This window comes from Mariniflexile sp. TRM1-10 (genome assembly GCF_003425985.1).
GTDB lineage: Bacteria > Bacteroidota > Bacteroidia > Flavobacteriales > Flavobacteriaceae > Mariniflexile.
The window spans coordinates 4,322,473-4,553,158 of record NZ_CP022985.1 but is presented as its reverse complement, the minus strand read 5'-3'; the positions used below and the strand labels follow the sequence as shown (position 1 = coordinate 4,553,158).

Genomic DNA, 230,686 nt, shown 5'->3' with positions numbered 1-230,686 from the left:
TAAACTCTGGTAACTATACAGAAGTTGATGGGGACATATATTTCAAGAACCTTTTTAATGAGGAAGAAGGAAACTTCTATATGGATGGAAATTTTAGAAATCTATCTTCTACCTACAATGAATTAAAAGCATTATTACCCAATATTTTAGGAGCTTCCATTCCTTCTTCGTTCAATAAGCTAGGGAAATTTACTATTGTAGGAAACTCGCAGGTAACAGCTGCTTCTGTTATTGCCAACATTCAAATAGATACCGACTTAGGATATGTAGATTCCAACTTGGAAATCTTAAAAATTAATGATATTGATAATGCCTCTTATAGTGGAAATGTAGCCTTTGAAAGTTTTGATATTGGAGCCTTTTTAAACGATCCTACTATTGGAAAAGCGTCATTGGATTTTGATGTAAAAGGATCTGGTTTTACTGCTAAAAATCTAGACACACAAGTAAAAGGCGATGTTTACGAAATAGAATACAATACGTATAATTACACAGGTATAAAAGTGGTAGGAAACGTTAAGAATAGAATTTTTGACGGAAATCTAGTGGCAAATGACCAAAATTTACGATTAAACTTTTTAGGACTTGTAGATTTTTCCGAAGCGGTTAAAAAATATGATTTTGAAGCGAAGGTTGATTATGCCAATTTAAATGCCCTTAATTTTATAAAAAAAGATAGTCTATCTTTATTTAGCAGTCATGTTAAAATGAACATGAACAGTAGTAATCTTGATGATGCCTACGGAAAAATTTCTTTTAAGAACACCGTTTATAAAAACCAAAACGATACTTATTATTTTGATGAATTGGATTTAACCTCAAGGTTTGAAGACGATGTTCGTTTTATAGAAATTAAATCACCCGATGTTATAGAAGGCGAACTTAAAGGACGTTTTATAGTAAAGGATATTAAAAAGCTGTTCGAGAATTCTTTAGGATATATTTATACCAATTACATTCCACATAAAATTAAAACCAATCAGAATATTGATTTCAATTTTAAAATTTATAATAAGATAGTTGAAGTTTTTTATCCTGAAATCGAGCTAGGAAAAAATACCTATATAAAAGGTCGTGTTGAAAACGATCAAAGGCAATTTAAATTCACGTTCAAATCGCCTCAAATTAAATTGCTTGATTATTTTGCTAACAATATTGAGCTTCAAGTGGATAATAGTAACCCACTTTTTAACACCTACGTAGAGGTCGATAGTTTAAAAACAAAATATTACAATGTTTCCAAATTCAGTTTGATTAATGTTACAGTCAACGATACCTTGTTTATGCGCTCAGAGTTTAGGGGCGGAAAACGTAATAATGATATTTTTAATTTAAGTTTCTATCACACTATTAATAAAGAAAAAGAGTCGGTTATTGGTTTTAAAAAATCCGATGTCACCATAAAAGATAACACATGGTATATTAATGAAAAGAAAGATAAATTCAATAAAATTTCATTCAATAATACCTTCACAAAATTTAATATCGACAAATTAGTAATAAACCATAAAAATGAAGAAATTAGGTTTTCGGGTTTTATAAAAGATTCTACACAAAAAGATTTAAAACTCGATTTTAAAAATGTTGATCTTGCTAAAATCATTCCAGAGATAGATAATTTAAAATTAGCAGGAAGCGTTGATGGAAAGCTGGATATATTGCAAAAAAATGGTAGCTATTTACCAAATTCGAACATTGTTATAGATAATCTTAAAGTTAATGATATTGAATTCGGTTCTTTTAACGCCAATATAAAAGGTAACCAAAACTTAACCAATTACAATGTAGATGTTACCATAAAAGACGATGTTAATAAATCGTTCAGGGCCATTGGAGATATTAGCGTTAATGGAAAACAATCAAACATTGATGTAGATTTTGAACTTAACGAATTTAATATACAGCCTTTAAATCCATTTTTACAAGATGTTTTAGCCAATATTAGAGGGTTAGCTACCGGAAAAGTAAATGTTGTTGGTAACTTAAAACGTCCCACTATTAATGGTGATCTTGTGTTAGATAAATCGGGGTTTGGTATTCCGTATCTCAATGTCGATTATCAGTTTGCTAATAAATCTTCTGTAACACTTAAAAACCAGAGTTTTATTTTTAATAGAATCCAACTAACCGATACAAAACATAAATCCAAAGGACAATTAAATGGTTCATTAAATCATGTGAATTTTTCAAAATGGAGCTTAGATTTAGATTTAAATACCTCAAGATTATTGGTTTTAGATACTAAAGAAGCCGAAGATGCGCTGTATTATGGGACTGGTTTTATAGGTGGTAGAGCCAGTATTTCGGGACCAACAGACCAATTGGTAATAAGTGTCGTTGGTGAAACAAAATCAGGAACCGTTTTTAAAATTCCACTTAGCGATACGGAGTCTTTTGGTGATAATTCATATATACATTTTATTACTAAAGAAGAAAAACGAGCAAGAAAATTAGGGGGCGACTATGTTTTTAATGAAATAAAAGGGCTTGAATTGGATTTTGATTTAGATGTCACCGAAGATGCCGAAGTTGAAATTATAATAGACAAGAACTCAGGACATTCGTTAAAAGGACGCGGTCGTGGTGGTTTATTGGTTGAAATTAATACGAATGGTAAGTTTAATATGTGGGGGGATTTTTCGGTATTTGAAGGCGTATACAATTTCGCCTATGGCGGTTTAATCCAAAAAGAGTTTATAGTACAACCCGGTGGTACCATAGCCTGGGAAGGCGACCCACTAAAAGCACAAATAGATATGCTTGCCATTTACAAGACGCATGCCAATCCATCACCCTTATTAGACAATCCAATAAACAGAAGTATTCCTGTAGAATTGAATATTAGCTTGATAGGCGATTTAGAACGCCCAAAACCAATTTACGATTTTAAGTTTCCTACGGTAAGTTCTACTTTAAAATCCGAATTGCAATACAGATTAGAATCTGATAATGACAAACAGAACCAAGCATTATATCTGTTGTCTACGGGCGCTTTTTCAAGAGGTCTAAGCGAACTTAATTTTTCAGGTACTATTGCGGAGCGGCTAAATGGTATTATAAATGGTATTTTTACAACGGGCGATAGCAAACTTAACATAGGATTGAATTACGAAGCAGGTGAAAACAGACCAGATTATCAAACCGATGATCGATTTGGTGTTACCCTACAGACTCAAATAAGCGATCGTGTGCTTATTAATGGTAAGGTAGGTGTGCCTGTTGGAGGTGCAGGAGCTTCGGAAACCGTTATTGCAGGTGATGTTGAAATAAACTTTTTGCTGAATGAAGATGGCACATTGACCGCCAATGTATTTAATAGAGAAAACAGCATCAGAAATTTTGGAGAAAGAATTGGCTATACCCAAGGATTAGGTATTTCATATAATGTAGATTTTGACACCTTCAAAGAACTGCTTCAAAACTTCTTTAAAAAGGCTAAAAAGGAAGAAGAAATTGTGATAGAAGAAGAAGTTGAAAAAGACAGTGATCCGCTTCCTGAATTTGTAAAAATAAAGACAGATTCAGATAAATAATTGCCTCAATTCCATACAAAAGGAATGGCGTTTAGAATTCTAAACTATTTTTTTTATCAACTAAAACGTTATAGTTTCGCATGTAGCATTAAAATAGAATAAATGCTATAGATATATGATTTTTGTTTAGTAATTTTACCTGTGAAAAATTAAAATTTAATGTCAAAACCAATCAAAAAAATAGCAGTTTTAACTTCTGGAGGCGATTCTCCAGGAATGAATGCAGCCATTCGTGCTGTCGTTAGAACATGCGCTTATCATAATATAGAATGTCTTGGTGTTTACCGTGGCTATGAAGGCTTAATAGAAGGCGATTTCGAACAAATGAATGCGCGAAGCGTCAAAGGTATTATAAACAAAGGCGGTACATTTTTAAAATCGGCACGTTCAAAAGAGTTTAGGACCATAGAAGGCAGACAAAAAGCCTACCATAAATTAATTGAAGCAGAAATAGATGGATTGGTAACCATAGGTGGCGATGGTACATTTACGGGAGCCATGATATTTAACCATGAGTTCGGCTTTCCTGTAATGGGAATACCCGGAACTATAGACAATGATATTGTTGGTACCTCACATACTTTAGGTTTCGACACCGCTTTAAACACCGTTGTAGATGCCATTGATAAAATCAGGGATACAGCAAGTTCACACAACAGGCTATTCTTTGTGGAAGTTATGGGACGCGATGTAGGGCATATAGCTTTAAATGCAGGTATTGCTGGAGGTGCAGAAGAAATATTAATACCAGAAGAAGATTTAGGGTTGGAAAGATTGGTAGAATCTTTAAACAGAAGTAGAAAATCTGGCAAAACATCAAGCATTGTAATTGTTGCAGAAGGTGATAAAATTGGAAAAAATATTTTTCAATTAAAAGACTATGTCGATGAAAACATGGAAGGGTACGACGTACGTGTATCGGTGCTTGGGCACATGCAACGTGGCGGTGCACCATCATGTTTCGATCGTGTTTTGGCAAGCAGAATGGGGGTTAAAGCCGTTGAGTCTTTATTAGAAGGAAAAACCAATTATATGGTTGGTTTGATGAACGGTAAAATGGAACTAACACCATTAGAACAAGCCATAAAAGGGAAATCAAAAATAAATTTAGAATTATTGCGTGTCTCAGACATTATGAGCACTTAACATTTATAAACAAGAATATGTCAAAATTAAAATTAGGAATTAACGGGTTTGGAAGAATAGGTAGAATAGCTTTTAGAGTAGCTGCAAACAGACCAGATATTGAAATTGTTGGAATTAACGATTTATTAGATGTAGAGCATTTAGCTTACTTATTAAAATACGATTCAGTTCATGGACGTTTTAACGGTACCGTTGAAGTAAAAAACGGAAACTTAGTAGTAAACGGAAACGAAATTAGAATTACTGCAGAACGTAACCCAGAAGATTTAAAATGGGATGCCGTTGGAGCAGAAGTTGTATTAGATTGTACAGGTATCTTCACAACTTTAGAAGGTGCGCAAAAACACATTACTGCTGGAGCTAAAAAAGTAGCAATTTCAGCACCATCGGCTGATGCGCCTATGTTTGTAATGGGAGTAAACCACGATAAAATAACTGCAGAACATACGATTGTATCTAATGCATCTTGTACTACAAACTGTTTAGCGCCTTTAGCTAAAGTTATTAACGATAACTTTGGTATCGTAGAAGGTTTAATGACAACAGTACACGCTACAACTGCAACACAATTAACAGTTGATGGACCTTCAAGAAAAGACTGGAGAGGTGGTCGTAGTGCTTTAGCAAACATCATTCCTTCATCTACAGGTGCAGCAAAAGCCGTAGGTAAAGTAATTCCAGAATTAAACGGTAAATTAACTGGTATGGCATTTAGAGTTCCGACTCCAGATGTATCTGTAGTTGATTTAACTGTTAGAACAGAAAAAGCTGCTTCTTGGGCAGAAGTTAAAGCTGCATTGAAAAAAGCTTCAGAAAACGAATTAAAAGGTATCTTGGGTTACACTGAAGAAGCAGTAGTATCTCAAGATTTTGTTTCAGAATCTATGACAAGTATTTTTGATGCCGATGCAAGTATTGCGCTTAACGATAATTTCTTTAAATTAGTCTCTTGGTATGACAATGAGTTTGGTTATTCAACGAAGTTAGTTGATTTGGCACAACACATCAGTAAAGTGTAATTATAAGAAGTTTAAACGCGTTCTTAAAGAAAATAATATATTAATTATGAACTCCACAGATTTATTGTGTTACTACAAAGTCTGTGGAGTTTTTTCATTTAAACAAAGCTCATGATTTTAATTGTTGATAGCGGCTCTACAAAAAGTGATTGGATTGCTGTAGATAGTAATGGTAAACAACTTATAGAAAAGTTGCGCACAAAAGGTCTTAATCCCGAAATTTTAAAAGAAGACAAGCTAAAGAAAATAATTAAAAAACACCCCGATTTAAAGGCGCACAAACTTGAAGTTACGCATGTATTCTTTTATGGTGCGGGTTGTGGCACAGACAGAGGTAAAGAAGCCGTTTATAATGTTTTAAAAGGCGTATTTATAAACGCTGTTATAAAAGTTGAAGAAGATACTATGGCTGCTGTTTATGGCACCATTACCCACGATACAGAAGCTGCCGTTGTTTGTATTTTAGGGACAGGCTCCAATTGTAGCTATTTTGATGGTAAGCAACTGCACCAACGCGTACAGTCTTTAGGATATATTTTAATGGATGATGCCTCGGGAAATTATTACGGTAAAGAATTAATTAGGGAGTACTATTTTAATCAAATGCCAGAAGATATTAAAGTATCTTTTGCTAGCAAATACAATTTAGAAGCCGATTATATTAAATATAATATTTACAAACAGCCCAACCCCAATGCCTATTTAGCAAACTTTGCAGAGTTTATGTTTTTAAATAAAGATTCGCAGTACATTGTAGAGCTTATAAAAAAAGGCATCCGCAGTTTTGTAAACAATATGATCATGCAGTACAAAGAAGAAATAAAAACCGTTCCTGTGCATTTTGCAGGTTCTATAGCCTATTTTGCGCAAGAAGAAATTAAAGCCGTTGCACAGGAAATGGGCTTTACGGTAGGTAATTTTGAACGCAGACCTATTGAGGGATTGGTTGCCTTTCATATTAAAAACTTATAAGTAAATATTATACAGATTAATTTTAGTTGTAAATAAGCTTTTCAAGTAATTATAAAAGACCTCACAGGTTTTTAAAACCTGTGAGGTCTTTTTGTAAACTATCATTAAATTATATTTGTTAGTTTAGAACTCTAAAACAACTATTTAAACATTTGAAAAATCACATAGCCATATATATATCCAATAACGACGATAAGCTTCTGCTTATAGAACGCATTGTTTCTGGTGACATTCTTGTTGATTTAAAAGGCTTAAACCACGCACTTTTTTCTGAAATAACCTTAAATAAGTTTATAGAAGAAGAGATTGTTCATGGGCATTTTGATGTTGTTACCGAAACAAAAAACAGCTTATTACAGTCATCTGAAGGCGAACGCAAAAAAGCCCTGTTGGATTATATTATTTTACAAAACCCCGATTATATTATTGCAGACAATGTTTTTGGCAATTTAGATGTAGAAAAGCAAGCTGTAATTAAAGAAACGTTTACCAAGTTAAGTAATAAAACAACTATTGTTCAAATTACAAATAGAAAAGAAGATATTTTATCTTTTGTACACAAAACCTATAAGTTACAAGCCGGTGTTTTGGTAGAATTCAATCAGATTGAATCTTCAAAAACAACCAATTCGATAACTTTTGTTGAAGGATTGCCGCAACCATACCGTCCTATTTCAGAGCATATCAATCCGTTAGTGAAATTTAACAAGGTGTCCGTAACTTACAATGAACGCCCTATTATTACTGATATTTCTTGGGAAATTAAACAAGGCGAATTTTGGCAATTAATGGGCGCTAATGGTTCGGGTAAAAGTACCATGTTAAGTATGATTTTTGGCGATAACCCAAAAGCTTATGGGCAAGATATTACCTTATTTGGTATAAAAAAGGGGAGTGGTGAAAGTGTTTGGGATATCAAAAGAAAGATTGGTTATTTTTCATCAGAAATGTTACGTGGTTTTAAACGATTGGATTCTATAGCAAACATGATAGTTTCTGGTTTTTTCGATTCGGTTGGACTTTATAAAGAACCTACTAATGAACAGATAAAAATTACAGAACAATGGCTTCATGTTTTGCAGATGTATACTATTAGAAAGCAAAACTTTTTAGAATTATCAAGAGGACATCAACGCTTGGTATTAATAGCCAGGGCCATGGTAAAACACCCACCTTTGCTTATTTTAGATGAGCCCACAAACGGACTTGACGATTTTGATGCAAAACTGTTTACCGAACTTATAAATAAAATAGCAACAGAAACCGACACCGCTATTTTGTACGTCTCGCATCGTAAAGAAGCTGGGTTAAACCCCGATTTTATTTTTGAATTAAGACCTAGCGGAATGGGGTCTATAGGAAAACAAATTAAGTAACTTAGGGTTTTTAGAACACTGCTATGTCGAGCGTCACACTCGTGAAGGTAGTAGTTGTCATGGCACGAGCAAGATGTTCATGCTATCGAGCTTTTTTAGTAAAATGAATTACTTCATCATCTGTATTCTTAATAATTTCAATATAATAATAAGTAAGATCTTTTAACTAATTTGGTTAAGACTTTTTGTTTTGGCAATCGAAGCTATTATTTTTTGCATACATTAGAGTATTAGTTTTTAGAACTTGAAATAAAATTTTTACTCTTTTATGAAATACTATTCATTTTTATTAGTTGTTTTAATTTTCAGTTGCAACAATTCACAAAAGCAATCTACAATTCCAGAAATCAAACAAGAAACAATACCCATTCTAAATTTAGAACAAGCAAATAAGTTGGCACAATTACCTTTGCATTGTATAAATATCGAATATCCAAATCGATTATCACAAACCTTGGGAAGCGCTGCCGATTTGAAATCGCCTAACACCTTACATCCGGCGTTTTACGGCTGTTTCGATTGGCATTCCTCGGTACATGGGCATTGGAGTCTGGTAAGTTTGTTAAAACAGTTTCCAGACCTAGAAAACGCCAAAGCCATTGAGCAATGCTTGCTTCAAAACATATCCAAAGAAAATATCCAAACCGAAGTAGCTTATTTTTTAGGCAATCACAACAAATCGTTTGAGCGGACCTATGGATGGGCGTGGTTATTAAAATTAGCTGAAGCATTGCATACTTGGGATAGTGAAACAGCAAGACAATTAGAAAGTAATTTGCAGCCCTTAACCGATTTGGTTGTTGGGAAATATATCGAGTTTCTACCCAAGTTAAATTACCCCATTCGGGTAGGCGAGCACCCAAATACAGCATTCGGGTTAAGTTTTGCGTGGGATTATGCTAGTACGATAAATAACACCGCTTTAAAATTAATCATCGAGCAACGCGCAAAGGATTTTTATTTATCAGATACAGACTGTCCAATTACTTGGGAACCTGGTGGTACCGATTTTTTATCACCATGTTTAGAAGAAGCGGCGTTAATGAAACGTATTCTGACTAAAGAAACGTTTAAACCATGGTTAGATGAATTTTTACCACAATTGAAAAATAAAAGCTTTATATTAGAAACTGGAAAGGTTTCCGATAGAAATGATGGCAGTTTGGTGCATTTAGATGGTGTCAATTTTTCTCGAGCTTGGTGTTTAAATACCATTGCGGAAAACTTGCCAGAGTATAAACACTTAAAAAATATGGCGAATCAGCATATTAATTATTCATTACCTAGTATTTTTGAAGATAGCTACGAAGGTGGACATTGGCTGGGTAGTTTTGCTATTTATGCATTGAACACTGTTTCTAAATAATGAACTCATCTTAATTTTTTGTTTTTAACCGAAAATGAGATAAAATTTGTACAGATGAGGCACTTTTTGAAAGGCATAGCAGAGTTAAGCATAAAAAAAGAAATAAAATATGGACGAATTTTAGCCATTCCTGCCTGCCGGCAGGCAGGTTTTAGAAAATAGAAAGTCAAGATGAGTTCAATATAAAACACAACTAGTGCAAATCCAAAGTGTTGATATAAATGTAGATGTAGGAGAAGGCATTGGCAACGAATCGCTATTAATGCCTTATGTATCGTCATGCAATATTGCTTGTGGCGGACACGCAGGCAACAGTAAAACCATGCGTAAAGTGGTTGAACTAGCAAAACAGCACCGCATTAAAATAGGAGCCCATCCTTCCTTTCCTGATGTGAAAAATTTTGGTAGAAAACCAATGGATATGCCCTGTGTAGCCTTGTTTACCTCATTAAAAGAGCAAATAAGTAATTTAATGACCATTGTGCAAGAAGAAAACGCCCTATTGCATCATGTGAAGCCTCACGGCGCCTTGTATAATATGGCGGTTAAAGATACTAAAATTGCGACTACCATTATTGAAGTCATGAAAAGTATAGCGCTACCAGTAAAACTTTATGTGCCTTATAAGTCGGTTATTGAAACCTTGGCACTTCAAAATAATATCCCTGTTACATACGAAGCATTTGCCGATAGAAATTATAATGATGACTTAACCTTGGTATCCCGTAGTGAAAATAATGCGCTTATTCATGATTCTGATGCGATGTTTGAACATGTGTTTCGTATGATTGATAAACGGAAAGTAAAAACAGTTACTGGAACAGAAGCGGCTATAAAAGCAGAAACTTTTTGTGTGCATGGCGATCATTTGCATGCGGAAGAATTACTTAAAAAATTACGTATGAATTTGGAAACGGTAGGCATTAAAATCTTGTAAATTTAATGGCCTTCAATCTTACATATAAACCGTTTGGTGAGCGTTCTATTTTGGCGGAATGGCCAGCGGTTATTGATGAAACAATCCTAAAAGATATTATTGCGTTTAAAACGGTTATAGAGAAAAAAAATATTAAATCTATTGTTGAATTAAAGCTTGCATATAACTCGTTATTAATTATTTATGATTCTATTTGTAGGAATTTCAAAAATGAGGTAAACCATCTTGAAACTTTATACAAATCGTTAAAATCACATGATGACAGTGTGTCAGTTTTATGGAAAATCCCAGTATGCTATGATGCTGTTTTTGCGATTGATTTAGAGGCGATTTCTTTGGAAAAAAAACTATCAAAAGAAACCATTATTAAGCAACATTCCCAAGCTGTTTATACCGTTTATTTTATTGGTTTTTTACCCGGATTTTTATATTTGGGTGGTTTGGAAGAATCGCTCTATGTTCCCAGAAAATCAACTCCAAGGTTGCAAATTGAAAAAGGCGCAGTAGCTATTGGAGGTAACCAAACGGGCGTTTACCCAACGGTGAGCCCTGGAGGTTGGAATGTTATAGGCAATTCGCCTATCGATTTTTTTAATCCGAAATTAGAGCAACCCTGTTTTGCAAAAGCAGGCGATAAGATTGTTTTTGAACCCATTTCTTTAAATGAATACAAAGATATTAAGGCTTTAGTAGAAGCTGGCGTATATAAATTAGAAAGTGAGGTATGGCGTGATTAAAGTGTTGAGCCCGGGGTTATATTCAAGCATTCAAGATTTAGGGCGTATGGGCTTTCAGCAGTATGGTGTGCCCTATTCGGGAGTTATGGATGCGTATTCGGCAGCATTAGCTAACCATGTTTTAGGTAACGAGGAAAGCGCTGCGGTTATTGAAATGAGTATGACGGGTGCTACACTTCAATTTAACAGAGAGACATGTATTTGTATTTCAGGTGCAGATATGTCGCCCAAATTGAACGATAACCCTATCCATCTTAATAAAATTATAAAAGTAAATGCAGGAGACGTGTTATCTTTTGGTAAATTGAATATAGGGTTCCGTAGTTATTTAGCTGTTTTGGGTGGTTTTAAAACTGAAAAAGTAATGGATAGCAGAAGTATGTATAAAGGCATTACCGAGCGATTTAAACTTTCTAAAAATAATGAATTGAAAATTCTTATAAATGATTTATTTACAGAGTCTAAAAACGCTTTAATTAAAGTAAAAAACGAACATTTTATAACTAAAGATATAGCTGTTTATAAAGGCCCTGAATTTGATTTCTTATCTAAGGATCAGCAAGCATTTTTGCTTCAAAATGAATTTACCATTTCAAAAGATAATAGCCGCATGGCATATCAACTTTCAGAACCTTTGGAAAACAATCTAGAGCCTATTATAACATCGGCGGTACTGCCGGGAACGGTTCAATTAACACCTTCTGGTAAACTGATTATTTTAATGCGCGATTGCCAAACAACAGGCGGTTATCCCAGAGTGCTTCAGCTAAAAGAATCGGCTATTAGTGTTTTGGCTCAAAAGTTTACTGGAAGTGCCATACATTTTAAATGGGTCTAGGCGAGTTCCAGAGCTACTTCAATCATGTCCTTAAAGGTGGTTTCCCGTTCTTTGGAAGTAATTCGCTCACCCGTTACCAAAGAATCTGAAATTGTTAAAATACTCAACGCATTGACACGATGTTTTGCCGCTACCGTATATAGGCCAGCAGTCTCCATTTCAACACAAAGGACTCCAAACTTAGACCATTTTTTATAGGATTCAAAATCATCAGCATAAAACTCGTCTGATGTGAAAACATTGCCAGCTTTAATAGCGATGTTTTTAGATTTTGCAGCTTCAACAGCTTTTTGAAATAGTTCGAAATTGGCAGTGGGCGCATAGTCTGCACCACTAAAGCGTATTTCATTTACCCCGGAATTTGATGATGCCGCCATAGCCAATACAATATCTCTAATTTTCACATGGCTTTGGTATGAACCTGCGCTACCAACGCGAATTAAGTTTTTTACATCATATTCGGCTATAAGTTCGTGAGCATAAATTGAGATAGAAGGTACGCCCATGCCCGTTCCCATAACCGATACACGTTTGTTGTTGTAAGTTCCTGTGTAGCCTAACATGCCTCGTATTTGGTTGAAGCAAATAGGGTTTTCAAAAAACGTTTCCGCAATCCATTTAGCTCGTAATGGATCTCCTGGCAATAAGATGGTTTCCGCAATATCGCCTTTTTTTGCTTCTATGTGTATGCTCATTGGTTTAAGTTGAAAAGTTAAAAAGTTAAAAAGTTGAAAGTAGGGAATGTATTGGATTTGAAATCATTGGTTAATAGTTGTTTTCTGTTGAGGTTTCTCCTGTAACTATGGCAATTCCAGAAGAGGTTCCTAAGCGTTCGACACCTAAATTAATATATTCCAATGCTGTTTGATAGTCTTTTATGCCTCCAGAGGCTTTAATTTTCACGTTTCCATTGGCGACACTTTTCATGAGATTTATGTCGTGAAAAGTGGCTCCTCCGGTTCCAAAACCAGTTGAGGTTTTTAAAAAATCGGCGCCACTCTGTACAGCCAATTTACTGGCATTAATTATTTCGAGATCTTCAAGATAACATGTCTCTAAAATGACTTTTAAAGTTTGATGTGGCATGCATTTTTTTACCGCTTCGATATCTTTCCCAACGGCATCAAAATCTTTGCTTTTTAGTAAACCAATGTTCAATACCATATCAATTTCATCTGCACCATCCTTTAAAGCTTGTTTTGTCTCGGCTACTTTGGCTTGGGTACTTATAGCGCCTAAAGGAAATCCAACAACGCAACACACGCTTACTTCGCTGTTTTTTAGTTGGTTTTTGGCCAATGTTACATAACAGGAATTGACACAGACAGCATGGAATTGGTATTGCTTTGCTTCGTTACAAAGCTGTATAATAGCGCTTTTTGTGGCTGTTGCTTTTAAAAGTGTGTGATCTATATAACTACTTAAGTGTTTCATGATGTAGTTCAAATTTAAGGCATATCGACCTATCCAAATATGTTAAATATCATATTTTAAACTTATTGGCATGCTTGTATGCCAAAGGTATTAACAATTCTTTGAATTTACTCGATAATTGAGATTTGAATACTCCGAGGCTTGCCTCGAATTTTGAATGTTCTTCCTGTATATGTCCCGTGGGCTTGCCCCGAAGTAGTTGGCCATTGGGAATTATAAATAGACAATTTGATTGTTTTGAATTTACAATCAAACTGTCTATATCAAGTTTATGTGAAGGACTGTTGTGTGTATCTGGGCTTTTAACAATTACCCATTGTAGCTTGCTGTATTGGTTTCCAGAACACTTTCTTTTTGGGCAGCTTCCAAATATTTTCTATAGACTTTTACATTTCTATTTTGAAGTGAGCTGCTGGGTGTTTTTATATTGTTGATATTGGTTGAGGTTTCAATTCTATCGGCACCAGCTTCTAGGTATTTAATAGCTGTATCAAAGTCATCTATACCACCAGAAACCATTATTTGGGCTCGATCTCTTATGGTCTTTTTGATGATTTTTGTAGCGGTTAACGTAGCTCCTCCTTTTGAAAAGCCGCTGGAAGTTTTAATAACATCTACCTTAGCATCTAAGCAGATATTACAGGCTTTGATAATTTCGTTTTTGTTTAATTCGGAAATCTCTAAAATCAACTTTAAAGGCGTATTTTTTATGGCTATTTTTACATCGACAATATCTTTTAAAACCGATACGTAATTTTTGCTTTTAAGATATCCTAAATTCATAACCATTTCAATTTCATCGGCACCGTCTTCAATCGCTTTTTTTGCTTCAAAAACCTTGGCGGCAGTAGACATGGCTCCTAGTGGAAAACCAACAACAGCAGATACTTTTATATCTGTGTTTTCTAGAAGTTGTTTTGCTAATGCCACATAAGTGGTGTTGATGCAAATGGCGTAAAAATTATTCAGTTTAGCTTCGTGGCAAAGGTTTATAACATCACGTTCGGAGGATGTTGCTTTTAATAATGAATAGTCAATATATTTGGGTATATCCATGGCTATAAGTAGGTTTTTAGGATTAATTTTTTGTATTGCTTGGGGCTTTACAATATACAAAACTACGTAATTTGGTCGATATTAAGCTGCCGTTTATCGATTTCAAAATAATTTTTGTTAACCATCTTATTAACTGAGTTAAAATCAAAATATTGTAAAGACAGATAAATTAAGTGACTGTCTAAATTTGTTGAATGAAGGTAAAAATAAAAAGCAACAATCATCTTTTGAAAGAATCATGTTGCTTTTGCTAACCAACCAATTATAAGACTATTATTAAATTGTTTTGTTACAGTAATTTCAACGCTTAAATGGTATTATTTGTTTTGATTTTTTTCGGTTACCAAATCACTTTGGTTTCTAAATACTAATTTATCATTAAAAGCATCTAATAATATAATACTGTCTGTTGTTACTTTACCTGCTAAAATCTCTTTGCTTAAAGCGTTTAAAACGTCTTTTTGGATCACACGTTTTACAGGACGTGCTCCATATTCCGGATTGTATCCCTTATCTGCTAAATATTCAATAGCTTCTTGGGTGGCATCAAACGTAATGCCTTGTTGTCCAATCATTTTTGAAACGCTTTTTAATTGTAGCTTAACGATAGCTGTTATGTTGTCTTTGGTTAAAGGAGTGAACATAATGGTATCGTCAATCCTGTTTAAAAACTCGGGACGTACACTTTGTTTCAGCAGTCCTAAGACTTCAATTTTTGCCGTTTCAATAGCGGAGTCAATATCTTTTGTAGCTTCAAAACGCTCTTGTATGATCTGGCTCCCTATGTTGGAGGTCATAACTATGATTGTGTTTTTAAAATCCGCAACGCGTCCTTTATTGTCTGTTAAATGACCTTCATCCAGTACTTGCAATAGAATGTTGAAGGTGTCAGGATGTGCTTTTTCAATTTCATCTAAGAGCACTACGGAATATGGTTTACGTCTCACGGCTTCTGTTAATTGTCCGCCTTCATCATAACCTACATATCCAGGAGGCGCACCAACCAGTCTGCTTACGGCATGGCGTTCTTGGTATTCGCTCATGTCTATACGAGTCATAGCGTTTTCGTCATCAAATAAATATTCTGCCAATGCTTTAGCTAATTCGGTTTTACCAACTCCTGTGGTCCCTAAAAACAGAAATGTTCCTATGGGTTTTTTAGGGTTTTGTAACCCGGCACGACTTCTGCGAACCGCATCACTCACCGCTTCAATAGCTTCTTCTTGACCAATCACCCGTTTGTGTAGTTCGTCTTCTAATTTCAATAACTTTTCACGTTCGCTTTGCAGCATTTTGGTAACGGGAATACCGGTCCATTTTGCGACTACTTCAGCAATATCATCATAAGTTACTTCTTCTTTTATAAGAGAATGCTCTGATTGTGCCTGTAATTCCGTTTGAAGTATTTCCAGTTGTTCTTGGGCTTCTTTTATTTTACCATAACGTAATTCTGCTACTTTACCGTAATCACCTTCACGTTCGGCTCTTTCTGCCTCTAGTTTGAAATTTTCGATGGCTTGCTTGGTGTTTTGAACGTTTTCGACCGCCTCTTTTTCACTTTTCCACTTGGCGTTTATTTCGTTGCGTTGTTCTTTAATGTTTGCTAAATCCGAACGCAGTATTTTTAATTTGTTTTCGTCTTTTTCACGCTTAATAGCTTCAATTTCAATTTCCAGTTGCATCACTTTTCTGTCTAAAACATCCAATTCTTCGGGTTTGGAATTGATTTCCATACGCAATTTAGAAGCCGCCTCGTCCATTAAATCGATGGCTTTATCTGGTAAGAAACGATTGGTAATGTAGCGTTGTGATAGTTCTACCGCACCAATGATAGCCTCGTCTTTAATACGTACTTTGTGGTGTGTTTCATATTTTTCTTTAATACCACGAAGTATCGAAATAGCGCTTTCGGTATCTGGTTCGTCTACCATTACTTTTTGAAAACGACGCTCCAAGGCTTTGTCTTTCTCAAAATATTTTTGATACTCATCTAATGTGGTTGCACCAATAGCACGCAATTCACCTCTTGCTAAAGCAGGTTTTAAAATATTTGCAGCATCCATAGCGCCTTGTCCACCACCAGCGCCAACAAGGGTATGTATTTCGTCAATAAAAAGCACAATGTCACCATTGCTACTGGTTACTTCTTTTATAACGGCTTTTAAGCGTTCTTCGAACTCACCTTTGTATTTAGCACCTGCTATTAAGGCGCCCATATCTAAGGCGAAAATTTGTTTGTTTTTTAGGTTTTCGGGGATGTCACCATCAATAATTCGGTGTGCCAACCCTTCGGCAATGGCGGTTTTGCCTGTACCGGGTTCACCTACTAAAATGGGATTGTTTTTGGTTCTACGTGATAGTATTTGAAGGATTCTTCTAATTTCTTCATCGCGACCAATTACAGGGTCTAACTTGCCGTCTTTTGCAAGTTGATTTAAATTTTTAGCATATTTATTTAGGGAGTTGTATGTTTCTTCCTGACTTTGGGATGTTACCCGTTCCCCTTGCCTTAGTTCGTCAATACTGGCGGTTAGGGCTTTTTCGGTAACACCTTGGTCTTTTAACATTTGCGCTATTTTACTGTTCGATTTAAAAATAGCAATGATTAAATGTTCTACAGAAACATAGTCATCTTTCATTTTTTTAGCAATAATAGCGGCTTCATTAAGTGTTTTTCCTGCTTCGCGAGAAAGCATGAGTTCACTACCGGTTACTTTAGAAAAACTTTCTAATTGTTTATTTAAAGCCTGTTCAAGAATGTTGATGTTTACATTCAATTTTTTTAAAATGAATGGGAGCACATTTTCATCAACTTCAAAAATGCCCTTAAAAAGGTGTTCGTTCTCGATTTGTTGATGTCCGAAACCTTGGGCAATTTGTTGCGCTTGCTGTATGGCCTCTTGCGATTTTATTGTATAATTATTTAAGTTCATCTTTGTATATTTTTTCACTCCCTCGAAGGAGGGAGTCTATTTTTATTGTTTTACTTTTACAAACTGATTAAGTCAATAATCTTACCAGCGCGATTTTAAAGACAAAACGTCAGATTAAGACTAATTTTCCAGTGACTTTTAGTCAGTTTGTAAGATTTCAAAATGATTACGACTTATCATCCTTAAAGTACAAAATATGGGATTATTTAACAAATTATTTAGCAATTCGTCCGAAGAAAAAGAAACAAGTGTATTACCATGGGTTCCTTTAACGGAATTGGGGCAATTACAGGATATTGAAAGCAAATCGGTAACCAAAACACAAGTTATTTTTAAGCATTCAACCCGTTGTGGTATTAGTAGAATGGTAATAAAACAGTTTGAAGCCGATTATAATGTCACCGAAAAGGACCTCGATTTATACTATTTGGATATATTGAATTACCGTGAGATTTCAAACAACATAGCAAGTACATTCCAGGTTATGCATGAATCGCCTCAACTTTTGGTTATTAAAAATAGGGTAGTGGTGGCGCATGATAGCCATGGTGGGATTAACAGTTTAGATTTAAGCACGTTTATTTAATGATTTTATAGTTGAACTCATCTTGACTTTTTCTATTTCCTAAAAAATGACTAAAATCCGTCCATATTTCGTTTCTTTTTTTACGCTTAGCTCTGCTATGCCTTTCAAAAAGCGCCTCATCAGTACAAATTTTATCTTATTTTCGGTTAAAAACAAAAAGTCAAGATGAGTTCATTAATGGAATCGGAGTATTTGTTTGTTTACGGCACGCTATTAAAAGACTTTGAGAGCGACATGTCCAAATTTTTAGAACAGCATTCCGAGTTTGTGGGTTCGGGTTATTTTAACGGGAACCTCTATGAAATTTCATGGTATCCAGGTGCTGTTTTAAGTGATAACCCAAACGAGAAAGTTTACGGACATGTTTTTAAAATTTTAAATGCCGAAAAAACATTTAAAGTTTTAGATGATTATGAAGGTATTGGCGATACGGATGAACATGCCAATGAATACAACCGCACATTGATTGATGCCTATCTAGACACTCAGGAAATCATTAAAACTTGGGTGTACATCTACAATTTGTCAACGACGCATTTAAAACACATTTCCTCTGGAAAATATCTGTCGTTATAGAGGTTTTGTCAATTTGAAGTATCGTTTTTATCCTAAAAAGCCATATAAAAGATGTTTAGTTTGTTAGACAGAGCTTGTCGAAGTTCTATTGCCAATATTGTTTATTCGTTGAATCGTTTAATTGTTTAACTGTTGAATTGGCTATTGAATATTTTATATTGTTAATCACTAATCGTTAATCACAAATCGTTCCCCCTGTCAGACTGAGCGCAGTCGAAGTCCTAATTTTAAAAAACGTCATTGACAGTGAAGTTTGCCTGTTGGTTGGTTCAAGTGATTCCAGTTTTTATTCGGAATTCTATCATGAATCTAAAAGCTCATATTCCTTATAATTTCGTTTCTTTGCAGCCATTTTAACTAAGTTATGTCTCATTTCCGTACATCATTTTTTCATCCTTTAGAAAATAATTTGGGCATTAACTTACCTGATAAATTCACCTTTCCGTTTTATTACGAGCCACATCCGTTAAGTGTCTTGGCAGCAAAACAGCTTCAAAACTATTTAGAGACCCAAACCGATTTTACACACAACTTCGGGTTGAATCCCAACCAAAGCGGACTCATAATAGGCAAAATGTTTGGCGTTATGGTGGTGAAAAATACGGAGGGCACATTGGGTTATTTGGCAGCGTTTTCCGGAAAATTGGCAGATAGCAACCATCTTAAAGGGTTTGTGCCTACAGTTTACAACACCTTAAACGAAGCAGGTTTTTATAAAAAGGGCGAAACACAATTAAATGCCATCAATACACAGATTGAGATTTTGGAACAAGCTCCCGCATTTAAAATGGCACAAACAAACGTTTTAAATAGTAAAATCGCTTTCACGGAAGCGTTAAATGTGCTTAAAGCTGAAATTAAAGCTGAAAAGCAAAACAGAAACCAACAGCGTGAAGCGGGAAAACAAAGTATGTCTCCAGAGGTGTACGAGAAATTTATAGAAACTTTAAACCAGCAAAGTATTGGTTATCAAATCCGGTTAAAACATCTAAAAAAGGATGGTGAACAGCGCATACAAGAAGCGGAGTCACATTTGAATAGCTTAAAGCAGCCCATTAAAGAGTTGAAAACCAAACGTGCTGCTTTATCGGCATCGTTGCAAAAACGCATCCACGAGCAGTATCAATTCTTAAATGCAAACGGCGATACCAAAGATTTACTCGCTATTTTTAAAAACACCACGTCACCCATACCACCTGCAGGTTCGGGGGAATGTGCCGCACCCAAACTGTTTCAATATGCTTACGAAAACAAATTGCAGCCCATTGCCATGGCAGAGTTTTGGTGGGGTGCCTCGCCAAAGTCCGAAGTACGGAAACACCAACAGTTTTATCCTTCGTGCCGTAGCAAGTGCGAACCCATTTTGGGTCATATGATGCAAGGTTTGGTGGTTGATGATAACCCCATTGAAGACCAGATTATTTTTAACCAAGCATTGGATATTGTTTATGAAGACGCCCATTTGCTACTGGTAAACAAACCCCATGAGTTTTTATCGGTACCCGGAAAAAATATTAGTGAGTCGGTATTAAGCAGAATGCAACAGTACTTGCCCCATGCTACAGGTCCTTTGTTGGTGCACCGGTTGGATATGTCAACTTCGGGGTTGTTGTTGGTAGCCAAAAGTCAACGGGTTTACAAGCATTTGCAAAAACAGTTTATAGAACGCAGCGTAAAAAAGCGTTATGTGGCTTTATTAGATGGCGTTTTGCCCAACACCGAAGGCACTATAAACCTACCGCTCCGAGTGGATTTAGATAACCGCCCACAACAATTGGTATGTTACGCCCACGGCAAACCAGCAACCACTAACTATCAGGTTATTGCTGCCGAAAACGGTAAAACCCGCATTTATTTTTATCCCATTACGGGGCGCACCCACCAGTTACGCGTCCATGCCGCCCATAGCGAAGGATTGAAAACACCTATTGTGGGAGACGACCTCTACGGTACCAAAGCCAACCGACTTCATTTACATGCTGAACGCATAAGTTTTACGCATCCTATTACTAAAGAAGGGCTTACGGTAAGTTGTGAGGTACCTTTTTAGTATGTTAATGTGTTGCAACTTTTTATAATATTATGTAATATCACAATGAACGAAGAACTAGAGAGCATTTTTCATACAATCTAGTGCGTTGGAGCATAGAAACAAAGGGTGTTAGATAATAAAACACAAGATTTGAAGACTCGACGCTTAAAATTAAAAGAAAGATTTAGATACATCCATTTACGGAAACCCTTTCAGGAATTGATGATGCATCCGATTTGTCGAATCAAGAATAACCAATCGTCAATATTGTATTGAAAAATAACAGATTAAGTGCTTAAACGGAAGTAAAGTAAATAAACAAAAAACCTCTAAATCAATTAGAGGCTTTTAATTTATTATCTCGGATTATAAGAATTTATAATCTGTTTGAGTTGTGCTTTTAAATCTTCGCCAGTGTCGTAAATCATTTGTTCTTCGCTAGGGAAGGGCACACGGTGGTTATTTAAAAAAGGCAACAATGTGGTTTCTAAAGCACGTCTGTCTCCTTGAGAGGTTGCAAAGACATGTTGAAATACAAATTCGCTACTAATAGGAAATGCATCGACCAATTGCTTGTTTTTTATATCGATATATTCTACGTTTCCAGCTACTTGTGCCGATTTAAATTGGGTGCTTTCGTAGTATTCGCAACGTACGGTTATCATTTTATCAACCTGTATGGTTTTACCAAGACTGTCTTTTACTTTATTACCATTGCTATCCAATAAATCTTTTTTTCCATCGACAACTTGCTTTTCTTTAATAATTTGGCGTTCCTTAATTTGTTCGGGCGATAAGTTAATATCTCTTAAATTCACACGCATGTTGTAATCGTAACGCACTTTATCAACGGGGTTGTTGTGGTAAACGGTCCATAAGTTGTTAAGTCCGTAGGTGCTAAAGTTTAATAAATCGTCTTCCAATCGTGTTGGGATGGTTTTTCGGGTGTCGTTAACCATATCGACCAATACAAAATCAATGCCTTTAGTGTGCGCCACTTCCAATAGGTTACGCACATCTCTGTAATTCGGATTCATATCTTCAATATCTTGAAACATGCCGAATGCTTGTCTCGCATCCAATTTGTTATTGGATTTTAGAAGCGCCGATGCATTATTATAGATTTGTAAAGACGCATCGTTTTTAAACTTGATAATATCGCTGGAATAATCGGTTAAATTAAATTTAACTGTTTTGCCATTAATAGCAAGCGGCAATAGCGGTTTTATAAGTTCCTGGCGTTTGTTTAAACCCACATACATATCATAAATACGCAGGTAATTTTCAGGATTGTTATCCTTTTTAAGAAAGTTAATGGTAGTTAAATCACGTTCATTGGCTTTATTATAAGCCTCTTGAAGCATGGCAATAAAATCGGCTTTTCCTTTTTTATCCTTATTGGTACGTAATTTACCAATGGCATCGTAAATAGCTTGGTCGTAGTTCCCAGCACTTAAGGATTTTTCAATTTGTTTACTGGTGCTGCATGATAGGATGCAAGCGATTAGTAATGCAGAAAGTAATGTTCTAATCATAGTCTCTATATTTGGTTTGTTTGGGTGGTATTCCAATAAAAGTGCCAAAATACTAAAACAACAGATAAAACGCTAATAAATCCGTTAAAATGATTGGTGATGTATTATAAGTAAGAAATATTTCAGTACATGGCAAAAATCCAAATATGTTCAGATGTCAGTCTGAGCGCAGTCGAAGACATTGGAAACATTGTTTTTAATTGCATTTCGACTTTAGTTTATCTTGAGCATTATCGAAAATGAAAATATACTTTTATTTGAAGATAAAAGCATAACTTACAAAAGAATCAATGTGACATTCTTCTAATTTTGTCATGTACTAAAAAGAAATATACTATTTGAAAACAGTCAAAACTTAAATCCTCAAATGGTGTAAATACGTTTATTTTCTTTTGAAAACAGGCAGTAATTTGGTAGACATTTCACCAAAACCAATACGGGTTCCATCTTTTTCACAAAAACCACGCATGATTACGGTATCGTTGTCATTAATAAAACTACGCTCGCTACCGTCTTTCATTTTAAGTGGTTTTTCACCTTTCCAAGATAGCTCTAGCATCGACCCATAAGAATCGGGCGTAGGGCCAGAAATGGTGCCACTTCCCATCATATCGCCAGAATTTACAGGGCATCCGTTTACGGTATGGTGTGCTAGTTGTTGTGCCATATTCCAATACATATATTTGAAATTAGTTTTGCTAACAACCGTTTCTTTAGCGCCATTTGGGCGAATAGCAACTTCTAAATTAATATCGAAACTCTTTTTACCTTTGTATTGCAGGTATTCCAGTTGTGGTTTAATAGGCTTTGGACCTTGAACACGGTAGGGTTCTAGAGCATCGAGTGTTACAATCCATGGTGAAATAGACGATGCGAAGCTTTTTGCTAAAAACGGGCCTAGCGGTACGTATTCCCATTTTTGAATATCGCGGGCACTCCAATCGTTTAGTAACACCAAACCAAAAATGTATTCTTCGGCTTCTTCTATAGGGATTGGTTCTCCTAAATCGTTGGCAACGGTGGTGATAAAAGCCATTTCAAGTTCAAAATCCACCAATTTACTGGGCCCGAATACAGGCTGTTCGGTACCGTTAGGGAGTGTTTGCCCCTGTGGTCTGTGAATCGGAATTCCCGAAGGAATGATAGATGAACTTCGACCGTGGTACGCAATTGGGATATGCAACCAATTTGGTAATAAGGCATTTTCGGGATCTCTAAACATAGAACCTACATTGGTAGCATGTTCTAAGCTTGAGTAAAAATCGGTATAATCTCCAATTTGCACAGGCAATTGCATTTCAATTTCATCCAATCTGAAAAGGACAATTTCTTTATGGCGTTTGTTATCCTTTAATGTTTTGTTGTTGCTGTCAAAAATTTCGGCAATGCGATTTCTAACGGCACGCCATGTTTTGCGGCCATCGGCAATAAAATCATTCAACGTATCCTGAAGAAAAATATCATCGGTTAAAGGAATGCCATCAAAATACCCTAATTGGTGTAGCGCCCCCAAATCGATGGCGGTGTCTCCGATTCGGGTTCCTATAGTAATGATGTCATCACGGGTTAAAAACACCCCAAACGGAATGTTCTGAATGGGAAAATCGGAATTTTTATCGACGTGTAACCACGATTTTCTATCTGGATTGTTAGCGGATAATGGCATAACTTTAAAGTTTAATATTTATGGAATTAAATTCAAACCTACACATTTTTTTCATTTTAATAGAATAAAACGCATAAAAATTAGATTTCTTTTAACCGTTAATAAAACCGTTGAAAACTTAGAAGTAAATATATGTTTTTTGATGTATTTAACTAATCTATTTCCTATTTTTGCCGAATATTTAACAAGAAATTAATTTTATGCAACGCGACGAACAAATTTTTGAACTAATTGAAGCTGAAAAAGAACGCCAACTACATGGTATAGAACTTATTGCATCAGAGAATTTTGTTAGCAACCAAGTTATGGAAGCAGCAGGCTCTGTATTGACCAATAAATATGCTGAAGGCTATCCAGGAAAACGCTATTATGGCGGTTGTGAGGTGGTTGATGAAGTAGAACAAATAGCTATTGATAGAGCAAAAGCTTTGTTTAATGCGGCATACGTTAATGTACAACCGCACTCTGGAAGTCAAGCAAACACTGCGGTTTACCATGCGTGTTTAACGCCGGGAGACAAAATTTTAGGTTTCGATTTGTCACATGGTGGTCATTTAACACACGGTTCTCCAGTGAACTTTTCCGGTAAATTGTATAACCCTGTATTTTATGGTGTAGAGCAGGAGACAGGGGTTTTAAACTATGATAAAATTCAGGAAATAGCCACTAAAGAGCAACCAAAATTAATCATCGCTGGTGCATCTGCATACTCTCGTGACATCGATTTTAAACGTTTTAGAGTCATTGCCGATAGCGTTGGTGCTATTTTGATGGCCGATATTTCGCATCCTGCAGGATTGATTGCCAAAGGTATTTTAAACGATCCGATGCCACATTGCCATATTGTAACGACTACGACCCATAAGACTTTAAGAGGCCCAAGAGGTGGGATGATTATGATGGGACAAGATTTTGATAACCCATTTGGTATCACTTTAAAAGATGGTAGTTTACGCAAAATGTCGTCGTTATTGGATTCTGCGGTATTCCCAGGAAATCAAGGAGGCCCATTAGAGCATATTATTGCTGCTAAAGCCATTGCTTTTGGTGAAGCTTTAACCGATGATTTTTTACATTACCAATTACAAGTAAAAGCGAATGCTGCTACTATGGCAAATGCATTGGTTGAAAAAGGATACAACATTATTTCGGGAGGTACGGATAACCACTGTATGCTTATAGACTTACGTAACAAAAACGTATCAGGTAAAGAAGCAGAACAAGCTTTGGTAAAAGCAGATATTACCGTAAATAAAAACATGGTACCTTTTGATACCCGTTCACCATTTGTAACATCGGGCATTCGTGTTGGTACCGCAGCGGTTACCACCAGGGGTTTAAAAGAAGCCGATATGCTGGAAATAGTAGAACTTATTGATGAAGTTATTGCCAATCACGAAAACGAAGCCGTTTTAGAAGCTGTAAAAGTGAAAGCAAATGCAATGATGGCTGGCAGACCTTTGTTTGTGTAAGCACATAATAAATAAGACCTCACAGGTTTTTAAAACCTGTGAGGTCTCTCTATAAAGATTAAAGATCCTGCTCATGCGGGATTTTTGTTTTTAGACACGTTTTACTCTTAAATATGAAAGAAAGAGGAATCGTTAACACGGGAATTAGGAGCTTTTTTTATGTAGATCTTGAAAGCTGTGAGTTTGTATGCGAGGATTTTCGTAAATATGGTAGAATCAAGCAATTAATTAGGACATGGTGTTACCACGCGTTTTATTCTAAAGATTTTCTATTAATCTTATTTCCCCAGCCATTATCTTCTGAAAATTTAGAGAATTCAAAATTCTCGATTTTTGGAATCTGTTTTAAATTCAATTCCGCCAATTTAATAAGTTCCAACGTTGGATTAAGTGTCCAACTGCTATAATCATCAGTGCCACCATATAAGTTTCCAACTCCGATTTCTATTATCTCACTTACCATTGAAACAAAGTGTTTGTCAGAAGATTTATAAAATTCTTTTATTTCGTAATATTCATCTAACGTAATAGTTGGAAATTCCGTTTCAATGTTTTCTGGATTAATATTCAGAATATATTTTGGGTTTATATCGCTTATTTTTTCTTCCCAAATATCCAATTCGTCCGAGGAAGTAAATTCCCAAAGACTATCGAAAATTTTATTAATACATTTGTCGCTTAATTCATTTTCTATAGCATATTGCTCTAAACATTTCATTCCGAAAGCAAATCTTCCACGAATTGATATTTTTTTCAACTTTTCTATTTGGTAATCAATATCCATGATGTTTTTCTCAAATGTGTGTCAACTCGTTATATAACAATATTTATTACTCATATCCCGTAAATAAGTAAGTATATAGTAGGTTTCTTATTGTTTTTGATAAATATAAATAATTTTTTATACATCGATTAGCAACGTCACATGTAGTTTCTTATTGCTACGAAGTCACAGACTTCGCCTTTACTTTGGATTTAATAAAAAAACAAATACCTTTAAAAGGGTGCATTTATATCGTGTTCTTTATAAAATTATGGGCTTGTGCAACCATCGTTATTAACCACAGTTTTAACTTGTCTTTTAATCAGCTTGTCAATTCGTCTTTTGTTTTCTTGCTGTAATAGTGAAGGATATAAATTCATTAAAATATTTACAACCATTATTGTCAGTCCAAATAAATAGTTGTGAGAAACACTCTTATATATAGCAATAAAAGTCACGAAAATAAATCCGATTAAATGGCTTATTTCAGCAATTGTCATTTCTCTTCGTACTTCAGTCAACTCCGTTTTTTTATTTTCTAACTTTATTTTTTGATTAAAGAATTTGAAAAAGGTATTTTTAATAATCCATTTAAAGTATTCAATCCCAATATTTTTATTCAGGGTTTTACTCTCAATAAAATTGAGGTTCGATATTTTTTTGTAGTACTCAGTTTTTAAGAGAATACTATTCAATATCATTCCGACTATCCAAGATATTACAGATATAGATATTCCGAATGTTAAATATTTAATCATAAATTTTTTTCAAATTGTGGCTTACTCATTATATAGCAACACTTATTACTCATATCTCGTAAATAAATAAGTATATAGTAAGTTTTTTGCTGTTTTTGATAAATATAATCAATTTTTCTTACGTCAATTAACAGTATAAAATGAAGTTTCTTATATATTTTAATATTGCTACGAAGTCACGGACTCCACCTAGGCTTTTATTTCGTTCAATATTTTTCTTTTCCGTTTTTTTGTCAAAACCTTAACCCAATAAGTCACGATAACATCGTATCCGTCAGATTCTATTTTTTGCTCATCGGTCAGAATTTCAATTCCGGTAGCTACTTTTGAGTTTTTTTTATTCCACTTTTTTATATAATCAAAGTACTCTTTTTTCGTTCCGATTTGATTTCCACTATTTCCAGTAATAAAAATCACTTTTTTATTTTTAAAATCAAATCCGTTTCGTTTTTCGATCAGATATGCGTTCAGATATTCAGATTCCGTTTGAGTTAGTTTTGGATTATTATCAATACCACATCCAGATAGATTTTGGCCAAAGATATTTGCCGAAATCAGTAGTAAAATTATTGTTCCAATTTTTTCCATAAGTTCGGTTTTCAGCTTGCAGGTAACTCGTTATATAACAACATTTATTACTCATATCCCGTAAATAAGTAAGTATATAGTAAGTTTCTTGCTGTTTTTGATAAATATAATTAATTTTTCTTACATCGATTAGCAGATTGTTTAGTTAAATTGACTTAATTAATCCTCCACAGGAAAAACAATATGCTGATAAGCTCCAATATCGGGTGCTGATGTTCTGTTTACATTTAAAATATCAAACGGTACTTGGGTTGCAAAGCTTGCTAATCCTTTATTTATGGCAGCAGAATCTTCACCTATTATAAGCATGTTTTTATTAGCGTCTTTAAAATGTGGGTCTTGATTAAAAATAGTACCCTCATAATGTGTGGGATCGTTTATATCGTAATTAGCACCTGTAAAATTCGTGTTTCGACTATCAAAACGAATGAGACAATTGGTAAATTTAAAGTTGAAAACAACTGCGTCGTCTTCAATTTCATCTAAAAGAATCTCAGGATTGTCGTTTCCGTAGATGATGCAATTGTTGAAATTGGCTTGGGTTAAATCGGTTACAATGGCAGTGTCATCAGCGTCAGTAATAAAATTATTCAATAAAAGCGCGGGGAATTCTCTAGAGCCACTCCAATAATTGGCAATGGTACAATGTGTGAAATTGTATTTACCTCCAAAAGTCCCAGCAAATGCCGATTGCCCACAGTTGTTAATTACCACATTTTCGCCTGTAATAGAGGTGTTTCGTCCTAAAATGCCAAAACTACTGGAATTGTAAATTTGCGAATTGGTTATTTTTAATTTTTCGGTAGCTATATTGGGATTACCATCGCATAAAATACCAATGGTGGCATTTTTTATGGTGGCGTAGTTTATACTGTTGTTTATACTGCCATCAAACAACCAAATAACGCCCCATTGTCCAGAAACATTAGCAAAATCGGGTTCCAAGCGGTCGCTTTCAAAAATAACTTCGTTTTCTAAAAGTTCGGGATCGCTGCTTACATCACCATTAACTTGCAGAGAGGCACCTTCGCTTACAATAAGTCCAGATTCTGAATGAAAATGCACACGCGCACCAGCTTCAATAGTTAAAGTTTCACCACTTGGTACAGCAGCAAAACCATAAATAACATAAGGCTTTTCGTTTGTGAAAGTCAGTTCTTCGGGGAGCAATTCACGCCCTTGAATATCGGTTTCTACGGTGTCGCCGTTGATATCTAATTTAAGGGTTTCTATAACTTTTGTGGTGTTGTCTCTATCGGGATAAATAAAAACAGCATCTTGTACCAAGGTGACAAGTTCTACTTTCTGAAGATTACTGCCTGCATCAAACTCTATTTGATCGGTGTATAAAAATTTGCCATCAAGATTCGCAAAATTAGTAATATCTATGGTTGTTTCAACAAAAATAAACAAGCTGTCTTTGGCTAGAATTGGGATGTTTTCGAATGTTTTTCCAGCAATACCATCTACGTTTAAGCGGTAGTTGGAAGCATCTCCTAGGGCGAGCCTTATGGAAGGAATCATAATATCATTATTGCCTCTATTGTAAACTTTTAGATTATAGGTGCTGGAGCCAATATTGGTAAAAACGGTATCTAAATAAACGGTGTCTTTTGAAAATTCAAGGTTTCCGGTATTTGGCGAAAACTCAAAATCATTTCTGCAAGAACTCCAAAGTATTAAAAAAACTACTGTGGATAGAAAGTATAAACTGCGCTTCATAAAAAATCAATATACTCCAAAAATATAACTTTTGTTTTGATAGTATAGTGAACTCGTTTAAACTTTTTTGATTAAAGCGAAAATTTAACCTTACGCCAGCTGGCTCGTTCGCTAAAATAACCCGCTGGGGTATTTTTACGCTCCGCCCTGTGTTCGGTTGAAGGCTTTTTTGAGTTGCATAGCAGGGCTACGGAAGGAAGAAAAGACAAAAAGCGAATGCAAAAGGACAATTTTAGCTAATTATGAAGAGTTTAAACGAGTTCAATATCTGGATTGGTTATTTAGCTAAATAAATCCATTATTTCGGGAGTAATTCGTGCAGGACGTTTTGTTTGGCTGTTTATTAAACACCAAGTGGTTTCAGATTTTGCCAGTAATTTATCGGAGTCCTTATATATTTCAACCATACGGGTTGTTGTAACGCCTTCAGAATTTATTACATAGGTTTTAAGTGTAATAACATCGTTTAACAATGCCGGACTTTTGTATTCTATGTAATGGGACAGCATGATCCAATGATAGTCATCTATAATCTTTGATGATGCATTCTTCAGCCAATGGGCTTTGGCAACATCTTGTACCCATTCTACATACATAATGTTGTTAACATGGTTAAGTTCGTCTAAATCGTTTTGGGTCACTACTAGGGTCGTTTCAAAAGTTTGCATTTGGTTTTAAGTTTTATGATAAAATTTAAATGAGTTCAATACGAAAGATAAAAAATTCGTGTTTAATAAATCTCTTAAAATTCTGTTTAAAGTTTGAATTATATAAGAGGTATTAAGAATGTTATAACATTCATAAGTTAATATCATGTATCTTTATAAGATTAAATAATCGTATAAATCAAGGTATTATGAAAAAAATAGTCATTTTGTTGTTAATGGTATCGTCATTGGCAGCATTCCCAAACACAGTGATGGCTGCTGAAAACGCACCAATTAATACAACAGCTCCAACTCCAGCTCCAGCTGAAATTCCTGCCGAAGTTAAAGTGATGTTGAATCGTTTAGAAGAAATCAAAGCCTTAGACAAATCGACTTTAAGTAGATCTGAAAGAAAGGAACTCCGTAGAGAAGTACGAACAATCAAGAAAGATCTAAGAGCCGCTGGAAATGGTCTTTATATTTCATCGGGTGCCATTATCATCATTTTACTTTTAATAATTATACTTTAATAAGTTAACAATTGACAATTAGCAATTAACGATGAATAATAATCACTAGTAAATAGTCAAATCAATGAATCAACAAATAAACAATAATGTTGATAATTAGGACTTGGACAAACTATTAAGAAAGAGAAAGGAAATGGTATTAAAACAGCCTGTCATACAGAGCACTTCGACAAGCTCAGCACAGGCTTTGTCGAAGTATGAGCCTATCAAAGCTATCGAAAGAAGTATCAGTAATGGACTTCGACAAGCTCAGTCTGACAACATAGGGTTTAAATTGGCTTTGTGAAGCGTAGTTAGTCAAGCCTGTCGAAGCACACTTTGATATAAATTTGAGTTCAATCCTTATGTCGAACTCAAGTTAAAAGTATGGTTTCCTATATAAGTTCTCTTAATTTTTGGGCAGCAATTTCGGGTGTAATATCGCGTTGTGGCGACCCAAACATTTCGTAACCAACCATAAATTTCTTTACGGTTGCGCTACGTAATAGAGGCGGATAAAAACTCATGTGCCAATGCCAATGGTTGTTATCTTTTCCGTTGGTTGGTGCTTGATGAATCCCACTGGAATAAGGAAATGAGGTATTAAACAATTTATCATAAGCTTTGGTTATTACAGAAATGGCTTCAGCAAAAAGGAATGAGTCATTGCCTTTTAAATCTGAGATGCTTTGCTGCTGCTGTTTAGGAACGATCATGGTTTCAAAAGGCCAAATGGCCCAAAACGGAACAAGTACCACAAACCTATCATTTTCAAAAATAATACGTTCTTGCTTTGTTAATTCCTGTTGAATGTAGTCACCTAATAGGCTCGATTTATTTTTGTCATAATAAGCACGTTGTTGTTGGTCTTTTTTGTCAACTTCATTAGGTAACGTGGTTTGGCTCCAGATTTGGCCATGTGGGTGTGGATTGCTACAACCCATAACGGCGCCTTTGTTTTCAAAAATCTGAACGTAATTTATAAGGGGATTGCTACCAAGTTCGGCGTATTCTTTCTGCCATGCGAAAACCACTTTCTCAATATCCTTAGCATCCATATCGGCCAAACTTTTAGAGTGGTCCGGACTAAAGCAAATCACTTTACAGATGCCTTGTTCGCTTTGTGCAATTAATAAGCCATCATTGACATTAAAGTTTTTAGATTCTGTTTGAAGCGCAGCAAAATCGTTGGTAAAAACAAATACGTCTTCATATTTTGGGTTTTCTTCGCCATTAATTCGGGTGTTTCCGGCGCATAAGTAACAACTAGCATCGTAAGCTGGTCTAACAGCGTTGGAAACAGCTTCGTTTTGACCCTGCCATGGGCGTTTAGCTCGGTGTGGTGATACTAAAACCCATTCACCTGTTAATATATTATAGCGTTTATGTGAATAATCTTGTAAGTCGGTGTTCATTTTAAAAGAGTTTTATTTATTTAATTACATGCGTTCCGTTAGACAGTTTAACGGCATAGATGGAGCAGTCCTTATTAAATTTAGCTTTATAAGCTTTAGAGACAGTTGTTTTAAAAGCTTCCACAGCATTTTTAGAAATCAAGTTTATAGTACAGCCTCCAAAGCCACCGCCCATCATTCTTGCACCTAAAATATGTGCGTTTAATTTGGCTTGCTCTACAAGAAAATCCAATTCGTCACAACTTACTTTGTACTGTTTGGACAAGCCCTCGTGAGAACCATAAATTAAAGCGCCTAAAGTTTCTAAATCACCATCAAGCATGGCTTGCGACGCTTTTATGGCACGATTGTTTTCTTGAACAACATATAATGCTTTTTGATAGTTTTCAGGCGTAACTTGGTCTTTAATTGTAAGTAAATCGGCTTCGGTTGCATCTCTTAATGCCTTGATGCCCAATAATGAAGCAATATTTTCACAAGCTGAGCGTCTATCGTTATAAGCGCTATCAGATAAACTATGTTTTACATTCGTGTTTATTAAAATAAGTTCGTGGTCTTTAAAATTAATTTCAAATGGTGTCGCTTCTACCGTTCTGCAATCTAATAATAGTGCATTGTTTTCAATACCAAACATACTGGCGTATTGATCCATAATACCACAATTGACACCTACATAATTATGTTCGGCTCTTTGCGAGATTAGAATCATTTCGGTTTTAGACAATCCTAAATTAAAAAGTGCGTTTAAACCAAACACCACACTATTTTCCAGGGCTGCCGAAGAAGACATACCAGAACCCGCGGGAATATCACCACTGAAGGCAATGTTAAAATTTCCAACCACTTTATTTTTGTTTTGCATTTCGGCAACAACACCCAAAACATAGTTTTCCCAACTGCCTTCAGATGAGGGTTTTAGTTTGTCTAATTCAAACGTTATACTTTCGTTCATGTCAATGGCATAGGCTGTAGATACTTTGGCATCACTTTTATGAAACGCAGCAACAATGCCTTTATCTACTGCTGCTGGAAATACAAAACCATCGTTATAATCGGTATGTTCGCCAATAATGTTGATTCTTCCAGGTGAAAAAATCATCAATGGGTTGGCATTAAATTTATTAATGAAACTATCTTTTACTTTGCTAATTAATGTTGAATTCATTTTATGTTTTTGAAATTATATTAACCTAAGGTTCCAATTTACTTGATACTCTTCATTAGGTTTTAAGGTTTGTAAACCCATGTTGTTGTTAAAGCTGTCTGATACACCTGTAGTTGGTTCTATAGCAATCGTATTCACTTTTGGCGGCGTATAAATTTGTAAAAAATTCTCTTTGGAAGAAGCGCTTATTAAAAGCTTATAATCTGGTGTGTTAAATTGTGTTTGGTTGGAATTTAAAATAAAGCAATCATCTAATTTTTTGTCTTTTATCTCAAAATGAGGTTCATTGTTAATATCGACAATGCCAGTAGTTATACAACGCTCATCAAAAACGAGTTGTTTGTTGCTCTCAAAATTAAGTGTGCTATTAAATAAGTCGCTGCTACTAAAATAGGGATGCCAGCCAAGAGTAAATGGAAATGTTTTGGCATCAGTATTTTTAACTAACACATTAACATCTACCGAATCTTTTTTTATAATATATTCAAGCTGAATGGAGTAGGTGTATGGAAAGCCGACAGATTCCTTGTCTTCATTATATAATAATGTAATGGAAGCAAAATGTTCAGTTTGTTCTTGTTTAACTATTTGGAATGTTTTATTGAAAACCAAACCATGTAAGGCATTGTTGTTGCCCGTTTCATTAATTTGAAATTGAAATTCTTTACCATCATACGTGTATTTTCCATCTTTTATTCGGTTAGCAAACGGAAATAATATTGACGATGCGTAGGTATTGTTATATGTTAAAGGGGATAAATCTTCAATAATGGTTTTACCATCAAGTTTTAATTCCTGTAAACTGGCGCCTTGGTTGACGCAAATTTTTGCATAACATACTTTTTCTGGGTTTTCAACTTCAATAAAATCTAAATCATTAGATGTATTTAAAATGTGTTTTATAGTGTACAATATAGAATGTCTTAGTTGAATTCGTTTAAACTTTTCTCAATTGGCTAAAAAATTTAAACAAGTTCGTTTGGTTGATAAGAATTTTGCAAATATACTAAGTGAAAATTAAAATGCTATATGTAGTATGGAAATAAAAAATCCGTAAACATTTCTGCTTACGGATTCGTATTTAGATAGAATTTATTTTTGTATTACTTTTTTTGAAATTGTTTACTGAAAACAAGGAACAGCACGCCACATAATAACCAGGTGGGTAATGTTACGAACGATAAGAAAATATCAAACTGAAGCGATATGGAATAAAATATACCGAAGCTAATGGCCCAAGCCAGTAATACCGATTTATTGAATTTTATATTGGCGTATTCTGCGTAATTTTTAATGACGCCATATTTTTTTGAAAAGAAATGTTCAAAAACAATAACGGCTCCAACTGGAGCTAATATAAAGCCATATAGCGCAACGAAGTCTAATAATTTCATGGCAAAGGCAGGAAATAAACCCGCTATGGTTGCAATAGTTCCAGCTAAAATCGTTACCCAAAACGTAGAAAGTTTAGGGATGATGGCTTGAAATGCTAAGCCAGCTCTGTAAATGGTTGGGTTGGCAGTTGTCCAACCGGCCAATACAACGGCAATAATTCCGAAAATACCAATAGCGTTATAAGCTAACGGACCGGGAGCTACTGGTGGTGCTTCACCGTTTGATAAAAAGGCTTGAGCTTCAGGTGAATTTAAATAAACGGCATATAGTAAACAAGCAGCAATCCACGCCATATAATGACCTACATACATACCTGCAGCGGTTGTCCACCCCGAACTTGCTTTTTTAGCAAAACGGAATACTGATAAATCGGACATACCAATATGCATAGCAGCATTGGCAAACCAAGACCAAATAACAACATGCCAAAAGGTGTATTTTATTTGCCCAGGAAATGGGTCTCTGCCTTCACCCCAAATATCCCAAAATTGAGAAAAGCTAGAAACGCCCAATTGGTTTAATGCTACCACACCGCAGGCTAAAAAGGCAATTACAATAACAGGAGACATCCAATTGGCAGCTTTTGAAACCGTATCGTAACCTCTAGCAGCTATAATGGATATTACAGCACCTAGTACAAGTACAATAACAACCCAAGTAATACCATTAGGGAGTGTATCTGTTAACTTAGGCATGGGCATATCAAAAGGAATACCAACAGCAGTTGCCGACACGGTTATCATAGAACCTGCTAAAAAGCAAAACAAAACACCATTGGCAATGTTGTAGCCAGTAACTAAGTTTTTACCACATATTTTTTCCAGTTGAAAATAGAGGGTTAATCTGTTTTTAACAGCAATTTCAGCAGTTAAGTATCTCCAAGATAATACGGCTAATAAATTTCCAACTAGAAGTCCGATAATTAAATCGAAAGCACTAACACCCGCAGTTAAAAATAAGGGGCCAATCATAAATTCGGTACCAGCGGCATGCTCGCCAGCATACATGCCAAGAAAACTTTTCCAGCTTTTTAATTTTGATTGCGGCACAGGGGTTCTTTCAAATTCACCTCCTGTAATCTCCTCTATCATATCTTCTTCTCTGTGATATTGTGTCATAGGTTTTATTTATTTAGTTAGTATTGGTTAATTATTAAACGAGTTCATTGTTTCATTTCTATGATTGTCAAAGAAACACAAACTACGATAAAAACTTTTTTCTTAAGTCTTCTACTTGGTCATCATTTATCGGCACCATTTTTCCTAAAGAGTTTCCTAAAACTATAGATTTTGCACTAAATTCGGCTACTTCTAGATAATCAAATGTTTGAAGCAATTTATCTCCTGTAATCATTACGGAGTCATTTTCGATGATCAAAGCCGTAGTGCAATTATTTAAAAATTCAGAAGTCTTATTGGTTTTAAAATGGTCACCATATTTAACAGTAGCAATATCTTGTAAAAAGATCCAGCTTTCAGGAATGGTACGCACATTTAAGTGTGTTTTTGTCACTCCAAATGACATTAAATACGGTGGTTGTGTCATAATAATAGAATTTACATTGGGGTTGCGTTTGTAAATTTCTTCATGTATCCATGTGGCTCTACTAGGTGTTTTGCCTTTTTCCCTTTTACCATCTTTTATTTGAACGATATCTTCAATATCCATATCCCAACGATTTACGTTTGTTGGAGAGATTAAAAAATCGTTGTTTCGCCATCGCATCGAAACGGTTCCGTAAGAACTTATCATAAGCCCTTGTTGACAGGCACGTTGAACAATTTTACAGATTTCCAATCGTTTTTCTAACTCATCGGACGGGTAGTCGGTTTTTTCCATTTCTGGAATCATCGAGGGTACTTGGGCTTCAAATTCATCAATTTGAGCATCAGTTAAATAATTTGGTGTGCCAATTTGTGAGCCATACAAAATAGTGCGTGCACAAAATTCCAAAGTTTCAAACCTTTGAAAGGCATCAGATAAATCACTTCCTCCTAAGACGGTTCCATGATTTTCCATAATAATGGCTTTGTAGCCTTTTTTAAATTCGTCAGCAATCACTTCACCTAATTGTTCGCTTCCGGGTAATTCGTAAGTAGCGTAACCAATGGGGCCGCAAATATGTTTTGCTTGGGATATGATGTTGGTATTTGGTATTTTACGAACAATACTAAAAGAAACCAATGCTGGCGGATGTGCGTGAATTACAGACCTGATGTCTGGACGTGCTTCGTAAATGGCTTTGTGAAAAGGAAATTCGGATGAAGGTTTATGTTTGCCGATAACAGTGCCATCTTTTTTAACACAAATAATATCTGAGGGTCTTATAGAACCTTTATCAATGGCGGAAGGTGTTACCCATATGTTACCTTCATCATCAATTATAGAAATATTTCCACCAGAAGTTGTAGTCATACCTCTTTTGTAAATCCGACTAATAATTTCTGTTATCTGGTCGCGTGGATGAACTAATTTTATTCTTTGTGACATAATTCTAATTATTTGGATATATCTCTTAGGTAATAATGAACGGCACGTGTTTTTTTAATGAATAATTTTTCTTCAGGAATTTAGAATTCAATTCTGTATCTGAAATTGAAATAGCAGCTCCTAAGGCAGAGCCCAACGAAGAATCTGTAGTTCTTAATTTCATATTTCTAAAGTAATGTGATAGTAATTTCACATAAAGGTCGTTATCGCTAAACCCACCATCGATATATAATCTTTTTATAGAGTCACTACCAATAACATCTTTAATGCTTTTTATTTGAAGCAATACCAACTCCGTCATTAGTTGATGGTAGGCGTCTTCAAATTTGGTATATGGTATTTTGGTTTCTTTGGGCATGTTGCTATCGGTTAAGCTTTCCCATTTAAACATATGTTCGAAATCTTTAATAATTTCGGCATAGGTTTCATAATTAAACTTTACATGGCGGTGGTAATCTTGAGATACGCCAAAATGTTTATCTAATTTGCTAACCTGAATTTTGTATTCATTTCCTAAAAATAAGCGGGTTGCCTTAACAGGTTTACCATTGATTCGCATGTAGTTTATAGAATCTTTATCGTGCGTATCCTCAATAATGGGATGGTCTGTAAAAGGATTTAATGTAATGCTCCAAGTGCCGGTAGAAACGAGCACAAACTTTTTCTTTACGCTTCTAACATAAGGCAGTAAAGCCGAAGAGCTATCGTGAATGCCAACACCAATTTTAATGCGTTTTCCATTGTAGTTCATGTTAACACTGGTTTCGGTAGATACAATAGTTGGTAGTATGTGATGTAGCTCTTCTTTATAAACCCACTCGTGGTAGTCCTTTTTTGTGTAATCCCACAGTGCCGTATGGCAACCAATACTGGTATATTCACTTAACGGGATGCCTGTAAAAACATAACTTAGGTATTGTGGCAGGTGTAACGAGTATTTGATTTTTTTAAACACTTCAGGTTTGCTATATTTTAGCCAATAGAGCTGTAACCCTGAATTTAAAAGACTTAAATCAAAACAGCCCGTTGTTTTAAGAAATGCTTCTCGTGGGCCATATTTCTCTAGAAAAGAATCAACAATGCTTTTGTCTAAAGGTTTGGTATAGTTGTAAAGTGGCGTAAGTACTTCACCGTTTTCATTTATATGAACAAAACTAGCGCCATAGGTTGAAAAATTGATGGCTTTCACATTAAATTCGGAAGCTTTAAGAATGTTTTCAAAAACACTTTTTAACCAACTTTGAAGCGCTGCTAGATTTTCGGTAGGAAAACCATCTTCATCTTCAATTTCATCAAAGTGTGTATATTCTTTATAAACTTCTTTATAATCTTTATCAAAAAGAAAGAATTTTTTATTTGTTTTTCCAATATCAAAAACAGCTGTTACGTCTATCATACAAAACTATTATAAACCTGTTGCTACGGTATTTTTGCCCCTTTCTTTAATTAATAGATTTCTAACGTCTAACGAACGGTATGCTTGAATTGGGTTTAACGCAGCACCTTTTTGCAATCTGGCATGGGCTAAAAGCGGTCTTACATCTGTTCTATAGGCGTCTTGTAAAATTTCCTGACATGTAACGACATCATTATTTAATTGTGCCGTTTTTAATAAATCTTGGTCCACTAAAAGTGCTTTAGCATAGGCTTCCTGAATGGCTTCAAGCGATTGTATTAAATCTTCTAAAGGGTCTTTAACGTTGTGGCTAGCATCAATCATCCACGCTAAATCTGGGTTTTGCGGGTTGTTTTGCATGCCGTAAACCAATTCGTTGAAAATTAAGAATAGGGCATAAGGTTTGATGCTTCCAACAGTTAAATCGTCGTCACCGTATTTGCTATCGTTAAAGTGGAATCCACCTAATTTACCTTTCAACATTAAAATAGAAACAATCTGTTCTATGTTGCTGTTTGGTAAATGATGGCCTAAATCGACTAAAGAATACGCCTTATCCCCACACGCATTGGCAAGCATAAACGATGTTCCCCAATCTTGAATAACGGTGCTGTAAAAGTTCGGTTCGTAAGGTTTGTATTCGATTAACATGCTCCAATCATTGGGCAGTCCTTTGTAAATGTCTTTTAAACTGTTTTCGGTATGTTGCAGTGCTGTTTGAAAGTTGTTTTGTCCAGGGAAACAAGACCCATCGGCCAACCAAACGGTTAAGCTTTTAGAACCTAATTGATTACCAATATTGATAACATCTAAATTATGCTGAATAGCTTGTTGCCTAACAGCTTCACTGGTGTTGCTTAAAGAACCATATTTGTAGCTTTCTTTAGCATTTTTCTGGTCTTGAAATGTGTTAGAGTTTACCGCATCAAAGGTAATATCCAAACTGCTAGCCAATTCTTTAACAGCTTTATAATCCTGTGGAATATCCCAAGGAATGTGAAGCGACACAGCACCTGCTGTTTGTGTTAATGAATGAATTAAACCAACATCTTCAATTTTTTGTTCCAAGTTTGAAGGTTCTCCGTAAAAAGAAAAACGTCCAAAACGGGTACCGCCAGCACCTAATGCCCAACTTGGAATGGCAACTTGAAAGTCTTGTAGTTTTTTAATAATGGTATTAACATGAACGCCTTTTTTTGATAAACTATTTGATAAAAAATCAAAATGCTCTTGATGCGATTTTAAATCTTTACTGTTAGCGTCTTGTATATGGTTTGGTTCTATTTTCATGTATTTATTTTTAAGTTTCAAAGTTGCAGAGTTTCAAAGTTTCAAAGACTCTTGATTCTTGGCTCTTGGTTCTATTTTCTATTCCATAACCCCTAATAATCATTTCCTTGAGTGTACAAAGTTTTGGTCATGGTCGTTTCATGTGTTTATACCTATTGTTTTTTAACGGTCATATGGACATGAGCGATAGCGAACTGGCGAAGCAATCGCTTTATTTTTATAGGTGTTTATCTCACAAAAAAATGTTTTCATTGGTGTTCGATGATTTTCAATTGCTTAAAGCAAACTTTTTGTTAATGGCGATTTCATGAATTGGTAATTTTTTTAGTAGCAAGTTAGCAAATTAAAAAGCTTTAGGTTTGGGTTGTAATGAGAAAAAATTAGCTGTTCTAAAAAAAAACTCCCATATATATTTTAATATGCTATGGAAGTTTTTTACAAACTAAAACTAACTCAAAATGTCTTATCTGACAAATGCGTTGGCCATTCCACCATCAACATTTATAATGTTTCCTGTTGTTTTGTCTAAAATGGCAACCAATGAAAATACACCGTTGGCAATATCTTCAGGATATATAATTTCGTTTAATAAATTTCTTTTTGCATAATGAGCAGGAAGTTCTTCTACAGTAATGCCGTAAGCTTTAGCACGACCTTCTGCCCAAGCACCTTCCCATATTTTACTGCCTACAATAACACCATCTGGGTTAACAGTATTGACGCGTATTTTATCTGGTGCTAATTCAGCGGCCAATAAACGGGCCATGTGTTGTTGTGCCGCTTTAGCAGTACCATAACCAACATTATTTGGTCCAGAGACCAATCCATTTTTACTAGCGATGCTAATGAAGTTTCCTCCTAAATTTTGTTTGCGCATCACTTCCACACCAACTTTTGCCAATTCAAACTGACCTTTAACCAATACATTTTGTAAAATGTCCCAGTCTTTTTCGGTAGTTTCTTCAATAGGTTTAGAAATTGCCAATCCTGCACTGTGTACAATTATATCAACTCCGCCAAATTCCAAACAGGCTTTATCGAAAGCTTCTTTAATAGAATTATAACTGGTAACATCACATACTGCATAAGTAGATACATCGCGTTTGTAAGTTGCGTTGGCTTCTTTTAAGCTATCTTCATTTATATCGGTTAAAACGACGTTAGCACCTTCGGCAGCTAATTTATCGGCAATCGCTTTTCCAATACCACCACCAGCACCAGTCACTAATGCTATTTTACGTGATAACGGTTTTTCTTTTGGCATTCTAGAAAGTTTTGCTTCTTCCAATAACCAATATTCAATATCAAACGCTTCTTGTCTTGGTAGCGAGGTATAAGACGTTATAGCTTCGGCACCACGCATGACGTTAATGGCATTGATGTAAAATTCGCTGGCAACCCTGGTTGTTTGTTTATCTTTTGAAAAACTAAACATACCTACTCCTGGATAAATAATGATCACAGGATTCGGATCGCGCATGGCTGGACTATTGGGTTTTTTACACGTATTATAATAGTCAGCATATTCTTGTCTATATGTTTCAAAAGCAGGTTCTAATTTTTTTAGAATAGCTTTGGAATCTGATAAATCCTCTTGAGCATCTAAAGTTAAAACCAAGGGTTGGATTTTTGTTCTTAAGAAATGGTCAGGACAAGACGTTCCCATAGGGGCCAATCTTGCTAAGTCATTACTATTGATAAACTCCAAAACCACATCGCTATCAGAAAAATGACCAATCATTTGGTTTTCAGAAGAACACAAACCTCTTAATAAAGGCATTAACTGAGCAGCTTTTTCCAAACGTTCTTGTTTAGGTAAGCTTGATACTTTTTGGCCGCCAAAAACGGATCCTTTTTCTTTTATTTTCTTTTCGATATATTCAGAAGCCATTTCTATAACTTCCAAACTATTTATATAGCATTCGTAAGATGTATCACCCCAAGTGAATAACCCGTGGCTACCAAGAACGATTCCCCTAATGCCAGGATTATCGTTTAAGCATTTTTCTAATTGTAGGCCTAGATCGAAACCAGGACGTTGCCAAGGCACCCATCCCATAGTATCTCCCCAAATTTCCTTAGTCACTTTTTCACTGTCTTTAGCAGCAGCAACTGCTATTAAAGCATCTGGATGTAAGTGATCTATATGTGCAAATGGTAATAATCCGTGAAGCGGCGTATCAATAGATGGTGCTTTACTATCTAAATCATAAATACAGTGATTAAAAAGACCAACCATGCGGTCTTCGTCACTTAAACCACCATAAACATTTTTCAAATCACGTAATCTTCCGGTGTATAAACCAGCAATTCCTGAACGCGTTAATGTTCCGATATCGCCCCCAGAACCTTTAACCCACATAACCTCAACTTTTTCATTTGTTAACGGATCTTTTTCTATGGTTTTACAGCTAGTATTTCCACCGCCGTAATTGGTGATTCTCAAATCGGCACCTAATATATTGGATCGGTATAAAAATAAAGCAACTTGATCGTCATTTAAAGCGGCTGCTTTCTTATCATCCCAAAGGTAATCTACGTATTTGAATTTTTTTGTTGTTATATTCATGAGCATTGTTAAAATTTACTGAGCAAAAATAAACTAAGCCAATAATGTTTCTATCCTGTACTGTACTGTAATTTACCAAAAATTGATGAATTTATAAAAAATGCATTATAGGTCTATGTTTTTTTTAACTAAAAGGTTATGGAATAGGTTGTTTTAGTAATTGTATATTAGACATTTATAAATATTTCAACTTATAAAAAGCCATGGAGTTTTCATTTGAAATTAAAATAAAGTACAGTACAGGACAGTATATGTGGATGAGATGTTTAAATTTGTGATTTGAAGAAATAAAAACATTGAATTAATATGAATCTATTTAATTTAGAGGGCAAAATTGTCTTAGTAACAGGCGGTGGAGGCGTACTTGGAGGAAGTATGGCTGAGTATCTTTTGGAAAATGGTGCGACCGTTATTATATTACATTACAAACAAGATACTGTGGATAATACAGTAAAAAGAATGCAATCGATTAACAATAAAGTTGACGGTTTTGTTTGTAACGTGGTTGATGAAAAAAGCCTTCAAGAAGTAGCTGATGCTATTATAGCGAAGTATGGTAAAATAGATGTGCTTATTAATGCAGCAGGAGGCAATATGCCTGGAGCAACTGTAGGACCAACACAATCCTTTTTTGACATCAACATGGACGACTTCAGAAAAGTAGTCGATTTAAATTTATTTGGTAGTATCATACCATCCACCATTTTTGGTAAAGAGATGGTAAAAAACAAACAAGGTGTTATCATTAATATATCTTCAATGGCTTCAGAAAGGGCCATCACTAGAGTAGCGGGCTATTCAGCATCTAAAGCAGCGATTGATAATTACACCAAATGGTTAGCGGTAGAACTGGCATTGAAATATGGCGATGGGTTACGCGTAAATGCCATTGCTCCAGGATTCTTTATTGGAAACCAAAACAGAGCTTTGTTGCTAAATGAAGATGGTAGCTTAACGCAAAGAGGTAGCACCATTATTAACAATACGCCCATGAAACGTTTTGGTGATGCCGATGAATTAAATGGAGCATTACATTATTTATGCTCAGATGCTTCAAAATTTGTTACAGGTATTACCATTCCTGTAGATGGTGGTTTTAGTGCTTTTAGTGGTGTTTAATTATATATTTAGGTAAAAATGCAAGAAACATTTAGATGGTTTGGAGTCAATGACTCCGTGAAATTATCATACATAAAACAAGCAGGTGCAACAGGTGTAGTAACAGCATTGCATCATATTCCCAATGGAGACGTTTGGGAAGTTGATGAGATTTTAAAAGTTAAAAATGCCATAGAAGCCCATGATTTGGAATGGTCTTTTATAGAAAGTATTCCCATTCACGAAAGCATCAAACTACGAAAAGGCGACTATTTACAACGTATCGAAAACTATAAGCAAAGTTTACGAAATGTAGCGGCTTGTGGCATTAAAAATGTGTGTTACAATTTTATGCCCGTTTTAGACTGGACACGTACCGAACTATTTTGGAAATTATCAGATGGCAGCACCGCATTGCGTTTTGATAAAGTGGATATGGCGGTTTTTGAAAAATTCATCATGGAACGTGAAGGCGTTGAAGCCGCATACACTCCAGAAATCCTAGAACAAGCAAAAGTGCGTTTCTCTAAAATGACTTCAGAAGAAAAGCAAGCTTTAGAAGATAATGTTTTAAAAGGGCTTCCGGGAACGGTTGACGACTTAACCATTCCTGTTTTTAAAGACATGATCGCACAATATGATAACTTATCGCATGCCGATTTAAAAGCCAATTTATCATTCTTCTTAAATCAAGTCATTCCGGTTTGTGAAGAACATGGGATTGTGATGGCTATTCATCCAGACGATCCACCGATGGATATTATGGGATTGCCTCGAATTATTAAATCTGAAAAAGATTTGGAAGATTTAATTGGTTTTATTGATAGTCCTTCAAATGGTATCACATTTTGCACAGGTTCGTTAGGTGCCAATCCAGATAACGATTTACCTAAAATGATTCGAAAATTTGCAGACCGAATTCATTTTCTTCATTTAAGAAATGTAAAGAGAGAGGCCGATGGTAGTTTTTATGAAGACAATCATTTAGAAGGCTCTTCAGATATGTACGAAGTGGTAAAAGCTGTATTGGAAGTAGAGAAAAAACGGGATATTCAATTGCCTATGCGTCCAGACCACGGGCATCAAATGTTACAAGATTTAGAAGATAATAGAGCCTATGCCGGTTATACGGCTATTGGTCGTTTAAGAGGTTTAGCAGAACTACGAGGTTTGGCACTCGGTATTTCAAGAAGTTAATAAAAGCAAAAAATGAAGGTCGGTTTATTTATACCATGTTACATCAATCAATTATATCCACAAGTAGGCATAGCAACTTTAGAGCTTTTAGAGAAATTAGGCGTTGAAGTTGTTTACCCTATGGGGCAAACCTGTTGCGGACAACCACTCGGTAATTCTGGATACGAAGATGATTCAAAAGGAATTTGCCAGTTATTTGTAGAGAATTTTAAGGAATTCGATTATATCGTTGGGCCTTCTGGCAGTTGTGTTTACCACGTTAAAAAACATTTCGATATTTTGGAACAAACCAATGATGTGAAACGCGTTAGAAAAAACACCTACGAGCTGTGTCAGTTTATCTATGAAGTATTGGGTAAAACAGATTTAGGAGCGTCCTTTCCATATAAAGTAGGTATCCATAAAAGTTGCCACGGACTTCGTGGTTTGCGCTTAGGGTCTTGTTCCGAGCGTATGGATGTGCATTATTCAACTGAAGAAAGTCTGTTAAAAGAGGTAAAAGGCTTAGAACTAAAAACGTTGAATAGGGTCGATGAGTGTTGTGGTTTTGGAGGCACTTTTTCGGTATTTGAAGAAGCCATTTCAGTAAAAATGGGTAAAGATAGAATACAAGACCATTTAGACAGTGATGTAGAAGTGATAACAGGAGCAGACCACTCGTGTTTAATGCATTTAGAAGGGCTAATAAATAGAAACAAGCAGCCTTTAAAAGTGATGCATATCGCAGAAATTTTAAATAGCAGTATGTAATTATGGCACACGCAGACGAAGCAGCATTATTTAATAAAGACGAAGCAAAAGTAGATTGGCATGACAAAGCTTTATGGTTTGTAAGGCAAAAAAGGGATAAATCTGCCCATAATGTAAAAGGATGGGAAGAACTTAGAAATTTAGCATCGGCCATTAAGGCAAATGTACTTTCCGATTTAGATACTTACCTTGTTCAATTTGAAGAAAATGCCAAAAAAAATGGTGTAACGGTACATTGGGCAGCCAATGCCGAAGAACATAACAAAATTGTCCACAGTATTTTAGCTAAGCACGATGTAAAGAAAGTGGTTAAAAGCAAATCGATGCTTACTGAAGAGTGCCATTTGAATCCTTATTTAGAAGCCAATGCTATTGAAGTCATTGATACCGATTTAGGAGAACGTATTGTACAACTAGCCCAAGAACCCCCGAGCCATATAGTATTGCCTGCCATTCATAAAAAGAAGGAAGAGGTCGATGTCTTATTTCAAGAACATTTAGGAACCAAACCTTGTAATGGCGATCCACAATATTTAACGGCAGAAGCTAGAAAGCATTTACGTGATAAATTCCTAAAAGCAGATGCTGCTATTACGGGCGTTAATTTTGCAATAGCCGACACCGGTGGTTTTGTGGTTTGTACCAACGAAGGAAATGCCGATATGGGTGTACATCTAGCCAAAGTGCACATTGCTTGTATGGGGATGGAAAAACTCATTCCTCAGGAAAAACATTTAGGTGTATTTTTGCGGTTATTGGCGAGAAGTGCCACTGGGCAACCTATAACAACCTATTCGTCGCATTTTAATAAGCCCGAACCAGGTAAGGAAATGCATATTGTTATTGTAGACAATGGCAGAACCGAGCAATTAAGCCGTGAAGATTTTAGAGCCTCCCTGCATTGCATCCGTTGTGGTGCTTGTATGAATACGTGTCCTATTTATAGACGTAGTGGCGGACACAGCTATAAAGCAACCATTCCTGGCCCCATAGGTTCCATTCTATCACCGGGAATCGATTTAAAAAAACACAGTTCTTTGCCTTTTGCATCGACACTTTGTGGTTCGTGTAGCGATGTATGTCCAGTAAAAATCAATATTCACGAACAGTTATATAAATGGCGTCAGGTCATTGTTAAAGAGGTGCCACAGCCAGTTGTTAAAAAAACTATTTTAAAAGTAGCTGGACGTGTTTTAGCAAACTCAGGAATGTATGGTTTCGCTGGAAAATCAGCGCGGTTTATGTTAAAACATGCACCTCGATTTTTAGTGTATTCCAAATTAAATGCTTGGGGAAAAGCTAGGGATTTGCCAGAAGTTAAAAATGGGAATTTTGATGAATGGTATAAAAAAAGAAAGAAAAATGAGTAGAGAATCCATTTTAAATGCTGTTAAAAAAAACAAACCTGAATTGTTGCCTTTGCCGGAAATTGATTTAGGTATTTTTGAAGATGATGTTGAATTATTGGACACTTTTATAGACAATTTGAAGTTTGTTGGTGGTCAAGCTATTCAATTGGAATCTATTGAACAAATTGATGCCGAAATTAAAAAGCTATATCCGAATGCTTCAAAAATCGTATCTTGTGTAAAAGAATCTAAATTAGGAACTGTTTCAATTTCTAAAGATACAGACCCCCATACGCTGGAAGCTATTGATTTGGCCATTATAAAAGGCGAATTGGCAGTTGCCGAAAATGGTGCGGTTTGGATTTCTGAAAATGATTTCACCATTCGTGCATTACCATTTATTACTAACGATTTAATTTTGGTAGTATCAAAAAATGATATTTATTTGCATATGCACCATGTTTACGAAGTCATTTCTAAACGAGACAGAACTTTTGGCGTATTCATTTCAGGACCATCTAAAACAGCCGATATCGAGCAGTGCTTGGTTGTAGGTGCTCACGGAGCCATGAGTTTAACCGTTTTAATTGTTTAGATTCCATATTTTTTTTCAAAAACTGCAATTATTTAAAAACTAAAATTATAAAATTATGTCAATTACGTACGAATCGCGTTATGCATCAAGCCCACAAGGCGTTAAAAATTATGATACAGCGCAATTAAGAAATGAATTTTTAATTGAAAATCTTTTTGAATTAGATAAAATAAACTTAGTGTATTCGCATTACGATCGTTTTATTTCTGGAGGTGTTTTACCGGTAAACAAGCCCCTTTCATTAGAGACTATTGATCCGCTTAAAGCACCATACTTTTTAGAAAGACGTGAATTAGGAATTATAAATATTGGTGACACTGGAACAGTTACGGTTGATGGAACAGCGTATGTTTTGGGTCACAAAGAGGCATTATACGTTGGACAAGGAAACAAAGAAGTTGTTTTTTCAAGTAAAACGGCTAGTACTCCTGCGATGTTTTATATTAATTCTACACCTGCGCACAAAGCATATCCAACTAAAAAAATAGGTACAGATGATGTTGAGGTTATCGAACTGGGAACTCCCGAAACAGCTAATGCTAGAACACTTAGGAAATATATAGTAAACAGTGTTGTTGAGGTTTGTCAATTACAAATGGGTATGACGTCTATAAAACCAGGAAGTAGTTGGAATACGATGCCTGCGCATGTTCATGACCGAAGAATGGAAGTGTATTTTTATTTTGAAATTCCTGAAGGGCAATCAGTTTGTCATTTTATGGGAGAGCCACAAGAAACAAGACATATCTGGATGCAAAATAACCAAGCGGTAATTTCTCCACCATGGTCTATACATTCTGGTTCTGGTACTAGTAATTACTCATTCATTTGGGGAATGGCAGGAGAGAATTTGGATTACGGAGACATGGATATTTGTAAAATTCCGGAATTGAGATAAGAATCTCAAATATCAATACATAATAAGTAAGAGGCTGTTTAAAAAGTCTAGTTCTATGTCATATTGCTTGTCGAAATTTTTTAACATACAGTTAATGATTATCGGTTTTGACAAGCTCAACCCGACAAATTAAATTTAAAGGACTTTTTAGACAGCCTCTTTTTTATGGCTTTAATATTTTACAGAGGGCGATCGCATGAGTTTTATTTTTTGTAACGAATTTGCTTCGCCTGTTCGCTGTCGCTCGGGTCACTAATTTTGCACAAATTTTAGTGATTCTAAAAATTTTTACCGCAAATTCGCATATTACCTAAAATGTTAAAATTTGCGAATCTGCGGTAAAATTTCCCCGCTGGACTATAGCGTATCGCTACTGCTAAGCTGCGCTTAGTAGCGTTAAGAGGAGTGGATAAAATTCATTTTGGTAAAAACGAATAAAGTCTCCAAAAATCCATTAGCTTTTTTGCAAATTGATGACTTCTCCCGAACTTTTTTATGTGAGCCTTTTTTTGGTTCAGATGTAGTAGAATTAAAATATTTTGATTTATAGATTAGTATTTTAAAGAGTTTTTAAGTATTTTAACAATCAATTTCCAACAAAAAGCACTAATTAGTGTTTTTTTGTTGTTGTTAAAACCAACTATAACCATCAATTTATGAGATTAAAAACTGTTCAATGTAATCGATTACTAATAAATATTATAACAGCTGTCTTTATTCTGTTTAATATAATTATGAATGCACAAACCTTGGCTTTCCCGGAAGCGACAGGTTTTGGTAGATACACCACGGGGGCTAGGGGACATGCCAGTCCTCAAATATATTTGGTAACCAATTTAAACGATAGTGGTCCAGGATCATTTCGTGACGCCGTGAGTCAAGAAGGTCGGTTTGTAATTTTTAAGGTTGGGGGTATTATTAATTTGCAGACTCAAATTGTAGTAGCGAAAAACACAACCATTGCCGGACAAACAGCCACAGGAGAAGGTATTGTATTGGCTGGTCCAAGGGTAACATTTACAGGCGCAAGCAACACGATAGCTCGTTATTTACGTATTCGTTATGTTGGCGGTGCTAAAAATCAAGATGCTTCGGGGTTGTCAAATGGTGCTAATATGATTTTTGATCATATGACTTTCACTTGGGGAACAGATGAGGTCTTTTCTATTAATTGGGACGGAAAAGGGATAAGTCCAGATAATATAACGGTACAAAATTCTATTATAGGTCAAGGTTTACATCGTCATAATCACTCAGCAGGAGGCTTGATGCAGCCATCCGATGGAAAAATTAGTTTAATAGGAAATTTATATATCAGTAACAAAACCCGAAATCCTAAAGTAAAAGGCATTAACGAGTTCGTAAATAATGTCGTTTACAATTGGGGTAACTATGGCAATACCTACGGACATACAGAATCTGGAGATGCCTATATTATGGGTGGAGATTCTGCAGGAATTTCCGAAGTTAACATCATTAACAATTACTTTATAGGAGGTCCACATACAAGTAATTCAGTAGCTACACCTTTTAATAGAGGGAATTCAAATTTCTATTTATATGGTTCGGGAAATTATTTTGATAATAATAAGAACGGGGTATTAGATGGTGCTTTAGTATCTGAGGATTTAACAGGCTATCCTACTGGAGATGCTTCGAGCCTTCAACCAACACCCTATGACTATCCAGTAAAGAATGCCCCATTAACGGCTCAACAGGCTTTTGATAATATAGTGTTAAAAGTAGGAGCTTCTTATCCTAAACGTGATCAAGTAGATAGTCTAATGATAGCCGAGTTAACATCTAAAGGCACTGAAGCTTTTTATGTGTATCGTGAGTATGATTTGCCTTTTATAAACGGTGGCGTAGGGCATGTTTATGGGGCTCCATCCCCTTTGGATACAGATAACGATGGTATGCCAGATGCTTGGGAAGATGCTAATAGCTTAGATAAAAATAACGCAGCTGATGCTTTAACCGTAAGTGCATCAAATGCCCCTTACTTAAATATAGAAGTTTATATTAATGGACTGGTAAATACAACACCTCCAGATTTTATTATTCCACCTTCAAATGTTCATTTTACCAATGCCGCTTCAGTAGAAGTACCACCAAGTAGTTCATTAACCGTTAATTGGGATGATAATGCTGATAACGAAGATAATTATGTACTGGAGCGATCTACAGATGGCACAAATTTTACAGTCATAGCAACTTTAGCAGCTAACATAACTAGCCATGATGATACGGGTTTAATACCAAACACTCATTATTATTATCGTGTTAAAGCTACAAATGCAACCGATTCATCGGTTTATAGTACGGTTGCATCGTTAACAACACCAGCTCTTCCATCTGCACCAACTAAGACAACCACACCCACACCAAGTATGGGATTTAATTTTGTTGAGTTATCTGGTGGGAATTTAACACTAACATGGTCTGGTAGCTCCAATACAGAAAACTATGCCGTTTATTTTGGTGAAGATGCTTCCAATCTTACGAAACTATCTGATGTCGCTTATTCTGTATCGCCATCATACCAAGTCATGGGATTAAGTTCGGCAACCCATTACTATTGGCGGATTGATGCCTCAAATAACAAAGGAAGTGTAACAGGTGATGTATGGACTTTTAGAACCATAGCCGATATTCCTGAAGGTATCGTTGGGTACTGGCCGTTTAATGAAGCGCCTTTTGATGGAGGACAAATCACAGATCATACAAGCTTTACCAATCATGGTGTGTTAGATATCAATTACGATAATGCCAGTGTTAGGGTGGAAGGGAAAGCAAACAATGCCATAGACTTTTCAACGTCTCCAAACGATACGTACATAGTTAATATACCAAACCAAGACGAATTATATCTAAATAAAAGTTCATTTACAATTTCTTTTTGGATGAAGGCAGCGTCTAATTTATTGCCAATAGATGCAACAAGTTCCTATTTGTTGTGCAAAGGTTCTTTTACCAAAAATGCAACCACCGGCGCTACGGGAAAACGTTTTAATGTGGAATTCAAAAGCGGTGAATTGCGTTTTGCTATAGACGATGACGTTACAAAAAAAGAATTAAAAACAAGTGGCACCCCATTTTTTACAGGTAATTGGGAACATGTTGTTGTTATGCGAGACGTTGTTGCCCATAAATTAAGATTATACCTAAATGGTAATTTTGTAATAGATTTTGATGAAACCGGAGTAACAGGTATTGGAGAGGTAAGCGATTTAATACTTGGTAATATAGGAGAACTTGAGTTATTGGCAGGTACAGGTCCTGCACCTTATAAAGGGCAATTAGATGAACTTAAAATATTTAATTACCCTTTGAATGCCACAGAAGTATCCGATTTATATCAAAATGTTTTGTTGAGTAATGAAAAATTCAGTCAAAATAAAAATGATATTATTGTATACCCAAATCCTGTAAGTAACCAAATTAATATTTATATACCTTCATATAAACAATCTCGTTTAATTGCTACTTTAACTGATGTAACAGGGAAATTGATTCTTAAAGATAATATGGTGTCTAATGGAAATGGAAGGTTTACTTTGAATATGGCCAACAAAAAATTATCAGGAATTTACTTATTGAATGTTTCTGGAGAAAATATAAATAACAATTTAAAAATCGTAGCTAAATAAGCGAAGTGGTTTAAACTTTTTCGCTTCAATTGGAAAAAATTATTGATTGTCCGTTATTAATCATAATGAGCGGGTCTCCTCGAGCGCAGTCGAGAGGTTATTAACTTAACGACTTTAAAATTAGGTCTCGACTGCGCTCGACCAGACAACGATATTCACTAAATGATTGATTACGGATATACAAAAAAAAAAATTTAAACCACTTCAATATATGAAACTTATTTAATGAATAATTTACCGTTGCATTAATTTGTAGCGGTTTTTTATTTCAAAACACTTATTTTTGAATATTAAACCCAAATTATGCATTAGAAAATCTATTACGGCTCTAAACTACTGCAAAATCTAACATTTCACTTTGTTTTTTAATTTAACCGTAGTGTTGCTATGCTAAAATTAAGAAAACAATAGATTTTATTGTATTTTCGACCCTCATTACGAAGTTCTAATACATAGTTCGGCTTAAATTAATAAGTTTTGAGATTTGTATACTTTATAATTTCTATGACTGTGTTCTTTTGTCAGTCACAAACCAGTACTCGCTTTAAAAATGAAGTGGGTTTAATAAATCAAAAATATGATAGTATTTGGAATGCTTCACAAGAAACAATCGTTTTTACTGGTAGTTCAAGTATCAAAATGTGGAAAAACATTCAAGAACTTTTTCCGGAATATCAAATTATAAATTCAGGATTTGGTGAGTCCCAAACTATAGATTTATTAAATTATACAGATGATCTTATTTTGAAATATAAACCCAAAAAAATTTTCATTTATGAGGGGGATAATGATATTTCAGATAAAAAAAGATTAAAAGATATATTGAATTCATTTTCCATTATTATTTCAAAAATAAAAAAGGAAAACACAGAAGCACAAATTATATTAATATCCTCAAAACCCAGTATTGCAAGATGGCATTTGAAAAGAAAGTATATGAGATTCAATAAGAAATTAAAGGAAATGTGTGAGGATGACGATCATTTAGAATTTGTAAACGTTTGGGATATCATGCTGGAAAATAGAAAGGTAAATAAAGAGTTGTTTATCGATGATGGATTGCATATGAATGACGAGGGATATAAACTATGGTATTCTGTAATAAAAAATCATGTGCAATGATTTTTTTTTTCAACAGTGTAAAAGGAAAGCAAATGCATGTCAGATTTTAGATACAGATTGGACATTTAGCTATAAAATTCATTGAGTCTCTGCCTCGGTATCAATGGCATTAATTAAAACTCTTTAACAAAATCAACAAGATCTTGTGATGAATCGAGTCCTAATTTTTTTTTTAATCGGTTTCTGGTCACTCTCAAGCTTTCCTTTTTTACAATCATTGCTTTAGCGATATCGGTTGAAGTCATGCCTAGTTTTATAAATGCCAAATATTTCAGGTCTTTTTTTGATAAATAGGGGTATGTTATGGAGACTTTATTATAAAAATCAGGATGTATCTTTTTAAAATGTATCATGAAATCTTCCCAATTTTCATCTAAATTTAAGGTTTCCTGAATATAAGTCAAAATACTTCTCAAATCCTTTCTCATATGGGGTTCGAGTTCTAAAATTTTATGTTCTATTTTTTCAATAATAGCTTTTTTCTTTTCTAATAAAATAGAAGACACTAACAAATTTTGCTGAATGCTTTCTCTCTCCTTCTTTTCTGTTTCAGCAATTTTTCGATCTTGTATGTTTCTGGTGCAGCTCAAGACCAAGACTATTTCATTTTTATTGTTATATATAGGTTTGGTATAGCCTTCAAACCATTGGTATCCATTGTCTTTTGTCTTAAATAACAACTCCAGTTTTTCAGGATCGGAAGGAACACCCTTTTTTGAACCCGAAAGATTTTTGGCCAAAATGGAAAGATGATCTGGATGAATAAAATCATAAGGAACCCTGCCCTTCAGATTTTCAGAAGTATATCCCATAATCTTTTCAGTAGAAGGGCTTGCATACAAATAGCGCCAGTCTTTTGGATGGTGCAGGCAAATGACATCAATCGTGTTTTCTGCAATGAGTTTTAGTTTATTAATATTTTGTTTCTCCAACAATCTACCCAAACCTTCACTATCTAGGCTTTTATCGTTGTCAATTAGTCTTAAAAGATTATCGGTTTCTTCTCTTTGGTAAGATTCTCCAAATTTTTTACTCATCTATAGATATGTTATTTTTGGTCAATTTAAATTTTCCGATGCATTAACACAAATTAAAGTGGGTATTTTAAATACGCATTTTATACACAAAACGAAAATAACTAAAAAAGGTGCTAGTAAGAATCCGAATTACTTGAACTATTTGAAATAAAATAGCAATGTATCATCTGCTTTTTTTTAGGAAATAGAAAAAATCAGATGAGTTCTATACCTTATAACGAGCTCAAACATTAAAAAAAACAAGGATGCTAACGCTTTGTTAACGCTTTTAAAAAACTGTACTTGTTTGAAGCTTCATGGCTAACTATTTTCGCTCCATTAATGTAAGCAAAGTACTTTTTTTAGTGCTTTCAGTCCTAAATCTATATTAAATAAAAAACATGAAAAACCTTAAAGAACCATTGGCATTCATAGTCTATGCCTTATTACTAGTTGTGGGTTGTGGTAAAGATGACGAACCAACATTATCTCCTGTTCAATTTTCAATTGACCAAAGCACGGTTGATTTTGGAGAGTTAAAAACATCCATGCAAAGAAGCATTAAAGTAACCGTTACCAATACGGGAGAACAAACTTTAATTTTAAACTCTTTTACAATCTCTGGAACGAATGCTTCAGAATTTTTAATAAATGAAGCTGAAAAAACTATTGAAGCTGATAAAACACATGAATTTTGGGTTGGTTTTAGGCCAATAGAAGCGGGTGACAAAACGGCTATCCTTACAATAACCAGTAATATTGGCGAGCATAAAATAGACCTTTCAGGTAAAGCCATTTTAAATCCTAATGACATAGTGAGTATTCCAGATGCAAACTTTAAAGCAAGTTTATTGGCTCACGGAGATGGCATATTAGGAGACTATGTTAGTAAAATCGATATCAATGATGATGGGGAGATACAAGTAGGTGAAGCGCAAGCGTATGAAGGCGCTATTGCTTGTTATAATAAAAACATAACAGATTTAACTGGAATTGAAGTTTTTGTGAACATAGAGATGCTATCCGTTGGAAAGAACCAATTAACCAATTTAGATCTTTCGCAAAACATTGCTTTAAAGGTATTGCATTGTCAAGAGAATGCATTAACCAATTTAGATGTTACACAAAACATAGCTTTAAAAGAACTGTCTTGTAATGGAAACGCGTTAACCAATCTAGATATTTCGCAGAATATAGCTTTATGGAAACTTCATTGTTCAAGTAATCCGTTGTCGGTTTTAGATGTTTCTAAAAATACGGCTTTAAAAATAATATATGCGTCTAGTAATAAACTAACCAGTTTAGATGTTTCCCAAAATATTGTTTTGGAGCAATTACAATGTTCTAATAATCAGCTGACAGCTTTAGATCTTTCAAACAATACGTCTGTATATACGTTGAAGGCCCAAGGTAATAAGCTCTCTAGTTTGGATCTTTCCAAAAATGTAGCTTTAGTTCAATTGGTGTGTTATGGAAATCAGTTATCCAGTTTAAATATAGCAAATGGGAATAATCCATCTACGAGAGATTTGCATGTCAATAATAACCCAGATTTAACCTGCATAAAAATAGATTCAGGGTTTACGCCTCCTAGTGATGGTTCCTGGAAAAAAGACGATGCAGCAAATTATAACACTAGCTGTCTATAAAACTTTCCAATAAAACAAAATAAAAACAAATATTGAACTGGTTTTAACTTTTTTGATTGAAGCGAAAAGTTTAAACCGGTTTCATCCTACTATGAAAATAAAGTTACGAATATTAAAAACATAGTATACGCTCTTATGGCGTTGTTAGCAAACATTAATATATTAAATCTTAAACTCATGAAAAAAAATTACATTTTAATCTTAACTATTTTATTATTATTTGGTATTAGTACCGAAGCGCAGACTGCAACAGGTGTTGTTACGGGGGTAAGTAGTCCCACTGGACTTGCATTAAATGGAAATGACCTTTATGTTTCTGAATCTGAGGGTAATAAAATTTCAAAAATTGATATTACGGCAACAACGCCAACGGCAACCGATGTTGTTACGGGATTAAGTCGTCCTGATGGGCTTGCATTAAACGGAAATGACCTTTATATTGCTGAAAGTTGGGATAATAAAATTTCAAAAATTGATATTACGGCAACAACGCCTATGGCAACCGATGTTGTTACGGGATTAAGTAGTCCTTGTGGGCTTATATTAAACGGAAATGACCTCTATATTGCTGAAGCTTATGAAAATAAAATTTCAAAAATTGATATTACGGCAGCAACGCCAACGGTAACTGACGTTGTAACGGGATTAAGTCGTCCTTATGCGCTTATATTAAACGGAAATGACCTTTATATTGCTGAATATTTAGGCAATAAAATTTCAAAAATTGATATTACGGCAACATCGCCAACGGCAACCGATGTTGTTACAGGATTAGATGGTCCTAATGGGTTTGCATTAAACGGAAATGACCTTTATATTTCTGAATATTATGGTAATAAAATTTCAAAAATTGATATTACGGCAACATCGCCAACGGCAACCGACGTTGCTACGGGTCTATATCGTCCTTATGGACTTGCAATAAATGGAAATGACCTTTATATTTCTGTATATGGGGCTGATAAAATTTCAAAAATTAATTTACCTACACTTACAATTAATGATTTTAAGACTAACATTCCGTTTCGTTTATACCCAAATCCTTCAAATGATTTTTTACAGGTTTCTGGACTAAGAACTAAAGAAAATTATAAAATTATTAATATTCTTGGCGAAGAAGTTAAAAAAGGAACTATTTCTTATGAGGAAAAAATTGAAATTAAAAATTTAACCAAAGGGCTATATTTCTTGAATTTTGAAGATGGAAATACGCTTAAATTTATAAAAAAATGATTGTAAGATGTATAAAAATATCTAGCAAAATTAAGGTCTGATCTAATAGTTACGGTGTTTATACCTTGTGGTAATAAGGAAAAAGGCAATACAGCAAGTTATAGCAAAAACCGTTAATAAAATATCCATATAAAAAAAATAAAAATTATGAAAATCAAAAACATACTATGTGCTCTTGTAGCAATACTAATGCTCTCTTGTAGTAATGATAGCAAAGACGATGATTCGAAAAATATACCATCAGATGGTTTGGTAGCCTATTACACCTTAAATAACGAAGCTTTGGATAAAAGTATAAATAATAATGATGGAGAAATTATTGAAGCTAGTGGCTCAACCGACAGAAAGGAGAAAGAAAATGGCGCATTGGAGTTTAACGGGATCAATTCTAAGGTAGTACTCACAACTCAAATAGATGATGCACTTTCGACTGGCTTAACTTTTTCTGCATGGATCTATTATACTGGTGAAAGTACAGGAAGAATATTAAGCAATTATAATGGAGAGGGAGAAGCAGGAAACTGCAAAGAGAGAATTGGATTTAATTTTGGAATAACAGCCGATAAACAATTAAACATTCATTATGCGATTGATGGTGATGATTATGTTGGCAGAGCAACGGCTCTAAATACGATTAATACTAATGAGTGGATTCATGTATTAGGAACATGGGACGGAACTTTTACTTCAGGTGGATTTAAATTATACATTAATGGTGTACAACTGGATACTGAGAATCATGAAAGTGGAATTATTTCGTGTGATTACCTTCAATCATTAAGTCCCTTTTATATAGGAATGGGACATTGTGCTGCAGGAGAATGTGCACCCTTTGGAGGCAAGATAGATGATGTTAGAATTTATAATAAGGTGTTAAATTCAGATGATATAAAACTCTTGTCGGAGGAATAGTTAACTGCATCAATATTCAAACCATAAAAAACAATAGCTTCTCAAAAAGGAGCTATTGTTTTTTAGACTAAAGCGCAAAAATCCTTTGTTGGTTCGAGCGGCTTTGTTCTAGGAAAAAGGAGTTAATTGTTTATTCTTCATTAGAAGGTTTTCCAATAGTAGCCAAAATGCCTCCGTCCACATAGACAATATGACCATTTACAAAATCACTGGCCCTTGAGCTTAAAAAGATGGCTGCTCCTTGTAAATCTTCAGGATTTCCCCAGCGACCTGCAGGTGTTCTGCTAATTATAAACTCATTAAAAGGATGGCCATTTACTCGTATGGGTGCCGTTTGGCTAGTGGCAAAATAACCAGGTCCTATGCCATTGGTTTGAATGTTAAATTTAGCCCATTCGGTTGCCATGTTTTTAGTAAGCATTTTTGATCCCCCTTTGGCAGCTGCATAGGCACTAACCGAATCCCTGCCTAATTCACTCATCATGGAGCATATATTAATGATTTTTCCGCCACCGCGTTTAATCATGCCTTTTGCCACATTTTTAGAAACAATAAAAGGGCTAATTAAATCTACCTTAATAACAGCTTCAAAATCTACCACTTCCATGTCGATGATAGGAGTTCTTTTAATAATTCCAGCATTATTGACTAAAATATCAATAGGGCCAACTTCTGCTTCTATTTTTGCTATGTTTTCAATTACAGCGGTTTCATCCGTAACATTAAAAACATAACCATAGGCATCTATACCGACAGATTTGTATTCCGTTATGGCATTATTAATGGCCTCTTGCGATAAATCATTTACTACAATTTTTGCGCCAGCATGTCCAAGACCTTTAGCCATTGCCATTCCCAATCCATGTACGCCACCGGTAATAAGTGCTGTTTTACCTGTTAAATCAAATAAGTTTATAGACATTTGTTATCTTTTAATTATTGTTGAATTTTTTATAGAGACAATATTAAAAGTAAAGGAAGTAATTTGTTGTAAATTATAGGTCAATATCCATCATTTACCACCCATTTGTCTATAAACGCATCTTGACTTTTTCTATTTCATAAAACCTGCCTGCTGGCAGGCAGGAATGGCTAAAATTTACCCATATTTCGTTATTTTTTTATGCGTAGTGATGCTATACCTTGCAAAAAGTGCCTCATCTGTACACATTTTATCTTCGGGTAAAAATAAAAGGACAAGATGAGTTCTATATTAAAAAGAAGTATATGTTAAAAAAAGCTTAATATTTTTATATTTGCACAAGTAGTATGAAAATGACAAAAAAAATATTTTTTGAATTGTTGTTTCTATTATAGAAATGAGTTCAATATATAGTAATATGTTTAGGTTTTTCTTAAGCTATTTTTTTGATCAGCGACGATTTTGATCCCACATGTATATGTACCAGTATTTTTTTATGAGAACAGTAAATAGAAGATTTTTTTTTCTAATACTTCTATTGTTTTTGTTTACCGTTAAGGCGTACCCTCAATACCAAAATCTCAAATTTGAAAACCTTGATACAGCAGAAGGGCTCTCCAGTAGTACGAGCACTGAGATTTTTCAAGATAGTGAAGGTTTTATGTGGTTTGGAACTATTGATGGTTTAAATAGGTATGATGGTTATAGTTTTGAAATCTACAGACCAATTTTAAATGATTCTACTTCAATAAGTAACAATCGAATAAGTGCTATTGTTGAAGACTCTAATGGGTTTTTATGGATAGGTACTAGTAATGGACTTAATTTTTTTGATAAAAAACAAGAGAAGTTTAGTAGGCTTTCATTGCATAATAAATCAACAAATTTTGTTGACCAAGGAGAAATTATAAACGATTTATTGTTTGATGAAGTTAATGAAATATTATGGGTAGCAACAAAGAATGGTGTTGTAAAGCTAAATTTAAAAAATAAACCAACACCTTATAGCGATGTTATTAATTTCTCTCATTACATTAATATTAATAACAATCTTCAGACCATAGACAATAATGATGTAACAGCAATCATTCAAGATAAGGAAGGTGAGATTTGGGCCGTTACTGAAGGAAATTATTTAAATAAGTATCATTCTAAAAAAGACCTATTTACTAGGGTACTTATAGATATACCAAACTCCTACGAATTAAACCATATCCCCAAAAGTGTTTTGGTTGATAATGATGGCGATTTTTGGATTGGCAACAATTTATCCATGTTGGTTTTTTGGGATAGAGATAAGAATGCGTTTATTCAACTGGCTCCAGTGAAAATAAACATTCCAATTTTTCATATCTATCAAGACAAAAAAGGTGTTATTTGGATTGCTACCGATGGTAATGGCATCTATCTATATGATAAGAAAAAAGGATTGCTACAGCATATATCCCATAGTCCCTTAAACAGTTTTTCGCTTCCCAATAACCAACCTTCCAAAATAATGGAAGATAAGGATGGTATTTTTTGGATTGCGACCTATAATAAAGGCGTAAGTAAATTAGTGTTGTCTAAATCGGCTTTCGGACATTATTTTTATGAATCAGACAATCCCAAAGGTTTAAGCGCAAAAATAGCTCAGGCCGTACTTCAAGATAATAAAGGACGCATTTGGATTGGGACAGATGGAGGGGGATTGAACCTATTTGATGAAAAGACAAATTCATTTCAACATTTTAAGGCAAATGCGAATAATAAAACCGGAATAAGTTCTAATAAAATAGTAAACCTAGTAGAAAGTTTTGATGGAACTATTTGGGTATGTACCTGGGATGGAGGGCTAAATAAATTTAACCCTACTACTGAAATAGCAGAACAATTTAAATATGAATCCAACAATCCATACACCATTGGTCAAAATACGGTATGGTGTGCTGTAGAGGATTCTAAAAAAAGATTATGGTTAGGGACACAATCTGAAGGATTAAATTTATTTGATTATAAAACAAAAAGGTTTTATAAGTACAAAAGCATTCAAGGAGCAAAAAACAACTTAATAAGCAACCTGGTTTTTTCCATATTTATAGATTCCAAAAACCGCCTTTTAATAGGCACATCATTAGGATTGTCTGTGGTAGAGTTAGATGAAATATCAGATTATATACCTAGTAAAATAGATTTTATTGAGTTAAAAGAAAAACCAATTCAAGGTACAAGGGTCAATTATATTACCGAGGATCATTTGGGTAATATATGGATAGGAACAGATATTGCATTGCACCATTTAAATAGTAATCTTAAGCTTATCAAATCCTATTCAACCGCAGATGGCCTTCCAAATAATCTCATTTTAGGAATTGCAGAAAGTAACCAGAATAACTTATGGATTACCACAAAAGGAGGACTTTCTAAATTTAATATTGCTGAAGATAAATTCTATAATTACAATATACAAGATGGTGTTCAGGGCATGGAGTTTCAAAGTAAATCCATTGAAAAACTAAAAGATGGTAGAATACTTGCTGGAGGAATAAATGGGTTTAACCTATTTGATCCAAACAAAATTGTTGAAAAACCGGACAACCTTAAACCCATTATAACGAGGTTCAAATTATTTAATGAAATAATAAAGCCGGGGCAAAAGCTTGATAATAGAGTCGTTATAAATGAATCCATTGCAAATACCAATGCGCTTGAGTTAGAATACGATGAAGGCTATTTGTCTTTTGAATTTGTAGCTTTTCATTATGAAAACCAAAAGCGTGTTAAATACATGTATCGAATGAAAGGTATTCATGATGATTTTATCAGTGCAGGCGATAATAGATTGGCAAATTATTCAAGTATTCCACCTGGTGAATATGAATTTCAAGTAAAGGCATCCACAGATGGCCAATGGGCTAATGCAGAAAGCTCTAATATTAAAATTCGTGTGTTGCCTCCACCATGGAAAACATGGTGGGCATATTTGCTTTATCTATTGTTCTTTGCAATTCTTCTTTGGTTTGGAATGCATTATTATACTAAAATGATCAAGGAAGAGAAAGAACATGAATTGGATCAAATGAAGCTACAGTTCTTTATTAATGTATCCCATGAACTACGCACCCCACTGACTCTTATTTTAAACCCTGTAGATAAAATTTTATCGTCATTTAATAATCCCGAAATTGTTAAATCGTCTGCTTATACACTTCAAAGGAGTGCAAGAAGGTTATACTATTTAGTTAATCAATTATTGGATTTCAGAAAACTGGATTTGGGTAAAGTCCCTCTTAAATTGGTTCATGGAGATATAGTTAAGTTTAGTGAGGATGTGTATAAACTGTTTATAGGTTTGGCAAAAACAAAAGGCATAAAGTATAAGTTTAAAAGTTCCTTTGAAGAATTACCAATGAATTTTGATCCTGATAAAGTTGAAAAAATAATAACCAATTTAATTTCTAATGCTTTAAAATATACTAATGAAGGAGGTTCGGTTAAGCTTTCAATTTCCAAACCAAACGAAACGAACAATCATTTATTTTCAAAAATTTTAAATAAAAAAACATCTGAAGAATTTGTTCAGATAGAAATTAAAGATACGGGTATTGGCTTTAAAAAAGAACAACTCAAAGATGTTTTTGGAAGATTTGTGAATGCAGGGAACACCAAAACAGGTATGGGAATTGGTTTGAATATTACCCAAGGGCTTGTAAAAATACATGGCGGCGACATTTTTGTGGAAAGCAAGCATGAAGAGGGCACTGTTTTTACTGTTTTACTTCCATTGGATCTTAAAAATGAACATAGTGAATCAATAGATGGGGCAAATAAATACCTTAATGAATTTGATTTAACCAGTGTGCAGTCTGCCGAATATGAAATTGAGGCTTATTCCGAAAGCATTGATGAACGAATTCAAAACACAGATTCTAATTCCGATGGAAAGAAAAAACAAGTCCTATTAGTTGTAGAAGATAATAAGGAATTAAGAAAACATTTGGTTTACGAGTTTAGCAATTCATTTAAAATAATTGAAGCAGTAAATGGTGCTGATGGCTTGGAGAAGATAAAAAAATACCATCCCGATTTGGTAATAAGCGACGTTATGATGCCAAAAATGGATGGATTTGAACTATGCCGTTTGGTTAAAACTGAAATTGAAATTTGCCATATTCCCATTATTTTATTAACAGCAAGAAGTCTGGAGGAAGATCGGATAGAGGGCTATAATACAGGAGCCGATGAATATTTACCAAAACCGTTTAATATAAACATTTTAAGAGCCAGGGTTAAAAATTTATTAGAAGCCAAAAAAAGATTAAGAGATAGGTTCGCTTCCATTGGAGGCGTTGTTCCATCTAGCGAAATAACTTCCAATAGCTTAGATGAGGCCTTTTTGGACAAAGCTACCAAAGCCATTATGGATAATATATCTAATCCAGATTATAAATTAGACGATTTGTTAAATGAAATTGGTACAGGTAGGTCTCAATTTTACAGAAAGATAAATTCTATAACAGGACAAAACCCCAGCAATTTTATTAGAACAATTCGTTTAAAATATGCTTCAGAATTATTGCTTAAAAATGAATTTTCAATAAAAGAAATTACCCATATGGCTGGCTTTAACTCAACAGCATATTTTAGTAAAACTTTCCGGGAATTATTTGACTTAACACCAACAGAATATTTAGAGAAAAAACTTAAAGATTCGTTATAAGTAGCATTTAATTGTTATCTAACCGCGGTTTTGGGTTGAAATGGGCTATAAGTTATCAATATTAAATTATAATTTATAAGCTTTTGCTGTGCAATTTTTTAAAATTGCTAACGAACTTAGATTTTAGTTTTGAACTCATCTTAACTTTTTATTTTAGCCATTCCTGCCTGCCTGCCGGCAGGCAGGTTTCAGGAAATAGAAAAAGTCAAGATGTGTTCTTTATAAAAAGAAAGGCAGTATGCCATAGGTCAAGTCCGTATTGTTAAGAATTATAAATAGCTTATATTTTATATGGTTCCAATCGTTTGGTGAGGTGCAATACATTTAAACGAAAAATAAAATGGCTTTTACAATGATTACACGATTTAAAAAGGTGTTTTTCTGGTGCCATATACCTAAAAGGTAAAGAATTAAAAAAAAACAGTTCATAAGGATTTGAGAGGCGAATCCATCTAATGAAATTGAGTAGTATTGATTAGTAGTTTTTTTGAGTTAGTTAGTTTACAACGGTTGCCAGATTAATTTGGTGACCGTTGTTTTAAAAGCGAGAATAATTTAGAGTAGATGAAGAACTTTTCTGTTGTCATTATTATATTATTTACAAGCATAGGGTTGAAAATGTATGCTCAAGATTTCCCCATCCCACAATCTATGGGAGCAGGTCATCCTAGAATTTTAACCCGCTCAGAAACTAAAAAAAAACTGGAATCCCTTGTTAAAAAAGAGGAATGGGCAAAAGCAATAGTAGAAAAGACGAAAGCAAAGCTACAGCCCATACTTGAAAATTGTAGAGATAACCCAGATTGGTTGCGTTCTCGGTTACAAATGTATTGGAATGCCAAATCTACCCAAGTGTATATCAATGGAGGGAAGTACAGTCATGCAGAAGGAGAAGCACCTGTACCTACGGTTAAATTCATTGGAGGACGTGGAACGCCATCTGAGTATAAAAGACCAAAGTTAGAAGATGTTAAACCTTTTATGGATGATCCAAAAGGTTTATACTTACAAAATAAAACAACCGGTGTATGGGAGTGGGCTGCCATTCCTGCAACTAGTGGAATTACTGCATCTATCAACCGTGAAATTTTAAGTATTGCTAGAGATGCCGCTTTTTTATATTGGTATCAAGAAGATAAAAAATATGCAGATTTAGCCTATAGTATATTGGATACTTATTTAAAAGGCGTGTACTATTTAAATGAGCCTATCGATTTAAGCCATGGTCATCATCAAACTTTAGTAAGTTATACTCAGTTTGAGGTGATTCAAGAACACGTGTTGAACGAAGTGACACAGTGTTACGATTTTTTACATAATTACATCAATAATAACCATCCTGACAATTTAAAAATTTATGATGCAACCTTGCAAAAATGGGCAGATTTAATTATTAAAAATGGCGTGAGTTTTAATAACTGGAACCTATTGCAGGCTGCTCATATATCAAATATTGCCTTGGTATTGGAAAATAACGACCATTATAAAAATGGCAAGGGAGGCCCTTATTATTTAGACCAAATTATGAACCATACCTCGACGCGCCAATGGTCCATGAAAAAGCTAATGGATTACGGTTATGATAATCAAACAGGTATTTGGAATGAAAGCCCTGGGTATTCTATGAATGTACTAAACGATTTTATCCATTTTGCTGAATTTTATGATCGTAATTTTAATATCGATTTGATTAAAGAAATGCCTGTTTTAAGACAAGCGGTAATAGCGGCCCCAGAATATTTATATCCCAATAAATTCAAAGTAGCTTTTGGTGACGGACATTATAGTCACTTAAGGGTTGAGCCCATTAAATATTTAATAGAGAATGCTCAAAAATATAATAAGCCAGAAGATGAGACTTACTTTACTAAGATGCTTAAAACTATTCATGAAGGGCATGAGTTTAATGGTGAATTTGTAGGTGAAAATATAGCTGACTTATTTTCGCATGAAGCATTGCATGTTAATAAAGATATCAAAACAGGAAAATTATCCGATTTTACATCGCCTTTATTTTATGCGCCTAATACCAGTTGGTTGGTGCAACGACAAGGGGACAGCGAAGAAGATGCATTAATGATTAGTCAAATAGGTTCTTTTGGAAACCATATGCATTCTAATGGCATTGCTATGGAATTGTATGGTAAAGGATTGCCACTAGCCCCAGAAATGGGAAATGGATCCGGTTATTTCTCGATAGACTATGCAGAATATTATACGCAGTTTCCTGCCCACAATACAGTGATTGTAAATGGAAAGTCCAAATACCCTGAAATGAAGAGCAACCACGCTTTTCAGGTTTTAGGAATGTATCCAAAAAGTCAACGTAAAAAAGGGAATATAAAAGGGTATACGTTTTCAGATGTAGAATTTCTAGAACCGGAAACCCAAAGCCAGCAACGTAGGGTTATGGGGATTATTAAAAATAATACAGGAGGCTATTATGTAGATATTTTTCGCTCCAAACAAAATAATGGTAATGATGTAAAGCACGAATATTTTTATCATAATCTAGGTCAGAAACTTGATTTAACAACTCCAAACGGCGACGGATTAAAACTTCAGCCTACCAGTAAATTAGCTTTTGGAGATGGTGATTTAATGGCGTATGATTATATGTGGGATAAAAAATCCATCAAAACGAATGAAGACTTTAAAGGACAATTTTCTTTAAGGATGGAAGATCGTACCGTAAACATGAATCTGTGGTTCAAAGGAGAGGAAAACCGCGAAGTATTCTCTGTAATGTCACCAAAATCTACCGCATTTCGTCATGGGCCACTTCCAGAAGCATTAAATAATAACCCAATTCCTACTTTGGTGGTTAAGCAAAATGGTGAGGCGTGGTCACATCCTTTTGTGGCAATTTACGAACCTAGCGAGCATGGAAATACAAGGATTAATTCAGTCGATTACTTTGGAACCGGAGAAAACGTTGGAATTTATATTGTAGAAAAATCAGGAAAAGAAAACTTTGTTTTTTCCAATACAAGCAACAACAATAAATTAACTAAAAAAGACCTGTTGGTAAAAGGAACTTACGGAGTGATTAGCAAACAAAACGATGATTTTACCTTGTTTTTAGGAAAAGGAAAATCAATTTCTAATGCGGCCTATATACTTGAAGTGATAGGTGAACCAGCTTCAGCATCCTTAAAAAAGGAAAACAATCAATGGTTTATTTCTACTGAAGCCCCTACAGATTTAATAATAAAGGCTGAACATAAAATTAAAAGATCAGTGATAATTGATACTGCTGGAAAAGAATATATAGGGAGATATGACAGAAAAACTAAAACAATCATGTTCCGCCTTCCTGAACTTGCTTTTCAAGCTATTAAAATGGAGCTAAACTAATGGAGTTTCTTGCTAAAATAAAAAAGCATTTAGTTATGGTTACGTACCATATTTTTGCTAGCAGCAACAAGCATCATAACAATACAAAAAAACAACGAACAAGTATTCAATAAGAATCGTTATGATTTTGGTATTATAAATAAAAATAATTATTAGATTACTAAAAATTTATATAAAGAAAAAAAAATCATTTAACAATAAATCACTTCTAAAATAATAATAGATAAAAAAAGAATTATGAATAAATATAAGGCGTTGCTTTTCTTTGGGTTATTGGGTCTTTCTATTGGCGTAAAGGCACAGGAAACAGGAAATGAGTGGAAAGATGAAAAGGTTTTTAGAGTTAATAAAGAGCATGCGCATGCATGGTTCATTCCTTATCAAGATATAGAAACAGCAAAGAAAGCAGATCCATCCAAATCTAATTATTATCAATCATTAAATGGCACCTGGAAATTTAAATGGGTAGAAAATCCTGAATCTGTGGTAAAAGGTTTTGAGAGTACAGAATTTAATGATAAAAAATGGGACCATATCCCTGTGCCATCCAATTGGCAAATGCACGGGTACGATTATCCTATTTATACCAATGTTCAATATCCATTTAAAAATTGGGGAATAAAGGAAAACAAAGGAATGGTTCCTGAGGGTTATAATCCAACAGGGCTTTACAGACGAACTTTTGAAGTTTCATCAGAATGGGAAGACAAACAGGTTTTTGTTCATTTTGGAGCTGTAAAATCCGCGTTTTACTTGTACGTAAACGGTCATTATGTGGGGTATAGTCAAGATAGTAAAACACCAGCAGAATTTAATATCACACCTTATCTTCAAAAAGGAAAAAACCTAATGGCCCTGAAAGTGATCCGTTGGAGTGACGGTTCCTATCTTGAAGATCAGGATTTCTGGAGACTTTCAGGAATAGAAAGAGATGTTTATTTAGTGGCAACACCCTTAAATAGAATTGTTGATTTTACTGTGAAATCATCCTTGGACACCAATTATAAAAATGGCGAATTTGGGTTAACTGTTGATTTGACAGGAAAAAATGATAATGCCAATTTATCCATTACAACCAGAATAGTAGGTGCAGATAAGGTAATTTATGAAGAGAATAAGAAGGTAAATACTGGCAGAGTAGTGTTTAATTCCTTAATAGAAAATGTACAAAAGTGGTCAGCAGAGTTTCCTAATTTGTACCAATTGGAAATAGAACTGAAGTCAGGTAATAACGTGTTGCAGGCCATTCAGCAAGAGATTGGTTTTAGAACCGTCGAGATAAAAGATGGTTTGTTAAAAGTAAATGGGGTGCCTGTTACGTTAAGAGGCGTAAACCTGCACGAGCACCACGAAACAACAGGTCACGTCATTGACCATGCAACAAGAATGAAGGATCTGGAGCTTATGAAGCAAAATAATATTAACGCTATTAGAACGTGCCATTATCCGCAAGATCCGGAGTTTTATCAGTTGTGCAATACCTTTGGTTTTTATATTGTAAATGAAGCAAATATTGAATCTCATGGCATTGGTTACGATTTAGACAAAACACTAGGTAATAAGCCTAATTGGATGGCTGCTCATTTAGATCGTACACAAAACATGGTTGAAAGAGATAAAAACCAACCTTCTGTAATTATTTGGTCTTTAGGGAATGAAGCTGGGAATGGAACTAATTTTTATGAAACCTATAATTGGATTAAAGAAAATGATCCGAGTAGACCTGTACAGTATGAAAGAGCAGGAGAAGAGTTTAATACCGATATTGTGGCCTATATGTACATCACTATGGGAAGTATGGAGCAATATGCGAGAACAAAATCAGATAGACCCTTAATTCCTTGCGAATATGCGCATGCCATGGGCAATAGTCTAGGGAATTTTCAGGATTACTGGGATTTAATATATAAATATAAACAACTGCAAGGTGGTTTTGTTTGGGACTGGGTCGATCAGGGATTAAAAACAAAAGACGAAAATGGTCATGAATTTTGGGCCTATGGTGGTGATTTCGGCCCTAAAGATGTGCCTAGTGATAACAATTTTTGTATGAATGGATTAGTGAATGCCGATCGTACCCCACATCCTGATTTGTTTGAATTGAAGAAAGTGTATCAACCTGTATATTTCCGAGAGGTAGATTTAAACAACGGACAAATACAGTTATTGAATCATTATTCATTTGATGATTTGAGCAACTTAAAACTGGAGTGGGTCATCGAAGCAAATGGAGTCATTTATAAGAAAGGAACTGTTGATGATATAAATGTAGATCCATTAAGCTCTAAGGTTATAAAATTGGATATACCTACAATTGCTCCAGAAGTAAACGTAGCGTATTTTTTGAACGTGTATTTAAAATCGAAAAAAGAAGCTGACTTAGTGCCATCGGGGTCCACAGTGGCTTACGAACAGTTTAAAATGCCAATATCACTAACACAACCAAGAATAAACATGGCAAAAGGAAAACTGGAATTGGTAGATGCTAAAGACGAATTGAAAGTCAAAGCAGCGAATTTTGAGGTCAGTTTTAACAAGCAAACAGGATGGATCACCTCGATTCATCAACAAGGAAAGGAAGTATTGGAAATGCCTTTACAACCAAACTTTTGGAGAGCGCCGATAGATAACGATTTTGGTAATGGTATGCAAAACCGATGTAAAGTTTGGAAAGATATTGTAAAAAGTTTCGAAGTTGTAAATTTTGATGTAAGGCAAGTCATTCCAGGATTGGTAGAAGTTGATGTGGAATTTGTAGTAAAGGATTTAAAAGGAAGAAAAACAACACTTGAGTACAAAATTTATGGCGATGGAAATATTGAGGTAAAAAGCCAATTTGATTTCAATGATAAAAATTTATCTGAAATACCTAAAATAGGTTTTAGGACACGCATACATAAAGATTACGAAAATTTAGAATATTTTGGTCGAGGTCCCCATGAAAATTATATAGATCGAAATACGGCGTCTTTAATTGGAGTGTATTCAGGGCGCGCTGAAAATCAGTATTTTCCCTATTCACGCCCACAGGAGAATGGGAATAAAACAGATATTAGATGGGTGAAATTGAGTAACTTAAAAGGACAGTCCATAACGGTTTCATCCCCAGAACCTTTCGAAACAAGTGCCATGCCCTATACCCAAGAAAGTTTTGATGATGGCGATAAAAAGGACCAAAGACACCCCACAGATATAAAAAAACAACCTTTTATAGAATGGCAAATAAACAAAATCCAAATGGGCGTTGGTGGTGATACCAGTTGGGGAGCAAAGCCACATCCAGAATATTTGATTCAACCAGCGATTTACAATTTTAGTTTTAACATACATATTAATTAGAGATGCTGGTATATAGAAAAATAAAAACTCGTATTAACAGTACCTTTTGACAATGAAGTTTAAACCACTTCAATAATAAATACAAACAGATGAAACTATTATTCTATTAGTTAAGGGTGGGCAATATCATATATTTGTAGGTAGATGGGAGAAGATGACACAAAAGACCATATAGAAATATCATTTTTATTCCAAAAAGCAATATACAATGACGTTTAGTTTGTCAGACTGAGCTTGTCGAAGTCCTAATTTTAAAAAACGTCATTGGAGTGGTTCAATTCACATGTTGTACATGTGGTTTCTGATAGTTCTGTAGGGATTAAGGTAATTATGATAAACCCTTATGTTTTTTTGATAATGGGTTTTATATTGAGGTAGCTAATTTCTGTTCCAAAATTTTAAATAAAAATAATTAATGAAAACAAGACTAATGAAAACAAGACTAATCAAAATTGAAAAAACACTATTTTTTTGTGTTATACTTTTTTTAGCAACAGTATTAAGTTGCAAAAATAAAGTTGATAGCACCAAAAGAGTAGAACTAACAGATGCTGAAATAAACAATCCACTAATTAAAGGTTTTTTTGCAGATCCCTCAATTGTTAAACATGAAGGTAAGTATTATGTTTATGCGACTATAGATCCCTGGGGAGGTGAGGAATTGGCGGTTTTTGAATCTTCTGATTTTATTAATTGGGAACAAAAGCATATTAATTGGCCAACTAAAGAAGCCTGTACAAGTCCAACATCAAAAGACAACATGGTTTGGGCTCCATGTGTTATTAAGGGTAAAGACGGAAAATTTTATATGTATGTTTCTGTAGGCAGCGAAGTTTGGGCTGGTGTCAGTGAAAAACCATTAGGGCCTTGGAAAAATGCAAAGGAAGACAATACACCTTTTATTAAAGGTAATATGTTTCCAGAATACCACATGATAGATGCGGAAGCGTTTATAGATGACGATGGTAAAGCATACCTCTATTGGGGATCTGGTCTAAACTGGGTTAACGGGCATTGTTTTGTAGTTGAATTAAATGAAGATATGGTTTCTTATGATGCATCCAAAATTAAAGATGTTACACCGCCTAACTTCTTTGAAGCACCATTTATGCTAAAAAAGAACAACAAGTATTATTTAATGTATTCAGAAGGAAAGTGTACCAATAGTACCTATAAAGTTAGGTATTCGGTAGGAGATACGCCCTACGGCCCTTGGAAAGAAGGAAAAAACAGTCCTATATTATCAACAAGTAAAGACTCTACGACCTTAGGACCAGGGCACCACACCGTTTTTAAAGAAAACAATCAAGACTATATTTTATACCATAGAATTAAAGATAATAAAGATGCCATTTTGCGTGAATTGGCTATTGATAGTTTAAATTTTGATTCGAATGAGGCTATATTAAAAGTAAAACCACAGGGTGGTGTAAGTGATTTTTTGAATAACTGATATTACGGCAAAATAAAGCAGTAAGGCTTTATATCAATTCGTGGAGCATTCAGGTTTCATAGGGAATATTAAAGGCAGAAAAAATTCATTAACCTGACTGAGTGAAATAGTAATCTAATAGGCATAAGTGAAGGAGTGACTATTAACTTAAAAAAAAACAGAAAACTAATTATAAACTCGTCTTGACTTTTTTGATTGAAGCGAATTTGATTGAAGAGAAAAAGTCAAGATGAGTTCTATATATAGTATGGATTCAAATGAAAAATTATTTTATTAAACATATGCTTAATGTTACATTCGTGCTATGCTCTTTTTTACTTGTCGCACAAGACAAAAAGGAAGCAAAAACAAGTGAGCATACAACTAATCCTATGTTTCTTAACCCAATTCTTGGCGGTGATTTTCCAGACCCGACAATAATGCGAGATGGAAATGATTATTACATGACACATTCTTCAATGTATTATGTGCCGGGTTTGTTGGTTTTCCATTCCACCGACTTGGTCAATTGGGAACCAATAAGCAATGCTTTGAATACCTATATAGCTTCTGTTTGGGCTCCCGATATATGTAAATACAAAGACAAGTATTATATTTATTTTACAGTAGACGGTAAAGGGAATTTTGTTGTTTATGCAAGCACTCCTTATGGCCCATGGAGTGAACCGGTTGATTTAAAGCTGGATGGAATAGATCCCGGCCATGTAGTAGATGATAAAGGACAGCGATGGGTTTTCATGAATTGGGGATACCGGGCAAAACTTTCAGATGATGGGCTTTCTGTTGTTCCGGGGACTCTAGAAAAAGTTTATGATGGTTGGGAATACCCAATTGAATGGGAAACAGATGGCTTTAATTTGGAGGGATCAAAACTTAAAAAAATAGGTGATTATTATTATCTATTGGCTGCTCAAGGCGGTACTGCTGGACCACCAACCTGCCATATGATTGTTGTTGCTCGTTCAAAGTCAATAGATGGTCCTTGGGAAAATTCACCAACTAATCCATTAGTTCGTACATGGCAAAATTCAGAAAAGTGGTGGGCAAAAGGTCACGGTTCACTAATAGATACTCCCGATGGTAAGTGGTGGGTAGTTTATCACGCTTATGAAAACGGTTTTCTTGGCATGGGGCGCCAGACTTTGATCGAACCCGTAGAAATAAATGAAAAAGGGTGGTTGGTAGCCCCTTCCGGCCCTGAGATTGAAGAACCAATGACAATGCCGATTAAATCTGAAAAATCAATAAACAGACTGGAACATTTAAATGAATTTAGGATTGGTTTTGACTGGAAGTTCTTCAAGAGTTACGATTCGGATAGAGTATTGTTTAAGGATAATATACTCACTCTGAAAGCGCAAGGTCTGTCTCCACAAGAATCTGCTCCAATATTGTTTGTTCCAGGGGTACATAATTATGAAATAAGTGCTAAGATTGATATTGATTCTACCGCTGTTGGAGGCTTGGTTCTTTTCTATAACGAGGACTATTATGTAGGCACGGGCATCGATACAAAAAAAAGAATCCGATGGAGAAAAGGTGGTATTAAAGGGACATGGGGGCATAAAGGAGGAACTCAGGTTTGGTTGAAAATCCGAACCATAGATCATATTGTAACAGGATATTATAGTTATGATGGAATTAATTGGAAAAAAGAAATTTGGGGTATGGATATTTCAGGTTATCATCATAACACGTTGTATGACTTTATAAGTGTTTTACCTGGATTATTTGCATATGGAGAAGGAGAGGTGAGATTCAGTAATTTTGAGTTTAAAATATTAGAATAAAAATTTGCTGAACACAAATAATTTGGGATATGATTTAGTTAATTTATTCGATACGATAATCTAATTCAGATGTTATAGCAGCTTGATAGGAATTACTTTAAAAGTATTATGCTCCATATACTTGGTCTCAAAGGACAATAAAAATAAAGAGAGTTTAATAATAAAAATAAACAGATGAAACACCCATGAAAATCACATTCACACAAACGAGGATGATTAGTCAGGGTGTTTCATCTGACAATTAAAAAACAATAAATAAAAACAGATGAAATTAAGAATAGCATTGATAATGCTTTTGTTAACAGTAGGCAAAGCAATATCCCAAGAGTTAATTACCTACGAAATCCCAAGACAATATAAATACGCCATACATAATGACGATTTTACGGTATTGGCAAGAGTTCCTGGAGGCGACTGGAAAGATTTATATGAATATAGGGTAGAGGTAGATATGGACACAAAATCTAAAGCATCCATGGTGTATTTTGATTTTGAAGGCAAAGTAGAGATTATGGTCAAAAAGAATAATGGTAGTCTTGATCAAGTAAAAATTAGACCATTGGCCAAAAATATTGTTCCCGATGTAAAAGAAAATACAATGCTATTTTCTTTGGATAAACCAATGAAGCTTTCTTTGGAAGTAAACGGTGATAGGTTGCATAATCTACACATTTTTGCAAATGCTATTGACAGAAATAAACCAGATTTAAATGACCCTAACGTTATTTATTTTGGACCAGGGGCACACCAACCAGGAGACCTTCCAGGAGATGTTTTTAATATACCTTCAGGAAAAACGGTATATGTTGACGGCGGTGCTATTGTTAAAGCAAAATTTTTGGTAGATAAAGCCCATGATGTTAAAATTTTAGGAAGAGGTATTGTGCTTCAGCCAGAGCGCGGTGTGGAAATTCGCCATTCAAAAAATGTAACGGTGGATGGATTGATTTTTATCAACCCTAAACATTATACTATATATGGTGGCGAATCAACAGAATTGACCATTAGAAATATTAAATCATTCAGTAGTGAAGGTTGGAGTGATGGAATTGACCTCATGTCCTGTTCAAATGTAGAAATAGATGATGTTTTTATGAGAAATTCAGACGATTGCATTGCTATTTATGGACACCGATGGGATTTTTATGGTGACGCTCGTAACTACGACATTAAAAACTCGATTCTTTGGGCAGATATAGCACATCCTACAAACATTGGTATACATGGTGATGCTGAGCATGGTGGAAATATTATTGAGAACATTAAATTTTCAAATATAGATATTCTGGAACACGATGAAGATGACGTAGTTGCCGAAGGTTGTATGGCTATATGCGTAAGCGATAATAATACGGCAAGAAATATTAGTTATACAGATATTAGGATAGAAAGCATTCAAGAAGGGCGTATTTTTAATTTTGAGGTTTGTTTCAGTGAAAAATACAGTGCTGCTTCAGGACAAAAAATAGAGAATATCACTATAAAGAACATTACATACAATGGTCCTTATGTAAATCCATCCATTATAAAAGGTTACAATTCAGAACGTAACGTGGAAGGGATTACTATTGAAAATTTAAAAATTAATGGAAAATTGGTTACAAATCCAAAAGAAGGCAATATCAAGATTGGAGATTTCGCAACCAAAGTGATATTTAAAAAATAAAATAAAGAAATATGTACAACTATGTAAAAATAACAGCATTGCTATTAATGATTGGGATGTTCGTTTCTTGCAAAAACCAAATCACGAAGCAAGAACTAACTATTCAAGTTGAAAACAATCAGAACTTTTCACGAAATGAAGTCGTGGAGATTCCCTATGAAAAGCTATCAGGATTATTAAAAAGTACAAGTCAAGAAAATATCAGGGTAAAAAAACAAGGTTCACAAGACTATTTAATTACCCAATTGCTGGATAGCGATAGTGATGGAGTTACCGATGCCCTTCTTTTTCAAGCAGAAGTAGCTGCTAATTCTTCAGAAAAATATGTAGTGTTAGTTGATAGTATAAATCCTGTTAAAGAAACAAAAGCAGTTACTTTTTCTAGACTAGTTCCTGAAAGAACGGATGATTACACATGGGAAAATGATAAAGTTGCTTTTAGAACCTACGGACCGGAAGCGCAACGTCGAATAGAAGAAAATGAATATGGAGGTACATTATCCAGTGGAATAGATCTTTGGTTAAAGCGTGTAGAATATTCTATTATAGATAAATGGTATGCAAAAAATCTAGAAACCGAAGGGTATTATCATATTGATCATGGAGAAGGTTACGACCCTTATCACGTTGGGAAAAGTAGAGGTACTGGAGGTCTTGGTATTTGGGAAAACGACAGTTTATACGTTTCAAAAAACTTTATCGCTTGTAGAACCATAGCCACAGGGCCCTTACGAACTGTTTTTGAGTTGGACTATGCGCCTTGGAGTGATTATAAAGTGAAAGAAACCAAAAGAATTTCTTTAGACTTAGGTAGTAATTTTTCAAAATTTGAAATAAAATTAAATGCAGAAAAAGAAGTTCCAAATTATACCATTGGAATAACATTGCACGATGGAAAAGGGGAAGTTAAATTGAATCAACAAGAGGGTTGGTTCAGGCATTGGGAGCCTATAAATGATGCTTATGTAGGTGAAGGCATTGTAATAGAACCAAACAAAGTTCAAAAAGCGTTCAACCATCAGTCGAAGACACCAGATCAAAGTCAGGTACTATTGGTTACAAAACCACAAGAAACACTTACTTATTATGCAGGTTTTGGATGGACGAAAAGTGGACAGGTTACTACGTTGGAAGATTGGGATAAACTGTTAGAAAGACAAGCTAAGATAGTAGGGAATCCGTTAAAAATATCAGTAGTAAAAGACAAATGAATTTAAAAACATACCTTGTTTATTTAATGAAAAGACATAGTTTTCTAATCTGGATTATGTTTGTGCCTTCTCTTTTTGCACAAAATTACATCTCTAAAGTTTGGCAATCAGATAATGGAGACGGCACCTATACAAATCCTATTTTATATGCAGACTATTCAGATCCGGATGTGATTAGAGTAGGAGAGGATTTCTATATGACGGTGAGCAGTTTTAACTGTACACCCGGTTTACCAATTCTTCATTCCAAGGATTTGGTGAATTGGGAAATAGTCAATTATGCTTTAGAGAAACAAATTCCAGAAGACGTATTTAACATGCCTCAACACAGCAAAGGCGTTTGGGCTCCAAGTATAAGATATCATAATAATGAGTTTTATATCTATTGGGGAGATCCCGATTTTGGAGTGTACATGATTAAAACCAATGATGTTTATGGAAAATGGTCTAAACCACTATTGGTTTTAGAAGGAAAAGGAATTATAGACCCTTGTCCTTTATGGGATGGGGAAAACACGTATATAGTACATGCTTGGGCAGGAAGTAGAGCAGGAATTAATAGTATGTTAACGATGCGTACTATGAATGCTGAGGGAACAAAGGTTTTAGATGATGGAAAAAATGTGTTTGACGGCCATGAAAACCACCATACACTGGAAGGTCCAAAATTGTATAAAAAAGGAGCATATTATTATATATTAGCTCCAGCAGGAGGCGTAGAAACTGGATGGCAATTGGCATTGCGTTCTAAAAATATTTATGGCCCTTACGAAGAAAAAATTGTTTTAGAACAAGGCTCTACAGCTATTAACGGCCCACACCAAGGCGCTTGGGTAACATCAGCAGATGGGACATCTTGGTTTGTGCATTTTCAAGATCAAGCCGTTTACGGAAGAGTCCTTTGGCTAGAACCAATGAGTTGGAAAAACAATTGGCCCGTGATGGGGAAAGATTTGGATGGAAATGGCGTTGGAGAACCCATACTTACCTATAAAAAGCCTGTACAAGGAATGCCGATAACATCACCTAAAGAAAGTGATGAGTTTAATAATGGAAAACCAGGTTTACAATGGCAATGGTATGCAAACGCATCTGTAAAATGGAGCGCGCAGATTCCGGGAACCGATTATTTAAGGCTATTCACCATCAGTAAAAAAGAAGAACCAAATTTATGGAATGTACCCAACTTATTGTTGCAAAAATTGCCCGCACCCAATTTTAAAACCACCACAAAAGTTACTTTGACTACAGAGTGGAATACACCAGGAAAAACAGCTGGATTGATCATGATGGGACAATCCTATGCATATATAGGAATAGCCTATCACGATGAAAAATATTGGGTACAACAAATCATTTGCAACAAGGCCATAGAAGGGCTTAAAGAAAAAGTCATTGACGAAAAAGAGTTAAAATCAAATACTGTTTTTTTAAGTATGAAAGTGTCTGCTCCCAACGCAAATTGTGTATTCAGTTACAGTGAAGATGGCAAAACCTTTAAAGAAATAGGAGCCAATTTTATCGCAGAAAAAGATTTATGGATTAGTGCCAAAATGGGTGTTTTTTGTGTGAGTGAAAAAAACGTTAGAATGGGCGGCTATGCCGATTTTGATTGGTTTAAAGTTAGAAAATAATTGAAAAAACTCATTTCTCAGACCTCACAGGTTTATAAAACCTGTGAGGTCTTTTTTTTTCCATTTTAAAGAGAAAGAATATCACAACTTTTTGAGTTATGAGTTTTTGGTTTTGAATTATAGATTATGGTCCCAAACCTTGAACCCAGAACCCAGAATCCAGAACCTTGAACACAAAACCCAGAACCCTGAAGCAACTTTTTCCATGAAAAAGAATGAATAGTAATTATAATTTATACGGTTTGGATTATAATTTATAGAACGAAATCTTTATTCTTTCTAATATTGACCCACGCTATTTCATATTGAAATAAGTAAGTAGACATCTAAAGAATGACTGTCATTTGATTGTTGCTAAAATGGTGGTTTCATAAAATTATAGAAAATTAAAAAGGATTCCAAGATAAGAGTATGAATATATTATATAGAAAGAATAGTATGGGTGCTAAATCGCAAGCACTAGGTTTAATTTTTATGGCATTTCTGTTGGTTGGTTGTATGGGTTCTAAATCAAGAAATGAATCCAGCCTAAGTTTGAATGTAGATAAACAATTGGATTATTGTGTAAACCAAAGTGAAAAAACAATAGCTCTAAACTTTAAAGATCAAATGCTTCCCAGAAATGTAGCCACGAATAGTAGTACTTGGCGATTGGTGGAATATAAAGATTGGACGAGTGGGTTTTGGCCAGGGGAACTTTGGTATTTGTATGAATTTACAGGTGATGATAAATTTAAGACATTTGCAGATAAATTTACAAGATATTTAACCCCGCTTTCGGTGACGCCAGCTTTAGATCATGATCTCGGATTTCAAGTATTTAATAGTTTTGGTAATGGATATAGATTGACCAAAAACCCAGAATATAAAGACGTTATTCTTAAAACGGCAGATACCCTTGCTACGCTTTATAATCCGAATGTGGGGACCATTTTGTCGTGGCCAAGAGAGGTGCCTAATATGGAGTGGCCGCAGCACAATACGATTATGGATAACATGATTAATTTGGAATTATTGTTTTGGGCATCTAAAAACGGAGGTAATAAAACATTATACAATAAAGCTGTTAGTCATGCCGAAGTAACCATGAAAAATCATTTTAGACCTGATTATACGTCTTACCATGTTGTGGTATATGATAAAGATACAGGGAAAAAAATAAAAGGAGTTACCCATCAAGGATACAGTGATGAAAGTATGTGGGCACGAGGACAAGCTTGGGCCATTTATGGCTATACCATGGTGTATAGAGAAACCAAAGCCCCTAAATTTTTAGATTTTGCACATAAGGTAACCAAAGTATATTTGGATCGGTTACCAAAAGATTTAATTCCATATTGGGATTTTGATGCACCAGGAATACCAAACGAGCCTAAGGATGCATCAGCCGCTGTCATTGTAGCTTCGGCACTTATAGAACTTTCCACTTATACTAAGGATGAAAGATTGGCAAAAGAGTATGTTGATAAGGCTGAACAAATGCTTGCTGAACTTTCTAGGAATTATCAAAGTAAAAATGAAAATACCGCTAATTTATTACATTCAACAGGACATAAACCAGCTGGTTCAGAAATAGATTATTCCATAATATATGCAGATTACTATTATGTGGAAGCCTTGTTAAGATTGAAAAAAATGAAAGCAGGTAAGCCTCTGAATTCAATAGCATTAAAATACTGAATAAAAAGTTTAAAAAAACGGACGAATTAGATGAATAAGAAAATTTTAATATGGTCTATTATTGCAGCATTAGCTGGATTTCTTTTTGGATTTGATACCGTAGTAATTTCGGGAGCCGAAAAAAAGTTACAACTATTATGGAATACCAGTGATATTTTTCATGGTACCGTGGTTATTGGAATGGCCTTATGGGGAACTGTTGCGGGAGCTATTTTAGGAGGCATACCTACAAACAGGCTAGGAAGGAGAAATACGTTAATATGGATAGGTGTTTTATATACGATTTCAGCAATAGGATCAGGATTGGCTAACGATCCCATTACTTTTGCCATATTTAGGTTTATTGGAGGCTTAGGTGTTGGAGCATCCACCATAGCCGCACCAGCTTATATTTCAGAAATAGCGCCAGCTAAAGATAGAGGAAAGCTGGTAGGATTGTATCAATTTAATATCGTTTTCGGTATACTAGTAGCTTTTGGCTCTAACTATTTGTTAAGCGGAATCGGGGATAACGATTGGCGTTGGATGGTAGGAATAGAAGCAATACCAGCAGCTATTTATACACTATTAACATATATCTTACCCAAAAGCCCACGATGGTTATTGACCAAATTTAGAACTGAAGAAGCTAAAATAGTATTACAAACAATAAACCCAGATGTAAATCCTGAAGATCTAATTTCTGAAATTAAGGAAGAAATGGATAGTACGGTACCGAATGAAAATATTTTTCTTAAAAAATATAGATTCCCGGTTGTTTTAGCGTTCTTAATTTCTTTCTTCAATCAATTATCAGGCATCAATGCCTTACTCTATTATGCTCCTAGAATTTTAACCGAGGCAGGTCTTGCTGAGAGTTCTGCTTTATTAAGCAGTATTGGGGTGGGTGTAACCAATATGATTTTTACATTGTTGGGGATTTATTTGATTGATAAATTGGGTAGAAAGCAATTAATGTACATAGGTTCTATAGGTTATATAATTTCTTTGTCATTAATTTCTTGTGCTTTTATTTTTAATTGGGAAGGCAGTTATATGCCATTGTTTTTATTTGCTTTTATTGCTGCTCATGCCATTGGGCAGGGAGCTGTAATATGGGTGTTTATTTCAGAAATTTTCCCAAATCATTTAAGAGGGTTTGGACAGTCTTTTGGATGTTCGGTACACTGGGTTTTAGCAGCAGTGGTTCCGTCATTGGTTCCAGTCTTGTTCACCATGATAGGAGCAGGGGCTGTATTTGCCTTTTTTGCTTTTATGATGGTGTTTCAGTTGTTGTTTGTTGTTTTTATGATGCCAGAAACTAAAGGGAAAACGTTGGAAGAATTACAAGAAGTCATGTTAAATAAATAGGTGAGGAAATAAAAGGAGACAAATGAATTTGTTTGAAGATTTAAAGTAAATTAATGAACTCATTTAAAGTTTTTGAAATTAAGCGAAAATTAGGGGGTTTTAGTTCTGTTGAAGGCTTTTTTGAGTTAGGGCCGAGCGTAAAGAGAAGGTTTAGTAAATCTTTTTAGCGAAGGAGCCAGCTTGTCGCGTTGGAAAAGCTACGGAAGGAAGAAAAGGCAAAAACAGAGCTGAAATCAGCAATTTTTTAGCAAATTGAAAAACTTTAAATGAGTTCAATGTATGTAAACCATCCATAGTAAGGTTTTGTTGCCCGAGGGAATAATTATTAAGGTGTTATATATGACCGACAAAAACAAATAAATATAAACGTGTTAAGAGTAGTTTTAAACGCAATATGATGATAATGGTTACTAGATTAAACAAGTTCATTTTAATGTTATTGACCCTGTTTACTTTCAATCAGGTTCAGGCTGAAGATTGGCATAAACTGTTAATGTCTCCAGACGGAAACTATAAGGTGATAGTAACAAGAGATAATGCTGGAGAAATTAAGTATAAGGTAGATTATAGGGGTAAATCCCTAATAAAACCTTCCGAATTGTCCATTTCCCTCGATAATCACCTGTCCGAATGGGCATTCGCTATTAAGGAAAAGCCAGGAGTACCGTGGATGGATGGACTGGTGTTGAAAGAAACAAAAATAAACTCGGTAGATTCGAGCTGGACGCCTGTTTATGGTGAACGCTCGGTTATACAAGAGAAGTACAACGAGCTGATACTGACTTTTGAGCAAAAGGCCAGTGCTAATTACAAAATGGATATTCAGATCCGGGCATACAATGAAGGTATAGCCATTCGTTATTATTTCCATACTAACCCAACGGGCATTTATTACCGGATTACTGAAGAGAACACCGAATTTACTTTTTCTGAAGGTACACAAGCCTGGTTTGAACCCTGGGCACAAGGGCCATTTACCAAAATGCCTTTGTCTGATTGGCCGACCGAAAGTGAAAGACCTTTGACTTTAGAACTGGAAAACGGTCTGTATGCCTGCCTCGCAGAAGCAGCCATGGTAGATTTTGTCAGAACCAAATTTGAACTGGCTGGAAATAAACCCAATACCGTAAAAACAGTACTCTATGAATCTGTAGATAAAGTACCATACTTCAACACACCGTGGCGGGTCATCATGGCGGCAGAGACTCCGGGTGAATTGATTGAGAATAACGATATTTTACTAAACCTGAATGTGCCCTCGAAAATTAACGGAGATTCATGGATTAAACCTGGTAAAATTGTTCGAGATAAGTCCCTCACGGATAAAGGTTCTAAAGAATGGATAGACTTTGCTGCTGAACATAATCTTCAGTATTTATTAATCGACTGCTGTTGGTATGGCGAACATGTTGGCTGGGAAACAGATGCCAAAGAGGAACGGATTAATTTAAGGTTGAAAGAATTGATTGCGTATGGAAAAGAGAAAGGAATCGGCACATTCTTATATGTCAATCAGCAAGCCTTGGCTAAACAGGATGTTGAGCTATTTCCACTATACAAAAAATGGGGCGTAGCGGGTGTGAAATATGGATTTGTTCAGGTGGGTTCACATCGCTGGACGAAGTGGTTGCACGAATCGGTGCTGTGGGCAGCTGAGAATCAACTTATGGTCAATATTCATGATGAATTTCGCCTCACAGGAGAGCAGCGTACCTGGCCCAATATCATGACCGTAGAAGGTATTCGTGGCAATGAAGAAATGCCTGATGCAACACATAACACCATATTGCCATTTACTAGGGGTATTGCAGGCATGGGAGACTATACCATATGCTACTACATACCTCGCATCAAAACCACACATGCACACCAACTGGCCCTTTCTGTAATTATGTATAGTCCACTGCAAACCTTGTTTTGGTACGACAAAGCTTCCGATTACCAAGGCGAACCTGAAATTGAATTTTTTGAAAAGGTACCTACGATATGGGACGATACCAAAGTGGTAGAAGGGGAGATAGGAGAATATATCGTAACAGCAAGACGCTCTGGCAACGAATGGTTCATTGGAGGGATTACGAACAATGACGCTCGCGAAATCGAATTGAATTTTAACTTCCTTGACGAAGGTAAAAAGTATATTGCTACCTTTTATCAGGATGATGAATCCATTAACACCCGGACGCAAGTGTCGTTGAAACAGAAAAAACTGACCAGTAAGTCAAAGATAAAACTGCCTCTAAAAGCTTCAGGAGGCATGGCAATATGGATAAGAGCGCAGTAAAAATTGGACTTTGTTGACCGATTGTCGAGGTCTTAACTAAGGAGTTGTAAAGAAATAAAGTGTACGGAATTGGCGCAGTGATTTAGTTCTTTTTCAAGGCGTATATGATGCAAAATGCAAAGCATTCACGAATACCTTAAAAAAAGCAATAACAAGCAATGAGTAATAGCCTTAGCTACTTAAAGAATTTACATCGAAGAAACATCCAAGGCAAAGTCTTGTTTCCTAAAGGAATGATTATGTAGGATGTTCTATATGACCTTTAAAAAACAACTGCGAAGCACATCAGTGAACACCATTAACAAATAAGAGTTTAGTGAACTAAATAATATAGTCATATAAAAAAGGGCGAAAGGACAAGCCAAAATGGATAGGTTATTTCTTTACAACTCCTAGAGACTGTTTAAGTTTTATCCTTTGGTTCTTTTATGTGCCTTTTTCCGCCATACTTCAGCTATTTTTCGGTTCGTAGCTATGTACCTCTCCCTCGCGGCAGCCTGGCTCCTTCGCTAAAAAGGTCTCCCAGACCTTTTTTATACGCTCGGCCCTGTCTGACGAAAAAATACCCTATAAAACATTCCAAAAACAAAATTTAAACAGTCTCTAAGATCATGGATGTTTTATTGTGGTCATTTCAAAGATTAAATAGTATGATACTTTGTCTAAGTCAGCTTCATATAAAATACTATTGTTGTCCGATAAAACTTTTACAATTCACTGCCAACACAGTGATAAAGGCTCTTTATCTCTATTTTCTTTTAACGAAGTCTTGAATCTTTAATCGGACACTAAAGATAAAATACATAAGATAATTCCAAAAAAGACTAGACTCCCAACATACTTATATTGCTTTTTTTTATTACATGACAAAAACTGAAGAGTGTCACATTGAGCCTTTCGACTAGGCTCAAGATAAACTACAGTCGAAATGTTATTAAAAACAATATTTTCAATGTCTTCGACTGCGCTCAGACTGACATCTGAATATATTTGGATTTTTGTCATATACTAAATTGTTTTTTATTAACTCACTAAAGTATTAATAATCAGGTTCGCAATCTTTTTTGAGAGATAATATGATGAATAACCATATTGGCATTGAAGTAATAAAAGAGAATTTCAGCCTCCTCATAAGTTTGAATTTTAATTATAATGTTAAATCTTTGGGGCTATTATATGTTTTTTTCAGGTAACATTTAAATAGAAGGTAATAGAGGTAATAATCATGATATTTTCCTTTCTCTAATGCATTTTGGTTTAAACACAGGAATTGTAAGTTTTTTAATGCTTTAAATCGTGTTGTAACTATAAAATGAATGATAATTTATCAATATTGAGTTATAATTGATACCGTATAAAGGCTGATATAATTATCATTGTAACCTAAAATTCTTTTAAATCTTTGTTAAAAAGCTAACTATTGTTTTCTTCTATATAAAGAAATTAATTGTAAAGCAAATACAAGAAAAAGAAGAAGACTAAAAACTAAATTTTAACTAAAACTAAATTTTTTATGAAAGAAACTTATTTTGCTAAAGTAAAATTACGGATGGGCAGTCTCATTGGTATTTTTATGCTATGTAGTATGTTTAGCAACCTGTATGCCCTTCCGGATGACATTAGCAGGGATGTGGACGTAACCTTAACGAAAGTCACCGGAAAAATCACTTCAGCCGTAGATGGCCAGCCATTGCCAGGCGCAACGGTCATGGTAAAAGGAACAACAAAAGGCGTTGTGTCCAACTTCGATGGCGATTACGAAATAGAGGTGAACGATCCAGCCAATGCCGTATTGAAGATATCCTTTATAGGATTTAAGACGATAGAGATTCCTGTAAACAACCAAAGCGTCATTAATATAGCATTGGAAGAGGATAATGCGCTGTTGGAAGAGGTTGTAATTGTGGGATATGGACAACAAAAGAAAGCAACACTTACTGGAGCCGTAGAACAGGTGAAAGCAGAGGTTTTTGAAGACCGTGCTGTTACTAACCCTGCTTTGGCGCTGCAAGGGGAAACTCCAGGCTTGGTTATCACACGTGGCTCATCCAGACCCGGTAGGGAAGGTATAAATATGCAAATTCGTGGTGCTACTTCTGTAAATTATAAAGATAATAATGGAAATCTGTTACCAGGTGCAGGACCTTTAATTGTTATAGATGGTTCGCCAGTTATAGACGATGAAGCATTTTACAGCTTAAACCCAGATGATATCGAATCAATAAGTGTGTTAAAGGATGGTGCGGCTTCTATTTATGGATCGCGTGCATCGAACGGGGTAATCTTGGTGACGACAAAAAGGGGGACTTCTGGAAAGATGACAGTTAATTTCACTAGCAACTTAAGATTCAATACTATTGGTATCCGCCCACCAACACCAACCATGCAGCAATACGCAACGGTTTGGTTGGACGGTACAGACCAGGATGGGGTTAATGCTGGATATTGGGGATGGAGAAACAGGGAAACCCTCGAAAGAATGCAAAGTGGAGAGGAAGGTATATATACCACACAATATTGGGGCGATATTTTTATAGGAAATTACCCAAGATTCGACGACATGTATGATACGTCGGTTTCCAATCAGCAAAATTTGAGCTTATCAGGAGGTACAGAGAAGTCAAAGTACCGTTTGTCGGTAGGTTATTCAGAAAGTGTGGGGAATTTACAAACGGCTTACGATGGAAAAAAGCAATACAATGTTAGGTTAAACAATGATTTTACCCTTTCAGATAAGGTGAAACTAGAAACCGGGATTTCCTATTTCAGGTCAAGGCTATCATCGCCGTCAGGTGGTTTGGGAGTAACCTCTATATCTAACGATCCGCCGTTTTTCCCAGCTAAAAACCCTTTTGGTCAATGGTATGCTAACTTTGGCGTGGCCGGAAACAGAAATTCTGTGGCAAATACTATTGAAGGAGGAAGGGACGAAAGTTATGCCGACCAGTTAAAAATGAACATAGCACTTAGCTACGATATTACCAATGATTTAAATTTTCGGGCAACAGGAAGTGTTGATAAGGAATTCTGGGATCAGGAAGTTTATAAAATAAGGGTACCGCAATATACATGGTTTGGCAATTTGGCACCGGAATCAGTGAATTCTACGTCTTCTTTCGAAAAGAAAAAAGGGAATGTTACCTATCAAACCTACGGAGCTTTTCTTAATTATAATAAAACATTATGGAACGACCATAATTTCAGCGTGATGGCAGGAACTACTGCCGAATTGAGAACAACCGATGATTTAAGAGGATATCGTCAAGGCTTTGAAGACAATGGGGTGTACGACCTAGATGTAGCTTTATTAGATCAAAAAGTAGAGAACTCAGGTGGTTCCTCTAATTGGGGACTACTTTCTTATGTTGCCCGTTTTAATTATAACTATAAAAACAAGTATCTTTTAGAACTTACCGGAAGACGAGATGGGTCGTCTAAGTTTCATGAAGATTATAGATGGTCCAATTTTGGAGGTATTTCTGCTGGATGGGTACTTACTGAAGAACCATTCTTACAAAACATAGATGGACTCGATTTCCTTAAGGTTAGAGCGAGTTATGGCGAAATGGGAGGCCAGGTAGGTATTAAAAATCATGATTATACTTCATCCATGAGTTTGGGAACAGCGGTGTTTGGTACCACGGCATCAAATCAAACCACGGCCTACGTTAATGGTCTAACCAGTTTAACCCGTACTTGGGAGCGTATCGGTATGGCAAATTATGGTTGGGAAATAAAAATGTTAGATAGTAAGCTATCGCTAACATGGGATTATTTTACCAAAAAGAACGATGGGATGCTTATATCTGTTGAGTATCCACAGGTATTGGGAGGTAAAGCTCCAAAAACCAATGATGGAGTTTTAAAAGTATATGGTTGGGAAGCCGTATTGTCTTATAAAGATCAAATAGGTGATTTTAAATATAATGTAGCCTTTAATATAGGTGATACAAAAAACAGGGTAACAAGTATGGGAGGGTTCTCAGCTTACAATGCTGGTCTAAATGGCATAGTAGAAGGCTATCCTATCAATTCCTTTTTTATGTACCAAACCGATGGCTTTTTTGCTAATGAAGCAGAGGTGCAGGCATATTACGATGCTTATGGCAATGGAGGCGAAATACCCGATGCCAGCAACGCAGCGGTGCGTCTAAGACCAGGAGACACCAGAAAACTAGACCTAGATGGCGACGGAAAAATACTAGGTATAGGAAATAATGATGAAGGAAATGGCGATGTCAAATTTATGGGCGATGCGACTCCACATTATACCTTTGGTTTAAATCTTGGGTTTCAATACAAAAATTTCGACCTATCTACCTTGTTCCAAGGCGCTTTAAAGCAAAATGTGGTACGTACCGGTTACTTGGCATACCCATTCTCAACAGTATGGTCTAACCAAACCTCAGAGTTTTTGGGAAGAACTTGGACAGAGGAAAACCCGAATGCCGAATATCCAAGAATGTCGGCTCATCCAGGAAAAGCGGCGTGGAATTGGAAAAATAACGACTTTATGATGCTTAACAACAAGTACGTAAGAATGAAAACCTTAATTGTGGGGTATACCTTAAGGGACTTTAAGCTTGGAAATATGAATTTTGATAAGTTTAGATTCTACTTCTCAGGAAACGACTTATTCGAAATTACTAAAATTAAAAATGGATTTGATCCAGAGTTTGGGGAGAGTACCAATAGTTCTTATCCGTTTAACAGAACATATTCATTAGGTTTAAACGTAACATTTTAAAAAATAAACAGATGATGAAAAAAACATATATCAAATTAATGTTTGCGGTGCTGTTGGCGACATCGGTATCTTGCGAGAAAGAATTTTTGGATCTAGTAGAACAAGATAAACTTTCAGAGGAATTGTATTTCAAGACCCCTGATCATTTTAGGAATTATTCCAACGACTTTTATAACGGTCTATGGGGATGGAGTTGGGATGTTAAAATTGACGAAACCACAAGAATTAGAGGTAATGCACAGCAACTTCTTTTAGATAGGGGATCTGACTTAAATGGATATGGCACCGGTCATGGTGTAGGCGATATAATCCCCAACACTACAGATGATGTTTGGGCGCTTTCTTATATATATATAAGGGAAACTAATATTCTTTTAGAAAAAGCTGAAGCCTATTCTGGAACACAAGAAGAAATAGCAGAATATGTATCTACAGCAAAATTCTTTAGAGCATATCATTATTTCTTTATGTTAAAACGATTTGGTGGGGTACCGCTAATTACTAAGGTACTCGATGTGGATTCACCTGAATTATATGGAACAAGAAACAGCAGGTACGAAGTATTTGCCCTAATTAAAGAAGATTTAGAAGCTGCCATAGATGGACTGCCAAGAGAATCGTCCATTTCATCGGCAGAAAAAGGACATATTAGCAAAGAGGCTGCTCAATCGTTATTGGCAAAAGCACTATTGTTTGAAGCCACTTGGGAAAAATATGTAGGGACTTCTACCGATGGTGATGGCACCTCTTTTGGAGCTGGAACTAGTATGCCAAGTGGATACCCATCAACAAATCAAATGTTTCAACAGGTCGTAGATCTTTCTAAAGATGTAATGGATAATGGAGGATTTGAATTATGGAACTATAATGAAGAATTGAATAATCTCACCATGTATTACTTATTCAACTTAGAAGACGGGGAGTCCAATCCTGCAGGGCTTGATAAGGCTACCAATAAGGAGTTTATTTTCTATGCCAAATATGATTTTAACCTGAAAAAAGGAAATACAAACATAAGCCATGCGTCTTACTATTCTTCAGTAAATCAAAAGTTTACCGATATGTTCTTATGTACCGATGGGTTGCCTGTAGACAAGTCGCCTTTATTCCAAGGCTATCAATCAAATTATGAGCAATTTTACAATCGCGATTACAGGTTGTATGCCTACACAGGAGGTAATGAACAAGAAGTGGAAATCGTAGAAGGAACCGTTCCACTTTTGGGAGGGGGCGTTTATTATGGCAACCGTAAATTCCGGTCATTTGATTATCCGAATTATAGGGAAGCCAATCAGGAATCGGCAGATTTTCCATATATCCGCTTGTCCGAAGTGTATTTAATGTACGCTGAAGGATTATATGAGTTGAATGGCACTATTACAGACAGTCAATTGAACGAATCACTTAATAAGGTAAGGGAACGCTCGGGTGTTGCGGCCTTAACCAACGCTATGGCATCTACTTACGGGTTGGATATTCTAGAAGAGATCCGTAGGGAAAGAGCGGTAGAGCTATACCTTGAAGACAACAGGTTTAACGATTTAAGAAGATGGGGTATAGCCGAGCAGGAACTAGGAGCTTCTACATACGGACAGATTATTGAGGGAACCGACTATGAAAATAACCCAGATCTTTACGACCCAAGCTCATACCAGTATGGCGAAGAAACTGTAGAAACTGGAGTGGGACCAAGAAAAGCTATCGTATTGATTCCTTCTGCAAATAAAAGTTGGTCGCGTACTAAATATTTATTCCCTATCCCGCTTGGGCAAGTAAATTTGAACAAGAACCTTTTACAAAACCCAGGGTATTAATCTCGTAGTGTGTAATATTTTAAAAAAGAACAAATGAAAAAATTAAGTTTTAGATATAAAATAGGTATTTTGGCCTTAGCCAGTATATTTGTGGCTATAGTTTCGTGTCAGGATGAGTACGATCCAGATTTAGTAACATACCCCGAAATTACTGTAGATGGGTTTTCCCCAAGTGAAGGATATCCTGGCTCTATAGTTACCATTACGGGAAGTAATTTTGGAGATCGCTTTGAAGCTGCAAAAATAAGCTTCAACGGAGAACTCGTTACCGAATTTGTGAGTTATCAAGACAACATAATGGAAGTAAGGGTTCCCCAAGGTGCAACCAATGGGAAACTCTCTGTTCAGGTATGGACACATGTTAAAGATTCCATAGGTTCGTATGCGGTAAAGCAGTTGCCAGTTATGGTTTCCGCTCAGTCCGAAAATGGTTCAAATATTGTTTTTCCAGGAGATGTGGTTACCATTGTTGGAAGTAATTTTGGTACTAATGCAACTGCTCTTGGAATTACTTTTAACGGCACAGCTGCAGAGATTGTTTCTGTACAGGATAATGAAATAAAAGTGACTGCTCCTGAAGGGTTCGCAACAGGATATATAGACCTTACTATAGGAGGTTCTACCGTGATAGGCTCTACCGTAATTATTAATCCTACTGCAGCGGGCGATATTACACCTTATTTCCTAGCAAATACTGGAGATGTAGAAGCTGGAGGGCTTTTTGATCCGGATTTTGATGTTTTGGTGCCTGATAATGCCAGATATGGAACACAAGGAGCTCCTTGGGTTACAAATCAGGCTATCAAGAATAAAACAAATGGTGATGGTGTGAAAGTTGGCGGATGGGGTCGTGAACCATGGGGAGGAGCACAGCCAGGGTATATCTGCTTCGAAACTTGGGGCAGTACACCCATCACAGACGGAAAAGTTTATCAACAAACCGCCTATGAGCTTCCTGCAGGAGATTATACACTTTCGTTCAAGTATTTCTCAGAGAACAAGCCTATTTCTTCTGTACATATGATAGTGGCAGAAGGAGACGGAATCCCGTCTTTAGCTGGTTTGGCTACTTCGATTGCTTATGCTGAAACTTGGAACGAAACACCAATAGACACGACTTCACCAAATAGTGGAGATGTGACTGAAGAAATCAATTTTACTTTAGAAACTTCTAAAAAGGTTTCCATAGGGCTTCTTGTAAATATGGCAGGAGCCGATGCGAGAGCTGGATATTTTAAAGTGTCTTGGATAAAATTAGTTAAAAACTAAATATTTATTTTAGAAACACCCCTTAATTAAGGGGTGTTTCTAATTTTAATTTATCCAAAGGTTTAAACTTTTGAAAATTTTATAGATACAACGATACCACCAACTATACAACGATACCACCAACTAAATAATTCTAAACAAAAAAATAAAAATTTCACTAGTAGTGAGAGATAATTTTTACAAAAATTTTTTTTAACGTTCTAAAAGTATAGAACATAAATTAATTATTAACAATGAAAACAATACTACGCAAAACAAAAAACCTATGTCTCGTTTTGGTTGGGTTTTTACTAGCCTTTCAGGCTACCGCACAGGAGTTTGTGCATCCAGGGGGATTACATTCCCTTGAAGACCTCAACCGTATGAAAGAGAAAGTCGCTGCTGGGGAAAGCCCATGGATAGAAGGCTGGAATGCACTGGTTTCCGATGGAAAATCGAGTGCCTCTTATGGCATATCTGGTGGCGTTAGGGAAAACGCCAACCAGCGACAGAATATGAACAGGGACGCACAGGCGGCTTACCTGAACGCGCTCCGCTGGTACATCTCAGGGGATGTGGCCCATGCCGAGAAGGCTATAAGCATATACAACGCCTATGCCCATACCGTTAACCAAATACCCTCAGGAGGAAATACGGATATCTTGGGGCTGGGAGGTATAGGTTTTACGGCAATGGCCATGGGGGCAGAGATTATGAGGCTCTATGAGGGCTGGGCTCCAGAGGACTTTGAGAAATTCAAATTCATGATGAAGGAGTATTTCTACCCTGTAAGCCATGACTTCCTGACCAACCATCGCGGTGCCTGCCCCACATATTATTGGGCAAACTGGGACCTGAACAATATTTCCGCACTAGTAGCGATTGGTATCCTTGTGGATGACCGTGATATTTTTAACGAGGGCATTGAGTATTTCAAGAATGGGATCGGGGCTGGCAGCATCAAAAATGCTGTCCCCTTTGTCCAAGGAAACTTCGGCCAATGGCAGGAATCCGGAAGGGACCAGTCACACGCCCTGCTGGGTATCGGGTTGATGGCCAATACCTGCCAACTGGCATGGAACCAGGGAGTGGACCTGTATAGCTATGACGACAATAGGTTTCTGAAAGGTGCGGAATATGTGGCTCGTACCGGCGCACTTTCGCTCGATGCACCATTTTTTGAAGAATACGACAGCTGTGCTAACCGTGGGCATCGTTGGATAGCCAGTAATGCTCTGGGAAGATATTTTGACCAACCTGTTTGGGAAATCGTTTACAATCATTATGTTGTGAAACAAGGGCTGGAAGCACCCCATGTGGAAGCCATGGCACAAATCATGAGGTTTGCGGGCAGTACGAACGATCAATTAGGTCATGGTACGCTCACTTATACATTGGATGCAGCAGCTTCTCCACTGACTTTTACAGCACCTCCGGGTCAGCAGATGCAAGGTCTTACTGTAAAAGAGGGCATCGAGAGGGTAGAATTGACTTGGAATGCAGTAGAAACCATAGATGCCGAAGGATTTACCGTTAAGCGTGCAACAAGTTCGGGCGGACCATATACCACCGTTGCTTCCTGGACAGGCAGTACGAACCCGAGATATACCGATACCAATGTAGAAAACGGCATGACGTACTATTATGTGGTTTCTGCCAGGAATGAAGTGGGTGATGGGCCTGAGTCAGTTGAGATCTCAGCCACGCCTATGGATGCGGTTCAAGAGTTGCCTATAGGATGGACCCGAACGGACATAGGCAACGTGAGTGTTGAAGGAGAGGCTGTTTATGCCGAGGTCAATACCGGACACACCTTTATCACCAAAGGAGCCGGCAGCATTGGTGGAACTTCCGATGCCCTGGGATTCACCTATGGAATCGCTTCAGGGGATGTAACGCTCACCGCCAGGGTAGCCGACTTTGGAGGTGTACAAAAAACAGGGATCATGATCCGTGAATCGCTGGATCCCGATGCCAAGACCGTACTGATGAAAATTGGTGATGGCGGCTGGCGGATCGCTGGAATGGGTGCACGTACCGAAACAGGTTCAAATATGGAATGGAAAGACGGAAACCGCTACACCTGGCGCCCCGATATCTGGTTCAGGATTTCCCGAACAGGAAATACTTTTACCGTGTATGAGTCCAACAATAAAGACGTGTGGTTTGAAGTCGGTAGCCGTACCATCGATATGGCTGAGAATGTTTACGTGGGACTCTTCAACAGTTCCGGGAACACTACTTCATTGAATACCACTCGTTATGATCACGTCGCTATCACAGGGCTTGTTAGCAATGCCCCGGAGGCGCCTGCTAACGTTACGGCATCACCCGGCAATACCCAGAATATACTGGATTGGGATGAGGTAACTGGTGCATCCAGCTATACCTTAAAGCGTTCTACAACTAGTGGAGAACCCTATGAAATAGTGGCAGCAAACCTGAATGTCACCGAGTATACAGATACTGGTTTAGAGAATGGAACGACTTACTATTATGTGGTATCGGCTGCAAACCTTTCCGGAGAAAGTGTCAACTCTTTGGAGATAAGTGTTGCGCCTGAATTGGCGATTGCACCGGTGCCTGAAGACGTAACAGCTCAGTCGGTATCAGGACAGCAAATCAATCTTTTCTGGAATTCAAGCTTAAGTGCGACAAGCTATAATGTGAAACGTGCAACAGCAAGCGGTGGACCCTATACTATTATTGCCAGCCCAGATACCACTGCATTTAGTGATACTGATGTTAATCATTCTACCACTTATTATTATGTGGTATCTGCTATAAACGAACTTGGGGAATCAGAGGATTCGGAAGAAGTAATTGCCACTCCCGGAAGGTCAGGCTACTGGAAATTTGATGAAACTGAGGGCTCAACGGCCACTGATTCTTGGGGTAATGGCAATGCGGCGTTAAGCTCAGGCGCTACATTTGTAGAGGGCCTCATGGGCAATGCTGTTAGCCTGAATGGAAATGACGGATACGTAACACTCTCAGAAGGTGTGGTAAGTAGTTTGACTGACTTTAGTATTTCCACTTGGGTAAAACTTGATAAAGTAGATAACTGGGCGCGTATCTTTGACTTTGGTACTGGAACAAGCAACTACATGTTTATCACACCAAAAAATGGATCAAATGGCAACTTGCGATACGCTATTAAAACTGGTGACGTAGAGCAGCAAATTAATACAAGTGTTGCTTTAACCACAGAAAGATGGTATCACTTGGCTGTGACGCAATCTGGAACTACGGCTATTCTATACTTAGATGGCGCAGAAGTTGGACGGAATACCAGCATGACGCTCAGCCCATCTAGTTTGGGTAATACGACTCAAAACTGGATTGGTAAGTCCCAGTGGCCCGATCCTTTGTTGGACGGGTTGGTGGATGATTTTAGAATTTATAGTAGGGCGTTGGATTCTACCGAGGTTCATTCTCTTTATGATGAAGTAGAGTTTCCTCCAGTAGCACCAGGTTCCTTGGTTGCTGTACCAGGCGATAATAAGGTTGACCTAAAGTGGGGTTCGGTTCTAAAAGCAATTAACTATACAGTCTATCGGTCTGATGTGGCCGGAGGATCCTATACGCAAATAGGAACTTCCTCAACCAACGAATATATTGATTCGGATGCACTCAATGACTCTACCTACTATTATGTGGTAACAACTACAACATCTCTTGGGGAAAGCACCTATAGTGAAGAAATAAGTGGCACTCCAAACGGAGGTCGCATCGCTTATCTGAAATTTGATGAAACGGGTGGTTCAATGGCCGCTGATTCCTGGGGTGATAATGCAGGTACTTTAAGTTCAGGTGCTATATTTTCAGAAGGGCTTGTAGATAATGCAGTTAGTTTGAACGGAAGCAATGGGTATGTAATACTCCCTGAAGGAATTGTAAATAATTTGACTGACTTTAGTATTTCTAGCTGGGCAAAGCTTGATAAAGTAGATAACTGGGCGCGCCTCTTTGATTTTGGTTCAGGGACAAATAACTACATGTTTATCACACCAAAAAATGGATCAAATGGCAAATTGCGGTACGCTATTAAAAATGGCGGCGGAGAGCAGCAAATTAATACAAGTGCATCTTTAATCACAGGGAGATGGTATCACCTGGCCGTTACGCAATCCGGTACTACTGCCGTTCTTTATTTGGATGGGGTAGAAGTAGGTAGAAATGATAATATGACCCTTAACCCGTCAAGTCTGGGCAATACTCCCCAAAACTGGATCGGTAAGTCGCAATGGCCTGATCCTTTACTGGCAGGTCAGGTGGATGATTTCAGAATATACAGTAAGGCATTAAGCGCTTCTGAGATAGCAGAAATGGCATTCGCGTATTTGCCACCTGCAGCACCGAAAAACCTGTCTACTGTTGCAGGGAACAACCAAGTGTCATTAATCTGGACAGCTGCCCTGGGAGGAACCAGTTACAACGTTAAAAGGGCTACTGAAATAGAAGGGCCGTTTGAGGTGATTGCTAGCGTAGTTGATACTAGCTACATAGATATAACTGCAGTTAACTGCGAAAAATACTTCTATACCGTATCGACTATTAATAACGTGGGCGAAAGTGCAGATTCATCGCCATCAGGTCCTTCATTGGGAAGTAAACTTTCAGGTATATTGATAGGTACAGAGGGTTCTGGGGGCAATAACCCCGCTACGACCAAGGAGGCAGCGGTAGATGGCAATATAGCCACGTATTTCGATGCCCCGACAAATACCGCTTGGGTAGGTTACGATTTGGGTGAAGATGGTAGGAGTGTAATTACCAAAGTACGTTACGCGCCACGTCCAGGTCTTTCGCACCGTATGAATGGTGCTCAAATTCAAGGTGCCAACACCCCTGATTTTAGTGATGCTGAAATATTGTTTTTTATTCCAAGACCTGCTGAATGGGTGATGACAGAACAAACGATTTCCAATAGCAAAGGCTATCGTTATATTCGGTACTATTCACCAAATGGTTACGGGAGCATTGCTGAACTTGAGTTTTATGGACTGGCCGCTCAATTACCGGAACTTAGTAGTGACAGTATTGCAGAAGGTACATACGGTTCGGAATTCCATTATTCAACGGTAGCTTCTCCTATGCCGAAAGAATTCGAAGCAGCTGGATTGCCAGATGGATTAAGTATGGACACCTGTACGGGCGTTATTTCCGGTGTACCTAATGCAGCAGGAACCTTTCCTGTTGATATAACAGCTACCAATTATTATGGTTCCAGTACATATACTGTAGAGCTAATCATTAAGAAGAATCAAACTATTGATTTTGGTTCTATGCCTATGAAATACATTGGTGATGTCGATTTTGAACTTACAGCTGTTGCAAGCTCAGGTTTGCCGATTACATACAGCAGTTCCGATACCACAATAGCTACCATTGTTGATGGAAACAAACTGCATATAAATGGAGTGGGTACAAGTGTTATCACAGCTTCACAAGTAGGTGATAGTATTTACTATCCTACTGAGGAAGTTAGCCAAACTTTTACGGTATTGCCTTTGAGTCTTAATGTGCTGTATAAGGATGGTGACAATGGAAATACATCAAATGGTCACATTAAACCCCATTTGCAAATTGAAAACAACGATGCTATAAGTGTTGCTTATAGTGAACTATCGGTTCGTTACTGGTTTACCGCAGAAAATTATGCAGAAATCAATACTTGGATCGATTATGCGCAACTGGGTAATGATAAAGTCTCGATGAATTATGTATCCTTACCGGAACCGCATGAAGGTGCTTTTGGGTATATCGAATACGGATTTGATGAGTCTTTGGGTAATTTATTGTCAGGTGACAATTCAGGTTCGATTCAATCGAGGTTCTCAAAGACCAATTGGTCAAATTTTGATGAAACGGATGATTATTCATACCAATCCAATGCGACATATATGAATAATGAAAAGGTTACACTGTACAGAAATGGAATGCTGATATGGGGAACAGAACCTGAGGCCGTGACACCGAATCTGGATATAAAAGTATATTCGGAAAATAAAAATGCCAATACCAGTACAAATAAAATCGATACCCATTTGAAGCTTACAAATGAAGGGAATGTACCGATGGATTATAAAGATTTGTCTATTAGGTATTGGTTCACCAAAGACAGTGATGCTGACCTGAACTATTGGATAGACTATGCGGAATTGGGTATGTCAAACATTTCAGGAGAATTTGCGGTGCTTAACCCAGTTGTTAGTGGAGCGGATACTTATTTTGAATTATCAGTGGATTCATTAATGGGGTCGCTCTATCCATTAAGTAATTCCGGAGAAATCCAATTTAGGATATCTAAAACCGATTGGTCTAAATTTGATGAGTCGGATGATTACTCGTATGTACCAAAAGCGCCATTTGCTGAAAATGGTCATATCACGGTGTACTATAAAGGAGCACTTGTATTTGGGATAGAGCCAGGTGGCAATAATTTTGCAAAAGGCATTAATGATCAAAAAACAGCAAACATAAACCAATTGGAGATTGATGGGCTTAAGGTATATCCAAATCCGGTTTCTGATAAACTTACGGTACTTCTTAACAGTGAAAATGAAGATGTACAGTTAATGTTGCACAGTAGCACGGGTAAGTTATTGATAGCTACTAAATCTAGAGGAAACCAGCACACATTAGACCTTAGCACTTTGTCTGAGGGTGTTTACATTCTTACTATTACTGATGTGAATGGAAGCACTTTTAAGAAGATTGTAAAGGAATAGGTGTTAATGGAAAGGTGATAACCAACATTATTACTTAGAAATAATGGAAGACGGGATAACTAATGCCCGTCTTTCATGTTTTTACCAACAACCTTGCTTTTTTCAAAAGACTAATATTATTTAAAGTCACATTGAGAATCTGTTGTAACTTTTATTGATAAGGCTCAAAAAAAGCTTTAAAAATATCAAAAATCAAACACTCTTATATTGTACTTTTTATAGTATCCCCAAATTTTAATCACACTTTAATCTAAATTTTTATGAAAAAACAAACTTTTACTAAACCTACAGTAAATAATGCCATGTTATATCGAAAAGCATGGATTATAATAGCCTTTTTGATGCTCACTAGCTTGATACAGGCACAATCGTTTGTTCATCCTGGTCTTTTACATACTCAGACCGACCTTGATCGCATGAAAAACAAGGTTGCGCAAGGCGCACATCCATGGATCGATGGATGGAATCTTCTCATACAAGATCCAAAAGCTCAAAGTAGCTATGTTGGAAGACCAGATGCAAATATGAACCGCCGACAGTTGATGTCTGACGATGCCATAGCTGCTTATTTAAATGCCATCAGATGGTATATTTCCGGGAGTACCAGCCATGCACAATGTGCTATAGGTATTTTAAATAATTATTCAAATACGGTCGATCAGATACCATCAGGAGGTAATACCGATATCGATGGATTGGGCGGGATAGGAGTTGCGATGATGTGTAATGCCGCGGAAATTATGAAACTTTACAGCGGCTGGAGCAGTGGCGATATTAATAACTTCAAAAGTATGATGGTCAACTATTTTTATCCGCTTCGCCACGAATTTTTGACAAACCATAGAGGATCTTGTATTTCCAACTACTGGGCAAACTGGGATGCTAATAATATTGCAGCATTGCTGGCAATTGGTGTAGTGGCTGATAACCGGGCCATCTATAGTGAAGGTGTTGATTACTTTTATAATGGTGCTGGTAACGGTAGTATAAACAATGCTGTACCCTATGTTCACGCAGGAGGCCTTGGTCAATTCCAGGAGAGCGGCCGCGACCAGGATCATGCGCAATTGGCAGTTGGCCTTTTAGCGGACGTTTGCCAAATTGCCTGGAACCAGGGAGATGACCTTTTTGCTGCGAGCAACAACAGGCTACTTGCCGGCGCTGAATACGTGGCCAGATACAACTTGATGCAGGATGTGCCTTTTACGACTTATAACAATTGTCAGCCAGCCAATCATGATTGGCCTGCTATCAATGCGCGCGGAAGGATACATGAACGTCCTATATGGGAATTGCTTTATAATCATTACGTGGTGCGCCAGGGGTTAAGCGCTCCATTTACCCAGCAGATGGCAGAAGTGGTGCGACCGGAGGGTGGAAGTAAAGACCATTTAGGATATGGCTCACTTACCTATACTTTAGAGCCATCAAGCTTTCCTCCAAATCCTGTTCCTGGCGTACCTTTAGGGTTAACTGCAACTGCAGGTACCAGCCAGGTAACTTTAACCTGGCAACCACCCAGTGATCTTACAGCGAACGGTTATGTAATTCAGCGATCTATCAGCAGCGACGGAGGTTTTTCCACAATAGGAACCTATAATGCATATATAAACACAAAATATGTTGATAATAATCTTACCAATGGAACTACCTACTATTACAGGGTAGCCGCTGTCAATCAGGCGGGCACAGGTGCGTATTCAGCAGTGTCCAGTGCCAGACCGTTGGCAACTGGTGCCTTACCTACCGGATGGAATAGAGCTGAAATCGGAAGCCAAAATGCAGGAAATGCAACTTACGCTAATGTGAGTGGAGGAACATTTGTTGTCAACTCGTATGGTACCGACATAACCGGCACAATTGACAATACTACGTTTGTTTATAGAGCAATTACAGGGGATGGTTCAATTACTGGTCGAATTACCGATATCTCCGGAACATTGGCAAGAACCGGCCTTATGATTCGAGAAACATTGAATGATAATTCTAAAGCCGTAGCAATGACGGTTGGCGAGGGAGGATGGCGCTTTGCAAGAATGGGTTACAGAACGTCAACCGGAGGCAATACGGCTTCGAGACTTGGCAATACTTATACGTGGCGCCCTGCATGGTTCCGGATTGCAAGGTCAGGCAATATTTTCACGGCTTATGAATCATCGGACGGGGAAACATGGTTTGAAGTGGGTTCAGTTAATATCAGTATGTCATCATCATATTTTATTGGTCTTGTGGCATGTTCTGGCAACGCTACTGCAATGAATACTACGGTTTATGACAACATAACACTTACAGGTTCAGTTGGTGGGGATACTGCATTGGGAACAGTGAGCTGGGAATCTTATAACTTTGCTGACTATTTCATTAGACATCAAAATGCAATAGGAAGAATAGACCCAAATGTATCTCCTGTAGATGATAAGCAATGGGAGATGGTTACGGGGCTTGCAGATCCTAATGGAATTTCATTTGAATCCGTCAATTTTCCTGGTCAGTACCTTAGACATTCTACCAATGAGTTGGTTCTGGATTCTGTTAGCAATAGTTCCCAGCAAGGAGATGCTACTTTTTATATCAGGGATGGATTAGCCGATGTTGGCTGGATATCATTCGAATCATATAACGTTCCAGGTTATTATATCAGGCATTCCAATTATGTGTTGAAAATCGATCAAATTTCGGGCAGCACAGCTGAGCAGGATGCTACTTTCAGACAAATAGGCGATATACTTAACGGATCGGTTGTACAATTAAAAAATCGGACGACAGGTCTTTACCTTGATGGCATGGGACGGACTACAAATGGATCAGCCTGTGGTCAATGGGCCAATACCACCAGTACCAATGCACAATGGACTATTCAGGAATATAATGGTAACTACAGGGTACGGAATGTGAGTACAGACCTTTATCTTGACGGCATGGGACGAACGTCAAATGGATCAGCTTGTGGCCAATGGGCCAATACCACCAGTACCAATGCACAATGGCGTATTGAGCCATTCGATGGTAATTATTATAGGATTCAGAACGTGAACACTGGACTTTACCTTGATGGCATGGGACGAACTGCAAATGGAGCAGATTGTAGTCAGTGGGCAAATACAAGTAGTACTAATGCCCAGTGGGAATTGGTTTCGATTTCATCATCGTCAAAAATAGTTTCGTCAATTAAAGAGGAATCTATATCGTCCTCGACAACAGCAGCTTCGTCAATTGTAGAAAACTCTGTTAAAACTACAGGGATAGAGGTTTATCCTAACCCTGTTTCAAACAAGCTTACAATACAACTAGGCGAGGATTACCCTGAAAATACAGAAATAACTCTGCATGATACCTTAGGTAAACTGATTACAAGTGCTAAAGTAAAAGGCAAAATATATGAATTAGATTTTAGTACGATATCGAGAGGAGTTTATATTATTACTGTGATAAGCCCAGAAACACGTGTTTTTAGGAAAATAGTAAAAGAATGAGAGGTTTTTTAAATTCTTATGTATGTATATCCTGAGGGATTTGAAGTTTGATTATGCTTTGTTAAATATGTTTGATTTAATCTAAATGATTCCCCGAAGGCTCTGTCTCCAATTCACCTCTCCTTTGGAGAGGCCAGAATTGCCTTTTCGGGCAGTTCTGGGTGAGGTAAAATACAAAATTTCGGTTTTTGACCCTGAAGTCAAAATGAAACAGGCGAAACCTGTACTGAGCCTAGTCGAAGTATACCTCTATGGCTCTGCGAGGATAGTCTGTTTCAAGAAATTTTTAATAGGTGCCAACAATTTAAAAACGTACTTATGAGATTTGAAAATTCTAATTATTATAATATAACAGACTCAAAAATGGTAACTCTGTCTATAGGGGATTTTTATTTTTTGGACTCTTTCTGTATTGCAGAAATTAAAGAGGGTGTGCATATTGGGACAGAGGAATGCCAAGAAATAATCATAGCTTTGGTAGATTATTACGGTGAAGATTTAAAGATAGGATTCATTTCAAATAGAATAAACTCGTTTTCCATTGATCTTAGCCAATGGGTAAAGTTTAATATTGATTATGATTTTATTATCGCGATTGCAATTGTTTGTTACAATGATTTAAATTTTAATATTGCCACAATTGAAAAAGAACAATCCACTTGTAGTACTAAAAGGTGTTACACACTAAATCAAGCCATTGAATGGATAACAAATTTAAAAGAGTTTAAAAACATGTCACCTGAATGTTAGTGTCCAAACCGTCTGATGTTGAATTATTACATTTAAATTTTAATCTAAATAATTCCCCGAAGGCTCTGTCTCCAATTCACCTCTCCTTTGGAGAGGCCGGAACTGCCTTTTTGGGCAGTTTTGGGTGAGGTAAAATACAAAATTTCGGTTTTTGACCCTGAGGTCAAAATGAAACAGGCGAAGTACTTCTATGGCTCTGCCTTGAGGATAGTCTGTTTCAAGAAATTTTTTATTTAATTTGGTTTATTTAATTTTACAACAATTACCTTTAATAAACTTAAGATGAAAAATATAACGCTAATAGTATTCATAGTTTCCATGTTTTCTTATGCACAAAGTACAAGAGAGACAATGGAAACAGGACCTTTCGAACCAAATTGGGAATCTTTAAAACAATATGAAGTTCCAAAATGGTTTAGAGATGCAAAATTTGGTATTTGGGCACATTGGGGACCACAGTGTCAACCCGAAGCTGGGGATTGGTATGCTAGAAGCATTTATAATCAAGATCAATCGCAATACACATACCATTTACAGAATTATGGGCATCCATCCGAATTTGGTTTTAAAGATGTTATAAACGAATGGAAAGCTGAAAATTGGAATCCAGAAAAATTAGTTGCTTTATATAAACGTGCGGGTGCCAAATATTTCTTTGCAATGGGAAATCATCATGATAATCTTGACATGTGGGATAGTAAACATCAGGAATGGAATTCTGTAGATATTGGACCTAAAAAAAATATATTGGCAGGTTGGGCAGAAGCAGCCAAGAAAAATGATCTGCCTTTTGGTGTAAGCATACATTCAGCTCACGCCTGGCGTTGGTATGAATCTGCTCAGATGACTGATGAGACTGGAACGTATGCTGGAATACCTTATGATGGAAAACTAACCAAAAAAGATGGGGAAGGGAAATGGTGGGAAGGTCTTGATCCTCAAAACTTATATGTCCAGAACCATCTTTTAAGTCAAGATAGTAAAAATATCAACTCAATCCATAATCAATGGGGTTGGGAAAATGGAGCAACTCCACCATCTGAGGAATATTGTCTAAATTTTTATAATCGTACAGTTGATATGATTAATAAATTCAATCCCGATTTATTATATTTTGATGATACAGCATTGCCTTTATGGCCAGTAAGCAAAGTTGGTCTTGACATAGCAGCACATTATTATAATTCAAACATGAAGTTGCACAACGGCAAACTAGAGGCTGTGCTGTTTGGAAAAATACTTACTGACGAACAAAAAGAATGCATGGTTTGGGATGTTGAACGTGGAGCCCCAGACGATATTCAAGAAAAGCCATGGCAATCATGTACTTGTATTGGTGGTTGGCATTACGATAGGGGTGTTTACAATAAAAATGCTTATAAATCTCCTAAAAAGGTTATGCAGATGCTTGTTGATATTGTAAGCAAAAACGGGAATCTTCTTCTTAATATTCCTGTTAGAGGAGATGGTTCAATTGATGAAAAGGAGTTAAAGGTTGTTGAGGGTATAACCCAGTGGATGGACATCAATAGTGAATGTATTTATGAAACGAGACCTTGGCATATTTATGGTGAAGGCCCAAAGGCTGAAAGTGCAAATCCGATAAATGCTCAAGGTTTTAATGAAGGAAAAGGAGTCCCTTATTCTTCAAAGGACATTAGGTTTACTAAAAAAGGAGATATTCTTTATGCTGTGATAATGGAGTGTCCTGAAAATAACGAAGAAGTCATTATCAAGTCATTGGCAACTGATAGTCCATACTATAATGAAGAATTAGATGAAGTAGAAATTCTAGGAGGTAAAATGGAATCATTTAAGTTTAATAAAGATGGGTTAAGTATTAAATTATCCAATACACAACATTTGATTTCACCCATTGTACTTAAAATTTTTTAATTTACATGATCGATTCTTAAAACAAACAGGCTTAGTGTAAATCTGGGTTCGATATAAATTTTGACTAAGTTAGATGTTAGAAGTACCATATTAGAAGCACGATGAACTTCCCTGATTAGAGTTGACCGATTTTAAACATTAATTTCATTGTTAAAAATAGTAATAGATTGTTGATGAAAAGTACTTTTCATCAACAATCTATTTTCAAATTCCATTGGGCTTATCCTTCCAATGTTATTATGTGGTCTTACGGTATTATATTGGTTGACTGCTTTTTTTACCATTCGCTTTAACTGCTCAAAGCTTTTGGGCTTCCAGAGTTCAATATAATCGTTCTTTATGGTTCTGTTTATGCGCTCTGCATAAGCGTTGTCCTGGGCTGTTTTTGCCATGCTTATTTCGCAGCCTTTACTCTTTAGAAGGTCAATATACTTACTGTATATATACTGGCTTCCTCTGTCTGAGTGGTGTACCTGGGGCGCTTTATTGCTTTTCAGGGCCATTTGAAGGGCTTTAATATTTGCCGAAGCCCTCATATGGTCCGAAACTTGATGGCCCACTATTTTCTTGGTATAGACATCTATTATAAACACCGCATAGTAAAACTTTTCACCGACACGGACATAAGTGATGTCGGACTGCCAGATTACAGAGGGTGCATTTACCTCCATTCCCTTTATTAGGTTGGGATAAGACACATTCGATGAAAAGGTGGTCCTCCTAAAGTTTTTTTTGCGCTTTAAACGATAGCCCAACTCCATAAACGTCTCTACAAATCGGTCCCTGCCCATAAAATCGGGACGCAATGTATCGTACATCTTCTCAACCCCACAACCGGGATGGTCTTCCCTTAACCGATCAGCTTCCATAACCAAGCCCATCACTTTTTTATCAAAGACCGCTTGGCGCTTGGCGTACTGATGGACGGCCTGCTTGCTGATACCTATGGTTCTGTACAACTGGTTCATAGAGAAGTTTATTTTCTTCTGGTTCCTGAGGAACCACTCGATTGTGGGGTGTTGGAGTTTTTTTTGATGTCGATATCAAGTTCGGTCTTGGCGATGTCGATCATCTTTTCAAGATAATCAATCTGTATCTGCTTTTTACCAACTGTTTGCTCCAGCTCCTTGATCCGTTGCTCAAGGGCTTTTAACTTTTGTGTGCTGCTGTCCTTCATCTCTATTATGCGTTGACCTCGCTCGTTTGACCGGGAATGTTTATATATCCAGTTGTAAATTGATCCTTTACTAAGTTTATGTAATCGCTCTAATTGTGGAACACTAAATTTACCACTTTCAAAATCATTGACAATGGACTTTTTGAACTCTTCTGAGTACTTCCGTTGTTTACTAATTAATTTTACATTTGTTTTCATATAAATTGACTTTAAGTGGTCAACCTATATCAGGGACGTACACGAAGTTCAGAGTTCAAAGTTCAAAGTTCAGTTTGATGTACCGATGAAGTTTGTTCAACGATTACACGGTTAAACAGTTAAAAGTTACAGGGTATGTTTATCAATAACTATTGTTTTGTAATGATATCGTTTAACTATTCAAACATCTGGATATCAGATTACATTATATCGAACTCACGTTGTAAGCTCTCCAAAAATCTAGGATTTAGTATTGAACTCGTTTAAACTTTTCGTAATTGGCTAAAAAATTGTCCTTTTTTTGTCCATGCGCTTTCTGGCCCATTGGCTACGCCGAATCTTCGATTTCACTAAAACAGTCCAGTGGGTTATTTTAGCGAACGAGCCAGCTGGCGTAGGGTTACATTTTCGCTTCAATCAAAAAAGTCTAAACGAGTTCATTGTTTAAAAATAGCTCGTTATTCTTTCCAGTTTAAAAAACCACCTTTTAAATCGAAAATCTCGATGAACCCCATTTTTGCTAACACGTGAGCAGCTTTATTACTTCGGTTACCGCTTCTGCAGTAAACATACACTGGTTTTTCTTTATTTAATTTCTCTAATTGCGCCTTAAAGCTACTTGAGAAAAAATCCATGTTTTTTGCGCCTTTAATATGTCCTGATTTAAATTCAATGGCTGTTCTTACGTCAATTAACTGTAAAGAATTACCTGTAATTTGTTGTTTGAACTCTTGAGGCGTTAATACTTTAATATGGCTGTTTTGTGCTTTAGCACCTAATAAAAATGAAAAAAAGGCCATAATTATAATGTTGTTGGGCATATGTAATCTGTTACAGGGATTCCTGCTTGCTTAATGGCAGCAAATCCATCAGTTATATTAATTAAGTTATGAATGCCTCTGCTTTTTAAAATAGAGGCAGCTATTACAGATCTGTAACCACCAGCACAATGCAGATAAAAGGTTTTATCTTCAGGAAATTCGGTAAGATGTTCATTTAAATAATCTAGGGAGGTGTGGTGTGCATTTTGAACATGTTCAGATTTAAACTCGCCGTCTTTTCGCACATCAAAAATAGGAACCTGTTCTTTTTCCAATGTCTGTTTTAATTCTGAAGCGGAAATGGATGCTATGGTATCATATTCTAACCCAGCATGTTTCCAAGCTTTAAAACCGCCTTTTAAATAGCCTAATGTTTTATCGAAACCTACTCGTGATAAGCGTATAATGGTTTCTTCTTCTTTTCCTTCTGGAGTAATCAGAAGAATAGGTTGTTCTATATCAGCAATTAGGGAACCAACCCAAGGGGCAAAATTACCTTCAATTCCAATAAAAATAGATCTGGGAATATGCCCTTTAGCAAATTCATCTTGATGGCGCACATCTAAAATAACAGCACCTGTTTCGTTTGCAAGATGTTCAAATTCTAATGGGGTTAAAGGTGTTGTGCCACGTTCAATAACATCATCTACATCCTCATAACCTTCTTTGTTCATTTTCACATTTAAAGGAAAATATTGAGGAGGAGGCAATAAACCATCTGTGACTTCTTTAATAAATTCCGTTTTGGTCATATTCGCACGAAGCGCATAATTTGTTTTCTTTTGCTCGCCAATAGTTCCAATAGTTTGTTTACTGAGGTTTTTTCCGCAAGCGGAACCGGCACCATGTGCGGGGTAAACTATAACATCATCTGCTAACGGCATTATTTTATTTCGGAGGCTTTCAAAAAGTAATCCAGCTAAATCTTCTTGTGTCATATTTGCTGCTTTTTGGGCTAAATCGGGTCTGCCTACATCGCCTAAAAACAACGTATCTCCACTAAAAATAGCATGGTCTTTTCCGTGTTCATTTTTTAGTAAGTAGGTGGTGCTTTCCATGGTGTGGCCAGGGGTATGTAAAGCTGTTATGGTAATATTTCCCAATTTGAAAACCTGCCCATCTTTGGCAATAATAGCATCAAAAGACGGATTTGCAGTAGGCCCATAAATTATGGGAGCGCCGGTAAGTTTTGAAAGCGTAACGTGGCCACTAACAAAATCGGCATGGAAATGCGTTTCAAAAATATATTTAATTTTTGTGCCATGGCGTTTCGCTTTGTTAATGTATGGTGTTACTTCTCTTAAAGGATCTATAATAGCCACTTCACCGTTACTTTCTATGTAATAGGCGCCTTGTGCTAAACATCCTGTATATATTTGTTCAATAGTCATAATCAAATAGGTGTTAAATGAAGTGGTTTAAACTTTTTCTAATTGGCTAAAAAATCGCCCTTTTTTGCCCACTCTACGTCTTTTTTTCTTTCCGTAGCGATGCTATGCAACTCAAAAAAGGCTTCGATTGGACAAAAAATGACTGATTTTCGCTTCAATCGAAAAAGTTTAAACCACTTCAATGTAAAAATAGGTCATTTTTCAAGTTTTGTCAGTAACAAAAGTTACAAGAACGCATCGTGGCTTTTTCTATTTTCTAAAAAATGGGTAAAACTTATTCATATTTCGTTGCTTTTTATATGTTAGTGCTATGCCTTGCAAAAAGTGTCTATCTCTACATTTTATCTTATTTTCGGTTAAAAACAAAAAGTCAAGAAGCTTTCAATTCTAGTTTTGGGTAAATTCCTTAATTATGATATAGACAGCCATTAACATGATAAAAAAACCAAAACTTTTTTTTAATTTTTTGTTCGATATAAACTTTGATAAATAACCGCCCAATAAAATACCTGCGATGGTTAGGAATGTAAATGTTATTAGGAATGACCAGTCTATATTTAATGTATATAAATCACCTAAAAAGCCAATAATCGAATTTATAGAGATGATAACCAATGATGTACCCACTGCATTTTTCATTGATAAACCAGCCCAAAGCACCAAAGCAGGTACATATAAAAAACCTCCTCCGGCACCAATTAATCCTGTAATAACACCTATAACTATACCCTGTATAAAAGTTTTATAATAAGGTTGTTTTACAAAAACAACAGTTGTTTTGTTTTTCGTTCTTATCATCAAAATTGCTACGACAAGCATAACGATAGCAAAAAATGCCATGATGGCGATGTCATTCGTTAAAACAAATCCGTTTAATTTGAAAATTTCGTCCGGAATGTTTGGAATCAAATAGCGTCTTGATATAAAGACTGCTAAAAACGATGGAAATGAAAAAGTTAGTCCTGCTTTAAAATCGACCAGTTTTTTTTGATGCTTTTGAATAACACCAACAACCGACGATGTACCAACTATAAATAACGAATATGCCGTTGCTACTACTGGGTTATAACCTAAAAGATATACCAATAAAGGAACCGTTAGTATAGAACCGCCTCCACCAATAAGCCCTAGAACCATACCAATTATAAAAGCACCTAAATACCCTAATAAATCTAAAATAGCCATAGTTATGTTTTACGTTACAAAACTAGACTACTAAAAAGGTTCATTAAGTAACATAAGTTACAAAGACTAAGAGACTGTTTAAATTTTTTATTTGGAATGTTTTATAGGGTATTTTTTTGTCAGACAGGGCGGAGCGTATAAAAAGGTATGGTAGACCTTTTTAGCGAAGGAGCCAGGCTGCCGCAAGGGAGAGGTACATAGTTATGGACCGAAAAATAGCTGAAGTATGGTGGAAAAGGGCGCATAAAAAGAGCCAAAGGATAAAGCTTAAACAGTCTCTAAAGCTCTAATATTTTGATGTTGTTTCTGTGAAGTTCAATTTTACCTTCATTTTCCAAGGTTTTTAATAACCTGGAAATAACGACTCTAGAGGTATGTAGATCGAACGCTATTTGTTGATGCGTTACTTGAACAACGTCATTATGGTTTACCATGGCTTTGTCTTTTAGGTGTTTAAAAAGACGTTCTTCCATTTTCAAAAATGCAATAGTATCAATAGCTTCCAAAAGTTCGGTCATTCTATCATGGTAACTTTGAAGAATAAAATTTTGCCAACTTTTATATTTTCCCATCCATTCGCTCATTTTTTCAACAGGAACCATAACAAGCTTTGTAGGTGTTTCTGTGACGGCTCTAATTTCGCTTTTTTTCTGCCCCATGCAACAAGATAAGGTCATGGCACAGGTATCGCCACGTTCAATAAAGTAAATTAACAGTTCGTCGCCTTTATCATCTTCACGTAAAATTTTTACAGCACCACTAACCAATAAGGGCATCGATTTTATATAATCACCAATATTTATAAGTTGGAACCCTTCAGGTACTTCTTTAAAAGTTCCAACACTGTTGATTTCCATTAACAAGTCATCTTCAAATAGATAACCATAATTCTCTTTTAATTCATTAATCATTTTTAATATGATTTAAGAAGTATAAAGGTATTGACTTAAAATTGAAATAAAGAAAAAATTGGTATCTTTAATATGGGTATTAAAGCAAATAATAACTTTCCAATTAAACAAAATCAATTGGTAGATAAAAATATCAATTTTATCTTTGTTAGATATATAGTTAATTTTATATTTGCACACCGGAAAACAAAAATGTTTTGTTAGTCGTGTTGAGGGCTCTTAGCTCAGTTGGATAGAGCACCTCCCTTCTAAGGAGGCGGTCGAAGGTTCGAATCCTTCAGGGCTCACTTAAGGAGACACTGTTTAGCAGTTGTCTCCTTTTTTTATGCCAATAAAGTTCTGTAAACCAAATTGTGGATCAAGCCCAATTGTTGTTTTAAGCAAAAATTGTAGTTAGTCTATAAAGGAAGAACTCTACATTTTTCGGATCATGACCAAAAGTTGTGTATGGATTTATAATGGATTGAATTGTCAATGATTCTGCCGACCAAAAAATAAAACCCTTGTAATTATATGATTTACAAGGGTTTTTGCGGAGAAAGAGGGATTCGAACCCCCGTTCTAATCCATTACTTATCAGTAATTTGAAATATATTTTAAATTAGGGTAACCTATTTTACCCCCTATTAATCGTAAATAATTCATTACACTTGTGAGTTGTAAATGTACTCATTTACAATGATATAACAAATAAAAACATTGCTAAAAATTGAACTAGTTATTTAAGTATTTAATGATGCTCTTCTTGATTAAAATTTGTTTGAAGTATTTTTCTATTTTAACCAAAAATCAAGTGAGTTACTTGTTCATATTTTATTCCAGCATATGTACAGAACTCTTCAATCGTTAGAAACTCATTTTCGAGCTTGTTGAGGTCTTTTTTTATCTTTTGCATCAATCTAGTACTTTGACGATAACTCTTGCCTGTTATGCGCTGTATGTCCTTCGGATAGATGCACACCCTCTGATTATTCAATTTCATACTTTATCTATACCTTTGATTAGGCTTTGACTTACTTCTGACGTGCAGAAATTCTTTTGCAATTTAATTATAATTTTTTAAACTGATTTATTATGTTTTTATGTTCATTTTGGACACTTATGTCAATTTTGGACATATGGTACACTCTTGTTTTTTTATTTCACTAAATGCTTTGTAAACTTTGCTTTAATCATTCTAAATGTGGTTGCAACTGATTGAAAGAATGAAGGAGATTTTAACTGAATGTTTAACAAAATTTTGAAGTTATGGCTAGACAGAAAGGCATAATTAAATTAAAAGGTACTATCGGAGATATTACTTTTTATAAAACGCAAGATGGGCACTTGGCCAGAGAAAAAGGTGGCATCGACGCTAGTAGAATTGCGAGTGATCCTGCGTTTCAAAGAACTCGTGAAAATGGTTCCGAGTTTGGTAGAGCTGGAAAGGCAGGAAAAATGCTTAGAACGGCTTTGAGGCCGTTGCTTTTAAATTCTGCAGATAGCAGAATGGTTAGCAGACTTACTCAAAGAATGGTGAAAGTTATCCAAGCAGACACGACCAGCGAAAGAGGTTTGCGTAACGTGATTGATGGTGAAGCTGAATTGTTATTTGGTTTTGAATTCAATATTCGTGGTAAGCTTGGAACTAGTTTATTTGCTCCATTTGTGGGAACGATTGACCGTGTAGCGGGTGAAATTAAAGTGGATTTAGCGTCATTTATTCCTGCGAATATGATTGCAGCTCCAAGTGGTACTACGCATTTTAAAATCATCTCTGGTGGTGCTGAAGTGGATTTTGAAGCAGAAACTTTTGTGGTTGCTACTTCTGAAACTGCAATTTTGCCTTGGGATGGAACTGCTACGGCAGTTATCAGTCAAACCAATGCGGTTACTGCTAACTCTACTAAACCCTTGTTTTTGGCGTTGGGTCTTGAGTTTTATCAGCAGATAAATGGACAAATGTACCCATTGAAAAATGGTGCTTTTAACCCATTATCGATTGCTAAGGTTGATAGCGGTGTGTAATGGTTATTTGGTTAACTAGAACTTATTTCCCTGAAGGAACAAATGGCAAACTCGAATGCGAAGGCAAACATATCTGTAAAACGATAGAATTGCCGTGGAAGAGGAACGAAACGAAGGTTTCCTGCATTCCGGAAGGGAAATATTTTATAAGAAAGCGATACAGTGCCAAATACAAATGGCATATGGAAGTAATGGATGTTTCGAATAGAAAATTTATTCTTTTTCATCCTGCTAACAATGCTCAAAAGGAATTGCAAGGCTGTATTGCCCCTGTAACTAAACTTTCTGGTCCTGGACTTGGTTTGATGTCTCGGATAGCTTTTAATAAGCTAAAAGACATTGTATATAAAGCTTTGGATAGTAAAGAAAGTGTCGAATTAATTGTTCAATCCTAGAAATTTAAGATTATGAATAAAATTGTAGAGAGAGCGACCGCTCCCACACCAAAGTTTTTTAAAGTGCTTCGAACTATTGGATTGGTATTGGCTACTGTTGGTACAGCTGTTTTAACTGCCCCAGTTTCTTTGCCAGTAATCGTGACTACCATTGGTGGCTATGTAGCTGTTGCAGGTGGTGTTATTTCAGCGGTAAGTCAGCTGACTGTTGAGAAGAATGAACAGCCAGACTAATTCAACATTTGTTGGAACTGCAGGAGGTACTTTTTTGAGTATGGTACCAAATTTGAACTCAGAAGATGTGATAAAAACAGTTATTTTAGCAACTGTTGGAGCTGTGGTGAGTTTTTCAATTTCGGTGTTGCTCAAGTACCTCTGTAAGAAGCACAAAAAATAAGTTTAACTCTAGTTGTGGTGACCTTTGAGTTAAACAAAATGAAAGCCCAAACCGAAATAGGAATGGGCTTTTTTTATTTACTTATATATCTGAATAAAATTACTCTGCGCATATCATTGATAAGATTTAGATTTTCATGGAAACGTTTTTCACTTTGCTCCAAAAGCTTTAAGGTTTCAACGTTTTTAACGTGTTCCTTGTGGTCTTTTATCTCTTGGTTAACTTTAGTTGAAAACTCTTTTCTAACATCATTTAAACGCAGAAACGGAATAACCGAACCTGAAAGAAATTGATGCCAAAATTTAGTTTTCCAAAGTGCATAAGCCGTTAAATTGATGGTGTCAAAATCAGAATCATTTTCAAAAATGATAACAAAACTGTTTATAAATGGCTCTTTTTGTGGCTTTCCGCTGTTCATCCCTTTGTTGAGTAGGAATAAATGTGGTTTAGAGTAAATAGTGCCTTTTTTGTGGGTTTTAATGAAAAATTTCAGCATAACATCGGCTTTTAAAAATTAGATTAATTTTCAATTTTTCGCAATGTTTCTTATGAAATACAGATGTGCCTCGCTACGCTCTGCCCATTAAATTTTTTCAAAAGAAAAAAAGAAAAAAAAGAAAGCCATATATCTAGTGGAGGGTTTCAAAAAAGCAAGTTTTTCAGAAAAAATACTACCCGATGCATGATAGAAATCGGGAGTGTTTAATCAAAAACTAAATATGTTTTAAAACGGTATGGGTGGAGATTTTTTCTGAAACCCGTAGGGCTTGAACTTGCTTTTTTGAATACCTGGAACTTACCTTTGCTCTCTTTTTTTTATTTTTTTTTAGAATATCTAAATCAAATATTCTTGTTTAGTTGGATTTTATCTGAAGAATTGGGTGTTGAATTGAAAGATGGTCGTCTTTGGAAAGGGTATCAAATTCTTTGGATGGATGAAAAAACCACATCAAATAATAAAACCGCTTTTTATCCAGCCAAAGAATTTGATACTCTTTCTTGGATTTGATTTTTGAGGATGCTTATTAGCCAGTTGGCAGTAGCAGTGTTCAGTTAGCAGTAAATTATCTTATGAAAATGGGAAGCATCTTCAAAAAACAATGCAAGTATATACCTAGTGTGATGGGGCAATAGCGCAGGCAAGTGTATTGTTTTTTATTTGCTTATTGGAATTGTTGTGATTGTTTTTATGGTAGCTGGTGCTACGAATAGTATTCAGTGTTCAGTGTTCAGTTTTTAGTATTAAGGAATTTTGTTTTAAGAAATTGTAATGGCATCAGCTATCGTAAGAGCAATGTAGTTTTATGTTTCTGGCAAATAAAAAACGATACTCTTGCTGGCTCTTTTGGTTTTGTGGGTTATAAAATGGCTTTTACCATATGCAAATAAACTGAAAATCTAAAGCCATTTTATTACTTACAAAAGCAATGAAAATACTTCCTATATCTGCGGTTAGTTGATAAAAACAATTCTACTTTTCAGGCGATGTAAAATCTTGTAAATACTATAAATATGATATGGACTATTGAAAGTGGTTTGTGAAGGACGGCTTTTTGAGTAGCCGGGTGAAGCGATGGAAGCTGCTCAAAAAGTTGTCCTGGAACAAACCACACGAGCGTGGGGTGAGCGGCTTTTTTACATAATGTTATTATAGGGCAATGTACTATCTTGTTTTGGAGTACTCTTTTCTTTATTGCCCTATAATGCCACATTATGTAACTAAGCTTGGGAAAAAAATTACTGGCATGAGTTGCGTAGCGTACGAGTTTTTGTTTTGAGCGCTGGACAAGCTCTTTGACTGATGGCTTATTGAATTTCTATTTTTAAACTAAACTTTCTAGCCAACAGGCTAAGTGCTTGATGTGCGTTGGGACAAAAACCATGACAGTAATTTTTTTAGGTGCGTGGGGAAGGAGTGGCAACTGGAATCTAAAACTTCATTCTACAACTAAACGAAAAGTATGTTCTTGTGATTAAAAATAAAATTAGCGAAATGAAGCAAACAAAGAACTGGCTTTAGGAATGCTTGGACTTTGGTCTTACTGCTGTTTTCATAAACCAAATATAAGATAATTATGTTGGGAAGAATCAACAAGTACATTGATATGCTTTAGTAATGGCTTTGAACACCATCCAGCCTATAACATGAACCAAAGCATCAGTCTGGATTCACCAAAATATAAAAACATAGTTTGTTTTCAAGGCTTACACACATTATGGGATACGACCTAATATCAACAATGGTATGCATTATCTTATTTTTTCCAAAGATTTCAATTCAACCCCCAACTCATTAAACATATTGATAATACTGCTTATTTTCAGTTCTTGCTCACTATATTCCTGGGTATTGATGCTACATGTAAACTCCCATAATTCAAGGACTTCGTCTATGGGGACACTGTAGTCGTTATAGGCTTTATTGTCTGATATCAGGAGCAGTGAATTATTCAGTTCAATGTTGTTAATGACCCGTTTATAGACCATGCCATCATTAAGGGTGATAAGCACATAGGTTTTTCCACTTTTTATATCGCTTCTGTCTTCCACAAAACGCCCCACCACATAAGAGCCGCTTTTCATGGGCAACATGGAATCTCCCTTTATGGGAAAGGCCCTGTGCTTGCCTGTTGGCAGGAATGGGAGTTTTATTTTTTCCAACTGTTCTATATATTCGGGATCATCGTAACCAGCCAAATAGCCGGCAGAGGCTTTTATCGGCACGACCTCAATCAAGTTATTATTGTCATTGTCCACAGTAATTGGAAACAAGATGCGTTGGTTTCCTATGTCTATAAAAGAAGTGTCCGTTGCTTTTGTTAGGTCGTTCCTCAACAGAATGTCAACTGGCAATTTAAAATAATCAGAGAGTTTGATCAACATCTCAATCGTGGGTGCCGAACGATCCTCCTCGTAGGAGCTTATACGTGAACGCGTTACCTGAAGGTCATCCGCAAGGGTTTCCTGTGTGAGCCCTTTCAGATGGCGTAAATGCCGGAGGTTTTTTGAAATCATTTTCATAATGCTACAAATATAAGCAATAATTGCTATAAAATGTAGCTAATTTTGTGACATGGGCAAAAACATATTACACCTGGACTTGGATACCTTTTTTGTGTCCTGTGAACGATTGATAGACAGTCGGTTGCAAAAGCGTCCGTTATTGGTCGGTGGGACTGGTGACAGAGGTGTTGTTGCTGCCTGTAGCTATGAAACACGGCGTTTTGGTGTCCATTCCGGCATGCCCATGAAATTGGCAAAACGCCTATGCCCGGAAGCTGTTGTCATTCGTGGCAATGCCTCCATATATACCAAGTACTCACAACAGGTTACTGACATCATCAAGGAAAACGTGCCCATTTTTGAAAAAGCCAGTGTTGATGAATTTTATGCCGATTTAAGTGGGATGGATAAATTTTTTGGGAGCTATAAATACGCTTCGGAAATGCGGACAAAGATTATCAAGGAAACAGGTCTGCCCATATCGTTTGGTCTGTCATCCAACAAGATTGTTTCCAAGGTGGCCACCGGTGAAGCGAAACCCAATAACCAATTGCGTATAGACCCAGGGTTTGAAAAACCATTTTTAGCCCCGTTGTCCATTAGAAAAATCCCTTCAGTGGGTGATAAAACCTATCAAATCCTCAGAAATTTAGGTATTGATAAAGTGGGCGTGGTGCAACAGATGCCTGTAGAAATGATGACCAGTGTACTGGGTGTGAATGGAACAACGATTTGGAAACGTGCCAATGGTTTGGACGACCCGCCACTCATTCCGTTCCATGAACGAAAATCCATTTCAACGGAACGCACCTTCAGTAAAGATACTACCGACATGGTTAAATTACGTACCACTGTTTTTGCTATGGCAGAAAATTTAGCCTTTCAATTGAGAAGGGGTGATAAACTGGCATCATGTATTAGTGTGAAGATTAGGTATTCGGATTTCAATACCTATTCCAAACAACTAAAAATTCCATACACCAGTGCCGACCATGTGCTGATTCCTAAAATATTGGAGCTGTTTGATAATCTGTACCAACGTCGATTATTGATCCGTTTGGTGGGCGTTAAGTTTAGTGATTTAGTGACCGGAAACTACCAGATTAATTTATTTGATGATACCGAGGAAATGCTAAGCCTTTACAACGCCATGGATACCATTCGCAGTCGGTATGGTGAGTTAAGTATACAAAAAGCTGCTTCCATGGGTGCAAAGACCATTGGACGTTTCCATAACCCTTTTAATGGTGAACCGCCTATTTTATTGGCACATAGAAAACAATAATGTATCTCAATTGCCATACCTATTATTCCCTGCGCTTTGGAACATTTTCAGAGGTAGATCTCCTGGAGCTTGCCATAAAAAACAATGTGACAGCACTGGCGCTGACCGATATCAACAATACATCCGCTTGTTTGAATTTCATTCGCAAAGCCAAAGAGTTTAATTTAAAACCCATTATTGGCGTTGACTTTAGGAATGGTGCCTTACAGCAGTTTGTGGGCATTGCAAAAAACAACCAGGGTTTTCAGGAATTGAATGGGTTTTTATCTGAGTACTCACATCAAAAGAAAAGCATTCCAGATAATGCACCAATGTTTAAGGATGTGCTCGTTATTTATCCGTTTGAAAAGGTGCTGCAAAACGAAAAGAAACAATTTAAGGATTATGAGTTTATTGGTGTTTCTGTAGAGGAGCTGAAAAAACTACCTTTTTCAATTTATAAATCATATACGGATAAGTTGGTTATACAACAACAGGTAACCATTAGAAACAAAAAAGACTTTAACGCCCATCGATTGCTAAGGGCCATTGATAATAATACCTTATTGAGCAAGCTTCAAACATCTGAAGAGTGTAGAATAACGGATACCATGTTATCACTTGAAGATTTAAAAAAAACCTACGCTGAATATCCACAGATAATTGCCAATACAGAACACATATTGAATGTATGTGCCATTGATTTTAATTTTGGAAAAGACCGGGTAACACAAAACCAAAAGGTGTATTTGGAATCTCCTGAAGCCGATTATGAGCTGCTGGTAAAACTCTGTGAGGATAATTTACATAAAAGATATGCCCATCCGAATGACAAGGTTAAAGCGCGTTTACAGACCGAACTGACCACGATCAGGACGATGGATTTTGTGTCCTATTTTTTGATTAATTATGACATTATTTCCTATTCCAAACGGATGGGATACATCCATGTGGGGCGGGGTAGTGGTGCCAACAGTATCGTGGCGTATATCATTGGAATTACGGATGTTGACCCCATTGAACTGGACCTGTATTTTGAGCGTTTTATCAATCCATTTAGGGCGTCGCCTCCAGATTTTGATATTGATTTTTCTTGGAAGGATAGGGAGGATATCACCCAATATATTTTCAATAGATTTAAGAATGTGGGGTTGTTGGCAACCTATAACACATTTAAATATAGAGGTGTGGTGAGGGAACTGGGCAAAGTCTTTGGATTGCCAAAAGAAGAGATCGATAAATTGAGTGATGGGAATTACACTCCGGAAAGTTTGGACGAAATGTCAAGCTTGGTTTTAAAATATGGTCAGCTCATTAGGGGCTTCCCCAATCATTTAAGCGTGCATTCCTGTGGTGTGTTGATCTTGGACAAACCCATTCATTATTATTCGGCTACCGATTTGCCGCCTAAAGGGTTTCCAACCATTCAATTTGACATGATCATTGCTGAAGATGTGGGGATTTTTAAGTTTGATATTCTAGGTCAGAGGGGCTTGGCTAAAATCAAGGAAGCTATTGAAATTATTCAATACAATAGACCGGAATGGCCTCCCATTGATATTACCCAGGTTGAGACATTCAAAAAAGACCCTAAAATAAACGATTTATTGAAAAGGGGAAAAGCCATTGGAGCTTATTACGTGGAGTCTCCAGCGATGCGTGGATTAATGCAAAAACTTCAAACACAGGATTATTTGGGATTGGTGGCCGCCAGTTCCATTATCAGGCCAGGGGTGTCCGGTTCTGGAATGAAAAAGGAATTTATTGTCAGACAGCGCAACCCTGAAAAGCGAAAGGAAGCCAACCCCAAGTTGCTGGAAATCATGCCTGAAACCTATGGGATCATGGTATATCAGGAAGATGTGCTAAAAGTGGCCAATCAATTTGCGGGATTGACATTGGGTGAAGCCGATGTTTTGCGAAGGGGGATGAGCGGCAAGTTTAGGTCCAGGGAAGAGTTTATGGCCGTGGAACAAAAGTTCCTTGAAAATTGTAAAGAAAAGGGGTATGCCGATGCCTTGACCTTGGAAGTATGGAACCAAATCAAAAGCTTTGCCGGCTATGCGTTTGCAAAAGGGCATTCGGCATCCTATGCCGTTGAAAGTTACCAAAGTCTATACCTAAAATGCTATTTCCCATTGGAATTTATGGTGGCTGTCTTAAATAATGGTGGTGGGTTTTACAGTACCGAGCATTATATACACGAAGCAAAAATGTGTGGTGGTATCGTGCATCCGCCGTGTATCAATCATAGCGAGCACCAAAACATATTAAAAGGCAAGGATATTTATTTGGGCTTTGGTTATTTGAAAAGCCTGGAATCCATGACCATTAAACGGTTCCTTACCGATCGGAATTTCAATGGACCCTATAGATCATTGGATGATTTTATTGATAGGGTCGTTATTAGCATCGAACAAATTACCATATTGATCAGAATTGATGCCTTTAGATTTACCAATCGATCCAAGACCGAGTTGTTATGGGAATCTATTTTTAAATTAAGCGTAAGCAAACAGGGTACGGCACAGGCACGGTTGTTCAAACCCAAACATAGGCAGTTCAATTTGCCATCATTAACGACAACGTTTATTGAAGAGGCGTATGACCAAATAGAACTGCTTGGGTTTCCATTATGCAGTTATTTTGATTTGGTGGATGAAGCCTTTCAGGATAACATTAGGGCAAGTGACATGAACAAACACGTCAACCAAAATGTATTGCTCTATGGCGTTTTGGTAAATACCCGATTCCATAAGGCTTCAAATGGGAAGTTATTAAGATTTTGCACGTTTGTTGATAAGGAAGGTAACTATTTTGATACCGTCCATTTTACTAAAGTCGTCGATACCTATCCCATCCATGGCATAGGGGTGTATGCCTGTTATGGAAAGATCACCGAAGAATTTGATTTTTGTAGTGTGGATATTATTTGGTCAAAAAAAATGTCCTTAAAGCAAGATCCTAGAAGTCAATAGCATACAAGTAACCATCCTATTTTTTATCTTTATATAAAAATCAGGAGTTATGTGTTTTCATACCAGTACTACCCACAAGGTTAATAGATTGGAAGAACATTTTAAGGTCACATTGAACAATGAAAATGTTAGACCCATTTTTGATACACCAAATTACCACTTAAACGGTTTTGCACATCCCAATATGTTGGTCATACCCCAGGAGAAATGGGATGTTTTGGCACCAGGGGTTTGGGGCATCGTACCCTCCAATAAAAACAGCCAGGAAATTAAGGCGTATTATAAAGAGGCTGTAAAATATGGGGGTGGTTTAAACGCGCAATCCGAGAAACTGTTCCAGCATTATCTATACAGGGAATCTGCTATGACCAGACGTTGCATCATTCCTGTTACAGGGTTTTTTGAACCCCATGAACATAACAAAAAGAAATATCCATTTCACATACGCCAAAAAGATAAGGAACCTTTGGCATTGGCTGGTATTTACTCGGTAATAGACACCTATATCACCTTTACCATTTTAACCAAGGCAGCTTCGCCTTTATTCGAAAAAATTCACAACCTTAAAAAGAGGCAACCGGTCATCCTTAATGACGTCAACACACAAAATTGGTTGTCAAGTGATTTAAATCAAGAGGATATCAAAGACATTATACATACCGTTTATCCTGAATCAAAATTGGAAGCTTATACCGTTAGTAAGGAGCTGTTTAGCCCCAAAGTGGATAGCAATATTGAAACGATAATCAATAGGGTAGATTATTCTGAACTGAGTGAAGTTTTCTGATTAAGCTTGGAAACCAACAATGCTGTTCAAATGTTGGTTATTTAGAAAATTTATGACAACTCAGTTTATGCAAGTGTTTTTTAGGGCTGAAATAAAATTTCCTTTAAATATGTTCTTTGAAGCGGTAACATATAAAAAGGAAATTTTTGAGATTTAAAAAATTAGCAATTACTTTCTTCTGAAATTATTTATTGAACAGTTCTACCAAAGGCTTACTGGTTTGTTCGCTGCCATTCCCTGATTCAGCAACTCTTTCTGCCTACGTCCTTTGGTTTTGGATAAATTTTCATAATTCAAATATAAGATAAATATGTTGAATGTTTAAAGAAAAAATATATTGTAAATATAGGAAAATAATACTTGTATTCGTGATGTATTACAATTTGGAGTCCCATTACTTATCCCTAAAGGATAAAAAATTGTCCCTAAGGGATTAATGGCGTGTAAGGAGTCTAACTAGATCTAAACAATATTAAAAAAAACTAAATTTACTCAGTATATCCACAACTATGAACAACATTTCATATACATATATTCTGGCAGCTAACAGTACAGCTATGGAACTGTATAAAATTTCCAAGGAAACACTTATGGAATCCAATAGTTGTGATTTTATTGTTTTTAAGTTTTCTGAATGGGAGGAAGGTTTGGAAGACTTGGAGGAATGGGAAGAATCCATACCTATAGATGAAGCCACATATCTGGAACTACATAGCAACCTTTGTATGAAATTAAGAGCATTTTTTAAAACCACTAACCCCGATCCAGTTCTCTGGCTTTAATTTATTGCTATAAAATCTCTATTTCTTTTTTTAGTAGTATTTAAGTTTCTTCTTAGAATTACTAAGTTAGATTTTGAAGAAGTGTTGGGAAGAATCAATATGGCATATTTGGAAAACTTTAGTAATAGTACATCCGGTAACTTCAATTGGAATAGGGATTTTGTTTATGTACTATAATGCCACATTATGTAACTAAGCTTGGGAAAAAAATTACTGGCATGAGTTGCGTAGCGTACGAGTTTTTGTTTGAGCGTTGGGCAAGCTCTTTGACTGATGGCTTATTGGATTTCTATTTTTAAACTAAACTTTCTAGCCAACAGACAAAGTACTTGATGTGTGGTGGGACAAAAACCATGACAGTAATTTTTTTAGGAGCGTTGGGAAGGCGTGGCAATTGGAATAATTTGCATCCGTTTTAAATATATTGCTTTAAATCATTACATTTGGTTTTGTGAGTAAATTCAATTTAATTCAATCACTTACACCGTTGTATAATTCAAGCTAATTCTTTATTCTACTATGAGAAAGTCACATAATCAAATTATTTTTTCAGCTTCAGATTTATCCAATCATATTCATTGTAAGCACTTAACTAATCTTAATTATGATGTTGTTCAAGGCTTAAAAGAAAAGCCAATTAGTAATAACAGGGTTTTAGCTGTTTTGAGAGAAAGAGGTATTGATTTTGAAAATTCTTTTTTAGTTGAATTGGAAGCTAAAGGTCTTTCAATTGTTAAAATAGATCAGGAAGAACCAAATTCTAGGCAAAAGACTATTGAAGCTATGCAGCAGGGTGCTGACTATATCTATCAGGCAAGATTAAGTAATGATAAGTGGCAAGGTTGGGCTGATTTTTTAATAAAAGTAGCTACTCCAAGTACACTTGGAAATTGGTCTTATGAAGTTATCGATACAAAATTATCAACACAAACAAGAGCTGGTACAATTTTACAAATATCATTATATTCTGAAATAATTGAAGAAATACAAGGTTTATTGCCTGAATATATGCATGTTAGAACGCCTGAAAGTGAGCTATCTTATCGTGTAAATGATTATATTTCCTATTTAAGATTAATAAAAAAAAGATTAGATAATGCCATAAATACTCCAATTGACACCTATCCAGAACCTTGCTCACATTGTGACATATGTAATTGGTGGCAACATTGTAATGGTGTTAGAAGAGAAGATGACCATTTGAGTTTTATTGCAGGTATGGGTACTTCTCAAATCAAGGAAGTAAAACAATATGGTATTACCACGTTACAAGCAATGTCTGAAATACCTTTGCCGATTCCTTTTAAACCAACAAAAGGTTCTAAAGAGACTTTCACAAAGCTAAGAGAGCAAGCAAGAATTCAAAACGAAACAAGAACTGCTCAAAAGCCAAGATATGAGCTATTAGAGCTCATAGAAAATACTGGTTTTTATAATTTACCAGAACCCTCTGATGGTGACATATATTTAGATTTTGAAGGTGATCCATTAGTTGAACCTTCAGGTTTAGAATATCTATTTGGTTGGGTATTTCAAAGCAACTATTATTGTATTTGGGTTGCCAATTTGGAAGAAGAAAAAGCTGCATTAGAGCAGTTCATTGATTTTGTTTTTGATAAAAGAAAAGAATTTTCTGGATTGCATATTTATCATTATGCTCCTTACGAAACCATTGCCTTGAAAAGAATGATGGGTAAATATGCTGTAAAGGTAAATGAAATAGATATATTACTAAGAACGAAAAGTTTTGTTGACTTACACAGGGTTTTAAAACAATCTATAAGAGCAGGAGTTGAACGTTATTCCTTAAAAGACCTAGAAGTTTATCATGGTTTTGTTCGAGAAATGGATTTACGAACCCTGTCCAAATTTAAAGCAGATTTTGAATTTTTACTTGAGAGTAAAAAGTTTGAATTAATTACTGAAGAAATGAAAGCTGCCATTCAGCTTTACAACCAAGATGATTGCTATTCTACCTTAAATTTACATTTGTGGCTTGAAAAAGAAAGAGAATTATTAATTTCTAATGGTAAAACAATTGAAAGACCAATTGAAAATACGGCTGAGGTTCCGGAAAGTATTAATGCTCATTTAGAAAGAATTACACCCATTTATGATGCATTAATGCAAGATATTCCTCTTGATGTTAATGAACGAAACAATGAACAACAAGCAAGATTCATACTCACTAATATGCTTGATTGGTATAGAAGAGAACAAAAATCATTTTGGTGGGAATATTTTAGGATTTTGGAATTAGAAGCTGATGAATTATTAGATGAAAAATCAACTTTAACTTATTTACAGTTTACTGGTCAAAGTGTTCCTGATAAAAGAAGTTTTATCGATACTTATACTTTTCCTAGTCAAGAATGTGAATTAAAAAAAGGAAATAAAGTAAAAATTGCAAATAGTAAAACATCGATGGAAATTATTGAAATTGATGATTTACAAGGTTTTATTAAATTAAAAAAAGGTCCAAGTAATAAAGATATTCATCCTTTAACAATTATAAAAGATGAATATATCGATACAAAAAAGAAAGAAGAGTCATTAATTCTTTTTGCAGAATGGATTGTAGCTAATGGTTTTGAAAATAGTCTAAATGATTATAAAGTTACAAGAGATTTACTATTGAATAATTTGCCAAATTTATTACAACCTTTAATTGACACTACTGATTTAGTAGCAAAAAGTATTGATTGGGCTTCTAAATTAAACAACAGTTATCTACCTATACAAGGACCACCAGGATCAGGTAAAAGTTTTACAGGAAGTCATATGGTTCTTGAACTAATTAAAAAAGGCAAGAAAATTGGAATAACGGCTTTAAGTCATAAAGTGATTATTAATCTACTTGATAAAGTTCAAAAATTAGCAATAAATCAAAAAATAGATGTTTCAATAATTTATAAAGGTTCTAATAATGACGAAACAGAATATGAGTGGAACATGGTGAAAAGTATTGATCCCATATTATCTAACATTTCTAAATATCAAGTCATTGCTGGTACAAGTTTTATGTGGTGTAATGAGAAGCTAAAAAACAATGTAGACTATTTGATAATTGATGAAGCTGGACAATTTGCATTAATTGACACTTTAGTTGTTTCACAAGCATCAAAAAACATAGTCTTTTTAGGTGACCATCAACAATTAAAACAACCTATGAAAGGAGTACATCCTGATGGTACAGATGTTTCAGCATTAGAACATTTACTTGAAGGAAAAAAAACAATTTCAGAGGAAAAAGGTGTTTTTTTAGAAAAAACTTATAGAATGCACCCGTCTATTTGTTTCTTTGATTCTGAAATGTTTTACGAGTCAAGATTGCAATCTGTTGATGGTTTAGAAAATCAAAGAGTTGAAGGCAATACTGTATTTCAAGGTTCTGGATTATTTTACAAAGCAGTAACACATGAAGGAAATACTAATTTTTCACTCGAAGAGATTGAAGATATTGAAAAAATAACAACTGAATTGACCAAAGGTGATGTGTTCTGGTATGATGATAAAAATGTTAAAAGAGTATTGCAAGATACGGACATTAAAATCATTACACCTTATAATAGTAGCGTGTTTGAATTGCAAAAAAGAATACCAACTATTGAAATCGGAACGGTTGATAAATTTCAAGGTCAAGAAGCTGCTGTAATAATATATAGTTTAGCTAGTTCATCACCTGAAGATGCTCCACGAGGAATGGATTTTTTATATAGTCCCAATCGTTTTAATGTTGCAGTATCAAGAGCTAAAGCCATTTTTATTATGGTTGGTTCACCAAATATATTTGAACCGGACTGTAAATCACCAGAACAAATTAAATTAGCTAATCCATTTTGTAGGTTTATTGAACTTGCTGAAACCAAAGAAGTATAATTAACGAAATGAAGCAAACAAATAATTGATGCTAGGAATACTTGGACTAGGAGCAATTTTTGTGCAGGTGAATGAGATAATGAATTTTGAAAATTGATTTATCTACCCACCTAACTACCCATTTATCAAATTCTATTGGTCTTCTAAGTTTAACAGTAAATATTCCATCTATATTAAATTCAGGAGGAATTCAAATACTTGACAGAATGTTTGATTTAACATGTTTTCTGATTTTATAATAAAGTTATTTATAATTGACCTCCAACACCTTTGAACTTTTCGACAAATGAAGAAATTTTTTGAAAAACACTTTGCTTTTTTGTTAAATACTGAGGATTTAAAGGGCTCATTTTAGGTAAAATGGTATTGAGTTCCGTCCCGTTTTCATTTGCAAATTCTCGTTTTAAAGATACAGCAATGTATCGTTTTGCTTCTTCTTCATTTAAGTCTTCATCTGTGATTAATTCTGAAGCTTCTTTTTTCTGTTTTTCTTGAGCATATTTGAAGAATGAATCTATTACATTTGCTTTATCTTGAATAGTTTCCAAGTCAGTTTCATTAATAAAATCTACCACTAAACTTTCTTTTGCTCTATTGCCTATACTTGCACGAATCACTCTACGGATTTCTTCTATTAAAGTAGCTTTGTCTTTGTTTTTTTTGTTATGCTCAAAAATCAATTCAAGAATATAATCCAAATTTATTTCTTGAGATTTAAGTAAGTCTATTTCAAAAACAACATCATCCCAATCAATATTGGATTCTTCAACTTCTTTACCACTTTTTTCACGTCTTAACCAATCGCGGATGTCATTATAAGTAGAACGATAATCTTGAATTGTTCGTTCCGGTAGTAGACTTATCTCTTGCATTATTGCAATATCGTTGTCTGATACAAAGTAGGCTTCTTTAAATTCCTGAATAGCTTGAGCATCATTTATATCAATAGTTTTAAATGCTTTGAGATTGGTAAACTCATCGTAATTCTGCAAGATATTTTCCACTCGTAAATACTCTCCAAATAATTTTGAGAATTCTTTTTTATCTTTTTCCGTTACAATTTCATCGGGATTCGGGAACTTTTCATTTAAGTCATTTACCACATCTATGAAACCTCTACGTGCATGTCCTGTTGCAATGTCTGTAAAACCTTCTAAATATTCTTTATAGCTTTTTTCAAGTACTACGTTTTTAGTGTTTTTATCTCCAAATAACGTTATGGCATCTACAGTAGCAGTTTCTAAATCTCTAAAAGTAATAATATTTCCAAAGGTTTTTGTCGCATCATAAATACGATTAGTACGTGAAAAAGCTTGCATTAAACCATGATAACGCAGGTTCTTGTCTACAAATAAGGTATTCAATGTTGGAGCATCAAAGCCAGTAAGGAACATACCTACAACTATAATAAGGTCAATTTCTTTATTTTTTACACGTTTTGCAAGATCCCGATAATAGTTTTGAAATTCTTTACTTTCGACTCCAAAACTAGTTCTGAACATCGTGTTGTAGTCGTTTATAGCTGCCGTTAAAAATTCTTTAGCACTGCTATCCAATGCAGTTGGTTCAAAAGTTTCATCGACAATTTCACCAATGGCACTTTGCTCTTCATTGGCAGCAAAAGAGAATATCGTTGCTATTCTTAATGGTTTTTCACTTTCTTTTTGTAGGCTATTTAATTCTTCGTAATAACATTTGGCCGCATCCACACTACTCACCGCAAACATGGCATTAAAACCTTTGTTGGTACCTTGATTTCTATGCGTTTTAATTCTAAAATTCTTAAGAATGTATTGCGAAACTTCTTTAATACGTGCAGGATGTAAAAATGCTTTTTTATTTTCTGCAGCCGTTAATTTCTTTTCATCAATCTCTGTTTCTATGCTTTTAAACTGTGGACGAACATCATTGTAATCTACTTTGAATTTCAATACTTTTTCATCTCTAATCGCATCTGTTATTACATAAGAATGTAACTCACGACCAAATACACTAGCTGTAGTTTCAGCACCTAAAGCATTTTGAGGAAAAATTGGAGTTCCAGTAAAACCAAATTGATAGAATTTTTTAAACTTTTTATTTAGGTTCTTTTGAGCTTCTCCAAACTGCGAACGGTGTGCTTCATCAAAAATAAAAACGACTTGTTTTTGATAAATAGCCAAATCACTCTCCGTTTTCATCAAGTTATTTAGCTTTTGAATTGTTGTGACAATAATTTTATTATCGTCTTTTTCTAAATTCCTCTTTAATCCTGCTGTACTATCTGAACCATTTACACTATCGGGTGAAAAGCGTTGATATTCTTTCATAGTTTGAAAGTCCAAATCTTTACGATCCACTACAAAAAACACTTTATCAATGAAATCTAATTCAGTGGCCAAACGTGCTGCTTTAAAACTAGTCAATGTTTTTCCGGAACCCGTTGTGTGCCAAATATAGCCACCGCTTTCTACTTTAGACCAAATTTTAGCTTGAAATGAACTTTGAATTTTCCATAACATTCTTTCGGTAGCTGCAATTTGATATGGTCGCATAATAAGCAAAGTATCACTTGTATCAAAAACTGAATAGGTTAGCAATACGTTTAATAATGTGCGTTTTTCAAAAAAGGTTGTCGTAAAATCTTTAAGATCTTTGATCAATGTATTGTCGGCTTTTGCCCAATTCATGGTAAAGTCGAAACTGTTTTTGTTTCGTTCCACCGTGTTAGCAAAATAGCGGCTATCCGTTCCGTTAGAAATCACAAAAACTTGCAAATATTTAAAAAGAGAATTCGAACTATTTAAACTCTCCTTGGTATAGCGATGTACTTGGTTAAATGCTTCACGAATGGCTACACCTCGTTTTTTTAATTCTACTTGAACCAAAGGCAAGCCGTTGACTAAAATGGTCACATCATAACGATTGGCATGTGTTCCTTTTTGTTCAAATTGTTTAATTACCTGAACTTTATTACGAGCAATATTTTTTTTATCTACTAAGTAAATGTTTTGGATACGTCCATCATCAAAAACAAAATCGTAGATATAATTTTCATGAATTTTTCTTGTTTTTTCAATAAGATTATCACTTGGTTTATCTAAATACTCTTCTACAAAACGAGCCCATTCGCTATCTGAAAACTCCATGTTGTTTAGTCCTTGCAATTGCACTCTTGCATTAGCTAATAGAGTTTGTGTAGTGTTTAGGTTTGGATTTTCATACCCTTGATTGATTAAATCTTGGATAAATTCTTTTTCAAGAGCCGCCTCCGTTTGATAAACCGCAGGTGGTTCATTTACCTCTGAATACTTGGTATATTTATCTAAAACAATAAAATTGTTCGATTCTGCTATGGTTTTAAATTGTGTCATTTACTTCTTGTGTTGATGATACATTAGCTAATGCTGGTTCTGCAGTTGCTATTTCTTCTTGCCAATATTTACTATTAACCAAATGTTCTAATAACAACCTTACAGTTTGCTTTTCTGGTTCTGTAGGGTCAGGTACTGCTTCATTTGATAAAGTTGAATGACTTGTAAATTGAATTATTCTATTGTAATATAGTTGTCTATCTTCTGGTAATAATCTTTTCCATTCAGGATAACCTAAAAAATTTGCAGTTTTCTCATATAAGTTTCTTAATAACATAAAATGATACTTTTCGACAGAATTTGAAGTGATAGCTTCTTCAATTGTGTTCTTCAAGTATAGGTGATAAGAGAAGCTTTTATTTGAATCACCGTTTAATGGCTTAAGATTATATGTACCATCATCTAATTTTTTTAACATATAACAAGCTTTGTTGCCGACTTCGTTGAAAAGTACATTATAAAATAGTGCATTATGTGTTGAAACAACAAATTTCAAACCTGTTGATTTCTTGATAAGTTCAGCCAAATTAACAGCTAATTCTATCAAATGATTATCATCTAAAGAACTTATAGGGTCGTCAATAAAAACGTATTCTAAATTATTGAACGGATTGTTAGGACGATTTTCTGGAAGCGTATTTTTAATTTCAACAATTTGTTCTAACAGACTGTAAAATACGCACCAAATAAAATTACTTTCTTCACCTTTCGAGATTTTTATATTTTCAATACTGTTGTCACTACCGCTTTCTATCGAAAATGTTACTTCAGAAAAATCTTGACTAAATCTAGGTGTTATAAAAGGACTTGTATAGTGCTGAAAATTTGAAATTATGTTTACATCTAAACCTTGATCTCTTAAGAAATTAAGGGCTAAATTTGTAAAACCATTTGGTCGGATTGTAATTTTTCTTTCAACATCAGCATCTAAATCATTGTCCCAAAAGAATAAATCTTCTGTGAAAGCATTATAATAAAGCACTTTGATGCCTGTTTCTACATCATCCTCTTCGTCAACATTTTTAGGTGCAACTAAAAGCCTGTATTCACGAGATAACCTAGTTTTTCCTATGCCGTTGAAAGCATAGATTAGTTGCACTTTTTTATTGGCATCTATAAGCGATTGTGCTATTTCTGTTAATGACTGTGCCATATTATGATTCTAAATTATCTTGAGGAAATGCTAGTAACAAATCTCTGTAATATTCATATTGTTTTTGTCTTAACTCTATTTCTTTTGGTAAACCTTCACTTATTGAGTTAGTAAGTGTGTCGAATTTTTCTAAAATTGTAGCTACTCGTTCCTGTTCTTCTTTTGAAGGAACAGGGATTTTTATTTTAGCCAAATCATCTGCATTTACACGTCTGACTTTTGTTCCCGTGATAAAAGACCTTTTTTGTTTTTGAAATTGTTCTGTTTGAAAAAAGTAAGCAACATATTTTGGATTCAAGTTATGACGATAAAAACAAGCATCACTGCTTACAGCTATTTCTTTATCTCCTAGCCAAGCTACTGCTTTACATACATCCTCATCATTTTCACTTGTGGTTGCAATGACCAAGTCTCCATATTTAGCCATACGTGCTTTTTTTGCAAACTCTTCTGAAACAAATGATTTAGTTTTATCTGTATATGTTCCATAGTAGGTATAGATTTGTCCATAGTGAATACAACCAACTCCTGTTTCAGTAAAGTCTTTTTTCTGTAAACCGCCACCACGAATAAATTTGCCGATATTTTCATCACCCAAAGGTAAATGTTGAACTTTATTTTTATCAAAGGAGTACAATTTCTCTCGAAAATAACTATATTGCATTTTTCGTGCTGTAAGCTCTGCTGTAAGCTCTGCTGTAAGCTCTGCTGTAAGCTCTGAAAACGTATCGAGAATTCCAACTATTTTTTGTTGAATTTCGAGAGATTTTTTAGAATTAGCTGGACATGGAATTGGGATGAGTTTATTTGCATAATTACTAATCCATTGTCTTTTGTGGTCACCATCAACTAATTCACTAGGTAAAGTATTCATCCAATAGTAAATATATTTTAATGAAGCTTTTGATTCATCTTTTGAAGTAATCATCTTCATTGCTGATGATTTAGCTTTAAAATCAAAATCAACCCACTTATTCGCAGTTGTAAAATCATCAAAGATTATTACTGGGTTTTCAGATGCTTTGTAAATACCATCTGTCTCATCGGTATATCCAAGAATAAAGGTCTTACCCGCAGTTAGAACAGGAGTTTTGAAATTATTGTTGTAATTATTTGATTCCACTAAGTACCTTGTCGGTTGTTCATAATCTGCATATTCTCCCAAAGGTTTCCATTCCACAGAAACACCATCCAATAATTTTTCTAGATAACTCATGCTTCAATTTCTTTTATGATGGCATTAATATCTGTACGAAGTTTGTCAATTTTTTTTACAGTTTTGGAAACTTCGTTGTTTAATTCCTCAATATTAATCTTCACTCTATTGTCTTTGGCTACCACATAGGAACTAACAGATAAGTTATAATCGTTTTCTGCGATTTTGTTATTGTCAACATAGGTTGCTACATGAGTCACTTCCTTTTTGCTATCAAACATTTCCATTATTTTTTCAATATGTGCATCAGTCATCATATTGTTATTTGTTACTTTCTTAAAGTAATCTTCACCTGTTACATCAATAAACTGCGTTTTAGTATCTGTTTTATGTTTTGAGAGTACCAAAATAGTTACTGCTATAGATGTGCCATAAAAAAGATTAGGAGCTAAGGCAATAACGGTTTCTACAAAGTTATTATCCACTAAATACTTTCTAATTTTTTGTTCGGCACCACCACGGTAAAAAATACCAGGGAAACAAACAATGGCAGCTCTTCCTTTACTTGATAGATAACTTAATGCATGCAGTACAAAAGCAAAATCGGCTTTTGATTTTGGAGCTAATACACCTGCAGGAGCAAAACGGTCGTCATTTATCAGCGTTGGGTCGTCATCTCCAATCCATTTTACCGAATAAGGAGGATTTGATACAATGGCATCAAAAGGTTTGTCATCAATAAAATGAGGATGATGAAGCGTATCGCCTAAAGCTATATTAAACTTGTCGTAATTGATGTTGTGTAAAAACATGTTCATACGAGCTAAATTATAGGTAGTATGGTTGATTTCTTGTCCAAAGAAACCTTCTTCAATGATGTGGTTATCGAAATGTTTTTTGGCTTGTAGCAATAATGAACCCGAACCTGCTGCAGGATCATAAATTTTATTCACTTTTTCTTGTTTGTGCATTGCCAATTGTGCAATTAGTTTGGACACGTGCACAGGTGTGAAAAATTCACCACCCGATTTACCAGCATTGGCCGCATAATTGCCAATTAGAAATTCATAGGCATCACCAAAAAGTTCTATTTCACTGTCTTCAAAATTACCAAAATTTAGCTCCTCAACTCCTTTCAAAACGGCAGCTAAACGACTGTTTTTGTTTTCAACGGTGTTCCCCAGTCGTGAGCTGGTTGTGTCGAAATCGGCAAATAAACCTTTTATATCTTCTTCTGATGGATACCCATTTGCAGAACTTTCGATAGCATTAAAGATGGCTTTTAAATCTGTATTAAGGTTTGGATTGGTATTGGCAGTTTTCGCAATATTTATAAAAAGTTGACTTGGATAGATGAAATATCCTTTCGTTTTTACAGCATCGTCTATTATTTCCGGTGTTATTACCTCGTCTGATATGTTGGCGTAATCAATTCTATCATCACCACCTTCTATATATTTTGTAAAATTTTCACTTATAAATCGATAGAAAAGTGCCCCTAAAACAAAGTGTTTGAAATCCCATCCATCGACAGAACCACGCACCTCGTTGGCTATTTTCCATATTTTTGCTTGTAATTCTGCTCTTTGTATTATGCTTGTCATTATTTTTCTTTTGTTTATTTCGTTGGTTATACCATAAAATTTTTAATCTTTCTACTCACTTCTCTTTCCACTTGTTCAAAATCAGGTAAGTTTTTTATTTGGTCACTCATCGATTTTTGCCATCGTGCTTTGTATTGGGGTAATTTTTGTTCAAGTTTTTTATGAAAATCATCGGGATTTTGTTCTTTGCTGATGCATTTATTTCGGAATTCATTTGTGAAATATTCAACCTCCATTTTTTCTAATTCTACTAAATACCAAATGTCATAATAGTCTCTTGGTTGTGTGCGTTGCATGGTGCAACGTAATTTTTCGACCAAAAGCTCTTCCAAAGGGTAGCATAATAGCTTGTAATCTTCTAAATCTGAATAATCCACAATAGCACTTTTTACGACTGATTTAAACTCTAATTTTTCGCTTCTTGATATATCTACTTTTACTTTTTTGTTGTTTCCGAAACCACCCAATGGACCTACATAACCTATGTAAAAATTAATACCTCCATCTTCATGCTCGTTATCATCAATTATTTCTAATGGAATATTGGATTCTTCTTTTATTCCTTCGAAAGACTCTTTGAACCAATCAAAAATTTGTTCGTTTGTTATTTCATTATCTAAAAGCGTGAAATCTAAATCTTCTGAGAAACGATAGTCTTCAAAATATACTTTCTTTAATACAGTTCCTCCTTTGAAAACTACTATTTTTGAAAGTTGTTTGTGATTTGCCACACCCCAAAGTATCCAAGATAAAATGTAATCTTTCTCAATTTGTTGGTCGCGAACCCCCACTTGGTTTGCTTTCTTTTGTATTTCGCCCGGTTTAATCATGTGAACATGGCTGATTTAATGGTTTCTATATCTAAATTTTGTTGAATACTCCAACGACTATTTCTTTTTCCTGTCTTAGGTAATTCAGTATCTAAGACTACATAAGATGCGGTTTTTATTTTTTGTAAATCATTGATTATTTCCGTTTCAATTTCAAAGATTTCTAAAATATATCCCAGTCTTTTTACAACCGCCTGAGAATCGAATTTTATGGTATATTCTAAAAGCTTCTTGAAATCTAATTTTTCCTTAGTGCTGTATATTGCTCTTGCGACCTCTACAATTCCTCCTGCATAATCCGGTTTGAAAAGGCAGTCTATTATTGTCTTTTCAATGTCAGAACAATTTACTTTGTTGAAATTGTCAATCCATGTTTTCTTTTCTCCAAAAAAATGACTCTCGTTATGATAGATAAATTGAAATGTGATGTCTTTAATCTTTATCTCTGAAGGCCTAATTTGTTTGGCGACCACAATTTGTTCTTTTAATGATGGTTGCGTTATTAGATTGTGGATTTGCAAGGCCGAGTAATATCCAATATAATGTTTAGCCTCTTTTACTAAATATTTTACTATCAGGTGCCAATCGGGCATAAAGGTTTCCGGATTTTCTTCATAAGGTATAATGTAATAAACACCGTCTTTTATTCGCATAAGTAATCCTCTTGAAGTCATGTCGCTAAGTAATCGCCTAACCGTATTTTCCTTAGAGTTAGGCAAGACTTTTAAAGCATCTTTATATTCAAAACAAACCTTATTCCTGCTATTAAAGTAGGAAAGGATTTCATTAGATTGTGTTGAAGTATTTTTATGTTTCATAGTCGATATGAGAGAACTAAACTCACTACAATGATACAAAATATAATAATATGTTTTTTGTTTTTTGTAAAAATTACTTTATGTATGCAATATGTGAGATTAAAACTCACATAATCGATATAAAACATAACTTTTATTAATCTTTAGGAATATCGTCCTTAAAATGTATTGTGTTATGGGAATTGAATTTTAGTTAAGCTTTGGCAGTAAACAGCATTTATTGTCAAAACTCAATCGTATTCATAAGAGTCAATAAAAAACTTTAAATTGTATAATTCAAGTACGCAATCGTCTTCTAAATCTTCCCTTTTTAGTTGGTCTATTTCGATAAACGATATATCATTAGCAAAGGATTTTTCGCCGATTAAATGTTCGATATGAACATATAACGCATCTCTAAGTCTAGGGTTGTCTTTGTGAACAATGTAGTTTTTGAGTAACACTTTGATACCTAATTCGTGTGGTTTTCCAGGAACTTCTAATGGGAGAAAATATATTTCACTAATTCGTAAACTGATACCGTAGAATTCTAATGGTTTATCGGTACCGTTCTCGTAGGCATCTATATCTATTTCGGGTTGTAAAAAGGCGGTTATTTTCCAACGTTCGAGTTTTGGGGCGTGAAAAACTAGTAATTCTACTTCTTTGAATAGGTAGGGATTTCCATGAGCTGTTATAATCAGTTCGGATTTCTCTTTTCCAGTTTTAATGATGTAGCCCAAATCTTTGTTGTATTCTTTCATAGCTTGGGTTAGTGTATTTAATTTTTCTAAAGTGACTTCTTTTGGAAGATCACTTAAAAGAAAGAAGGCTAGATTTTCTTTTTCAAATAGTTGCCAGAAGTTTTGGATTGGGTTCATTTTTACTGATTTTTATCTTTTGTCTTGTGCTGTTTTTTCAAATGCTATTAGATTTACCGTCTCTCTTAGTCTGGAACGAACTCGGTTACCGTAATGGGTTTCTATTTCTGATGCTGAAAGATTGGTTGTGATATGTGTTTTTAGTTTTTTTGAAATGAATAAATCATATCGGCTTAATAGTATTTCTGCCATTACATTACATTCGTTGCCGAAGTATTTTAAATTATTTTCTGTTCCTAAATCGTCAAAGCAATAGGTTCTTGGTTCGGAGTGGTAGAGTTTGCCGATACTGTATTTGTGGATTATTTGGTAGCCGTCCTGGATAAATTCAAAGCTGATATCACGACAAGGTTTTACGTAGAACTTATGTTCGGTTGGTGTTAGGTATTTCATGAGGTTCATGAGTGATGTTTTGCCACAGCCGATTGGACCGGTTAAAAGGATGCCTTTTTCTAAATCGATATTGAATTGATAACAGGTTTGTTCATCTTTTAAAAAGTATGCAATTAGTTTATATATTATTTCATGGTCTGATTCCAAAATTTTGAACTTCTTACCATATAACTCAATACCTTTTTTTTCTAACCAAGCAATTATCTCTAAATAACTTAATGTTGTATTCATAACTAATTATTTTTATACCTGACTGCCACTGGCAGTCCTCCTCTTAATATCAAATCTTTTTTTTCGAGCCATTTTATGACTTCTGAATAGCTATAATGGGATTTTATTTCGTTTTCCATAACTAAAAAATTAACTGCAAAGTGCGCAGGAATTGAGATACTGAAACAAGTTCAGTATGACAGTAGTGTTATAAAGGTTCGGCATAGTTTTTATCGGTTACGGTGTTGAGGTGTTTTGGGCGATTTATTGGATTAGTGTCGGTGTTGTGATTGAAATTTGTACTGTTTAGTATCCAATTTTGTGCTGCTGCTTGCCAATCGACCATTGGTGTTTTTCCACCGACTAGCCAACCCACACTGGAGAAATAATTGAAAAACTTTTGGGCTTCTAGTTCCGGGAAGTTGTTTTCTTGGAAATAGGTTTTTACTTCTTCGATTGTTGGCTTCTCGACTGCGCTCGAAGTAACAAAGAACTCTTTACCTCCTGCATACTTATTTTTCTCTATTGGTGTCGGTGAATCCGAAATGGATTTCTTTTTTTCGCGCAACTTTTTTTCTTTCTTTTCTTCAGTTTCATTTTTAAATTCTGAAAAATTATTTTCTTCAATTTTTTTTGATTGCTTTTCCAAGTTTGAAACGTTTTTATCGTTTAAAGTGTTTGTATTGTTTATATAGTTTATAGAAGGTACTACTGCTTGTTCAGTACCTGTTTCACTACTAGTACAAGACTTGTTTAGAGCTTGTCCAATAACAGGTTTAGTAAGTGGTTCATTTTTTGGTTTTCTTTCGGATTTTGGTTGTGGTTTTAAATCTTCTGAAAAGTTGAACATGATGACATGACTGCCTTTAAATGGGTTGTAGGATGGTTCGTAATTGATGTAGCTCAAACTGTGTAAATTCTTCAAGCATTTATGATATGTTGCCTTGGAGCTGATTTTGCTGATTCTCATTACCTCATCACGATTGATGCTGATTGGGTTTTTGAATCGATTGCAATTCCAAAATTGGAACAGGGCCATGTAAAGGCTGACATGGGTTGGATTCAGGGCTTTGTCACTTACTACTTTTTCGAAGAAGCCTGTTAGGTGTTTGATGTAGTTCATTTGGAAGTATTAAGATTTGAGTATTAAGTATTAAGACAAGAACCTGTCCTTCGTCAAGCTCTGGATTTTAGTTCAGGTTGACAAAGTAGTGGTTACTTGAAAAGCGTTGGTATTGCGTTTGTTTTGTTGGTGTTTAGTAGTTTTTCTATATCTGCGTTGTCGTAGTAGAGCGTGCCACCGACTTTAGTGTAGGTTAGGGTTCCGTTGATGCGTAAGTTTTGTAGGGTTCCAGAGGAGATGTTTAATAGTTTGACGACTTCTTTTGATTTAAGCCATTTTTTTGAAATGGCATTATCTTCAGATTTTATAATTTTCTTGATTTCTGTTAAGAGTTCAGTTTTGAATTGTTGGAGATCTTCTTTTGTTAGGATTGCTAGTGTCATACGATTTGATTTTAATTGTTATCATTTGTTTTATGATTACAAAATACCTTCTATTTTATTTCATTTTATCCCAATGCGTTTCGTAGTACCGATAAAATTTAACATTAGAATATGAACAAGTCCCGTAGTTGCTGACTCCATTATTTTGATTTGATAGGATTTGATTTTCATTTTAGAATAGAAATGAAGTGATTCGCTATTCTCAAGGATATTATTAATAAAAAAAAGCAGTAAACCCTAATAAAATGAGGTGTTTACTGCTTTGTGTTTTCGTAGTTACGTGTTTAATTCATATCCTCTCTAGCTATTTTTTGTTGTAAATTAAGAGTTAGTTCTTCCAAGAATTTGGTCTTACTACTTTTACGAGCCTTGATTTCGGAATATGTTTTGTAGATGTTATCCAATTTGATATTGAAAAAATCTTCAAATGATGCTGTAATCAAATTGATGTCGGCTGCTCCATGATTGATTGCTCCATTAGAGAATAACGCATAAATTAATTCGGTTAATGCAGTTTTAGGACCAGTCCAGACGATTACCTTATGTTTTTTTTCTTCAAAAATATCCGCATCATCAACTTTTAAGCGTTTTAAGGCCTGTCGTATGTAATGTATAAACCGATACATTGCCTTTACTTTTGCCCAAAGCATGTCTTGTGACGTTGAAAATTCAGGAAACTGATAATAATCGGTCATTGGTGTGTATGGAAAATTATTCCTGTGGTTTCGGGTAAAAAACTGATGGTCTAAATAACTATATCCCTGCTCCATGTAGTGTACAAAATCGGCATTCTTATAAAAGAACTTATTAATTTTGCGAAGCTCTTTTTGTAAAAATTGCACTTTGTAGGTTGTTCCAGCTTTTGGCATTCTCAATTCACAAGATCTTACTTCGGTAAAGAAAATTAATAAACTCATCGGAATGGGCTTATTGTTTTTAAAGAAATCAATTTCTTCAGGAACCGTATTGAAATCACGTTTGTCCACAATTTCTTTTAAACTGGATAATGTTTGATTACACAATATAATTCCTTTACTGGCTTTGTTTAGCATTGTATCATTTGATTCTAAAATTTCGTTGCAATTTGTATTAAATGATTCAACTGTCTTTTTAAACATCATAAAAAATTAGTTATAAATAGGTTGTGTTTGATTTTTGCCATTTTTTGTTGGTCTGGTTATTTGATCATCTGTCTAAATAGCTATTATTCGATTTTAGTTTTTAAATTTCATTATAAAATTTTATATGTTTTGTATTACATTATTCAATACTCCGTTTCTGACATACTAAATTCCCGAATTGACAAGAAATTCTTTATTTTTCATCAAATTATCCCAAATTGACAAACGAAAAAATTAAAATTGTTTCTATTTTTGTTAAATTCTAACAAACACTTCATAAAAACATGATTGCAGCTCATGACGCTTATGAGAATGAGCACGCCTTATTTTGGGTCGAAAATGGCATTCTCTTTTTTGAATATAAACCTGACATCATTCTTGATTTGCATGTTGCCAAGCGAGTTGTTGCTGACCGTATTCAATTTCAAAATGAAAAATCTTATCCAATAGTTTGTGACATACGAGGAATCATTGATACAGATAAGTCTGGTAGAGATTATTTAGCTCAATCGGGTTCATTATTGACCAAAGCAGTAGGCTTGATAGTACATCAAAAGGTTTCCATTACTATTAGTAATTTTTATTTGCAAATTAGTAAACCTACTGTGCCCACTCAACTTTTTATAAACAAAGAAGATGCTATTAATTATTTAAAGGAATATCTATAACCGAATACAATTTATTATATGGATAAACATCATAATCAAGAACGCATTGTTGCCATACATCAAATGTTGTTTGAAATGGCAAGAGGGAATTTCAGTAATCGTATTCCTTTGAGTTCTTATGATGATGAGTTGGAGACTTTAGTTGTTTTAATCAACATGGTTGCTGAAGAAATGAAAGAATCCATTTTTCATGCTGGCTATGTAAATCCTCACAGTACCTATCGATTTATTACTCAAACTAATTTGGTATTGGATCATTTGTTTGTCGTAAAAAGTTTTAATCCAACTGTACTTACCATTCTAGGTTATGAGAGTTTTGAGTTAATTGGACAATCTATTGAAGCTTTTATAACTACTGACTCCTTTCAAAAACTAAATTTTGTGAAAGAAGCATTTCAAGATGACCTTTCCAATCAAACGATGATTCCTTTGCACTTTTTGACGAAAGAGCAATTAATTATTTCTGCTGATTGTTCCATTACAACCTTATTTAATCGAGATGAAATTATTTTGAGTTTTGTAGTATCAGTTCCGCAAAATGCAAATGTTTCGCTAGAGTTAAATAATACTGAAGAAATAGAAAAGCATCCTAATTCAAGAAAATCGGATGCTCAATTGATACAAAAGGTATATGATTACATCCTTGCCCATTTGGAAGAGCCATTGCCTTCTTTAAAAGAGTTGTCAAAGTATTTTGGCACCAATGAATATAAATTGAAAGATGGTTTCAGACATTTCTTTAAAACCAGTATTTATAAATTTTACACTATTGAACGATTGAAAAGAGCTTTTCTAATGATTCAGCAAACTACCATACCATTAAAAAATATTGCTACGATGAATGGTTTTACAGACTATCCCAATTTTTCCAAATCGTTTAAAAAGCAATTTGAGATTTCTCCGAATGAGGTTGCCCGCATTTCTAAGAAAGACACTTAGGATCTGTAAGGAAATAAACTACCCATTTTGACTGTTTCTTTTATCCTTTTTCTTCGTTAAAATTTTGAACCGTAGCTAAGGCTATGCTTGAAAATTTTGCCTTGAAAAAGAATAAAATAATTGCCTCAAATTTGTGCACTTTATTTCCTTACAGATCCTTATACTACAAATGATTAGTTATCAGTTATTTAATCCTTTTTTGATAAGCAAATCTCCCGATAACACAAGTGTTTTAAATTATTAATTGTGAATTTTACTCTATAAAATTAAAACTATTGAGTAATGCGAATTTCAATTAAAATACAGCGTTTCTTTTTAGAGGCTATTTGTTTCCTTTATATTTTACTCTTTGTATATGCCTCGGTAAGTAAATTGCTAGACTTTGAAAACTTTCAGGTTCAGTTAGGGCAATCACCTTTAATAAGTTCATTTGCAGGTTTCATTTCGTTTTTTATTCCTATCCTAGAGTTACTACTTGCCTTTTTTTTGGTCTTTCCTAAAACAAGAAGGATGAGTTTATATTTGAGCACCTTCTTAATGAGTACTTTTTCGGCTTATATTTTTATAATGATTAATTTTAGTCCAAATGTACCCTGTTCATGCGGTGGAATACTTGAACAGTTAAATTGGAAAGAACATCTTTATTTTAATTTGTTATTTGTGTTTTTGGGTACTGTTGCTCTTTATTTAGAGAATAATGAGATTATAAAACGTACTAATATTAAACTTATCTTCCTATTTCTACTTAGCTTATCGTTAGTTTATGCATTGTTTCATACCTCTGAATGGATGAAGCAAGAACGGAATAATTTCACAAGAAGTTTTCCACATTATCCTATACAATACGTTAGTGAGATGGATTTAAAATTTAACTCTTATTATATAGCGGGTTATGGAAGTGATAAAGTGTATTTAGGCAATCATACAGCACCATTAACTGTAACTGAAATAGACTCTTCGCTAAGTTATAAAAGACAACATTATATAAAATTACCACAAACAGCGCTTACATATAAAAGCCTGACTTTAACTATTGATTCTCCTTACTTTTATGTATGGGATGGAACAGAAGCTTTTGTTTACAGAGGAAGTACTGACGATTGGAAAGCTTCACTTTATATAGACCGTGAAGCCTATTTTACTTCTTTTGTTCCTATTAGTAAAAATAGGGTTTCCATTAGAGCTATCAGTAGTGACACTAATCAAAGTGTGCTTGGCACCTTAGTAGTAGCTGACTCTGTAAAAGTTGCATTAAACCCAGCTATACTTATCAAACAGGTTGATGGTTTATTTGATACAGATGGCACCCATCTTTTCAATAAGCAAAATCATAAAATACTATATACTTATTATTACAGAAACCAATATGCCGTTTGTGATACACTTTTACAAGAACATAAATATGGTAAGACCATAGACACCACAAATAAAGCAAAAATCAAAGTAAAATTTATTAAATCCAAACAAGGTTCAAAACTGAGTGAACCCGTAGTTACTGTAAACAAAAGGACTGCAACCTATGGTAATTATCTTTATATACATGCTGGGCTACTCGGCCGATATGAACCTAAAGAGAATTGGGAACATAATTCAATTATAGATGTTTATGATTTTATGGAAAACACCTATCAATTTAGCTTTTATATTGATAATAAGTACCAAAGTAAATTAAAGGATTTTATGGTATCGGAAGATTTAATTTATACACTAAGCGGTAATTATATTAGAACCTACAGATTTAAAAAAGATTTTTATTAAATCAATTAAAATATACTGCAGTATCGGGGGAAGATCGAAAACCTGTAACAGAGTAGATCATTAATTTAAATTTTTAATTATGAAAAAGTTGTTTTTAAAACCAACAGTTATGTTGGTTGCATTCGGTTTCGCTATTTTCAGTGCTTTTGCTTTCAAACCAGCTGCTGATGAAAGTGCTTTGACTGTTTATCAGGGACACCTTCAGGTGTCTCCGGGAAATTGTGAAAACAAGTTTATTGATTGTCAAGACACCAATAATGGGAAACCATGTTACTTTGGTTCAGTTCAACTAAGAAGAATGAACGCAAGTGGCACTTCATGTCCTACTTTGTTGTGGGAGATTGAACAATAATTTGTTTATACCAAAGCCAAATCTTTATTGGTTTTGGCTTTGGTATTTTAATTTATTTGAGATAATAGTCAAACCATGATTTAATTTTTTGTGTCAAATCATACTGAGCCTTTGGATTGGACAGAATATGGCCTTCATTAGGGTAAACAAGGAGTGTGTTTTTTTTCTCTAATCTTTTGAGAGCCAAATGAAGTTCAACACTTTGACGAAAATCCACTGTACCATCTTCTTTACCTGACCAACTTAGTAAGGGTGTAGTGATTTTTTGAGCATTCATTACAGGTGAGTTATTAATATAGGATTCCAAATTATTAAAAGGATTTGACCCCATCCTGTATTGATGCATTTCAAACTTCCAAAATTTCACTTCGTTTGTTACCTCATTTAAGCTAAGGTAATCGCTAATCATATTGGTTGAGGCTGCACCAGCCACAGCAGCTGCGAAAAATGGAGTTTTAGTGATTAGCAAAGATGTTTCATGACCACCATAAGAATGGCCAATAATCCCCACTCTTTTAAAATCAATATTGGCAGTTTCTAAAGCGCTTTCAACACTTTTCATTACACAATTTAAAATTGATTCTCCAGGATCTCCAATGTTATATTTAATGTCGGGTTGCAATACAAAATATTCATCATTAGTATAATTTGCCAATGGGAAACCAGTGGCATGGTAATTCGTGGGGAAATTGTATTCATACCTATTCTGAGACAATGTTTCGTATATGTAAACAATCATTGGGTATTTCTTAGTGTTATCATACCTCATAGGATAATGTAAAAGTGCATTTAATGATTTTCCATTTGTGCCCTTATACGAGAGTAATTCAACTTTTGGAGTATCGTACTTTGTATACTGTAAATTTGATTTATATAAAATTTTGATTTTTTTTGTTTCTGTATTCAGTTGAATCAATACTGGAGGTTTTTGTTCTGTTTCTTCTTTAATCAATATATTTTTGTTTTGTTCATCTGTTGAACATATCGCCATCTTTCCATTGCTTTTGTATATTAATTGAAGCTCTTTCTTTTTAGTCCATTTGTATAACGACATGGTTTTATCCAGATTGTAAGCCGTTAAATAAATGCCTTTATTGTGATCAATGGATTTATAGGCTATTTCTTCATTTAGAAATTGCTTTTTATTTTTGTGCATTTCATTTACTAATCTAAAGTTAATAAGCGTTTTGTTTGTATTTGTTATTTTGATTTTTTCTTTACCATCATGACTTATCAACCAAAAATTGGAACTTATATTTAAAACACAATACTTACTATCATTAGTCCAACCGTAGCAACTTAGATTTTCATTTTCAGGATATGTATTATCTACAATGAATTTTTCATTAAGGATAAGATTGTGTTTTTTTGAATCGAAATCATACTGATTCCAACCTAGATGATTGAAATAACCAATATATCTACTATTGGGTGATGGCATCAGTTTTCCAACGGCTGTAGATTGTGACTTTAGAAATAATTCATAACTCTCTTTTTTAATATCATATAGGTAATAATCAACCACTGGATTTGCATATTGTAATTGTCCTCTAACAATTGGGTTATATGCTAAAACATACTTTCTATTTGGCAGTATGAAAGTCCTTAAAAGTGAATCTGATACCATTTTTTTCAATACATTATTTTTTAGGTCCCAAGTATACATTTTGGGATTACCAGAACTAGTTTCCAATTCTTTTTGGGATTGGTATTGTAAAGGACTTAAAGATTCCCATACCTCAACTAATGAATCATCGGTTGGCTGTAAGTTTGCTTTTGATTTTGCAAAAACAAAACTCCTGTTTACTTCTGTGGCGGTTAAAACAGGTCTACTTGATAACATTTCAATTTCTAATGAATCGAGTATATTTTCCCTTATTTTTTCACTCTTTTTTGTATTTACATTGAATGAAACTAAAGTGCTTTTTTGTTTTTTCGTTTTTTCAAAATAAAATAAATTTTGATTTGAATAATCCCAACGCAGCTTAGTAGCTTTTTCACTTTTTGTCAAAAATATTGGATTAGTTTCTGCCTTTTTAAGTAGCTCGATACCTTTTGATGAAGACAAAGCCAAATCACCCTTATTGTTGAAAGCTACATCAAGAATATTCAGAAATACTTTTGGATTCGTTTGATTTTTGGCATGCAGATGTAAAATAGAATCTTTAGTAAGCAAAGCTACTCTTTCACTTTTTTCGCAAAATGCAGTTTTTTTGATGTTGTTGAAGCTTCGTTTGCTATTATTGTTTAAGTCTATTACAATTAATTCATCGTTGCTATTGTAAGTAAACCAATTAGCATCGAGTGAAAAGTTTCCATTCTTGCCATTTGGTATTTTATGTAATTGATTATTCGTTGTATTTAATAGCAATAAAGTGTCTTTTCCTGTACTATTAGAAATCCTAAACGACATCCATTTTCCGTTTGATGCTAATTTTTCATCATTTAATTTTACCCACAAATGAAAATCTTGGGCAGGAATTTTTCCTTTTGATTGGGCGTTACTAATTAGGACTGCTAAGAGCAGTCCTAATAATATAAAAATCTTGTTCATATTAATATCCAAGGTTTTGAGGAAGTAGATTTTCATTCAGTAACAATTCATTTTCCGGCAGGGGAAAAACAACATTTGTAGGTCTCCAATTTGGTTTTACGATTGAAAGAATTTCATTTGCTTTACCAGTTCTTTTTAAGTCGAAAAAGCGATGACTCTGTTCCGTAAAAAACTCTAATCTTCTCTCATTGAGAATTGCTTGTAACAAATCTTGTTGAGAAATTTCATTCGTATCTGTTAATCCTGCTCGATTTCGGATTTTGTTTATATCTTCTTTAGCTCCTTCCAAGTCATTCACCATAGCTTTGCATTCTGCTCGGATTAAATGCATTTCAGCAAGCCTGAAAAGAATTGTATATTCTTCGGATATTCCGGTATTGGTTATTTTTTTATATTTATTGGCATGATACCATGTTTCTCCTGAACCTTGAATCTCCTTAATCCATGATGTTCTGCGTAAATCATTTGGTTCAAATGCAGTATATAAATCAGGTGCTAATGTAGATCGAGAAGGAGGACCAGATGCAAAAACAAAACTACGTGCATCTCTTGTGTTTAATCCTGCTATTCCAGGATGTAAAGACCAAATTATTGACGGATTATTTCTTAAAAATTCTTGGTCAATATCTTCTTGCCAACTATAAAGCTGATTTTCTATAACAGCTGATGCATAATCTTGTGCATTCTGCCAATCTTGATTGTATAAATACACTCTAGCCAACAAAGAATTAACTACTGATTTATTGGGTCTTACTCGCTCTGATGTAGGGTAATTATCAGGAATAAGCTCTTTGGCTTCTGTTAAGTCCTGAAGGATGAGGCTGTGAATTTCAGTCTCTGACTTTTTTGAAATGTTCTTATTTATTATATAATCAGTAGAAGTAATGTAGGGAATTTGTCCGTAACTATTAACAAGGTAGAAATGCAGAAAGGCTCTGAGAAATAGTGCTTCGCCTAAAAATCTACTTTTATCTTCCTCTGTTATATTTACTGAATTTACAACCCCTTCCTTAAAAGCATTGATTGCGTAAATATGAGAATAAGTTGTTCGCCAAATAGTATTTATGTACGTGTTGGAAGGAATTAATGTGTGGTTTGAAAACTGTTGCAGTGTAGTGTTTGAACCGAAAAATATTAAATCGTCACTGTAGTTAGCCATTATGACGGTACCTCCGATAGGATTTCCCGTCACGACACCTTCTTCACGTATGCGAGCATATATATCTGCTAAGGCCGATTCTGCTCCTGATTTATTTGTAAATACTTGAGAGGATACGATTTGATTATTTGGAGCATCCACTTCTGTAAAAGAGTCACAAGCTATCAAACATATAAAGGCTGCAGTAATTATCCAGTATTTAATTTGTGTATTGATATTATTCATAATTTAATGGATTAGGTTGATTATAATTTAGAAGCAATCCTTTAAAAAGAAAGTTGCATTCCAAGCGTTAATTGACGTAAAGGAGGTAGAGACACACCTGATTGATTCTCTGGATCTGGTCCTTTGTATTTTGTAAACGTTATTAAGTTCTGACCTTGGAAGTAGATGTTTGCTGAACCTCCTTTTATAACCGATGGAAGTCGATATGTTAGAGCTATTGTTTTTAATCTGATAAAAGACGCATCTGTTATCATAGCATCACTACGCGTAAAATTGCTAAAAGCATTAATTGCTTGAGGGTTATTGCCACTTGTATATTGTTGAATAGTAGCCCCATTTTGAGGAAAACTATTTAATACACTAGTGGGTTGATTTGAAAAAGCACCTGTAATAGGAAATGTTGCCAAAACATCTTGCCCTTTTTGTTTTACAAATTGAAATAAGAAATCAAGTGACCAATTTTTATAGCTCAAATTGTTAGATAGTCCACCAAAATATTTGGGTGTTTTATCAAAAATTATCTGTCTATCTTCGTTGGATGTTATTGCTCCATCGTCATTGAAATCATAAAATGTATAAAGTCCGGTTTCTGAGTCAATCCCTGTTAATTGATACATTTTGCCAATATTTAATGATTCTCCAATGACAAAATTGTTTCGGTAGGTTGACCCTTCGAGACCCGGAAATTTCAATAATTTGTTTCTTAGGAGAGAAATATTTAATGAGGTTGTCCAATTAAAGTTTTTGGATTTTATGTTAACTGAACGAAAATCAAATTCAAATCCTTTATTTTCAACTGTAGCCTCAAGATTTGCCTGAATAGTTGTAAAACCAGTTGTGCCCGGTAAAGGCACTCCTACTAATTGATTTCCCGAAACATTTCGAAAGTAGGCTGATGTTAAGAATACTCTATCTTCGAAAAATCCAAGTTCTAAAGCTGCTTCTATTTTTTTATTTGTTTCCCATCCAAAATTGGGATTGAATAGCCTTGATGGTGCCATACCCGTAATGCCATCATAAATATTAGAAGTAACTGAATACGTGTCAAGAAATTGGTAATCACCTATCTGGTCGTTTCCAGTAGTTCCGAAACTACCTCGGATTTTTCCAAAGCTTATCACTTCATTATTTTCTAAGAACTTTTCTTGAGAGAAAATCCAAGCTGCACCTATTGCACCAAAGTTGGCAAATCTCTTATTGTTTCCGAATCTGCTAGAACCATCTCTTCTAGCTGTAAGGTTTACAATATATTTACCATCCCAATTTAAATTAAACCTACCAAAAGCTGCATTATAACGATATTCAGAACTACTATTGTCTAAAATAGTTAGATATGTAGCTGCCAAAAGATTTTTGATGACTGCATTATTAGGAAAACCGTAGCCGTCTACTGCTAGAGATTCCTGTTTTAAATTTTGAAATGTTGTTCCTAGAAGTACATTGCATGTTGCCTTATTCCAGCTTCCAGACCAGCTTATTTGAGGTTCAAAAATCCAAGATTTTCTTTTGCCATCATTTACTATAAATTGAGAATCGGCACTTGTGACTTCATAAACTGGATTGTACATTGTGCTTGGTCTTATACGGATTTCTGATAAACGCGTGTCTGTAAATCCAAAGCTTGATTTAAAATCTAAACCATACCCAAGCTTATACGATATAAACGTATTGGAAATTAGATTTTGAGTATCTGTTTGATAAGTACCTATTAAATAAGACAATGGGTTTTCAAAAGTTCCTTCTTCCCAATTTAGACTTCCGTCAGCATTGAAAAGTGCCGGAGCATTAGGCGCTAATGTGTAAGCCTGACGCGTTAAATCAGCTCCCGGTAAGTTATTTTTATCATTTGAATAGTCCATTGAAAAGCGAACATTTAATTTTTCATCTTTTGATTGATGTGAAACGGTTGAATGAATAGCAGCTCTCTTATATTTTGCATCTCCAGGAAATACGGTAGTTTCATTTCGTAGTGTGCCTGAAAGGATGTATTGCGTTTCCTGACTTCCACCTGATAGTGACAATTGAAGTGAATTAACCATCGCATCATTTCCAATCAGGGCTTTTTGCCAATCTGTGTACCTTTGCTGATTCCAAGTTCCATTCACATCATAGTCTGTGAACGGATATTCAGTTATACCATCGTTTGAAAATGCCTCTTGACGCATTTTTAGATACTGTTCTGTATTTAATAACTTCATGTGGTTGGTCGTTTTACCCAAACTACTAGAGGCATAGACATCAAAACGTGATTTTCCTGCTTTTCCCTTTTTTGTAGTTATCAAGACGACTCCATTGGCTCCCCTTGAACCATAGATAGCTGTTGCATCTGCATCTTTTAATATTTCAATGCTTTCAATATCAGCAGGGTTTATACTGTTTAATGGATTTGCTTGGTTTTGCAAAACGCCATTATTCAATTCGGCATTTCCCATTGCTTGCGAAGCAAAAGGAACTCCATTAACAATATATAGCGGATCATTTCCTGTTCCTCGAATAGAATTTAAACCCCTTATCTGAATAGCAAAACCACCACCAGGAAGACCAGTTGATTGCGTTATATTAACCCCTGCCATACGTCCTTGCATAGTAGCGAGTACGTTGGTTACTGGTTGGGTTTCGATATCTTTTGCTGTGATGCGGGAAATACTTTCCGTGCGTTCCTTGTCTTTGACGGAATAATACCCTGCATTGAGGACTATTTCTTTGAGTTGTGTGGTGTCTTCTTGCAAGTCTACGTTTATTACTGAACGACTGGCAATGGGTACTTCCTTTGTTTTGTAGCCCATATATGAAAACACTAGTGTATCTGTGGTTCTTGCTGTTATTTGATACTCACCGTTGTAATCGGATAGTGTACCTTTTACTCCTCCTTTTATTATTACGTTGACACCTGGTAAACTGCCACTAGTATCTGTTACGTTTCCTTTTATGGTAGTAGTTTGGGCATGGTTGGTTGTTAGGGCAAACAGGGAGAGGATTACGACTAGTTTGGGCAAAAGTGTGGCTGCCCAAATCTTGAAAAGTTGATTTTTATTCATACTTTTGAATTGGTTTTAATGAAACTTTGGTTTTGTTAGTACTTGCTCTCTAGAATGTTTGATCTCAGGCTAGAGGGCTTTTTATTTGAGTCGAAAGTCGAAAGTTGAAAAGTCGAGAGTCGAACAATGTTTTTTTTATTGCATAGGCATTGGTTTTAAAGGTTAAGGAAAATATGCCGCTCGTGCTTGTTGCAGCCAAGGTTGAGCGACATATTTCCGACTAACTAAAAAATAAAATGATAAGATCCTTATGCGAAACGTTCTGAAAAAAAAGCAGTGCTAAGAAGCTGAGGTATTGTCCAATGATGACTATCCTTTTAAGGAGTTCCTGAATTTTTTGGATGAGGTTCCCGCTTTCGCAGGAATGCATAAAAAAAGCGTGGAACTCAACTTAAACGCTACCAAGGCACTGGTATACCCGCACACGAATAAGAGAGCCCACGCCCAAAGAGAGAGACGTGAGCATCATACTTATCATCTCGCGTGCTAAAAATTACCAGTTTTTGATAACGAGATTCAAAGCGAATGCTTCAATATTTTTGAAGAATCGCAAATTTAATTATTTCGGTGCTAATATAATAAATTATTTTACAATCAGGACTATAGTCCTTAGTTTTTTATTCTTTTTTAGTTTCATTTTGTGTTATGCATGAGTCATTAGATGAAATAGAAAGATTTATTATAAAAAGAATCAAAGAACTAAGAGAAAAGAATGGATTTACTCAAGTTTCTTTGTCTTTAGCTTTGGGGAAGAGTACAACCTTTATCTCAGACATAGAAGCACCTTCAAAAAAAGCTAAGTACAATATCAAACATTTAAATGATATTGCTAAAATATTAGGCTGTTCTCCAAAGGATTTTTGGCCAGATAAACCATTATAAAGAAAATGAAAGATGCTTAGGCATCTTTTTTTATCCCAATTTTAAAACTTGCTTTTATTCAAAATTAAATATCTTTGATATAGTTAATAATCCAGTAACTATAAAAGAAGTTTTTCTTGTTAAACAGTATTTATGAATGAAGAAGATATTAGAGGTAAGCTATTATTACCATACTTACAGGATTTAGGATTTGATGTTTCAGAGATATTTTTAGAGCATGCTTTTAGCATACGACTTGGAAAGAAAAAGCATGTTACAGGAAGAGCAGATATACTTTGTAAAAAAAATGATAAAAATCTATTTGTAATTGAACTAAAAAATGATTCAATTGAAATTACCCAGAATGATATAGATCAAGGAATTTCATATGCTAGATTATTACTAGATGATATAGCGCCATTTACAATAGTTAGCAATGGAAAAACAACTAGGATTTTTGATTCGATTACTAGAAAAGAATTAACTGGAAACATCTCTGGTCAGTCTGTTTTTTTGACAAATGGTTATAATTTATCTACAGATGAAGATCTTAGGATTAGATATGAAGCCCTAAAGAATTTTATTTCGTTATCAACCGAAAATTTAAAAACCTTTTGCGAATTCCAAGTCTATGATAGAATGGGTTCAATCATTGGTGATATAAATAGCCCCTATTCTAAATTTGTCAAAGAACTTTACGTTCAGCGCGAGGAGTTACAAATTACATTTGGAAACTTTTTATATTCTCCTGAATCAATATTTGGGTTAGTGGGTAATGCTGGGGTTGGCAAAACGAATACTATTTGTTCATTAGCTCTTCGAAACTTAGAAGATAAGTTTGTTTTATTCTATAATGCTGCAATTATAAAATCCCCTTTGGAATGCATTTCACAAGATTTAAATATTACTTTTTCCAATAGAAGTGAATCTGATGTAGTCCTTAAAAAACTGGATGAAATTGGAAGATTTGCTAACAAAAATGTTCTCGTATTTATTGATGCAATAGATGAAAGTACAAATCCTGATATTGCAGTGGAACTAAGTGAAATTGCTTTGATTGCTAAAAATCTTGATAAAATAAAAATTATTATTAGCTGCAAATCAAATATTTGGAACGATATTTTAAAAATAAAAAATAAGCCAACTTATCTTTATGAAGAGTTAAATAAATACCATAATAAAATAAGTGATTTGGATAATAGTCCAGGTTTTCAACTAAAGGATTTTTCAGCTAAAGAACTAACAGAGATAATTCCACTATATCAAAAAGCATTTGGCTTTAAAGGAGTTATCTCAAATTCTTTGCTTAAGGAATTAAAAAACGGATTTTTTTTGAAAATTTTTAGTGAGGTATATTGCAATAAAAATATACCTGAAAAAATTAGTGATAAAGACCTAATAAACAAATATTTAAACCGATCACTAAATGAAACAAATATTGGTTACATCTCTGGCTTGAGAACACTTTCAGCTATTGGAAAAATAATTCTTAACTATAAATACGATTCGTGGGCAGCATATAAGGACGAAGGTTTAGATGTGAACCATCTTCTTGAAAAATTAGATTTCTCACTTGATGACAATATTCCTGAAGATTTATTTAGCAGAAACATTCTTATCAAGTCTAATAAGGAAGATTCATATAACGTTTCGTTCTACTATTCAAAAATTCGTGATTATATAATTTGTTTTTATTCGTATAAATTGGATAAACTATCTGATGACGAATTCTATAATACACTATTCGATTTCTATCAAAACCATATTGGTAAAAGTGCTTTGGATTTTTATATCGAAAACGCAAGCTCTTCTCATCTAAGAGCCTTAGTAAAATTTAAACAAGATAAATCATTGGAATACGTGATAAGCCATAATTCCTATCTGGATGAAAATTTTAAAAATTTTAAAGATAAGTTTGACCCTAACACACATGGCGATATTGGAATAATGTTACCAAATGATTTAATCAAAAATGATGGTTATGCACTCTTTCGTATGGCTCCGAATTCAACTCAAAAGATTGCTTACTCAAATTTAGACGATTTTTCAAACAGTGGCTACGATTTTTGGTGGGAAAAAGGAATCAAAACTGTACATGGTAGTAATACATCATTACTTGTCAAAGACCAAAACAGAATTGTTAAGAAGAATATATTCGAACAACTGAAGAAAATACTTGAAAAAGGTAGACTTACCGCTTACAATTCTGACGTTCTATTGATGGAAGAAGTTGCAGTAATTCTTTACTGCTATTATAAAAGGTTATATTTTGAGAATAAAATTGAAGAGTTTTATATGCCAAGATTCAAAGAGATTTATCCAATAGATTTGAAAGACCTACAGCATCGGATAAATAGATTTCGACTGACCGAATTTTACAAATACAAAAATTTGAATCGTGCAGTAATGGAGGAAACAATTGAAAAAGCATTGCTAGAGAATGTTGATATCCCAAAAATTACAGGAAGTGGGGATGTTGTTCCTTTTGAAGAATTATTTAAAGTTACACAAGTATTGCTTGAAAAAGGCTATAATCAAATTCTTGAACATTATTTACCGCTACCAGATGTATCAATCGATCGAGCTAAAGAGTTCTATGAGCAAAACAGAAAAGACAATTGGAATTATGTTAGGATAGCTCAGTTTAGTGAAGTTCAGGCAAAACAGTATGTTTCAGAGTTTTTTAGGCATTTAGAACTGGCTTACAAAGACTTTGTCGAGTATTGTTTCCCCACTTATAAAGACGAATTCGATTTTTACACAACAATTCCTCATGAATATTTCTTTTATATGAAAGATGACGATATTCTCAAATGGGGAAGTTTTGGATATCGTCCGTCCCCTAATGGTAAATTTGAAATTAATTTTAAGGATAGTAATGAATCTGACGAAGCTTTTAAAAGTATTGGGCTAAAAAGCTTGAGAAGCTTTTCGTTAGACTTTATTTTGCGTATTCGTGACAACCATCGTTATCCTATAAAAACTGTTGATCGAATAAACACAGAAAAAGTTGATGAGTACTGCGTTATTAGAAATTGGGTTTATAAACTTCTTGAAAACGATATGAGGGAACTATTTAAAGAAAATGAGGATTAATTTTAAATTAAATATTGCCTAAATATGATAAACACCATACTAATTTAACATCCTTACGAATTATAAATTGAATGATACAAAAACTAAAACCTTAAATAAAAAAACATCAGTATATCCTTAGGAGTCACAAAACGTGCAATAGGATTTTTATATTATGACTAAGAAAACCATTTAACACTTCGGCTGATTATTAGCAATAATAATCACAAACTTTCACTTAAAATGAATCAATATATCAAAGACACAGAATTTGCTTCACAAAGTTTAATTAATATAATTTATCAAGAAGAATCACATCTGACCGAATTAACAGAAAAATTTGATTATTTAAAAAGACATTTCGATCACTTACAATGGGATTTTTCTAGTGCTGAAAAAAGTGATGACTATGATGATTTGCAAGTACAATCTAAATTCATCAAAATGGCTAAATTCAGTGAAGAAAATAACTTAAAAAGCAGAAAATTGGAATTAGATGAAATAGAAAAATCTATTGACGCTAAAAAAAATTCCATAAACTCATTAGCTATGAGTTTACTGCAAATTGCTAAGCAAGGAATTTCCACAGAACATACCAATTTAATTAATTGCCCAATTGGACGAAATTTAGGTTCCGAGACTTTAAAAAACATAATTTGGCAATCTAGAAACCAAGCTCTACATTGTGAGGAGGGAAATCCAGGAAATCCTGTAAAAAATTGCTTTATTAATTTGACAACTGATTTTGGAGATGAATATGATTTGACAACTGATTATTTTTTGAATAGAGCTAAAAAAATTGTTGACTTATTAGAATGGAAAGATTATGCAAACTATGAAAATGATATGATTGCGTTGATAGGATAGGTTACTACTGCTAACAGCTAAGTGATTCGTTGTGGGAGAAGCACCAACAACTCAATCGCGGCAGAAAGGAATAGTTCTAATTCGGTCTTATGATGTTATCATAAAATTATGATGAAGATTCTAAGAGGATTTGATGTCCTCTTTTTTATACTTGTCTATTTGGGATTACAAGTTGTCAATTCGGGAGTATTGGTGCTTAGTATTAAATAGTAGTACTCTTACTGTTTTATCTTTGAGAGATGGAATGGTATGAGATAATAGGTTTAGTTGTATGTAGTATAATTGGATTATTTATCCGAGACTATGTTTATAAGAATAAATATAAATGGCGAAATGATAGTTGGAAGAATAGGAAGAAATAGAGATGCTAAGGCATCTTTTTTTGTGGGTTGCTGTTAGGAATTTGTTGTAGAATAGCTGTATAGGTCGTTGTAGTAGTATGAAAAGTTGCAATTAATAGAAGACTTGTTTAATGATTTGTAAGAAAAAATAAATATATTTGATAAGCAATAAAGTTTGACTACTATAGGATCTATCCATCTGCAATTGGAGTGATAGGTCTGCTTTTATGAGACCTATATACTAGTTGTGTGAGATTTTTGAAAAACGAATCAAAAAAAAATGAAATATGCAAATATGCTATAATTGTGGAAATGAATTCCCTGAAGAAAAAATAACACGAGAACACATACCTGCACAAAATTTATTTGTAGGTTATGGTAATGAATATAAAGTAAACAGATTAGTTGTGCCAGCTTGTTTCGAGTGTAATAATAAATATTCTCAAATTGATCAGGAAATTAGAGATGCAATTGGAATAATGAATAATAATGATGATAATCAAATTGAATTGACAAGAAAGTCTGTAAAATCAATTATGCGTCGAAAAAATTGGGCAGATAGATTGTTTTTTTCAGAAGGTAAAGTTTTAGCAGTTGATTTTAGTTATAATGAATTTAAACAATTGCATATAAAAAATTTCAAAGGTGTATTTTATGACAAATATAAAAGACCATTGCCAAAAGATTTTGAAGTCGAAATAATTGCAGAAGGTGATGAAGAAGATGAAAAACTTATGGGAATTGGTAAATTATTTTATGATTATGTAATCGAGGGCAATAATTTTTTAGTTTCAGGTCACGAAGACATTTTTATGTATAATATAAAAACGATGAACCCTACTGAAACAGAATATGTTGTCGATAGTGATGATATAGAAAATGCACTTTGTATTATCGGAGTATTTGTTTATCATAAGAACTTATGCTCAATTGTAATTGCTGCAAAAAAAGAGTTTTTAGAGGGGATTAAACAAAAGAAGAAGGAATAAAACCTCACACAACCACCTACCCAAAAGTGGCGCTTCAGTGGTTAAATCAAGCTTTGTGCTTCTATCAAAGTTTCTGCTTGGTTGACAGTGAAGTGCTTCTACATAGCCACCTTCGAGTATCTGCAAAACGATACTACTTTACTGTATGATACTATCATACTTTTTGAGGGATGGAATGTATGAGAAACAGGTTTAGTCGTAGCTAGTGTAATTGGATTGTTTATACGAGACTATGTTTATAAGAAAAAATATAAATGGCGGAATGATAGTTGGAAGAATAGGAAGAAATAGAGATGCTAAGGCATCTTTTTTTGTGGTTTGCTGTTAGGAATTTGTTGTAGAACAGATGTATAGGTCGTTATATTAGTATGAGAAGATGTAATTAATAGAAGGCTTGTTTGATGATTTGTAAGAAAAAATAAATATATTTGATAACAATAGTAAAGCGAGACAAACCTTCTCCAATCTAGATATATTTGGATGTATATGCGAAGGTTTGTTTCGTCTATATGCAAGTTAGCGGTAATTATCCCGAACACTATCATCAAAAGAATTAAAATGTCTCAAAACGAAATTATAACATTGACTTTTTCTGGAATTGCTATTCTAGTTTCTTTAATAACTTCATATTATCAGTTTTTTTGGAAACAAACAAAAGCTAATTTCAGGTTAGTCTGGATTCAAAATAATGACGGACAATTTGATAGAAAATATTGTTATGTAATCAGTAATCCCGGCAATCAAGAATTACTTTTAAATTCAATTCATTTGTTAACTGGTAATTCAGATAAAGGAATGGCTTCAGAATCATATGGTGGGCATGATATTGAATCCACTGATTACCCAAAAGTTATAAAAGTTGGTGAAATAGCACCTATTAATATATGCATTAATTCAAACGTCTATGGAAAATTAAACGAGTGCAATAAAAAAGTATTCATAATGTTTGAGTTCGTTTCTGTTAATGGAAGAAAAAAAGAGTTTTTACACGATATAACAGCTATTGGGGAAAATCACAGTAAAAAAGAAATAAAAGTTTGGGAATCAAATTTGCTAAAAGGATTTAAAGATTAATAATAACTTCAGACATATGGAAATTCTAAAATATACATTTTTTGTATTTCTGACATTTCAGATATCTTATGGACAAAGCAAAGAAACTATTCCAAAAGGTTTTACCAAAGTGGAAGGTTTAGAATATAGTGGACATATAACTTTCTATTTTGAAAAAAAAACTCAAACAATACTTGCCTTTCAAAATAAAAAAGCAAAATGGAATGCAACTGTTATGAAAACTTGTGGAAAACCATCGGTTGGAAAATCTGAAATAAGAGAGATTCGAATCGAAAAAGAGCATCTAAAAATAGTTTACGGAAAACATAGTTTTGCAAAAATTTTAATTGAAACAGGCAAAATAATTTGTGAAGGATCAGATTAAGCAACTACCGCTAACAGGTACTACAACAGATTTGGGCAATAGGCTTAATGGAAAAATGGTTTTGTATTTGGGAAGATTTGGCAAATCCGAATAATGGGCTTAATTTAATCCGAAACACGCTGTAGTACCAGAACGTTGTAAAACATTTAAGAAAAACCGAACTAAATAAAACCTTTAGAAAATAGTTGAATGACAGATAAAATAGAAAAACTTTTTAAATTCATTTCTAATAATAGAAAATATAACAAAGCTTTACAAGAAAAATATTATCGCTCAATTATTTTACCGTATAAGAATGAAAAAGAAAAAATAATTTCTTTATTATACCACATTGCAAACACTCAAAGCCAACCCAAAATTGACAAACTTTCTGAATTTTATAGATCAATAATTACTGAAGATAATTCTTTGAAGTCTTTTCAAGAATTCATCGAGAAAATTAATCCAAATGGAAAAAGTAATTTTGAAAGCGTTTATAAAGGAATGCTAAATCAAAAAGGATGGGGACCAAAAACGTCTGCATTAATTTCTAAAAGTATATTCCACTTACATAACGGAAAGTATTCAGAGAATTTAAAAATTTGGAATGATGTTCCTAAATTAATTGATGAAAATGATAGTTTTTATCTTCCCGTTGATGCCGTAATAATTGCAATTTTCAAAAAGTTAGATAATTCGATAAAATGGGATTTTAACAAAATAAACAAAACATTAGAAACAAAATATAAAGGACAACAAATTGAAGTTTGGGATGACTTATGGTTTTGGGGTTTTATTACGCAAAATGGTTCAGGCGACAATAGAGCATTTGAATGGAATGAAAACAAATATTGGGTATTAAAAGAAAGCGACAAAGACAAAATGAAAATAGAAGAAATAAAAAATAAATGTCAGGAGTTTTTAGAAATCTTTAATTAACAAAAATTAAGAATAAATATAAATGGCGGAATGATAGTTGGAAGAATAGGAAGAAATAGAGATGCTTTGGCATCTCTATTTGTGGGTTGCTGTTAGGAATTTGTTGTAGAACAGCTGTATAGATCGTTGTTTTAGTATGAAAAGTTGTAATTAATAGAAGGCTTGTTTGATGATTTGTAAGAAAAAATAAATATATTTGATAATAATAATAAAGCGAAACAAACCTTCGCCAATCTAGATTATTTGGAGGTATATGCGAAGGTTTGTCTCACATATATACAAGTTACTGGCTATTTTAAGACGACAGCAAAACAATGAATTTAACAGTAGAATATAAAGACACCGCAGGGACAATTACTAATCAAACTCACAACTTGACACGAATTGCTTTTGCAAAACATTTAGCAATTGCTGGACAAGGTTTTGCCCCACGACCGCAAAAACTTATTCGGACACTTTCAATGTTTTTTCATTACAGCTATTATGTGCAAAGACAAGCATTTAATAACAATAGGTTTTCGGAACCTCCAATTCAACTTTCCGACCCAACTGAAAAAGGACAGTTTTCAAATCTTGCAGGTAAAGCAATCGCTGACTATTTATCTAAACGAATTGACCAAAGTATTTTTAATGTAAACTATGAAGCCGCAATGAGATTAAGGAATATGCCACTGAATGTTGGACGACCTGACTTACTTGCATACAAGCAAAATTCAATGTTTGCTATTGAAGCAAAGGGTTACTCTGGTGGACACGGTAATATGACAACTCACAAAGCACAATCTCAAACAGGCGGAATTCCAGTTAATTTTTCTGTTGCTTGTGTTTCTTATAACCTTTACAATAATGTTCAATGTAAATATCACGACCCATATAATGACAATGTCCCTTATGACAATGAATTATTAAAAAAGCTAACTCGACAGTATTACAGTGGACTTTCAGAATTTTTAAACGAAAAATATTTCAACTATAAAGAAATAGAAATTCAAGGCGAAAAATTTTATGAAGTTGAGTTATCGTATAAACCTTTTGAGAAATTATTCCCTGACGAATTTCCGTTCAGACATTTTTGGCATTTTGAAATTCTTGAGTTTTATAGACCAAGATTAATTCTACCAATTTCAATAAGAGATTATGCGGAAGACGGTATTACAAATGAAATTAAACCATTCATTTTTGACACGAATAAGGAACAAGAAAAGAACTTGTATATAGACAATGACAGAATTGGTTTGCAAATTAGACGATAGAAAAACGGCTGGTAACAGCACCTACCCAAAAGTGGCGGTTCAGTGGTTAAATCAAGCTTTGTGCTTCGTGTCAAGTTTTGTAGGGGCTGACAGTTTAATGCTAGATAATCGGTTTAGACGTAGCTAGTGTAATAGGATTGTTTATCCGAGACTATGTTTATAAGAATAAGGTATAAATGAGGGAATGATAGTTGGAAGAATAGGAAGAAATAGAGATGCTAAGGCATCTTTTTTTGTGGGTTGCTGTTAGTAATTTATTGTAGAACAGATGTATAGGTCGTTATTTTCGTATAAAAAGATGCAACAAATATGAAGTTCTTTAGATGCTTTGTAAGAAAAAATAAATATATTTGATAACAATAGTAAAGCGAGACAAACCTTCTCCAATCTACCCGATTTTAGGTGTATATGCGAAGATTTGTCTCGTCTATATACAAGTTATGCATAATGCTCTCAACATTACGCAGAAAAATCTAAATTAAATATTATGGCATATAAAAAAACTCCATTAGAAAAATTTCAAACTAAACTTAAAAATGTATTAGTTGAGAACGATGCCATAGAAGTAAATAAAAAAATAAAAATTGATAAAACTGTATTTTTTCAATATTCAAAACTTCAAATTAAATATTTTAAAAAGAGATATTATCCTTCTAGAAAAATCGACATTGTAGAAGAAGATTTCGAAGTTATAATTCCACTAAATCATGAAAATCTCACGATATTTAGTTCTAATGCAATAAATCCACCAGCAGGAGCAAAAAGAATTGTAGATCTTTTTAAATATGCAACTGGAAATCCATTTGATTCTATAGTTCTTGGAGCTAAAGAGAATAAACTCATAACTACAAAAATTTTTATTACTAAAGAACTATATGACGTAATTGTAAAAATTGATAAAGAAGAAGGACGAGAACGAAATGTGAGAGTTAATAATCGAATATCTCCGTTTATGGAAGCTCAATATAAATTAACATTACCAAAAGTTGATTTAAATAGAGATTATTCTCTTCTTCTCAAAGAAATAATAGCAAGCGATCAAATTACAAAAGCTGATGTTATTTCATTAACAAATAATCTAGAAAGTGGCGAAACTAATCAAGTTATAATTGAGAAACAGGTAACAAAACAAGTTAAGTGGTTAATTGAAACTATAGAAAGTGTAATAGAAGAAAAAGATTTGACAGTTGCAAAGGCTAAGGAATTGGGACACACTTTATTTGGATTTAATAAAATTGATATAATTGGTCCTGAACAACTAATGGAAATGATATTGACAAAGTATGGACAATATACACTCTTTGGTGTTCCAGCGCTTTTAAACACAAATAAATATGTAAATCACGCAACATTATCACGTTCACAATTTGATTTGATTCTTATCACACATCTCGGAGATATTGAAGTTGTAGAATTGAAAAGACCAGATCAAAAAATACTTGATTACGACTCAAATAGAGGAAAATTTTATCCTTCCAAAGATTTATCAATTGCTATCTCTCAAGCTGAAAGATATATTTCGGCTGTAAATAAAGATAATGATGATGAGTATAAAATTGACGAAAAAAAAATCAGACAATTTATTAGTGACGAAATTGGCGGAATATTATATGTAGAAGCTGTTAGACCAGCTGCAATCATTATAATTGGGTCATGGGCAACAATCTCAAAAGATTACTCAAAACTTAGTGCCGAAACGAAATCAAAAGTTTCTAAACAAGATTATGATGACAATGGATTACGAGCATATCGCGAATTAAAAAGCTCTTTTAGAAATATTAAGTTACTAAACTATTCAGAACTTCTCGAACATGCTAGAACTCGACTCGAACTCATGAAATAACAAAATAAGCACTATGCATAACAGCGGTTCTAATTGGATTAGCGGAACAGATTGGTAGTGAAACTGCAACTCATATTTTAGAACACAATTAAACAATGTCAGCAAACAAAAAATGAAACAGACAATTATTTATTTAGCGTTGACAATTTTCACATTGACTTCGTGCAACAACAAAACAGAAAATACAAATAATAGTATGGCGACAACAACAACCGATAGTTTAACTTTTAAAAATGGCTATAGTGAAGTTAATGGACTGAAAATGTATTATGAAATTCACGGACAAGGAAAACCACTTGTTTTAATTCACGGTGGTGGTTCGACAATTCAGACAAATTTTGAAAAAATCATTCCACTACTTGCTAAAAACAGACAAGTAATTGCAGTTGAACTTCAAGCTCACGGGCGGACAAATGACCGTAATGCAGACCTAACATTTGAACAGGACGCAGACGATGTTGCAACACTTCTTAAAAACTTAAAAATTGATAAGGCAGACTTTTTCGGTTTTAGCAACGGTGGTACAACAACTTTACAAATTGCTATTCGACACCCTGAATTAGTTGACAAAATGATTTTAGGTTCAGCACTTGCCAAACGAAACGGAGTTCCCGATTGGTTTTGGGGCTTTATAGAAAATGCCAAATTGGAAAATATGCCTGAACTTTTAAAGGTTGGCTACAAAAAAGTTGCGGCAGACACGAATGGTTTACAATTAATGCACGACAGAGATGCAAAGAGAATGGTAAACTTCAAAGACATTCCTGACGAGCTAATAAAATCCATTAAAGTACCAACACTAATTATTATTGGAGACAAAGACGTTATTACACCCGAACACGCTATTGAATTGCACAGACAAATTGCAAATTCTGAATTAGCAATTATTCCAGGCGGACACGGACAATACATTGGAGAGATTACAACAATAACACCGGACTTTAAAGAAAGCGACCTTGTAGTTCCAATGATTGAAAAATTCCTTGACAAAAAACCTGCAAAATAATGCTGACCGACACGAACGAAAAAGAACAATGAATCGCTAACCTCTGTTCAAGTAGTACACTGCAATATTTAATTTTAAACAAATCGCAATGCATGAAACTAAAAACTTAGATTGGAAAACCTACGAATCAATTACAAAATATATCTACGAAACTTTAGGAAAGCAATCTGGAGTTACGATAAAGGGTTATGGTAGTAACTGTAAGGTTAAAGGTAAATCTGGTACAAGTCATCAAATCGATGTATTAACGACACATTCCGATGGAATTCATAGTTATGAAACTGCCATAGAATGTAAATATTGGAAAAAAAAGGTAAATAAAGATATTGTAATGAAACTGGTACAGATACTTGAAGATACAGGAATTAGCAAAGGAATTATTGTTTCGAAAAGCGGTTTCACACGTGACGGTATTCAATTTGCAAAGCATAAGGATATAGAGATAGTTCACCTTCGGGAATATGAAGAGAAAGATTTGCAAGATAGTAGTCATAAAATTGAGATTGCAACACTTGATTTGAAGATTAAGATACATATAACGCGACCAGAAATAACAAGTATTGACATAGGTAATAATAGAAAAATTGAAATTAAACATGAATTTGATTACTTTGATTATATAATACTATTAGAGAATGGAAATCAAGTTCCTTTTTATGATTGCGTAAATAATTTTCGAAAGGAAATTAAACTTCTAAATAATAAAACTAAGTCTTTAACAAGAACGTATAAAATTCAGGGAAGCAAGTTATTGAATCGACAAACTGGAGAAAAAATTGATTTAGACGAAATACTATTTACTGGCCAAATAACTGAAAGCGATGACAATCGTAATTTAAAATATACTATTGTTGACAAAGTGTGGTTACTAATGAAATCTATTTTTGAAGAGCGGACATTTTCTTTTTTGGAAAATGGATTAATTGTAGAACATAAAAAATGATGTAAAATGCAAGTTCCCACAATTAGGAAACCTGCGTTTTTTGATTTTTTGAATTCATAGTAAATTTATCTTTCAAAATTTGCATATCCTCACTTACTTTTCTATCCAAAACTTTTGCATAATGCTGAGTAGTTCGCAAGTTTTTATGACCTAACATTTTACTTACGGATTCAATAGGAACACCATTTGTAAGCGTTACCGTTGTTGCAAATGTATGTCTTGCAATGTGAAAAGTTAGTTCTTTTTCAATTTCACAAACTCCTGCAATTTCTTTTAAATAGGCATTCATTTTTTGGTTTGATAGAATAGGTAGCAGTTTATCTTCATTAATACACTGTGGATAATTTTCGTATTTATCGATTATCATTTGTGTTACAGGGAGTATTGGAATTTTAGAAGCGCTCTCGGTTTTTTGTCTATGAGTGAATATCCATTTCTCACCATCTATTCCATAGCTTATATGCGACTTTGTTAAGTTTTTGACATCAATGTATGCTAAACCAGTAAAACAGCTAAAAAGGAAGATATCGCGAACTAGTGAAAGTCTTTCTGTTTTGAAATCTTTTTCAATGATAGATTGGATTTCAGCTTCAGTAAGATAAACTCGTTCTACTTCTTTAACTTTTGATTTGTAGTTTGCAAAAGGATTTTTATCAAGCCAGTCATTAGCCAAACAAATTTTAATGATTTTACTGAAATTCTTGATGTATTTAACAGCTGTGTTGTTGGCACAGTTTCTAACACTTCGTAACCAGAACTCGTAATCGGTAATAAAGGCGTGGTCTATTTTAGTGATGTCGATATCGGAAACATTGTATTTCCATTGCATAAACTCAATAGTATGTTTCAATGAAGTTGTATATCGTTCTAATGTTCCTGGAGCATATTCTTTGCCAACAAGCTCTTTTATTTTATTATTGTGGTCTTGGAAGATGGGTACAAGCATTCTTGCACGCTCGTCAATTCCTAATAGTTTGCTTTTAAGACTTTCTGTAGTTATTGATACTTTTCTATGGATTAATTCCATTTGTGCATCTCTAATTTGATTTTTAAGTAAATCAAGATGGTTATTTATTGAACGAGCTTCTTCTGAAGTGCCTTTCATTTTACTTGCTTCTGTGGACCATTTTGAGATTTCTACAAATCGATTGGTGCTTAATTCAATGCGTTTACCATCAATTGTAATTCTTGTGTAGATTGGAACTAATCCGTTAGCATTGGTTTTTGCTCTCTTTGCGTAAAAGAGAATAGAAACTTTTGTTTTCATGGTGGTGACCTTTTTTAGTTGTTATTAAATTTAACTTCAATAGGACTAATCCACAAGATGTACAACTTTTAAACTGGTTGTTGAACTAGCTGTAAAGCCTTGTGAATACTAGTCTGAAACAAAATTCGGTTACCTTAATTCGGATTAATTTAGGGTAACCGATTTTATCCCTTTAGGTTCACGCATGAATGAATATTTTGAATAGTGATAAAAAGAAAAAACCCTTAAAATCATACGATTTCAAGGGTTTTAATTCAATTTGTATTTCTACTGGCGGAGAAAGAGGGATTCGAACCCCCGGAGGTGTGACCCTCAACAGTTTTCAAGACTGCCGCATTCGACCACTCTGCCATTTCTCCTTGAGTGCCTTATCAGGTATTCCCTGAATGCGGGTGCAAATATAGAACCCTTTTTTAATTCTTTCAAATAAAATTCTATTTTTTTAAAAATAAATTTCCATGCTTTTACTATTAGCTTATTTTTGTAAAAACTAAAATTAATAAATGGATATTATCAAGCAGCTTAAGTGGCGCTATGCAACCAAAAAGTTCGATGCAACCAAAAAACTATCTTCAGAAAAACTGGATATTTTAAAACAAGCGTTCAATTTAACAGCAACATCATTCGGGTTACAAACCATCAAATTAATAATTGTAGAGGACCAGTCATTAAGGCAATCCTTAGTGGCACATGCATATAATCAAAAGCAAGTTTTAGAAGCCTCACATTTATTGGTTATTTGCATGCAAGAAGACATTTTAGACACAGACGTTGTTGCTTACTACGATAATATAAAAACCACAAGGAACACCCCCGAGACCATTTTAGGTCCTTACAGAGAGGATCTCATTAAAATGATGCAAAACATGTCAGTCACAGAACGTCTGCAATGGTCCAAAAACCAAGCTTACATTGCACTAGGTAATTTAATGACCGTTTGTGCTATAGAGGGGATCGATTCCTGCCCAATGGAAGGGTTTTTGCCAGAAGCTGTAGATAAGACATTACAATTAAACAAAATGGGTTTAAAATCAGTATTATTGCTGCCCGTAGGTTATAGAGACGAAACCGATATATTTGCCAACTTTATTAAAGTTAGAAAATCAATAAACGAAGCAGTAATAGAATTATAGTTAATTTTAGTACATGACAAAAATCCAAATATATTCAGATGTCAGTCTGAGCGCAGTCGAAGACATTGGAAATATTGTTTTTAATAGCATTTCGACTGCGCTCAATGTGACACTCTTTAATTTTTGTCAAGATTAAAATAATTAATATAAAATATTTGGGCGTTACCACAAGGGTCGGGTTTTTATTCGTAAGTTAATATTTTAAAATTTGGAACTCATGAATATAAATATTTCGCTATATCTTTTTTGCTTTAATGGCAAAAAAGGATGCTGCTGCAACCCCTAACGCAAACACACCAAACACTAAAGAAAATAAATATGCCAGGATTCGAACTATTTGGAGATTTAGAAAGAAACGAAGTAAACGATGTATTAGAAAACGGTGTGCTTATGCGCTACGGATTCGATGGAATGCGTAACGGCCATTGGAAAGCCAAAGAGTTAGAAAAAGCGTTAGAAGCCACCTTTCAAGTTAACCATGCACAATTAGTATCAAGTGGTACCGCAGCCATATCGGTTGCCTTGGCAGCAGCTGGTGTTGGAGCAGGTGATGAGGTTATTTTACCAACCTTTACATTTGTAGCCAGTTTTGAGGCCGTTATGATGCTTGGCGCCATCCCTGTTTTGGTTGAGATAGACGATACCTTAACACTTAGCCCAAAAGCAGTAGAAAATGCCATAACACCAAAAACAAAAGCGGTTATGGTAGTCCACATGTGTGGCAGTATGGGCCATATAGACACACTTCAAGATATTTGTAGCAAACACAACCTGTTATTGATAGAAGACGCATGTCAAGCCATTGGCGCCACTTACAAAAGCAAACCGCTCGGAAGCATTGGCGATTTGGGGTGTTTCTCGTTCGATTTTGTAAAAACCATTACCTGTGGTGAAGGAGGTGCAGTCATAACAAATAATAAAGATTATTATATTAATTCCGACCATTACAGCGATCATGGTCACGATCATGTTGGTAATGATAGAGGAGCAGAATCACACCCATTTTTAGGATACAATTTCAGAATTTCAGAACTTCATGCAGCGGTTGGTTTAGCACAAATAAAACGCTTACCTGAAATTTTAAAAGTCCAAAAGTTAAACTATACCATTTTACGAGACGCTTTGTTTCAAATTCCTGAAGTAACTTTTAGAACGGTTCCTGAAGGTGGAGAGGAAAACTATAGCTTTTTAAATTTCTTTTTACCAGATTTAGAAACCTCGCTAAAAGTTTCAGAAGCATTTAAAACCCAAGGCGTAGATGCTTGCTTTCAATACTATAATAATAATTGGCATTACATTCGCAAATGGGATCATTTAAAAGAAATGAAATCATTATTCCCAATACCTACAGAGGTGAAAAACGGATTGGACTCTCTTAAAAACAAAGAATTTCCGCAATCTGACCATTATATTGGTAGAAATATATCCTGTTTAATAAAACTATCATGGACGGAAGCCGAAGTAAAAGCCAGAGCGTCTAAAATGGTTGAAATTATTAAAGCTTCTTTGTAAGAGACTGTTTAAGTTTTTAGTAATTTACATACTCTACAATTTCTAAACCATAACCAATTAAACCAACACGTTTGGTTTGTTTTGTATTGGAAATTAAACGCAGTTTATGAATGTTTAGATCGTGTAATATTTGAGCACCAATACCAAAATCGCGGGCATCCATATCAATTTTTGGTGCTTTATATACGGTATTTGGCTTTTGGTTTTCTTTTATTACAGATAACCTGTTTAGTATATTCATGGATTGTGATTCTTGATTAATAAAGATAATAGCTCCTTTCCCTTCATTATTAATCACTTGAAACATGTTATTTAATTGGGCATCAACATTATTGGTAAGGGTCCCTAAAATATCATTATTTATTAATGTTGAATTTATTCGTGTAAGCACCTCTTCATTATCTTTCCAAGATCCTTTTGTCAATGCTATATGTATTTGATTATTAGTTGTTTGTTTGTAGGCTCTTAATCTGAAACTTCCAAAACGGGTTTCTATTTCAAAATCTTCTTTTTTCTCAATTAATGAGTCGTGTTGCATTCTGTAGGCCACCAAATCTTCAATGGAGACTATTTTAACATCCAGCTTTTTAGCAACTTTCATGAGTTCTGGTAAACGCGCCATGGTACCATCTTCATTCATAATTTCAACAATAACACCAGCAGGCTTTAAACCTGCAAGTCTTGCAAAATCTATGGCAGCTTCAGTATGGCCTGTACGTCTTAATACACCACCTTCTTTAGCAACTAAAGGGAAAATATGTCCTGGCCTGGCTAAATCAAAGGATTTGGTATTTGGGTCTGTAAGTGCTTTTACGGTTTTGGCTCTATCGCTCGCCGAAATTCCTGTTGAAACACCTTGACCTCTTAAATCTACCGAAACGGTAAAGGCAGTTTCCATATGGTCGGTATTGTTACGTACCATCATGCCTAATTCTAATTCTTTACAACGGTTTTCGGTAAGTGGCGCACATATTAAACCTCGACCTTGGGTGGCCATAAAGTTTATCATTTCGGGAGTTACTTTATCGGCGGCAGCAACAAAATCGCCTTCATTTTCGCGGGTTGCATCATCTACAACTATAATAACTTTACCATTTCTAATGGCTTCAATGGCATCGTGAATGGTATCAAGTTTAAACTTCGGACTCGTGTTTTTTGTCATGGTATCATTAATCATTTTGCAAAGATATTGCTTATTTTAAAGATTCTAAGCAATTTTGCTTTAAGTCTTCCTTCACTTTATCGTCTAAAAATAGATGTGCAATAAAATATAAAGGGATTCCTATAATTATAAGTATTGGGTTTGGCTTTTTCTCTTTTTTGTTAATATGGTTGTAAAACTTAGAGGTATTAATTAATGATTTTACGTAATAAACCAAATACAGCAATAGCGATGTCATACTAAGCTGTATGGAAGCCGATGCTAATGATGGCATTTTATTGTTTTTAAAAACAAAATGGAGGATAAGTAAAACAACACCAATACTATATAATACGATAGCCAATTTAGCATGGTCTTTATAATCTTTTGCAATACGTTCAGAATCGTCATAAATCATATTTATTTCCAACCCTTCGTCTCGCAATTGTTTTTTGGTCAAGCCCCGTTCATTTAATATTTTTAAAGCTTCATAGCGACTATCTTCTAAATGTCCAAGAGTCTCATAGTTATTGATTACATCAATTAATTCGTCATTTTTATAAGAAGAAAGAAACTTGTAATCAATACTATCTTTTTCTTTTATATTGAGCATTTTTTTAATGGGTTCAATAAGGCTGTCAAATTCAAACAAACCTTTGTCGGCAGTAGCACGTCGTGTTAAAAAGATACCGAGAGGCAACATAACGAGTGTAGAAAACCAACTCGCCAAAATAGGGTTGAAACTTCCATTTTTGGCACTGTTTGTGGCAAAAATACCTATAAAATGGTAGGTTAAAAAGAGTATAATGGCTATAACCATAGGTAGGCCTATACCACCTTTCCGTATCAAAGCACCAAGTGGAGCACCTACAAAAAATAAAATAATGCAGGCAAAGCCGAGGGCAAATTTTTCGTGTAAAGAAATGATATGTTTATTTAACCATTCTTTAGAAATTTTTCTAGTAGCTTCATTTGTTATAATAACTTGTTTAGCGCTTGTTACGGTTTTTAAAGAAGCATCAACCAAATCGTATTTTTCTTTGGTGTTGAAAATATCTAAAATGGGACCTAAGTATGTAGAATCGGCAGCTTTTTTTTCATTTCTCTTGATTGCAATAACGTTTGAGCGTTGAAACAAATTTTTTGATAGTATTTCGTGGGATGTTATTTCTTTTTTAGATAAAGAATCGATGGTTTTATGTAAACCAACCACGTCGAGCATATTGTATTTATCTGTTTGGGATTGTTCATCAAAATCGACATTGTTCATTTGTGACAAATCGATATTTATAATATACTTTTCAAAAGAGCTTTTAGCAAAAGGCTTTTTGTTTCTGGATTTTATGTTATTGGTAGATACATCGCTGTAATAATTTCCGTCTAATAAAATAAGCTTTAAAACATTGGAATCTTTTTCACTGGCAAGTTCGCCACTTTTGGATTTTATGGTTGTAGCATTGGTTCTGCCATCTTTGCCCTTTACATGAATGGTTACATTATCAAGATATTGGTCCCTATCACCATGTTTATCTTCAAACTTAATATTGTATGCGGTTCCTTCAATTTCATTAAACTGTCCTTTAGCAAGTAACATGGCAGGCTTTAACTTTGCTATGTTGGTACGTAAGTTGAAAGAATTAAGTTCTGCCCAAGGAATAACGTTATTGGAAAAGAAAAAGGTAACGATGCCCAATATAACAATAAAAATACTAAGTCCAGACATAGCACGTTGAAGTGAAATACCTGTAGATTTCATGGCAGCAAACTCGTAGTTTTCAGCAAAACTGCCAAATACCATAATAGATGCCAAAAGGATGGTTAGCGGTAATACTAATGGTATAAGCTTGGGCATGAAATAAAACAAAAACTTAAAGATGACACCTATGTCTAAATCTTTGCCAGATAGTTCTCTAATGTATAACCAAATGGTTTGTAAAACAAAAATCAGCATGAGAATAATAAACACGCTGAAAAAAGTTTTAAGGTAAGTAGTTAGTATGTATCGGTCTAGTATTTTCACCCTTTGAATTTCAATAATATAATTATCAAATCGGCTTTATTTTAAGCAGATTAATATGCCAAGTAAATACAATAACTTGACTTTAATTAAGCTTATTAATATAATAGCCTTTGTATTTGTTGGCATCAAAGGTAAATAAGGTTTTTGATAATGGCTCGTTTGTTTTAAAAGAATTAACGGTTAATGTGGTTTTTGTGCCGTTTTTGCCAATTTGCATTAAATTGTAAATGTGTTTTGTTTGTTTGTCTATCCCTAACAGAATGTATTTTATTTCAGATTTGGAATCAATTGGGGTCAGTTTCACCAATTGTATTTTTCTACCGTTAATGTTTTGTTCAATATCCATGGCGTAGGTATAGCCATCTTCATAAAAAGATAACATTTTACTAGGTGTTATGGCACCTTCTTCAGTGTCGTTTTCAGATGAAATAGTTACTTCTTCGTCTTCAGTACTAATACTGTAAAGTTTTTTTCCATTAAAAAGACGTGTTACACCAAGTATATTTAGTTTATACTTTTCACCTTGCATAATAACATCTCCTTTGGTTTCTTGTTTTATTTTTTCTGCAGTATTTTCTAAAACATACTTAAATTCTATAGAAATATTATCATAGCTTTTTACTTTTTGAGAGACTTGGTTTAAAAGTGTTTTAGCTTTATTTTGAGTAAAACCATTAAGCGATGATGCTGTTATTATTAAAGCTAATAGGATATTCTTAATTCTCATTTTATTTTTATTATAAAGTTTCATTTTCTAAATGTTTATCCAAAGCCGTTAAGTCGGTTATTAACACCTGTCTTGCTTTACTGCCTTCAAAAGGCCCTACGATACCTGCGGCTTCTAATTGGTCAATTAATCTACCGGCACGATTATAGCCTAATTTCAATTTTCGTTGCAATAAAGAGGCAGAACCTTGTTGTGCTGTAACTATAACTTCGGCAGCTTCCCTGAATAGTTTATCTCGGTCTTCTATATCTATATCAAGACTTGTGCCACTTTCCTCGCCAACAAACTCGGGAAGCAAATAGGCTTCTGGGTATGCTTTTTGCGATCCTATATAATCGGTTATTTTTTCAACTTCGGGCGTGTCAACAAAAGCACATTGTACACGAATTAAATCGTTGCCTTGTGTGAATAACATATCACCACGACCTATAAGTTGGTCGGCACCAGAACCATCCAAAATGGTTCTAGAATCTATTTTTGAGGTTACTCTAAACGCAATACGTGCCGGGAAATTGGCTTTAATAATACCTGTAATAACGTTTACCGACGGGCGTTGTGTAGCAATAATTAAGTGAATACCAATGGCACGTGCTAATTGCGCTAAACGAGCAATTGGGGTTTCAACCTCTTTACCGGCAGTCATAATTAAATCGGCAAACTCATCGACCACTAAAACAATGTACGGTAAAAATTGATGGCCATCGTTAGGGTTTAATTTTCGCGCTTTGAATTTCACATTGTATTCGGCAATGTTTCTACATAAAGCGTTTTTTAATAACTCGTAGCGGTTATCCATTTCAATACATAATGAATTTAATGTATTGATTACTTTGGTGTTATCGGTTATAATAGCATCTTCACTATCAGGCAATTTTGCTAAATAATGACGCTCAATTTTATTAAAAAGCGTTAACTCAACTTTTTTAGGATCTACTAAAACAAATTTTACTTCGGCTGGATGCTTTTTGTAAAGTAATGAGGTAAGTACCGCATTCAATCCTACGGATTTTCCCTGCCCGGTTGCTCCTGCCATAAGCAAGTGGGGCATTTTGGCTAAATCGACCACAAAAGTTTCGTTGCTAATGGTTTTTCCTAAAGCAATAGGCAATTGCATATCGGATGTTTGAAACTTTTTCGAGGCTATTACTGAACGCATGGATACAATAGTGGCATTCTTATTAGGTACTTCAATACCAATAGTTCCTTTACCAGGAATTGGTGCAATGATACGAATACCCAGTGCTGAAAGTGATAAGGCAATATCGTCTTCTAAATTTTTAATTTTCGAAATTCGAATACCAGCATCGGGTACAATTTCATAAAGGGTCACTGTTGGTCCAATGGTTGCCTTTATACTCGCAATGCCAATATTGTAGTTTTTTAAGGTTTCTACAATTTTATTTTTATTTTCTTCTAATTCTTCTTGGTTGATAGTAATGCCTTCGGAATCATATTTTTTAAGAAGGTCTAGCGGTGGAAATTGATATTTTGATAACTCGAGTGTGGGGTCGAATAGCCCAAAATCTTCGACTAATTTATCCGAAAGGTTGTTGGTTTCAGATTGTTCTTCGGCTACTTTTTCGACTTCTATTTCTAAATCTAAATCATCATCTTCAATGTCCTCCTTAATAGGGGTTTTAACCACTAAAGGTGCTGTTTCAATAACAGGATTTGCTTCTTTTTTTGGAGTGGACTTGGTATTTTCTGAAGGAATTTTGAAAGCCGATTTAATAGCAGTAGCTTCTTCCGATAGGTTATTATCTAAAGCAATAATGGGTTCATCATCATCTGGGTTGTGAAAATCATTTTTGATTTTACTTTTTGCCGATTTGAAAATGGTTGTAAAACTTTCGAATGTGACTTTAAATCGAATAGCTAAATAGGTGATCAATCCAAATAAGAGTAGGAGTGAAGTGCCTATTTTTCCTATGTAATCTTGAAGATACATATTAACTTCAAAACCAATGGTACCACCAAGTACGCCGTTGGTATTTCCAAAAAATCCGAATAAAATGGATAGCCAAACTACAATAAGCATACCCCAAAACCAGTGTGTTCTTAGTTTGGCTTTGCTAAGGTTCATTAAAACATAAACCCCCGATAAAAATATAAGTCCAGAAATTATGAATGAAGCAATACCAAACCCACGTTGAATAAAGAAGTCGCTTAACCAAGCGCCAGACTTACTCACCCAATTTTCTGTTTTCACATCGCGCGATGCAAAATCAGATAAACTACTTTGGTCTGCTTCGCCAGTAAAAAGAAACGAAAGAAATGCCATGAAAAGTATAAAGCCAAAGATGACTAAAAAGCTGCCAAACACCAGTTTTTGCTGGCTTGATAACTTAAAACTAGGCATTTTAAATTTTTTTCTTGGTTGTTTGTTGGTGTCGTTTTTTTTCTTCGCCATTAATGCGCTGTTAGTTTAAACAAAAATATAAATTACTAACGGTTAACCTATAGATTATAGTATTAAAAAATCTTTGGTAAATAAATAATAAGTCCGATGATAATAGCAAAAATAGAGGAAAAAAATACAGCACCTGCAGCGATATCTTTTATTAAGCCGATTTTGTTATGATGCTCTGGATGGATAAAATTAGCCATTTCTTCTACTGCCGTATTGATACCTTCCATACTCATAACCAAACCTATTGCCAATAGTTGCGTAGTCCATTCGTTTGAAGAAATGTTAAAAAAGAATCCTGCGGCCGTAACCAATAAGGCTATTGTAAATTGAACTTTTACGCTGGCTTCCGTCTTTAAAAGCATGATAGCGCCTTTAAAAGCGTAACCAACACTTCTTATCCGGTTAGCAACAAAGGAGGATTCTTTTTTGGTCATTTAATCTTATTCAATTAAGCGTGTAAAGCTTCTAATGCTGCTTTATAATTAGGTTCATCTGCAATTTCAGCAACTTGTTCGGTATGTAAAACAGTGCCATTTTCATCTAAAACGACGACACAACGCGCGTGTAATGCTTCTAAAGGACCTGTGATAAAGTCCAATCCGTATGCCTTTCCAAAACTTCCGTCTTTATAATCAGATAGGCTTATAACATTATTTAATCCTTCAGCACCACAAAAACGATTTAGAGCGAAAGGTAAATCATGGGATATACAAAGCACTTTGGTGTTTTCCAGTTCGCTGGCTTCTTGATTAAACTGCCTTACAGATTGTGCACAAGTACCAGTATCAACACTTGGGAAAATGTTTAAAACTAATTTACTTCCAGCAAAATCACTTAAACTTTTTGAAGATAAATCGGTTGCTGTTAATGTGAAATCAGGTGCTTTTGCTCCAACTTTGGGTAGTTCGCCAGAAGTTTTTATAGGATTTCCTTTTAATGTTACTGTAGCCATTCTATTATTTTTTAAATTATGGTATAAAAATAGTAATTATTAAGAGACTGTCTAAATTTTGTTTTTGGAATATTTTATAGTGTAATTTTTGTCATACAGGGCCGAGCGTATAAAAAAGGTCTGGGAGGCCTTTTTAGCGAAGGGGCCAGGCTGCCGCGAGGGAGAGGTACATAGTTACAGACCGAAAAAAGCTGAAGCATGGCAGAAAAAAGCGCATAAAAGAACCAAAGGATAAAACCTTTACAATTCACTACAAACACAATGGTAATGGCATTTTAAAGAGATTACTGCTTTGTGGATTAGCTTTTTTGTAGTAATTAGTTACTTAACGATTATAAAAACAGAAAAGTAAATCAATTTGTTGTCATTTAATCTATAGTCTATTTTCTATATGCTATTTCTTTTAGCGAAGTGGCGGACGCTAATGATTGTTTTTAAAGGACTGATCATTCTAAAAATAAATTTTATCAATTATTACATAACTTTTATAGATTAAAGTGATGCTGTTTTTTTATTTAGTAATCCATAACTTTATAGAATACATAACTACCTAAAACTTTAGAAATGGAAAATATTAAACATTCAAATGAATCAGGAGGAAAATGTCCATTTTCAGGGACTGCTCCAAAGCAAACTGCGGGAGGTGGCACAAAAAATAATAATTGGTGGCCCAATGGATTGAAATTAAACATACTGCGTCAGCATTCAGCTTTGTCTAATCCTATGGGAGATGGATTTAATTATGCCGAAGCATTTAAAAAAATAGATTTTAACGAGCTAAAGAAAGACCTAACAGATTTAATGACCGATTCACAAGATTGGTGGCCAGCAGATTTTGGGCATTATGGCGGGTTATTTATTCGCTTAGCTTGGCATAGCGCTGGCACGTATCGTATTGGTGATGGTCGTGGAGGTGCTGGTGCAGGGCAACAACGTTTTGCACCACTTAACAGTTGGCCGGATAATGCGAGTCTTGATAAAGCACGAAGGCTACTTTGGCCTATAAAACAGAAGTATGGAAAGAAAATATCATGGGCAGACCTTATGGTATTATCGGGAAATGTTGCTTTAGAATCGATGGGCTTTAAAACTTTTGGTTTTGCAGGTGGCCGCGAAGATGTTTGGGAGCCACAAGAAGATGTGTATTGGGGTTCCGAAAATACTTGGTTAGATGATAAACGCTATTCTGGTGAGCGCGATTTGGAAGATCCCCTTGCCGCTGTACAAATGGGGTTAATCTATGTGAATCCAGAAGGTCCTAATGGAAATGGTGATCCAATTTCAGCGGCTGTAGATATTAGGGAAACATTCAAACGCATGGCAATGAATGATGAGGAAACTGTGGCGCTTATTGCTGGCGGACATACTTTTGGAAAAACACATGGAGCTGCAGACCCTGGTCAATATATAGGTGTAGAACCAGAAGCAGCTTCTATTGAAGACCAAGGTTTTGGTTGGAAGAATAGTTTTGGAACAGGAGTTGGTCCAGATTGTATAACAGGAGGTCCAGAAGTTATTTGGTCACAAACACCTACTAAATGGAGTAACTATTTCTTTGAAAATTTATTTAGTTACGAATGGGAGCAGACTAAAAGTCCAGCAGGAGCCATTCAATGGGTTGCCAAAGATGCAGAGGCGACGATTCCAGATGCTTATAATGCCTCTAAAAAGCATGTGCCTACCATGTTAACTACCGACTTATCTTTGCGTTTTGACCCTGCTTACGAAAAAATATCAAGACGTTTTTATGAAAATCCTGATGAGTTTGCAGATGCTTTTGCAAAAGCATGGTATAAGTTAACACATCGTGATATGGGACCTATAACACGTTATCTTGGACCAGAAGTGCCTAAGGAAACACTTATTTGGCAAGACCCAATTCCTAAAGTGAATCATGAATTGGTTGATAAGAACGACATTTCAACTTTAAAAACTAAAATATTAAATTCAGGCTTATCAGTATCTGAGTTAGTATCTACAGCTTGGGCATCAGCATCAACGTTTCGTGGGTCAGATAAACGAGGTGGTGCCAATGGTGCGCGTATCCGTTTAGTACCTCAAAAAGATTGGGAAGTGAATAATCCTGAGCAGTTAGCAAAAGTTTTAGGGGTGCTTGAAGGCATACAGAAAGAATTCGACAATGGTAATAGTAATAAAAAAGTGTCTTTAGCCGATTTAATTGTATTGGCAGGTTGTGCAGGCGTTGAAAAAGCAGCAAAAAATGCTGGACACCATATAGAAGTGCCATTTACACCTGGTCGTATGGATGCTTCTCAAGAACAAACGGAGGTAGACTCGTTTAAATATTTAGAACCTTATGCAGATGGTTTTAGAAATTACCGAAAAACAACATTTGATGTGTCAACGGAAGCATTATTAGTTGATAAGGCACAACTGCTAACCTTAACAGCTCCCGAAATGACGGTTCTTGTAGGTGGGATGCGTGTTTTGGGTACAAACTATAATCAGCCTAAACATGGTGTATTTACAAACAGACCAGAAACGCTTACTAATGATTTCTTTGTGAATTTATTAAGTATGGGTACTGAATGGAAAAAATCTTCAGATTCTGATGAAATTTTTGAAGGGCGTGATAGAAAAACAGGGACACTAAAATGGACGGGGACGCGTGTTGATTTAATTTTCGGATCAAACTCTGAGTTGCGTGCTATTGCAGAAGTTTATGCTTGTGAAGATTCAAAAGAGAAATTTGTAAACGATTTTGTTGCTGCTTGGAATAAAGTAATGAATCTAGATCGTTTCGATTTGAACTAAAAATTTTAGTACATGACAAAAATAAGAATACATTGAGTTGTGTCAGTCTGAGCCTTTCGACTGTACTCAATGTGTCACGCTTCATTTTTGTCATGCACTAAGCTAAAAATGCTATGTTTTAAACACTAAAAAACCACTTTTCAAATTAAGAAAAGTGGTTTTTTTAAATGATTAAAATAATTTATATTATTTATCTATAGAACCCAAAACCCTGCTCATAAAGTTATTAAGAGCTTCTTTTTTTGGTGTACCGTCTTTAATCATTTTATTAACCTCAATAGCACCGTACATGTTAGAGATGAGCTCACCAATAACATCCAATTCTTCATCTTTTAACGAAGGAACTTCGGTTAAGGCTTCTAAAGTTTCAATGGTTTCGATTATAAAATCTTCATCATTGTCTTCGATAAACTGTGTTAAATGCTTAATTACCGGTAACTTCATCTACTAATTCTTTTAAGACTTCGAATTTATTTGTTTGGACTTGATTTACAAAAGCGCCGTTTTTGAAGGTTGCAAACGTAGGTAAATTATCTACGGTTGCCAATTTTCTAGATTCCGGGAACTTTTCGGCATCAGCCATAACAAATGTAATGGTTCCATTTTCTGTTGCTAGCTTTTTAAATTTTGGTTTCATAATACGGCAATTGCCACACCAACTAGCAGAATACTGAACAACTACGGTACCGTTACTTGATACCAATTCGGTTAAATTATCTTGTTCTAATTCTTTAACCATAATAACTTAGTTTAAGTGTGCTTTAAGGTACTCAGCAGTTCCTTTGGCATTCGCTTGCATCGCTTGTTTACCTTCTTCCCAGTTTGCAGGACATACTTCACCTTTTTCTTGTACATGGGTTAAGGCATCAATTAAACGTAAATACTCATTTACATTTCTACCAAGTGGCATGTTGTTAATGCTTTCGTGTTGTACGGTACCTTCTTCATCTATAATATAGGTAGCTCTGTAAGTTACATTGTCACCTTCAACAGTTACAACACCCGTTTCTTCGTTGAATTGTTCGTTTGTAATATCTAAAATACCTAAAGTAGATGCTAAGTTTCTGTTAGAATCTGCTAATAATGGATATGTTACACCTTCAATACCTCCGTTGTCTTTTGGGGTGCTTAGCCATGCGAAGTGAACTTCGGCTGTATCACAAGATGCACCAATAACTAAAGTGTTTCTTTTTTCAAATTCACCTAATGCAGCTTGAAATGCGTGTAATTCGGTTGGACAAACAAAAGTAAAATCTTTTGGATACCAGAATAAAACTACTTTTTTCTTATTGTTAACTGCTTCTTCAAGAACGTTTACTTTAAAAGTATCGCCCATATCATTCATTGCGTTAACGCTTAAATTTGGAAATTTTTTTCCTACTAATGCCATATTGAAATTTTTAATAATTAATAATTAATAATTTATTTTGATACAAATTTAAGACGAGTTATTGCAATTCCAATAGTATAACAATTAGTAAAACCTATGGGGTAATAGCTAATAAAAATGGATTTAAAATTACAGGCTTATTTTTGTTGATTTGACAAAATAGCTGGTATTATGTTGTCAACTTCATAATGAATTGGCAAATACATTAAATTTTGCAAGTTATTTTTTTGATAATTCTTTTATTTTTATTCTTAGGGCAGCAAAAAGTAGTGTCATAAACGGACTTAACCAATTAAACACGGCATAGCCTGCATAGTGAAGCGTATCGACTCCTAAAACACCACTTTGGTAAGCCCCACAGGTGTTCCAAGGAACTAAAACAGAAGTAACGGTACCCGAATCTTCCAAGGTTCTACTTAAATTTTCAGGAGCCAAACCTCGGTCTTCATAGGCTTTTTTAAACATTTTTCCTGGGATTACAATAGCTAAATATTGATCGGATGCTATAGCATTTAACCCCAAGCAACTTATAACGGTACTTGCAAAGAGTCCGAAAATTGTAGTAGCAACAGAAAGCAAAGCTTTAGTGATTCTTGATAGTGCACCAATGCCATCCATAATACCGCCAAAAACCATGGCACAAATAATTAAATAGATGGTCCAGAGCATACCTTCCATGCCTCCAGCAGAAAAGAGGTCGTTTAATTTTTCGTTATTGGTAGTGATTTGCGTATCGGTAAATATAGAGGTGGTTATGGATTTTAATTTTGAATTGGATAAATGGGCTAAAATTTCTGGTTGAAATATAAAGGCAAAAATAGCAGCTAGCAGAACGCCTGTGCCCAAAGCTATTAATGGTTTTGTTTTTAAAAGAATTAATGCAATGACAACCAAAGGCACTATAAAAAGCCAAGGTGAAATATTAAACGTTGTGTTGATAGTTGATAGAAGACCACTTAAGTCGGTGCTTCCAGATGTTTCAATATTCATGCTTATAATACCAAAAACAATTAATGTTACAATTAACGTTGGAACCGTTGTAATAGTCATATATCTAATATGGGTGAACAAATCGGTGCCAGCCATAGCAGGGGCTAAATTGGTAGTATCACTTAAAGGTGACATTTTATCGCCAAAATAGGCGCCAGAAATCACCGCTCCAGCGATCATGCCTGTGTTTATACCTAATGCAGTACCAATACCAACGAGTGCAATACCTACAGTTGCCGAGGTGGTCCAAGAGCTTCCTGTTGCTATTGAAATAACGGCACAAATTATTACCGATGCGGGTAAAAATATAGACGGATTTAAAACTTGTAAACCATAATACACCATAGCTGGAATAACACCACTAATTAACCAAGTTCCAGCCAAAGCACCCACTAAAAATAAAATCATGATTGGGATAAAAACACTCTTTAGGTTTTCCCAAATTTCTTTTAACATACGCTCTACAGTTACTTTGTTGAACAAACCAACAGTAGCAGCAACTAATCCACCAAGTAGTAAAATAATTTGGTTGGTGTACGTACCAAACCATTCTTGACCTTCAACAAAAAAGATATTGTAGGCAAGCATTCCCATTAAAATAACCACTGGGATTATGGCTTCCCAAATGTTGAGTTCTTTGTTTTCAATAATGTTTTGATTCTCAATTTCTATTTTGGAAATATTTTTGTCGTCTTGCATTGTATTGAATTTGTTCTGTAATGTTACAATTTTAGAAGAATGTATGCAAATGGATCTAGAGATTGTTTAAGTTTTATCCTTTGGCTCTTTTATGTGCCTTTTTCCGCCATACATCAGCTATTTTTCGGTCCATAGCTATGGCTATGAATCTCAAAATACCTTCGTCTGACAAAAAAATACCCTATAAAATATTCCAAAAACAAAATTTAAACAGTCTCTTAATGTGTACTTTTGTTTCTTCTATTTATTATTTATAAAATCAATGGACTCATTAACCCAGATTGTTTTAGGAGCTGCTTGTGGTGAAGCTGTTTTAGGAAAGAAAATAGGCAATAAAGCATTGTTATTTGGTGCCATTGGGGGCACCATACCAGACTTGGATGTTTATGTTGGTAATATAATTTATAACCATGAAATGGATGCCATGCTTTTCCATAGAGGGTTTATGCATTCAATTTTGTTTTCGGTTTTAGCGGCCTTCATTTTGGGTTGGGGTGTTTTCAAATTATATAATTCTGGAAAACGCATAGGTACTACCACCTCAAAAGATTGGATATTACTGTTTTTCTGGTCGCTGTTTACGCATATCCTATTAGATTGTTTTACACCTTACGGAACACAGCTTTTTGCACCATTTAGTAACTATAGGTTTGCTTTTAATAATATAGCAGTGGTTGACCCTTTTTATACCTTACCATTCCTAGTTTGTATGATAGTTTTAATGTTTTTCAACAGAAAAGATATTAGAAGACGGCTTTGGTTGAAATTGGGGTTGGGTATTAGTTCTATTTATATGGTGTTGACCATTGCAAACAAACTATATGTTGATGCTATTTTTAGAAAATCAATAGCAGAAAGTAATTTGAAGATGATTCGATTTAGTACGCAACCATCTCTATTTAATAATATTTTATGGTACGGAATTGCAGAAACGGAAACATCCTATTATGTTTCATATTACTCATTATTAGATACGAAAAATAGGTTTTTAGATTTTGTTGAATTGCCAAAACAACGCGATTTAAAACCTGAAGCGTTTGACGATATTAAAAATTTAGCGAGGTTTAGCAATCAATACTACAGTGTTTATAAAATAGGCAATAACCAATACCAATATAATGATTTACGCTATCCCTTATTAGATGGTAAAAAGCCTAATTCGTCTGTGTTTCGTATGTTGCTTTTTAAAGAAAATGGTCGCTTAAACATGAAGCCTTTTGAGCCAAATACCAATGATTTTAACAAGATAATGGTTCGTATTTGGAAACGATTACAAGGAATTTAGTTTATAGAACACCAAGTTCTTTCATACAGGTATTCATCATGTGGTAGGTGCGTTCAATATCATCATCCAACCCAATCGAAAAACGAATTAAACCATCGCTTATGCCCATCGTTTTTTGTTCATGCTCAGGTATTTCAGACGATGTAGAAGTTCCCGGAGCGCTAAACAGCGTTTTGTAAAAACCTAAACTAACAGCAAGATAGCCTAAGTTTCTATTTTGCATAAGTTCCATCAATTTATTGGCTTTTTCTAAAGTGCCTACATCAATAGTGAGCATGCCGCCAAAACCGTATTGAGTATTCATCATACTCTTAAACAGTTCGTGTGAAGGATGTGATTTTAGTCCGGGATAGACAGTTTTTAAACCATCGGCTTCAAATTTTTGAGCCAAAAACAAGCCGTTTTTACTATGTTGCTGCATTCTTATATGAAGTGTGCGCAGGTTTTTCAATATGGAAGCGGCTCTTAAACTATCCATGGTAGAACCTAACAACATTGATGCCCCTTGGTTTACATTACGTAAATCATTAATAAATTCCTGTGTGCTGCAAACGACCCCACCAACAGTGTCGCTGGAACCATTAATAAATTTGGTTAAACTGTGAATTATCACATCGGCACCCCATATGGCTGGCGAAATGGATAACGGGGAAAATGTATTATCTACCACTAATTTTAGTTTATGTCTTTTAGCTATTGCTGCTAATCCTTTTATATCGGCAACTTCTAAAAGCGGATTACTCACCGTTTCGCAATACAACACTTTGGTGTTTTTGGTAATGGCAGCTTCAACAGCATCTAATTTTGTAATGTCAACGAAAGATGTTTCAACGTGGAATCTAGAGATGAAATTTTTTAAGAACGCATAGGTGCCACCATAAATAGTTCGACTAGAAACAATATGATCGCCAGCGCTACATAACTGCATTAAAACAGGAGTAATGGCTCCCATGCCCGATGCTGAAACGTTGGCGGTTTCGGTACCTTCCATAGCCGCAAGCGCTTCACCTAAATACAGATTAGAAGGTGAGGAGTGGCGTGAGTATAAATAACACCCATCAGCATTGCCTTCAAAGGTGTCAAACATGGTTTTTGCTGATAAAAACGTATAGGTAGAAGAATCGGAAATAGACGGGTTCACCCCTCCAAATTCTCCAAAATACTGTAAATCCTGTATGCGGTTTGCGGGTTTAAAGTCCATGATGCTAAGTATTGGTTATCTAACAAAATTCAGTATTAATAGATTAAAAAACAATAAATATTGTTTATATTAGTAAATAAAACTATATTAGTTTCTTTTTACAGATTATAAATTTACAAAGTATATATAAAACGGCGGTTTAACGAATTTTATTCAGTTATGATATTTGACGATATTGATAAAAAGCTATTGGAATATTTGCAAACGGACAGCAAACAGACCAATAAAGAGCTTTCAAACAAGTTAAATCTTTCTGTTACGGCAGTCTATGAACGGATTAAAAAACTTGAAAAAGAAGGGTTTATTAATAGTTATGTAGCATTGGTTAATAAGGATCTTGTAGAAAAATCGTTTGTAGCATTTTGTCATATTAAGCTCATTCGACATGCACAAGATTATGTGGTTAAATTTGAAAAAGAAGTTGCTAATTTGCCCGAAGTGCTGGAGTGTTACCATATTAGTGGCGATTACGATTACTTATTAAAAGTATTGGTAAAAGATATGGCTGCTTTTAGAGAGTTTTTGGTAAAAAAGCTAACATCTATCAAACATATTGGTAGTACTCATAGTATGTTTGTAATTAATGAAGTAAAGCACAGCACGGCTATTAATTTTAGTTCGTGAATTCGTGAATTCGTGAATCGTGAAACGTGAAAGGTTAATGGTTGGTTTGGGTCTTGGATCTTTGAACTTGGGTACTTGATGGAATTGGGGTTGTTATATGAGGTTTTTCAACATAATGATTCTTATTTTAGAGACTGTTTAAATTTTGTTTTTGGAATGTTTTATAGGGTATTTTTTTGTCAGACAGGGCCGAGCGTATAAAAAAGGTCTGGGAGACCTTTTTAGCGAAGGAGCCAGGCTGCCGCGAGGGAGAAGTACATAGCTATAAACCGAAAAATAGCTGAAGTATGGCGGAAAAAGGCACATAAAAGAACCAAAAGGATAAAACTTAAACAGTCTCTTGTAATTAAAACTTTTTTACTACTTTTAAACAGCTATTTAAACCAACTAATTTATATTATGAAATCGCCATGATTTGGAAACGCAAGCACCAATGAAAATAAAGCGATTGCTTCGCCAGTTCGCTATCGCTCGTGTCCATATGACCATTAAAAACCAATAAATATTTACATATGAAAAAACTAAGCTACATTATTTTAGGAATCATTATAGGTGCTTTGGTAACCTATTTTTTTTGTCCGAGAGAAAAAGGAGAGGACCCAGTTAAAATAGTAAAACCAAAAGGAGTCATTTCTGTTGAAAAGGCTAAAGAGTTGAATGCTAATTGGACTTTACACAGGAAGGCAGCTGTAGATTCAGCAGCACAAAAACAAGGAAGAAAACAGGACGACCGCTCTACATATTGGTCATTAGAAGATATTGAAAATTATTTAGGCTATGCAAAAAACCAAGCAGATAGTTTGGGCTACCAAATGACTGGAATACGTGTATATTTAGGTGTTTACGGGAAAAATGCAGGGCTAACCAAAAAAGATTTAACCACTATGTTTATAGTGCCCACGGGAAAAAAATCTACAGCGAGTAGCTTAAACCTTAATTTAAGAGGAGGTCATGAAGATGTTCCTGTAGATCCTTTAAATGAGGGTGCAGGAGGAACAGGTGGCTACCCACAATAATTTTAATGAACGCATTTTTATTAGAATACTATAACACCATAACGTTTAGTATTGAATCTTTAGCAGCTTTTACAGGTTTATTGCTTTACAAGAAGTATAAACAAACAGCTGCTAAATATTTTATATGGTTTTTAGTGTATTTATCTGTTTGTGATTTATCTAATACTTATGTACATTATATAAAAGATGGCTTTTTGAGCTTTTTAGAAGGTACTGTTTTCATTAAAAATTTTTGGTGGGCAACATTGTATTGGAAAATTGGAGCTATTATGTTTTTCTCATTTTATTATAATAGCATCTTAACAAATGAAAAATTTAAAAGAATTGTAAAATACAGTAGTTATTCCTTTTTAGTCTTTTCAATCATTTACATACTATTCAATTGGGACGACTATTTTAATCTATTTTTTCCAATAATAAGTATTCTAGGAGCAATCATTATTTTTTTATGCACGGCATTTTATTTTTTTGAAATATTAAGTAGCGAAAAGATATTAACGTTTTACAAATCCATTAATTTTTACATAAGTGCTGCCATATTTATTTGGTGGCTTATTATAACACCTTTGGTGTTTTATGATATTTATAATTCTCATTACGATTGGAATTTTATATTTTTAAAATGGCAAATCTATTTGTTCGCAAACATAGTGATGTACTTGACATTTACATTTGCATTAATTTTTTGCAAACCTGAAGCAGACAAACAGTAACTAGCAATGAATGAACTTTTACTTAATATGGCTTTAATACAACAAATCGAACGGTTGGCTAGCACCGCTTCAGAACGCTATTTATTGGTGTACATGATTGCCGTTTTGGTTATTGTAACCACATTGGTTATTGTATTTTTTGTAGTTTTTTTAAAAAGGAAGAATAAATTATTATTCGAGAAAATAAAACAAGAACAGGCTTTTGAAGCAGAAATTACACAAGCACAAACCGAAACCCAGGAGCAAACCTTGAAAAATATTGGATGGGAGTTGCATGATAATATTGGTCAGTTGCTATCGTTTGCGAATATGCAGTTAAGCATTTTAAAAATGCAGGTGGCGGACGATGTGAAAGAAAAATTTAAAGACACCACCGATGCACTTAAAGAAAGCTTGGCCGAAGTACGGGCACTTTCAAAAACACTAAACAATGAAGTGGTATTAAATGTTGGTTTTGAAAAATCCATTACTAACGAATTGAACCGAATGAAAAAAATGACATTCGATTCGGCAGAACTTAAAACAATAGGGGAAAGCGTAGATTTTAAAGAAAGAAAGCATGAAATAATTCTTTTTAGAATACTTCAAGAGTTTTTATCGAACTCGGTAAAATATTCCGAAGCAAAAAACATACTTATTGTTTTAGACTATCAACCTAATAATTTAGTAATTACCGCAAAAGATGATGGGAAAGGGTTTAATTTAGATGAAACCGAGAAGGGTTCTGGTCTAATCAATATGAAGAGTAGAGCATCGTTAATAAACGCTCAATTAGAATTAACATCCCAACCAGGTGAAGGTGTAAAATTAATTTTAAATTATCCAATGGCAACTAATCAGTATTAAATAACAACCGCAATGAACGCAAAGAAAAATCGCAAAGTTCGCAAAAGTTTACTTTGAATTCTTTGCGAAACCGTAATCGTTAAAAAAATAGTATGACAGAAAACGAAATCGCTAATAAGATAATAGGTTTGGCCATTGAAGTTCATAAGGCACTAGGGCCTGGGTTACTTGAGAGCGCGTATAAAGAATGTTTAATGTACAAAATCATTCAATCTGGAATGTTTGCAGAAAAGGAAAAGCCCATGCCTTTAGTTTTTGAAGAGGTTAAATTAGATTGTGGTTACAGAATGGACATATTGGTAGAGCATAAACTGGTTATTGAAATAAAAAGTGTGGAAGCATTAAATGATGTTCATTTGGCACAAACACTAACTTATATGAAGCTTGGCAATTTCAAACTTGGATTGTTAATCAACTTCAATGTTGCATTGTTGAAAAACGGAATAAAAAGAGTAGTAAATAAAGAGTAGTAAATAATCTGTGAGTTCCCTTCGGTTTTGCTCAGGTCATACTTTGCTGTACTTTGCGGAAACCTTTGCGTTTTTGCGGTTAAAAAACAGACTGATAAATAACACAATATTATAATTACGAAAAGAGTTTAAAAAGTTTTTTTATAAGATTGAGTTTGCCACTATAGGGCGCATATCTTAGTGGAGGATCCATCCAATTCCCTCGTTTTATAATGGCTTTGCTATGTAAAAAAGTGTCAAACCCATGTTTTCCGTGGTAAACGCCCATGCCACTAGCTCCAACGCCCCCAAAAGGGAGTCTGTGATTTCCAAAATGAATTAAAACATCATTAACCACACCACCACCAAAACTGTAAGTGTTTAATATATGCTCTACAAATATTTTGTTATTCGAAAAGGTGTACAACGCCAAAGGTTTTTCAAAACTTGTAATAATACGGTCTATATCTTCTTGGGTATCATAAGTTAGAATTGGTAAAATAGGACCAAAAATTTCATTGCGCATCAGGTCACTTTCTAAAGTAGGTTCATCAACTATAGTAGGAGCTATGTAGTTGTTTGTTTCATCAATAGTGCCACCAAAAATAATATTTGCATCTTTTAGCATATGAGCGATTCGTAAAGTATTTTTAGTATTTATAATTCTTGGAAAATCTACCGATTCTTTAGGATTCTCACCATAAAACCTAGTTATTTCATCTTTTAAAAATACAATAAGTTCCTGTTTAACATTGTGTTTAACAATAATATAATCGGGAGCGATACATGTTTGTCCGCCATTCAAAAATTTACCCCAAGCTATTCGTGTTGCAGCAAGTTTTAAGTTTACCGTATCATCAATAATACAGGGTGATTTACCGCCTAATTCTAAAGTAACCGGTGTTAAATGTTTTGCGGCTGCTAGTGCGATTATTTTACCAACAGATACACTTCCTGTAAAGAAAATATAATCCCATTTTTGGGCCAATAACTCTGTTGCTACATTCGCATCACCTTGTATGGATTTAGCATACGCTTCTGGAAAAACAGTCGTTAATATATCTGTTATTAATTGCGAGGTGTGTTTGGTAAGTTCGCTTGGTTTTAGAATGACCGTATTTCCTGCGGCAATTGCCATGATAACTGGTTCTAAAGCCAGTAAAAAAGGATAATTCCAAGGCGCAATGACCAACACGTTTCCGTAGGGTTCTTTATAAATATAATCTTTAGAGGGGAATGTTAAGATAGACGACTTCATCTGTTTTGGTTTTGACCATTTTTTAAGGTTTTTAATAACCAAATTTAATTGGGACATAACAAGTCCAAATTCACTAAGAAAAGTTTCAAATTCCGGCTTTTTAAAGTCTTTATTTAATGCATCATAAATAGCTTGTTCTTTTGAAATGATTTCATTTTTCAAAGCCTTTAAATAAATCAATCTGGTTGCTACCGATTTTGTTTTTTGTGAATTAAAAAATGCTTTTTGATACGAAATAATGTTACTAATACTATCCAAAATGTTTTTTCATAAAGATAGGGAACATCCTTGATTAATTCTAATCACATAATACGAAGCGATTTAAAAAAATGGACAATAGAAAATAGATGTAGACAGTAGGCAGTAGGCAGTGGTCAGTAGGCAGTGGACAGTAGGCAAATAGGCAATAGAGAATAGGGGAAATAGAAGAGAAACTTAGTCTGAATATCAGAAACTTTGCAACTTTGAGTCTTTGAAACTCTGAAGCTCAAAAACTCAGAAACTTTGAGACTTTGCAACTTTGCAACTTTGAGACTTTCAACCATTACAAGCATCCCAAATAGGATCATTTGGCAAAGGTGCAGTAATATGTATGGGTTCTAATTTTACAGGATGTATAAAGGTAATGTGTCTGGCATGCAAATGGATGCTGGCATCTTTATTGCTTCTATCGAACCCGTATTTTAAATCACCTTTTATGGGGCAACCAATAGTTGATAATTGCGAACGTATTTGGTGGTGCCTGCCCGTTTCTAAATTAATTTCAAGCAAGAAATAATGGTCTAATTTCTTTAATGTTTTATAATGAAGAATGGCTTTTTTACTGTCTTTTACTTCTTTTGGATAAGCTGAGGATTTGTTGTTTTTTGGATTTTTTTTTAGCCAATTAACCAAAGTGTCTTTTGCTTTTGGTGGTTCGTTTTTTACAATAGCCCAATAGGTTTTGTCAATATCTTTTGAGACAAACAAGGCATTTAATCTAGGTAATACTTTGCTGGTTTTTGCAAAAATAACAAGGCCTGTCGTGGGGCGATCTAAACGGTGCACAACCCCTAAATAGACATCCCCAGGTTTGTTGTATTTGTCTTTTATGTATGCTTTAACAATATCGCTTAATGGTTTGTCGCCTGTTTTATCACCTTGTACAATATCGCCAGCACGTTTGTTTACGATGATGATATGATTATCTTCATATAAAACCTGTAGGTTGTTTTTATTGGACAATTTGGACATATTAGATTATTAGACTACTTAGACTATTTATATTTTTAGTGTTGATTTGAATTTAGAAATCATTTTTATTATTTCTTCTAATTCTTTTGAAATAAGATTTAGTTCTTCAAAAGAAATAAATTTTAAATCGAAAGCAATAAGTAATTGTGTCTCTATTTCATATGTAAATATTTATTTTTTATTGGTCATATGTTATCGCTTTACTTGTTGATTTTTGTTTGCAATAAACTCATTGGTGGTAGCGATTTCATAGCAAGAACCTAATGTAATTTCTAAAAATCTAGAAAAATCTTTATTTGATTTTCTAGATGAACCTTCGGCAATATTAGAAGGGATTGAAACAGAAGCTTTTCGAAGTTGATTTGATAATCCGAACTTTTCCGATTCAGGAAACTTAGAAGTTAAAGAATATATTCCAGTACAAAAATGTCGGCCTCTTTTCCATATTTCTAATTCTTTAAATTATGCATAAAACTAAATAAGTCTAATTCTCTAAAACCTCCATCAATCTAACAAGTCCAACAATCTAACAAGTCCAACAATCTAACAAGTCCAACAATCTAACAAGTCTAACAAGTCTAACAATCTAAATTAATACTGCTCATTATCATTAGGAAAATCAATCGATTTTACATCTTCAACATACTGGGAAATGGCATTGGTCATGTCTTCATACAAATTCATATAGCGGCGTAAAAAACGTGGATGAAATTCGTGTGTCATACCTAGCATATCATGTAGAACCAAAACTTGTCCGTCAACACCATTACCAGCGCCAATTCCAATAATGGGAATGCTAACACTTTCTGCTACTTCTTGAGCAAGTTTAGCAGGTATTTTTTCGAGGACAATAGCAAAACAACCAATGCGCTCAAGCATTTTGGCATCTTCAATAAGGCGTAGCGCTTCCTCTTCTTCTTTAGCGCGAACAGTGTAAGTTCCAAATTTGTAGATAGATTGTGGCGTTAAACCTAAATGCCCCATAACAGGAATACCAGCATTTAAAATACGCTTTATGGACTCTTTAATTTCTTTTCCGCCTTCCAGTTTTACAGCATGTCCGCCACTTTCTTTCATAATTCTAATAGCAGAACGCAGGGCTTCTTTCGGGTCACTTTGGTAGCTTCCAAAAGGCAAGTCTACTACCACTAAAGCACGGTCTATAGCACGAATTACCGAAGATGCATGATATATCATTTGATCTAAAGTAATAGGCAATGTCGTTTCATGTCCCGCCATGACGTTACTAGCCGAATCACCAACAAGAATAACATCTATACCAGCACCATCTACTATCTTTGCCATGGTGTAATCGTAGGCTGTTAGCATGGATATTTTTTCACCATTGGCTTTCATATCAACCAGTGTTTTTACAGTAACACGTTTATATTCTTTTTTTGCAGTAGACATATTTTTGTTTTTTCTGATAGGAAGCAAAAGTAGTAAAACAAATTCGTAAGAAATAAAAAATGAGTTTACTCATGTAAAGCATTTTTTAAAACCAGATGCGTTTACTTAATGAGTTCGCCATTTACTTCAACATTTTTAAAAGTAACGCCATTAATGATGCTTTTATCGTAAGTGGCATCTTTGGCTTCAACTTTTATGTTTTCAAATGTAAAATTGGAAAGCTTGTCGTATTCGGTAATCTTCATATCATAAAAAATATCGCACTTTAAGTCAATATTTCTCATCGTAATATGGTTTGAATATGATAGAGGCACATCTTTTCTTCCTTTTAAGTCGAAAAACTGTGTCCAGGGTTTAATATAAATAAAGCTATGGGCTTCACCTGTAATATTTTCAACGGTTATGTATTCGTATTTTTGGGCTGTATCGGGACGCATTTTTAGCCATAATAAACGTTTGGCTTCTTTTACGACACAATTACGCATCACTATGTTTTTGTTATGTATGGATTCGCTTCCGTTTGTTAAGGCGGCATGACAAAATCCGAATTCGCAATCTTCAATTATAATATTGGTGTTTTCGCCATTGCTAGGGTCTTTATCTGCCCAAGGACCTTTGCCACCTTTTAAAGCAATGGCATCGTCGTTTACTGCCATATAGCAACCTTTAATTAGCATGTTGTTACATACATCTATATCAATAGCATCGGTACTTGGAGCTTTTACTGGTTCATGTGGCGAAGTAATGCGTAAATCTAAAATTTTCACGTTATTACATTGGTAATAATGACTGGTCCAAAAACCAGAGTTTCGCAATTTCACATCTTGTACTTGTACGTTATTGCATTTCCAAATAAATACCAATCGTGGTCTTGATACTTCTAAATTGGTGCATTTAGGGTTTTCTTTTCTACGTTGCCAGAAAGCCTCCCAATATTTTAAACCGTTTCCGTCAATAGTCCCTTTTCCGGTAATGGTAAATCCGTCTATACCAAAGGCATTTACTAAGGCTGAGAAATATTCAATACTTTGCCCTTCAATTCTAGAAGGTTTAAATGGGTAATCGGCAATATTATCAGAACCCTTTAAAACACCACCTTCGGCGACATGTAAATGGGTATTTGGTTTAAAAAACAGCGCACCACTTAAAAAAGTCCCTTTAGGAATTACAATAACACCGCCGCCATTTCTGTAAGCTTCATCTATAGTATTTTGAATGGCTTCTGTTTGTATTAAGGTACTGTCGTTACTAACACCATAATCGGTGATGGTATAAAAAGCACCTAAATCTTCAGGGTTTATTTTAGAATAGTCATGAAACCAATCAGGAATTTTAGTTCCGTCAGGAAAAAGATCGGTTTCTACTATTTTGGTTTTTTGATTGCATGATACGAGTAATACTGTAATAATTAGTAAATAAATGTTTTTCATTGCTTTTAGTGATTTGTTGGTATTATTATGATAAGCATTTTCAAGATTGGTAAAAGTAATAAATTACGAATCATTATCAATATGACATCATGTCAGCATTCATTTATTGGCATAATCATTGACTTTTACATATCGAATTTAAAAATGAACATTCAACACAAATAAAAAATATATTATGAGTAAAATTATTGGAATCGATTTAGGTACAACCAACTCTTGCGTTTCTGTTATGGAAGGTAACGAACCCGTTGTTATCCCAAACGCAGAAGGTAAAAGAACAACGCCATCGGTTATTGCTTTTGTTGAAGGCGGCGAAATTAAAGTTGGTGACCCAGCAAAAAGACAAGCAGTAACAAACCCTACAAAAACCGTTTATTCTATTAAGCGTTTTATGGGTAATAAATATTCTGAATCTAAAAAAGAAGCAGAGCGTGTACCATATAAGGTGGTAAAAGGTGATAACGATACGCCTCGTGTAGACATAGACGGGCGCTTATACACACCTCAAGAATTATCTGCTATGATTCTTCAAAAAATGAAGAAAACTGCTGAAGATTATTTAGGAACTACTGTTACAGAAGCAGTTATTACGGTACCTGCATATTTTAACGACAGTCAACGTCAAGCTACTAAAGAAGCTGGAGAAATTGCAGGCTTAAAGGTAAGACGTATTATAAACGAACCTACAGCTGCAGCATTGGCTTATGGTTTAGACAAAAAAGGTAAAGACCAAAAAATCGTGGTATTTGACTTTGGTGGAGGTACACACGACGTTTCTATTTTAGAATTAGGAGACGGTGTATTTGAAGTATTATCTACTGATGGTGATACGCACTTAGGTGGTGATGATGTAGATGAAAAAATCATCAACTGGTTGGCAGATGAGTTTAATGCCGATGAAGGTATGGATTTACGTAAAGATCCGATGTCTTTACAACGTTTAAAAGAAGCTGCTGAAAAAGCTAAGATTGAATTATCATCTTCTGCACAAACAGAAATCAACTTACCATATATCACGGCTACTGCAAGTGGACCAAAACACTTAGTACGTACCTTAACAAGATCTAAATTTGAGCAATTAATTGACGATTTAGTAAAACGTACCATTGCACCATGTGAATCTGCGTTAAAAGCAGCAGGTTTAAGTAAAAGTGATATTGACGAAATTATTTTAGTAGGTGGTTCTACACGTATCCCTGCAGTTCAAGCTGCTGTTGAGAAATTCTTTGGAAAATCTCCAAGTAAAGGTGTGAACCCAGACGAAGTTGTATCTTTAGGTGCCGGTATTCAAGGTGGTGTATTAACTGGTGATGTAAAAGATGTATTATTATTGGACGTAACCCCATTATCATTAGGTATCGAAACTATGGGTAACGTTATGACGAAGCTAATTGAAGCTAATACGACGATTCCTACTAAGAAATCCCAAGTATTCTCAACAGCTGCCGATAATCAACCATCTGTAGAAATTCACGTATTACAAGGTGAAAGAGCTATGGCTGCCGATAACAAAACCATTGGTCGTTTTCACTTAGATGGTATTCCACCAGCAAGAAGAGGAACGCCACAAATTGAAGTAACGTTTGATATTGATGCCAATGGTATTATCCATGTAACGGCTACTGATAAAGCTACAAATAAAACACAAGATATTCGTATAGAAGCATCTTCTGGTTTAACTGAAGAAGAAATCAAAAAAATGAAAGCAGATGCAGAAGCTAATGCTGAGGCAGATAAACAAGCCAAAGAGAAAGCAGAAAAATTAAATGCTGCTGATGCCATGATTTTCCAAACCGAAAGTCAGTTAAAGGAATTTGGTGATAAATTATCTGATGATAAAAAGAAACCAATTGAAGAAGCATTAGAAGAACTTAAGAAAGCTTATGAAACTAAAGACGTAGCGGTTATAGACCCAGCTTTAGAGAAAATTAACGAAGCTTGGAAAGTTGCTAGTGAAGAAATGTACAAAGCACAAGCCGAAGGACAACAAGGTGGCGCACAACCAGGACCAGATGCTGCAGGTCAAAATGGACAAGCAGAATCTAGCGATGTGGAAGACGTAGACTTCGAAGAAGTCAAGTAGCCTGTGCTGAGCGAAGTCGAAGTATAGATTTCGAAGAAGTGAAATAAACAGTCATTCCTGCGAAGGCAGGAATCCAAATAAGACTAAAAACGCAACCATTTCTGGTTGCGTTTTTTTATTCAATAAGTTGTTTACTTACTATTTTATTGGTAACAGAAATAGTTAAAACCATGTACTTTAGTGCATTTTCCTTTCAGTTTCTAAAAATTTTTACCGCAGATTCGCAAATTTTTAACATTTTAGATAATCTGCGAATCTGCGGTAAAATTCCACTGATTAATTTCGCAGACTAACCTTGCAGATTAGTCTGCAAACAAAACTATGGATTTCAAGTCCATGGTTTATTTCTGAAACTGGTACGTTTGCCCTGAATGGTTGCGTTCTTCATTTTATTAATTTCAAAACAAAACAACATGCTATGCGTGCATAATATTGTTATATTTGTCGAAATCAATTTTAGAAATGTCAACGAAACTTACTCAACTTTTAGAAATTAAATATCCAATAATTCAGGCGCCTATGTTCTTGGTATCAAATACCGCCATGGTTATTGAAGCTATGAAATGTGGTATCGCTGGGTGTATTCCTGCACTTAATTATAGAACTTTGGAAGAATTAAGAGCAGCTATTATTGAGTTAAAAAATGCAAAAGTAGAAGGCGGTTCGTTTGGATTTAATCTAATAGTAAATAAATCGAATATTAAGTATAAGGAACAATTACGCATACTTTGTGAGGAAGGATGCGATTTTATAATAACCTCTTTAGGAAGTCCGGAAGAAACCATAAATCAAGCACATCGAGTAGGCATAAAAGTGTTTTGTGATGTGGTCGATTTAAAATTTGCGAAAAAAGTTGAGGGATTGGGAGCCGATGCTGTTATAGCTGTTAATAATCAAGCCGGTGGTCACAGAGGAAATCTGTCACCTGAGAATCTTATAAAAGAGTTGGTTTCCAATTGCCATATTCCGATTATTTCGGCAGGCGGTGTGGGACGCAAAGTAGATATTGATACCATGTTAAGTTATGGAGCCGCTGGCGTTTCTGTCGGGAGTCCGTTTATCGCATCGGTTGAAGCTAATGTCACAGACGAATATAAACAAGCTTGCGTGGAATACGGTGCAGAAGATATTGTAATGACCGAACGTATTTCGGGGACACCATGTACTGTTATCAATACACCTTATGTTCAAAAAATAGGTACTAAGGCTACTTGGATAGAATCTGTTTTAAACAAGCATAAAAAACTTAAAAAGTGGGTGAAGATGATTCGTTTTTCGATAGGAATGAATGCCACCAAAAATGCCGCTACCAAAGCCACCTATAAAACGGTTTGGGTTGCAGGTCCTAGTATTGAGCATACGCATAGTATATTACCTGTAAAAGCTATAGTAAAACGGTTAATAGAATAATGAAGAATAAAGAGAATAGAATAAAGAAAATAGACAAGAGACAAGAGAATGACAATAAATGATTTACTTTTCTGTTTTAATAATCCCTAAGTAACTTATTAATAAAAAAAAATAGGGGCACACATCGGTGATCTCTTTAAAAAGCCATTGACACTGTGTTTGCAGTGAATTGTAAAAGTTTTATCGGACACTATGAATATTAATTCACCAATGCTACCTTTTTTTGTTCCCTATTTTTTTTTCCAACAAATAGGCTAATAGTTGTACTGGCTGTTAATCCCCCTAAAGAAGTGGCTATTAATTCACCGGTATCCCAATAATAAGAATAGCCTTCTTTGCCTTTTCTTACACTATCATAGAGTTCTTTAGTAGCTCCAGCAAGCACAGAAGCTCCAAGACTATACCAAAAAGCCTTTTTCTTATTTTTAGTGGTTGTATAAACAACGGCATAAGTGGTTGCGGAAATAAAAGCGCCAGCACTAAAGTGCAATTTGTCATCGGTAGAAATAAATTGTGCATGACTTATACTCGAACTCAAAAAAAATATAATAAAAAAAGCAATTGTGATTTTCATAAGGTGTTTTTAATATCAAACTTATCTTGATAAAAACAAAAAGTCAAGATAAGTTCGTTGGTTGCACTAAAACTATAGATTAAAACTTTAAAAATGTTATATATTCGTTTTTTATAATATTTATACGGCAAAGAGTCTTTTTTTAGCACATACATGTGTTATTTGCACTCAATTTTGAAATTAATACAAGTACATTCAATGAAAAACAGAAAATTAGGAGTTAACGGATTTAATATTGGTGAAGTAGGTTTAGGTTGCTGGCAACTAGGAGCCGATTGGGGTAAAGACATTTCAAGAGAAACTGCTTTAAATATTCTAAATGAATCTGTTAAAAATGGTATCACCTTTTTTGATACTGCAGACGTGTATGGCAATGGAAAAAGTGAAACGGTTATAGGTGAATTTTTAAAAACGTGTGATGATCCTATACGTGTGGCTACAAAATTTGGTAGAGCAGGGGATGCGTATCCAGATAAATACTCAAAAGACGTTTTACGAAAATCTGTTGAAGGTTCTTTACAACGTTTAGGCGTAGAGTCGATAGATTTGTTACAATTACATTGCATTCCAACACACTATTTAAAAGAAGGAAGGGTTTTTGATTGGTTGCGCGAATTACAGCAAGAAGGACTCATTAAACATTTTGGTGCCAGTGTAGAAACGGTTGAAGAAGGTTTAATATGTATGCAACAAGAAGGTTTACTATCGTTGCAAGTTATTTTTAACGTTTTCAGACAAAAATTGGTAACCGAACTATTTCCGCAAGCGGAAGCAAAGGGCGTTGGCATTATTGTGCGCTTGCCATTGGCAAGTGGGTTGCTTTCAGGGAAATTTGATAAGAATACAAGCTTTCCAGAAAACGACCATAGAAATTATAACAGAAACGGAGATGCTTTTAATGTAGGAGAAACTTTTGCTGGGTTGCCATTTGAAAAAGGATTAGAGTTTGTTGATACCATTAAAAATAACATATTGCCAGATAATTTAACCATGGTTCAACTGGCTTTACGATGGATTTTAGACCACCAAGCTGTTAGTTGTATTATTCCGGGAGCAAGTTCTACAAAGCAAGTGATTTCAAATGCCGAAGTTTCAAATATTAAAGCGTTATCACCTGAAACGCATTTAGCTTTAGCACAATTATATAAATCTGAAATACATAGTAACATACGTGGTGGTTATTGATGATGCTATAAATAACCCGTTAACTCCAAGAATATGGAGTTGAATATTGACGAGATAGTAAACACTTTGACTAAAGCAATTAAAGCAAACGCTATGGAAGAAAACAAATCTCAAATAATAATTTATCAAACCGAAAGCGGAGAAACTAAATTAGATGTTCGTTTTCAAGATGAGACGGTCTGGCTTACTCAAAGATTGATGGCAGAATTATTTCAAACCTTAATCGATTATCGATTTACAAACACGGTTTCTAAAACCCTTTAAAAACATCATTTTTTATACCAATCCATTCCTCATTCAAAATTCCATAACAACAAGTATTTCGTTTAAAACCATCAAGCATCAAGGTGTCTTTTCGTAATACGCCTTCAAGTTTGGCGCCTAATTTTTCAACCGCTTTTCTGGATTTTATGTTGCGTTCATCAATTCGAAACTCAACTTTATCAAAATTCAAGGTTTCAAAAGCATATTGCAGCATTAAAAATTTCATGTGTTTGTTTAATCCCGTACCTTGAAATTGGGTTCCTATCCATGTCCATCCAATATGCAACACTTTATTATGCCAATTGATATATCCAAAACGTGTACAACCTGCGTAACTACTTGTTCGTTTATCAAAAATAATAAAAGGAATGGCTGTTTTTTGGTAATAGCAATCTACAGCATCTTGCACATATTCTTTTAGATTTTCCGGTGTATCAATTTTACTGGGGGAGTATTGCACTAGATTGGGTTGTTGGGCAACTTCTATTAAATATTTATAATTGCTTAAACCCAATAAAGAGAGTTTTACATAGTCGTTTTCTAAAGTTGGTACTTGCATCATTTTGTTAATTCTGTGTAGGTAGGTATATATTAAATTGAACCTTAAATTTTATATCTGTTACAAGTGTATTTTGTACTTTTACAGGCGCGATTAAAAATACAATATTTCTATGCAATTAACCAAAGAAGTCATTATAGCAAAAGCCAATGAAGCTTGTAAAAATACCTTAATGGAAACCTTACATATTGAGGTTATAGATTATGGTGATGATTTTTTAGTAGCACGTATGCCCGTAAATTCTAGAGTATATCAGCCTGATGGCGTGCTGCATGGTGGTGCAACCGCAGCTTTGGCTGAAAGCGTAGGTAGTTTTGCTTCCCATATTTTTATAGATACCGAACAGTTTTTTGTAAGGGGCATCGAAATTACCGCCAATCATTTAAAAAGCATTAAAGAAGGGTTTGTATATGCTAAGGCAACGTTTGTACATAAAGGCAGAACCACACAATTACTGGATATTAAAGTAACAGACGATGCCAATAATCTGATATCGGTTTGTAAATTAACCACCATTTCGTTGCCAAAAAAGAACTGATTAATGACTTCGGAAGATTTTTTTAAACGTATTGAGCAACAATACCACAATGAACTGCCCTTTGTTGTTTATAGAAAGCCTAATAAAAGTGACATTAATGGATTGCTTCAATCTCATAACGAATTAATTTCCATAAAAGATTTTACCGAAAAGGGCTTTGTCTTTGCTCCATTTGATGACTTAGAAACCTCGGTATTGATACCTTTTGATGGTTCTGAAGTTATTTCTTTGTCATCTCTAATGCCAAGTGACATTGGGATTACAGAAAACAAAAAAATCATAAACGAACAGGAAAAGCAGCAGCACATAGATCTTGTAAAAAAAGGGGTTGAAGCTATCGAAGCTAAGGATTTTAAAAAGGTTGTGTTATCAAGACAAGAACATGTTTTAATAGCAGAAACCAATCCCATTGTTATTTTTAAAAGACTTTTAAGCACGTACACCTCATCTTTTATTTATTGCTGGTACCACCCCAAAGTAGGGTTATGGTTGGGGGCAACACCCGAAACACTTATAAAAATTGAAGGCAGCCAGTTTTCTATTATGGCGTTGGCAGGCACGCAGGTTTACAAAGGAAATTTAGATGTGATTTGGCAAGACAAAGAAAAACAGGAACAAAAATTTGTAACAGATTTTATTGTTGATAGTTTGCAACCTTCCATAGAAAGTTTAAATGTTTCAGAGACCGAAACCGTAAAGGCAGGTAATTTGGTACATTTAAAAACCATGGTTTCGGCACGTTTAAAAACAGATTCCACATTAAAAGATATTATTTGTACCATACATCCAACACCAGCAGTTTGTGGGTTGCCAAAGGAAGAAGCAAAACAATTCATTTTAAAGAATGAACATTACAACCGGGAGTTTTATACAGGTTTTTTAGGTGAACTGAATTTTGAGACGACTACTGCGCCACGTTCCGGTAAACGAAATATAGAAAACAGAGCCTATGCCGTTACCAAAAAAAGCACACAATTGTATGTGAATTTACGGTGTATGAAACTAAAGAACAATACGGCCATTATATATGTTGGTGGAGGCATAACCGCCAACTCTAACCCCGAAAGTGAATGGGAAGAAACCGTATCAAAATCTTTAATTATTAAAAATATTTTGTAATTAGCTTATTTTAAGCACTATTTATTACTTTTACATATTGATCCAATTATATGATTTATCCAAAAATCCCTCTCGCACAAACCGTTATAGAGCTCTTTAAAATTAAAGGTATAAAGCATATTGTTATTTCACCGGGCAGTAGAAATGCCCCTTTAACCATTGGCTTTACTAACAATCCGTATTTCACTTGTTACAGTATTGTAGACGAGCGTTGTGCCGCCTTTTTTGCTTTGGGTATCGCGCAACAATTAAAAGTACCTACAGCGGTGGTTTGTACATCGGGTAGTGCTTTGGTAAACTATTATCCAGCGGTTACAGAGGCTTATTATAGCGACATTCCATTGGTTGTGGTATCGGCAGACCGACCAAAACATTTAATTGGTATTGGAGATGGGCAGACCATTAACCAGAAAAATATTTTTGAAAATCATATTTTATATTCCGTAAACCTAAAACTGGATGTAAAAGACGAGAATAATATTCCTGAAAACGAAGAATTGCCCATGTTGAAAAACCTTGAAGACAAATTAGAACGTTTTTTAGGTTTGCAGAAAGACATTCAAACGCATAATGAAGAAGAAATTAATGAAGCTTTAAATTTTGCATTGTTAAAAAAAGGACCAGTACATATCAATATTCCTTTTGATGAACCACTTTATGAAACCGTTGAAAAATTACGAGTGACCCCAAAGTCAATAAAACCAGCTTTAAAGCCAAAAGTTATTGAAGACTATGTGCTTAATGAGTGTTTGCAAGACTGGAATTCGACTTCTAAGAAAATGATACTTGTGGGTGCTAATTACCCAAATGAGATTGATAAGAAATGGTTGAAGGAACTGGCAGACGATGACAGTGTGGTTGTGTTTACCGAGACAACGTCAAATTTATATCATGAAAGTTTTTTTCCGTCCATCGACCAAATTGTAGAACCTTTAACAGAAGAAGAGAAAAAGGCACTTCAACCAGAGATTTTACTAACCTTTGGCGGTTTAATTGTTTCGAAAAAAATAAAGACATTATTACGAAAATTCCAACCTAAATATCATTGGCATGTTGATGAAAAAAGTGCTAACGATACGTTTTTCTGTTTAAGTAATCATATTGATGTGACGCCTAATCAGTTTTTTTCGGTCTTTTTACCAAAAATAACGCATTATGTAAAAAGTAATTATAATGCTCATTGGACTGACGTAAAAAATAACCGTTTAAAAAAGCACAACGAATATTTAAAAACGATCCCTTTTACCGATTTAAAAGTTTTTGATATACTGTTTAAAAATATACCTAGTGACCATATTTTGCAAATAGCTAACAGTTCGGCGATTCGCTACGCGCAGTTGTTCGATATTAACAAAAACAATACGGTCTTTTGTAATAGAGGTACTAGCGGAATAGACGGCAGTACATCAACCGCTATTGGTTGTGCGGTGGTGAATGATAAACCAACAACCTTAATAACGGGAGATTTAAGCTTTTTATATGACAGCAATGGGCTATGGAACAACTACATTCCTAAGAATTTTAGAATTATTGTTATAAACAATCAGGGAGGTGGGATATTTAGAATTCTTCCGGGGCATAAAAACTCCGATAATTTTGAAACTTTTTTTGAAACTACCCACAATTTAAATGCAAGGCATTTGTGCAGAATGTATGGGTTTGCTTATAAAAGTGTTTCAAAAGAAAAACCATTGGAATATTATTTAAAAGAATTTTTTGTGGAAGATGGGCGCCCAAAACTTTTAGAGATCTTCACACCCAAAAATATTAATGACGAAGTGCTTCTTCAATATTTCGAATATTTAAAATAAAATACGTTGTGACTTTTTTTTCTGAATTTATTGGTCACAGAAATAGTTAAAACTATGCACTTTGGTGCATTTCCCTTTTAGGGTCTAAAAATTTTTATCACAAATTCACAAATTTTTAACATTTTTGGTAATCTGCGAATTTGCGGTAAAATTTCACCGATTAATTTCGCAAACTAACCTTGGAGACTTTTAGTCTGCAAACAAAACTATGGACTTCAAGTCCATGGTTTATTTAAACTTTTTAGATTGAAGTAAGTGAAAAGGACTATTTTTTAGCCAATTTTGAAGCGTTTAAATGAGTTTAATTTGTAAAAAAAGTTATCTTTAAAGCCATTAAAACAAAATTTATTATGAATAAACGTGACGAACTTATTGCTAAGTATGCTGCAGATTTAAAGGAAAAGTGTGGTGTAACAGCAGACATGGATTTATTAACTAAAGTAACAATTGGTTGTGGCCCTTCAATTTACAATGCAGACTCTTCAGCTGTTTCCGGAACAGATGAAGCTGAACTTGAAACTGTGAAAAACAATTTCTTAATTAAAAAATTAGGGCTAAAAGACAGTGCCGATTTAGATAAAGGAATCCATACTGTTATGGAGCAATATGGTAAGACCAATCGTAATAAATACAGAGCAGTTGTTTATTATTTATTGACTAAGCATTTCAAAAAAGAATCTGTTTATTAATCTAAAATAGATTTTATAGTTATAGAGCGTTTCAAATTAAAATTGTAACGCTTTTTTTAGTATAAGACAAAAAGCCACATATAATCAGATGTAAGTATGAGCTTATTAAAGTAGTATAAATAAGAAGATGTAGATAAGGACTTCGACAAGCTCAGTCTGACACTGGAAATGGTAATGAACTACCCCGGCAGAGCCATCGAGGACTCTATAGATTAAAATAGCCTGTTATACAAGGCCTGTCGAAGCTATGTAAGAAGTATTGGGACTTCGACTTCGACAAGTACAATATGACACACTTCAATTTTTGTTATATACTAAACGCTTTTTTATTAAATGACTTCATTGTCTAAAAACTAATATGATTACCTTTGCAGCATGATAAGAATTGGGGAAGTAAATACATTAGAAATACTACGCGAAACAGAGCATGGTGCGTATTTGGTAGACACGGAAGATAATGAAGTTTTATTGCCAAATAGGTATGTGCCGGAATCGTTCAAGATTTGGGATAAGTTAGACGTATTTGTGTATTTGGACAACGAAGAACGCCCTGTGGCTACTACCGATATGCCATACATTAAGATCGGTGAGTTTGCTTTGTTGCGTTGCAATGCTGTGACAGAATATGGCGCCTTTTTAGATTGGGGTCTGGTAAAAGAATTATTTTGTCCGTTTAAAGAGCAAGCCTTTAAAATGAAGCCGAAAGGGTGGTATTTGGTGTATTGTTATTTAGATGAAAAAACGGGAAGATTGGTAGCTTCCAGTAAAACCAATAGTTTTTTAGATAATAAAGTACTTACCGTGAATCAGTTTGATGAAGTAGATATCATCGTATCGCACCCATCCGATATTGGTATGAACGTCATAGTTAATAAAGTACATACAGGGCTTATATACAAAGACCAAATTTTTACCGATTTAAGTGTTGGTGATAAGTTAAAGGGCATCGTAAAAAAGATTCGTCCCGGTAATAAATTGGATATTTCATTAGGACAAATAGGTTATAGAAATATAGAACCGAATGCCGAACGTATTTTGCATGAACTTCACGATAACAGTGGGTATTTAAACCTTACCGATAAATCTGATCCAGAAGTTATAAAAGACGTGCTTCAAATGAGCAAAAAGAACTTTAAGAAAGCCGTAGGGACTTTGTATAAACAGAAACAGATTGAGATTAAACCAGACGGTATTTACTTAGTTTAAATTATGATCCATCAAGATACCATAGTAGCCTTAGCGACCCCATCTGGTGCCGGTGCCATTGCTGTTATACGTTTGTCAGGTAATGATGCTATTTCTATAGCAGACAGTTGTTTTAGATCCATAAAAAGCAAAAAAACACTGAGTGCCCAAAAAACACATACCATCCATTTAGGACATATTATTGATGGGAACAAAACGATTGATGAGGTATTGGTTTCGGTATTTAAAAATCCAAATTCTTATACAGGAGAAGATGTGGTTGAAGTGTCATGTCATGGTTCCAACTACATTCAACAGGAAATTATACAGTTATTCCTTAGGAAAGGCTGCCGCATGGCAACAGCAGGCGAGTTTACCTTGCGTGCTTTTTTAAATGGGAAACTGGATTTAAGCCAAGCCGAAGCGGTTGCCGATTTAATTTCTAGTGATAACGAAGCGTCCCACCAAATAGCCATGCAACAAATGCGTGGCGGTTTCTCATCTGAAATAGCAAAACTTCGTGAAGAACTTTTAAATTTCGCTTCCTTAATAGAGTTGGAATTAGACTTTGCTGAAGAGGATGTCGAGTTTGCCGATAGAACGCAGTTCAAAGAATTGGTAGAACGCATTAGTTTTGTTTTAAAGCGTTTAATAGACTCGTTTGCCGTTGGTAACGTTATTAAAAACGGTATTCCTGTAGCCATTGTTGGTGAACCGAATGTGGGGAAATCGACGCTTTTAAATGCGCTTTTAAATGAGGAACGCGCCATTGTCTCAGAAATTGCAGGAACCACCCGTGATACCATTGAAGATGAAATATCGATAGGAGGGATTGGGTTTCGTTTTATTGATACAGCAGGAATTCGTGAAACGAAAGATGTGGTTGAAAGCATTGGTATCAAAAAAACTTTTGAAAAAATTGACCAAGCACAAGTGGTTATTTATTTGTTTGATAGCACTCAATTTAAAACTTTGGGATCGCAATTTAAAGTGGAATTAGAAAAGATTAAAAATAAATATCCTCAAAAACCTTTAATCATTATTGCTAACAAGGTTGATAAACTTAGCAATGAAGACATCTCAAGTCTAAAATCTCAAATCTCAAATCTAGAATTATTATCTGCAAAAAAAGGGATTGGGGTTGACGAATTAAAAGATAAACTCTTAAGTTTTGTTAATACAGGATCTTTAAGAAATAATGACACCATTGTAACGAACTCAAGGCATTATGATTCGTTATTGAAAGCTTTAGATGACATTGAAAAAGTGAAACACGGACTGCAATCTGGTTTATCTGGCGATTTATTAGCTATTGATATTCGGCAAGCATTATACCACTTTGGTGAAATAACCGGAGAGATAACAAACGATGATTTGCTGGGTAATATTTTTGCTAATTTTTGCATCGGGAAATAGATTCAAAGTAAAATTTCAAAACTACCTAATTTTTCCAAAGACCCAGGTGAATTATTATAGGAAATGCCCAAAGAGCTAAAATAGCCTAAGGAGTAATAATCAAAAAATATGGATTTTGAGCTAATTATAATTGCTATATAGCTCATAAAAACGTTATATTTGAGCTATAAAATTCAAAAATATAGCTCATAGAACGTAAAATTTGGAATTGGCTATCTAAAGACTGGCTAAATTTCTCCTATAATGAGAATGAATTAAAATCATTAAAATTAGGATTTCTTTAATTATGCATAAAACTGTTTTTTTTAATAATGTGTTTTATCGAAAGAAATTTCACTAATCTATCTAAAAACTCATTTTCTTTTTTAACTTTATCGTCTCCCTTTAGTAAATGATAGCAGCGACTTTAAACTGTCGCTATTCTATATGTTTAAATTTTAGTTTATATAATTTGTTAAATGATTAAAAACCAACCAAAAGCTGATATTAATTTTGAACAAGAATTATGGAAAGCTGCTAATGAACTTCGTGGTGCAGTAGCTGAAAACCAATATAAAGACTTTGTTTTACCGTTAATTTTTTTAAAACATGTGTCTGAGCGTTACGAGTTGCGCAGAGATTCGTTAAAAGCCTTTTTAAACGACCCGAAATCAGATTACTACACACAAAATAAAGAAGATCAAAACTATGTGTTGGAAGATCCAGATGAATATCTATCCTTTAACACCTACATCATACCCGAGAAAGCGACTTGGCAATTTTTACAGGATAACGCCGAACAGGATAATATTAAAGTATTGGTTGATAATGCCTTCGATTTATTGGATGAAACCTTGGCAACTTACAGACCAGACTTAAAGGGGATATTACCACGTATTTTTGTTAAAAGCCAACTGACGGCAAAACAAGTCGCAGGATTAATCAATCTGTTGGCAAACCCTAAACTGTCTGAAAAGGAAAATCCAGAAAGCGATATTCTAGGGCGAGTTTATGAATATTATATTGGCAAGTTCGCCATTGCCGAAGGTTCGGGTGCTGGTCAATTCTTTACACCAGGTAGTATCGTGAGATTATTGGTTGAAATGATAGAGCCTTATGAAGGTAAAATCTTTGATGCCGCTTGTGGCTCTGGTGGTATGTTTGTTCAATCCTTAAAGTTTTTAGAAGCACATGGTGGAGACAAGCGCAACATTTCCATTTACGGACAAGAACGCTATGATGGCACACTCCGTTTGTGCAAAATGAACCTTGCTTTACGCGATTTATCCTTTGATGTGCGCTTGGGAGATTCCTTATTACAAGATAAATTCCCCAATTTAAAAGCGGATTTCATCATCGTAAACCCACCTTTTAATGTCAGTCAATGGCATTCCGAAGATTTACCCGAAAACGACCCACGTTTATTTGGACCTAAAGAAGAGTTTACCACCGATGGTAATGCCAATTACATGTGGATGCAAACCTTTTGGAGTCATTTAAGCGATACCGGAACAGCGAGTGTTGTTATGGCAAATGGTGCGATGACCTCGAATAATAAAGGTGAAAAAAATGTACGCCAACACATGGTAGATCAAAGTATGGTAGATTGTATTGTGCGCTTACCAGACAAGCTGTTTTTAACGACAGGCATTCCTGCATGTATATTTATTTTAAGTAAAAACAGAGATGGAAAGGATGGTATACATAGAGAACGTACCAACGAAATCCTATTTATAGACACCTCAAAAATGGGTACTATGGAAAGCCGGAAACTACGTGTGTTTACCGATGAAGACATAAATAAGGTCACCGAAACCTACCACGCATGGCGCAATGCAAATACGCCTGTCACCCTGAGCGCAGTCGAAGGGTCCTTCGCTTACGAAAACATCGATGGCTTTTGCTACAGTGCCACCATAGAAGAAGTTAAAAAACAAGATTATAAACTCACACCCGGAATATATGTGGGTACTGAGGAAGTTGAAGATGATGGTATCTTGTTTGAAGATAAAATGGAAAGTTTAAAAGCTCAATTACAGAAGCAGTTTGAAAAAGGAAATGATTTGCAACAAAGAATTTTAGAGAATTTTGATAAGATTTAGTGGTGAAATACAGAATATTGGAAAGACCTTTTTCTCCAAAAAGGCTATTATGATCGTATTGCTGCTTTTTTGTTTTTTTTATTTTCAAGGTTTCATAATTGAGTTTATAGAAGACTTTTTGACTATTGAAGAGAGTTCATTAAACAAATTTTTGGAAGTACTAATAATATTATCATCAATTTTTACGACTGTTTTTTTATTATTCAAAATAATTTTTCACAAATACCAACCTTCATTTACACAAAAATTCTGCTTTGGATCTGTTTTATTCCTTACTATTTTTTTTAAAAATTATAAAGATAATTTACCATGGGTTTATTTATTTGATTCTATTTTTGGACTAGAATATATTACATATTTAATCTTTCCACTATTTGTAGGATCTACGTTTTTTATTGTAATAAAATTTTGTTGTATTGTTGAATCAAAATTTCCGACTAGCAGGTTTCTGACTAAAACCCCCAAAAATTTATATGCAAGTGACGATCCTATAAATAACGAAGAAGAAGACGTTTTAAGTTATAAACCAAAAATAGATAGCCTAATTAGTATATTAAAAAACGAAAAAAATGAAAAATCCTTTACAATTGGTTTAGTTGGGCCATGGGGAAATGGCAAGTCAAGCATAATCAACATTGCCCTAAATAGAATCTCAAAGACAAACTCGGACGATATTGTTGTTATTCATTTTTTACCTTATTTAAACCACAGAGAAGAAGATATTATTAATGAATTTTTCATTTCTTTAAGTAATAAACTTTCTAAATATAGTGGCAAACTTTCAAATCAAATATTAGATTACGCAAAGAAAATTACCGACATATATAAAGGGGATAATGTCTTAGATTTCTTTGATAAACATATTGTAAGTTTTAATAACGGTTCCGCAAAGGATTTATATGATAGTATTAATGAGAGATTAAAGGAAATTGACAAAAAAATTATTGTTTTTGTAGATGATTTAGATCGACTTAATGGAGAGGAAATAAGCCAAGTATTAAAACTGATTAGAAATACAGCGGATTTTAGAAATACTGTTTTTGTTGTTGCAATGGATAAAGATTATGTAATAAAAAGGTTAAAAGCAGATAACAATATTTCTAGTACACGTTTCATTGATAAATTTTTTCAATTGGAAATATATCTTCCAGCTATTTCCAAGAAAGATTTAAGAACAATTGTTTATAATAAGTTAAAAGATGCTTTTTTAATCTATAATCCTGAATTCGAACTGCAACTCGAAAAAGGTTTGAATCACGAAATGAACCTTTTTGATGACTACATAAAAAATATAAGGGACGCAAAACGTTTAGTTAATCAAATAATTTATGATTTTCAGTTCTTAAAGGAAGAAATTAATTTCAAAGATTTTATGAATTTCACCTATTTTAAACTAAAATTTCCAAAGTTTATGGAATTATTAAATCATAACACATTGGATTTCCTTGAAAATGATAATGGTGAATACAGACTAAAAATAAAAGAGAATAATGAAACGGAAAATAAATTAACTAAACATGACGTATTAGATTTAATTGCTCTTGGCAATGTAAAACATAATGATTACACTTTTTTGGAAAATTATTCGATTAATCTACTATTAACTCCTAATGAAGATTGTTTAAAAAAGACTTTAGGTATTGATTGCGAGGATGAGTTATTACTATCAAAAACTTTGGCCTATTTATTTGGAAACGAAAATAAGGTGGAAAGTTTTAATTCAATCAGAAAGGATAATAATTTCCATATGCTAATGCAGCAAAAGGTTTTCAAAAATGTATTCATTGAAAAGGAGTTTCAAACTTTAATACAGGAAGATGATTTTAATATTAGGCAGGATTTAATAAAAAAAATATTTCAAGAAGGTAAAATACCTCAATTATTTAATAGACTCGATTATTTTAATTCGGATAATCAGGAAATTCAAAGGAATATTGTGTTGATCTTATTGAATATTCAAAATAATATCAAAGAGTTTAAAGTAAATGAACAAGAGGTGCTCAATAAAATTGCAGTATATGTTGAAAAGCAAATAAGTAAAGATGGTAATGCTGATAATTATGGAATTATTGCTTGGCTTAAGGCAAATATATTTGAAGGAGAAAATCTTTCAATCGAGAATAAGGTTTTAATAATTGGGGAGTTATGGGAGTCTAAAACTGAAACAAATTTATGGGAAATTGATGAAGACTATATTGCAGAAAATGCTATAATCCTTTTTGAAAAATATTTATCAAGTTTCGATGATAATTTGTGGAATGTTAATGATTATAGTTTTTACAAGTATTATCATTTATTAAAAAATATTAATGGAATAAAAGAAGAAATTAATTATATAATTATTGAATTTTGGAAAAAAAATAATATTGAATTACTTTGCGCTCAAAGCACAGATACACCTGCTTTCTCACTTTCCTCTTTTAAAATTTCTGATTTTGTTTCTGAAATATTTAAAAGCAAAATACAATTTCATGACTTTGTTATCAATCATTCCGAAAATCCTCCTGATGCCGTTAAAGAGTTTTTAGAATTATTTGCATTGCATCAAATAACGAGTTATAACCTGCCAATTGTATATAATTTTGAGCATTCTAAGTTAATGTTAGAAAGATTATCTTTTAATGTAAATTCACGTAATAGATCTTTCTATGATGAAAATGAAAAGTTTCTGCAGATTGTATTCGAAACAAATTTAGAAGGTCTAATATCTACTATTATTGACGCTAGGAATGCAAGGGATAATTATGAACTAATTAGTTCGTCCTATCCAGAAATAAAAATTACCTCCAAGGATTTAGCCCTTTTTCAATTCTCTTCATTTTCATTCAAAGAAAAATATTATTTATTCGTTAGTTATGACAAAGAATATAGGTTAGGCCATGCGATAGAAATATTAAAAGCTTTTGAAGCAATTTCTATTTTAATGTACGGTTCTAATAAAATAAATTTTAGACCGTACAGAACGAGAATTTCAAATAGAGTTAAAATTAAAATTCTGGATGATAAATACTTACAAGTGATTTCAATCCAACGCGCTAATACAATAAAATTAAATGCCCAATAACTGGAAAAAATATAAACTTTCGGATACTTTAGAAATAAAGTATGGAAAAGATCATAAAAAAGTTGAAAATGGCAATATTCCAATTTATGGTACTGGAGGGATTATGCGTTACGGAAATCAATTTTTATATGTTGACGAATCTATTCTAATTCCTCGCAAAGGTTCTTTAAACAATATTTATTATATAAATGAGCCGTTTTGGACGGTTGACACGTTGTTTTGGTCTAAAATCAACAAAGAAGCAGTATTTCCAAAATTCCTATTTTATAATCTTAAAATATTGGATTTTGCGAATATGGACGTTGGAACAGCTATTCCTAGTTTAACAACTAATCTGTTAAATAAGATAGAAATTAAGCTTCCACCTCTCCCAGAACAAAAAGCCATAGCCCAAATCCTTACAGCCATAGACGATAAAATAGATAATAACCTAGCCATCAATAAAACTTTAGAAGAAATGGCAATGGCACTTTACAAACATTGGTTTGTAGATTTTGACTTTCCTGTAATAAAGGAAAGTCATCCTGAACTTGTTTCAGAATCTCAATCCATTGGCTATAAATCTGCTGGTGGTGAGTTTGTTGATAGCGAATTAGGTCCAATTCCTAAAGGTTGGGAGGTTAAAAAAGTTAAGGATTTTGGCGAAGTTATTACTGGAAAAACGCCATCACAGAAATTTCCTGAGCATTTTGGAAGTGATTTGGCTTTTGTAACACCAACAGATTTTAAGAACTATGGAAAACATATTTTAAATGCAGCTCGTTATATTTCAATTTCAGGAATGGAAAAGCATAAAAAAAATATCATTCCAGAAAATTCAGTTATTGTAACATGTATTGGTTCAGATATGGGAAAAGTGTCAATTTCAAAAATCCCTTGTTTGACTAACCAACAAATTAATTCATTAAAGACTAATGATTATCTTTTTATGTATTGTTTTTTTGTTCATAATTATTCATTGTTAAAAAGATTAGCGGGAGATGGAACGACAATGCCTATTATTAATAAATCTACATTTGAAAATATAGATGTTTTATATTCAGGAAAAAATAATTTAGAAGCATTTGAGAATAAATTAAAGAAATGGGATAATCAAATATTCAATAATACTCAAGAAAACCAAACCCTAATTAACCTTCGCGACACACTTTTACCAAAACTAATCAGTGGCGAAGTGCGTTTAAAAGAATTTAGAGAACAAGTTGAACAGATAATTAGTAATTAATAATGAGATGCTGAAACAAGTTCAGCATGACAAGTCATGACCAAAGAAGCAACCATAGAACAAGCCACTATTGATTGGTTAACCGATTTAAAGTACATACATAAATCGGGAACCACACTACCACAAAACAATCATGAGGTGGTTTTAAAAGATCAGTTGTTAGGCTTTATTCAAAAGCAATATTCAGAACTCCCAAAGGATATGCAAGCGCTGGTGGTTGCAGAATTCACCAATAACGAAGGTGCGGATTTAGAACACAGAAATCGCACATTTCATTTAAAACTTACCAAAGGTTTAGAGTTTACTTATGAAGATAATGACGGAAAAGAAAAAGCCATCCATATTTACCCCATCGATTTTAATACCCCTAAAAATAACACCTTTTGGGCAGTCAATCAATTCAGTATTACAGGAAAAAATAAACGTCGCCCCGATATTATCATCTATATAAATGGTTTGCCTTTAATTGTTTTTGAGTTAAAGAATTGGTACGACGAAAACACGAATATAAAAGAAGCGCATAATCAAATAGAGCATTACAAAAAAGACATTCCGTTGTTGTTTGAGTACAACGCTTTAACCATTATTAGCGATGGTAACGAAGCCCAACACGGTATGTTTAGTTCAAGTATGGAATGGTTTTCGGCTTGGAAAAGTATGAATGGTAAAGACACCGTACAAGAAGACGATTTTCAGATGCACACGCTGTTGTTTGGTTTGTTTCCAAAAGACCGATTGCTTAATTACATAAAAAACTTTGTTTTTCATGAAGACCACAACGGCACACTCATAAAAAAAGGTGCCAAGTACCATCAGTTTTTCGGCGTTAATTTTGCGGTAGAAGCGGCTAAAAAATCGGTGCGCCCGTTTGGTGATGGTCGCATTGGTGTTATTTGGCACACACAAGGGTCAGGAAAAAGTATTTCTATGGCCATTTATACAGGTATTTTACGGAGTCTTCCAGAATTGAAAAACCCAACCATTGTGGTGCAAGTTGATCGCAGCGATTTAGATATGCAACTCTATGAAAACTTTGTATTGGCCAAAGATTTGGTGGGTGATGTACAACATGCCGACACCACCGACGATTTAAGGCAATTACTGTCGGCAGGTGCAGGTGGTGTCATTTTTACAACCATTGAAAAGTTCCGCTTAAAACAAACCACCGACGAGCAATTAGGAGAATTGGAACACCCTACCTTATCCGAGCGTGAAAATATCATTGTGATGGCAGATGAAGCACATAGAACCCAATACGGTTTATTGGATGGATTTGCCTCCAATATGCGTAAAGCGTTACCAAATGCATCATTTATTGGTTTTACAGGAACACCTGTAGATAGTAAAGATGCTGATACACAGGAAGTGTTTGGAAACGTTATTCATACCTATGATATTAAACAGTCTGTAGATGATAACGCTACCGTGAATATTTTTTATGAACCACGATTGGCAAAACTCCATTTATGGAATGAAAATATAGATGATGATGCAGATGAAATTACAGAAGCCAATGAAGAAAGTGGGAATTTAAAATGGGCAGCTATTGAAGATGCCGCAGGCTCTGAAGACCGTGTGAATAAAATAGCAAACGATATATTAAACCATTTTACAAATAGAACCAATACCTTAAAAGGAAAAGCCATGGTGGTTTGCATGAGCAGACGTAATTGTGTAAAAATGTACAATGCATTAACCGCTTTAGAAGGTTGCCCTGAAGTAGCAGTAGTTATGACGGGAAACATTTCTAAGGACCCCATCACATGGAATGACCACATACGCACTAAAGATGCGACGGAAGGTTTAAAAAAACGATTTAGAAAAGAAGAGGATCCTTTAAAAATAGTAATCGTTCGTGATATGTGGTTAACAGGTTTTGATGCGCCTTGTGTACACACCATGTATGTAGATAAGATTATGAAAGGGCATAACCTGATGCAAGCCATCACCCGAACAAACCGTGTTTTTAAAGATAAAAAGAATGGGGTTATAGTCGATTATATTGGTATTGGAGATAACTTAAAAACAGCTACAACTAAATATACAGGAAGTGGAGGAGAAGGTCAGCCAACTATTGATATTGAGCAAGCATTAGAATTGTTTTTAAATCAAATAGACATCTGCAAAACTTTTATTCCAGAAACGATTGATTATAGTCAATGGCGAGCCTTACGCGATGCCGAAAAGGTACTGCTAGTTAAACAAGCAGTTAATGCCATTATTAAATACGACGAGGATTCTAATAATTTCATGAAAGCCGAAAAAACATTATCAGGCTTGTTGTCTATCGTAAAAAGTCAAAGTGCTATTCAGGAGTTTGCCGTCGATGTCTTGTTTATTCAGCATATTTCAAAAGCGGTTAGAAATGCGAAATCGGTAAAATCGAGCAGAAGTGAACAGCAAGAACGAATAAAAGAGTTGATAAGCCAAAGTATCGATTCCGAAGATATTGTCGATGTGTTCGCTATGGCAGGCATTGAAAAACCAGATATTTCAATTTTAGACGAAACCTTTTTATTAGGAACCAAAAAGGAAAAAGACGGACTCGCCTTGAAAATTGAATTGATTAAGAATATCCTAAAAGACGAAATCAAATTACGACTTCATAAAAATATAAAAAAATACACTTCGCTAAAAGAAGAACTAGAAAAGGTAATTGATAGATACCATTCCAATGCTTTAGATAGTTATGCAACCATAGCTGAATTGGTGGAGCGTGCAAAAGCACTTCAAAATGATGATGATCGTGTAAAGGAGTTAGGACTGAGCGAAGAAGAATTAGCATTTTATGATATTCTGGCAGCAAAACAAGACATTATAAAAGAGGAAGGTCCAATCCAAAATATTGTACACGCCATTGTAAAAGCGGTAAAATCCAATTTACAACTAGATTGGACAAAAAAAGAAAATGCCAAAGCAGCCATAAGGTTAGCAGTAAAAAAAGAATTAAGAGGGAAAATGTCACTTGCTATCCTAAATGACATATTGCAAGAAATTATGCAACAAGCTGAAGGGCAGTTTAGCGATTGGAGTGCTTAAAATAGTGTTATAAAAAAGTGAGATATGGAACTAATATTAAAAGACGTCACTTTTACAGGTGATATTCTGAACCAGATTAAAATAGCGGTTGCTAATGAAAGAACAACTGTAAAAGATTTAATTGCTGCAAGGGTAGAAGCAGAAGTTGAAGCTTACAATAATAAACTGCCTGAGTATTTTAATGGTTTGATACAACCCACGAATGCTGAAAAAACGTTAAATGGTTTTAAGCTTCGAGATAGAAAGCAAAAAATAGATGTAGAAAAGCAAGTTTTAATTGCTTATGACGCTTTTCAAAAAAATGGTTATTTCATACTTATAGACGACCAGCAAGCGGGTGATTTAGAACAAGAAGTTCTAGTAAATAAAAATACTGAAATTAACTTCGTTAAATTAACACAATTAGTAGGAGGCTAAATTATGGGAATTAAAGAAAGTCTAAGTAATTTATTTGGTAAGCGTGAAAACCAAAATTATAAATCTAATAAAGAATTTGATAAAATACTTGATGAATTAGTTGAGGAATCCTATAAAGATGCCCAATTCAATAGTTATTTTTATAATGCCCCAATGGGAAAGTTAAAAGCTTATGCCCAAATTAAATCGTTGGATGTTACAACCAAGAAAGACTTACTGTTTTATCTTATAGAGCCAATAAAAAGTTTTGAACTGATTACGAGAAAATCAGGAGGATACCAAGGACGCGATCATATTTTTAAGAAAAAACATATTTATAATGAGCTGTTTAATCTGTTGATGCGTAGCAATCTGGATTTTTCTAATGATGAAATAATTCAACTAATTAAAGAATTTAAGATTTCTGATGAAGCCCAGAATAAAAGATTTGTTGATTGGCCTATAGGTTTTTCTATTCAGCAAATAGAGAGAATTGTTAAAAAAGAAGGTCTTGCTGATGGTCTAAAGATTTTTTTAAATGATTTGCTTAGCTGGAAACAATTAAAACAAACTAAATACTATTATGGCACTGATTTAGAAAAAGTGCGTGTTAAAATTGAAAAAATACTTTTTGAAAACACTAATGAATCAGGAAGCGTGGCTCCATATACACTTCCTGATGATAGACTGGCACAACTTGTAAATCCGCAAATAGCGGCTTTAAAAAAAGAGTTACAAGACTCATGGTTTTCATTGTTTCATTTGTTTATGAAAGCAACAAGTGGAAAACCTACTCAAAAGTTTTTAAAAGAAACCAGTGATATTATTAATGATATAGGTATTCCCAAATATAAAAGTGTTACCCAAGAATGGATTGAATTTTCAGCGTCTTTAAAAACAATCGAAACGCCTAAACAACATGTGTATTCTGGAGGGCAGGTTTATAATTATGTGGGCCATGAATTTTTAAATGAGAAGAATCTTATTTTTTTGAAAGGTCTTGTTTGGAGTATGTCCAAATTTCACGATTCCAATTCCCTTAATATAATTGCCAAATTAGCGGAACGTTGTTTTGAAAAAATCCCAGGAGTTGGACCAACAGCGGCAGGGCTTGGAAATGCCTGTATTTATACCTTAGGAAATACGAAAGGATTAGAAGGAATCAGTCATTTATCAAGATTAAAGCTTAGGATTAAACAGAATAATACAAAAGAAATTATTGAGAAGTACATAGAGTCTTCTTCTGTTAAACTAGGGGTTTCAACCTCGGAAATAGAAGAATTATCCATACCAGATTTTGGTTTGATAGATGGTTGCAAAACCTATTTGTTTGATGACTATACATTAGAAATAGAAATAAAGGCTTTGGGAAAAGTTTTGCTTACATGGAAAAAGCCAGACGGAACTACACAGAAAACAGAGCCAACATTTATAAAATCCTCGACAAAACACAAACAAACCTTAAAACAAGCAAAAGAAACAATCGTACAAATAAAAAAATATTTAACAGCCCAAAGGGATAGAATAGATAGGTTGTATTTGTATGAAAGAGTATGGACATATGAGAAATTTGAGAAGTTTTATTTGAATCATGGACTGGTTAGTTTTATTGCAAAAAATTTGATTTGGAGTTTTAAAAAGGACGGAATGGAAGAAACAGGATTATGGATTGAAGATAAATGGAATGATGTTCATGGTAACGAATTAACAAGTATTGATAGCCATACAGAAGTAAGATTATGGCATCCCATTTATGCGAACATTGATGATGTTTTGGCATGGAGAAATAGACTAGAAGTATTGCAAATACAACAGGGATTGAAGCAAGCATATCGAGAAGTGTATATTTTGACAGATGCAGAGCTCAATACAAAATCCTATAGTAATAGAATGGCGGCACATTTATTAAAACAGCATCAATTTAATGCTCTCACAGGCATTAGGGGGTGGAGATATTCATTGATGGGAGCTTATGATGATGGTAGGGATGCAGATATAGCTTCTATTTCGCTTAAAGAACATAATTTGGAAGCCCAGTTTTGGATTAATGAAGTGAATGCAGATGATGCTTTTAATGATGCTGGGATTTGGAATTATGTTGCAACCGATCAAGTACGTTTTGTAAATAATGAAAATGAAGTTGTAGATTTAATTGATATACCAAAAATTGTGCTTTCAGAAGTAATGAGAGATGTTGATTTGTTTGTTGGTGTGGCTAGTGTGGGTAATGACCCAGAATGGCGAGATAATGGTGGTTTGCCACAATACCGAGATTATTGGACAAGTTACTCGTTTGGAGAATTAACAGAAGTAGCAAAAACAAGAAAAGAAATCCTTGAAAAATTAGTACCTAGATTGAAAATAGCAAAAGTGGCGTCTTTTGAAGGGAAGTTCTTGAAAATCAAAGGAAAGAAAAGAGTGTATAAAATTCATATTGGGAGTACAAATATATTAATGGAACCTAATGATCAGTATTTATGTATTGTTCCGGCTAGAGGTAAGGATACTAATACCGATAATATATTTTTGCCTTTTGAAGGCGATAGAGGTCTTTCGTTGGTTTTAAGCAAGGCGTTTTTACTAGCCGATGACGATAAGATTACTGATACAACTATTTTAACTCAAATAAATAGATAATCATCATAGAGACTGGTTTTTTCGATGAGAGCGGGAGGAATCCAATTCGATATATATACCTTATATTGATATTGTTTAAAATAACAACCAAATTATGACAGAGACTCCGATCTATGCAAAATTATTAAAAGATACAGGGCGAATTCTTGAACATCAAAAAGAGATTGCGGTTCTAAAAGGTGAAAATTTTAATGTGTTTTCTATCTTAAAATTGGAAAGTAAAGAAAATGGTACACATTCTGCTTTTTTGGGTGAGTTGTTAAACCCTAAAGGCTCACACAATTTTGGAAGCACTTTTCTTCAATTGTTCTTACAACAAATTAAAGATGAAAGAATTAATATTGCTTCTGCACAGGTAATTTTGGAATACTCTATTGGAGCTAATAACCATTTAACCAAGACAGGGGGGCGAGTAGATATTTATATAAAAGATAGGATAAATAATACTATTTGTATAGAGAATAAAATTTATGCAAGTGACCAATCCTTTCAGCTTAAAAGATATGCAAACCATAATTATGAAAGGAATAAAGTTTTTTATCTCACTTTAAATGGAGAAGAACCATCAGACGGTAGTAAAGATGATTTAAAGGTAAATGAGCACTATTATTGTATTTCATACCGTACAACAATAATAGAGTGGCTGGAAGCTTGTCTTAAAGAAGCCACAGATCAACCTATAGTAAGAGAGAGTATTAAACAGTATATTATTCTATTAAAAAAGCTAACCAATCAACTTACAGATAGTAAAATGGAAAATGAAATAAAAGATATGATTAAGTCCAATTACCTGTCAGCCAGAACAATTTCAGATACTATCGAAATAGTGGAAATAGAGTATGCTACACGCTATTTGAATGAAATAGGACTGAAAATTACGGAAACTTTAAATACAGAAAATTCACTTTGGTCTTATGAGATCAGTGATAATCTCAGTGTGCCTTGGTCTAGGTTAAATATTTTTCATAAACATTGGACAAATGGAATCAGAGTACAATTACAGGGTGAAAGCAGAATACATTTAAACCGAAATAAATATGGACTTATTGCTCATAAAGATCATTTCAATAGACAATTTCTTATTGAAAAACTGAAAAAATCTGGACACTCTGAATCTGATTGGAAAGATGACCAGTACTGGGTTTTATATAATTATGATATAAATTTTGGTGATATAGGCGAACGATCTAAATTATTTGACAATAAACAAAGAGAGGAGCTAGTTCACCAGATTGCCAATAAAATGATTGAAATTTGTAGGCTTTGTGACGTTCCTCTTAGGAACTTTCCAACAATTCAAAGTGTAGATTTTAAAGACAAATAGAGATATTAAGATATATTTTTTTTGATTTTATATATAAAACCCCTTGATCGGGATTAAGTGAAAAGTTTGAAAATCTAAGGTTTCCATCAATGAAAAACTTTTTTCCTCATTTATATTTAGCTTGAGATAGTTCATTTGTTTATTGAGCATCTCTAAAGCGTCTGCTTTGCTAACGTGACTTTCTGCTTATAAACTTGACCCATTTATATCAAAATAAAACAATCTGTAATAACTTTCTTGTTAGTTCAAGCTGTTAAAATATAACCCAAAATAATTCAGAATAATCTTTGGTTTATTAGAAATAGAAAATATATTTGCACCTTATTTTAAATAAGTCTAAATAAATTTAAATGAAGATTATTACATTAACTACCGCTTTATTATTATCATTCTATGCCGTTTCCCAAGGGATAAAAGGGAAGGTTACCGACGAACATAACCAACCTCTCTTTGGAGCCGAAGTTTATATTGCAGAACTGCAGCAAGGCACAACAACAGATTATGATGGAAATTATGAACTATCCCATGTTAAAGTAGGCACTTGGAAAGTAACTTTTAGAATGTTGGGATACCAAACCCAAACAGAAAGTTTTTCGTTCATACGGAATGGCACAATTTCACATACAGCAATATTAAAGGAAGATTTAAATAATTTGGACGAAGTCGTTGTCTCGGCAAGTAGGCGTTCAGAATATCTTTCGGAAATCCCAGCCTCGGTAACAGTTGTTAATGAAGTTAAACTCCAGGAATTATCAAATTCCACAACAAACATTAGTGATATATTGGAGTTTACAGTGCCTGGATTGGCTGTTTCTACGGGTACGTTTTCCAACTGGGGACAAACCTTACGTGGGCGTTCGCTTTTGGTAATGGTCGATGGAATTCCACAATCTACACCGTTAAGAAATGGGCAGTTGGGAATAAAATCAATAAGCCCAAATGATATCAGTAGGGTCGAGGTTATCAAAGGCGCCACATCCATCTTTGGTAATGGAGGTAATGGCGGTTTTATTAATTACATAACCAAAAAACCAAATGCTACTAAAAAAATAGCGGGCGCAACGAATGTTTGGGGCACATCAAGCTTAGCAAAAACAAACGATGCCTTAGGTTTTGGGGTGTATCAATCCTTAAATGGTAATTTGGATAATTTTAATTACTATATAAGTGGAAGTTATGAAAAAACAGGTAATAAATATGATGCTGATGGTGTCGTCATTCTTCCGACTTATGGACTTGACAACACACATATTTACAGTACGCTAGCAAAATTAGAATATCAAATTGATGATAATCAAAAAATCACCTTGGCCGGAAATTTATACAAATCCGCCCAAGACACGCCTTTTATTCCTGTTCCTGCGGAATTTGAGGTTTTTAACGAGGATGGTGATTATTCACTAACTGCCGGTTACGGTGTTGAAGGTTCTGTTGAAGGACAAGAACCAACTGGAACGACACTTATAAATGGTCAATTGAAATATAACCTAAACCATATTTTTTCCGGTACAACAGATTTTACGACGGATCTCTATTATCAGAATACAGAAAACATTTTCTTTTATTCCGATAAGTTTGAAAATGGCGGGCAATCTGTTATCAATGCTGAAAAGTATGGACTTAGACCTAATTTCAATACAAGCATTGCCACCAATAGTTCCGCGGATGTTTCTTTAACCTATGGTGTTGATTTACTTAGAGATAAAACCAACCAAGGCCTTCTAGATGGGCGATTATGGGTGCCAAATACCGAAATGTTGAGTTGGGCGCCTTATTTACAATCTACTATGAAATTTGACAACAGATGGGTGGTAAAAGCAGGTCTAAGATATGATGACATGAATATAGAAATAGCAGATTACAACACGCTGCCTTATTCACCTCTAGGGGACGGGAATTACAATCCTTCGGTTGCCGTTGAAGGTGGTAAAATTGGATTTGACAACCTAGCATTTAATGTAGGATTGCGTTATATAGAACATCAAGAATTTATTCCTTATATAAGCTATTCACAAGGATTTTCTATTGCCGATTTAGGTTCTGTTTTACGTTCCGCGACTGCCGACAATATAAATGACATTCAACTGGAACCTGCTGTGACTAAAAACTATGAATTCGGATTTTTGTCGAAATTCAATAATTTTAAATTTGAGGCGGTAGGCTATTACAGTACCTCCAACTTAGGTACAGGTGTTGTTTTTGATGAAAACACCAATGCTTTTGTGCCTTCCAAACAGCCACAAAACATTTATGGTGGTGAAGTAGCTATTGATTATATATCAAACAGCAATGCATTACAGATAGGCACATCTTATTCATACGTGGAAGGTGTAACCCACAGTGCTGCAAATGAAAATACGTTGACTTATTTGGGAGGTGATGTTATTGCTGCCCCTAAATGGACTGCTTATGTTACTTGGAAACCTATTGAAAAAATCAACACGTCTTTACGAATGACTAATTTGGGAGACAGAAAACGATTTGATCCGTATTTGAATGCCAACGATGATTACACATTTAGACACACACAATTTCCTGTTACAGGCTATACCTTGCTTAATTTTTCTATAGCGTATCAATTACAGTCCAATATGTCTGTTGCTTTAGGCGTCAATAACTTATTGAATGCGTATTACCTTCCGGCTAGATCGCAATGGGCAGCACCTTTAAGAGATTTTACAGGTGCAGGCGAAGGCACCAATGCTAAATTAAGTATTCATTATAATTTTTAATATTAATCTAACCAATGCTAGTATATTTGCTAGCATTGGTTTTTTATAGATTTCATACGATACCCATTGCTATCTTTTAATACAACAATACGGAAAATCCATCTTTGGCTAGGACTTACTTGCGGACTTATAGCATCCTTCTCGGGGCTTACAGGTTCGCTATACATTTGGCAACCCGAAATAACAGCAGCCCTTAATCCCGAATTGTTAAAAGTTGAAAACATAGAAAATATTAAAGACGCAACTATTTTAAAAACTGCCGTTTCTTTAATTGAAACCCACAAGGATCGTATAAATAAAATTTTTCTTCCCTATCGGGAGCAGCAAACCATAGCCATTCAGTTTAAAAATGGAAAAACAAATTACTACCATCCAGTAACCAGTGAATCTCTAGGTGAAAAATCAGCCTCTATATTATTTTTTGAAAGCCTACTAAATCTGCACCGTACTTTGGGAATTCCCCAAATAGGCAAGTATATTATAGGAACCAGTGCCATCATATTTTTTCTAATGCTAATAACTTCTGGCGTTTATATTTGGTGGAAAGCCTATGCCAACAACTTGAAAAAAGGATTTAAAATAAAATGGAAGGCAAAGAAAAAGAAGTTTAACTTCGATTTACACAAAGTATTCGGCATCAATTTTTTCATTCCACTTCTTATCATTGCTTTTACGGGGGCTTATTTCACCTATAATGCCGTTTATAAATCAGCGTTAAAAGTGTTTGATAACTCTAATACACATGTAACCAACCAACAAAAAGGCAAAAACTTTTCAACCCTGAATGATGCCTTATTAAACTCCAATGAAACCTATGCTTTACGAGCTATTTATTTTCCTAAAGACAAAACAGGCATGTATCGAATCAGATATATAGAAGACCGTTTTATAAAAGCAGGGTATCGAAAAACAAAAGAGGTAGAAATCAATGAAAAAGGAGACATGACAACTTTATCAGATTTTAGGTTTGATTCTAACAGCAATCGTATAGCAGCACAATTCTATCCTATTCATATCGGGGAAATTGCAGGTATTTGTGGTAGGATTTTGGTCTTTATCTCTGGAATGATACCCCTGGTTTTACTTATCACGGGTTTCAGAATATATAAATCAAAAAAGAATAATGTCGGATTCAAGATTCAAGACCGCTTTGCTAAAAGATACTAGACAATAGAAAATAGAAAATAGACAAAATGACAACGAATTGGTATTCAAATGTTTATTTGTATGTCTGTTTTAATAATCGCTAAGTAACTGTATTTAAAGGTTAATCTTCTTTTGATACCTTTCTATTTAAAGAAATAATTATCCCAGCAGCAAGAGATAGAGCTATAAAGCCCAAAGACAGCCATTCGGGAAATTTGTAATGGTGTACCAAAATCAATTTAATGCCTACAAAGCATAAAATGGCAACCAAACTATATTTCAAATAGCTAAAACGATTCAGCATATTAGCAAGAAAAAAATACATAGACCGTAATCCCAAAATAGCAAAAATATTGGAGCTGAAAACTAAAAAAGGATCAGAGGTTATTGCTAATATGGCGGGCACACTGTCTAACGCAAATAAGATATCAGTAAACTCAATAATGATTAAGGCTACAAACAAAGGAGTCGCAGCGGTAATATGGCGTAGCTTTATAAAGAACTTTTGCCCTTCCATATGTGTTGTTATAGGCATTACTTTTCTCAAATTCCTGTAAATAAAAGAGTTTTTGGGATTAAACTTCTCTTCCTTTGAAAACAACATCTTAAAGGCGGTAAAAAGTAAGAATGCACCAAATATATAAGTAGAGAAACTAAATTTATTAATCAGTGCCACTCCAAAAAGTATCATTAAGGCCCTAAAAACGATAGCTCCCAAAATTCCCCAAAACAGAACACGATGCTGGTATTTTTGGGGTATATGAAGCGAACTGAATATAACAGCTATAACAAAAATATTGTCAATACTTAAAGACAGCTCAATCAAATACCCCGTAACGTACTTAATCGTAGCATCCGTAGGAGTCAAGCCATCTACATTGTCTATGTTGCCACTACTGTAAAGCCAATAAATAACGCCTGAGAACAAAAAGGATAAACAAACCCAAATGCTTGTCCACATAGAAGCTTCTTTCACACTAATTATATGGGGATTTTTATTAAAAACCCCTAAGTCTAAAGCTAAAAAAATAAGTATCCCTAAAAGGAATAGTCCCCAAACAATCATATACTACAAATAAATATTTAACCCTCCGAAATTAAATCTTTAGAAGTTATAAAAAAAATATAATAAGTGAAATGAAAGGGTTATATAATAACTTTATAAAATCTTTATGTTGGAATAAGTAACTTTGCAATAAAAAGAATTGGACTTATTTAAAACAAGGCATTTCAGTAAAAAGAAGCAATATATAAAAAGTGTATTTCTTATTGTATTTACTGCTGTTCCCTGCTTTTTATCGGTAGATGTCATAGGCTTTAGAGCAGTGGCGCTTATTTTACTTTTGGTAGTTTCACTGAATGCTATTTTGTTTGATATCTATCCAGTAATGCTTTCGGCCTTGTTAAGTGCATTGATATGGAACTTCTTTTTTATACCACCTATTTTAACCTTTCATATAGGCACGCCCGAAGATGGTCTTATGTTTTTAATGTATTTTGCTATTGCCTCTATTAATGCAGTGCTTACATACAAAATTAGGGAATACGATAAAGAACAACGGGAAGAAGAGGAAAAAGAGAACGCTATTAAACTATACAATACATTGCTGAATTCGCTGTCACACGAGTTAAGAACACCCATTGCAACCATAATAGGTGCTGTTGATACCATAAAAGATAATGATAATAAACTTTCCGAAGACAATAAAAAAGAGCTGTATTCAGAAATTGAAACGGCAAGTTTTCGTTTGAACAGGCAGGTTGAAAACCTATTGAATATGAGTAGGCTCGAAGCAGGTTTCATAAAACCGAAAGAAGATTGGTGCGATGTTAATGAATTGATATTTACCGCAATAAAGAGAAACAAGGAAGACCTCTTAAGACATTCCATAGAATTTACACCTAACGATTCATTGCCCTTATTTAAATTGGACATTGGTCTTTTGGAACAAGTAGTACATAATATTATCCATAATGCTTTACTGCATACCCCCGATAACTCTGTAATAAAAATTGAAGTTGAAAATATAGAAGACACCTGTAAGATTACAATTTCAGATAATGGAAACGGTTTCCCCATCAATGAAATTGAAACCGTTTTTAACAAATTTTATCGCCTTAACAACAATATTGGTGGAACAGGCTTAGGGCTGTCAATCGTTAAGGGATTTACAGAAGCAATGAATGGAATAGTAGGCTTGGAAAATAATATTAAAGGAGGTGCAAAATTCACCATTAGCATACCCGCAGAAACCACATCAATAGATACATATGGAAATCAATAAAGCACAAATATTAATCATTGATGATGAACCGCAAATCAGAAAATTGCTTCATATTAATTTAGAAAGCAATGATTATAGGGTCATTCAAGCCATTAATGCCAAAGAAGGGTTGGCGTTAGCGGCCAGTCATCTGCCAGATGCCGTTTTGTTGGATATTGGCTTACCCGACAAAAGTGGTCATGAACTTTTAAAAGAACTTAAAAGCTGGTACAATAAACCAGTGATTATTTTATCTGTCCTTGATAATGAAGATGATATTGTAAGTGCATTGGATAACGGCGCAACCGATTATTTAACAAAACCCTTTCGTACAGGGGAATTGCTGGCGCGTTTGCGTTCGGCAATCAGAAGAAGCCAGAGTACAGAACCCAATGCTGTGATAATGTGTAATGACCTTGAAATTGATTTAGTATCAAGAACCGTAAAAAAGCAAGATGAGATTGTAAAACTTACATCTACAGAATACAACTTATTGGCACTTTTTGCCAAAAATGAGGGTAAGGTATTAACACACCAATATATTTTAAAGGAAATCTGGGGATATGGTTATCAGACAGAAACACAATATTTAAGAGTGTTTGTGGGCACATTAAGGAAAAAAATTGAAGACCATCCAAACCATCCCGAACATATTATTACAGAAAGTGGTGTGGGTTATAGGTTTCAATAGTCTTTATAAAATCTTTATTCATTCTCGCCAATCCTTGATTTTTTATATATCCTTTTCATCAGACCTTTGTAGCATCTAAATGTTACAAAATGAAACGCGATTTTGCATGTTCCATCAGACAAAATCAAAATATACAATTACTGATGAATTGGCATTTTTTCCACGACAAAAATAATGAGGAACCTTATCAATCCTTAAACGATTGGTTTAAGGAAATTAAACATTTGGTATATCCCTTCATTATAATGGTTCTGCTAGGGGTGCTTTTCTTCATTTATGTCAAATACATTCTTATTTAATGTTTTAACTAATGGAAAACGGATTAAGAATAAACAATGAGATTGCCGATCTTATTATAAAACTATGCTTCAGCATCAACGAATTAAAAAAAAGCCTCCAACCCAATAATAAAGAGGTATTACAATTCTTCACCACTTATGAAAATATAAAGAACAAAATGGATGAAGTCTTGCAAGCAATAAGTGCAAGAGGTATGTCCAAAAAAATTAAAGAAACAAAAGCGTTTGTAAAGAACTACTTGAGTATATATAGCCTATTGCCAACAGATTTTGAGAAGAGAGACCAAACCATAACAACTCTTGATGTTATCTTCAATGAACTGTCGGAACTGGATAAGCTTATTTCCAACCAATTATAGATATAATGAGAAAAATTATAAAAAAATATAGAAAATTCCAACTATCACTATCACCACAACAAAATCTACTTTATGGTTTTTCAATTTATGCGGTTATAGGTTGGCTTTTATTATGTCTACCAATAGTCCAAAAACAAGCTGTCTCTGCGTTGGATAGTTTATTTATAGCCACATCTGCTATTTCCACTACAGGCTTGGTAACCTTAAGCATCTTTGATACCTATAACAAATTTGGACAGTTCATTATCATGCTGTTGTTTCAAATAGGAGGGATAGGTTATATGACCTTTACAACTTTTATTTTGCTCTCAAAGAAAAGTGGTTTTACACATTGGCACCAACGTATTCTAAATGCAGAATTTACGATGCCTAAGGGTTTTCAGATTAAGGATTTTTTAAAGTCTGTTATCATTTTTACGGTTATCATAGAAATCTTGGGTGCATTGTGTTTTTACATTGCGTTTACTAATGCGGGGGTTGAACACAATTTTGCTATTTGGAGTAGTATTTACCATAGTGTTTCAGCATTTTGTACAGCAGGCTTTGGCTTGTATGATGACAGCTTTGAACAGTTTGCAGGCAATACGGCTATAAACACCATCATTTCGGTATTGGCTATTTGTGGCTCATTGGGTTTTATAGTGGTTACTGATTTTTGGAACAGGCTTTCAGGAAAAATAAAGCAAGTCACCTATACAACAAAAATCATTTTGGGAGCAATGACCTTGTTGCTAGTAATGGGAACGGTAATGATTTATTTCTTTGAACCTTCAGTAAACCAGTTGGGAGCACATAAATTAATGGCATCATTTTTTCAGGCAATGACAGCGCTTACAACGGTAGGTTTTAATACGGTTCCTTTAGGTAATTTTTCGTTGGGTATACTATTGGTCATTATTTTTTTAATGTATATTGGAGCCTCACCATCTGGTACAGGCGGCGGTATGAAAACAACCACGCTTACAGCCTTAATTGCGATTATGTGGAACAGAATCCGTAACAACAAACGAATCACTTTTTTAGGAAAAACAATCCCTCTGGACCGACTTTATGTGGCTACGTCTATATTTATGTTATATGCATCCGTTATTTTTATGGCAACCCTTCTTTTGGCAATGACCGAAGATTTCTCATTGAAGCAAATTCTATTTGAAACCACCTCTGCCATAGGGACGGTTGGATTGAGTACTGGTATTACAGGAAGCTTAAGCTCATGGGGAAAATTGGTCATTATATTTGTAATGTTCGTGGGAAGGCTTGGATTGTTGACTTTTGGGTTGGCAATTTTGGCAAGGAGAAACAAACTAACGAAAAGAAAAGATGAAGCAGATTTGGCATTGTAAATGGTTTTTAGTGTTCTGATTTTTAAATTTTTGCCTTGCCGCACAAGGTAATGATACTTGACAGCAAAGGCTCACGGTTAGTGATGCTGTAGCTATGTTTATGGACGTAGTTTATTGCTAACAATTTTAATCCACTAAAATCACATTCAGATAACCATTTTTTTTACATAATCACAGGTTTATGGGTACTTAAACGAATCTTTATAAAATCTTTACACTACAATCTTTAACTTTGCTGTTTTTTAATGGACAAAGTATTGTATGCCAAATTTCAATCTAGAAAGGTTTTTGTTTTTTAGTAAAAAGTATTCCTATGTACTGTTTCAAATAGCATTCGTTACAAGTGTTTTGGGAATGTTCTTGTTCATAGCCGATTTTGGGTTTGACAAATCTGAACGGATTCAAAAACTATTCAATTCGTATTATTTTGTGGTCATTGCTCTTGGTATTGTTGCTACGATGCTTCGTTATATTGAAAGGTTAAAGAAGATAAATCGCTCGGTAATTATATTTGATGTAGTTACAATTTTGGCGACATTAATCATTTTATATGCTCATTTTTTAGGTGAAGATGCCCATAAACATATTTCATTCCTTTACGATGATAATTGGGTGAAATTTGCCATTATATTAACCTTTATCAGGGAATTTTCAGAGCAAAATATAAACTATAAGAGCACTCGGTTAAACCCAGCACAACTTTTTATTATAAGTTTTTTTAGTATTATCCTTTTAGGCGCTTTATTGTTAATGCTACCGAATGCTACCCATCAAGGCATCTCGTTCTTGGATGCCTTATTTACCTCCACAAGTGCCGTGTGCGTAACAGGGCTGATAGTGGTAGATACAGGAAGTTATTTTACAACGTTTGGACAATCTATTATCTTATTTCTTATACAAACAGGAGGGATTGGTATCCTAACCATAGCAAGTTATTTTTCATATTTTTTTAAAGGAGGAGCGACTTACGAAAACCAATTGACATTAAGTGATATGACGGGATTGAACAAATTGGGCGAAGTGTTTTCAACTTTGAAAAAGATTTTAGTCATAACATTTTCCATAGAATTTTTTGCAGCCGTATTAATCTATTCAAGCCTAGACAAAAATTTATTCAATTCTTTTTTTGAAAGATTCTTTTTCTCTATGTTCCATTCGGTGTCGGCTTTTTGTAATGCAGGGTTTTCAACCTTGACCAATAGCCTATATGAAACAGGTTTCAGATATAATTATATGCTGCAAGGTATTATTATTGCTGCCTTTGTTTTAGGTGGTTTAGGGTTTCCCATTGTGGTAAATATTATAAAATACCTTAAATATTTTATAACTCGGAAAGTATTTTATATCGTTGGTAAAAAGCAGACCCATAAGCCTTGGGTACTGAATCTTAATAGCCGTATCACGTTGGTAACAACAACAGTACTAACAGTTGTTGGTACGGTCTTATTTTACATAAACGAGTATAATAACACCTTGACTGAACACAAAGGAGTGGGCAAGTTTATTACGGCTTTGTTTGGTGCGGCAACACCTAGAACGGCAGGTTTTAACACCGTTGATATGACGGCTTTACATTTTTCAACTGTCATGTTGTTGTTTTTATTGATGTGGATTGGTGCCTCCCCAGCATCTACAGGAGGTGGTATTAAAACAAATACCTTTGCCATTGCCACACTTAACTTTTTAAGTTTAGCAAGAGGGAAATCAAAGATTGAAGTATTTAGAAGAGAAATAGCCGATGTTTCGGTAAGAAGAGCCTTTGCAGTTATATCCTTATCCTTATTGGTTATTGGAGTAGGCATAATTTTAATTTCTATATTTGATAGTAAGAAGAGTCTACTGAATATTGCTTTCGAATGCTTTTCGGCATACAGTACTGTAGGTTTAAGTCTAGGTATTACAGCATCATTAAGTCCTTTAAGTAAACTAACAATCATAGTTGTCATGTTTATAGGTAGGGTAAGTATGCTTACTTTGCTTATAGCCGTATTTAAGAAAGTCAAACAAAAAAATTATAAATATTCAGTAGAAGAATTAACCATAAATTAAACAGTAGTAATAGAGATTAGAATCAAGAATCAAGAGACAAGAATCAAGAGACAAGAGACAAGAGACAAGAGAGAATAGAAAATAGAGAAGAACCAAGACGCTTTAAGTCTTCTAAAATTCTCAACTCCTCAACTCCTAAAATTCTAAAATTCTCAACTCCTAAAAAAAAAATAGATAAGACAGATGAAATATATAGTTGTAGGATTGGGTAGCTTTGGGGCATCATTGGCCGAAAAATTGACCGAAGAAGGCAATGAAGTCATTGGTATTGATACCAATATGAACAAAGTGGATAATTACAAAGAACGAATTACCCATACCATTTGTATGGATGCAACGGATGAGTTCACGGTATCAGGGCTTCCGTTAAGTGGCACAGACATGGTGGTGGTAGCCATTGGGGAAAATAAAGGAGCCAATGTAATGGCAACGGCATTGTTTAAAAACTTTCAGGTCAAGCGTTTAATAAGTAGAGCCATAGATGGTCTTCACGAAAAGGTACTGCACGCCATAGGTGTTGACGAAATTGTACATCCAGAAGAAGAATCTGCCGAACGATGGGCGAAGAAGCTATGTTTAAAAGGGGTTGTGGACTCTTTTGAATTAAGTGATAGTTACAGTATTGTTGAAGTCAATGTGCCTATAAGGTTTGATGGAAAAACAATAAGGGAAACTAATATCCGTGAAAATTATAACTTATTGGTATTAACAACGATAACAAATACTGAAGTAAAAAGTCTTGTTGGTAAAACTAGAAGTGTTACCAAAGTTAAAGGTGTCGCAAGCCCTGATAATATCCTAAGCAAAGACGATATACTCGTAGTTTATGGATCTAATAAAGATATAAAACGATTTTTAAAAGATGAATAATTAAAACTTCTGTTAAAGAAATGTAGTAGTTATTAAAATTTTGTACTTTTACAATAATATGCAACAGGTATTCCATAAAATAGTGTCCATTTTAATGTCATTTGTAGTATTGTTTTCTACAATGTCATTCACAATTGATATGCACTATTGTGGTGATACTTTGATGGATACAGCCATTTTCCATAAAGCCAAAACCTGTGGCATGGAAATTCAAAAAACAACGACCAGTTCAGATTGTTCTATAGTAAAAAAAGATTGTTGTAAAGAAGAACAAATTGTTGTAAAAGGTCAAGATGAATTAAAAATAGCGTTTGAAAAGCTGTCATTTGACCAACAAATTTTTGTAGCATCATTTGTTTATTCTTATGAAAACCTTTTTGAATATTTTGAGGAAAATGCATATACACTTTCAGAATATCCGCCACCGCTCATTATAAAGAGCATCTATAAGCTCGACGAAACTTATTTAATTTGATTTTTAAACTTTAGACCATGTTTCCAGTGGCAATTGCTTCTTGGATAATTTGTTGTTTTTGGTGTTCTCATAACACCCATGTCCAACGGTTTAATAATCAAATTACATGTTAAATAAAATCATAAAATATTTTTTAGAGAACAAATTAATTACCGTTCTTATTTTAATCACCTTTATTGTATGGGGGGTGTCCACATCGCCATTCAATTGGAATACGGGGTTTTTACCAAAAGATTCGGTTCCGGTTGATGCCATTCCAGATTTAGGCGAAAACCAACAAATAGTTTTTACCGAATGGCCAGGGAGATCACCACAGGACATTGAAGATCAGATCACCTATCCACTTACAACCTCCCTTTTAGGAATACCAAACGTAAAATCCATTAGAAGTACTTCCATGTTTGGGTTTTCGAGCATCTACATCATTTTTGAAGAAAAGGTAGATTTTTATTGGTCCCGGTCAAGGGTTCTGGAAAAATTAAATTCTTTACCAGAAAACTTATTGCCTTCTGACGCAAAACCAGCGTTAGGCCCTGATGCAACCGCATTAGGACAAGTCTATTGGTACACTATAGAAGGTCGGGATGATAAGGGAAATGTTACGGGAGGCTGGGATTTGGATGAATTGCGGTCTGTTCAGGACTACTACGTAAAGTATGCTTTAAATGGGGTTTCAGGGGTTTCTGAAGTGGCCTCTGTTGGTGGTTATATAAAGGAATATCAAATTGATGTGAACCCAGATGCCTTAAAAGCTTATAATATTGGCATTGATATGGTCATGATGGCGGTAAAAAATTCCAATCGCGATATAGGGGCTAAAACTATTGAAATCAATAAAGCGGAATATTTTATTCGCGGACTTGGATATATAAAATCCATCCAAGATTTAGAGAATACAGTAGTTAGTGTTACCAATAACAAACCCATTCTTATCAAGGATGTAGCCCATGTAAATCTGGGGCCAGCAACCCGAAGAGGGGTTTTGGATAAAGGTGGCGCCGAAGTTGTTGGAGGTGTTGTAGTGGCTCGGTATGGTTCAAATCCTTTAGAAGTTATCAATAACGTAAAGACTAAAATAAAAGAGTTTGCATCGGGATTACCTAAAAAAACGTTGGCTGATGGGACAATAAGTCAACTCACTATTGTTCCTTTTTATGATCGCACCAAGCTGATAGAAGAAACCATTAGTACTTTGGAAACGGCATTGTCACATGAGATTCTCATCAGTATTATTGTCGTCCTTGTTCTAATGATGAATTTAAGAGCTTCATTTATTATTTCCAGTTTATTGCCTGTTGGAGTACTCATGACATTCATCATTATGCGTTATGCAGGTGTAGATGCCAATGTCGTGGCATTGTCTGGTATTGCCATTGCCATTGGCGTTATGGTGGATATAGGGATTGTATTTGTCGAAAATATCATTCGGCATTTAGAAATGCCCGAAAACCACGGCGTAAAGGGTAAAGAATTGATGCATGTTATTTATGTTGCAACCAAGGAAGTAGCATCGGCCATCACAACGGCCTTGGCAA

At 34.7% G+C, this 230,686-nt stretch carries 165 protein-coding genes, 2 tRNA genes and 3 pseudogenes (2 of these 170 running past the window's edge); 106 read left to right on the top strand and 64 right to left on the bottom strand.

Annotation, left to right across the window (positions count from 1 at the left end; translation table 11 throughout):
* The 9 genes from CJ739_RS18720 to CJ739_RS18680 all read left to right on the top strand — a co-directional run.
* Window positions 1-3,533 carry the 3' portion of a translocation/assembly module TamB domain-containing protein gene (locus tag CJ739_RS18720; protein ID WP_236951558.1) on the top strand. 868 nt of this gene lie to the left of the window's left edge, so only the last 3,533 of its 4,401 coding nucleotides appear in the window; its start codon lies off the left edge, out of view; its stop codon occupies window positions 3,531-3,533.
* 159 nt (window positions 3,534-3,692) lie between these two features.
* Entirely contained in the window at window positions 3,693-4,679 is a 987-nt protein-coding gene (gene pfkA / locus CJ739_RS18715) for a 6-phosphofructokinase (protein WP_117178099.1), read from the top strand.
* Window positions 4,680-4,696: 17 nt separating this feature from the next.
* A complete protein-coding gene (gap, locus tag CJ739_RS18710; RefSeq protein ID WP_117178097.1) occupies window positions 4,697-5,698 on the top strand; it encodes a type I glyceraldehyde-3-phosphate dehydrogenase in 1,002 nt (333 codons plus the stop codon).
* Window positions 5,699-5,809: 111 nt separating this feature from the next.
* On the top strand, window positions 5,810-6,670 hold the full coding sequence (locus CJ739_RS18705; RefSeq protein WP_117178095.1) for a BadF/BadG/BcrA/BcrD ATPase family protein: 861 nt from the start codon (window positions 5,810-5,812) through the stop codon (window positions 6,668-6,670).
* Between the two features lie 152 nt (window positions 6,671-6,822).
* Window positions 6,823-8,046, top strand: a complete 1,224-nt coding sequence (locus CJ739_RS18700; protein ID WP_117178092.1) for an ATP-binding cassette domain-containing protein — start codon at window positions 6,823-6,825, stop codon at window positions 8,044-8,046.
* A gap of 268 nt (window positions 8,047-8,314) precedes the next feature.
* Window positions 8,315-9,412 carry a DUF2891 domain-containing protein gene (locus CJ739_RS18695; protein WP_117178090.1) on the top strand — a complete coding sequence of 366 codons (1,098 nt, stop codon included), beginning with the start codon at window positions 8,315-8,317 and terminating at the stop codon, window positions 9,410-9,412.
* 196 nt (window positions 9,413-9,608) lie between these two features.
* Window positions 9,609-10,349: a 5-oxoprolinase subunit PxpA gene (pxpA, locus tag CJ739_RS18690; protein ID WP_117178088.1), complete on the top strand. Its 741-nt coding sequence runs from the start codon at window positions 9,609-9,611 to the stop codon at window positions 10,347-10,349.
* Window positions 10,350-10,354: 5 nt separating this feature from the next.
* The gene (gene pxpB, locus CJ739_RS18685; RefSeq protein WP_117178086.1) at window positions 10,355-11,086 is read left to right on the top strand and encodes a 5-oxoprolinase subunit PxpB; all 732 of its coding nucleotides are present in this window, start codon (window positions 10,355-10,357) and stop codon (window positions 11,084-11,086) included.
* The gene (locus tag CJ739_RS18680; RefSeq protein WP_335645412.1) at window positions 11,067-11,924 is read left to right on the top strand and encodes a 5-oxoprolinase subunit C family protein; all 858 of its coding nucleotides are present in this window, start codon (window positions 11,067-11,069) and stop codon (window positions 11,922-11,924) included. Before pxpB ends, CJ739_RS18680 begins: the two co-directional genes overlap by 20 nt.
* Here the strand turns inward: CJ739_RS18680 and deoD are convergent.
* The 4 genes from deoD to clpB form a co-directional block, all read right to left on the bottom strand.
* Window positions 11,921-12,619 carry a purine-nucleoside phosphorylase gene (gene deoD, locus CJ739_RS18675; protein ID WP_117178082.1) on the bottom strand — a complete coding sequence of 233 codons (699 nt, stop codon included), beginning with the start codon at window positions 12,617-12,619 and terminating at the stop codon, window positions 11,921-11,923. The two genes, CJ739_RS18680 and deoD, sit on opposite strands and share 4 nt — an antisense overlap.
* A 70-nt stretch (window positions 12,620-12,689) precedes the next feature.
* Window positions 12,690-13,358, bottom strand: coding sequence for a deoxyribose-phosphate aldolase (deoC, locus tag CJ739_RS18670; RefSeq protein ID WP_117178080.1), 669 nt, complete (start codon window positions 13,356-13,358; stop codon window positions 12,690-12,692).
* Between the two features lie 309 nt (window positions 13,359-13,667).
* Window positions 13,668-14,414: a deoxyribose-phosphate aldolase gene (deoC, locus tag CJ739_RS18665; RefSeq protein ID WP_117179135.1), complete on the bottom strand. Its 747-nt coding sequence runs from the start codon at window positions 14,412-14,414 to the stop codon at window positions 13,668-13,670.
* Between the two features lie 317 nt (window positions 14,415-14,731).
* Window positions 14,732-17,347, bottom strand: a complete 2,616-nt coding sequence (clpB, locus tag CJ739_RS18660) for an ATP-dependent chaperone ClpB (protein ID WP_117178078.1) — start codon at window positions 17,345-17,347, stop codon at window positions 14,732-14,734.
* Between the two features lie 196 nt (window positions 17,348-17,543).
* Between clpB and ytxJ the strand changes: the two genes are divergently transcribed.
* The 3 genes from ytxJ (at window position 17,544) to CJ739_RS18645 (ending at window position 20,559) form a co-directional block, all read left to right on the top strand.
* Window positions 17,544-17,933, top strand: coding sequence for a bacillithiol system redox-active protein YtxJ (ytxJ, locus tag CJ739_RS18655; RefSeq protein ID WP_117178076.1), 390 nt, complete (start codon window positions 17,544-17,546; stop codon window positions 17,931-17,933).
* 165 nt (window positions 17,934-18,098) lie between these two features.
* On the top strand, window positions 18,099-18,509 hold the full coding sequence (locus tag CJ739_RS18650) for a gamma-glutamylcyclotransferase family protein (protein ID WP_117178074.1): 411 nt from the start codon (window positions 18,099-18,101) through the stop codon (window positions 18,507-18,509).
* Window positions 18,510-18,873: 364 nt separating this feature from the next.
* Entirely contained in the window at window positions 18,874-20,559 is a 1,686-nt protein-coding gene (locus tag CJ739_RS18645; protein WP_117178072.1) for an RluA family pseudouridine synthase, read from the top strand.
* Window positions 20,560-20,897: 338 nt separating this feature from the next.
* Here the strand turns inward: CJ739_RS18645 and CJ739_RS18640 are convergent, their stop codons facing one another.
* Together CJ739_RS18640 and fahA are read right to left on the bottom strand one after the other, a co-directional pair.
* A complete protein-coding gene (locus tag CJ739_RS18640) occupies window positions 20,898-22,076 on the bottom strand; it encodes a hypothetical protein (protein ID WP_117179133.1) in 1,179 nt (392 codons plus the stop codon).
* Window positions 22,077-22,458: 382 nt separating this feature from the next.
* On the bottom strand, window positions 22,459-23,742 hold the full coding sequence (fahA, locus tag CJ739_RS18635) for a fumarylacetoacetase (RefSeq protein WP_117178070.1): 1,284 nt from the start codon (window positions 23,740-23,742) through the stop codon (window positions 22,459-22,461).
* 200 nt (window positions 23,743-23,942) lie between these two features.
* Between fahA and glyA the strand changes: the two genes are divergently transcribed.
* Window positions 23,943-25,214: a serine hydroxymethyltransferase gene (glyA, locus tag CJ739_RS18625; protein ID WP_117178066.1), complete on the top strand. Its 1,272-nt coding sequence runs from the start codon at window positions 23,943-23,945 to the stop codon at window positions 25,212-25,214.
* Between the two features lie 253 nt (window positions 25,215-25,467).
* On the opposite strand, the gene CJ739_RS18620 is transcribed toward glyA, so the two are convergent.
* From CJ739_RS18620 to CJ739_RS18600, 5 genes are all read right to left on the bottom strand, one after another.
* Window positions 25,468-25,998: a hypothetical protein gene (locus CJ739_RS18620; RefSeq protein WP_117178064.1), complete on the bottom strand. Its 531-nt coding sequence runs from the start codon at window positions 25,996-25,998 to the stop codon at window positions 25,468-25,470.
* Window positions 25,999-26,246: 248 nt separating this feature from the next.
* Window positions 26,247-26,735 carry a glycosyl-4,4'-diaponeurosporenoate acyltransferase CrtO family protein gene (locus CJ739_RS18615; protein WP_117178062.1) on the bottom strand — a complete coding sequence of 163 codons (489 nt, stop codon included), beginning with the start codon at window positions 26,733-26,735 and terminating at the stop codon, window positions 26,247-26,249.
* Window positions 26,736-26,924: 189 nt separating this feature from the next.
* Entirely contained in the window at window positions 26,925-27,323 is a 399-nt protein-coding gene (locus CJ739_RS18610; RefSeq protein WP_117178060.1) for a DUF8192 domain-containing protein, read from the bottom strand.
* A gap of 159 nt (window positions 27,324-27,482) precedes the next feature.
* Complete coding sequence (locus tag CJ739_RS18605) at window positions 27,483-29,045, bottom strand: right-handed parallel beta-helix repeat-containing protein (protein ID WP_117178058.1); 1,563 nt, start codon at window positions 29,043-29,045, stop codon at window positions 27,483-27,485.
* Window positions 29,046-29,326: 281 nt separating this feature from the next.
* On the bottom strand, window positions 29,327-29,713 hold the full coding sequence (locus tag CJ739_RS18600) for an acyl-CoA thioesterase (RefSeq protein ID WP_117178056.1): 387 nt from the start codon (window positions 29,711-29,713) through the stop codon (window positions 29,327-29,329).
* Between the two features lie 188 nt (window positions 29,714-29,901).
* Between CJ739_RS18600 and CJ739_RS18595 the strand changes: the two genes are divergently transcribed.
* On the top strand, window positions 29,902-30,222 hold the full coding sequence (locus CJ739_RS18595) for a hypothetical protein (RefSeq protein WP_117178054.1): 321 nt from the start codon (window positions 29,902-29,904) through the stop codon (window positions 30,220-30,222).
* 374 nt (window positions 30,223-30,596) lie between these two features.
* On the opposite strand, the gene CJ739_RS18590 is transcribed toward CJ739_RS18595, so the two are convergent.
* The 8 genes from CJ739_RS18590 to CJ739_RS18555 all read right to left on the bottom strand — a co-directional run bounded on the left by CJ739_RS18590 (window position 30,597) and on the right by CJ739_RS18555 (window position 41,921).
* On the bottom strand, window positions 30,597-31,616 hold the full coding sequence (locus CJ739_RS18590) for a UDP-glucose--hexose-1-phosphate uridylyltransferase (protein ID WP_117178052.1): 1,020 nt from the start codon (window positions 31,614-31,616) through the stop codon (window positions 30,597-30,599).
* A 16-nt stretch (window positions 31,617-31,632) separates the two neighbouring features.
* Window positions 31,633-32,781, bottom strand: a complete 1,149-nt coding sequence (gene galK / locus CJ739_RS18585; protein WP_117178050.1) for a galactokinase — start codon at window positions 32,779-32,781, stop codon at window positions 31,633-31,635.
* Window positions 32,782-32,796: 15 nt separating this feature from the next.
* Entirely contained in the window at window positions 32,797-33,693 is an 897-nt protein-coding gene (locus CJ739_RS18580) for an aldose 1-epimerase (protein WP_162880267.1), read from the bottom strand.
* A gap of 191 nt (window positions 33,694-33,884) precedes the next feature.
* Window positions 33,885-35,294: a purine-cytosine permease family protein gene (locus CJ739_RS18575; protein WP_117178046.1), complete on the bottom strand. Its 1,410-nt coding sequence runs from the start codon at window positions 35,292-35,294 to the stop codon at window positions 33,885-33,887.
* Between the two features lie 82 nt (window positions 35,295-35,376).
* Window positions 35,377-36,666: a class II aldolase/adducin family protein gene (locus CJ739_RS18570; protein WP_117178044.1), complete on the bottom strand. Its 1,290-nt coding sequence runs from the start codon at window positions 36,664-36,666 to the stop codon at window positions 35,377-35,379.
* Window positions 36,667-36,691: 25 nt separating this feature from the next.
* Window positions 36,692-38,062: an FGGY-family carbohydrate kinase gene (locus CJ739_RS18565; RefSeq protein WP_117178042.1), complete on the bottom strand. Its 1,371-nt coding sequence runs from the start codon at window positions 38,060-38,062 to the stop codon at window positions 36,692-36,694.
* Between the two features lie 9 nt (window positions 38,063-38,071).
* The gene (locus CJ739_RS18560; RefSeq protein WP_117178040.1) at window positions 38,072-39,352 is read right to left on the bottom strand and encodes a sugar isomerase; all 1,281 of its coding nucleotides are present in this window, start codon (window positions 39,350-39,352) and stop codon (window positions 38,072-38,074) included.
* A 463-nt stretch (window positions 39,353-39,815) separates the two neighbouring features.
* Complete coding sequence (locus CJ739_RS18555) at window positions 39,816-41,921, bottom strand: bifunctional aldolase/short-chain dehydrogenase (protein WP_117178038.1); 2,106 nt, start codon at window positions 41,919-41,921, stop codon at window positions 39,816-39,818.
* Between the two features lie 306 nt (window positions 41,922-42,227).
* Here CJ739_RS18555 and CJ739_RS18550 point away from each other — a divergent pair, with 306 nt between their 5' ends.
* From CJ739_RS18550 to CJ739_RS18515, 8 genes are all read left to right on the top strand, one after another.
* Window positions 42,228-43,040 (top strand): SDR family oxidoreductase, encoded by an 813-nt coding sequence (locus tag CJ739_RS18550; protein WP_117178036.1) that lies wholly within the window; start codon window positions 42,228-42,230, stop codon window positions 43,038-43,040.
* Window positions 43,041-43,058: 18 nt separating this feature from the next.
* On the top strand, window positions 43,059-44,216 hold the full coding sequence (gene uxuA / locus CJ739_RS18545; RefSeq protein ID WP_117178034.1) for a mannonate dehydratase: 1,158 nt from the start codon (window positions 43,059-43,061) through the stop codon (window positions 44,214-44,216).
* 12 nt (window positions 44,217-44,228) lie between these two features.
* Complete coding sequence (locus CJ739_RS18540) at window positions 44,229-44,966, top strand: (Fe-S)-binding protein (RefSeq protein WP_117178032.1); 738 nt, start codon at window positions 44,229-44,231, stop codon at window positions 44,964-44,966.
* 2 nt (window positions 44,967-44,968) lie between these two features.
* Entirely contained in the window at window positions 44,969-46,336 is a 1,368-nt protein-coding gene (locus CJ739_RS18535; protein ID WP_117178030.1) for a lactate utilization protein B, read from the top strand.
* Window positions 46,329-46,910 carry a LutC/YkgG family protein gene (locus CJ739_RS18530; protein WP_162880266.1) on the top strand — a complete coding sequence of 194 codons (582 nt, stop codon included), beginning with the start codon at window positions 46,329-46,331 and terminating at the stop codon, window positions 46,908-46,910. Before CJ739_RS18535 ends, CJ739_RS18530 begins: the two co-directional genes overlap by 8 nt.
* A gap of 55 nt (window positions 46,911-46,965) precedes the next feature.
* The gene (gene kduI / locus CJ739_RS18525; RefSeq protein WP_117178026.1) at window positions 46,966-47,808 is read left to right on the top strand and encodes a 5-dehydro-4-deoxy-D-glucuronate isomerase; all 843 of its coding nucleotides are present in this window, start codon (window positions 46,966-46,968) and stop codon (window positions 47,806-47,808) included.
* Window positions 47,809-48,542: 734 nt separating this feature from the next.
* Window positions 48,543-51,458, top strand: a complete 2,916-nt coding sequence (locus tag CJ739_RS18520) for a LamG-like jellyroll fold domain-containing protein (protein WP_205419378.1) — start codon at window positions 48,543-48,545, stop codon at window positions 51,456-51,458.
* Window positions 51,459-51,935: 477 nt separating this feature from the next.
* Window positions 51,936-52,580, top strand: a complete 645-nt coding sequence (locus CJ739_RS18515; RefSeq protein ID WP_236951557.1) for a GDSL-type esterase/lipase family protein — start codon at window positions 51,936-51,938, stop codon at window positions 52,578-52,580.
* 113 nt (window positions 52,581-52,693) lie between these two features.
* On the opposite strand, the gene CJ739_RS18510 is transcribed toward CJ739_RS18515, so the two are convergent.
* Window positions 52,694-53,617, bottom strand: coding sequence for a PAS domain S-box protein (locus CJ739_RS18510; RefSeq protein WP_117178020.1), 924 nt, complete (start codon window positions 53,615-53,617; stop codon window positions 52,694-52,696).
* A 380-nt stretch (window positions 53,618-53,997) separates the two neighbouring features.
* Between CJ739_RS18510 and CJ739_RS18505 the strand changes: the two genes are divergently transcribed.
* From CJ739_RS18505 to CJ739_RS18495, 3 genes are all read left to right on the top strand, one after another.
* Window positions 53,998-55,245: a choice-of-anchor D domain-containing protein gene (locus CJ739_RS18505; RefSeq protein ID WP_117178018.1), complete on the top strand. Its 1,248-nt coding sequence runs from the start codon at window positions 53,998-54,000 to the stop codon at window positions 55,243-55,245.
* Window positions 55,246-55,422: 177 nt separating this feature from the next.
* Entirely contained in the window at window positions 55,423-56,478 is a 1,056-nt protein-coding gene (locus CJ739_RS18500) for a T9SS type A sorting domain-containing protein (RefSeq protein ID WP_162880265.1), read from the top strand.
* A gap of 189 nt (window positions 56,479-56,667) precedes the next feature.
* Window positions 56,668-57,390, top strand: a complete 723-nt coding sequence (locus CJ739_RS18495; RefSeq protein ID WP_162880264.1) for a LamG domain-containing protein — start codon at window positions 56,668-56,670, stop codon at window positions 57,388-57,390.
* Window positions 57,391-57,520: 130 nt separating this feature from the next.
* On the opposite strand, the gene CJ739_RS18490 is transcribed toward CJ739_RS18495, so the two are convergent.
* Window positions 57,521-58,312, bottom strand: a complete 792-nt coding sequence (locus CJ739_RS18490) for a gluconate 5-dehydrogenase (RefSeq protein ID WP_117178012.1) — start codon at window positions 58,310-58,312, stop codon at window positions 57,521-57,523.
* Between the two features lie 544 nt (window positions 58,313-58,856).
* Between CJ739_RS18490 and CJ739_RS18485 the strand changes: the two genes are divergently transcribed.
* The 20 genes and pseudogenes from CJ739_RS18485 to CJ739_RS18395 all read left to right on the top strand — a co-directional run bounded on the left by CJ739_RS18485 (window position 58,857) and on the right by CJ739_RS18395 (window position 103,437).
* Window positions 58,857-63,011, top strand: coding sequence for a hybrid sensor histidine kinase/response regulator transcription factor (locus tag CJ739_RS18485; protein ID WP_236951556.1), 4,155 nt, complete (start codon window positions 58,857-58,859; stop codon window positions 63,009-63,011).
* 564 nt (window positions 63,012-63,575) lie between these two features.
* On the top strand, window positions 63,576-66,368 hold the full coding sequence (locus CJ739_RS18480; RefSeq protein ID WP_117178010.1) for an endo-acting ulvan lysase-like protein: 2,793 nt from the start codon (window positions 63,576-63,578) through the stop codon (window positions 66,366-66,368).
* 237 nt (window positions 66,369-66,605) lie between these two features.
* Window positions 66,606-69,707, top strand: coding sequence for a beta-galactosidase, LacZ type (gene lacZ / locus CJ739_RS18475; RefSeq protein WP_117178008.1), 3,102 nt, complete (start codon window positions 66,606-66,608; stop codon window positions 69,705-69,707).
* Window positions 69,708-70,122: 415 nt separating this feature from the next.
* Window positions 70,123-71,160: a family 43 glycosylhydrolase gene (locus tag CJ739_RS18470; protein WP_236951555.1), complete on the top strand. Its 1,038-nt coding sequence runs from the start codon at window positions 70,123-70,125 to the stop codon at window positions 71,158-71,160.
* A 257-nt stretch (window positions 71,161-71,417) separates the two neighbouring features.
* On the top strand, window positions 71,418-72,950 hold the full coding sequence (locus tag CJ739_RS18465) for a family 43 glycosylhydrolase (RefSeq protein WP_205419377.1): 1,533 nt from the start codon (window positions 71,418-71,420) through the stop codon (window positions 72,948-72,950).
* A 265-nt stretch (window positions 72,951-73,215) separates the two neighbouring features.
* The gene (locus CJ739_RS18460; RefSeq protein ID WP_117178004.1) at window positions 73,216-74,616 is read left to right on the top strand and encodes a glycosyl hydrolase family 28 protein; all 1,401 of its coding nucleotides are present in this window, start codon (window positions 73,216-73,218) and stop codon (window positions 74,614-74,616) included.
* Between the two features lie 11 nt (window positions 74,617-74,627).
* Window positions 74,628-75,827, top strand: coding sequence for a BT3233 family polysaccharide utilization protein (locus tag CJ739_RS18455; RefSeq protein WP_117178002.1), 1,200 nt, complete (start codon window positions 74,628-74,630; stop codon window positions 75,825-75,827).
* A gap of 26 nt (window positions 75,828-75,853) precedes the next feature.
* Entirely contained in the window at window positions 75,854-77,461 is a 1,608-nt protein-coding gene (locus tag CJ739_RS18450; RefSeq protein ID WP_205419376.1) for a glycoside hydrolase family 43 protein, read from the top strand.
* 411 nt (window positions 77,462-77,872) lie between these two features.
* Window positions 77,873-79,141, top strand: coding sequence for a glycoside hydrolase family 88 protein (locus CJ739_RS18445; RefSeq protein WP_236951554.1), 1,269 nt, complete (start codon window positions 77,873-77,875; stop codon window positions 79,139-79,141).
* Window positions 79,142-79,171: 30 nt separating this feature from the next.
* Window positions 79,172-80,491 carry a sugar porter family MFS transporter gene (locus tag CJ739_RS18440; RefSeq protein ID WP_117177996.1) on the top strand — a complete coding sequence of 440 codons (1,320 nt, stop codon included), beginning with the start codon at window positions 79,172-79,174 and terminating at the stop codon, window positions 80,489-80,491.
* A 403-nt stretch (window positions 80,492-80,894) separates the two neighbouring features.
* Complete coding sequence (locus tag CJ739_RS18435; protein WP_205419375.1) at window positions 80,895-82,775, top strand: glycoside hydrolase family 97 protein; 1,881 nt, start codon at window positions 80,895-80,897, stop codon at window positions 82,773-82,775.
* Between the two features lie 1,513 nt (window positions 82,776-84,288).
* The gene (locus CJ739_RS18430; RefSeq protein ID WP_117177994.1) at window positions 84,289-87,522 is read left to right on the top strand and encodes a SusC/RagA family TonB-linked outer membrane protein; all 3,234 of its coding nucleotides are present in this window, start codon (window positions 84,289-84,291) and stop codon (window positions 87,520-87,522) included.
* An 11-nt stretch (window positions 87,523-87,533) separates the two neighbouring features.
* On the top strand, window positions 87,534-89,336 hold the full coding sequence (locus CJ739_RS18425) for a RagB/SusD family nutrient uptake outer membrane protein (RefSeq protein WP_236951553.1): 1,803 nt from the start codon (window positions 87,534-87,536) through the stop codon (window positions 89,334-89,336).
* A 33-nt stretch (window positions 89,337-89,369) separates the two neighbouring features.
* Complete coding sequence (locus CJ739_RS18420) at window positions 89,370-90,605, top strand: DUF5013 domain-containing protein (RefSeq protein ID WP_117177990.1); 1,236 nt, start codon at window positions 89,370-89,372, stop codon at window positions 90,603-90,605.
* A 233-nt stretch (window positions 90,606-90,838) separates the two neighbouring features.
* Window positions 90,839-91,720 (top strand): annotated as a pseudogene (locus tag CJ739_RS20790) (alginate lyase family protein); the annotation flags it as partial.
* 309 nt (window positions 91,721-92,029) lie between these two features.
* A complete protein-coding gene (locus tag CJ739_RS18415) occupies window positions 92,030-97,318 on the top strand; it encodes a cellulose binding domain-containing protein (RefSeq protein ID WP_236951552.1) in 5,289 nt (1,762 codons plus the stop codon).
* 260 nt (window positions 97,319-97,578) lie between these two features.
* A pseudogene (locus CJ739_RS20785) lies at window positions 97,579-98,487 on the top strand (alginate lyase family protein); the annotation flags it as partial.
* A 180-nt stretch (window positions 98,488-98,667) separates the two neighbouring features.
* Complete coding sequence (locus tag CJ739_RS18410) at window positions 98,668-100,791, top strand: AbfB domain-containing protein (RefSeq protein ID WP_236951551.1); 2,124 nt, start codon at window positions 98,668-98,670, stop codon at window positions 100,789-100,791.
* 318 nt (window positions 100,792-101,109) lie between these two features.
* Window positions 101,110-101,541 carry a hypothetical protein gene (locus tag CJ739_RS18400; protein ID WP_117177982.1) on the top strand — a complete coding sequence of 144 codons (432 nt, stop codon included), beginning with the start codon at window positions 101,110-101,112 and terminating at the stop codon, window positions 101,539-101,541.
* Between the two features lie 282 nt (window positions 101,542-101,823).
* Complete coding sequence (locus CJ739_RS18395; RefSeq protein WP_117177980.1) at window positions 101,824-103,437, top strand: alpha-L-fucosidase; 1,614 nt, start codon at window positions 101,824-101,826, stop codon at window positions 103,435-103,437.
* 131 nt (window positions 103,438-103,568) lie between these two features.
* Here CJ739_RS18395 and CJ739_RS18390 read toward each other — a convergent pair whose 3' ends face one another.
* The 6 genes from CJ739_RS18390 to CJ739_RS18365 form a co-directional block, all read right to left on the bottom strand.
* Window positions 103,569-104,405, bottom strand: a complete 837-nt coding sequence (locus CJ739_RS18390) for an IS3 family transposase (RefSeq protein WP_117177978.1) — start codon at window positions 104,403-104,405, stop codon at window positions 103,569-103,571.
* An 8-nt stretch (window positions 104,406-104,413) separates the two neighbouring features.
* Entirely contained in the window at window positions 104,414-104,812 is a 399-nt protein-coding gene (locus tag CJ739_RS18385) for a transposase (protein ID WP_117177976.1), read from the bottom strand.
* A 458-nt stretch (window positions 104,813-105,270) separates the two neighbouring features.
* A complete protein-coding gene (locus CJ739_RS18380) occupies window positions 105,271-105,612 on the bottom strand; it encodes a rhodanese-like domain-containing protein (protein WP_117179125.1) in 342 nt (113 codons plus the stop codon).
* A 2-nt stretch (window positions 105,613-105,614) separates the two neighbouring features.
* Window positions 105,615-107,024: an MBL fold metallo-hydrolase gene (locus CJ739_RS18375; RefSeq protein ID WP_117177974.1), complete on the bottom strand. Its 1,410-nt coding sequence runs from the start codon at window positions 107,022-107,024 to the stop codon at window positions 105,615-105,617.
* Between the two features lie 387 nt (window positions 107,025-107,411).
* The gene (locus CJ739_RS18370) at window positions 107,412-108,209 is read right to left on the bottom strand and encodes a sulfite exporter TauE/SafE family protein (protein ID WP_117177972.1); all 798 of its coding nucleotides are present in this window, start codon (window positions 108,207-108,209) and stop codon (window positions 107,412-107,414) included.
* Window positions 108,210-108,487: 278 nt separating this feature from the next.
* A complete protein-coding gene (locus CJ739_RS18365) occupies window positions 108,488-109,120 on the bottom strand; it encodes a Crp/Fnr family transcriptional regulator (RefSeq protein ID WP_117177970.1) in 633 nt (210 codons plus the stop codon).
* Between the two features lie 213 nt (window positions 109,121-109,333).
* On the opposite strand from CJ739_RS18365, the gene CJ739_RS18360 reads away from it, so the two are divergent.
* From CJ739_RS18360 to CJ739_RS18340, 4 genes are all read left to right on the top strand, one after another.
* A tRNA-Arg gene (locus CJ739_RS18360) sits at window positions 109,334-109,407 on the top strand.
* Between the two features lie 961 nt (window positions 109,408-110,368).
* A complete protein-coding gene (locus tag CJ739_RS18350) occupies window positions 110,369-111,127 on the top strand; it encodes a hypothetical protein (RefSeq protein ID WP_117177968.1) in 759 nt (252 codons plus the stop codon).
* Window positions 111,127-111,522 carry a DUF5675 family protein gene (locus CJ739_RS18345; protein ID WP_117177966.1) on the top strand — a complete coding sequence of 132 codons (396 nt, stop codon included), beginning with the start codon at window positions 111,127-111,129 and terminating at the stop codon, window positions 111,520-111,522. Before CJ739_RS18350 ends, CJ739_RS18345 begins: the two co-directional genes overlap by 1 nt.
* 12 nt (window positions 111,523-111,534) lie before the next feature.
* Window positions 111,535-111,756, top strand: coding sequence for a hypothetical protein (locus CJ739_RS18340; RefSeq protein ID WP_117177964.1), 222 nt, complete (start codon window positions 111,535-111,537; stop codon window positions 111,754-111,756).
* A 236-nt stretch (window positions 111,757-111,992) separates the two neighbouring features.
* Here CJ739_RS18340 and CJ739_RS18330 read toward each other — a convergent pair whose 3' ends face one another.
* Complete coding sequence (locus CJ739_RS18330) at window positions 111,993-112,415, bottom strand: DUF6943 family protein (protein WP_117177960.1); 423 nt, start codon at window positions 112,413-112,415, stop codon at window positions 111,993-111,995.
* Window positions 112,416-112,769: 354 nt separating this feature from the next.
* Here CJ739_RS18330 and CJ739_RS18325 point away from each other — a divergent pair, with 354 nt between their 5' ends.
* On the top strand, window positions 112,770-112,928 hold the full coding sequence (locus CJ739_RS18325; protein ID WP_162880263.1) for a hypothetical protein: 159 nt from the start codon (window positions 112,770-112,772) through the stop codon (window positions 112,926-112,928).
* A gap of 1,241 nt (window positions 112,929-114,169) precedes the next feature.
* Here the strand turns inward: CJ739_RS18325 and CJ739_RS18315 are convergent.
* Entirely contained in the window at window positions 114,170-114,940 is a 771-nt protein-coding gene (locus CJ739_RS18315; RefSeq protein ID WP_117177954.1) for an XRE family transcriptional regulator, read from the bottom strand.
* 52 nt (window positions 114,941-114,992) lie between these two features.
* On the opposite strand from CJ739_RS18315, the gene CJ739_RS18310 reads away from it, so the two are divergent.
* The 5 genes from CJ739_RS18310 (at window position 114,993) to CJ739_RS18290 (ending at window position 124,612) form a co-directional block, all read left to right on the top strand.
* Window positions 114,993-116,207, top strand: a complete 1,215-nt coding sequence (locus tag CJ739_RS18310; protein WP_117177952.1) for a DNA polymerase Y family protein — start codon at window positions 114,993-114,995, stop codon at window positions 116,205-116,207.
* Complete coding sequence (locus CJ739_RS18305; protein ID WP_117177950.1) at window positions 116,207-119,164, top strand: DNA polymerase III subunit alpha; 2,958 nt, start codon at window positions 116,207-116,209, stop codon at window positions 119,162-119,164. Before CJ739_RS18310 ends, CJ739_RS18305 begins: the two co-directional genes overlap by 1 nt.
* A 49-nt stretch (window positions 119,165-119,213) precedes the next feature.
* On the top strand, window positions 119,214-119,951 hold the full coding sequence (locus CJ739_RS18300) for an SOS response-associated peptidase (RefSeq protein WP_117177948.1): 738 nt from the start codon (window positions 119,214-119,216) through the stop codon (window positions 119,949-119,951).
* Between the two features lie 509 nt (window positions 119,952-120,460).
* Window positions 120,461-120,733, top strand: coding sequence for a hypothetical protein (locus CJ739_RS18295; RefSeq protein WP_117177946.1), 273 nt, complete (start codon window positions 120,461-120,463; stop codon window positions 120,731-120,733).
* Window positions 120,734-121,252: 519 nt separating this feature from the next.
* Window positions 121,253-124,612 (top strand): TM0106 family RecB-like putative nuclease, encoded by a 3,360-nt coding sequence (locus tag CJ739_RS18290; protein ID WP_117177944.1) that lies wholly within the window; start codon window positions 121,253-121,255, stop codon window positions 124,610-124,612.
* 248 nt (window positions 124,613-124,860) lie between these two features.
* Here the strand turns inward: CJ739_RS18290 and CJ739_RS18285 are convergent, their stop codons facing one another.
* The 11 genes from CJ739_RS18285 to CJ739_RS18235 all read right to left on the bottom strand — a co-directional run bounded on the left by CJ739_RS18285 (window position 124,861) and on the right by CJ739_RS18235 (window position 137,616).
* On the bottom strand, window positions 124,861-127,965 hold the full coding sequence (locus tag CJ739_RS18285) for an HsdR family type I site-specific deoxyribonuclease (RefSeq protein ID WP_117177942.1): 3,105 nt from the start codon (window positions 127,963-127,965) through the stop codon (window positions 124,861-124,863).
* Window positions 127,952-129,118, bottom strand: a complete 1,167-nt coding sequence (locus CJ739_RS18280; protein WP_117177940.1) for an AAA family ATPase — start codon at window positions 129,116-129,118, stop codon at window positions 127,952-127,954. The genes CJ739_RS18285 and CJ739_RS18280 overlap by 14 nt, the downstream gene beginning before the upstream one ends.
* Before the next feature lies 1 nt (window position 129,119).
* A complete protein-coding gene (locus tag CJ739_RS18275; RefSeq protein WP_117177938.1) occupies window positions 129,120-130,334 on the bottom strand; it encodes a restriction endonuclease subunit S in 1,215 nt (404 codons plus the stop codon).
* Entirely contained in the window at window positions 130,331-131,878 is a 1,548-nt protein-coding gene (locus tag CJ739_RS18270; protein ID WP_117177936.1) for a type I restriction-modification system subunit M, read from the bottom strand. The genes CJ739_RS18275 and CJ739_RS18270 overlap by 4 nt, the downstream gene beginning before the upstream one ends.
* A gap of 26 nt (window positions 131,879-131,904) precedes the next feature.
* Window positions 131,905-132,708, bottom strand: a complete 804-nt coding sequence (locus tag CJ739_RS18265) for a nucleotidyl transferase AbiEii/AbiGii toxin family protein (protein WP_117177934.1) — start codon at window positions 132,706-132,708, stop codon at window positions 131,905-131,907.
* Complete coding sequence (locus CJ739_RS18260) at window positions 132,705-133,526, bottom strand: type IV toxin-antitoxin system AbiEi family antitoxin domain-containing protein (protein ID WP_117177932.1); 822 nt, start codon at window positions 133,524-133,526, stop codon at window positions 132,705-132,707. The genes CJ739_RS18265 and CJ739_RS18260 overlap by 4 nt, the downstream gene beginning before the upstream one ends.
* 230 nt (window positions 133,527-133,756) lie before the next feature.
* On the bottom strand, window positions 133,757-134,386 hold the full coding sequence (locus tag CJ739_RS18255) for a hypothetical protein (protein ID WP_117177930.1): 630 nt from the start codon (window positions 134,384-134,386) through the stop codon (window positions 133,757-133,759).
* A gap of 12 nt (window positions 134,387-134,398) precedes the next feature.
* Window positions 134,399-135,010 (bottom strand): P-loop NTPase family protein, encoded by a 612-nt coding sequence (locus CJ739_RS18250; RefSeq protein ID WP_117177928.1) that lies wholly within the window; start codon window positions 135,008-135,010, stop codon window positions 134,399-134,401.
* A gap of 187 nt (window positions 135,011-135,197) precedes the next feature.
* Complete coding sequence (locus CJ739_RS18245) at window positions 135,198-136,112, bottom strand: transcriptional regulator (RefSeq protein WP_117177926.1); 915 nt, start codon at window positions 136,110-136,112, stop codon at window positions 135,198-135,200.
* A gap of 92 nt (window positions 136,113-136,204) precedes the next feature.
* The gene (locus tag CJ739_RS18240; protein ID WP_117177924.1) at window positions 136,205-136,495 is read right to left on the bottom strand and encodes a helix-turn-helix domain-containing protein; all 291 of its coding nucleotides are present in this window, start codon (window positions 136,493-136,495) and stop codon (window positions 136,205-136,207) included.
* A 284-nt stretch (window positions 136,496-136,779) separates the two neighbouring features.
* A complete protein-coding gene (locus CJ739_RS18235; RefSeq protein ID WP_335645411.1) occupies window positions 136,780-137,616 on the bottom strand; it encodes an RteC domain-containing protein in 837 nt (278 codons plus the stop codon).
* A gap of 284 nt (window positions 137,617-137,900) precedes the next feature.
* Here CJ739_RS18235 and CJ739_RS18230 point away from each other — a divergent pair, with 284 nt between their 5' ends.
* The 4 genes from CJ739_RS18230 (at window position 137,901) to CJ739_RS18215 (ending at window position 141,333) form a co-directional block, all read left to right on the top strand.
* Window positions 137,901-138,284, top strand: coding sequence for a DUF7793 family protein (locus CJ739_RS18230; RefSeq protein WP_117177920.1), 384 nt, complete (start codon window positions 137,901-137,903; stop codon window positions 138,282-138,284).
* Between the two features lie 18 nt (window positions 138,285-138,302).
* Window positions 138,303-139,223, top strand: a complete 921-nt coding sequence (locus CJ739_RS18225; protein WP_117177918.1) for a helix-turn-helix domain-containing protein — start codon at window positions 138,303-138,305, stop codon at window positions 139,221-139,223.
* 282 nt (window positions 139,224-139,505) lie between these two features.
* The gene (locus tag CJ739_RS18220; protein ID WP_117177916.1) at window positions 139,506-140,981 is read left to right on the top strand and encodes a MauE/DoxX family redox-associated membrane protein; all 1,476 of its coding nucleotides are present in this window, start codon (window positions 139,506-139,508) and stop codon (window positions 140,979-140,981) included.
* Between the two features lie 79 nt (window positions 140,982-141,060).
* Window positions 141,061-141,333, top strand: coding sequence for a hypothetical protein (locus tag CJ739_RS18215; protein WP_117177914.1), 273 nt, complete (start codon window positions 141,061-141,063; stop codon window positions 141,331-141,333).
* Between the two features lie 52 nt (window positions 141,334-141,385).
* Here CJ739_RS18215 and CJ739_RS18210 read toward each other — a convergent pair whose 3' ends face one another.
* Genes CJ739_RS18210 through CJ739_RS18200 form a run of 3 tightly spaced genes read right to left on the bottom strand, consistent with a single transcriptional unit; the run spans window position 141,386 to window position 148,309 of the window.
* Window positions 141,386-143,887, bottom strand: a complete 2,502-nt coding sequence (locus tag CJ739_RS18210; protein WP_162880262.1) for an alpha/beta hydrolase family protein — start codon at window positions 143,885-143,887, stop codon at window positions 141,386-141,388.
* A 1-nt stretch (window position 143,888) separates the two neighbouring features.
* Window positions 143,889-145,271 carry a RagB/SusD family nutrient uptake outer membrane protein gene (locus tag CJ739_RS18205; protein ID WP_117177910.1) on the bottom strand — a complete coding sequence of 461 codons (1,383 nt, stop codon included), beginning with the start codon at window positions 145,269-145,271 and terminating at the stop codon, window positions 143,889-143,891.
* A gap of 41 nt (window positions 145,272-145,312) precedes the next feature.
* The gene (locus tag CJ739_RS18200; protein ID WP_117177908.1) at window positions 145,313-148,309 is read right to left on the bottom strand and encodes a SusC/RagA family TonB-linked outer membrane protein; all 2,997 of its coding nucleotides are present in this window, start codon (window positions 148,307-148,309) and stop codon (window positions 145,313-145,315) included.
* Between the two features lie 645 nt (window positions 148,310-148,954).
* Here CJ739_RS18200 and CJ739_RS18195 point away from each other — a divergent pair.
* The 11 genes from CJ739_RS18195 (at window position 148,955) to CJ739_RS18145 (ending at window position 161,843) form a co-directional block, all read left to right on the top strand.
* Complete coding sequence (locus tag CJ739_RS18195; protein WP_117177906.1) at window positions 148,955-149,191, top strand: helix-turn-helix domain-containing protein; 237 nt, start codon at window positions 148,955-148,957, stop codon at window positions 149,189-149,191.
* A gap of 132 nt (window positions 149,192-149,323) precedes the next feature.
* A complete protein-coding gene (locus tag CJ739_RS18190; protein WP_117177904.1) occupies window positions 149,324-152,266 on the top strand; it encodes a type I restriction endonuclease in 2,943 nt (980 codons plus the stop codon).
* A gap of 222 nt (window positions 152,267-152,488) precedes the next feature.
* A complete protein-coding gene (locus CJ739_RS18185) occupies window positions 152,489-153,112 on the top strand; it encodes a hypothetical protein (RefSeq protein ID WP_117177902.1) in 624 nt (207 codons plus the stop codon).
* 628 nt (window positions 153,113-153,740) lie between these two features.
* A complete protein-coding gene (locus tag CJ739_RS18180) occupies window positions 153,741-154,442 on the top strand; it encodes an HNH endonuclease (protein WP_117177900.1) in 702 nt (233 codons plus the stop codon).
* A 558-nt stretch (window positions 154,443-155,000) separates the two neighbouring features.
* The gene (locus CJ739_RS18175) at window positions 155,001-155,516 is read left to right on the top strand and encodes a hypothetical protein (RefSeq protein WP_117177898.1); all 516 of its coding nucleotides are present in this window, start codon (window positions 155,001-155,003) and stop codon (window positions 155,514-155,516) included.
* Between the two features lie 16 nt (window positions 155,517-155,532).
* Window positions 155,533-155,880, top strand: coding sequence for a hypothetical protein (locus CJ739_RS18170; protein WP_117177896.1), 348 nt, complete (start codon window positions 155,533-155,535; stop codon window positions 155,878-155,880).
* 189 nt (window positions 155,881-156,069) lie between these two features.
* Window positions 156,070-156,798 carry a hypothetical protein gene (locus CJ739_RS18165; RefSeq protein ID WP_117177894.1) on the top strand — a complete coding sequence of 243 codons (729 nt, stop codon included), beginning with the start codon at window positions 156,070-156,072 and terminating at the stop codon, window positions 156,796-156,798.
* A gap of 314 nt (window positions 156,799-157,112) precedes the next feature.
* Window positions 157,113-158,051 carry a hypothetical protein gene (locus tag CJ739_RS18160; RefSeq protein ID WP_117177892.1) on the top strand — a complete coding sequence of 313 codons (939 nt, stop codon included), beginning with the start codon at window positions 157,113-157,115 and terminating at the stop codon, window positions 158,049-158,051.
* A gap of 487 nt (window positions 158,052-158,538) precedes the next feature.
* On the top strand, window positions 158,539-159,894 hold the full coding sequence (locus CJ739_RS18155) for a Shedu anti-phage system protein SduA domain-containing protein (protein ID WP_117177890.1): 1,356 nt from the start codon (window positions 158,539-158,541) through the stop codon (window positions 159,892-159,894).
* A 112-nt stretch (window positions 159,895-160,006) separates the two neighbouring features.
* Window positions 160,007-160,900, top strand: a complete 894-nt coding sequence (locus CJ739_RS18150) for an alpha/beta fold hydrolase (RefSeq protein WP_117177888.1) — start codon at window positions 160,007-160,009, stop codon at window positions 160,898-160,900.
* A gap of 88 nt (window positions 160,901-160,988) precedes the next feature.
* Complete coding sequence (locus CJ739_RS18145) at window positions 160,989-161,843, top strand: restriction endonuclease (protein ID WP_117177886.1); 855 nt, start codon at window positions 160,989-160,991, stop codon at window positions 161,841-161,843.
* A 22-nt stretch (window positions 161,844-161,865) separates the two neighbouring features.
* Here the strand turns inward: CJ739_RS18145 and CJ739_RS18140 are convergent, their stop codons facing one another.
* Together CJ739_RS18140 and CJ739_RS18135 are read right to left on the bottom strand one after the other, a co-directional pair.
* A complete protein-coding gene (locus CJ739_RS18140; RefSeq protein WP_117177884.1) occupies window positions 161,866-163,110 on the bottom strand; it encodes a site-specific integrase in 1,245 nt (414 codons plus the stop codon).
* A gap of 271 nt (window positions 163,111-163,381) precedes the next feature.
* A tRNA-Ser gene (locus CJ739_RS18135) sits at window positions 163,382-163,469 on the bottom strand.
* Window positions 163,470-163,613: 144 nt separating this feature from the next.
* Between CJ739_RS18135 and CJ739_RS18130 the strand changes: the two genes are divergently transcribed.
* Window positions 163,614-164,243: an NAD(P)H-dependent oxidoreductase gene (locus CJ739_RS18130; RefSeq protein ID WP_117177882.1), complete on the top strand. Its 630-nt coding sequence runs from the start codon at window positions 163,614-163,616 to the stop codon at window positions 164,241-164,243.
* 318 nt (window positions 164,244-164,561) lie between these two features.
* Window positions 164,562-165,755, top strand: a complete 1,194-nt coding sequence (locus tag CJ739_RS18125; protein ID WP_117179123.1) for a DegT/DnrJ/EryC1/StrS family aminotransferase — start codon at window positions 164,562-164,564, stop codon at window positions 165,753-165,755.
* Window positions 165,756-165,771: 16 nt separating this feature from the next.
* Here CJ739_RS18125 and ribB read toward each other — a convergent pair whose 3' ends face one another.
* From ribB to tpx, 6 genes are all read right to left on the bottom strand, one after another.
* Entirely contained in the window at window positions 165,772-166,917 is a 1,146-nt protein-coding gene (ribB, locus tag CJ739_RS18120; protein ID WP_236951549.1) for a 3,4-dihydroxy-2-butanone-4-phosphate synthase, read from the bottom strand.
* Window positions 166,918-166,948: 31 nt separating this feature from the next.
* Window positions 166,949-168,916: an LptF/LptG family permease gene (locus CJ739_RS18115; protein WP_117177878.1), complete on the bottom strand. Its 1,968-nt coding sequence runs from the start codon at window positions 168,914-168,916 to the stop codon at window positions 166,949-166,951.
* Window positions 168,917-168,998: 82 nt separating this feature from the next.
* Window positions 168,999-169,643: an outer membrane lipoprotein periplasmic chaperone LolA1 gene (gene lolA1 / locus CJ739_RS18110; protein ID WP_236951548.1), complete on the bottom strand. Its 645-nt coding sequence runs from the start codon at window positions 169,641-169,643 to the stop codon at window positions 168,999-169,001.
* A gap of 10 nt (window positions 169,644-169,653) precedes the next feature.
* Complete coding sequence (locus tag CJ739_RS18105) at window positions 169,654-172,053, bottom strand: DNA translocase FtsK (protein ID WP_117177874.1); 2,400 nt, start codon at window positions 172,051-172,053, stop codon at window positions 169,654-169,656.
* 62 nt (window positions 172,054-172,115) lie between these two features.
* Window positions 172,116-172,487: a diacylglycerol kinase family protein gene (locus CJ739_RS18100; protein WP_117177872.1), complete on the bottom strand. Its 372-nt coding sequence runs from the start codon at window positions 172,485-172,487 to the stop codon at window positions 172,116-172,118.
* 14 nt (window positions 172,488-172,501) lie between these two features.
* Entirely contained in the window at window positions 172,502-173,005 is a 504-nt protein-coding gene (gene tpx / locus CJ739_RS18095; RefSeq protein WP_117177870.1) for a thiol peroxidase, read from the bottom strand.
* A 564-nt stretch (window positions 173,006-173,569) separates the two neighbouring features.
* Between tpx and katG the strand changes: the two genes are divergently transcribed.
* Entirely contained in the window at window positions 173,570-175,780 is a 2,211-nt protein-coding gene (gene katG / locus CJ739_RS18090; protein WP_117177868.1) for a catalase/peroxidase HPI, read from the top strand.
* Window positions 175,781-175,966: 186 nt separating this feature from the next.
* Here katG and CJ739_RS18085 read toward each other — a convergent pair whose 3' ends face one another.
* The 4 genes from CJ739_RS18085 to nhaC all read right to left on the bottom strand — a co-directional run bounded on the left by CJ739_RS18085 (window position 175,967) and on the right by nhaC (window position 178,859).
* Complete coding sequence (locus CJ739_RS18085) at window positions 175,967-176,224, bottom strand: DUF6952 family protein (protein WP_117177866.1); 258 nt, start codon at window positions 176,222-176,224, stop codon at window positions 175,967-175,969.
* Window positions 176,205-176,519, bottom strand: a complete 315-nt coding sequence (locus tag CJ739_RS18080) for a thioredoxin family protein (RefSeq protein WP_117177864.1) — start codon at window positions 176,517-176,519, stop codon at window positions 176,205-176,207. Before CJ739_RS18080 ends, CJ739_RS18085 begins: the two co-directional genes overlap by 20 nt.
* 6 nt (window positions 176,520-176,525) lie before the next feature.
* Window positions 176,526-177,170, bottom strand: a complete 645-nt coding sequence (locus tag CJ739_RS18075) for a peroxiredoxin (RefSeq protein ID WP_117177862.1) — start codon at window positions 177,168-177,170, stop codon at window positions 176,526-176,528.
* 219 nt (window positions 177,171-177,389) lie between these two features.
* Entirely contained in the window at window positions 177,390-178,859 is a 1,470-nt protein-coding gene (nhaC, locus tag CJ739_RS18070) for a Na+/H+ antiporter NhaC (RefSeq protein ID WP_117177860.1), read from the bottom strand.
* Window positions 178,860-179,121: 262 nt separating this feature from the next.
* Here nhaC and CJ739_RS18065 point away from each other — a divergent pair, with 262 nt between their 5' ends.
* Window positions 179,122-180,144, top strand: coding sequence for a metal-dependent hydrolase (locus CJ739_RS18065; RefSeq protein WP_117177858.1), 1,023 nt, complete (start codon window positions 179,122-179,124; stop codon window positions 180,142-180,144).
* A 1-nt stretch (window position 180,145) separates the two neighbouring features.
* On the opposite strand, the gene CJ739_RS18060 is transcribed toward CJ739_RS18065, so the two are convergent.
* Window positions 180,146-181,345: an aminotransferase class I/II-fold pyridoxal phosphate-dependent enzyme gene (locus tag CJ739_RS18060; protein WP_117177855.1), complete on the bottom strand. Its 1,200-nt coding sequence runs from the start codon at window positions 181,343-181,345 to the stop codon at window positions 180,146-180,148.
* A 159-nt stretch (window positions 181,346-181,504) separates the two neighbouring features.
* Here CJ739_RS18060 and CJ739_RS18055 point away from each other — a divergent pair, with 159 nt between their 5' ends.
* The 5 genes from CJ739_RS18055 to CJ739_RS18035 all read left to right on the top strand — a co-directional run bounded on the left by CJ739_RS18055 (window position 181,505) and on the right by CJ739_RS18035 (window position 185,014).
* Window positions 181,505-181,969 (top strand): Lrp/AsnC family transcriptional regulator, encoded by a 465-nt coding sequence (locus CJ739_RS18055; protein ID WP_117177853.1) that lies wholly within the window; start codon window positions 181,505-181,507, stop codon window positions 181,967-181,969.
* Between the two features lie 512 nt (window positions 181,970-182,481).
* Entirely contained in the window at window positions 182,482-182,985 is a 504-nt protein-coding gene (locus CJ739_RS18050; RefSeq protein WP_117177851.1) for a hypothetical protein, read from the top strand.
* Window positions 182,986-182,990: 5 nt separating this feature from the next.
* Entirely contained in the window at window positions 182,991-183,698 is a 708-nt protein-coding gene (locus CJ739_RS18045; protein WP_117177849.1) for a hypothetical protein, read from the top strand.
* 6 nt (window positions 183,699-183,704) lie between these two features.
* Window positions 183,705-184,544, top strand: coding sequence for a sensor histidine kinase (locus tag CJ739_RS18040; RefSeq protein ID WP_236951547.1), 840 nt, complete (start codon window positions 183,705-183,707; stop codon window positions 184,542-184,544).
* 92 nt (window positions 184,545-184,636) lie between these two features.
* Window positions 184,637-185,014 (top strand): GxxExxY protein, encoded by a 378-nt coding sequence (locus CJ739_RS18035; RefSeq protein ID WP_117177847.1) that lies wholly within the window; start codon window positions 184,637-184,639, stop codon window positions 185,012-185,014.
* 115 nt (window positions 185,015-185,129) lie between these two features.
* Here CJ739_RS18035 and CJ739_RS18030 read toward each other — a convergent pair whose 3' ends face one another.
* From CJ739_RS18030 to CJ739_RS18010, 5 genes and pseudogenes are all read right to left on the bottom strand, one after another.
* Window positions 185,130-186,509 carry an aldehyde dehydrogenase gene (locus CJ739_RS18030; RefSeq protein WP_335645410.1) on the bottom strand — a complete coding sequence of 460 codons (1,380 nt, stop codon included), beginning with the start codon at window positions 186,507-186,509 and terminating at the stop codon, window positions 185,130-185,132.
* 279 nt (window positions 186,510-186,788) lie between these two features.
* A complete protein-coding gene (locus tag CJ739_RS18025; RefSeq protein ID WP_117177843.1) occupies window positions 186,789-187,484 on the bottom strand; it encodes an RluA family pseudouridine synthase in 696 nt (231 codons plus the stop codon).
* A gap of 27 nt (window positions 187,485-187,511) precedes the next feature.
* Window positions 187,512-187,931, bottom strand: a pseudogene (locus CJ739_RS18020) (four helix bundle protein).
* A gap of 144 nt (window positions 187,932-188,075) precedes the next feature.
* On the bottom strand, window positions 188,076-188,894 hold the full coding sequence (panB, locus tag CJ739_RS18015) for a 3-methyl-2-oxobutanoate hydroxymethyltransferase (RefSeq protein ID WP_117177841.1): 819 nt from the start codon (window positions 188,892-188,894) through the stop codon (window positions 188,076-188,078).
* Between the two features lie 101 nt (window positions 188,895-188,995).
* Window positions 188,996-190,324, bottom strand: a complete 1,329-nt coding sequence (locus CJ739_RS18010) for a rhamnogalacturonidase (RefSeq protein ID WP_117177839.1) — start codon at window positions 190,322-190,324, stop codon at window positions 188,996-188,998.
* Window positions 190,325-190,499: 175 nt separating this feature from the next.
* On the opposite strand from CJ739_RS18010, the gene dnaK reads away from it, so the two are divergent.
* Window positions 190,500-192,407 (top strand): molecular chaperone DnaK, encoded by a 1,908-nt coding sequence (gene dnaK, locus CJ739_RS18005; protein WP_117177837.1) that lies wholly within the window; start codon window positions 190,500-190,502, stop codon window positions 192,405-192,407.
* A 462-nt stretch (window positions 192,408-192,869) separates the two neighbouring features.
* Entirely contained in the window at window positions 192,870-193,817 is a 948-nt protein-coding gene (locus CJ739_RS18000; RefSeq protein WP_117177835.1) for an NAD(P)H-dependent flavin oxidoreductase, read from the top strand.
* A 199-nt stretch (window positions 193,818-194,016) separates the two neighbouring features.
* Here the strand turns inward: CJ739_RS18000 and CJ739_RS17995 are convergent, their stop codons facing one another.
* A complete protein-coding gene (locus tag CJ739_RS17995) occupies window positions 194,017-194,391 on the bottom strand; it encodes a hypothetical protein (protein ID WP_117177833.1) in 375 nt (124 codons plus the stop codon).
* Window positions 194,392-194,589: 198 nt separating this feature from the next.
* Here CJ739_RS17995 and CJ739_RS17990 point away from each other — a divergent pair, with 198 nt between their 5' ends.
* Window positions 194,590-195,576: an aldo/keto reductase gene (locus tag CJ739_RS17990; RefSeq protein ID WP_117177831.1), complete on the top strand. Its 987-nt coding sequence runs from the start codon at window positions 194,590-194,592 to the stop codon at window positions 195,574-195,576.
* A gap of 33 nt (window positions 195,577-195,609) precedes the next feature.
* The gene (locus CJ739_RS20475) at window positions 195,610-195,840 is read left to right on the top strand and encodes a virulence RhuM family protein (RefSeq protein WP_205419432.1); all 231 of its coding nucleotides are present in this window, start codon (window positions 195,610-195,612) and stop codon (window positions 195,838-195,840) included.
* Here the strand turns inward: CJ739_RS20475 and CJ739_RS17980 are convergent.
* Complete coding sequence (locus CJ739_RS17980; protein ID WP_117179119.1) at window positions 195,827-196,399, bottom strand: GNAT family N-acetyltransferase; 573 nt, start codon at window positions 196,397-196,399, stop codon at window positions 195,827-195,829. The two genes, CJ739_RS20475 and CJ739_RS17980, sit on opposite strands and share 14 nt — an antisense overlap.
* A gap of 112 nt (window positions 196,400-196,511) precedes the next feature.
* On the opposite strand from CJ739_RS17980, the gene CJ739_RS17975 reads away from it, so the two are divergent.
* The 15 genes from CJ739_RS17975 (at window position 196,512) to CJ739_RS17905 (ending at window position 220,822) form a co-directional block, all read left to right on the top strand.
* Window positions 196,512-196,937 carry a PaaI family thioesterase gene (locus CJ739_RS17975; RefSeq protein ID WP_117177829.1) on the top strand — a complete coding sequence of 142 codons (426 nt, stop codon included), beginning with the start codon at window positions 196,512-196,514 and terminating at the stop codon, window positions 196,935-196,937.
* Window positions 196,938-196,940: 3 nt separating this feature from the next.
* Window positions 196,941-198,056: a chorismate-binding protein gene (locus CJ739_RS17970; protein WP_117177827.1), complete on the top strand. Its 1,116-nt coding sequence runs from the start codon at window positions 196,941-196,943 to the stop codon at window positions 198,054-198,056.
* Between the two features lie 50 nt (window positions 198,057-198,106).
* Window positions 198,107-199,867 carry a 2-succinyl-5-enolpyruvyl-6-hydroxy-3-cyclohexene-1-carboxylate synthase gene (menD, locus tag CJ739_RS17965; protein ID WP_117177825.1) on the top strand — a complete coding sequence of 587 codons (1,761 nt, stop codon included), beginning with the start codon at window positions 198,107-198,109 and terminating at the stop codon, window positions 199,865-199,867.
* A 350-nt stretch (window positions 199,868-200,217) separates the two neighbouring features.
* Window positions 200,218-200,556: a DUF2853 family protein gene (locus tag CJ739_RS17960; RefSeq protein WP_117177823.1), complete on the top strand. Its 339-nt coding sequence runs from the start codon at window positions 200,218-200,220 to the stop codon at window positions 200,554-200,556.
* 375 nt (window positions 200,557-200,931) lie between these two features.
* Window positions 200,932-201,762 carry a CvfB family protein gene (locus tag CJ739_RS17955; protein ID WP_117177821.1) on the top strand — a complete coding sequence of 277 codons (831 nt, stop codon included), beginning with the start codon at window positions 200,932-200,934 and terminating at the stop codon, window positions 201,760-201,762.
* 3 nt (window positions 201,763-201,765) lie between these two features.
* Complete coding sequence (gene mnmE / locus CJ739_RS17950) at window positions 201,766-203,157, top strand: tRNA uridine-5-carboxymethylaminomethyl(34) synthesis GTPase MnmE (protein ID WP_117177819.1); 1,392 nt, start codon at window positions 201,766-201,768, stop codon at window positions 203,155-203,157.
* Between the two features lie 458 nt (window positions 203,158-203,615).
* A complete protein-coding gene (locus CJ739_RS17945) occupies window positions 203,616-205,238 on the top strand; it encodes a type I restriction-modification system subunit M (RefSeq protein WP_117177817.1) in 1,623 nt (540 codons plus the stop codon).
* 151 nt (window positions 205,239-205,389) lie between these two features.
* Window positions 205,390-208,302, top strand: a complete 2,913-nt coding sequence (locus CJ739_RS17940; RefSeq protein WP_162880261.1) for a KAP family P-loop NTPase fold protein — start codon at window positions 205,390-205,392, stop codon at window positions 208,300-208,302.
* Window positions 208,292-209,527: a restriction endonuclease subunit S gene (locus tag CJ739_RS17935; protein WP_117177813.1), complete on the top strand. Its 1,236-nt coding sequence runs from the start codon at window positions 208,292-208,294 to the stop codon at window positions 209,525-209,527. The genes CJ739_RS17940 and CJ739_RS17935 overlap by 11 nt, the downstream gene beginning before the upstream one ends.
* A 36-nt stretch (window positions 209,528-209,563) precedes the next feature.
* Window positions 209,564-212,566 carry a type I restriction endonuclease subunit R gene (locus tag CJ739_RS17930; RefSeq protein ID WP_117177811.1) on the top strand — a complete coding sequence of 1,001 codons (3,003 nt, stop codon included), beginning with the start codon at window positions 209,564-209,566 and terminating at the stop codon, window positions 212,564-212,566.
* Window positions 212,567-212,590: 24 nt separating this feature from the next.
* Window positions 212,591-212,983, top strand: a complete 393-nt coding sequence (locus CJ739_RS17925; RefSeq protein WP_117177809.1) for a hypothetical protein — start codon at window positions 212,591-212,593, stop codon at window positions 212,981-212,983.
* A 3-nt stretch (window positions 212,984-212,986) separates the two neighbouring features.
* Window positions 212,987-215,599 (top strand): DUF4132 domain-containing protein, encoded by a 2,613-nt coding sequence (locus tag CJ739_RS17920; RefSeq protein ID WP_117177807.1) that lies wholly within the window; start codon window positions 212,987-212,989, stop codon window positions 215,597-215,599.
* Window positions 215,600-215,693: 94 nt separating this feature from the next.
* Window positions 215,694-216,923, top strand: a complete 1,230-nt coding sequence (locus CJ739_RS17915) for a PDDEXK-like family protein (protein ID WP_117177805.1) — start codon at window positions 215,694-215,696, stop codon at window positions 216,921-216,923.
* Between the two features lie 350 nt (window positions 216,924-217,273).
* Window positions 217,274-219,655: a TonB-dependent receptor gene (locus CJ739_RS17910; RefSeq protein ID WP_117177803.1), complete on the top strand. Its 2,382-nt coding sequence runs from the start codon at window positions 217,274-217,276 to the stop codon at window positions 219,653-219,655.
* 66 nt (window positions 219,656-219,721) lie between these two features.
* Window positions 219,722-220,822, top strand: a complete 1,101-nt coding sequence (locus tag CJ739_RS17905; RefSeq protein ID WP_117177801.1) for a PepSY-associated TM helix domain-containing protein — start codon at window positions 219,722-219,724, stop codon at window positions 220,820-220,822.
* A gap of 100 nt (window positions 220,823-220,922) precedes the next feature.
* Here the strand turns inward: CJ739_RS17905 and CJ739_RS17900 are convergent, their stop codons facing one another.
* Window positions 220,923-221,867: a TerC family protein gene (locus CJ739_RS17900; protein ID WP_117177799.1), complete on the bottom strand. Its 945-nt coding sequence runs from the start codon at window positions 221,865-221,867 to the stop codon at window positions 220,923-220,925.
* 139 nt (window positions 221,868-222,006) lie between these two features.
* Between CJ739_RS17900 and CJ739_RS17895 the strand changes: the two genes are divergently transcribed.
* From CJ739_RS17895 to CJ739_RS17855, 8 genes are all read left to right on the top strand, one after another.
* Window positions 222,007-223,086, top strand: a complete 1,080-nt coding sequence (locus CJ739_RS17895; protein ID WP_236951546.1) for a sensor histidine kinase — start codon at window positions 222,007-222,009, stop codon at window positions 223,084-223,086.
* Complete coding sequence (locus tag CJ739_RS17890) at window positions 223,073-223,756, top strand: response regulator (RefSeq protein WP_205419374.1); 684 nt, start codon at window positions 223,073-223,075, stop codon at window positions 223,754-223,756. The genes CJ739_RS17895 and CJ739_RS17890 overlap by 14 nt, the downstream gene beginning before the upstream one ends.
* Before the next feature lie 310 nt (window positions 223,757-224,066).
* Window positions 224,067-224,414: a hypothetical protein gene (locus CJ739_RS17880; RefSeq protein WP_117177795.1), complete on the top strand. Its 348-nt coding sequence runs from the start codon at window positions 224,067-224,069 to the stop codon at window positions 224,412-224,414.
* Window positions 224,415-224,419: 5 nt separating this feature from the next.
* Window positions 224,420-225,757, top strand: a complete 1,338-nt coding sequence (locus CJ739_RS17875; RefSeq protein ID WP_117177793.1) for a TrkH family potassium uptake protein — start codon at window positions 224,420-224,422, stop codon at window positions 225,755-225,757.
* Between the two features lie 261 nt (window positions 225,758-226,018).
* The gene (locus CJ739_RS17870; RefSeq protein WP_117177791.1) at window positions 226,019-227,806 is read left to right on the top strand and encodes a TrkH family potassium uptake protein; all 1,788 of its coding nucleotides are present in this window, start codon (window positions 226,019-226,021) and stop codon (window positions 227,804-227,806) included.
* A gap of 183 nt (window positions 227,807-227,989) precedes the next feature.
* Window positions 227,990-228,676, top strand: a complete 687-nt coding sequence (locus CJ739_RS17865) for a potassium channel family protein (protein WP_117177789.1) — start codon at window positions 227,990-227,992, stop codon at window positions 228,674-228,676.
* Window positions 228,677-228,734: 58 nt separating this feature from the next.
* Window positions 228,735-229,151: an HYC_CC_PP family protein gene (locus CJ739_RS17860; protein ID WP_409446083.1), complete on the top strand. Its 417-nt coding sequence runs from the start codon at window positions 228,735-228,737 to the stop codon at window positions 229,149-229,151.
* Between the two features lie 106 nt (window positions 229,152-229,257).
* A protein-coding gene (locus CJ739_RS17855; RefSeq protein WP_117177787.1) for an efflux RND transporter permease subunit crosses the window boundary here: on the top strand, window positions 229,258-230,686 show its beginning. The gene runs 2,387 nt beyond the window's last position; only the first 1,429 of its 3,816 coding nucleotides appear in the window; it begins with the start codon at window positions 229,258-229,260; the stop codon falls past the right edge of the window.

Excerpts from the sequence above, each read along its gene's own strand:
- pfkA (WP_117178099.1), top strand. The coding sequence starts at position 3,693 with ATGTCAAAACCAATCAAAAAAATAGCAGTTTTAACTTCTGGAGGCGAT.
- gap (WP_117178097.1), top strand. The coding sequence starts at position 4,697 with ATGTCAAAATTAAAATTAGGAATTAACGGGTTTGGAAGAATAGGTAGA.
- CJ739_RS18705 (WP_117178095.1), top strand. The coding sequence starts at position 5,810 with ATGATTTTAATTGTTGATAGCGGCTCTACAAAAAGTGATTGGATTGCT.
- CJ739_RS18695 (WP_117178090.1), top strand. The coding sequence starts at position 8,315 with ATGAAATACTATTCATTTTTATTAGTTGTTTTAATTTTCAGTTGCAAC.
- pxpB (WP_117178086.1), top strand. The coding sequence starts at position 10,355 with ATGGCCTTCAATCTTACATATAAACCGTTTGGTGAGCGTTCTATTTTG.
- deoD (WP_117178082.1), bottom strand. The coding sequence starts at position 12,619 with ATGAGCATACACATAGAAGCAAAAAAAGGCGATATTGCGGAAACCATC.
- deoC (WP_117178080.1), bottom strand. The coding sequence starts at position 13,358 with ATGAAACACTTAAGTAGTTATATAGATCACACACTTTTAAAAGCAACA.
- deoC (WP_117179135.1), bottom strand. The coding sequence starts at position 14,414 with ATGGATATACCCAAATATATTGACTATTCATTATTAAAAGCAACATCC.
- clpB (WP_117178078.1), bottom strand. The coding sequence starts at position 17,347 with ATGAACTTAAATAATTATACAATAAAATCGCAAGAGGCCATACAGCAA.
- ytxJ (WP_117178076.1), top strand. The coding sequence starts at position 17,544 with ATGGGATTATTTAACAAATTATTTAGCAATTCGTCCGAAGAAAAAGAA.
- CJ739_RS18650 (WP_117178074.1), top strand. The coding sequence starts at position 18,099 with ATGAGTTCATTAATGGAATCGGAGTATTTGTTTGTTTACGGCACGCTA.
- CJ739_RS18645 (WP_117178072.1), top strand. The coding sequence starts at position 18,874 with ATGTCTCATTTCCGTACATCATTTTTTCATCCTTTAGAAAATAATTTG.
- CJ739_RS18640 (WP_117179133.1), bottom strand. The coding sequence starts at position 22,076 with ATGATTAGAACATTACTTTCTGCATTACTAATCGCTTGCATCCTATCA.
- fahA (WP_117178070.1), bottom strand. The coding sequence starts at position 23,742 with ATGCCATTATCCGCTAACAATCCAGATAGAAAATCGTGGTTACACGTC.
- glyA (WP_117178066.1), top strand. The coding sequence starts at position 23,943 with ATGCAACGCGACGAACAAATTTTTGAACTAATTGAAGCTGAAAAAGAA.
- CJ739_RS18620 (WP_117178064.1), bottom strand. The coding sequence starts at position 25,998 with ATGGATATTGATTACCAAATAGAAAAGTTGAAAAAAATATCAATTCGT.
- CJ739_RS18615 (WP_117178062.1), bottom strand. The coding sequence starts at position 26,735 with ATGATTAAATATTTAACATTCGGAATATCTATATCTGTAATATCTTGG.
- CJ739_RS18610 (WP_117178060.1), bottom strand. The coding sequence starts at position 27,323 with ATGGAAAAAATTGGAACAATAATTTTACTACTGATTTCGGCAAATATC.
- CJ739_RS18605 (WP_117178058.1), bottom strand. The coding sequence starts at position 29,045 with ATGAAGCGCAGTTTATACTTTCTATCCACAGTAGTTTTTTTAATACTT.
- CJ739_RS18600 (WP_117178056.1), bottom strand. The coding sequence starts at position 29,713 with ATGCAAACTTTTGAAACGACCCTAGTAGTGACCCAAAACGATTTAGAC.
- CJ739_RS18595 (WP_117178054.1), top strand. The coding sequence starts at position 29,902 with ATGAAAAAAATAGTCATTTTGTTGTTAATGGTATCGTCATTGGCAGCA.
- CJ739_RS18590 (WP_117178052.1), bottom strand. The coding sequence starts at position 31,616 with ATGAACACCGACTTACAAGATTATTCACATAAACGCTATAATATATTA.
- galK (WP_117178050.1), bottom strand. The coding sequence starts at position 32,781 with ATGAATTCAACATTAATTAGCAAAGTAAAAGATAGTTTCATTAATAAA.
- CJ739_RS18575 (WP_117178046.1), bottom strand. The coding sequence starts at position 35,294 with ATGACACAATATCACAGAGAAGAAGATATGATAGAGGAGATTACAGGA.
- CJ739_RS18570 (WP_117178044.1), bottom strand. The coding sequence starts at position 36,666 with ATGTCACAAAGAATAAAATTAGTTCATCCACGCGACCAGATAACAGAA.
- CJ739_RS18565 (WP_117178042.1), bottom strand. The coding sequence starts at position 38,062 with ATGATAGACGTAACAGCTGTTTTTGATATTGGAAAAACAAATAAAAAA.
- CJ739_RS18560 (WP_117178040.1), bottom strand. The coding sequence starts at position 39,352 with ATGAAAATAGAACCAAACCATATACAAGACGCTAACAGTAAAGATTTA.
- CJ739_RS18555 (WP_117178038.1), bottom strand. The coding sequence starts at position 41,921 with ATGAATATAACAACAAAAAAATTCAAATACGTAGATTACCTTTGGGAT.
- CJ739_RS18550 (WP_117178036.1), top strand. The coding sequence starts at position 42,228 with ATGAATCTATTTAATTTAGAGGGCAAAATTGTCTTAGTAACAGGCGGT.
- uxuA (WP_117178034.1), top strand. The coding sequence starts at position 43,059 with ATGCAAGAAACATTTAGATGGTTTGGAGTCAATGACTCCGTGAAATTA.
- CJ739_RS18540 (WP_117178032.1), top strand. The coding sequence starts at position 44,229 with ATGAAGGTCGGTTTATTTATACCATGTTACATCAATCAATTATATCCA.
- CJ739_RS18535 (WP_117178030.1), top strand. The coding sequence starts at position 44,969 with ATGGCACACGCAGACGAAGCAGCATTATTTAATAAAGACGAAGCAAAA.
- CJ739_RS18530 (WP_162880266.1), top strand. The coding sequence starts at position 46,329 with ATGAGTAGAGAATCCATTTTAAATGCTGTTAAAAAAAACAAACCTGAA.
- kduI (WP_117178026.1), top strand. The coding sequence starts at position 46,966 with ATGTCAATTACGTACGAATCGCGTTATGCATCAAGCCCACAAGGCGTT.
- CJ739_RS18520 (WP_205419378.1), top strand. The coding sequence starts at position 48,543 with ATGAATGCACAAACCTTGGCTTTCCCGGAAGCGACAGGTTTTGGTAGA.
- CJ739_RS18510 (WP_117178020.1), bottom strand. The coding sequence starts at position 53,617 with ATGAGTAAAAAATTTGGAGAATCTTACCAAAGAGAAGAAACCGATAAT.
- CJ739_RS18505 (WP_117178018.1), top strand. The coding sequence starts at position 53,998 with ATGAAAAACCTTAAAGAACCATTGGCATTCATAGTCTATGCCTTATTA.
- CJ739_RS18500 (WP_162880265.1), top strand. The coding sequence starts at position 55,423 with ATGAAAAAAAATTACATTTTAATCTTAACTATTTTATTATTATTTGGT.
- CJ739_RS18495 (WP_162880264.1), top strand. The coding sequence starts at position 56,668 with ATGCTCTCTTGTAGTAATGATAGCAAAGACGATGATTCGAAAAATATA.
- CJ739_RS18490 (WP_117178012.1), bottom strand. The coding sequence starts at position 58,312 with ATGTCTATAAACTTATTTGATTTAACAGGTAAAACAGCACTTATTACC.
- CJ739_RS18480 (WP_117178010.1), top strand. The coding sequence starts at position 63,576 with ATGAAGAACTTTTCTGTTGTCATTATTATATTATTTACAAGCATAGGG.
- lacZ (WP_117178008.1), top strand. The coding sequence starts at position 66,606 with ATGAATAAATATAAGGCGTTGCTTTTCTTTGGGTTATTGGGTCTTTCT.
- CJ739_RS18470 (WP_236951555.1), top strand. The coding sequence starts at position 70,123 with ATGAAAACAAGACTAATGAAAACAAGACTAATCAAAATTGAAAAAACA.
- CJ739_RS18465 (WP_205419377.1), top strand. The coding sequence starts at position 71,418 with ATGAAAAATTATTTTATTAAACATATGCTTAATGTTACATTCGTGCTA.
- CJ739_RS18460 (WP_117178004.1), top strand. The coding sequence starts at position 73,216 with ATGAAATTAAGAATAGCATTGATAATGCTTTTGTTAACAGTAGGCAAA.
- CJ739_RS18455 (WP_117178002.1), top strand. The coding sequence starts at position 74,628 with ATGTACAACTATGTAAAAATAACAGCATTGCTATTAATGATTGGGATG.
- CJ739_RS18450 (WP_205419376.1), top strand. The coding sequence starts at position 75,854 with ATGAAAAGACATAGTTTTCTAATCTGGATTATGTTTGTGCCTTCTCTT.
- CJ739_RS18445 (WP_236951554.1), top strand. The coding sequence starts at position 77,873 with ATGAATATATTATATAGAAAGAATAGTATGGGTGCTAAATCGCAAGCA.
- CJ739_RS18440 (WP_117177996.1), top strand. The coding sequence starts at position 79,172 with ATGAATAAGAAAATTTTAATATGGTCTATTATTGCAGCATTAGCTGGA.
- CJ739_RS18435 (WP_205419375.1), top strand. The coding sequence starts at position 80,895 with ATGGTTACTAGATTAAACAAGTTCATTTTAATGTTATTGACCCTGTTT.
- CJ739_RS18430 (WP_117177994.1), top strand. The coding sequence starts at position 84,289 with ATGAAAGAAACTTATTTTGCTAAAGTAAAATTACGGATGGGCAGTCTC.
- CJ739_RS18425 (WP_236951553.1), top strand. The coding sequence starts at position 87,534 with ATGATGAAAAAAACATATATCAAATTAATGTTTGCGGTGCTGTTGGCG.
- CJ739_RS18420 (WP_117177990.1), top strand. The coding sequence starts at position 89,370 with ATGAAAAAATTAAGTTTTAGATATAAAATAGGTATTTTGGCCTTAGCC.
- CJ739_RS18415 (WP_236951552.1), top strand. The coding sequence starts at position 92,030 with ATGCAAGGTCTTACTGTAAAAGAGGGCATCGAGAGGGTAGAATTGACT.
- CJ739_RS18410 (WP_236951551.1), top strand. The coding sequence starts at position 98,668 with ATGGCAGAAGTGGTGCGACCGGAGGGTGGAAGTAAAGACCATTTAGGA.
- CJ739_RS18400 (WP_117177982.1), top strand. The coding sequence starts at position 101,110 with ATGAGATTTGAAAATTCTAATTATTATAATATAACAGACTCAAAAATG.
- CJ739_RS18395 (WP_117177980.1), top strand. The coding sequence starts at position 101,824 with ATGAAAAATATAACGCTAATAGTATTCATAGTTTCCATGTTTTCTTAT.
- CJ739_RS18390 (WP_117177978.1), bottom strand. The coding sequence starts at position 104,405 with ATGAACCAGTTGTACAGAACCATAGGTATCAGCAAGCAGGCCGTCCAT.
- CJ739_RS18385 (WP_117177976.1), bottom strand. The coding sequence starts at position 104,812 with ATGAAAACAAATGTAAAATTAATTAGTAAACAACGGAAGTACTCAGAA.
- CJ739_RS18380 (WP_117179125.1), bottom strand. The coding sequence starts at position 105,612 with ATGGCCTTTTTTTCATTTTTATTAGGTGCTAAAGCACAAAACAGCCAT.
- CJ739_RS18375 (WP_117177974.1), bottom strand. The coding sequence starts at position 107,024 with ATGACTATTGAACAAATATATACAGGATGTTTAGCACAAGGCGCCTAT.
- CJ739_RS18370 (WP_117177972.1), bottom strand. The coding sequence starts at position 108,209 with ATGGCTATTTTAGATTTATTAGGGTATTTAGGTGCTTTTATAATTGGT.
- CJ739_RS18365 (WP_117177970.1), bottom strand. The coding sequence starts at position 109,120 with ATGATTAATGAATTAAAAGAGAATTATGGTTATCTATTTGAAGATGAC.
- CJ739_RS18350 (WP_117177968.1), top strand. The coding sequence starts at position 110,369 with ATGGCTAGACAGAAAGGCATAATTAAATTAAAAGGTACTATCGGAGAT.
- CJ739_RS18345 (WP_117177966.1), top strand. The coding sequence starts at position 111,127 with ATGGTTATTTGGTTAACTAGAACTTATTTCCCTGAAGGAACAAATGGC.
- CJ739_RS18340 (WP_117177964.1), top strand. The coding sequence starts at position 111,535 with ATGAATAAAATTGTAGAGAGAGCGACCGCTCCCACACCAAAGTTTTTT.
- CJ739_RS18330 (WP_117177960.1), bottom strand. The coding sequence starts at position 112,415 with ATGCTGAAATTTTTCATTAAAACCCACAAAAAAGGCACTATTTACTCT.
- CJ739_RS18315 (WP_117177954.1), bottom strand. The coding sequence starts at position 114,940 with ATGAAAATGATTTCAAAAAACCTCCGGCATTTACGCCATCTGAAAGGG.
- CJ739_RS18310 (WP_117177952.1), top strand. The coding sequence starts at position 114,993 with ATGGGCAAAAACATATTACACCTGGACTTGGATACCTTTTTTGTGTCC.
- CJ739_RS18305 (WP_117177950.1), top strand. The coding sequence starts at position 116,207 with ATGTATCTCAATTGCCATACCTATTATTCCCTGCGCTTTGGAACATTT.
- CJ739_RS18300 (WP_117177948.1), top strand. The coding sequence starts at position 119,214 with ATGTGTTTTCATACCAGTACTACCCACAAGGTTAATAGATTGGAAGAA.
- CJ739_RS18295 (WP_117177946.1), top strand. The coding sequence starts at position 120,461 with ATGAACAACATTTCATATACATATATTCTGGCAGCTAACAGTACAGCT.
- CJ739_RS18290 (WP_117177944.1), top strand. The coding sequence starts at position 121,253 with ATGAGAAAGTCACATAATCAAATTATTTTTTCAGCTTCAGATTTATCC.
- CJ739_RS18285 (WP_117177942.1), bottom strand. The coding sequence starts at position 127,965 with ATGACACAATTTAAAACCATAGCAGAATCGAACAATTTTATTGTTTTA.
- CJ739_RS18280 (WP_117177940.1), bottom strand. The coding sequence starts at position 129,118 with ATGGCACAGTCATTAACAGAAATAGCACAATCGCTTATAGATGCCAAT.
- CJ739_RS18275 (WP_117177938.1), bottom strand. The coding sequence starts at position 130,334 with ATGAGTTATCTAGAAAAATTATTGGATGGTGTTTCTGTGGAATGGAAA.
- CJ739_RS18270 (WP_117177936.1), bottom strand. The coding sequence starts at position 131,878 with ATGACAAGCATAATACAAAGAGCAGAATTACAAGCAAAAATATGGAAA.
- CJ739_RS18265 (WP_117177934.1), bottom strand. The coding sequence starts at position 132,708 with ATGATTAAACCGGGCGAAATACAAAAGAAAGCAAACCAAGTGGGGGTT.
- CJ739_RS18260 (WP_117177932.1), bottom strand. The coding sequence starts at position 133,526 with ATGAAACATAAAAATACTTCAACACAATCTAATGAAATCCTTTCCTAC.
- CJ739_RS18255 (WP_117177930.1), bottom strand. The coding sequence starts at position 134,386 with ATGAACCCAATCCAAAACTTCTGGCAACTATTTGAAAAAGAAAATCTA.
- CJ739_RS18250 (WP_117177928.1), bottom strand. The coding sequence starts at position 135,010 with ATGAATACAACATTAAGTTATTTAGAGATAATTGCTTGGTTAGAAAAA.
- CJ739_RS18245 (WP_117177926.1), bottom strand. The coding sequence starts at position 136,112 with ATGAACTACATCAAACACCTAACAGGCTTCTTCGAAAAAGTAGTAAGT.
- CJ739_RS18240 (WP_117177924.1), bottom strand. The coding sequence starts at position 136,495 with ATGACACTAGCAATCCTAACAAAAGAAGATCTCCAACAATTCAAAACT.
- CJ739_RS18235 (WP_335645411.1), bottom strand. The coding sequence starts at position 137,616 with ATGATGTTTAAAAAGACAGTTGAATCATTTAATACAAATTGCAACGAA.
- CJ739_RS18230 (WP_117177920.1), top strand. The coding sequence starts at position 137,901 with ATGATTGCAGCTCATGACGCTTATGAGAATGAGCACGCCTTATTTTGG.
- CJ739_RS18225 (WP_117177918.1), top strand. The coding sequence starts at position 138,303 with ATGGATAAACATCATAATCAAGAACGCATTGTTGCCATACATCAAATG.
- CJ739_RS18220 (WP_117177916.1), top strand. The coding sequence starts at position 139,506 with ATGCGAATTTCAATTAAAATACAGCGTTTCTTTTTAGAGGCTATTTGT.
- CJ739_RS18215 (WP_117177914.1), top strand. The coding sequence starts at position 141,061 with ATGAAAAAGTTGTTTTTAAAACCAACAGTTATGTTGGTTGCATTCGGT.
- CJ739_RS18210 (WP_162880262.1), bottom strand. The coding sequence starts at position 143,887 with ATGAACAAGATTTTTATATTATTAGGACTGCTCTTAGCAGTCCTAATT.
- CJ739_RS18205 (WP_117177910.1), bottom strand. The coding sequence starts at position 145,271 with ATGAATAATATCAATACACAAATTAAATACTGGATAATTACTGCAGCC.
- CJ739_RS18200 (WP_117177908.1), bottom strand. The coding sequence starts at position 148,309 with ATGAATAAAAATCAACTTTTCAAGATTTGGGCAGCCACACTTTTGCCC.
- CJ739_RS18195 (WP_117177906.1), top strand. The coding sequence starts at position 148,955 with ATGCATGAGTCATTAGATGAAATAGAAAGATTTATTATAAAAAGAATC.
- CJ739_RS18190 (WP_117177904.1), top strand. The coding sequence starts at position 149,324 with ATGAATGAAGAAGATATTAGAGGTAAGCTATTATTACCATACTTACAG.
- CJ739_RS18185 (WP_117177902.1), top strand. The coding sequence starts at position 152,489 with ATGAATCAATATATCAAAGACACAGAATTTGCTTCACAAAGTTTAATT.
- CJ739_RS18180 (WP_117177900.1), top strand. The coding sequence starts at position 153,741 with ATGCAAATATGCTATAATTGTGGAAATGAATTCCCTGAAGAAAAAATA.
- CJ739_RS18175 (WP_117177898.1), top strand. The coding sequence starts at position 155,001 with ATGTCTCAAAACGAAATTATAACATTGACTTTTTCTGGAATTGCTATT.
- CJ739_RS18170 (WP_117177896.1), top strand. The coding sequence starts at position 155,533 with ATGGAAATTCTAAAATATACATTTTTTGTATTTCTGACATTTCAGATA.
- CJ739_RS18165 (WP_117177894.1), top strand. The coding sequence starts at position 156,070 with ATGACAGATAAAATAGAAAAACTTTTTAAATTCATTTCTAATAATAGA.
- CJ739_RS18160 (WP_117177892.1), top strand. The coding sequence starts at position 157,113 with ATGAATTTAACAGTAGAATATAAAGACACCGCAGGGACAATTACTAAT.
- CJ739_RS18155 (WP_117177890.1), top strand. The coding sequence starts at position 158,539 with ATGGCATATAAAAAAACTCCATTAGAAAAATTTCAAACTAAACTTAAA.
- CJ739_RS18150 (WP_117177888.1), top strand. The coding sequence starts at position 160,007 with ATGAAACAGACAATTATTTATTTAGCGTTGACAATTTTCACATTGACT.
- CJ739_RS18145 (WP_117177886.1), top strand. The coding sequence starts at position 160,989 with ATGCATGAAACTAAAAACTTAGATTGGAAAACCTACGAATCAATTACA.
- CJ739_RS18140 (WP_117177884.1), bottom strand. The coding sequence starts at position 163,110 with ATGAAAACAAAAGTTTCTATTCTCTTTTACGCAAAGAGAGCAAAAACC.
- CJ739_RS18130 (WP_117177882.1), top strand. The coding sequence starts at position 163,614 with ATGGATATTATCAAGCAGCTTAAGTGGCGCTATGCAACCAAAAAGTTC.
- CJ739_RS18125 (WP_117179123.1), top strand. The coding sequence starts at position 164,562 with ATGCCAGGATTCGAACTATTTGGAGATTTAGAAAGAAACGAAGTAAAC.
- ribB (WP_236951549.1), bottom strand. The coding sequence starts at position 166,917 with ATGACAAAAAACACGAGTCCGAAGTTTAAACTTGATACCATTCACGAT.
- lolA1 (WP_236951548.1), bottom strand. The coding sequence starts at position 169,643 with ATGAGAATTAAGAATATCCTATTAGCTTTAATAATAACAGCATCATCG.
- CJ739_RS18105 (WP_117177874.1), bottom strand. The coding sequence starts at position 172,053 with ATGGCGAAGAAAAAAAACGACACCAACAAACAACCAAGAAAAAAATTT.
- CJ739_RS18100 (WP_117177872.1), bottom strand. The coding sequence starts at position 172,487 with ATGACCAAAAAAGAATCCTCCTTTGTTGCTAACCGGATAAGAAGTGTT.
- tpx (WP_117177870.1), bottom strand. The coding sequence starts at position 173,005 with ATGGCTACAGTAACATTAAAAGGAAATCCTATAAAAACTTCTGGCGAA.
- katG (WP_117177868.1), top strand. The coding sequence starts at position 173,570 with ATGGAAAATATTAAACATTCAAATGAATCAGGAGGAAAATGTCCATTT.
- CJ739_RS18085 (WP_117177866.1), bottom strand. The coding sequence starts at position 176,224 with ATGAAGTTACCGGTAATTAAGCATTTAACACAGTTTATCGAAGACAAT.
- CJ739_RS18080 (WP_117177864.1), bottom strand. The coding sequence starts at position 176,519 with ATGGTTAAAGAATTAGAACAAGATAATTTAACCGAATTGGTATCAAGT.
- CJ739_RS18075 (WP_117177862.1), bottom strand. The coding sequence starts at position 177,170 with ATGGCATTAGTAGGAAAAAAATTTCCAAATTTAAGCGTTAACGCAATG.
- nhaC (WP_117177860.1), bottom strand. The coding sequence starts at position 178,859 with ATGCAAGACGACAAAAATATTTCCAAAATAGAAATTGAGAATCAAAAC.
- CJ739_RS18065 (WP_117177858.1), top strand. The coding sequence starts at position 179,122 with ATGGACTCATTAACCCAGATTGTTTTAGGAGCTGCTTGTGGTGAAGCT.
- CJ739_RS18060 (WP_117177855.1), bottom strand. The coding sequence starts at position 181,345 with ATGGACTTTAAACCCGCAAACCGCATACAGGATTTACAGTATTTTGGA.
- CJ739_RS18055 (WP_117177853.1), top strand. The coding sequence starts at position 181,505 with ATGATATTTGACGATATTGATAAAAAGCTATTGGAATATTTGCAAACG.
- CJ739_RS18050 (WP_117177851.1), top strand. The coding sequence starts at position 182,482 with ATGAAAAAACTAAGCTACATTATTTTAGGAATCATTATAGGTGCTTTG.
- CJ739_RS18045 (WP_117177849.1), top strand. The coding sequence starts at position 182,991 with ATGAACGCATTTTTATTAGAATACTATAACACCATAACGTTTAGTATT.
- CJ739_RS18040 (WP_236951547.1), top strand. The coding sequence starts at position 183,705 with ATGAATGAACTTTTACTTAATATGGCTTTAATACAACAAATCGAACGG.
- CJ739_RS18035 (WP_117177847.1), top strand. The coding sequence starts at position 184,637 with ATGACAGAAAACGAAATCGCTAATAAGATAATAGGTTTGGCCATTGAA.
- CJ739_RS18025 (WP_117177843.1), bottom strand. The coding sequence starts at position 187,484 with ATGTCCAAATTGTCCAATAAAAACAACCTACAGGTTTTATATGAAGAT.
- panB (WP_117177841.1), bottom strand. The coding sequence starts at position 188,894 with ATGTCTACTGCAAAAAAAGAATATAAACGTGTTACTGTAAAAACACTG.
- CJ739_RS18010 (WP_117177839.1), bottom strand. The coding sequence starts at position 190,324 with ATGAAAAACATTTATTTACTAATTATTACAGTATTACTCGTATCATGC.
- dnaK (WP_117177837.1), top strand. The coding sequence starts at position 190,500 with ATGAGTAAAATTATTGGAATCGATTTAGGTACAACCAACTCTTGCGTT.
- CJ739_RS18000 (WP_117177835.1), top strand. The coding sequence starts at position 192,870 with ATGTCAACGAAACTTACTCAACTTTTAGAAATTAAATATCCAATAATT.
- CJ739_RS17995 (WP_117177833.1), bottom strand. The coding sequence starts at position 194,391 with ATGAAAATCACAATTGCTTTTTTTATTATATTTTTTTTGAGTTCGAGT.
- CJ739_RS17990 (WP_117177831.1), top strand. The coding sequence starts at position 194,590 with ATGAAAAACAGAAAATTAGGAGTTAACGGATTTAATATTGGTGAAGTA.
- CJ739_RS20475 (WP_205419432.1), top strand. The coding sequence starts at position 195,610 with ATGGAGTTGAATATTGACGAGATAGTAAACACTTTGACTAAAGCAATT.
- CJ739_RS17980 (WP_117179119.1), bottom strand. The coding sequence starts at position 196,399 with ATGCAAGTACCAACTTTAGAAAACGACTATGTAAAACTCTCTTTATTG.
- CJ739_RS17975 (WP_117177829.1), top strand. The coding sequence starts at position 196,512 with ATGCAATTAACCAAAGAAGTCATTATAGCAAAAGCCAATGAAGCTTGT.
- CJ739_RS17970 (WP_117177827.1), top strand. The coding sequence starts at position 196,941 with ATGACTTCGGAAGATTTTTTTAAACGTATTGAGCAACAATACCACAAT.
- menD (WP_117177825.1), top strand. The coding sequence starts at position 198,107 with ATGATTTATCCAAAAATCCCTCTCGCACAAACCGTTATAGAGCTCTTT.
- CJ739_RS17960 (WP_117177823.1), top strand. The coding sequence starts at position 200,218 with ATGAATAAACGTGACGAACTTATTGCTAAGTATGCTGCAGATTTAAAG.
- CJ739_RS17955 (WP_117177821.1), top strand. The coding sequence starts at position 200,932 with ATGATAAGAATTGGGGAAGTAAATACATTAGAAATACTACGCGAAACA.
- mnmE (WP_117177819.1), top strand. The coding sequence starts at position 201,766 with ATGATCCATCAAGATACCATAGTAGCCTTAGCGACCCCATCTGGTGCC.
- CJ739_RS17945 (WP_117177817.1), top strand. The coding sequence starts at position 203,616 with ATGATTAAAAACCAACCAAAAGCTGATATTAATTTTGAACAAGAATTA.
- CJ739_RS17935 (WP_117177813.1), top strand. The coding sequence starts at position 208,292 with ATGCCCAATAACTGGAAAAAATATAAACTTTCGGATACTTTAGAAATA.
- CJ739_RS17930 (WP_117177811.1), top strand. The coding sequence starts at position 209,564 with ATGACCAAAGAAGCAACCATAGAACAAGCCACTATTGATTGGTTAACC.
- CJ739_RS17925 (WP_117177809.1), top strand. The coding sequence starts at position 212,591 with ATGGAACTAATATTAAAAGACGTCACTTTTACAGGTGATATTCTGAAC.
- CJ739_RS17920 (WP_117177807.1), top strand. The coding sequence starts at position 212,987 with ATGGGAATTAAAGAAAGTCTAAGTAATTTATTTGGTAAGCGTGAAAAC.
- CJ739_RS17915 (WP_117177805.1), top strand. The coding sequence starts at position 215,694 with ATGACAGAGACTCCGATCTATGCAAAATTATTAAAAGATACAGGGCGA.
- CJ739_RS17910 (WP_117177803.1), top strand. The coding sequence starts at position 217,274 with ATGAAGATTATTACATTAACTACCGCTTTATTATTATCATTCTATGCC.
- CJ739_RS17900 (WP_117177799.1), bottom strand. The coding sequence starts at position 221,867 with ATGATTGTTTGGGGACTATTCCTTTTAGGGATACTTATTTTTTTAGCT.
- CJ739_RS17890 (WP_205419374.1), top strand. The coding sequence starts at position 223,073 with ATGGAAATCAATAAAGCACAAATATTAATCATTGATGATGAACCGCAA.
- CJ739_RS17880 (WP_117177795.1), top strand. The coding sequence starts at position 224,067 with ATGGAAAACGGATTAAGAATAAACAATGAGATTGCCGATCTTATTATA.
- CJ739_RS17875 (WP_117177793.1), top strand. The coding sequence starts at position 224,420 with ATGAGAAAAATTATAAAAAAATATAGAAAATTCCAACTATCACTATCA.
- CJ739_RS17870 (WP_117177791.1), top strand. The coding sequence starts at position 226,019 with ATGCCAAATTTCAATCTAGAAAGGTTTTTGTTTTTTAGTAAAAAGTAT.
- CJ739_RS17865 (WP_117177789.1), top strand. The coding sequence starts at position 227,990 with ATGAAATATATAGTTGTAGGATTGGGTAGCTTTGGGGCATCATTGGCC.
- CJ739_RS17860 (WP_409446083.1), top strand. The coding sequence starts at position 228,735 with ATGCAACAGGTATTCCATAAAATAGTGTCCATTTTAATGTCATTTGTA.